At 72.9% G+C, this 200,131-nt stretch carries 165 protein-coding genes, 2 tRNA genes, 6 pseudogenes and 1 riboswitch; of the genes and pseudogenes, 105 read left to right on the top strand and 68 right to left on the bottom strand.

Going from position 1 to position 200,131, the window contains the following annotated elements; all coding sequences use genetic code 11:
- The 18 genes from JS756_RS18700 to JS756_RS18615 all read left to right on the top strand — a co-directional run.
- Positions 1-518, top strand: a 518-nt coding sequence (locus JS756_RS18700) for an acetyl-CoA carboxylase biotin carboxyl carrier protein subunit (protein WP_205384246.1), incomplete at its 5' end; no start/stop codon positions are given.
- 5 nt (positions 519-523) lie between these two features.
- The gene (locus JS756_RS18695) at positions 524-1,489 is read left to right on the top strand and encodes a questin oxidase family protein (protein WP_205384245.1); all 966 of its coding nucleotides are present in this window, start codon (positions 524-526) and stop codon (positions 1,487-1,489) included.
- A 135-nt stretch (positions 1,490-1,624) separates the two neighbouring features.
- Positions 1,625-3,091: an FAD-dependent monooxygenase gene (locus JS756_RS18690; protein ID WP_205384244.1), complete on the top strand. Its 1,467-nt coding sequence runs from the start codon at positions 1,625-1,627 to the stop codon at positions 3,089-3,091.
- Positions 3,092-3,181: 90 nt separating this feature from the next.
- Complete coding sequence (locus JS756_RS18685) at positions 3,182-3,511, top strand: TcmI family type II polyketide cyclase (RefSeq protein ID WP_205384243.1); 330 nt, start codon at positions 3,182-3,184, stop codon at positions 3,509-3,511.
- On the top strand, positions 3,508-4,779 hold the full coding sequence (locus JS756_RS18680; RefSeq protein WP_205384242.1) for a beta-ketoacyl-[acyl-carrier-protein] synthase family protein: 1,272 nt from the start codon (positions 3,508-3,510) through the stop codon (positions 4,777-4,779). The genes JS756_RS18685 and JS756_RS18680 overlap by 4 nt, the downstream gene beginning before the upstream one ends.
- A complete protein-coding gene (locus JS756_RS18675; RefSeq protein WP_205384241.1) occupies positions 4,776-5,996 on the top strand; it encodes a ketosynthase chain-length factor in 1,221 nt (406 codons plus the stop codon). The genes JS756_RS18680 and JS756_RS18675 overlap by 4 nt, the downstream gene beginning before the upstream one ends.
- A 529-nt stretch (positions 5,997-6,525) precedes the next feature.
- On the top strand, positions 6,526-6,798 hold the full coding sequence (locus JS756_RS18670) for an acyl carrier protein (RefSeq protein WP_205384240.1): 273 nt from the start codon (positions 6,526-6,528) through the stop codon (positions 6,796-6,798).
- Positions 6,799-7,163: 365 nt separating this feature from the next.
- Positions 7,164-7,949 carry a 3-oxoacyl-ACP reductase FabG gene (fabG, locus tag JS756_RS18665; RefSeq protein WP_205384239.1) on the top strand — a complete coding sequence of 262 codons (786 nt, stop codon included), beginning with the start codon at positions 7,164-7,166 and terminating at the stop codon, positions 7,947-7,949.
- A 42-nt stretch (positions 7,950-7,991) separates the two neighbouring features.
- A complete protein-coding gene (locus JS756_RS18660) occupies positions 7,992-8,939 on the top strand; it encodes an aromatase/cyclase (protein WP_205384238.1) in 948 nt (315 codons plus the stop codon).
- Between the two features lie 3 nt (positions 8,940-8,942).
- On the top strand, positions 8,943-11,636 hold the full coding sequence (locus tag JS756_RS18655) for an SDR family oxidoreductase (protein WP_307790764.1): 2,694 nt from the start codon (positions 8,943-8,945) through the stop codon (positions 11,634-11,636).
- Positions 11,637-11,640: 4 nt separating this feature from the next.
- Positions 11,641-13,113: an MFS transporter gene (locus JS756_RS18650; RefSeq protein ID WP_205384237.1), complete on the top strand. Its 1,473-nt coding sequence runs from the start codon at positions 11,641-11,643 to the stop codon at positions 13,111-13,113.
- 350 nt (positions 13,114-13,463) lie between these two features.
- Entirely contained in the window at positions 13,464-13,913 is a 450-nt protein-coding gene (locus JS756_RS18645) for an acyl carrier protein (protein WP_205384236.1), read from the top strand.
- On the top strand, positions 13,910-14,776 hold the full coding sequence (locus tag JS756_RS18640) for a 4'-phosphopantetheinyl transferase family protein (protein ID WP_307790762.1): 867 nt from the start codon (positions 13,910-13,912) through the stop codon (positions 14,774-14,776). Before JS756_RS18645 ends, JS756_RS18640 begins: the two co-directional genes overlap by 4 nt.
- 7 nt (positions 14,777-14,783) lie before the next feature.
- On the top strand, positions 14,784-16,433 hold the full coding sequence (locus JS756_RS18635) for an acyl-CoA carboxylase subunit beta (protein WP_205384235.1): 1,650 nt from the start codon (positions 14,784-14,786) through the stop codon (positions 16,431-16,433).
- The gene (locus JS756_RS18630) at positions 16,430-16,669 is read left to right on the top strand and encodes an acyl-CoA carboxylase epsilon subunit (protein ID WP_307790760.1); all 240 of its coding nucleotides are present in this window, start codon (positions 16,430-16,432) and stop codon (positions 16,667-16,669) included. Before JS756_RS18635 ends, JS756_RS18630 begins: the two co-directional genes overlap by 4 nt.
- A gap of 270 nt (positions 16,670-16,939) precedes the next feature.
- On the top strand, positions 16,940-17,518 hold the full coding sequence (locus tag JS756_RS18625; protein WP_205384234.1) for a nuclear transport factor 2 family protein: 579 nt from the start codon (positions 16,940-16,942) through the stop codon (positions 17,516-17,518).
- A gap of 29 nt (positions 17,519-17,547) precedes the next feature.
- Positions 17,548-17,946 carry an acyl carrier protein gene (locus JS756_RS18620; RefSeq protein ID WP_205384233.1) on the top strand — a complete coding sequence of 133 codons (399 nt, stop codon included), beginning with the start codon at positions 17,548-17,550 and terminating at the stop codon, positions 17,944-17,946.
- Between the two features lie 80 nt (positions 17,947-18,026).
- Positions 18,027-19,025: an NAD-dependent epimerase/dehydratase family protein gene (locus JS756_RS18615; RefSeq protein WP_240203952.1), complete on the top strand. Its 999-nt coding sequence runs from the start codon at positions 18,027-18,029 to the stop codon at positions 19,023-19,025.
- A gap of 441 nt (positions 19,026-19,466) precedes the next feature.
- Here JS756_RS18615 and JS756_RS18610 read toward each other — a convergent pair whose 3' ends face one another.
- The 6 genes from JS756_RS18610 to JS756_RS18585 form a co-directional block, all read right to left on the bottom strand.
- Positions 19,467-20,627 carry a serine hydrolase domain-containing protein gene (locus JS756_RS18610; protein WP_205384232.1) on the bottom strand — a complete coding sequence of 387 codons (1,161 nt, stop codon included), beginning with the start codon at positions 20,625-20,627 and terminating at the stop codon, positions 19,467-19,469.
- Positions 20,628-20,701: 74 nt separating this feature from the next.
- Positions 20,702-21,160 (bottom strand): organic hydroperoxide resistance protein, encoded by a 459-nt coding sequence (locus JS756_RS18605; RefSeq protein ID WP_205384231.1) that lies wholly within the window; start codon positions 21,158-21,160, stop codon positions 20,702-20,704.
- Positions 21,161-21,571: 411 nt separating this feature from the next.
- Positions 21,572-22,006, bottom strand: coding sequence for a MarR family winged helix-turn-helix transcriptional regulator (locus JS756_RS18600; RefSeq protein WP_205384261.1), 435 nt, complete (start codon positions 22,004-22,006; stop codon positions 21,572-21,574).
- A 158-nt stretch (positions 22,007-22,164) separates the two neighbouring features.
- Positions 22,165-22,923, bottom strand: coding sequence for an energy-coupling factor ABC transporter ATP-binding protein (locus JS756_RS18595; RefSeq protein ID WP_205384230.1), 759 nt, complete (start codon positions 22,921-22,923; stop codon positions 22,165-22,167).
- Entirely contained in the window at positions 22,911-23,672 is a 762-nt protein-coding gene (cbiQ, locus tag JS756_RS18590; protein WP_205384229.1) for a cobalt ECF transporter T component CbiQ, read from the bottom strand. Before cbiQ ends, JS756_RS18595 begins: the two co-directional genes overlap by 13 nt.
- Position 23,673: 1 nt before the next feature.
- On the bottom strand, positions 23,674-24,738 hold the full coding sequence (locus JS756_RS18585; RefSeq protein ID WP_205384228.1) for an energy-coupling factor ABC transporter permease: 1,065 nt from the start codon (positions 24,736-24,738) through the stop codon (positions 23,674-23,676).
- Positions 24,739-24,904: 166 nt separating this feature from the next.
- On the opposite strand from JS756_RS18585, the gene JS756_RS18580 reads away from it, so the two are divergent.
- On the top strand, positions 24,905-25,234 hold the full coding sequence (locus JS756_RS18580) for an SsgA family sporulation/cell division regulator (protein WP_205384227.1): 330 nt from the start codon (positions 24,905-24,907) through the stop codon (positions 25,232-25,234).
- Between the two features lie 376 nt (positions 25,235-25,610).
- On the opposite strand, the gene JS756_RS18575 is transcribed toward JS756_RS18580, so the two are convergent.
- Both JS756_RS18575 and JS756_RS18570 read right to left on the bottom strand, forming a co-directional pair.
- Positions 25,611-27,284 (bottom strand): penicillin-binding transpeptidase domain-containing protein, encoded by a 1,674-nt coding sequence (locus JS756_RS18575; RefSeq protein ID WP_205384226.1) that lies wholly within the window; start codon positions 27,282-27,284, stop codon positions 25,611-25,613.
- A gap of 109 nt (positions 27,285-27,393) precedes the next feature.
- On the bottom strand, positions 27,394-29,019 hold the full coding sequence (locus JS756_RS18570; protein ID WP_205384225.1) for a penicillin-binding transpeptidase domain-containing protein: 1,626 nt from the start codon (positions 29,017-29,019) through the stop codon (positions 27,394-27,396).
- A gap of 236 nt (positions 29,020-29,255) precedes the next feature.
- Between JS756_RS18570 and JS756_RS36855 the strand changes: the two genes are divergently transcribed.
- Positions 29,256-29,558, top strand: a complete 303-nt coding sequence (locus tag JS756_RS36855) for a DUF6193 family natural product biosynthesis protein (RefSeq protein ID WP_240203951.1) — start codon at positions 29,256-29,258, stop codon at positions 29,556-29,558.
- Positions 29,559-29,571: 13 nt separating this feature from the next.
- Here the strand turns inward: JS756_RS36855 and JS756_RS36850 are convergent.
- The 4 genes and pseudogenes from JS756_RS36850 to JS756_RS18555 all read right to left on the bottom strand — a co-directional run.
- Positions 29,572-29,790: pseudogene (locus JS756_RS36850) on the bottom strand (LD-carboxypeptidase); the annotation flags it as partial.
- Positions 29,791-29,887: 97 nt separating this feature from the next.
- Positions 29,888-30,334, bottom strand: a complete 447-nt coding sequence (locus JS756_RS18565) for a DUF5707 domain-containing protein (RefSeq protein WP_205384224.1) — start codon at positions 30,332-30,334, stop codon at positions 29,888-29,890.
- A 223-nt stretch (positions 30,335-30,557) separates the two neighbouring features.
- A pseudogene (locus JS756_RS18560) lies at positions 30,558-30,829 on the bottom strand (IS3 family transposase); the annotation flags it as partial.
- A 287-nt stretch (positions 30,830-31,116) separates the two neighbouring features.
- Positions 31,117-32,859, bottom strand: a complete 1,743-nt coding sequence (locus tag JS756_RS18555) for a dolichyl-phosphate-mannose--protein mannosyltransferase (protein WP_205384223.1) — start codon at positions 32,857-32,859, stop codon at positions 31,117-31,119.
- Positions 32,860-32,955: 96 nt separating this feature from the next.
- Between JS756_RS18555 and rsmI the strand changes: the two genes are divergently transcribed.
- From rsmI to JS756_RS18505, 10 genes are all read left to right on the top strand, one after another.
- Positions 32,956-33,804: a 16S rRNA (cytidine(1402)-2'-O)-methyltransferase gene (gene rsmI / locus JS756_RS18550; protein WP_205384222.1), complete on the top strand. Its 849-nt coding sequence runs from the start codon at positions 32,956-32,958 to the stop codon at positions 33,802-33,804.
- A 369-nt stretch (positions 33,805-34,173) separates the two neighbouring features.
- On the top strand, positions 34,174-34,599 hold the full coding sequence (locus tag JS756_RS18545) for a hypothetical protein (protein WP_205384221.1): 426 nt from the start codon (positions 34,174-34,176) through the stop codon (positions 34,597-34,599).
- Positions 34,600-34,646: 47 nt separating this feature from the next.
- The gene (locus JS756_RS18540) at positions 34,647-35,516 is read left to right on the top strand and encodes a TatD family hydrolase (RefSeq protein ID WP_205384220.1); all 870 of its coding nucleotides are present in this window, start codon (positions 34,647-34,649) and stop codon (positions 35,514-35,516) included.
- 176 nt (positions 35,517-35,692) lie between these two features.
- A complete protein-coding gene (locus JS756_RS18535; protein ID WP_307790755.1) occupies positions 35,693-37,192 on the top strand; it encodes a resuscitation-promoting factor in 1,500 nt (499 codons plus the stop codon).
- Positions 37,193-37,328: 136 nt separating this feature from the next.
- Entirely contained in the window at positions 37,329-38,204 is an 876-nt protein-coding gene (gene rsmA, locus JS756_RS18530) for a 16S rRNA (adenine(1518)-N(6)/adenine(1519)-N(6))-dimethyltransferase RsmA (protein ID WP_205384219.1), read from the top strand.
- The gene (locus JS756_RS18525) at positions 38,201-39,094 is read left to right on the top strand and encodes a 4-(cytidine 5'-diphospho)-2-C-methyl-D-erythritol kinase (protein ID WP_205384218.1); all 894 of its coding nucleotides are present in this window, start codon (positions 38,201-38,203) and stop codon (positions 39,092-39,094) included. The genes rsmA and JS756_RS18525 overlap by 4 nt, the downstream gene beginning before the upstream one ends.
- 125 nt (positions 39,095-39,219) lie before the next feature.
- Positions 39,220-41,025, top strand: coding sequence for an ABC-F family ATP-binding cassette domain-containing protein (locus JS756_RS18520; protein ID WP_205384217.1), 1,806 nt, complete (start codon positions 39,220-39,222; stop codon positions 41,023-41,025).
- A 254-nt stretch (positions 41,026-41,279) separates the two neighbouring features.
- Complete coding sequence (locus JS756_RS18515; protein ID WP_205384216.1) at positions 41,280-43,115, top strand: outer membrane protein assembly factor BamB family protein; 1,836 nt, start codon at positions 41,280-41,282, stop codon at positions 43,113-43,115.
- 64 nt (positions 43,116-43,179) lie between these two features.
- Positions 43,180-45,270, top strand: a complete 2,091-nt coding sequence (locus tag JS756_RS18510) for an outer membrane protein assembly factor BamB family protein (RefSeq protein ID WP_205384215.1) — start codon at positions 43,180-43,182, stop codon at positions 45,268-45,270.
- A gap of 279 nt (positions 45,271-45,549) precedes the next feature.
- Entirely contained in the window at positions 45,550-46,221 is a 672-nt protein-coding gene (locus JS756_RS18505) for a helix-turn-helix transcriptional regulator (protein ID WP_240203949.1), read from the top strand.
- Positions 46,222-46,492: 271 nt separating this feature from the next.
- Here JS756_RS18505 and JS756_RS18500 read toward each other — a convergent pair whose 3' ends face one another.
- Both JS756_RS18500 and JS756_RS18495 read right to left on the bottom strand, forming a co-directional pair.
- A complete protein-coding gene (locus tag JS756_RS18500) occupies positions 46,493-46,840 on the bottom strand; it encodes a hypothetical protein (protein ID WP_205384213.1) in 348 nt (115 codons plus the stop codon).
- Between the two features lie 21 nt (positions 46,841-46,861).
- Positions 46,862-48,553, bottom strand: a complete 1,692-nt coding sequence (locus JS756_RS18495) for a sodium:solute symporter family protein (RefSeq protein WP_205384212.1) — start codon at positions 48,551-48,553, stop codon at positions 46,862-46,864.
- Between the two features lie 176 nt (positions 48,554-48,729).
- On the opposite strand from JS756_RS18495, the gene galT reads away from it, so the two are divergent.
- The 3 genes from galT to galK are packed head-to-tail and all read left to right on the top strand — an operon-like array spanning position 48,730 to position 51,960.
- The gene (gene galT, locus JS756_RS18490; RefSeq protein ID WP_205384211.1) at positions 48,730-49,791 is read left to right on the top strand and encodes a galactose-1-phosphate uridylyltransferase; all 1,062 of its coding nucleotides are present in this window, start codon (positions 48,730-48,732) and stop codon (positions 49,789-49,791) included.
- On the top strand, positions 49,788-50,747 hold the full coding sequence (galE, locus tag JS756_RS18485; protein WP_205384210.1) for a UDP-glucose 4-epimerase GalE: 960 nt from the start codon (positions 49,788-49,790) through the stop codon (positions 50,745-50,747). The genes galT and galE overlap by 4 nt, the downstream gene beginning before the upstream one ends.
- Before the next feature lie 49 nt (positions 50,748-50,796).
- Positions 50,797-51,960 carry a galactokinase gene (gene galK / locus JS756_RS18480; RefSeq protein ID WP_205384209.1) on the top strand — a complete coding sequence of 388 codons (1,164 nt, stop codon included), beginning with the start codon at positions 50,797-50,799 and terminating at the stop codon, positions 51,958-51,960.
- A 225-nt stretch (positions 51,961-52,185) separates the two neighbouring features.
- On the opposite strand, the gene JS756_RS18475 is transcribed toward galK, so the two are convergent.
- Positions 52,186-52,620, bottom strand: a complete 435-nt coding sequence (locus JS756_RS18475; protein WP_240203948.1) for a GNAT family N-acetyltransferase — start codon at positions 52,618-52,620, stop codon at positions 52,186-52,188.
- A 242-nt stretch (positions 52,621-52,862) separates the two neighbouring features.
- On the opposite strand from JS756_RS18475, the gene JS756_RS18470 reads away from it, so the two are divergent.
- Positions 52,863-53,630 carry a LuxR C-terminal-related transcriptional regulator gene (locus JS756_RS18470; RefSeq protein ID WP_205384207.1) on the top strand — a complete coding sequence of 256 codons (768 nt, stop codon included), beginning with the start codon at positions 52,863-52,865 and terminating at the stop codon, positions 53,628-53,630.
- Here the strand turns inward: JS756_RS18470 and tamR are convergent.
- Positions 53,589-54,086, bottom strand: a complete 498-nt coding sequence (tamR, locus tag JS756_RS18465; RefSeq protein ID WP_205384206.1) for a MarR family transcriptional regulator TamR — start codon at positions 54,084-54,086, stop codon at positions 53,589-53,591. The two genes, JS756_RS18470 and tamR, sit on opposite strands and share 42 nt — an antisense overlap.
- 107 nt (positions 54,087-54,193) lie before the next feature.
- On the opposite strand from tamR, the gene JS756_RS18460 reads away from it, so the two are divergent.
- On the top strand, positions 54,194-55,006 hold the full coding sequence (locus tag JS756_RS18460) for a trans-aconitate 2-methyltransferase (protein ID WP_205384205.1): 813 nt from the start codon (positions 54,194-54,196) through the stop codon (positions 55,004-55,006).
- Positions 55,006-55,339, top strand: a pseudogene (locus tag JS756_RS18455) (VOC family protein). Before JS756_RS18460 ends, JS756_RS18455 begins: the two are co-directional and overlap by 1 nt.
- 37 nt (positions 55,340-55,376) lie before the next feature.
- Here JS756_RS18455 and JS756_RS18450 read toward each other — a convergent pair.
- Both JS756_RS18450 and JS756_RS18445 read right to left on the bottom strand, forming a co-directional pair.
- Positions 55,377-56,054: a TetR/AcrR family transcriptional regulator gene (locus JS756_RS18450; protein ID WP_205384204.1), complete on the bottom strand. Its 678-nt coding sequence runs from the start codon at positions 56,052-56,054 to the stop codon at positions 55,377-55,379.
- Positions 56,051-57,058 (bottom strand): acyl-CoA desaturase, encoded by a 1,008-nt coding sequence (locus JS756_RS18445; protein WP_205384203.1) that lies wholly within the window; start codon positions 57,056-57,058, stop codon positions 56,051-56,053. The genes JS756_RS18450 and JS756_RS18445 overlap by 4 nt, the downstream gene beginning before the upstream one ends.
- A 288-nt stretch (positions 57,059-57,346) precedes the next feature.
- Between JS756_RS18445 and ppc the strand changes: the two genes are divergently transcribed.
- The gene (gene ppc / locus JS756_RS18440; RefSeq protein WP_205384202.1) at positions 57,347-60,088 is read left to right on the top strand and encodes a phosphoenolpyruvate carboxylase; all 2,742 of its coding nucleotides are present in this window, start codon (positions 57,347-57,349) and stop codon (positions 60,086-60,088) included.
- Between the two features lie 367 nt (positions 60,089-60,455).
- On the opposite strand, the gene JS756_RS18435 is transcribed toward ppc, so the two are convergent.
- The 6 genes from JS756_RS18435 to JS756_RS18410 all read right to left on the bottom strand — a co-directional run bounded on the left by JS756_RS18435 (position 60,456) and on the right by JS756_RS18410 (position 65,431).
- Positions 60,456-60,944, bottom strand: coding sequence for a hypothetical protein (locus tag JS756_RS18435; protein WP_205384201.1), 489 nt, complete (start codon positions 60,942-60,944; stop codon positions 60,456-60,458).
- Positions 60,945-61,053: 109 nt separating this feature from the next.
- Positions 61,054-61,656, bottom strand: a complete 603-nt coding sequence (pth, locus tag JS756_RS18430; protein WP_205384200.1) for an aminoacyl-tRNA hydrolase — start codon at positions 61,654-61,656, stop codon at positions 61,054-61,056.
- Positions 61,657-61,828: 172 nt separating this feature from the next.
- On the bottom strand, positions 61,829-62,425 hold the full coding sequence (locus tag JS756_RS18425) for a 50S ribosomal protein L25/general stress protein Ctc (protein ID WP_205384199.1): 597 nt from the start codon (positions 62,423-62,425) through the stop codon (positions 61,829-61,831).
- A 246-nt stretch (positions 62,426-62,671) separates the two neighbouring features.
- Positions 62,672-63,652: a ribose-phosphate diphosphokinase gene (locus tag JS756_RS18420; RefSeq protein WP_205384198.1), complete on the bottom strand. Its 981-nt coding sequence runs from the start codon at positions 63,650-63,652 to the stop codon at positions 62,672-62,674.
- Positions 63,653-63,786: 134 nt separating this feature from the next.
- Positions 63,787-65,232 (bottom strand): bifunctional UDP-N-acetylglucosamine diphosphorylase/glucosamine-1-phosphate N-acetyltransferase GlmU, encoded by a 1,446-nt coding sequence (gene glmU, locus JS756_RS18415; RefSeq protein WP_205384197.1) that lies wholly within the window; start codon positions 65,230-65,232, stop codon positions 63,787-63,789.
- A gap of 123 nt (positions 65,233-65,355) precedes the next feature.
- Positions 65,356-65,431, bottom strand: a tRNA-Gln gene (locus JS756_RS18410).
- A gap of 419 nt (positions 65,432-65,850) precedes the next feature.
- Between JS756_RS18410 and JS756_RS18405 the strand changes: the two genes are divergently transcribed.
- Positions 65,851-67,206: a sensor histidine kinase gene (locus JS756_RS18405; protein WP_205384196.1), complete on the top strand. Its 1,356-nt coding sequence runs from the start codon at positions 65,851-65,853 to the stop codon at positions 67,204-67,206.
- Between the two features lie 277 nt (positions 67,207-67,483).
- On the opposite strand, the gene JS756_RS18400 is transcribed toward JS756_RS18405, so the two are convergent.
- Together JS756_RS18400 and JS756_RS18395 are read right to left on the bottom strand one after the other, a co-directional pair.
- Positions 67,484-67,978 (bottom strand): SUKH-3 domain-containing protein, encoded by a 495-nt coding sequence (locus JS756_RS18400; protein ID WP_205384195.1) that lies wholly within the window; start codon positions 67,976-67,978, stop codon positions 67,484-67,486.
- A 407-nt stretch (positions 67,979-68,385) separates the two neighbouring features.
- Entirely contained in the window at positions 68,386-68,985 is a 600-nt protein-coding gene (locus JS756_RS18395) for a YwqJ-related putative deaminase (protein ID WP_438817327.1), read from the bottom strand.
- Between the two features lie 294 nt (positions 68,986-69,279).
- On the opposite strand from JS756_RS18395, the gene JS756_RS18390 reads away from it, so the two are divergent.
- The 3 genes from JS756_RS18390 (at position 69,280) to JS756_RS18380 (ending at position 74,352) form a co-directional block, all read left to right on the top strand.
- A complete protein-coding gene (locus JS756_RS18390; protein ID WP_205384193.1) occupies positions 69,280-70,320 on the top strand; it encodes an SMI1/KNR4 family protein in 1,041 nt (346 codons plus the stop codon).
- Between the two features lie 7 nt (positions 70,321-70,327).
- Positions 70,328-73,276, top strand: coding sequence for an SUKH-4 family immunity protein (locus JS756_RS18385; RefSeq protein ID WP_205384192.1), 2,949 nt, complete (start codon positions 70,328-70,330; stop codon positions 73,274-73,276).
- Between the two features lie 191 nt (positions 73,277-73,467).
- A complete protein-coding gene (locus tag JS756_RS18380; protein ID WP_205384191.1) occupies positions 73,468-74,352 on the top strand; it encodes a cellulose-binding protein in 885 nt (294 codons plus the stop codon).
- A 225-nt stretch (positions 74,353-74,577) separates the two neighbouring features.
- Here the strand turns inward: JS756_RS18380 and JS756_RS18375 are convergent, their stop codons facing one another.
- From JS756_RS18375 to JS756_RS18365, 3 genes are all read right to left on the bottom strand, one after another.
- Positions 74,578-76,158 (bottom strand): sodium/solute symporter, encoded by a 1,581-nt coding sequence (locus JS756_RS18375; protein ID WP_205384259.1) that lies wholly within the window; start codon positions 76,156-76,158, stop codon positions 74,578-74,580.
- A gap of 26 nt (positions 76,159-76,184) precedes the next feature.
- Positions 76,185-76,583, bottom strand: coding sequence for a DUF485 domain-containing protein (locus tag JS756_RS18370; protein ID WP_205384258.1), 399 nt, complete (start codon positions 76,581-76,583; stop codon positions 76,185-76,187).
- Between the two features lie 342 nt (positions 76,584-76,925).
- Positions 76,926-78,476, bottom strand: coding sequence for an MFS transporter (locus JS756_RS18365; protein ID WP_205384190.1), 1,551 nt, complete (start codon positions 78,474-78,476; stop codon positions 76,926-76,928).
- Positions 78,477-78,968: 492 nt separating this feature from the next.
- Here JS756_RS18365 and JS756_RS18360 point away from each other — a divergent pair, with 492 nt between their 5' ends.
- The 3 genes from JS756_RS18360 to mfd all read left to right on the top strand — a co-directional run bounded on the left by JS756_RS18360 (position 78,969) and on the right by mfd (position 86,313).
- Entirely contained in the window at positions 78,969-79,757 is a 789-nt protein-coding gene (locus tag JS756_RS18360; protein WP_205384189.1) for an ABC transporter ATP-binding protein, read from the top strand.
- Positions 79,754-82,333 carry an ABC transporter permease gene (locus JS756_RS18355; protein ID WP_205384188.1) on the top strand — a complete coding sequence of 860 codons (2,580 nt, stop codon included), beginning with the start codon at positions 79,754-79,756 and terminating at the stop codon, positions 82,331-82,333. The genes JS756_RS18360 and JS756_RS18355 overlap by 4 nt, the downstream gene beginning before the upstream one ends.
- Positions 82,334-82,773: 440 nt before the next feature.
- Positions 82,774-86,313 carry a transcription-repair coupling factor gene (gene mfd, locus JS756_RS18350; protein WP_205384187.1) on the top strand — a complete coding sequence of 1,180 codons (3,540 nt, stop codon included), beginning with the start codon at positions 82,774-82,776 and terminating at the stop codon, positions 86,311-86,313.
- Between the two features lie 85 nt (positions 86,314-86,398).
- Here mfd and JS756_RS18345 read toward each other — a convergent pair whose 3' ends face one another.
- Positions 86,399-86,839: a hypothetical protein gene (locus tag JS756_RS18345; RefSeq protein WP_205384186.1), complete on the bottom strand. Its 441-nt coding sequence runs from the start codon at positions 86,837-86,839 to the stop codon at positions 86,399-86,401.
- A 149-nt stretch (positions 86,840-86,988) separates the two neighbouring features.
- Here JS756_RS18345 and JS756_RS18340 point away from each other — a divergent pair, with 149 nt between their 5' ends.
- Together JS756_RS18340 and JS756_RS18335 are read left to right on the top strand one after the other, a co-directional pair.
- Positions 86,989-87,702 carry an HNH endonuclease family protein gene (locus tag JS756_RS18340; RefSeq protein WP_205384185.1) on the top strand — a complete coding sequence of 238 codons (714 nt, stop codon included), beginning with the start codon at positions 86,989-86,991 and terminating at the stop codon, positions 87,700-87,702.
- Positions 87,703-87,707: 5 nt separating this feature from the next.
- Positions 87,708-88,213, top strand: a pseudogene (locus JS756_RS18335) (N-acetyltransferase); the annotation flags it as partial.
- 291 nt (positions 88,214-88,504) lie between these two features.
- On the opposite strand, the gene JS756_RS18330 reads toward JS756_RS18335, so the two are convergent.
- Positions 88,505-89,188 carry an Rv1352/Rv1906c domain-containing protein gene (locus JS756_RS18330; protein WP_205384184.1) on the bottom strand — a complete coding sequence of 228 codons (684 nt, stop codon included), beginning with the start codon at positions 89,186-89,188 and terminating at the stop codon, positions 88,505-88,507.
- Between the two features lie 206 nt (positions 89,189-89,394).
- On the opposite strand from JS756_RS18330, the gene JS756_RS18325 reads away from it, so the two are divergent.
- The gene (locus JS756_RS18325) at positions 89,395-91,557 is read left to right on the top strand and encodes an N-6 DNA methylase (RefSeq protein WP_205384183.1); all 2,163 of its coding nucleotides are present in this window, start codon (positions 89,395-89,397) and stop codon (positions 91,555-91,557) included.
- Positions 91,558-91,889: 332 nt separating this feature from the next.
- On the opposite strand, the gene JS756_RS18320 is transcribed toward JS756_RS18325, so the two are convergent.
- Positions 91,890-92,429, bottom strand: coding sequence for a GNAT family N-acetyltransferase (locus JS756_RS18320; RefSeq protein WP_205384182.1), 540 nt, complete (start codon positions 92,427-92,429; stop codon positions 91,890-91,892).
- A gap of 347 nt (positions 92,430-92,776) precedes the next feature.
- Here JS756_RS18320 and JS756_RS18315 point away from each other — a divergent pair, with 347 nt between their 5' ends.
- The gene (locus tag JS756_RS18315) at positions 92,777-93,439 is read left to right on the top strand and encodes a hypothetical protein (protein WP_205384181.1); all 663 of its coding nucleotides are present in this window, start codon (positions 92,777-92,779) and stop codon (positions 93,437-93,439) included.
- Complete coding sequence (locus tag JS756_RS18310) at positions 93,436-94,962, top strand: serine/threonine-protein kinase (RefSeq protein WP_205384180.1); 1,527 nt, start codon at positions 93,436-93,438, stop codon at positions 94,960-94,962. The genes JS756_RS18315 and JS756_RS18310 overlap by 4 nt, the downstream gene beginning before the upstream one ends.
- Before the next feature lie 13 nt (positions 94,963-94,975).
- Here the strand turns inward: JS756_RS18310 and JS756_RS18305 are convergent, their stop codons facing one another.
- The gene (locus JS756_RS18305) at positions 94,976-95,383 is read right to left on the bottom strand and encodes an ATP-binding protein (RefSeq protein WP_205384179.1); all 408 of its coding nucleotides are present in this window, start codon (positions 95,381-95,383) and stop codon (positions 94,976-94,978) included.
- Between the two features lie 271 nt (positions 95,384-95,654).
- Between JS756_RS18305 and JS756_RS18300 the strand changes: the two genes are divergently transcribed.
- The 14 genes from JS756_RS18300 to JS756_RS18235 all read left to right on the top strand — a co-directional run bounded on the left by JS756_RS18300 (position 95,655) and on the right by JS756_RS18235 (position 110,582).
- Positions 95,655-96,473, top strand: a complete 819-nt coding sequence (locus JS756_RS18300) for a helix-turn-helix domain-containing protein (RefSeq protein WP_205384257.1) — start codon at positions 95,655-95,657, stop codon at positions 96,471-96,473.
- An 8-nt stretch (positions 96,474-96,481) separates the two neighbouring features.
- Positions 96,482-96,685, top strand: coding sequence for a DUF397 domain-containing protein (locus tag JS756_RS18295; RefSeq protein WP_205384178.1), 204 nt, complete (start codon positions 96,482-96,484; stop codon positions 96,683-96,685).
- 226 nt (positions 96,686-96,911) lie between these two features.
- Entirely contained in the window at positions 96,912-97,358 is a 447-nt protein-coding gene (locus JS756_RS18290; RefSeq protein ID WP_438817326.1) for a hypothetical protein, read from the top strand.
- A gap of 148 nt (positions 97,359-97,506) precedes the next feature.
- The gene (locus JS756_RS18285; protein WP_205384177.1) at positions 97,507-98,154 is read left to right on the top strand and encodes a SurA N-terminal domain-containing protein; all 648 of its coding nucleotides are present in this window, start codon (positions 97,507-97,509) and stop codon (positions 98,152-98,154) included.
- A 146-nt stretch (positions 98,155-98,300) separates the two neighbouring features.
- The gene (locus tag JS756_RS18280; RefSeq protein ID WP_307790750.1) at positions 98,301-99,383 is read left to right on the top strand and encodes a nucleoside triphosphate pyrophosphohydrolase; all 1,083 of its coding nucleotides are present in this window, start codon (positions 98,301-98,303) and stop codon (positions 99,381-99,383) included.
- Positions 99,384-99,526: 143 nt separating this feature from the next.
- Positions 99,527-100,807 carry a cytochrome P450 family protein gene (locus JS756_RS18275; RefSeq protein ID WP_205384255.1) on the top strand — a complete coding sequence of 427 codons (1,281 nt, stop codon included), beginning with the start codon at positions 99,527-99,529 and terminating at the stop codon, positions 100,805-100,807.
- 215 nt (positions 100,808-101,022) lie between these two features.
- Positions 101,023-102,153, top strand: a complete 1,131-nt coding sequence (locus JS756_RS18270; RefSeq protein ID WP_205384176.1) for a LysM peptidoglycan-binding domain-containing protein — start codon at positions 101,023-101,025, stop codon at positions 102,151-102,153.
- Positions 102,154-102,350: 197 nt separating this feature from the next.
- Positions 102,351-102,520, top strand: a riboswitch (cyclic di-AMP (ydaO/yuaA leader).
- Between the two features lie 4 nt (positions 102,521-102,524).
- Positions 102,525-103,244, top strand: coding sequence for a LysM peptidoglycan-binding domain-containing protein (locus JS756_RS18265; protein ID WP_205384175.1), 720 nt, complete (start codon positions 102,525-102,527; stop codon positions 103,242-103,244).
- A 508-nt stretch (positions 103,245-103,752) separates the two neighbouring features.
- Complete coding sequence (gene eno / locus JS756_RS18260) at positions 103,753-105,033, top strand: phosphopyruvate hydratase (RefSeq protein ID WP_205384174.1); 1,281 nt, start codon at positions 103,753-103,755, stop codon at positions 105,031-105,033.
- Positions 105,034-105,132: 99 nt separating this feature from the next.
- Complete coding sequence (locus JS756_RS18255) at positions 105,133-105,609, top strand: FtsB family cell division protein (RefSeq protein ID WP_205384173.1); 477 nt, start codon at positions 105,133-105,135, stop codon at positions 105,607-105,609.
- A gap of 22 nt (positions 105,610-105,631) precedes the next feature.
- Positions 105,632-106,162, top strand: a complete 531-nt coding sequence (locus JS756_RS18250) for a DUF501 domain-containing protein (protein ID WP_205384172.1) — start codon at positions 105,632-105,634, stop codon at positions 106,160-106,162.
- Positions 106,159-107,100 (top strand): Ppx/GppA phosphatase family protein, encoded by a 942-nt coding sequence (locus tag JS756_RS18245; RefSeq protein WP_205384171.1) that lies wholly within the window; start codon positions 106,159-106,161, stop codon positions 107,098-107,100. The genes JS756_RS18250 and JS756_RS18245 overlap by 4 nt, the downstream gene beginning before the upstream one ends.
- A 444-nt stretch (positions 107,101-107,544) precedes the next feature.
- Entirely contained in the window at positions 107,545-108,927 is a 1,383-nt protein-coding gene (locus JS756_RS18240) for an NAD(P)/FAD-dependent oxidoreductase (RefSeq protein WP_205384170.1), read from the top strand.
- A gap of 362 nt (positions 108,928-109,289) precedes the next feature.
- A complete protein-coding gene (locus tag JS756_RS18235; protein ID WP_205384169.1) occupies positions 109,290-110,582 on the top strand; it encodes an SAM-dependent methyltransferase in 1,293 nt (430 codons plus the stop codon).
- 54 nt (positions 110,583-110,636) lie between these two features.
- On the opposite strand, the gene JS756_RS18230 is transcribed toward JS756_RS18235, so the two are convergent.
- Positions 110,637-113,168 carry an ABC transporter permease gene (locus tag JS756_RS18230; RefSeq protein WP_205384168.1) on the bottom strand — a complete coding sequence of 844 codons (2,532 nt, stop codon included), beginning with the start codon at positions 113,166-113,168 and terminating at the stop codon, positions 110,637-110,639.
- Positions 113,168-113,941, bottom strand: coding sequence for an ABC transporter ATP-binding protein (locus JS756_RS18225; protein ID WP_205384167.1), 774 nt, complete (start codon positions 113,939-113,941; stop codon positions 113,168-113,170). Before JS756_RS18225 ends, JS756_RS18230 begins: the two co-directional genes overlap by 1 nt.
- A gap of 419 nt (positions 113,942-114,360) precedes the next feature.
- Here JS756_RS18225 and JS756_RS18220 point away from each other — a divergent pair.
- Positions 114,361-114,444 (top strand) — tRNA-Leu (locus tag JS756_RS18220).
- Positions 114,445-114,856: 412 nt separating this feature from the next.
- Positions 114,857-115,768, top strand: a complete 912-nt coding sequence (locus tag JS756_RS18215) for a Bax inhibitor-1/YccA family protein (protein ID WP_205384166.1) — start codon at positions 114,857-114,859, stop codon at positions 115,766-115,768.
- A 324-nt stretch (positions 115,769-116,092) separates the two neighbouring features.
- On the opposite strand, the gene JS756_RS18210 is transcribed toward JS756_RS18215, so the two are convergent.
- A complete protein-coding gene (locus JS756_RS18210) occupies positions 116,093-116,317 on the bottom strand; it encodes a DUF4287 domain-containing protein (RefSeq protein ID WP_205384165.1) in 225 nt (74 codons plus the stop codon).
- Positions 116,318-116,428: 111 nt separating this feature from the next.
- Here JS756_RS18210 and JS756_RS18205 point away from each other — a divergent pair, with 111 nt between their 5' ends.
- Complete coding sequence (locus JS756_RS18205; protein ID WP_205384254.1) at positions 116,429-116,740, top strand: hypothetical protein; 312 nt, start codon at positions 116,429-116,431, stop codon at positions 116,738-116,740.
- Positions 116,741-116,901: 161 nt separating this feature from the next.
- On the opposite strand, the gene JS756_RS18200 is transcribed toward JS756_RS18205, so the two are convergent.
- From JS756_RS18200 to JS756_RS18190, 3 genes are all read right to left on the bottom strand, one after another.
- Positions 116,902-117,741: a hypothetical protein gene (locus JS756_RS18200; protein WP_205384164.1), complete on the bottom strand. Its 840-nt coding sequence runs from the start codon at positions 117,739-117,741 to the stop codon at positions 116,902-116,904.
- 375 nt (positions 117,742-118,116) lie between these two features.
- The gene (locus JS756_RS18195) at positions 118,117-119,337 is read right to left on the bottom strand and encodes an acetyl-CoA C-acetyltransferase (protein WP_205384163.1); all 1,221 of its coding nucleotides are present in this window, start codon (positions 119,335-119,337) and stop codon (positions 118,117-118,119) included.
- 354 nt (positions 119,338-119,691) lie between these two features.
- Positions 119,692-120,717, bottom strand: coding sequence for an SGNH/GDSL hydrolase family protein (locus tag JS756_RS18190; RefSeq protein WP_205384162.1), 1,026 nt, complete (start codon positions 120,715-120,717; stop codon positions 119,692-119,694).
- A gap of 161 nt (positions 120,718-120,878) precedes the next feature.
- On the opposite strand from JS756_RS18190, the gene JS756_RS18185 reads away from it, so the two are divergent.
- The gene (locus tag JS756_RS18185) at positions 120,879-122,261 is read left to right on the top strand and encodes a cystathionine beta-synthase (protein WP_205384161.1); all 1,383 of its coding nucleotides are present in this window, start codon (positions 120,879-120,881) and stop codon (positions 122,259-122,261) included.
- Between the two features lie 706 nt (positions 122,262-122,967).
- Here the strand turns inward: JS756_RS18185 and JS756_RS18180 are convergent.
- Positions 122,968-123,408 (bottom strand): hypothetical protein, encoded by a 441-nt coding sequence (locus tag JS756_RS18180; protein ID WP_205384253.1) that lies wholly within the window; start codon positions 123,406-123,408, stop codon positions 122,968-122,970.
- Between the two features lie 278 nt (positions 123,409-123,686).
- Between JS756_RS18180 and JS756_RS18175 the strand changes: the two genes are divergently transcribed.
- The gene (locus tag JS756_RS18175) at positions 123,687-124,529 is read left to right on the top strand and encodes a MurR/RpiR family transcriptional regulator (RefSeq protein ID WP_205384160.1); all 843 of its coding nucleotides are present in this window, start codon (positions 123,687-123,689) and stop codon (positions 124,527-124,529) included.
- 94 nt (positions 124,530-124,623) lie between these two features.
- A pseudogene (locus JS756_RS18170) lies at positions 124,624-125,181 on the top strand (hypothetical protein); the annotation flags it as partial.
- Between the two features lie 95 nt (positions 125,182-125,276).
- On the opposite strand, the gene JS756_RS18165 reads toward JS756_RS18170, so the two are convergent.
- The 5 genes from JS756_RS18165 to JS756_RS18145 form a co-directional block, all read right to left on the bottom strand.
- A complete protein-coding gene (locus JS756_RS18165) occupies positions 125,277-125,651 on the bottom strand; it encodes a hypothetical protein (protein ID WP_205384159.1) in 375 nt (124 codons plus the stop codon).
- 15 nt (positions 125,652-125,666) lie between these two features.
- On the bottom strand, positions 125,667-126,140 hold the full coding sequence (locus JS756_RS18160; protein WP_205384158.1) for a roadblock/LC7 domain-containing protein: 474 nt from the start codon (positions 126,138-126,140) through the stop codon (positions 125,667-125,669).
- Between the two features lie 46 nt (positions 126,141-126,186).
- Positions 126,187-127,041 carry a transcriptional regulator gene (locus JS756_RS18155; protein WP_205384157.1) on the bottom strand — a complete coding sequence of 285 codons (855 nt, stop codon included), beginning with the start codon at positions 127,039-127,041 and terminating at the stop codon, positions 126,187-126,189.
- Positions 127,038-127,442: a hypothetical protein gene (locus JS756_RS18150; protein ID WP_205384156.1), complete on the bottom strand. Its 405-nt coding sequence runs from the start codon at positions 127,440-127,442 to the stop codon at positions 127,038-127,040. The genes JS756_RS18155 and JS756_RS18150 overlap by 4 nt, the downstream gene beginning before the upstream one ends.
- Before the next feature lie 168 nt (positions 127,443-127,610).
- A complete protein-coding gene (locus tag JS756_RS18145; RefSeq protein WP_307790747.1) occupies positions 127,611-128,984 on the bottom strand; it encodes a type III PLP-dependent enzyme domain-containing protein in 1,374 nt (457 codons plus the stop codon).
- Positions 128,985-129,133: 149 nt separating this feature from the next.
- Here JS756_RS18145 and hutU point away from each other — a divergent pair, with 149 nt between their 5' ends.
- The 5 genes from hutU to JS756_RS18120 all read left to right on the top strand — a co-directional run bounded on the left by hutU (position 129,134) and on the right by JS756_RS18120 (position 136,422).
- Positions 129,134-130,798, top strand: coding sequence for a urocanate hydratase (hutU, locus tag JS756_RS18140; RefSeq protein WP_205384155.1), 1,665 nt, complete (start codon positions 129,134-129,136; stop codon positions 130,796-130,798).
- The gene (locus JS756_RS18135; protein WP_205384154.1) at positions 130,795-132,012 is read left to right on the top strand and encodes an allantoate amidohydrolase; all 1,218 of its coding nucleotides are present in this window, start codon (positions 130,795-130,797) and stop codon (positions 132,010-132,012) included. Before hutU ends, JS756_RS18135 begins: the two co-directional genes overlap by 4 nt.
- On the top strand, positions 132,009-133,346 hold the full coding sequence (locus tag JS756_RS18130; protein ID WP_205384153.1) for a formimidoylglutamate deiminase: 1,338 nt from the start codon (positions 132,009-132,011) through the stop codon (positions 133,344-133,346). The genes JS756_RS18135 and JS756_RS18130 overlap by 4 nt, the downstream gene beginning before the upstream one ends.
- Before the next feature lie 20 nt (positions 133,347-133,366).
- Positions 133,367-134,539 carry an imidazolonepropionase gene (hutI, locus tag JS756_RS18125; protein WP_205384152.1) on the top strand — a complete coding sequence of 391 codons (1,173 nt, stop codon included), beginning with the start codon at positions 133,367-133,369 and terminating at the stop codon, positions 134,537-134,539.
- Between the two features lie 404 nt (positions 134,540-134,943).
- Positions 134,944-136,422, top strand: a complete 1,479-nt coding sequence (locus tag JS756_RS18120; protein ID WP_205384151.1) for a LamG domain-containing protein — start codon at positions 134,944-134,946, stop codon at positions 136,420-136,422.
- A gap of 28 nt (positions 136,423-136,450) precedes the next feature.
- Here JS756_RS18120 and JS756_RS18115 read toward each other — a convergent pair whose 3' ends face one another.
- Together JS756_RS18115 and JS756_RS18110 are read right to left on the bottom strand one after the other, a co-directional pair.
- Complete coding sequence (locus JS756_RS18115) at positions 136,451-138,076, bottom strand: ricin-type beta-trefoil lectin domain protein (RefSeq protein ID WP_205384150.1); 1,626 nt, start codon at positions 138,074-138,076, stop codon at positions 136,451-136,453.
- Between the two features lie 222 nt (positions 138,077-138,298).
- Positions 138,299-139,180, bottom strand: a complete 882-nt coding sequence (locus JS756_RS18110) for an RNA polymerase sigma factor SigF (protein ID WP_205384149.1) — start codon at positions 139,178-139,180, stop codon at positions 138,299-138,301.
- 235 nt (positions 139,181-139,415) lie between these two features.
- Here JS756_RS18110 and JS756_RS18105 point away from each other — a divergent pair.
- Together JS756_RS18105 and JS756_RS18100 are read left to right on the top strand one after the other, a co-directional pair.
- Positions 139,416-139,790, top strand: a pseudogene (locus JS756_RS18105) (STAS domain-containing protein); the annotation flags it as partial.
- A gap of 418 nt (positions 139,791-140,208) precedes the next feature.
- Positions 140,209-140,688, top strand: a complete 480-nt coding sequence (locus tag JS756_RS18100; RefSeq protein WP_205384148.1) for an ATP-binding protein — start codon at positions 140,209-140,211, stop codon at positions 140,686-140,688.
- Positions 140,689-141,387: 699 nt separating this feature from the next.
- On the opposite strand, the gene JS756_RS18095 is transcribed toward JS756_RS18100, so the two are convergent.
- Complete coding sequence (locus tag JS756_RS18095; RefSeq protein WP_205384147.1) at positions 141,388-142,893, bottom strand: peptide MFS transporter; 1,506 nt, start codon at positions 142,891-142,893, stop codon at positions 141,388-141,390.
- A gap of 519 nt (positions 142,894-143,412) precedes the next feature.
- Between JS756_RS18095 and JS756_RS18090 the strand changes: the two genes are divergently transcribed.
- Complete coding sequence (locus tag JS756_RS18090) at positions 143,413-144,090, top strand: response regulator transcription factor (protein ID WP_030653180.1); 678 nt, start codon at positions 143,413-143,415, stop codon at positions 144,088-144,090.
- A gap of 24 nt (positions 144,091-144,114) precedes the next feature.
- Complete coding sequence (locus JS756_RS18085) at positions 144,115-145,389, top strand: sensor histidine kinase (RefSeq protein ID WP_205384146.1); 1,275 nt, start codon at positions 144,115-144,117, stop codon at positions 145,387-145,389.
- A 76-nt stretch (positions 145,390-145,465) separates the two neighbouring features.
- Here the strand turns inward: JS756_RS18085 and JS756_RS18080 are convergent, their stop codons facing one another.
- On the bottom strand, positions 145,466-146,002 hold the full coding sequence (locus JS756_RS18080) for a GtrA family protein (protein ID WP_205384145.1): 537 nt from the start codon (positions 146,000-146,002) through the stop codon (positions 145,466-145,468).
- 414 nt (positions 146,003-146,416) lie between these two features.
- On the opposite strand from JS756_RS18080, the gene JS756_RS18075 reads away from it, so the two are divergent.
- From JS756_RS18075 to JS756_RS18065, 3 genes are read left to right on the top strand one after another with little or no spacing between them, the layout of a single operon-like run.
- Complete coding sequence (locus JS756_RS18075) at positions 146,417-147,556, top strand: 5-(carboxyamino)imidazole ribonucleotide synthase (protein ID WP_205384144.1); 1,140 nt, start codon at positions 146,417-146,419, stop codon at positions 147,554-147,556.
- Positions 147,553-148,089, top strand: a complete 537-nt coding sequence (gene purE / locus JS756_RS18070; protein ID WP_205384143.1) for a 5-(carboxyamino)imidazole ribonucleotide mutase — start codon at positions 147,553-147,555, stop codon at positions 148,087-148,089. The genes JS756_RS18075 and purE overlap by 4 nt, the downstream gene beginning before the upstream one ends.
- A gap of 8 nt (positions 148,090-148,097) precedes the next feature.
- On the top strand, positions 148,098-149,276 hold the full coding sequence (locus tag JS756_RS18065; protein WP_205384142.1) for a dipeptidase: 1,179 nt from the start codon (positions 148,098-148,100) through the stop codon (positions 149,274-149,276).
- 97 nt (positions 149,277-149,373) lie between these two features.
- On the opposite strand, the gene JS756_RS18060 is transcribed toward JS756_RS18065, so the two are convergent.
- Complete coding sequence (locus JS756_RS18060; protein ID WP_205384141.1) at positions 149,374-149,742, bottom strand: VOC family protein; 369 nt, start codon at positions 149,740-149,742, stop codon at positions 149,374-149,376.
- 131 nt (positions 149,743-149,873) lie between these two features.
- Between JS756_RS18060 and JS756_RS18055 the strand changes: the two genes are divergently transcribed.
- The gene (locus tag JS756_RS18055) at positions 149,874-150,383 is read left to right on the top strand and encodes a CGNR zinc finger domain-containing protein (RefSeq protein ID WP_205384140.1); all 510 of its coding nucleotides are present in this window, start codon (positions 149,874-149,876) and stop codon (positions 150,381-150,383) included.
- Positions 150,384-150,943: 560 nt separating this feature from the next.
- On the opposite strand, the gene JS756_RS18050 is transcribed toward JS756_RS18055, so the two are convergent.
- A complete protein-coding gene (locus JS756_RS18050) occupies positions 150,944-152,287 on the bottom strand; it encodes a UDP-glucose dehydrogenase family protein (protein ID WP_205384139.1) in 1,344 nt (447 codons plus the stop codon).
- A 190-nt stretch (positions 152,288-152,477) separates the two neighbouring features.
- Between JS756_RS18050 and JS756_RS18045 the strand changes: the two genes are divergently transcribed.
- The gene (locus tag JS756_RS18045) at positions 152,478-153,635 is read left to right on the top strand and encodes an acyl-CoA dehydrogenase family protein (protein ID WP_275892700.1); all 1,158 of its coding nucleotides are present in this window, start codon (positions 152,478-152,480) and stop codon (positions 153,633-153,635) included.
- A 337-nt stretch (positions 153,636-153,972) separates the two neighbouring features.
- On the opposite strand, the gene JS756_RS18040 is transcribed toward JS756_RS18045, so the two are convergent.
- Together JS756_RS18040 and JS756_RS18035 are read right to left on the bottom strand one after the other, a co-directional pair.
- Positions 153,973-154,194, bottom strand: coding sequence for a helix-turn-helix domain-containing protein (locus JS756_RS18040; RefSeq protein WP_205384138.1), 222 nt, complete (start codon positions 154,192-154,194; stop codon positions 153,973-153,975).
- On the bottom strand, positions 154,194-154,679 hold the full coding sequence (locus tag JS756_RS18035; protein WP_205384137.1) for a DUF2975 domain-containing protein: 486 nt from the start codon (positions 154,677-154,679) through the stop codon (positions 154,194-154,196). The genes JS756_RS18040 and JS756_RS18035 overlap by 1 nt, the downstream gene beginning before the upstream one ends.
- Positions 154,680-155,081: 402 nt before the next feature.
- On the opposite strand from JS756_RS18035, the gene JS756_RS18030 reads away from it, so the two are divergent.
- From JS756_RS18030 to JS756_RS18010, 5 genes are read left to right on the top strand one after another with little or no spacing between them, the layout of a single operon-like run.
- The gene (locus JS756_RS18030) at positions 155,082-156,374 is read left to right on the top strand and encodes a hypothetical protein (protein WP_205384136.1); all 1,293 of its coding nucleotides are present in this window, start codon (positions 155,082-155,084) and stop codon (positions 156,372-156,374) included.
- Positions 156,371-156,859 carry a hypothetical protein gene (locus JS756_RS18025; protein ID WP_205384135.1) on the top strand — a complete coding sequence of 163 codons (489 nt, stop codon included), beginning with the start codon at positions 156,371-156,373 and terminating at the stop codon, positions 156,857-156,859. Before JS756_RS18030 ends, JS756_RS18025 begins: the two co-directional genes overlap by 4 nt.
- A gap of 28 nt (positions 156,860-156,887) precedes the next feature.
- Positions 156,888-157,553 (top strand): vWA domain-containing protein, encoded by a 666-nt coding sequence (locus JS756_RS18020; RefSeq protein ID WP_205384134.1) that lies wholly within the window; start codon positions 156,888-156,890, stop codon positions 157,551-157,553.
- 52 nt (positions 157,554-157,605) lie between these two features.
- Positions 157,606-159,159, top strand: a complete 1,554-nt coding sequence (locus JS756_RS18015; RefSeq protein WP_240203943.1) for a protein phosphatase 2C domain-containing protein — start codon at positions 157,606-157,608, stop codon at positions 159,157-159,159.
- Positions 159,156-160,103, top strand: coding sequence for a hypothetical protein (locus tag JS756_RS18010; RefSeq protein WP_205384133.1), 948 nt, complete (start codon positions 159,156-159,158; stop codon positions 160,101-160,103). The genes JS756_RS18015 and JS756_RS18010 overlap by 4 nt, the downstream gene beginning before the upstream one ends.
- A 27-nt stretch (positions 160,104-160,130) precedes the next feature.
- On the opposite strand, the gene JS756_RS18005 is transcribed toward JS756_RS18010, so the two are convergent.
- Positions 160,131-160,688 (bottom strand): acyl-CoA thioesterase, encoded by a 558-nt coding sequence (locus JS756_RS18005; protein WP_205384132.1) that lies wholly within the window; start codon positions 160,686-160,688, stop codon positions 160,131-160,133.
- A gap of 119 nt (positions 160,689-160,807) precedes the next feature.
- Between JS756_RS18005 and JS756_RS18000 the strand changes: the two genes are divergently transcribed.
- Together JS756_RS18000 and JS756_RS17995 are read left to right on the top strand one after the other, a co-directional pair.
- Entirely contained in the window at positions 160,808-162,106 is a 1,299-nt protein-coding gene (locus JS756_RS18000; RefSeq protein WP_205384131.1) for an LCP family protein, read from the top strand.
- Positions 162,103-162,729 (top strand): HAD family hydrolase, encoded by a 627-nt coding sequence (locus tag JS756_RS17995; RefSeq protein WP_205384130.1) that lies wholly within the window; start codon positions 162,103-162,105, stop codon positions 162,727-162,729. The genes JS756_RS18000 and JS756_RS17995 overlap by 4 nt, the downstream gene beginning before the upstream one ends.
- A gap of 76 nt (positions 162,730-162,805) precedes the next feature.
- On the opposite strand, the gene JS756_RS17990 is transcribed toward JS756_RS17995, so the two are convergent.
- The 3 genes from JS756_RS17990 to JS756_RS17980 form a co-directional block, all read right to left on the bottom strand.
- Positions 162,806-163,618 (bottom strand): class I SAM-dependent methyltransferase, encoded by an 813-nt coding sequence (locus JS756_RS17990; RefSeq protein ID WP_205384129.1) that lies wholly within the window; start codon positions 163,616-163,618, stop codon positions 162,806-162,808.
- Between the two features lie 120 nt (positions 163,619-163,738).
- On the bottom strand, positions 163,739-164,101 hold the full coding sequence (locus JS756_RS17985; RefSeq protein ID WP_205384128.1) for a four-helix bundle copper-binding protein: 363 nt from the start codon (positions 164,099-164,101) through the stop codon (positions 163,739-163,741).
- Positions 164,102-164,623: 522 nt separating this feature from the next.
- Positions 164,624-166,108: an LCP family protein gene (locus JS756_RS17980; RefSeq protein WP_205384127.1), complete on the bottom strand. Its 1,485-nt coding sequence runs from the start codon at positions 166,106-166,108 to the stop codon at positions 164,624-164,626.
- Positions 166,109-166,236: 128 nt separating this feature from the next.
- On the opposite strand from JS756_RS17980, the gene JS756_RS17975 reads away from it, so the two are divergent.
- A complete protein-coding gene (locus tag JS756_RS17975) occupies positions 166,237-167,265 on the top strand; it encodes a glycosyltransferase family 2 protein (RefSeq protein ID WP_205384126.1) in 1,029 nt (342 codons plus the stop codon).
- Positions 167,266-167,301: 36 nt separating this feature from the next.
- Here the strand turns inward: JS756_RS17975 and JS756_RS17970 are convergent, their stop codons facing one another.
- From JS756_RS17970 to JS756_RS17955, 4 genes are all read right to left on the bottom strand, one after another.
- Entirely contained in the window at positions 167,302-169,017 is a 1,716-nt protein-coding gene (locus tag JS756_RS17970; protein WP_307790740.1) for an LCP family protein, read from the bottom strand.
- 75 nt (positions 169,018-169,092) lie between these two features.
- On the bottom strand, positions 169,093-170,904 hold the full coding sequence (locus tag JS756_RS17965; protein ID WP_205384125.1) for an LCP family protein: 1,812 nt from the start codon (positions 170,902-170,904) through the stop codon (positions 169,093-169,095).
- Between the two features lie 246 nt (positions 170,905-171,150).
- Positions 171,151-172,320, bottom strand: a complete 1,170-nt coding sequence (locus tag JS756_RS17960; protein WP_205384248.1) for an LCP family protein — start codon at positions 172,318-172,320, stop codon at positions 171,151-171,153.
- Between the two features lie 216 nt (positions 172,321-172,536).
- Positions 172,537-173,295: a TIGR03089 family protein gene (locus JS756_RS17955; RefSeq protein WP_205384124.1), complete on the bottom strand. Its 759-nt coding sequence runs from the start codon at positions 173,293-173,295 to the stop codon at positions 172,537-172,539.
- A 161-nt stretch (positions 173,296-173,456) separates the two neighbouring features.
- Between JS756_RS17955 and JS756_RS17950 the strand changes: the two genes are divergently transcribed.
- Together JS756_RS17950 and manB are read left to right on the top strand one after the other, a co-directional pair.
- Complete coding sequence (locus JS756_RS17950) at positions 173,457-174,866, top strand: peptidoglycan recognition protein family protein (protein WP_205384123.1); 1,410 nt, start codon at positions 173,457-173,459, stop codon at positions 174,864-174,866.
- Between the two features lie 100 nt (positions 174,867-174,966).
- Complete coding sequence (gene manB, locus JS756_RS17945) at positions 174,967-176,049, top strand: mannose-1-phosphate guanylyltransferase (RefSeq protein WP_205384122.1); 1,083 nt, start codon at positions 174,967-174,969, stop codon at positions 176,047-176,049.
- Between the two features lie 252 nt (positions 176,050-176,301).
- Here the strand turns inward: manB and JS756_RS17940 are convergent, their stop codons facing one another.
- The 4 genes from JS756_RS17940 to JS756_RS17925 all read right to left on the bottom strand — a co-directional run bounded on the left by JS756_RS17940 (position 176,302) and on the right by JS756_RS17925 (position 180,493).
- Positions 176,302-177,312 carry a DNA-3-methyladenine glycosylase family protein gene (locus JS756_RS17940; RefSeq protein WP_205384121.1) on the bottom strand — a complete coding sequence of 337 codons (1,011 nt, stop codon included), beginning with the start codon at positions 177,310-177,312 and terminating at the stop codon, positions 176,302-176,304.
- A 374-nt stretch (positions 177,313-177,686) separates the two neighbouring features.
- Positions 177,687-178,997: a coenzyme F420-0:L-glutamate ligase gene (locus tag JS756_RS17935; RefSeq protein ID WP_205384120.1), complete on the bottom strand. Its 1,311-nt coding sequence runs from the start codon at positions 178,995-178,997 to the stop codon at positions 177,687-177,689.
- Positions 178,994-179,953 carry a 2-phospho-L-lactate transferase gene (cofD, locus tag JS756_RS17930; RefSeq protein WP_205384119.1) on the bottom strand — a complete coding sequence of 320 codons (960 nt, stop codon included), beginning with the start codon at positions 179,951-179,953 and terminating at the stop codon, positions 178,994-178,996. Before cofD ends, JS756_RS17935 begins: the two co-directional genes overlap by 4 nt.
- Positions 179,954-179,986: 33 nt before the next feature.
- Positions 179,987-180,493, bottom strand: a complete 507-nt coding sequence (locus JS756_RS17925) for a cysteine dioxygenase (RefSeq protein WP_205384118.1) — start codon at positions 180,491-180,493, stop codon at positions 179,987-179,989.
- Between the two features lie 735 nt (positions 180,494-181,228).
- Here JS756_RS17925 and JS756_RS17920 point away from each other — a divergent pair.
- The 3 genes from JS756_RS17920 to JS756_RS17910 all read left to right on the top strand — a co-directional run bounded on the left by JS756_RS17920 (position 181,229) and on the right by JS756_RS17910 (position 186,934).
- Positions 181,229-181,492, top strand: coding sequence for a WhiB family transcriptional regulator (locus JS756_RS17920; protein WP_003975777.1), 264 nt, complete (start codon positions 181,229-181,231; stop codon positions 181,490-181,492).
- Positions 181,493-181,682: 190 nt separating this feature from the next.
- Positions 181,683-185,420 (top strand): glycosyltransferase family 2 protein, encoded by a 3,738-nt coding sequence (locus tag JS756_RS17915; protein WP_205384117.1) that lies wholly within the window; start codon positions 181,683-181,685, stop codon positions 185,418-185,420.
- Entirely contained in the window at positions 185,417-186,934 is a 1,518-nt protein-coding gene (locus JS756_RS17910; RefSeq protein WP_205384116.1) for a DUF5719 family protein, read from the top strand. The genes JS756_RS17915 and JS756_RS17910 overlap by 4 nt, the downstream gene beginning before the upstream one ends.
- 236 nt (positions 186,935-187,170) lie before the next feature.
- Here the strand turns inward: JS756_RS17910 and JS756_RS17905 are convergent, their stop codons facing one another.
- Positions 187,171-187,620: a metallopeptidase family protein gene (locus JS756_RS17905; RefSeq protein ID WP_205384247.1), complete on the bottom strand. Its 450-nt coding sequence runs from the start codon at positions 187,618-187,620 to the stop codon at positions 187,171-187,173.
- A gap of 296 nt (positions 187,621-187,916) precedes the next feature.
- Here JS756_RS17905 and JS756_RS17900 point away from each other — a divergent pair, with 296 nt between their 5' ends.
- The 6 genes from JS756_RS17900 (at position 187,917) to JS756_RS17875 (ending at position 193,990) form a co-directional block, all read left to right on the top strand.
- Positions 187,917-188,339 (top strand): DUF3499 domain-containing protein, encoded by a 423-nt coding sequence (locus JS756_RS17900; protein WP_205384115.1) that lies wholly within the window; start codon positions 187,917-187,919, stop codon positions 188,337-188,339.
- A gap of 113 nt (positions 188,340-188,452) precedes the next feature.
- Positions 188,453-189,817, top strand: coding sequence for a phosphomannomutase/phosphoglucomutase (locus JS756_RS17895; protein ID WP_205384114.1), 1,365 nt, complete (start codon positions 188,453-188,455; stop codon positions 189,815-189,817).
- 146 nt (positions 189,818-189,963) lie between these two features.
- Positions 189,964-190,134 (top strand): Trm112 family protein, encoded by a 171-nt coding sequence (locus JS756_RS17890; RefSeq protein WP_205384113.1) that lies wholly within the window; start codon positions 189,964-189,966, stop codon positions 190,132-190,134.
- A gap of 305 nt (positions 190,135-190,439) precedes the next feature.
- Positions 190,440-191,567: an SIS domain-containing protein gene (locus tag JS756_RS17885; RefSeq protein ID WP_205384112.1), complete on the top strand. Its 1,128-nt coding sequence runs from the start codon at positions 190,440-190,442 to the stop codon at positions 191,565-191,567.
- A gap of 141 nt (positions 191,568-191,708) precedes the next feature.
- On the top strand, positions 191,709-192,860 hold the full coding sequence (manA, locus tag JS756_RS17880; protein WP_205384111.1) for a mannose-6-phosphate isomerase, class I: 1,152 nt from the start codon (positions 191,709-191,711) through the stop codon (positions 192,858-192,860).
- Between the two features lie 149 nt (positions 192,861-193,009).
- Positions 193,010-193,990, top strand: a complete 981-nt coding sequence (locus JS756_RS17875) for a cation diffusion facilitator family transporter (protein WP_205384110.1) — start codon at positions 193,010-193,012, stop codon at positions 193,988-193,990.
- A gap of 82 nt (positions 193,991-194,072) precedes the next feature.
- On the opposite strand, the gene lepB is transcribed toward JS756_RS17875, so the two are convergent.
- On the bottom strand, positions 194,073-194,762 hold the full coding sequence (lepB, locus tag JS756_RS17870; protein WP_205384109.1) for a signal peptidase I: 690 nt from the start codon (positions 194,760-194,762) through the stop codon (positions 194,073-194,075).
- 461 nt (positions 194,763-195,223) lie between these two features.
- On the opposite strand from lepB, the gene ahcY reads away from it, so the two are divergent.
- Together ahcY and JS756_RS17860 are read left to right on the top strand one after the other, a co-directional pair.
- Positions 195,224-196,681 (top strand): adenosylhomocysteinase, encoded by a 1,458-nt coding sequence (ahcY, locus tag JS756_RS17865; protein WP_205384108.1) that lies wholly within the window; start codon positions 195,224-195,226, stop codon positions 196,679-196,681.
- Between the two features lie 214 nt (positions 196,682-196,895).
- On the top strand, positions 196,896-197,510 hold the full coding sequence (locus tag JS756_RS17860) for a hypothetical protein (protein ID WP_205384107.1): 615 nt from the start codon (positions 196,896-196,898) through the stop codon (positions 197,508-197,510).
- A 32-nt stretch (positions 197,511-197,542) separates the two neighbouring features.
- On the opposite strand, the gene JS756_RS17855 is transcribed toward JS756_RS17860, so the two are convergent.
- Positions 197,543-198,622, bottom strand: coding sequence for an RDD family protein (locus JS756_RS17855; protein WP_205384106.1), 1,080 nt, complete (start codon positions 198,620-198,622; stop codon positions 197,543-197,545).
- Between the two features lie 132 nt (positions 198,623-198,754).
- On the opposite strand from JS756_RS17855, the gene JS756_RS17850 reads away from it, so the two are divergent.
- A complete protein-coding gene (locus JS756_RS17850; RefSeq protein WP_205384105.1) occupies positions 198,755-199,762 on the top strand; it encodes a stage II sporulation protein M in 1,008 nt (335 codons plus the stop codon).
- Positions 199,763-200,131: the final 369 nt, after the last annotated feature.

The following is a 200,131-nucleotide window of genomic DNA, read 5'->3' as shown; positions in this document are numbered from 1 at the left end:
ACCGCACCGTGGTCACCGACCCCGCCTTCGCACCCGAACTCACCGGCTCGGACGAGCCCTTCACGGTCCACACCCGCTGGATCGAGACCGAGTTCGTCAACGACATCACCCCCTTCGCCGCCCCCGCACCGGACCAGGAGGAGACGGCGGACCGGGAGCGGGTCGTCGTCGAGGTCGGCGGCCACCGGCTCGAAGTGACGCTGCCCGCGTCCCTCGGCGTGGCACCCGAGCGGCAGCTCGGTCTCGTCGGCGCCGCCGCCCGGCCCCGCCGCCGCAGCGGCGGCACGGGGGCGGCCGCATCCGGCGACACCCTGGCCTCCCCGATGCAGGGCACCGTCGTCAAGGTCGCCGTCGAGGAGGGCGTCCGGGTCGAGAAGGGCGACCTGGTCGTCGTCCTGGAGGCCATGAAGATGGAGCAGCCGCTCACCGCCCACAAGTCCGGCACCGTCACCGGGCTCACCGCAGAGGTGGGCCTGGCGCTCTCCTCCGGTGCCGCCGTCTGCGACATCAAGGACTGATCCACGTGGCAGCACTCACCTACTCCGACGCCGTGAGCGAGGCCCTGACGCGGCTGCGCTCCGTGGGCTTCGAGCACGGCCGGAGCTTCGTCAACCACGCCCCGATGGCCGCCGAGGCCATGGCCCACATGGGATACGCCGACGAGGTGCCCGGGTGGGTCGACCGCAACCTGCGCAGCCGCTCCTACCACGACGTGCCCGAACGACGCTGGGCCATCGACCCCACCGACCCCGCCGACTGGCAGGCGGCGCTCGGCGAGTTCGCCCGGGTCGCCGACTGGACCGCGCTGTTCGAGCGTGAGCTGGCCTACGCCCCCTGGACCGAGGTGCTCGCCCACTGGTGGCCGCGCCTGCTGCCCGGCATGTCGGGCATGCTGACGCACGGGGTGATCCGCACCGCGCACGCCGTGCGTGCCGTGGTCGCGGCCGGCGACGACAACCGGCTGCAGCTGGGCGAGCTGGCCCAGGGGCTCGGCTACTGGGCCGCCCGCCACTCCACCCGCGGCGTCCCCGTGGACCCCGGTGGAGGCGACGCCGAGGACGTCCGCGACGACGACGGGCGCGACCCGGCCGCGCGGGCCCTGGACGAACTGGTCGCCGAGTACTCCGGCGTCTACGCCACCGTCGCCCAGCACAACCCGATCCCGCTGATCCACGCGGTGACCGGGCCCGCCGCCGTACGGCTGGTGGTCGAGCACCTGCCGCCGGCCCAGCGCTGGCCGTCGTACCGGACCGCCCGGGCCGTCAGCCGCACCATGCTCGACTGGTTCCATGCCGCTCCGCGGCCGGCCGCCCCGCTGCCCGAGGCGCCGGACGTGGACGAGGTCTTCGCGGACGCCGTGCAGATCGGCGACGAGCACACCATCAAGCTCGCCGAGGTCGCCGTCCGCCACGACGGGTACGCCCCCGACCCGCGGCACGCCGCTGCGGCGCACGTGGCCAACCAGGCCATCGGGCGCCTGTACCTGTGAGCCCCGATCCCTGCCCGTTTCTTCCCGTGAGGCCCACCCCCCGGCCCCTCCGCCGCGAGCCCCGCCCGGGTGAGGCCCACCCTCTCTGACCCGTTCCTTCCCCGCCCGGAGGGCGGGTTGTTCCCGAGGAGTGTCATGGACGCACAAGTCATCGTCGTGGGCGCCGGCCCGGCCGGCATGATGCTCGCCGGCGAGCTCAGGCTGGCGGGCGTCGACGTCGTCGTTCTGGAGAAGCTGGCCGCGCGCACCGGCGAGTCGCGCGGCCTCGGTTTCACCGCCCGCACCATGGAGGTGTTCGACCAGCGCGGCCTGCTGCCCCGCTTCGGCGACATCGAGGTCAGCAACGTGGGCCACTTCGGCGGCCTGCCGGTGGACTTCGGCGTCCTCGACGGAGCCCACCAGGCCGCCAAGACCATCCCGCAGTCCGCCACCGAGACGGTGCTGGAGGAGTGGGCCACGCAGCTCGGCGCGGACATCCGGCGCAGCCACGAGGTGCTGTCCGTCAAGGAGAAGGAGGACAGCGTCGAGGTCGAGGTCCGCGGTCCCGAGGGCGAGCACCGGCTGCGCGCCGAGTACCTCGTCGGCTGCGACGGCGGCCGCTCCACCATCCGCAAGGCGGTCGGCTTCGACTTCCCCGGCACGACCGCCACGCTGGAGATGTTCCTCGCCGACGTGCGCGGCATCCAGCTGGAGCCCCGGATGATCGGCGAGACCCTGCCCGGTGGCATGGTCATGGTCGGCCCGCTGCCCGGCGGCATCACCCGGCTCATCGTCTGCGAGCGCGGCACCCCGCCGCAGCGCCGGGAGAAGCCGCCGACGTGGGAGGAGGTCGCCGCGGCCTGGCAGCGGCTGACCGGTGACGACATCTCGCACGCCGAACCGGTGTGGGTGTCCTCCTTCGGCGACGCGACCCGCCAGGTCACCGAGTACCGGCGCGGCCGGGTCTTCCTCGCCGGCGACTCCGCCCACATCCACCTGCCGGCCGGCGGGCAGGGCATGAACACCAGCATCCAGGACGCGGTGAACCTCGGCTGGAAGCTCGGCGCGGTCGTCCGCGGCCGGGCCCCCGAGGCCCTGCTCGACACCTACCACGGCGAACGCCACCCGGTGGGCCGACGACTGCTGATGAACACCCAGGCCCAGGGCCTGCTGTTCCTGTCCGGGCCGGAGGTGCAGCCGCTGCGCGACGTCCTGAACGAGCTGATCCGCTACCCGGAGGTCAGCCGCCACTTCGCCGCGATGGTCTCCGGCCTGGAGATCCACTACGACGTCGACGGCGGCCCCCACCCGCTGCTCGGCCGCAGGCTGCCGGACGTCGCCCTCACCGGCCACAAGCTGGTGTCCTCCAGCACCGAGGCCCTGCGTGCGGGGCGCGGCGTGCTGCTGGACCTCGCCGGCAACGAGCGGTTGCGGGACCGCGCGTATCCGTGGTGGGACCGGGTCGACGTCGTCTCCGCCACGCCCGTCCTTCCCGAAGGCAGCGTGCTGCAGGGCACCACCGCCGTCCTCGTCCGGCCCGACGGCTACGTGGCCTGGGCGGCGCCGGGCAGCCATGCCGATCTGCCGATGGCGCTGGAGCGCTGGTTCGGCCCGGCCCGCTGACACCGCTCGCCGGCGCGGTCCTCCTGCGCTCTTCGCCGGCACCGCCCGACGACACCCGCGCTGCCCCTGCGTTCCCTTTAAGGAGACCCCATGCACAGCACGCTGATCGTCGCCCGGATGGACCCGGGCAGCAGCGAGGAAGTGGCCCGGCTGTTCCGGGAGTTCGACGGTACCGACATGCCGCACCTGATGGGCACCCGGCGCCGGCAGCTCTTCGCCTACCGCGGGCTCTACTTCCACCTCCAGGACTTCGACACCGACAACGGCGGCGAGCTGATCGAGGCGGCCAAGACCGACCCGCGCTTCGTGCAGATCAGCGACGACCTGAAGCCGTTCGTCCAGGCGTACGACCCTGCCACCTGGCGGTCCCCCGCCGACGCGGTCGCCACGCGCTTCTACGACTGGGAGGGCCGGGCGTGAGTGCCAGGCGGGTGGTCATCACCGGAGTCGGCGTCACCGCTCCCGGCGGCGTGGGCACCAAGAACTTCTGGAACCTGCTCAGCGAGGGCCGCACGGCCACGCGGGGCATCACCTTCTTCGACCCCTCCTCCTTCCGGTCCCGGGTCGCCGCCGAGATCGACTTCGATCCGGAGGAGCACGGCCTGAGCCCCCAGGAGATCCGCCGCATGGACCGGGCGGCCCAACTGGCCGTGGTCAGCGCCCGCGAGGCCCTCGCCGACAGCGGCCTGGACCTGTCCGGCGCAGACCCCCACCGCGTCGGCGTCACCCTCGGCAGCGCGGTCGGCGCCACCATGGGCCTCGACCAGGAGTACCGGGTCGTCAGCGACGGCGGCCGGCTGGACCTGGTCGACCACACCTACGCGGTGCCGCATCTGTACAACTACCTCGTGCCCAGCTCCTTCGCCGCCGAGGTGGCGTGGGCGGTGGGTGCCGAGGGCGCCACCACCGTCGTCTCCACGGGCTGCACCTCCGGCCTGGACTCCGTCGGGCACGCCGTGGAGCTGATCCGCGAGGGCTCGGCCTGCGCCATGGTGGCCGGGGCGACCGACGCCCCGATCTCCCCCATCACCCTGGCCTGCTTCGACGCGATCAAGGCCACCACCCCGCGCAACGACGACCCCGAGCACGCCTCACGCCCCTTCGACGGCACCCGCAACGGGTTCGTGCTCGGCGAGGGCTCGGCGATGTTCGTCCTGGAGGAGCTGGAGAGCGCCAGGGCGCGCGGTGCGCACATCTACGCCGAGATCGCCGGATACGCCTCCCGCTGCAACGCCTTCCACATGACCGGACTGCGCCCCGACGGCCTGGAGATGGCCGAGGCCATCTCCGTCGCCCTGGACGAGGCACGGCTCGGCCCCGAGGGCATCGACTACATCAACGCGCACGGCTCCGGCACCAAGCAGAACGACCGGCACGAGACGGCCGCCTTCAAGAAGAGCCTCGGCGACCACGCCTACCGGACCCCGGTCTCCTCCATCAAGTCGATGGTCGGGCACTCGCTCGGCGCGATCGGCTCGATCGAGATCGCCGCGTCCGTCCTCGCCATGGAGCACAACGTCGTGCCCCCGACGGCGAACCTGCACACCCCCGACCCCGAGTGCGACCTGGACTACGTGCCGCTCACCGCGCGTGAGCACCGCACGGACGCGGTACTGACCGTCGGCAGCGGGTTCGGCGGCTTCCAGAGCGCGATGGTGCTCGCCCGACCGGAGAGGAGCGCCGCATGAGCACGTCCACCCCGCGGACCGTCGTGACGGGTCTGGGCGTCGCCGCCCCGAACGGCCTCGGGACGGCGGACTACTGGGCGGCCACCCGCTCCGGCAAGAGCGGCATCGCCCGCATCACCCGCTTCGACCCGTCCGGCTACCCGTCCAAGCTGGCCGGACAGGTGCCCGGCTTCAACGCCGCCGACCATCTGCCCAACCGGCTGCTGTCGCAGACCGATCACATGACCCGGCTCGCGCTGGTCGCCACCGACTGGGCGCTGGCCGACGCCGGTGTCGACCCCACCGAGGTGCCCGCGTACGACATGGGTGTCGTCACCGCCAGCTCCTCCGGCGGCTTCGAGTTCGGTCAGGGCGAGCTGCAGCGGCTCTGGAGCCAGGGCAGCCAGTACGTCTCGGCATACCAGTCCTTCGCCTGGTTCTACGCGGTCAACAGCGGTCAGATCTCCATCCGCAACGGCATGAAGGGCCCCAGCGGCGTGGTCGTCTCCGACCAGGCCGGCGGGCTGGACGCGCTGGCCCACGCCCGCCGCCAGATCCGCAAGGGCACCCAGCTCGTCGTCTCCGGCGCGATCGACGCCTCCATCTGCCCCTGGGGCTGGGCGGCCCAGCTCGCCGGCGGCCGGCTGGCCACCTCGGAGGAGCCCGACCGGGCCTACCTGCCCTTCGACGCCGCGGCCCGCGGGCACGTGCCCGGTGAGGGCGGCGCCATCCTCATCCTGGAGTCCGACGCGTCGGCCGCCCGCCGTGGCGCCCACGTCTACGGCGAGATCGCCGGCTACGGCGCCACCTTCGACCCGGCGCCCGGTGTCGGCCGTCCGCCCGGCCTCCGCAAGGCCGTCGAACTCGCCCTCGCCGACGCGGGCGTGGACGCCGGTGACGTCGACGTCGTCTTCGCCGACGCCGCGGCGGTGCCCGAGCTGGACCGGTCCGAGGCGGAGGCGATCAGCGCCGTCTTCGGCCCGCACGGCGTGCCGGTGACCGCTCCCAAGACGATGACCGGCCGCCTCTACTCGGGCGCGGCCCCGCTCGACGTGGCGACGGCCCTCCTCGCCCTCCGCGACGGCGTCGTCCCCGCCACCACCAACGTCGACCCCGACCTCTCCTACGACCTCGACCTCGTCACCGGCGAGCCCCGCGTCACGGAGGTCCGCACGGCCCTGGTCCTGGCCCGGGGCCACGCGGGCTTCAACTCGGCGGTCGTGGTCAGGGCGGCGTAGCCCCGGCCACGGCCGGCCCCGGCCCCCACCGCGGGCGATGCCCGCGGTCGCGCCCCGGTGTGTGCGCCGGTACGGCGGGTGTCGTCCGGAGCCCGGCCCCCGGGCGGTGCGCTGCCGGGCCCCGACTCCCGGTGGCGTGCCGCCGGATCCTGACGTCCGGTGGTGCGCTGCCGGGGTACGGCTTCGGGCGGTGCCGTCGGCCCGCTCGCCGGGCCGCTCGCCTTTCGGGACCCGTTTCGGAGGCGCTCCTTCCGGGACCGGGTCCCGGGGCGTGCCCCTTTCCGGGGCCGGTCCCGCTCTCGCCTTGTCCGGAACGGCACGGCCCGCCCCCCTCGCACACCCTCACGGCACGGCCCGCCGCCGGCCCCTGCCGGGGCTGCCGACGGGGCCGGCCGTCCCTCAACGCGCCCGTCCGCCCGGCCCGCTCCGTCTCTCCCACGCCGGGGCCGGGCGGCGGGCGTTGCTCATGTCCGGTGCCCCGGGAGGCCTTCCGGGGCACCGGACCTCCAGAAGAGAAAGGACATGCATCGTGGCCACCCAGCCCTTCACCCTCGACGACCTCAAGCGCATCCTGCTGGAGGCCGCCGGGGCGGACGAGAACGTCGACCTCGACGGGGACATCCTCGACACCGACTTCGAGGAACTCAGTTACGAGTCGCTGGCCATCCTCGAGACCTGCGGCCGGATCGAGCGCGAGTACGGCATAGCGCTCGACGACACCGTGGTGACCGAGGCCAAGACGCCCCGCGCCCTGCTCGAGGTGGTCAACACCCAGCTGGCCGACGTGGCGACCGCGGCCTGATCCCCACCCGAACCCGGGCCGTCGACCCCCGTTCCCGGGCCGGTCGACCCCCTGTCCCGGGCTGACCCATGCCTGAACGCGGGCTGATCCAGGCCCGGTTCCGGCACGCGTCCCGGCCGTACCAAGCCCCGGATCCCCACGGCAGTGCCGTCCGGGCCGACGCCGAGTCGGCGCAGAGCCGTCGTCGTGCCGGGGACCGGCCGCCGGACCCCCGCGGCACCGCCGCCGCACGGCGACCACCTCGGCACCCCCTGGGCCGCCGGTGCCCGCTTCGCCCTCCGGAAGTCGGCACCGGCGGCCTCACCCGGCATCCGGCCCCGCCCGGATCCGGCCCCGCAGACACACGCCTACAAGGAGCAGCAGTCATGTCCGACAAGCACCAGCGGGTCGCCCTCGTCTCCGGGGCCACCAGCGGAATCGGCCTCGCCGTGGCCCGGCTGCTGGCCGAGCAGGGCCACCGGGTCTTCATCGGCTCCCGCGACCCCGAGAACGTCGCCACCACCGTCAAGGAACTGCGCGCCGAGGGCCTGGAGGTCGACGGCAGCACCCTCGACGTGCGTTCGGCGCTGTCCATCGACAACTTCGTGACGGCCGCCGTGGAGCGTTACGGCACCGTCGACGTCCTGGTCAACAACGCGGGCCGGTCCGGTGGCGGCGTCACCGCGGACCTCGACGACGAACTGTGGTACGACGTCGTCGAGACCAACCTCAACAGCGTCTTCCGGCTCACCCGCGCCGCCCTCAACATCGGCGGCATGCGCCACAAGGACCGCGGTCGGATCATCAACATCGCCTCCACGGCCGGCAAGCAGGGCGTGGTCCTCGGCGCCCCCTACTCCGCCTCCAAGCACGGCGTGGTCGGGTTCACCAAGGCCCTCGGCAACGAACTCGCCCCCACCGGTATCACCGTCAACGCGGTCTGCCCCGGCTACGTCGAGACCCCGATGGCCCAGCGGGTCCGCGCCGGCTACGCCGCCGCCTACGACACCACCGAGGACGCCATCCTCGACAAGTTCACCGCGAAGATCCCCCTCGGCCGTTACTCCACCCCCGAGGAGGTCGCCGGCCTGGTCGGCTACCTGGCCTCCGACACCGCCGCCTCCATCACCGCCCAGGCCCTCAACGTCTGCGGCGGCCTCGGCAACTTCTGACGACCGGCCGGCACCCCCCGTACCCCTGCGAGGAGTTCACCCATGTCCGCATCCCAGCCGCGGGAAGTCGAGCACGAGATCACGGTCTCGGCGCCGGCCGCCGAGGTCTACCGGCTCATCGCCGAGGTGGCGAACTGGCCCCGGATCTTCCCCCCGACCATCTACGTCGACCACCTGGAGCGCTCCGGCAACGAGGAGCTGATCCGCATCTGGGCCACCGCCAACGGCGAGCCCAAGAGCTGGACCTCGCGCCGCGTCCTGGACCCCCAGGGCCTGCGGATCACCTTCCGCCAGCAGGTCTCCACCCCGCCGGTCGCGAGCATGGGCGGCACCTGGATCATCGAGCCGCTCGACGACACCAGCGCCCGCATCCGCCTGCTCCACGACTACACCGCCGTCGACGACGACCCCGAGGGCCTCGCCTGGATCGACGAGGCCGTCGACCGCAACTCCCGCTCGGAGCTCGCGGCGCTGAAGACCAACGTCGAACTCGCGGCCGCGTCCGAGGAGCTGACGTTCTCCTTCGAGGACACCGTCGAGGTCGACGGCTCCGCCAAGGACCTCTACGACTTCGTCAACGAGGCCGGCCTGTGGTCCGAGCGGCTGCCGCACGTGGCGACGGTGCGGCTGACCGAGGACACCCCGGGGCTGCAGGAGCTGGAGATGGACACCCGGGCCAAGGACGGCTCCACGCACACCACCAAGTCGTACCGGGTCTGCCTGGACGGCCGGAAGATCGCCTACAAACAGACCACCCTGCCGGCCCTGATGAACCTGCACACCGGCTACTGGACCTTCCGCGAGACCGAGGACGGCACCACCCTCGCCTCCTCGCAGCACACCGTCGTGCTGCGCCCCGAGAACATCCGGAAGATCCTCGGGGCCGAGGCGGGCGTGGCCGAAGCCAGGGAGTACGTGCGCACCGCGCTGAGCACCAACAGCCGCGCCACTCTCGGGCACGCCAAGGCGTACGCCGAAGCGAGGCGCTGACCCGTGGCCGGGACCGGCGCTGTCGATACGCACGTCGTCGTGGTCGGCGCCGGACCCGTCGGGCTGATGCTCGCCGGGGAACTGCGGCTCGGCGGCGCCGCCGTGGTGGTGCTGGAGCGGCTCGACGCCCCGACGACGGAATCACGTGCGTCCACGCTGCACGCGCGCACCATGGAGATCCTCGGCCAGCGCGGACTGCTCGACGGCTCCGCCGCCGGTCTCGGCGGTGGCGCGGGCCGCGACGGTCGCAGCGGCGGTGACGCCGGCGGTGGCGGCGGGACCATCGCGTTCGGTGATCCGCTGCCGCCGCGTGAACCGAAGGGGCACTTCGGCGGACTGCCGATGGACCTGACGCTGCCCAGCGCCTTTCCGGGGCAGTGGAAGGTGCCGCAGACCCGCACCGAGGAGATCCTCGGCGCCTGGGCGGCCCGGCTCGGCGCACGGGTACTGCGCGGCCACCGCGTCACCGGCCTGAGCCGCCACCGGGACCGGGTCACGGTCACCGCCGAGCACGCCGGGCGCCGCCGGGAGTTCACCGCGCTGTACGTCGTCGGATGCGACGGCGAGCACTCCGACGTGCGGCGGCTGGCCGGGATCGCCTTCCCCGGCAACGACGCCGAACGCGAACTGATCCGCGCCGACGTCGACGGCATCGACATCCGGGGCCGGCGCTTCGAACGGCTGCCGAACGGCCTCGCGATCGCCGCCCGCCGGGGCGACGGCGTCACCCGCGTCATGGTCCACCGGTTCGGGACCCCTCCGCGCGGCGCGGGCGAGGCACGGTTCGCCGACATCGTCTCCGCCTGGCGGGACGTCACCGGCGAGGACGTCTCCCACGGCACCCCCCTGTGGGTGAACTCGTTCGGCGACGCCTCCCGGCAGGCCGAGCACTACCGTGACGGGCGCGTGCTGCTCGCCGGGGACGCCGCCCACCAGCAGATGCCGATCGGCGGGCAGGCCCTCAACCTCGGCCTCCAGGACGCGGTCAACCTCGGCTGGAAACTCGCCGCGACCGTACGCGGGCGTGCCCCGGACGGGCTGCTCGACACCTACCACCGGGAGCGGCACGCCGTGGGCCGCCGCGTCCTGTCCAACATCCGCGCACAGGCCCGGCTCCTGCTCGGCGGGCCGGAGGTGGAGGCCCTGCGCACCGTGATCGGCGAGCTGACCGCCCACGAGCCGGTGCGGGCGCACCTGGCCGGGATGATCAGCGGACTGGACGTACTGCACGGCGCGGACGGCGCCCAGGACGCGCCCGCCATGCGCGGGGCGGGCGCTCCGGCCGGCGCGGGACGCGCAGCCGGGGCCCGTGAAACAGGCGGCACGAACGGCGCGCGCCGCGCCGGTAGCGCCGATGGTGCGCGCGGTTCCGACCGCGTGCGCGACGGGCACACGGCGCGCAACGCGATCCAGGAGCGCTCGCTCGTCGGTGCGCGTCTGCCCGAGGCGCCGCTGACGGACGTCGCGGGCGCCGCCGCCGGCACCACGCTCCAACTGCTGCGTCCCGCGCGCGCCGTCCTGCTCGTGCTGACCGCCGACGCCACCCGGCGTGCACGCCTCGCGGAGGCGGCCGCCGACTGGTCGGGCGCCGTCGATGTGGTGACGGCCCGCCTCGGTGCCCCCGACGCAGGCGCGCTGCTCACCGGTGTCGCCGCCCTCCTCGTACGTCCCGACGGGTACATCGCGTGGGCGGGCGACGTACCGGACGGCCTCCACGAGGCGCTCGCGCGATGGTTCACGCCCGGCGCCCCCGCCACCGAGCAGGCGCTCGACGCATCGTCCACGCCGAGCGCTTCGGCGCGCACGCACGCGCGTGACAAGCATGTGAGGGCTCCCGCGGACGGCGCGCATCCGCGGACCCCACGCCGCTCCGGCACGCACGACAGCCCACTGCACACCCACACGCAACCCATCGGCAGGACCAGGAGAAGGAACATGGGCAACCTGACCGGCAAGACCGCGCTCGTCACGGGCGCCAGCCGAGGCATGGGCCGGGCCACCGCCGAGCGGCTGGCCCGGGACGGCGCGCTCGTCGCCGTGCACTACGGCACCAACGAGGAGGCGGCGGCCGAGGTGGTCGCCGGGATCGAGCAGGACGGCGGGCGGGCGTTCGCCGTACGGGCCGAACTCGGCGCACCCGGTGACGTGCACGAGCTGTTCCTCGCGCTGGAGGAGGGCCTGAAGGAGCGCACCGGCTCCACCGAACTGGACATCCTGGTCAACAACGCCGGCGTGATGGGCGGGGTGAAGCCGGAGGACACCACGCCGGAGCAGTTCGACCGGATCGTCGCTGTGAACGCCAAGGCGCCGTTCTTCATCATCCAGCGGGCGCTGGCGAACATGCCCGACGGCGGCCGGATCGTGAACATCTCCTCCGGCCTGACCCGGTTCGCCAACCCCGACGAGATCGCGTACGCGATGAGCAAGGGCGCCGTCGAGCAGCTCGCGCTGCACTTCGCCAAGGCGCTCGGCCCGCGCGGCATCACCGTCAACAGCGTCGCCCCCGGCATCACCCGCAACGGCAACCCTGTCTTCGACATGCCGGAAGCGGTGGAGGCGATGGCGGCACTGTCGACGTTCAACCGTGTCGGGGAGCCCAGCGACGTCGCCGACGTCGTGGCCTTCCTCGTCTCCGACGACGCGCGCTGGGTCACCGGCTCCTTCGTGGACGCCAGCGGCGGCACCCTCCTGGGCTGACGCCATGGCCGGGACACATCCGTCGCCCATGGCCGGCCCGGCCCAGGAGCGGTTCGGCCCCCGGCTGTGGGGTCTGCTGCTCGTCCTGGCCGGCAACATGCTCATCGACGCGCTCGAAGTGTCCGTGGCGGTCGTGGCGCTGCCCTCGATCGGCACGGACCTCGGGTTGGCGCCGACCGGCGCGCAGTGGGCCATGACCGGCTTCGCCGTCGGCTTCGGCGGGCTGATGCTCTTCGGCGCCCGGGTGGTCGCCCTGCTGGGCCGCCGCCGGGTCTACCTGGGGGCGCTGCTCGGCTTCGCCGCGGCCTCGCTGCTCAGCGCAGTCGCCCAGGAGCCGTGGCTGCTGGTGGCCACCCGGCTGGCCAAGGGGTTCTGCGCCGCGCTGACGGCGCCCACCGGGCTCGCCATCATCTCCACCGCCTTCCCCGAGGGGCGGGCCCGCGCCCGTGCCGTCTCGGTCTACACGCTCTTCGGCGCGGGCGGTTTCACCGCGGGACTGCTGCTGTCCGGCTGGCTGACCGGGCACACCTGGCGGCTGGCGTTCGCCTTCCCGGCGCCGGTCGTGCTGGTGCTGTTCGCCTTCGGGCTGCGGCTCATCCCCGAGCAGACCGCGTCCCCGGGCACGCCCCGGCGCTACGACGTGCTCGGCGCTGCCGCGTTCACCGGCGCCCTGCTCGCCCTCGTGTCCGGCATCACCGCGCTCCCCGGACGCGGCCTCGGCGACCCGCGAGCCGTCGGGCCGCTGGCTGCCGCGGCCGGGCTGCTGGTGCTGTTCGTGCTGGTGGAACGGGGCGCGGCCGACCCGCTGGTGGACCTGCGCCCGCTGCGCAGCCCGGCGCTGAGACGTGCGGCGCTGGGCGCGGCCTGCCTCAACGGCTCCTATCTGGGCCTGCTGTTCGTGCTGACGTACCAGATGCAGACCGTCGCCGGCTGGTCGCCGCTGACGAGCGCGCTGGCGCTCGTGCCGGCCGCGGCCCCGCCGGCGCTCACCGCGCTGTCCGCGGGACGGCTGGTGGCCCGGTTCGGTGCCCCGCGTCTCATCGCGGGGGGCGCCGCCTGCGCGTTCACCGGGTACCTCCTGCAACTGCGGCCGTCCTGGCCGCTGGACTACACCGGACGGATACTGCCGACGCTGCTGCTGGTGGGCGCCGGGTTCGTGCTGTCGTTCGCCGCGCTGAACATGCGGGCGACGTCCCAGTCGGCCCCCGCCGAACGCGGCGCGGCCAGCGGCCTGTACCAGACGGCCGTACAGCTCGCCGCGGCCGTCGCGGTCGCCGCCGTCGCCGCGCTGCTCGCCGCCGGGGACCCCGGCACGACGCCGGCACAGGCAGTGGCCGCATGCAGGTCGGCCCTGGTCCTGGTGGCCGTGCTCGGCGGGGCCGGGCTGCTGGTCGGGTTCACGGGGCTGACCCGGTCCGGCACCTCGGCCGCGCCCTCCACCACACCCGACGGCGCCCCGCGCGCCCCGCGTCCCTGACGCGGCGACACCCGCGGCGCCGTCGGCCCCTTCCGCCCCTGCGGCCCCCGGCGTTTCCGGAGCGTCGTGGGCGTCCGCGGTGTCCTGGGCGTTCGCCCGCCGCAGGACCCCGCGGCGCCACCGGCTTCCGGCATCGCCCCGGCCCGCCGTACCACGCGATCCCCCTGCGCCCGAGGCGCTCCGGCGCCACCCCTGGCTGCCCGTGCGCCTCGGGACCCTGCCGTGCCCCGGATCCCGCAACGCCCCGCGAGCCGCGGATCGCGTGCCCGCGGACTCTCCGGCACCGGTGGCCCCTCGGGAGCCCGCGGTGCTCCTCCTCCACCCCACACCTTTCCGACGGGGGAACTTCCATGGATCAGACAACGAAGACCTGGGTCTTCGACGATCTCGACGATCTGGACGACCCGGACTACGAGTTCGAACACGACTACGCCGTCGAGGTGCAGCCGCCGAGCCTGTCGCAGCTGGCCGCCTGCGGCCCGGCCGAGCGCACCCGCCTCATCGACGACTACGTGCGCGCCGAGCTCGCGCGCGTGCTGCGGGTCCCGCCGGACACCATCGACACCGCCGGCCGCCCCATGAACAGTCTCGGCATCGGATCCATCACCGGCCTGGAGCTCCAGCGCCGCATGGAGGCCGTCCTCAAGGTCGACGTCAACCTCAACATGCTGCTGCGCGCCAACAGCGCCGCCGAGCTCGTCGACTGCCTGGCCGGCCAGCTGGGCCCCGAGGACGACCCCCACAAGCACGGCGGACAGCGCGACCACCTCGTCTCGCACGACCTTCCGAGCACCAGGTGATCGGGGAGCTGGTGGCCCGCGGGGGCCCGAGGACGGCCGCGGCCGGGCTGCCGGACCCGGGACGGCTCGATGTGTGGCTGGTGCGCCGTCCCCGGCTGGAGACGGCCGCCGAACTGCTCGACCTGTCCGAACTCAGCGACGCGGAACGCCGGCGCACCGCATCCTTCGTGCGCCCCACGGACGGGATCACCTACGCCTCCGCGCACGTGGCGCTGCGCCGGCTGCTCGGCGGCTACCTGGGCCTGGCGCCGCAGGACGTGCCGTTCGTGCGGGAGCCCTGCCCCGGCTGCGCCAAGCCGCACGGCAGGCCCGCCGTGGCCCACCCCGATCCGCCGCTGCACTTCTCCCTGGCGCACAGCCACGGCATGGCCGTGGTCGCCGTCTCCCGCACCGTCATCGGCGTCGACGTCGAGCGACTGCCGCGGGACGAGACCGTCGAGGTGTGCGCCCCGGCGCTGCACCCGGGGGAGCAGGCCGAACTGGCGGGCCTGGACACCGAGGATCGGCGTGCCGCCTTCGGACGGATCTGGACCCGCAAGGAGGCCTACCTCAAGGCGCTGGGCACCGGGCTGTCCCGGGACCCCGCCCACGACTACCTGGGCGCCGACCCGCACCGCCGGCCCGACGGCTGGACGCTGCTGGACCTGCCGTCCGGTCCCCGGCACAACGCCGCCGTCGCGGTGCTCGGCGGACCGCCCACCCGGGTCGTGCTGCGCTGGCTGCCGCCGGACGCGCTGCACACCGGCGGCACGGTGGACCCGGAGGCCGATCAGCACGCGCTCCGGGAGGGCGGCCGGGAGACGGACCCGCACGGCGTGGACAGCGACGGCACGACCACCCTCGTACCCGACTGGGGAGCGTGAGGCACTCATGTCGACCGACCAGAAGGCCGGCACAGCCGAGCAGCCCGGGAAGACGGCTGCGGCCGCCGCCGACCGGCCGAGTCTGCACGACCGCGAGCACCGCGGCCAGTGGAGCGCCGCGGAGCGGCTGGAGGAACTCGGCCTGATCAAGGAGGCCGCCCGGCACGGCGATCCGCTGGCCACCGAACGCCAGCACGCCAAGGGCAAACTGACCGCGCACGAGCGGATCGAACTGCTGTTGGACGAAGGGTCCTTCACCGAGGTCGAGATGCTGCGCCGCCATCGGGCGACCGGCTTCGGGCTGGAGAAGAAACGTCCCTACACCGATGGCGTGATCACCGGTTGGGGCACCGTCCACGGCCGGACCGTGTTCGTGTACGCGCACGACTTCCGCATCTTCGGCGGAGCCCTCGGCGAGGCCCACGCCCAGAAGATCCACAAGATCATGGACATGGCCATGGCGGCGGGCGCTCCCCTCGTGTCCCTCAACGACGGAGCCGGCGCACGCATCCAGGAGGGTGTGTCCGCGCTCGCCGGCTACGGCGGCATCTTCCAGCGCAACACCCGGGCCTCGGGCGTCATCCCGCAGATCAGCGTCATGCTCGGCCCCTGTGCAGGCGGCGCCGCGTACTCGCCTGCACTCACCGACTTCGTCTTCATGGTCCGGGACATCGCCCAGATGTTCATCACCGGTCCCGACGTGGTCAAGGCCGTGACGGGCGAGGAGATCACCCAGAACGACCTCGGCGGCGCCGACGTCCACGCCACCACCTCGGGCGTCGCCCACTTCGCCTACGACGACGTCCGCACCTGCCTGGAGGACGTGCGCCACCTGATCTCCCTGCTGCCGTCCAACAACCGCGACCTCCCGCCGCGCGCCCCCGCCGGCGACCCGGCCGACCGGCGCACCGACCGGCTGCTGGAACTGGTCCCCGAGGACCCCAGCCGCGTCTACGACATCCGCGCCGTCATCGAGGAGGTCGTCGACGACGGCGACTGCTTCGAGGTCCACCCGGGCTGGGCGACCAACGTCGTGTGCGCCCTGTCCCGGCTCGACGGCGACGTCGTCGGCATCGTCGCCAACCAGCCCTCCTCCTACGCCGGGGTCCTCGACATCGACGCCAGCGAGAAGGCGGCGCGCTTCGTTCAGTTCTGCGACGCCTTCAACATCCCGCTGGTCACCCTGATCGACGTACCCGGCTTCCTGCCCGGCGTGGAGCAGGAGCACAACGGCATCATCCGGCGCGGCGCGAAGCTGCTCTACGCGTACTGCAACGCCACCGTGCCGCGCATCTCCCTGGTACTGCGCAAGGCCTACGGCGGCGCCTACATCGTCATGGACTCGCGGTCCATCGGCACCGACATGGCGCTGGCCTGGCCGTCCAACGAGATCGCCGTCATGGGCGCCGAGGGTGCGGCGAACGTCATCTTCCGCCGTGAGATCGCCGCCGCCGACGATCCCGAGGCCACCCGCGCACAGAAGATCAAGGAGTACCAGGCGGAGCTGATGCATCCCTACTACGCAGCCGAACGCGGCCTGATCGACGACGTGATCGATCCGCGGGACACCCGCCAGGCGCTGATCCGCGCACTGGCGATGCTGCGCAGCAAGCAGGCCGACCTGCCGTGCCGCAAGCACGGCAACCCGCCGCAGTGAGCGGGACGGACGGCGCGGGCGACGCCCTGGTCATCCAGGTCGTGAAGGGCCGGGCCGGCCCCGCCGAGATCGCCGCGCTGACCAGTGTGCTGCTCGCCCGCGCCGCCGCACTCGCCGCGGCGGGCCCCGGCCTGCAGGAACAGCCGCCGCCCACCGCCGCCTGGCGCCGCCCGGAACGCAACCAGCCCCACCGCGATCCCCGCGGCTGGCGCGTCGCGGGCAGCCGCGCGGCATAGGAACGCGGCGACGGCCGTGCGGGCGCCCGGGGACCGCACCCTCCGGCGGTACCCGGAGCCCACGGCCCCAACAGCCCGCACGGCCCCAACAGCCCGCAGAGCACCAACGGTCGGCACGGCCTCGACGGCCCGCAGAGCACCACCGGCCCGCACGGCCGGTGCCGCGCGCAGGGCCGGCACTCCTGCGGGCCGGCACAGCCCGAACGGCCCGACGGCCCGCCACGCTCGCACGGCCCGTACCGGCCGGCCAGGAAACGGAGCATCCTTCCCATGACCACCACCCCGTCCCTCGAAGCCCCGGACACCATCACCGTCCCGCGGGCCGAACTCGACGCTCTCCAGGCGCAACTGCGCGGTCTGATCGACCGGGCCGAGATCACCGACCTCATCGACCGGTACGTCACCCTGCTCGACACGCAGGACGACCACGGCTACGACGACACCTGGCCGCGCTCGGTCTTCACCGACGACTGCCGGCTGGAGTTCCCCGTCGGCACCGTGGAGGGCCGCCACACGGCCGCGGCCTTCCACTTCGACCGCAAGTCGCGGTTCGCCCGCACCCACCACCTGGCGTCCAACTACGGCATCCAGGTCGACGGCGACACCGCACGCGTCCGCGTCCACCTCTTCGCCTCGCACGTCCACCACGACGACGGCCCCGACCCCGGCGGCCGTTTCGACATCGGTGGCGTCGCCGAGGGCGAGGCGGTGCGCACCCCCGCCGGCTGGCTGCTGCGCCGCTGGCGGTTCCACCTGATGTGGTCGGACGGCGCCGGCCCGCGCCCGGGTCCCGATCCGCGTGCCCTGCGCAGCGCCCAGCCCCGTCCCCGGCCCCGACCCCAATCCTGACCGCGCACGTTCGACGAAGGGATGAGATCGTGTCAGGAACCCCCTCCACACCCGACCTGGGCCGGTTGCGCGAAGCCGAAGGTGCCGACCGCGTGCAGGTCCTCGAGGAATTCCTGAGCCGCGGGCTGTCGACCTATCTCGACATTCCGCCGGCCCACCGCATCCACCGCACCCGGCCGCTGTACACCCAGGGCATCGACTCCCTGTCCGCGCTGGCCTTCCAGCGCCGGCTGGAGGCGGCCCTGCAGATCCCGGTGCCCAGCCACCTGCTGCTCCGTGAGCAGTCCCTGAGCGAACTGGCCACCACGCTTGCGGAGTTGATCGGTCGGACGCCCCGGACTACGTCGGTCTCGGTGGCCCCCGCCCCCGCGCCCGCGGCCTCCGCCGTCGGCCACCGGGCCGCCTTGCCCAGCGGGGCGCTGATGTAGCAGAGTGGCGCAGCGGCGGACCGCGATCGTCCCCGCCGCTGCCCCGACCATCCCTCCCGACGCCCGGTGGAAGGCTGCCGTTGAGCCGCGAACGCATCCTGGTGACCGGTGGCACCGGCTTCATCGGCGCCCACGTCCTGCCTCTGCTGCAGGCGCCCGCGCCCCACGGTCCCCGGCCCGCGGTACGCCTGCTCACCCACCGCCGTCCCGGCCCCGACCAGCCGTCGGCGGACGTGGAGACCGTGCGCGGCGACCTCGCCGACCCGGGCACACTGCACGGCGTGTGCGAGGGCGTCACCACGGTCCTGCACCTGGCGGCCCGCATCGGCGGCACGGAGGAGGAGTGCCGCGCCGTCAACGAGGAGGGAACCCGGGCCCTGCTCGCCGAGGCCGCCCGGTCCGGCGTCCGGCGGGTCGTGCAACTCGGCACGGCCGCCGTCTACGGTGACGGTCCGCACCGCGGCGAACCCGAGGGCGGACCGGCCGAGGCGCCGGTCTCGGCCACCAGCGCCACCCGGCTCGCCGGTGAGCGCCTGGTGCTCTCGGCCGGCGGCACGGTCGTGCGGCCCTACCTCGTCTACGGCGAGGGCGACCGGTGGGTCGTCCCCTCCCTCGCAGTGCTGCTCGGCCAGGTGCCGCGCTGGGTGGACGGCGCCACCGCCCGCATCTCCCTCATCTCGGCGCCCGTGCTGGCCGCCGTCCTCGCGGAACTGGCCCTGAAGTCGGGGGAGCCCGGGGAGCCCCTGCCGGGCGGGGCGAGCGGCGTGCCACCCGGCCGCGTCCTGCACGCCGCGCACCCCGAACCCGTCACCGTCCGCGACCTGGTCACCGCCGTCTGCCGCGCGCTCTCCCTGCCACTGCCCGACGGGGACGTCTCCTTGTCCGAGGCCCGGGCCCGGCTGACCGCCTCCGCCGCCCGACGTCCCCTCGAACTGCTCGCCCACGACCACTGGTACGACAGCAGCCGCCTGTGGTCCACCGTGACGACGCGCCCCGGGCCAGCGTTCACCACCGACTTCCCCGCCTGCGCGCCGTGGTACCGGAAGGCGCTGGCGGATGCGGGGATCGCGCCTCCGTGACGGCGCGCTGAGCGCCGCCCACGACGTGCGGCGTGGCGCGGGGGAGTGCAGAGGAGTGCGGCGCGGCGCACAGCGCGCCGGGTGGTGTGCGGAGAGGCGCGCGCCGGCTCTTCTCAACCAGGGGCCGCCCGTCGGTCACCTTCGCCGCCCCAGGTACCCGCCCCCGAGTGGTGATGGGGGGATGCCTCGCAGGTACGGCGGGCCGGCGGGGCCCCGATGGGGCCGAATGGGGACGGTGGGCCTGCCGGTCAAGCGCAGGAGGTGCGGCCGAGCCGGAACCGAGCGCGGGCGCGCGAGTCGCTCGCGCCGGACGCGTGCCGTGCGCGCTGGAGCGCGCACGCGGAGGCTTGAAGGGCTCCGGCGCGCGCTGCGCACGCGAGGACGTCGGAGCAACCTGAGGGCGCGCCCGCCGGGTGTGCGAGCCGCGTCGCGCGCCGGCCCCTAGACGTCCAGCCCCTGCCGCACCGCCCGCACCAGTGCCTGCGCCCTCGGGTCCGCCGTCACGGAGGTGCGGAAGCCGTTGGTCACGTAGCCGAACGCGATGCCGCTGTCGGGGTCCGCGAAGCCGAGGGCTCCGCCGCGGCCCGGGTGACCGAAGGAACTCGGACCCAGCAGCGGTGAGGTGCTGCCGTGCAGCATCCAGCCGGGACCGAACCGCGTTGCGACGAGCAGGACGCGGTCCGCGCCCGCCGACTGCTCGGCGCGTGCCAGCAACCCCGTCTCCGGGGTGAACAGCCGCCGCCCTCCGTCGACGTCGCCGATGAGCGACGCGTAGACACGGGCGAGGCCGTCGGCCGTCGCGATTCCGTTGGACGCGGGCAGGGCGGCGGCCCGGTATGCGGGGTCGTTCTCGTCGGGCAGCGGTGTGATGGCGGCGAAGGCGCGGCGGGTGAGGGAGTCCGGGTCGGCGTAGGCCTCGGCGACCGCCCGCTTGGGGCGGGTCTTCAGCCCGCCGCTCTCGGGGGCCGGGATCGGGCCGACGCGTCCCACGCGTGCCCGCGCGTCCGGTGGGAGCCCGAGCCAGAAGTCGGCGCCGGCCGGAGCGGCGATCTCGGCGGCCACGAACTCCCCGACCGGGCGCCCGGCGACCCGCCGTACCAACTCGCCCGTCAGCCAGCTGTAGGTCTGCGCGTGGTAGCCGTGCGCGGTCCCCGGCTCCCAGGCCGGTGCCTGTGCCGCGACCGCCTCCGCGCCGAGGACCGGGTCGGCGGCCTCGGCGGGCGTGAGCGGGCGGTCCAGAGCCGGTACGCCGGCCCGGTGTGCGAGCAGGTGCCGCACCAGGGTCCGCTCCTTGCCGGCCTCCTTGAACTCCGGCCAGTAGTCGCCCACCGGCGCGTCCAGGTCCAGCTCCCCGCGCTGGTGCAGCAGCAGGACCGCAGCGGCGGCGACGCCCTTGGTCGCCGAGCGCACGATCTGCGCGGTACCGCGCTCCCAGGGCGCCGTGCCGTCCACGTCCCTGGTGCCGCCCCACAGGTCGACGACCCGGTGCCCGTCCCGGTACACGGCGACGGCCGCGCCGCGGTCGCCGAGCACCTCGAAGTTCCGGACGAAGGCATCCCTGACCGGTTCGAAGCCCTCGGCCACTGCGCCGTGCACGTCCACGCCCGCACTTCCCTCCGAATCGCCTGCGACTGTGCGGGCAACACCGTAGCCGGGCCTGTGATTCCCTGGCCCGGCTACCCCAGCACGATCGTCACGTCGATGTTGTCGCGGGTGGCGTTCGAGTACGGGCACACCTCGTGCGCCGCATCCACCAGCTGCCCGGCCGTCTCCCCGTCCAGCACCGGCAGGGAGACGCTGAGCGCGACGGCCAGACCGTAGCCCCGGTTCCGGTTGGGACCGAGACCGACCTTCGCGGCCACGGTGGAGCCGGTCAGGTCGTAACCCGCGCGGTTGCCGACCAGGATCAGCGCGTTGTGGAAGCAGGAGGCGTAGCCGGCTGCGAACAACTGCTCCGGGTTGGTGCCGTTGCCGTCGCCGCCGAGTTCCGGCGGCATGGCGACCCTCAGTTCCAGCTGCCCGTCGTGGCTGGTGACGTAGCCGTCCCGACCGCCGTGCGCGGTCGCCTCGGCGACGTACATGATCTTGGTCGGGCGGGTGTCGGGGCCGGTCTCGGCGGCCGCGCCGTCAGTCATGGTGGGGCTCTCCCGGAAAGAGTGCGCACAAAATTATCGTGCACAAGGTACTGGCCGGTCGGTCAGCTGGACAGTCCAGGGGGTGTGACCTCGGGTAACTCGCGCCGTCCGGTCCGGGAGTCCGTTCGGCGGGTCCCGCCTGGCAACGCGCAGGGGCGTGCCGGAGGATGCTGCTGACACCCAGGACACGACGCCTCGGTCAGGAGCTACAGGGCATGCACAGCAGTCACCACCAGCGCGCACGGCGCACACTCCGGGGCCGCGCGCAGTGGCTGCTCCTGCTGGCGGCCTCCGTGCTCGCCGGTGCCGTCGGCTCCGCCGCGGCGCGCACCGCCCCCGCGCCCGGCGTGGCCCGGAGCGGGGGGCGCCCGGGGAGTACCCGCGCGCCCGAGGCGTGGGGCGCACGCGTCGTCACGACGAGCCGCTGCCCGTCCCGTCCGCCTGCTGTGCGAGCCTCCACAGCTCCTCGCGCAGCCGCACGACGTCCTGAGCGCTGAGCCCCGTTGCCGTGAACAGGGCGCCGGGTACGCGCGCCGCGCGCTCTTTCAGTTCCTCCGCGCGCCCCGTGCACGCCACCAGCACCGAGCGCTCGTCGCGCGTCGCGCGCTCCCGACGCACCATCCCCGCCGACTCCATCCGCTTCAGCAGCGGCGACACCGTGCCGTAGTCGAGCCGTAGCGCGCCGGCCAGCTCCTTCACCGTGATCTCGCCGCGCTCCCACAGCACGAGCAGGACGAGGTACTGCGGATAGGTGAGGCCCAGCTCCTCCAGGAGCGGGCGATAGGCGGCCGTCACCGCGCGCTGGGCGGCGTACAGCGCGAAGCACAGCTGGTCGTCCAGCCGCAGCGACCCCGCGTCCGCGTCCGGCCCGTGCGCCCCCTGGGCCTTCGCGGCCCACTCGGCCTCCGCGGCCCTCGCGTCGGCCGCCCGCCCGGCCTTGTCCGAGCCCTGGTCCGGGCTCCCGGACTTCTCCGCCCTCCCGGCTCCCTCTTCCTCCAGTTGCGTCACGCGCCCATTGTCACGGAGCGCGGGTCGAAGCCGAAGGGCAGTTCCAGACGGTGGGCCCGCATGAGCGCGTCGTCGGCGAGCAGATCGGCGGTGGGTCCGTCCGCCGCGATCACGCCGTCGCTGAGGATCAGCGAGCGCGGGCACAGTTCCAGGGCGTAGGGCAGGTCATGGGTGACCATCAGCACGGTGACGTCCAGCGAGCGCAGGATGTCGGCGAGCTCGCGGCGGGAGGCCGGGTCGAGGTTGGAGGACGGCTCGTCCAGGACGAGGATCTCCGGCTCCATCGCCAGTACCGTCGCCACCGCCACCCGGCGGCGCTGCCCGAACGACAGGTGGTGCGGCGGGCGGTCCTTGAACGCTCCCATGCCGACCTGGGCGAGAGCCCGGTCCACCCGCTCCTCCAGCTCCGGCCCCCTGAGTCCCGCGGCCGCCGGCCCGAACGCGACGTCCTCGCGGACCGTCGGCATGAACAGCTGGTCGTCGGGGTCCTGGAAGACGATGCCGACCTTGCGCCGGATCTCCGCCATGTTCCGCCTGTTCACCGGCAGCCCGGCCACCGTCACCGTGCCCGCGCCGCCGGAGAGGATCCCGTTCAGGTGCAGGACGAGGGTGGTCTTGCCGGCGCCGTTCGGGCCGAGCAGCGCGACACGTTCGCCGCGCCCGATGCCGAAGTCCACGCCGAACAGCGCCTGGTGCCCGTCGGGGTAGGCGAAGGCCAGACCGGCCACTTCCAGAGAGGGTGTCACAGGAACCATCCCAGCAGACAGACGACCAGAGCCGCGAACGGCAGGGCGAACGCGTACGACCACTGCGCGCGCGTGGCGGTCACCTCGTCGATCACCGGCATCGTGCCGGTGTACCCACGGCTGACCATGGCCAGGTGCACGCGCTCCCCGCGCTCGTAGGAGCGGATGAACAGCGCACCGGCGGACTTCGCGAGCACGCCCCAGTGGCGCACGCCGCGCGCCTCGAAGCCGCGTGACTCACGCGCGATGCGCATGCGCCGCATCTCGTCGGTGATGACGTCGCCGTAGCGGATCATGAAGGACGCGATCTGCACGAGCAGTGGCGGCAGCTTCAGACGCTGGAGCCCGAGCAGCAGCTCGCGCAGTTCGGTGGTGGAGGCCAGCAGCACGGAGGCGGCGACGCCGAGGGTGCCCTTGGCCAGCACGTTCCAGGCGCCCCACAGGCCGTTCACGCTCAGCGACAGCCCCAGGACGTCCACTCGCCCGCCCTCCGCCACGAACGGCATGAGCACCGCGAACGCGACGAACGGCACCTCGATCAGCAGCCGCTTGAGCAGGAAGCCGACCGGTACGCGGGCGTAGCGGGCGACGACGCCCAGCAGGACGGCGTAGAGGCCGAACGCCCACATCGCCTCCCTCGGCGTGGAGACCACCACGACGACGAAGGTGAACACGGCGGCCAGCTTGGTGTGCGGTGGCAGTCCGTGCACCGGCGAGTGGCCGTGCCGGTAGAGCCGGTGCGCGTGCCCGGCGCCCATCTCAGACGTTCTCCACGGCGGTGGAGGCGGGCGACACCTCGCGCATGCGCCGCCTGCGCACCGTCCAGAACACCGCGCTGCCCGCCACCGCCGTCGCGCCCACGCCGATCACGCCGGCGAGCCCGCCGGACAGGCGCGCGTCGGCGACGTCCTTCACGCCGTAGTCGGCGAGCGGGGAGTCCGCTGCGGCATGCCCTGCGGCCTTCTTGTCGAGGCCGTGGTCGGCGGCGACCTTCTCCAGGCCGTCGGGGCTGGAGGAGGCGTAGAAGCTCACGAAACCGGCGAGCACGAGCGAGGTGGCCAGACCGGTGAGCCACAGCGTGCGCCGCGAAGTGCGTGCTGCGACGGGCGCCGTGCGCGCCCCCGTCGATGCGGGCGCGTCCACGAGTACGCCGTTCACGCGCAGCTTCAGGCGCTGCTGCAGGCCGCGCGCGCCGTACACGAGATCGGGGCGCACGGCGATCACGGCGCTCACCGTCAATGCCGTGATCGCGGCCTCGCCGAGGCCGATCAGCACGTGCACGCCGATCATTGCGGTGGCGACCTTGTCGAGGGAGACGTCGGTGGTGCCGCCGACGGCGTAGATCAGGGTGAAGGCGACCGCGGCCGCGGGCACCGAGACGAGGGCGGCGGTGAAGGAGGCCACGGACATGGACCGGCGCGAGCGCGGGAGCACCTTCACCAGCAGGCGGAAGACGGCGTACGAGGCGACCGTCGTCACGATCGCCATGTCGGTGATGTTCACGCCGAGCGCGGTCAGCCCGCCGTCGGCGAAGAGGATGCCCTGCACGAGCAGGACGACCGAGACGCACAGGACGCCGGTGAAGGGACCGACGAGGATCGCCGCGAGCGCCCCGCCCAGCAGGTGTCCGCTGGTCCCGGCGGCCACCGGGAAGTTCAGCATCTGCACCGCGAAGACGAACGCCGCGACCAGCCCGGCCAAGGGCGCCGTTCTCTCGTCCAGTTCCCGCCGTGCGCCGCGCAGGCTCACGGCGATGGCGGAGGCGGCGACCACTCCGGTCGCCGCGGAGACGGGGGCGTCGATGAATCCGTCAGGCACATGCACCGTTCGATGATAGTCGCTTAATGCGAATGAGTTGCAAGAGCGAGCTGCTCGTCACCGTGGTGGGAGATGTCACGGCACGACGGGCGCGTTCCGGGAAATGTGCGACATTGGAGAGGAAGCGGATGCACAGCTTTCGCGCAGGCCACTCAGGGTAAGGGGCCGGACGATGTCTGTAGTCGAACAGTACGCGCGAGCCCACATCGTCACGGACGACTTCGAGGAGGAATCGTCGGCCGTACCGGTCGTACTCAAATACGACCCCGACGATCCCCGCTCCATCCGCGTCGGCCTTCCCGGACCCCATGAATGGACCGTCGCCCGCACGCTGCTGGAACAGGGGCTTCGCGCCCCGGTCGGTACCGGCTCCGTCCGGGTGTGGCCGTGCGGCCGTGTCCAGGCCGTCGTGGAGTTCCACTCCGCGCAGGGCGTCTCCGTCGTGCAGTTCGAGTCGAAGGCCCTCCTGCGCTTCCTGCGCCGGACCTACCTGGCCGCCTAGACGCGCACGGCCGCGGCACCGGCACCGGACTCCCGACCGGCCTCCCGCGCTGTGGAGCCCCGGCCGCATCCCGGCGTCCGCCCGGTATGCGGCCGTCTTGTATCCGTCCGCTCGGTACGCGTCCGCCCCGGGCGGGGAGGCACGCTCTTGGCCTGCCTCGCGACGCTCGCCCGTCCGCCTCGGGGCCCTGGCCCGTCGTCTCCGGCGCGGGTCGTCCGCCCCGGCCGCCATGACCTTTCGCCTCGGGCGCAGATCGTCCCCCCAAGGGCCCGTCCCCGCTGTCTGGGGCGTCGGCCTCGGGTGAGGCTCGGCGCGCCCGTCCGGTCTCCCGCTTCCCCGTCCGAGCGGCGGACCGGCGGTCTCCCCGCCGGTCCGCTCAGCCGCCCATCCGCAGCAGCGACGCGACGATCGGTCCGGCCGTGTCGCCGCCGTGGCCGCCCGCCTGCACCACGCCGGCAGCGGCGAGATCGCCCCGGTAGGCCGTGAACCAGCCGTCGGGCTTCTCCTGCCCGCCGACCTCCGCGGAGCCGGTCTTGGCGCCGTAGTCGGGACCGAGCCCGCGCATGGCCTGGGCGGCCGTGCCGTAGGACGCCGTGAACTGCATCATCTCGCGCAGCTGCGCCAGCGTGGACGGAGACAGGGACCGCGAGGCGGTGGCCAGCGTGCGGTGGTCGACGTCGGGGGAGACCAGGTAAGGCTGGTGGAAGACGCCGGACTTCACCGTCGCCGCCACCGACGCCATGTTCAGCGGGTTCATCCGCACCCCGCCCTGCCCGATCAGCGAGGCCGCCATCGGTGCCGCCGACTGCACCGGCACCGAACCGTCGAACGACGGCACGCCGATCGCCCAGTCGTCCATCGACAGGCCGAACACCTGCTGCGCCTGCCGGGTCAGGTCGCCGTTGTCGAGCTCCGGGGCCTGGCTGATGAAGGCGGTGTTGCAGGAGCGCGCGAAGCTCGCCTTGAGCGTGCCGCCCTTGATCTCGAAGTCGTCGTCGTTGTGGAACTTCCAGCCGCCGTAGGTGAACGTCTTCGGGCACGGGTGCCGCTTGTCCGCCGACCCCAGCCCCTTCTCGATCAGCATCGACGACGTGATGATCTTCATGGTGGAGCCGGGCGCGAGCATGCCCTGGAACCCGACGTTGAAGCCGTGGCCGCTGTTCGCCACCGCGAGGATCTCACCCGTCGAAGGGCGGACCATCACCACCGACGCCTTGGACCACTTCGCGACCTGCTGCTCGGCCGCCGCCTGGTAGACCGGGCTCAGCGTGGTCTGCACCGTGCCCGGCGTGCCCTTGCTCAGCACCAGCAGTGTCTTGTCGGAGAGCTTCTTCGCCTTCGCGTCCTTGCCGCGGACCACGCGCAGTTCGACGCCGGCCTTGCCGCCGGCCTTCTTGCCGTACTTCTCGCGCAGCCCGTCCAGCACGGTGCCCAGGGACGGGTACTTGGCAGCCGTGATCTCACCGCCGTGCCGGTCCAGCGCCTTCACCGGCGGGTTGCCGGACTCACCGGTGACGAGGGTGTCGCCGTCCTGCAGGTCCGGGTGGACCACGGCGGCGTGCCAGTCGACGACCGGCTCGCCGTCCCCGATACGCCGGACGACGGTCAGCGCGCTGCTGTAGGAGAGCGGCTCGGCGGCCCCGCCGAAACGCACCGTGCCCTTCACCGAGAACGGCACCCTGCCGCCCGTCGGCGTGCCCGCCGTGAACGTCGCCTTCTCGATGTGGGCGTCCTTGGTGAACCCCGTCAGCAGGGCGGTGGCGGCCTGCGGATCGTCGGTCACGGACGCCGCCTCGGGAAGGCGACCCTGCTGCCAGGCGGTCAGGAACGTCTGCGCGGCCGTGGTGACCTCCGCCGCGGACAGCGGGCCGGTCCTGGCGGCCTTCGCGTGGCCGGCGGACGTGGTGGACGTACGGTCGTCGGCCGAGGCACCGCCGCCGTACAGCGCGTACGCGCCGACGCCGGCGCCACCGACCACCACCGCGAGCACGCCGCCCACCACGGCCGGCCCGGTTCTCCGTCGCTGATCGACGCGTCGTCTCTTGCCCACTGCCACCGTTCCTTCGCATTCCCCGGTGCCCCCACGCCTCGGGGGGTCTCGTCGCCCTCACGCACCCCAACGACGGCGACCAGCCTAGGGTCCCGTCCCCGGAGGGATGTCAGCCCCCGGCCCGCAGCACTGCCGCGACGACCGGACCGGCCGCGTCGCTGCCGTGACCGCCGTGCTGGACCATGGCCGCGGCGGCGACGTCGTCGCGGTAGCCGGCGAACCAGCTGTCGGACCGCGCCGCTCCGTCGACCTCGGCCGAACCGGTCTTGGCGCCGATCGTCCCGCGCAGCCCGGACATGGCACCGGCCGCGGTGCCGCCGGTCGCGGTGCGGTGCATCATGCTGCGCAGCTGCTGCACCGTGCTCGAGGACAGTCCGCGCGCGTGTGCCAGTTCCCGGCCGTCGAGGCTCTGCGGCACGATCACCGGCTGGTGGAAGGCGCCCGTCATCGCGGTCGCCGTCACCGACGCCATGTTGAGCGGACTCATCTGCACCTGCCCCTGGCCGATCAGCGCGGCGGCCTTGTCGGGACCGCTGACGGCCGGGACCTTGCCGTCGAAGGACGCGATGCCGGTCTGCCAGTTGTTCCGGCCGAGGCCGAAACGGTCGGTCGCCTCCCGGGTGAGCGAGTCGTCGTCCAGGTTGTCCACGTACTTGATGAAAGCCGTGTTGCAGGAGCGGGCGAAGCTCTGCGACAGCGTCGCGCCCTCGTCCGTCATCTCCCGGTAGTTGCGGAAGGTCTGCCCCTCCCACAGCGCGTCCTCGGTGCACGGTGCGGGACCGTTGGCACTGGTCAGCCCCTTGTCGATGAGCGTGGCCGCACTGATGATCTTCATGGTGGAGCCGGGGGCCACCGTCCCCGAGAACGCGGCGTTGAAACCGTCCTCGCGATGGTTGGCGACCGCCAGTACCTCACCGGTGCTCGCCTTGACGGCCACCACAGACGACTGGGGGTACTTCTGCACCGCGCGCTCGGCGGCCGCCTGCACGGAAGCGCTCAGCGTCGTGCGCAGCTCGCCGGCCTTGCCCTCGGCGAGGGTGAGCACCGTGGTGTCGGCGGTGTCCGGGTCCGAGTGGCGGATCGCCAGCTCGACGCCGGGCGTGCCGCCGGCCGCGTCGCCGTACTTCGCGCGCAACTGGTCCAGGATCGCGCCGAGCGAGGGGTACTTGTCCTTCGTCAGCACCGTGCCGTTGCGGTCCACGGCCTCGATCGGCGGGGCGGCCGAGGCGCCGGTGACCAGCGTGTCGCCCATGTTCTTCAGGTCCGGGTGCACCACGGACGGCCGCCAGTCCACCAGCGGCCGCCCGGTGGTGACCCCGCGGACGACGTTCAGGCTGCTGGAGTAGTCGAGAGGCTCGGACTTCCCCTCGTACGACACCGTCGCCTTCACGGTGAACGGCACCGTGGCGCCGTTCACCGCCCCCGGTGTGATCGTCACGTCCTTGATGTGGGCGCTGTCGCGGTACGACGTCAGCAGGGGCTCCGCCATGGCGGCGTTGTCCGTGTACGACGCCGCCCGGGTCGCCTCCCCCTTCTCCCACGCCGTGAAGAAGGCCTTCGTGGTCTCCTTCACCTCGTCGGCGCTCGGCGGTCCGGTTCTCACCGGCGCGGGGCCGCTCGCCCCGCTGCCGCCGCCGTTGAGTGCGGACACGAAGTTGTACGCCCCGTAGCCGGCACCGCCCACCATCGCGGTGAACACCGTGCCGACTATCGCGGCCTTCGCTCCCTTGCGCATGACGCGCTTCCTCCCCGTTTTCCCCGTCGGTCGTCTCCCCCGTGGGCCGCGGTCTCCCGCCGGCCACTGCCTTCGCACTGTAGGTGGCGGGCGGGAGAACCGTGAGGAAGGTTGCCCTTTGGTGTCCGAACGGAGATCACCACAACGGGTCGAAACGGATCAGACCCGGGTGTCCAGCCGCATTCGGGACCGCCACCGGCCAAGAGTGGTCGTGCCTGGTTCGCGAGACCGATCTGATGATCGCTGCGTCAGCATTAAAGTCATGGTCATGTCAACCGATCGCGGCATGCGTCGAACCGGCACTGCGGGGGCTCTACCCGTTCACGAGCCAGTGGACGCTGCGATTCTCCACCAGTACTCGCCCTCGCCTCACGGTTGTTCCGCTGTGCTCGGACGCGCATCGGGACAACCGCTACACCCTCAGCGCCGGCCTCATGGGTGAGGTCCTTGCCGACACGATCACGGTGGCGGACGCCGTGTCGGCAGCCGTGTGCCCTCCGCCCTCCGGCCTTGGGCCTGTCACTTCTGGCGCCGCTTGAGAAGTGCCTCGTCTCGGATGGAAGGATCAAGGCTCGCGCGGTCAGTGGCCGAAGCACTGACGCGCCCGGAGCCGTCCATGCACCGGCCGATGACGACCTCGTACCCGCAGTCCTGAACGTCACGAACGGCGATATCGAGGCGCTCATGCAGTTCCTTCGCAACCCCGCTCGACGGAGACGAAACACCAACACGGTCACCGGGACACAGGGGGGACGGGTATCGAAAAGCCATGCGCTGCACTTTGACATGGTGCCGCGTCTTGAAGACACCGACTTCTATGCGCCCCAAACGGTCCAGATACCGTTCACCAGGATCAAAAACACCTTGGTCAGACGGTGGAGAAGGCTGCCGCCCGGGGCACGAACGCCGTGTCGCCGTCCTTCGCGGTGACCAGGACCGCGATGTGCCAGACACCCCCGGGCGACCCGGCCGCGTCGGCACCGGTGACGGGGACGGCGTAGCGGCACGTGGCAGCCCCGTCGCCGGCCGGAGCACATGCGGCGGACTCGACGGCGGCCATCTCCTTCACCGCCGGGGCCGGCTTCATGCTGTCGGGCCAGGCGAGCACCTTGACACTGCGGACACCGGAGTCGTCCGACGCCCGGGCCGTGAAGGCGAGCGAGCCGTCGCGGCCCGCGTCCGGGGCCTCGTACACCGCGGTGGCGCCCCGCAGTGCGGGGCCGGACTCGGACGCCCGGGCCACGAACGCGTAGGCGCCTGCCGCTCCGAGAACGGTGGCACCGGCGAGCGAGGAGACGATGATGCGCCTGGACATGAGAGAACCCCCGAAGAGACAGTCGGTCGGCCGTGGTTCGCGGCGACGACTCCATGGTCGTCCGGCAACCGTCCCCCAGACCTGAGCACTCCTACTCACACGACCTACTCAGCCGGCCGAGTTCGCGTGAGCCCAGCACTCCATCCGGACGGCGCACGATGCCCTCTGCCGGGCCCCGGCCGCCGGTACCCCGCCCGCAGAGGGGCAGCGGCGGCGACACCGCCAGCGCGGCGACCATGAGGCGGGACTTCATCCGGGCGTCGATGGAACGGCCCACGATGCGGCCGGAGTACACGTCCTTGACGGCGCACAGATACAGCTTGCCCTCGCCGGTCGCGTGCTCGTGGTGTCCGTGAGCCACAACCGGTTCGGCCCGTCCGCGGTGAAGTTCCGGCGCACCAGGTCATCGTGGACCGGCGGCCCGGCCTTGGTGTTCCTGCCGCGGACCCTTCGCTTGCCGAAGGCGCTCCACCAGCCGTTGTCCCGGCAGATCCGCCAGGCGGTCCGCCCGGCCATCGCCTCACCGGCGGCGCGGGCCTGTGCGAGACATCCGTAACGACCAACACAGACCACGAGGGCGCGGCAGCATGCCGCACCCTCGTGGTGTGTCCGTCCAGCTAGTGCCGCACCAGGCAACGTTCGCCCCGTCGCGACGCCCGGCACGCACTCTCGCTGCACCGGACGAAAGCCCGAGTACATCCAGTACGAGGGCTTCCGTCCGGCACACCGAGAGCACGCACCGGACGCCGCTCCTCGACGGGCGAACGTTGCCTGCCGCGGCACTAGACCCAGGTGTCCAGCCACATGCGGGACCGCCACTGGTCGATGGGGATCGCGGTGCCCGTGTACAGGGGCCAGAAGTAGACGAAGTTCCACGCGATCAGCAGCACCAGCATGCCCGCACCCGCCGCGCCCGCCACGCGGCGCGTGTCGCTCGTCCCCGGTGGGCCGATGATCGCGCCGATCGTCATCGCCACCGCCAGGCACAGGAACGGCACGAAGACCACGGCGTAGAACAGGAAGATCGTCCGGTCCTGGTAGAGGAACCAGGGCAGGTATCCGGCCGCCACCCCGCAGGCGATCGCGCCCGCCCGCCAGTCGCGGCGGAAGGCCCAGCGCCACAGCACGTACAGGAGCGCGAAGCACGCCGCCCACCACAACAGCGGTGTACCGATCGCGAGGACCTCCCGCGCGCACTTCTCACCCGCGTCCGCCGGGCAGCCGTCCTTGCCCGGCGCGGGCGACTCGTAGAAGTACGACACCGGCCGGCCCAGCACGATCCAGCTCCACGGATTCGACTGGTACGTGTGCGGGGAGTGCAGGTTGACGTGGAACTCGTACACCTCGTGCTCGTAGTGCCACAGACTGCGCCACCAGTCGGGGAACAGCCACGACCAGCTGCTGTGCTTGCCGTCGGTGACGGCCCAGTTGCGGTAGTAGCCGCCGGAGCCGTCGGTCGGGGACATGATCCAGCCGATCCACGACGTGACGTAGGTGGCGATCGCGACGGGCACGGTGGCCACGAACGCGATGCCCAGGTCGTGCCGGGCGACGGCCGTGTACGGGTGGCGGGCGCCGGCGACCTTGCGGGCACCGACGTCCCACAGCACCGCCATCACGGCGAACGCCGCGAGGATGTACAGGCCGTTCCACTTGGTGCCGATGGCCAGGCCCAGCATCAGGCCCGCCGCCCAGCGCCACGGCCGCCATCCCAGGAACACCGTGTCGGCGACCCGGGCGTCCGGGCGCACCCTGCCGTCCTCGTCCACGGGCAGCGCCGCGGCCAGTCGTTCGCGCGCCCGGTCCCGGTCCACCAGCAGGCAGCCGAACGCGGCCAGCACGAAGAACATCAGCACCCCGTCGAGCAGCGAGGTGCGGCTCATCACGAAGTGCAGGCCGTCGACCGCCATCAGCGCCCCGGCCACGCAGCCCAGGAAGGTGGAGCGGAACAGGCGGCGCCCGATGCGGCACAGCAGCAGCACGGACAGCGTGCCGAGCAGCGCGGTCATGAACCGCCAGCCGAACGGGTTGAACCCGAACATCAGCTCGCCCAGCCCGATGACGTACTTGCCCACCGGCGGATGCACGACGTACGCCGCATCCGAGGGCAGCGAGACGTGGCCGCCCGAGTCGAGGATGAGCTTGTTGACGTCCTTGTCCCAGTTGACCTCGAAGCCGTGATGGACGATGGCCCAGGCGTCCTTGGCGTAGTACGTCTCGTCGAATATCACCGCGTGCGGGCTGCCCAGGTTCCAGAATCGCAGTACGCCCGCCAGCAGCGTCACCAGCAGCGGGCCGCCCCAGCCGGACCAGCGTGCGACACGGTCGGCCAACCCCGGCGGGATGCTCAGCGCCTGCCACAGCCGTGCGCCGGGCGCGGCGTACGGCGGGGCGAGCCGGGCGCGCACGTCGGCGACGGGCTGTGCGGAATAGCCGAAACGACGCAGCCGCTGCTGCCACGTCGGCTGCGCGTCGTGGGGTGCCTGGCCCTGCCGGGTGTCCATGGAGGACGCGGTACTGGTCACCGCGCCATCGTAGGGAACCCGTCTGTGGGAGTCCCGTGCCCCGGCGGTACCGGTCCGGATGCGGCTGGTTTGGGACGGCCCTGGGAGGATGGGGGTGTGACTGGAACCCTTGTTTTGGCGGGCACCCCCATCGGCGACGTCCAGGACGCCCCGCCCCGGCTCTCCGACGAACTGGCCGGCGCGGACGTGATCGCCGCCGAGGACACGCGGCGGCTGCGGCGGCTGACCCAGGCGCTGGGCGTGACGCCCAAGGGTCGCGTGGTGTCGTACTTCGAGGGCAACGAGTCCGCCCGCACCCCCGAACTGGTCGAGGAACTCCTCGGCGGCGCGCGCGTACTGCTCGTCACCGACGCCGGGATGCCGTCGGTGTCCGACCCGGGCTACCGGCTGGTGGCCGCGGCCGTCGAGAAGGACGTCCGCGTCACGGCCGTGCCCGGACCGTCCGCCGTGCTCACCGCGCTCGCCCTGTCCGGGCTGCCCGTCGACCGGTTCTGCTTCGAGGGGTTCCTGCCGCGCAAGGCGGGCGAGCGGCTGTCCCGGCTCAGGGAGGTCGCCGACGAGCGCCGCACCCTCGTCTACTTCGAGGCGCCGCACCGCCTCGACGACACCCTCGCCGCGATGGCCGAGGTCTTCGGCGCGGAGCGGCGCGCCGCCGTGTGCCGGGAGCTCACCAAGACCTATGAGGAGGTGCGCCGCGGCCCGCTGGGCGAACTGGCCGCCTGGGCCGCGGAGGGCGTGCGCGGGGAGATCACCGTCGTGGTGGAGGGCGCGCCGGAGCGCGGCCCGGAGGAGATCGGCGCCGAGGAGCTCGTGCGGCGCGTGAAGGTGCGCGAGGAGGCGGGCGAGCGCCGCAAGGAGGCCATCGCGGCCGTGGCCGTGGAGGCGGGCGTGCCGAAGCGGGAGGTGTTCGACGCGGTCGTGGCGGCGAAACAGGCGGGAGCGTGAGCGCGGGGCGGACACGCGGGGCGTGAAAACGCGGGGCGCATGCCCGGCAGGGGGCGTGCGGTGGAGAGCTGTGTGCCGAGCGCGCGGTGTGGCGATCGCGCCGAGGCGTGCGCGCCGCGGCGCGGGCGCCGCCCCTGGGCGCGGAACCGCCTCTGAGCAGGACGCATCTCCGCTGAGCGGGCGCCCCATCGGTGAGCAAAATGCGGCCGGAAAAGGCAAAGCGCTTCCGGTCGTCGACGCCCTTTTGGCAAGGAACGCCCAAATCGGCTCCAACACTCGACAGGCCACGTGCATTCGCGCCGGTCCGAGGCATCCACTGGGTGACGGGACGCGAGTGTCCCTCGTCCCAGCGGACAATCAGGAGCTGGCATGAGTGAGAGTGCAGGACGGACCGGCCTGAGGGCCGGTGCCACCGCCGTCGTCCACGAGTCGTATTCCTTCGCCTGCATGCGCTGCGGGCACGGCTGGGAACAGTCGTTCGAGATAGAGCACCACACGGACGCCGAGGGCCACGCGTACGTGATCTACGTCGCCGAGGGCCGGATCGTGCCGTCGCCGCTCCGGCGGCCGCTCTGTCAGAACTGCGACAACCACGTCGTGCGCATCATGCGGGCCGGGCGGGTGGCGTCGGTGCGTGGCGCGCAGGGACACCTGCGCAGGCCGGCACCCCAGGCCGGGCCGGTCGAGGCACCCGTGGCGGCCTCGGAGCTGCCGGTGGAAGAGCCGCGGCCGGCCGAGGACCACCACTGGCACCTGTCCGATCTCCTGCACGTCTTCCAGCGCAAGGCGGGCTGAGGGCTCGCCGCCCCGGCCGGGCATGCCCCTTTCGTAGGATCGGGGGCATGCCTTCCCACGCCGAAGCCCCACCCCTTCCCGAACCCCTCCGGGTGCCGGTCGCCGACTCCCACACCCACCTCGACATGCAGTCCGGCACGGTGGAGGAGGGACTGGCGAAGGCCGCGTCCGTGGGTGTGACGACGGTCGTCCAGGTCGGCTGCGACGTCCGCGGCTCGCAGTGGGCCGCCCGGACGGCCGCGCAGTACGACGCCGTCCACGCGGCCGTCGCCCTGCACCCCAACGAGGCCCCCCGCATCGTCCACGGCGATCCCGACGGCTGGTCGCGGCAGGGCGCCCGGGAGCCGGGAGGCGCGGCGGCGCTCGACGAGGCGCTCGCCGAGATCGACCGCCTGGCGGCGCTGCCGCAGGTCAAGGGCGTCGGCGAGACCGGACTGGACTACTTCCGCACCGGCGAGGAGGGCAAGGCCGCGCAGGAGCGGTCCTTCCGCGCCCACATCGAGATCGCCAAGCGGCACGGGAAGGCCCTGGTCATCCACGACCGCGAGGCCCACGCCGACGTCCTGCGCATCCTCAAGGAGGAGGGCGCGCCCGAGCGCACGGTGTTCCACTGCTACTCGGGCGACGCGGACATGGCAGAGATCTGCGCCCGCGCCGGCTACTACATGTCCTTCGCCGGCAACGTCACCTTCAAGAACGCGCAGCACCTGCGCGACGCGCTCGCGGTGGCGCCGCCGGAGCTGGTCCTCGTGGAGACCGACGCGCCGTTCCTGACGCCGGCGCCCTATCGCGGACGACCCAACGCCCCGTACCTCGTCCCGGTCACGGTGCGTGCCATGGCTGCGGTGCGCGGCACGGGCGAGGACGCCCTGGCGGCGGCTCTCGCCGCCAACACCGCCCGCGCGTTCGGCTACTGAGGACCAGTCCCCGCCGGTCGCCCCGCGGTCCATGCGCGGGGGTCAGCCATCCGTACGGTCGCGACCGTACGTAGTCGTGCCGCTTTGGAGAGTAACCGTCGCTCCGCTAGGTTCTGTGGGCCCGATCCGGACTCCCGCGGACCCTCCGGATCCCCGGACCTCTGGAGCGTGTCGGCGTGAGCAACTCGCAGCACAACGAGCGGGCGTACGGCGGACAGGCGTACGTGCGGACGTACGCCCCCCTCGCCGGCCCCTTCGACCCGCACACCGCGGAGACCCTCGGGTACGGCGAGTCGTACGACCCCTCGGGCGGGGCGAGGGCGTACGCCGACACCTACCGGCCCGCGTACGAGCAACGCGGGGACCTCGCGGACCACGGGCGTCAAGCGGAGCGTCCGCGCCGTGAGGCGTCCGACGCGTCGCTGCCTCGCCAGGCGGGGGGCGCGCACCCGGCCGCCGCGCCGGTCGGGCCGGCGGGCGGTCAGGAGCGCGAGGAGGAGGGGGCGCCTGCGCTCGTCGCGCGCACCGGAGCGATTCGACGTGCCGCGCGCCGACGCCGGGCCCCGTACACCGAGCGCTCGGACAGCACCGTGCGCCGTCTGCTGCCCCAGGCGCTGGTCGTCGCCTTCCTCGCGGGCGGCACAGCCGCTTTCGTCGCGGAGGACAAGGCGATCGAGCTGAGCGTCGACGGCGGCGCACCGCGCACCCTGCACACCTTCGCGGACGACGTCACCGAACTGCTCGCCGAGGAGGGTCTGACGGTGGGGGCGCACGACGTGGTGGCGCCCGCCCCCCGGGCGGAACTCCGCAGCGGGGACGAGATCGTCGTCCACTACGGTCGCCCCCTCCGGCTCACGATCGACGGCCACCAGCGCGAGGTGTGGACGACGGCCCACACCGTGGAGGGCGCCCTCGAGCAGCTGGGGGTGCGGGCGGAGGGTGCCTACCTCTCCACCTCGCGCTCACGTCCGATCGGGCGCGAGGGGCTCGCGCTGGACGTGCGCACCGAGCGCTCCGTCACGGTCATGGCCGACGGCCGCGCCCGCACCCTTCGCACCAACGCCGCCACGGTGCGCGAGGCGGTGGAGGAGGCCGGCGTCACCCTGCGCGGGCAGGACACCACCTCCGTCCCGCCCGGAAGTTTTCCGCGGGACGGTCAGACGATCACCGTGCTGCGGATCACCGGGACCAAGGAGGTGCGCGAGGAACCGATTCCGTTCGAGGTGCGGCGCATCGCCGACCCCGCGCAGTTCAGGGGCACGGAGGTCGTGGGCCGGGCCGGGCGACCGGGGCTGCGGCGCGTGACCTACTCCCTGCGGACCGTCAACGGGGTGAAGCAGAAGCCGCGCCGGACCGGCACCGAGGTGGTGCGGGAGCCGCGGATGCAGGTCGTGATGGTGGGGACGAAGCCGCTGCCGGCGTCCGTGCACGGTGCCGACGGCCTGAACTGGCAGGGTCTCGCGACGTGCGAGTCCGGCGGACGGCCGAACGCGGTCGACGCCTCGGGCACCTACGGCGGCCTCTACCAGTTCGACACCCAGACCTGGCAGAGCCTCGGCGGGCGCGGGCGGCCCCAGGACGCGCCGGCGACCGAGCAGACCTACCGCGCGAAGAAGCTCTACATGCGCCGGGGCGCGACCCCCTGGCCGCACTGCGGCGCGCGCCTGCACGGCTGAGCGCCCCGGGAACCGGAACACCATCCGCCCCGGCTCCCGGCAATCCCCGGTCCCTCCCGCCCTCTGCCGTCCCGCCGTGCACCACGCCCCCGCCACGGCGTCCGGCGGTGCCGGCGGGCCCCCGTACTCTTGTCCCGTGAGCACGAGCCCCGCCCCCGACGCCCTCCTGGGCCCCGCCGACATCCGCGAACTCGCGGCGGCCCTCGGCGTCCGCCCCACCAAGCAGCGCGGACAGAACTTCGTGATCGACGCGAACACGGTGCGCCGTATCGTCCGCACCGCTGAGGTCCGCCCCGACGACGTGGTCGTCGAGGTCGGCCCGGGACTGGGCTCCCTCACGCTCGCGCTGCTGGAGGTGGCCGAGCGGGTCACGGCCGTGGAGATCGACGACGTCCTGGCCACGGCGCTGCCCGCCACGATCGCCGCGCGGATGCCGCAGCGCGCCGACCGGTTCGCGCTCGTGCACTGCGACGCCATGCACGTCGGCGAGCTGCCCGGCCCGCCGCCCACCGCGCTGGTGGCGAACCTGCCCTACAACGTGGCCGTTCCGGTCCTGCTGCACATGCTCGACACCTTCCCGAGCATCGAACGCACCCTCGTCATGGTGCAGGCCGAGGTCGCCGACCGACTCGCCGCGGGGCCCGGCTCGAAGGTGTACGGGGTGCCGTCCGTGAAGGCCAACTGGTATGCCGAGGTCAAGCGGGCCGGCTCCATCGGGCGGAACGTGTTCTGGCCGGCGCCCAACGTCGACAGCGGCCTGGTCTCCCTGGTCCGCCGCACCGAGCCGCTGAGGACCACCGCGACCAAGGGCGAGGTGTTCGCCGTCGTCGACGCCGCGTTCGCCCAGCGGCGCAAGACACTGCGCGCCGCGCTCGCCGGTTGGGCCGGGTCGGCCGCCGCGGCCGAGGCGGCACTCGTCGCGGCCGGTGTGTCGCCGCAGGCGCGCGGCGAGGCGCTCACCGTCGAGGAGTTCGCGCGGATCGCCGAGCACAAGGAGCCCGTTCAGCAGTGAGCGTCACCGTCCGCGTACCGGCCAAGGTCAACGTCCAGCTCGCCGTGGGCGCAGCCCGCCCCGACGGCTTCCACGACCTGGCCAACGTCTTCCTCGCCGTCGGCCTGTACGACGAGGTCACCGCCACCCCGGCCGGTGACCTGGGCGTCACCTGCACCGGCCCCGACGCCGACCAGGTGCCGCTGGACCGCACGAACCTGGCGGCACGGGCGGCCGAGGCGCTCGCCGCGCGGTACGGCCGCGAACCCCGCGTGCACCTGCACATCGCCAAGGACATCCCCGTCGCCGGAGGCATGGCGGGCGGCAGCGCGGACGGCGCCGCCGCGCTGGTGGCCTGCGACGCCCTGTGGGGCACCGGGGCGCCGCGGGAGGAACTGCTGGAGATCTGCGCCGAGCTCGGCAGCGACGTGCCGTTCAGCCTGGTCGGCGGTGCCGCGCTCGGCACCGGGCGGGGAGAGCGGCTGACGGAGGTGGAGACCGGCGGCACCTTCCACTGGGTGTTCGCGATGGCGCCGCGCGGGCTGTCCACCCCGGCCGTGTTCCGTGAGTTCGACCGGCTCGCGCAGGACAGGCGCGTCCCCGGGCCCGTCGCCTCCCGGGACGTCCTCGACGCGCTCGCCAAGGGCGACCCGGACGCGCTCGCCGAGGCCCTCACCAACGACCTCCAGCCCGCCGCGCTGTCCCTGTTCCCCGAGCTGGCGGACACCCTCGCAGCGGGGCGTGCCGCGGGCGCCCTGGCCGCGCTGGTCTCCGGCTCCGGTCCGACGACGGCCCACCTCGTGCGCGACGCCGCGGCGGCGGAGAAGGCGGCCAGGGCCCTGCGCGCGTCCGGCACGTGCCGGTCCGTGCGGGTGGCGGCGGGACCCGTGCCGGGCGCGACCGTGATCTGACGGCGGCGCCCGCAGGGACCGGACCGACCGCATCGTCACACACGGTGACCGCACCCTCGCGCGTCGGCCCGCCCGCCGCAGGGCCTAGGCTTGAACGCTGACCGAACCCCCTGCGCAGGAGTGAAATGGCCGTCAACCTGGTCAATGTCGAGAACGTCAGCAAGGTGTACGGCACCCGTGCCCTGCTGGACGGCGTGTCGCTCGGCGTGTCCGAAGGGGACCGGATCGGTGTCGTGGGCCGCAACGGCGACGGCAAGACCACCCTGATCCGGATGCTCGCCAAGCTGGAGGAGGCCGACTCGGGGCGCGTCACGCACTCCGGCGGGCTGCGCATGGCCGTGCTGACCCAGCACGACTCGCTCGACCCCGAGGCCACTGTCCGCCACGAGGTCATCCGCGACATGGCCGACCACGAGTGGGCGGGCAACGCGAAGGTCCGGGACGTGCTGACCGGCCTGTTCGGCGGACTGGACCTGCCCGGGTTCCCGAAGGGGCTGGACACGGTCATCGGCCCGCTCTCCGGTGGCGAGCGACGCCGGATCGCGCTGGCGAAGCTCCTCATCGAGGAGCAGGACCTGATCGTCCTGGACGAGCCGACCAACCACCTCGACGTCGAGGGCATCGCCTGGCTCGCCCGGCATCTGCAGGAACGCCGTTCGGCCCTCGTCTGCGTCACGCACGACCGCTGGTTCCTGGACCAGGTCTGCACGCGCATGTGGGACGTGCAGCGCGGCGACGTGCACGAGTACGAGGGCGGCTACTCCGACTACGTCTTCGCCCGCGCCGAGCGCGAGCGGATCGCGGCGACCGAGGAGGTCAAACGGCAGAACCTGGTGCGCAAGGAGCTGGCCTGGCTGCGGCGCGGCGCACCCGCGCGCACGTCCAAGCCGCGCTTCCGGGTGGAGGCCGCCAACGAGCTGATCAGGGACGTGCCGCCGCCCCGCGACAGCAGCGAGCTGATGAAGTTCGCCTCCTCGCGGCTCGGCAAGACGGTGTTCGACCTGGAGGACGTGACCGTCCAGGCCGGCCCCAAGGTGCTGCTCAAGCACGTCACCTGGCAGCTCGGACCCGGCGACCGCATCGGCCTCGTCGGCGTCAACGGCGCCGGCAAGACCTCCCTGCTGCGGGCGATGGCCGAGGCGGCCCGCACGGACGGCGAGACCCAGCCGGCCGCCGGTCGCGTCGCCGTCGGCAGGACGGTCAAGCTGGCCTACCTGTCGCAGGAGGTCGCCGAACTCGACCCCACCTGGCGGGTGCTGGAGGCCGTGCAGCAGGTGCGCGAGCGCGTCGACCTCGGCAAGGGCCGCGAGATGACGGCCGGACAGCTGTGCGAGACGTTCGGTTTCGGCAAGGAGAAGCAGTGGACGCCGGTCGGCGATCTGTCCGGCGGTGAGCGCCGCAGGCTCCAGCTGCTGCGCCTGCTCATGGACGAGCCCAACGTCCTCTTCCTCGACGAGCCCACCAACGACCTGGACATCGAGACGCTGACACAGATGGAGGACGTCCTCGACGGCTGGCCCGGCTCCATGATCGTCATCTCTCACGACCGGTTCTTCGTCGAGCGCACCACCGACCGCGTGTTCGCCCTCCTCGGCGACGGCACCCTGCGGATGCTGCCGCGCGGCATCGACGAGTACCTGGAGCGGCGCCGGCGGATGGAGGAGGCCGCCGCGGTGTCCGGTGCACCCGCCGCGCCGAAGCCGGCGGGCGAGAAGAACGCAGCCGGGCAGCGGGCCGCCAAGAAGGAGCTCCAGAAGATCGAACGGCAGCTCGACAAGGTCTCCGAGAAGGAGGCGAAGCTGCACGCGCAGATCGCCGAGCACGCCACCGACTTCGCGAAGGTCGCCGAGCTCGACGCCGAGTTGCGTGAACTCGCGGGGCAGCGCGAGGAGCTGGAGATGCGCTGGCTGGAACTCGCCGAGGACGCGTAGGGGCGCAGGCGGCCCAGTGCGCCGTACCGCGCGCCTCCGCACGTGGACGGCGCATGGCGCGTGAAGGGGGCGTGAAGGCGCGTAACGACGGCATCACGGGCCCGTCCTCCCTTGGGAACAGGGGAGGACGGGCCCGATGTGCTGTCGGTCCCGAGTGATAGAAAGGGCCGTCTGAGAACTGTCCGACCACGACCACGGGTCCACCGCGCAGCTCAGGGCGTGGCTAAAAATCAGTGAACGAGGGGGAAACGCTGATGACTCAGCCGCCCGGTGAACCGCCGCAGCCGCAGGAAGGGTTCGGCGCGCCGCAGCACCAACCGCCTCAGCCGGGCGGCGTCTTCGGGGCTCCCCAGCCGCCCCAGTCCCCGCCCGCGCAGCCCCCCTCTCCGCAGTCCACGCCTCCCGGGGCCGCGCAGACCCCACCGCCTCCGCCGGGCCCGCCCGCGGGGCCGCAGCAGCCGGGCTACGGCTACCCGCAGCAGCCCGGCCCCTACGCCCCGCCCGCCGGCCCCTACGGCACGCCGCCCGCACCCGGCCCCTACACCGCGCCGGGCCGGCAGCCGGGGCCGTACGGTCAGCAGCCCGGGTACGGCTACGGCTACCCGCAGCAACCGCAGTTCCCCGGCGCGCCCGGTGCCGCGCCGGGCACAGGCTCCCGCAACCCCTTCAGGGGCAAGCCGGCCCTCACCGTCGCCGCCGCGGTGGCCGCGCTGGTCGTCATCGGCGGCACCGTGTACGCCGTCGCCGGCAGGGGCGACGAGGGCCCGAAGAACGACCGGCCCGTCGCCCGGCAGAGCGACGACCACAAGGCCTCAGAGGCCCCGGTCGACCCGGGGGACGGCCGCGGCGACGGCGGCGACGACCCCGAGGACCTCAACGCGGGCCGGGGGCCCGGCGAGTCGAAGGTGCTCTGGTACAAGACCGCACCCGACGTGCCCCGGTCCGGCGTCGACTCCCCCGGTCTGTGGATCACCGGCAAGGCGGTGGTGAAGGCGGCCTACAAGGAGGTCGTCGCCTACGACGCCGGTGACGGCAGGCCCGTCTGGAACCCCGTGACGTTCCCGCAGAAGATCTGCGCGGTCACCCGGGACAAGACGTCCGACGACAAGGTCGTCGTCGCGTACATGAGCGGCTCCAGCGACCGCGCCAAGTGCAACCAGCTCCAGCAGATCGACCTCGCCACCGGCCGCAAGGGCTGGAGCGGCAAGGTCGACGACGGCGCGCTCTTCGACAGCGCCCTCACCGTCTCCCTGACGCTCGTCGGCGACACGCTGATGGTGGGCCGTTCGCAGTCCGGCACGGCGTTCGACGTGCACAGCGGCAAGAAGCTGTACGAGAAGAAGAAGTACGGCAGCGCCTGCTTCCCGACCGCCTTCGCGGGCGGGCAGGGCAGGCTGGTGTCCGTCGCGAGCTGCGACGCCATGCGGGACACCGAGCACGAGGAGCTCCAGCAGCTCGATCCCAGGACCGGCAAGGTGCTGTGGACGCGGAAGCTGGACAAGGGCTGGACGGTCAAGCGGGCGTACTCCCTCGATCCGCTCGTCGTCTACAGCGAGAACGAGGACAAGAACCAGTGGAACATCTCCACTTTCGCGTCCGGCGGCACCTTCCGCTCCCAGGTCGGCGTCAACGAGCGCTTCGCGCCCGTGTGCAGCTGGGCCGTCCTCAGCCGTGACCTCCAGGGTTGCCTGGGCGCCGTCGCGGACGCCGACACGCTCTACCTGCCCACCGACGCCACCACCGGGCCCAACGAGATCGTCGCGATCGGCCTCGCCGACGGCAAGGAGAAGTGGCGGGTGAAGTCCCCGGCGGACGCGTCGATGATTCCGCTGCGGACCGAGGGCGGGAAGCTCGTCGCCTACGTCGAGGCGTCGTACGACGCCGGCGGGCAGGTCGTGTCGATCCCCACCGCCGGCTCCACCCACACGCCCGCGAAGCTGCTGCAGAACCCCGTGGGCACCGCGCGCGTCGAGGGCGGCTTCTACCGCTGGACGGCCGACTGGGTCGGCGGACGGTTCTACATCGCCAGCACCCGCCTGACCGGGAACGACGACGCGAAGGAGAAGCTGATGATCGCCTTCGGCAAGTGAGCCGGGCTCTCGTCCGTCATACCCTCCGTCCCCGCCGTTCCGCTTTCCCGAGGTACCCGACCCGATGACCCAGCCGCCGCCCCCGCCGTCGAACCAGCCCCAGCAGCCGGAAGACCCGGGTGCCCCGCAGGCCCCCCCGAACGACGCCCCGCAGGACACCCCCGAGCAGGGGCAGCCACAGGGCGGGTTCGGCCCGCCGCAGGACACACCGCCGCAGCCTCAGGCCGGCTTCGGACCGCCCCAGGCACCCCCGGCGTCCCCGCCGCAGACGCCCCCGGCTCCGCCGCTGTCCCAGCCGGACCTCGCCAAGGCCCCGGCCCCGCAACCGACTTATGGTTACCCGCAGGCTCCGCAGGCTCCGCAGGCTCCGCAGGCTCCGCAGGCTCCGCAGGCTCCGCAGGCCCTGGCCCACGGCCACCCGCAGGCCGCCCCTCAGACGCCGCCGCCTCCACCCCCGGGCACCCCGCCGCAGGGGCCGCCCGCCGGGCCGCCGCAGTCCGGGTACGGCTACCCGGGCGCGCAGCCGCCGGGGCCGTACGGTCAGCCGGGACCGTTCACGCCGCCGGGGGCCTACGGCCAGCCGCAGCCGGGGCCGTACGGTCAGCCGCAACCGCCCGGGCAGCCGGGGTACGGGTATCCGGGCCGGCAGCCCGGCTTCGGCCTCCAGCCTCCGACCGTGCCGATGCAGCCCCAGGCGGGCCGGGCGGGCGGCGGCCGGAAGATCAACACACAGCTGGCCGTCATCGTCGCGGCGGTCGTGGCCATCGCGCTGATCATCACCGGCGGCATCTGGTACGCCGGGTCCTCCGGAAGCGACGACAAGGGCGGCGCGGCCGCGTCGAACGGCGGCACCGGCGGTGACACGGGCGACGCCGGTGGCAAGGGCGGCGGTGACGCGAACGGCTCCGAGAAGGTGCCGTCCGACACCTCGGCCGGGATGGTCGTCCGGATCCCCGCGCCCGCGGTCGCCGACAAGCAGGTCGACAGTGTCGAGGGCTCCTGGCTGACCGACTCCGTGTATGCCAAGGCCGGCGTCTACGAGATCAACGGCTACGACCCCGGCACGGGCGCGAAGAAGTGGACGCTCCCGCTGACCGGCCAGACGTGCGCGGGCTCCCGCCAGGTGGGCACCGGCGGCATCGCCGTGGTCCTCGCCGAGGAGGCCAAGCGCAACGCCGAGGGCGACCACGAGTCCTGCACCGAGGTCACCGCGTTCGACGTCGGCACCGGCAAGGCGCTGTGGACGAAGCACATCGCCACCAGCGGCACCAAGGTGGCGTTCGGCGAGGTCGGCGTCTCCGGCACCACGGTCGCCGTGGGGGGCGGCTACAACGGTGGCGCGGCCTTCGACCTCACCTCCGGCAAGGTGCTGTGGCAGCCCAAGGTCGGCGACTGCGAGGACGCCGGATACGCGGGCGGCGAGCAGCTCGTCGCGGTCCGCCGCTGCGGCGGCTACGACGACGAGCGGTACGAGATCCAGTTGCTCGACCCGAAGACCGGCGCCGTGAAGTGGACCTACAAGCTGCCCGCCGGCATCGACAACGCCAAGGTCATCTCCACCGAGCCGGTCGTCGTCGGCGTGGACTCCGCCGACATCACCGCCTCCGGCGCCACGGACGCCTTCTCCCTGGACGACCAGGGCAAGCTGCTCTACAAGATCGGGCTCCAGGACGGGCAGTACGAGCACGACTGCCGGATCGGCCGGTACGACGGCTGCCGGGGCGCCGTGGTGGGCAACGGCAAGCTGTACGTGCCGACCAAGGAGCACGAGGGCTCGGGCAAGTTGCGGCGCACCAACGAGATCGTCGCCTTCGACCTGACCACCGGCAAGTCCACCCGGGACCGCATCGACGCCGGCGACGGGTACACGATCTACCCGCTGCGCATGGACGGGGGGAACCTCCTCGCCTACAAGGAAGGCCCGTACGACAAGGGCGACCAGGTGGTCTCGGTGGACGGCACGACCGGCAAGCAGACCCTGCTGCTGGAGACCCCGGCGTCGGACACCGTGCAGAGCGCGATCAGCTCCATGGTGCCCTCGTCGGCGGAGCTGCTGTACGGCGACGGACGGCTGTTCATGGCCAAGAGGCTGATCAGCAAGCCGTACTCGGCGGACCGCAAGCAGTACACGGCGATCGGTTTCGGCGCGAAGTAGCCCATCGGGCGCCGCGTCGGCCCCGGGCCCCGCCCCTGAACGCTCCTGTTCAGGGGCGGGGCCTTTCACTTAGCGCGTATCACGCTCGAATGTGGGGAATGTCGGCGATCCGGGGCACTTCTGTCGCGTAGGGGCAGCGCGAGGCCCGACCAGCGTGTAGCTTCCGGGAGCATGAACGACGGAGACGCCGGGGGGCGCTCTGTCCATGTGGCCCGTGGACATCCATAGTGGGCATCCAAATGGAGGGGGACTGGGGGGTTCTCTGTGGGAGTGCGGCTGATGGTGGTCGACGACCACCGACTGCTCGCCGAGGCGTTGGCCTCGGCGCTGAAGCTGCGGGGGCACCGGGTGCTCGCGGCGGCGGCGCCCGCCGCCGGGGCGGCGGAACTGGTGATCGCCCGAGCACCGGAGGTGTGCCTGCTCGGTACGGCGACGCCGGCCGAGCCCGGGATCTTCGATCCCGTGGTGAAGATCAAGCGGGAGCGTCCGCAGGTGGCGGTGCTGGTGCTGGGCCCGGTGCCGAGTCCGCGCGGCATCGCGGCGGCGTTCGCCGCGGGCGCCTCCGGCTATGTGCGGCACGACGAGCGCATCGAGGGTGTGGAGCGGGCGATCATGAAGGCGCGGGCGGGGGAGGCGGCGGTGGCCCCGCAGCTGTTGCAGGGAGCCTTCGGTGAGCTGCTGAATCCCGCCGCGCAGCCCGATGACGAGGGGCAGCGGCTCCTGCAGATGCTGACTCCGAGAGAGGTCGAGGTGCTGGTGCGGGTGGCCGACGGGGAGGACACCCGGCTGATCGCGGCGGGGATGGGGATCGCACCGTCCACCGCGCGGACGCATGTGCAACGGGTGCTGATGAAACTGGGCGTGGGATCCCGTCTGGAGGCGGCGGCGCTCGCGGCGCGGACGGGGCTCCTGGACCGCGCCGGACCGGCGCACGGGGTGGGGCCGACATAGTCGGCGACCCGGTGTGCGGTGAGGGTGCGGGCCCAAAGGGGCGCGACGGGGCAGGGGTGCAGGGCGGGCAACCGTTGGGCGCCCCGAGACGGAAGCGAGTCATGAGCGCGCCCCGGCACGCGGTGGAGGGCGCACACGGCTCGACTCCGTGACGTGCCCGCGCAAACGGCAGGGGCGCGCGCTGCAGGCGGGCCCCGTGCGCCGAACGCAGGGCGAGCGCCCCCGGCGCCGGCGCGGGAGACCCGCGCCGGCCGCGGGCCGTGCGCCCCACTCAGTCCGCGGGCTTCTGCTCCGGCGGGGCGTCCGCCGGTGGAGGCACGGTCGGCCGCAGCTTCAGCCAGGCCAGGAAGAACAGGCCCAGCACCAGCATGCCCAGGCCGGTCCAGAGATTGATGTTGACGCCCTGGGCCTTGTCGATGGCGGCGTCGGAGTCGGTCAGGCCGGTGATCGTGACGATCACGCCGTAGAGCACGAACAGGCCGCCGATGATGCGCCGCAGGTCGAAGATGCGGGTGGCGGTGGCCGACCTGTGCTCCAGCTCGACGACCTCCCGCTGGGCGTCCTCGTCGGTGTAGCCGTGGTGCGGGGGGTGTTCGGGGCCCGGGGGCTGCTCGGTCATGGTCTCTCCATCCTGCCGCGGTCAGAACGAGAACGGGATGTAGCAGGCGGCTGCGACGACCACCGCGCCCCAGCCCAGCAGGGCCGGCCTGCGGTACCAGGCGTCGTCGCCGACGGCGGGCGGTTCGGCCGTGCCGGGGGAGCCGGTGCCGTAGACCAGGCCTTGCAGTTCGTCGGCCGGTTTGGGCGCGGTGAACGGTGACACCGCGAACATCACCACCGCGCCGGCAGCGAAGCCGACGATGGCCGACACGAAGTTGGCGCCCTGGTCGGTGGGGATGCCGACGACCCCCTGCTCGTAGATCCAGAAGTAGTTGACCACCGCCGCGGTCGTGCCGGCGAGCAGCCCCCAGAAGCCGGACTTGGCGGACGCCCGCTTCCAGAACATGCCGACGACGAACACGACGAACATCGGCACGTTGAAGAACGAGAACAGCGTCTGCAGGTAGCTCATGATGTTGGAGAACGACGACGCCAGGAACGCGGTGCCGATCGACGCCAGCACGCCGATCGCGGTGATCAGCCGCCCGAACCGCACGTAGTAGCCGTCCTCGCGGTCCCGGACCACGTAGCGCGCCCAGATGTCGTTGGTGAAGACGGTGTTGAACGACGACACGTTGGCGGCCATGCCGGCCATGAACGCGGCGAGCAGCCCGGTCACGGCGATGCCGAGCACGCCGTTGGGCAGCAGCTGCTGCATCAGGTACGGGATGGCGTGGTTGTACTGCAGGTCGGAGCCGGCGGTGCCGATGTCCGGCACGAGGGCGGCGGCGACCAGGCCGGGGATCATCACCAGGAACACGATGAAGATCTTCGGGTACGCGGCGATCAGGGGCGTGCGCCGGGCCGCGGAGAGGTTCTTCGCCGACAGGGCGCGCTGCACCTCGGCGAAGTTGGTCGTCCAGTAGCCGAAGGACAGCACGAAGCCGAGGCCGAGGACGATGGTCAGCCAGTTGGCGCCCAGCGGGTTGGCGTTGCCGATGCCGGTGCCGCCCCAGGCGGTGGTGAAGTCGGCGCCGTGGGCCTCGGTGAGCGTGTCGGTCAGGGCGTCCCAGCCGCCGGCCTTCTTCAGGCCGAGCACGACGATCGGGATCAGCGCCGCGAGGATCACGAAGAACTGGAGCACCTCGTTGTAGATCGCCGAGGACAGCCCGCCGAGGGTGATGTACGCGAGGACGAAGAAGCCTGCGACGACGACGGCCATCCACTGCGGCCAGCCCAGCAGCGCCTCGACGACGATCGCGAGGGCGTAGAGGTTGACGCCGGCGATCAGGATCGCGGCAAAGGCGAACAGGACCGAACTCAGCAGGTGTGCGCCTCTGTCGAACCGCAGCAGCAGGAACTCGGGGACCGAGCGGACCCTGCTGCCGTAGTAGAAGGGCATCATCACCAGGCCGAGGAAGACCATGGCGGGGATGGCGCCGATCCAGTACCAGTGGACGGTGTAGGCGCCGTACTGGGCGCTGTTGGCCGCCATGCCGAGGATCTCGGTGGCGGCGAGGTTGGCCGAGACGAACGCCAGGCCGGTGATCCAGGCCGGCAGCGAGCGCCCGGAGAGGAAGAAGCCGAGAGTCGTCCTCACCGATGTGCGGGCGGCGAAGCCGATGCCCAGGACCACGGCGAAGTAGATCCCGAGGATCGTGTAGTCGAGCCAGTTCGTGGGGAGCCGCAGCTCCGCGGCCAGGCCGGCGGCCTGGTGCGTGGGGGTGTGCATGAGGACTCGCTTCGTCGCGCGAACTGATCCGGAACGGCGCCTACGCCTCCGGCTTCAGTTTCTGAACACTTCTGTTGATGTTCTTTGTTGGATCGTGATGCACCGAGGGCTGGTGGGTTGTGATCTGTTATGTTTGTTTGTGTTGAGTCATTGGGTGCGGTCATAGGGAGTCAGGCGTGAAGAAGACCTCGACCCGGCTGGCGGACGGTCGTGAGCTCATCTACTACGACCTGCGCGACGACGTGGTGCGGGCCGCGGTCGACCGCCGTCCGCTGGAGCGGACGGTCACCACGTCCGAGGTCCGGCACGACGTGCTCCTCGGCGACGCGGTCGCCGTCGCCTCGCACCGGCAGGGCCGTACGTTCCACCCGCCGGCCGACGAGTGCCCCCTGTGCCCGTCCGGGGCCGAGCGGCTGAGCGAGATCCCGGACTCGACGTACGACGTGGTCGTGTTCGAGAACCGCTTCCCTTCCCTGGCCGGCGACTCCGGGCGCTGCGAGGTCGTCTGCTTCACCAGCGACCACACCGCATCCTTCGCCGACCTGAGCGAGGAGCAGGCCGGGCTGGTGCTGGACGCCTGGACCGACCGGACGTCGGAGCTGTCGCATCTGCCCTCCGTCGAGCAGGTCTTCTGTTTCGAGAACCGGGGGGCCGAGATCGGCGTCACCCTCCAGCACCCGCACGGGCAGATCTACGCCTACCCCTTCACCGCCCCCCGCACCGCGCTGATGCTGCGCCAACTGGCCGCACACAAGGCGGCGACCGGAGGGGAGAACCTCTTCGACGCCGTCCTGGAGCGTGAACTCGCCGCCGAGCGGGTCATCCTGGAGGGTGAACACTGGGCCGCTTTCGTGCCCTACGCGGCGCGCTGGCCCTACGAGGTGCACCTCTACCCGAAGCGGCGCGTTCCCGACCTGCTCGGGCTCGACGGGCAGGCGCGCACAGAGTTTCCCAAGGTCTACCTGGAACTCTTGAGGCGCTTCGACCGGATCTTCGGTGAAGGGGAGCCTCCGACGCCGTACATCGCGGCCTGGCACCAGGCCCCGTTCGGCGCCCTGGAGGAGTTCGACGGCGTCCATCGCGACGACTTCGCCCTCCACATGGAGCTTTTCACGATCCGTCGCACGTCCGGCAAGCTGAAGTACCTCGCGGGCTCCGAGTCCGGCGTGAGCGTGTTCATCAACGACGTGCCGCCGGAGCGCGCGGCCCAGCGACTTCGAGAGGCAGCGAGCTCATGAGCGGTAAGTACCTGGTCACCGGCGGAGCGGGATACGTCGGCAGCGTGGTGGCCCAGCACCTGCTGGAGGCCGGCCACGAGGTCGTCGTCCTCGACAACCTGTCGACCGGCTTCCGCGAGGGCGTGCCGGCGGCCGCCGTGTTCGTCGAGGGCGACATCCGCGACGCCGCCAAGTGGCTGGACGCCTCCTTCGACGCGGTGCTGCACTTCGCCGCCTTCTCCCAGGTCGGCGAGTCCGTCGTGAAGCCGGAGAAGTACTGGGACAACAACGTCGGCGGCACCATGGCCCTGCTCGGCGCCATGCGCGAGACCGGCGTCCGCACCCTCGTCTTCTCCTCGACGGCCGCCACCTACGGCGAGCCCGCCGGCACCCCGATCACCGAGTCCGATCCGACGGCGCCCACCTCGCCGTACGGAGCCTCCAAACTCGCCGTCGACCACATGATCACCGGCGAGGCGGCGGCGCACGGGCTGGGCGCGGTCTCGCTGCGCTACTTCAACGTGGCGGGCGCCTACGGGGCGTACGGCGAGCGCCACGACCCCGAGTCCCACCTCATCCCGCTGGTGCTCCAGGTCGCGCAGGGCAAGCGGGACACCATCTCCGTCTTCGGTGACGACTACCCGACTCCGGACGGCACCTGCGTCCGCGACTACATCCACGTCGCCGACCTCGCCGAGGCCCACCTGCTGGCCCTGCGGGCCGCCCGCCCCGGCGAGCACCTGATCTGCAACCTCGGCAACGGCAACGGCTTCTCCGTCCGTGAGGTCATCGACACGGTGCGCCAGGTCACCGGCCACCCGATCCCCGAGGTGGTCGCCCCGCGCCGGGGCGGCGACCCGGCGGTCCTGGTGGCCTCCGCCGCCGCGGCCCGAGAGAAACTGGGCTGGAACCCGTCGCGCGCGGACCTGGCGGGAATCGTCGCCGACGCCTGGGAGTTCACCCGGAACCACAGGTAGACGGCGCGCGGCACGGACAGGACATGACGAAGTGTCAGAGGCAGGGGACATGAGCGAGGCTGTGGCAGGGACGGTCGCCGAGCGGTTCGCGCAGTTGTACGGCGCCGAGCCGGAGGGCGTGTGGGCGGCGCCGGGGCGGGTCAACCTGATCGGCGAGCACACCGACTACAACGACGGCTTCGTCATGCCGTTCGCGCTGCCGCACACCGCGGTCGCCGCCGTCTCCCGCCGCACGGACGGAGTGCTGCGCCTGCACTCCGCGGACGTCGAGGGCGGCGTCGCCGAACTCCGCCCGGCGGATCCGGCACCCCGGTCCGACCGCGGCTGGACGGCGTACCCGGCCGGTGTGGTGTGGGCCCTTCGGGAGGCAGGGCACCCGGTGACCGGAGCCGACATCCACCTCGCCGCCACCGTTCCGGTCGGCGCGGGCCTGTCGTCGTCGGCGGCGCTGGAGGTGGTGGTGGCCCTCGCCCTGAACGACCTGTTCGAACTGGGCCTGAGGGGCTGGCAGCTGGCCCGCCTGTGCCAGCGCGCCGAGAACGTCTACGTCGGCGCGCCCGTCGGCATCATGGACCAGACGGCCTCCGCCTGCTGCGAGTCGGGGCACGCCCTGTTCCTCGACACCCGCGACCTGTCGCAGCGGCAGATCCCGTTCGACCTCGCGGCCGAGGGCATGTGCCTGCTCGTCGTCGACACGCAGGTCGAGCACTCCCACAGCGAGGGCGAGTACGGCAGGCGCCGCGCCGGCTGTGAGAAGGGAGCGGCCCTCCTGGGCGTCGACTCTCTGCGCGACGTGGCGTACGGCGACCTGGACGAGGCGCTGGCGCGCCTCGGCGACGAGGAGGAGGTGCGCCGTCTGGTCCGCCACATCGTCACCGAGAACCACCGCGTGGAGCAGGTGGTGTCCCTGCTGACGTCCGGCGAGACCCGCGCCATCGGCCCGGTCCTCGTCGAGGGCCACGCCTCGCTCCGCGACGACTTCGCCATCTCCTGCCCCGAGCTGGACCTGGTCGTCGACACGGCCATGGCCTCCGGTGCCCTGGGCGCCCGCATGACCGGTGGCGGCTTCGGCGGTTCGGCGATCGTCCTGACGGAGGCCGCCGACGCCGACGCCGTCACCAAGGCCGTCGAGGAGGCCTTCACCGCGGCCGGCTTCACCGCCCCCCGCGTCTTCCAGGCGGTGCCCTCGCCAGGCGCCCGCCGCCTTCGCTGACCGGGCCGGCACGCCGGCGCCGGGTCCGGATCCCGGCGCCACCCCGGCGCGCAGAGGCGCGCCCGGCGTCGGGCGGGTCGGCCCGCTGCCGGTTCCCCGGACACCCGGTGCGCCCCTCCCGCGACGCCGCGTCCGCGTCGGGCGTCCGGAACCAGTAAGCGGGAGTGCGGGCCCGCGCCGGGTTCCGGGCCCGCGCGCCCCGAGGCTCCCGGCCGTCCCGACGTGTCAGGTCAGCCGCTTCGCCAGCGTGTACTCCGTGATCCCCGGCGGGTAGTCCGGGATCACACCCACCACCTCGTAGCCCTGCTTCCGGTAGAAGTCCGGTGCCTGGAAGTCCCAGGTCTCCAGGCGCGCGTTCCGGCAGCCGTGTTCCTCGCGGGCGAGCCGTTCGGCCGCCGCCAGCAGTCGCGAGCCCAGTCCCTCCCCCCGATGCCGCTCGTCCACCCACAGGTACGTCACGTGCAGCCACGTCGCCCAGGTGTGGCCGACGAGGCCGGCCGCCAGGGTGTCGGTGTCGTCGAGCGCCCAGAGGTGCAGGGGGCGGTCGCGTTCGGCGCGCAGGGCGCGCAGGACCGGGGAGGCCGCCGTGTTCGTGTCCCGGAGGCGCGCGTGGAGCAGATCGCGCCGCTCCTTGCTCACTTCTGCCTCAATGCGAAACATGCGGCACACCATAAACGTGCCCGGCGGTCAGTTCTGCAAATAGCCTTCCGCAGGACGGTGGCAGCCCTAATCTGTGAGCAGCACCGGTGGGGGCCGGTGCTGATCAGGGGGCGAGACAGTCGGGTACGGCGCTCGAAGTGGGGGTAGCGATTCCGGTGCGGCGGCGGCCGTCCGGATGTGCGACCCTCCGGGCGTCGTACCCGCGCCGGTCGGCGTTCTCCCGGACCAGTGGGGGGTAGTCAGTGGTTCGTATCCGAGTCCTGGTCGTCGACGACCACCGCATCTTCGCCGAGTCGCTCGCCGCCGCTCTGGCGGCCGAGCCCGACGTCGACGTCTCCGCGGCCGGCAGCGGCCCGGCGGCGTTGCGCTGCCTGGAGCGGGCGGCCGCCGAGGGGCGCCGCTACGACGTGGCGCTCGTCGACGCCGACCTGGGCGGCAACGTGCCCGCGGGCCGGCCCGCGGTGCCGGTGCAGGAGGGCAACGAGGACGGTCTCGTCGACGGCATCTCGCTGGTGGCCGGGGTGCGCAGTGCCCAGCCGGCCGTCCGGACCGTCGTGCTCGCCGAGAAGGACGATCCGCGCCGGGCGGCGCTGGCCCTGCAGGCCGGAGCCTGCGGATGGGTCGCCAAGGACTGCTCGCTGTCGCGGCTCCTGGCCGTCGTCCGGGGTGTGCTGCGCGACGAGACGCATCTGCCGCCCGCGCTGCTCACCGGGGTCCTCAGGGAGCTGACCGCGGCCCGCAGACACCGCACGGAGAGTGAGCGGCTGGTCCAGTCGCTGACCCCGCGGGAGCGGGAGGTGCTGCGGTGCATGGTCGCCGGGCTGGGGCGCAAAGCCGTCGCCGAACGGCTCTACCTGTCCCCGCACACGGTCCGCACCCACATGCAGAACGTGCTGGGCAAGCTCGGCGTGCACTCCACGCTCGCCGCGGTCGCCCTCGCCCGCCGGGCCGGCGTCGGACCCGCCGACCTAGCCGGGGATGTTGTCGAACGGGGCGGTCAGCTGGCGTAGCAGCGCCGCCAGCTCGCCGCGCTGCGCGCGGGAGAGCTCGGCGAGGATCGCCCGCTCCTGGTCGAGGAGCCCGGCCAGCGCCTGGTCGGCGCGGTCGCGGCCCTCGTCCGTGAGGCGGACCAGCACGCCGCGCCGGTCGCTGGGGTCCGGTAGCCGTTCCACCAGGCCCTTCTTGGCCAGGCGGTCGATGCGGTTGGTCATCGTCCCGGACGTGACCAGCGTCTGCGTCAGCAGCTGGCCGGGGGAGAGCTGGTACGGGGATCCCGCGCGCCGGAGCGCGGTCAGCACGTCGAACTCCCAGGGCTCCAGCTGGTGCTCGGAGAAGGCCAGACGGCGTGCCCGGTCCAGGTGCCGGGCCAGCCTGCTCACCCGGCTGAGCACCTCGAGCGGTTCCACGTCGAGGTCCGGGCGCTCCCGGCGCCACGCTGCGACCAGCCGATCGACCTCGTCCTCCATGGCGATCAGTGTAGTGGTTGTGTCGACGTGAAGTCTCTTGACGTCAAGATATCTGCGAGGCAGGCTGGTGGTCAGAGCCGCCCCTCGTCTCCGAAGGAGGCCCACCCGTGCCTGCTGCCACGTGGGACCCCGCCCAGTACCTCCGCCACGCCGGACACCGCGCGCGCCCCTTCGCCGATCTCCTGGCCCGCGTTCCGGAACTCCCCGGAAAGCCGCCCCGCATCGCCGACCTCGGGTGCGGACCCGGCAATGTCACCGCCACCCTCGCCGACCGCTGGCCCGACGCCCACATCACCGGCTACGACAACTCGCCCGCGATGCTCGACCGCGCCGTCACCGAGCACGAGGGGCCCGTCCCGGGCGGCGGACGCCTCGACTTCGCCCCCGCCGACGCCCGCGACTGGGTCCCCGCCGAGCCGTACGACCTGATCATCAGCAACGCCACCCTGCAGTGGGTGGACGGGCACCTGAACCGGTTCGCCGACTGGATCGACGCCCTCGCCCCCGGCGGCACCTTCGCCTTCCAGGTCCCCGACAACATCGACGCCCCCCTGCACGTCCTGATGCGCGAACTCGGCCGCGACCCGCGCTGGCGCGACCGCGTCGGCGACGTGCTGCGCCACGAGGACTCCGTGCACGCCCCCGGCACCTACCTCGACACCCTCGCCCGGCTCGGCTGCGAGACGGACGTGTGGCAGACGACGTACGCGCACGTCCTGCCCGGCGAGGACCCCGTCCTCGACTGGGTCGAGGGCTCCGGCCTGCGCCCGGTCCTGACCGTCCTCGCCGACGACCCCGCCTCCCGCGACGCCTTCGTCGCCGAGTACCGCGACCTGCTGCGCCGGGCCTACCCGAGCGCCCCGTACGGCACCGTCCTGCCGTTCCGCAGACTGTTCGCCGTCGCCCGGAAGGCCGCGTGATGATCACCGCCGTCGACCATGTGCAGCTCGCGGCGCCGCCGGGCAGCGAAGAACGGCTGCGGGCTTTCTACGCCGGCGTCCTCGGCATGACGGAGATCCCCAAGCCCGCCGCGCTCGCCGCTCGCGGCGGCTGCTGGTTCCGGGCCGGCGGGGTGCAGTTGCACCTGGGCGGCGAGGAAGGCCCACCCGGGGCTGCGGGTGGCGGACATCGACGCGTGCGCCGACCGGCTCGCCGCCCACAAGGCCCCCGTCACCTGGGACGACGCTCTGCCGGACCGCCGTCGCTTCTACAGCGAGGACCCCGTCGGCAACCGGCTGGAGTTCACCGAATGAGCGGGGGCCTCCGATGCGCCGCACCGGAGGCCGCCCGTCAGTTCTTTCGGTGCCCGATCAGCCGCGGCCTCGGCTCCAGCCCGTCCAGGCCGTGCCAGGCCAGGTTCACCAGGTGCGCCGCCACCTCCGCCTTCTTCGGGCGGCGCACGTCCAGCCACCACTGGCCGGTCAGCGCCACCATGCCGACCAGCGCCTGCGCGTACAGAGGGGCCAGCTTCGGATCGAAGCCGCGGGACTTGAACTCCTTGCCGAGGATGTCCTCCACCTGCGTGGCGATGTCGGAGATCAGTGAGGCGAACGAGCCCGTCGACTGCGGGATCGGCGAGTCCCGGACCAGGATGCGGAACCCGTCGGTGGACTCCTCGATGTAGTCCAGGAGCGCGAAGGCCGCCTGTTCGAGGAGCTCGCGGGGATGACCGGCGGTCAGGGAGCCCGTCACCATGTCCAGCAGGCGCCGCATCTCGCGGTCCACCACCACCGCGTACAAGCCCTCCTTGCCGCCGAAGTGCTCGTACACCACCGGCTTGGAGACCCCGGCCTTCGCCGCGATCTCCTCCACCGACGTGCCCTCGAAGCCCTTGGCCGCGAACAGGGTGCGACCGATCTCCAGCAGCTGCTGGCGGCGCTCGGCACCGGTCATCCGGGTGCGACGCGCACGCCGCGGCTTGTCGTTGCTGGAGGTGCTGCTGGAGTCGGTCGCCACGGCGTCAATCATGCCGCCTCGGCCGTCACCTTCCCGCGCCGGGAGCCGTCCCGGTCGTCGTTGCGGCGCGAATCGATACGTGAGCGTGACGGCCAGCGCACGTCGTACGCCCAGCCCAGCTGCTCGAACCAGCGGATGAACCGCGCCGACGAGTCCAGCTGGCCGCGGTCCACTCCGTGCCGCGCCGACGTCGGGTCGGCGTGGTGCAGGTTGTGCCAGGACTCGCCGCACGACAGCACGGCCAGCCACCACACGTTCCCCGAACGGTCCCGCGACTTGAACGGGCGCTTGCCGACCGCATGGCAGATCGAGTTGATCGACCAGGTCACGTGGTGCAGCAACGCCACCCGGACGAGTGAACCCCAGAAGAACGCCGTGAACGCGCCCCACCACGACATCGTCACCAGCCCGCCGACCAGCGGCGGCAGCGCCAGTGACAGCACCGTCCACAGCACGAACTGCCGGGACACCGCCCGCAGCGCAGGGTCCTTGATCAGGTCCGGTGCGTACTTCTCCTGCGGAGTCTGCTCCTCGTCGAACATCCAGCCGACGTGCGCCCACCACAGGCCCTTCAGCAGCGCCGGAACGGTCTCCCCGTACCGCCACGGCGAGTGCGGGTCGCCCTCCGCGTCGGAGAACTTGTGGTGCCTGCGATGGTCCGCGACCCAGCGGACCAGCGGACCTTCGACCGCCATCGAGCCGGCGATCGCCAGCGCGATCTTCAGCGGGCGCTTGGCCTTGAAGGAACCATGGGTGAAATGACGGTGGAAGCCGATGGTGATGCCGTGGCAGCCGAGGAAGTAGAAGAACACCAGCAGCCCGATGTCCAGCCAGCTCACCCCCCAGCCCCAGGCCAGCGGCACCGCCGCGATCAGCGCCAGGAACGGGACGGTGATGAAGAGCAGAAGGGTGATCTGTTCGATCGAGCGCTTCTGCTCGCCGCCCAACGTGGCGGACGGCATCGGCTCGGCGTCCGCCTTCGGGGCGTCTTCGATCACGTCGGAGCTTGCGGTCATGGGCGTCCCCTGTGGGGTCGAGGGTCGAGGGAGCTGCCGTCCGGCCGGAATCGCGGACACGTTCCTACGCCTCCGTAACCTACGGCGTCGTAAGTATGGCAGCGCATCACCCGGCGGCAAGAGCCCGAGAGTCTGCGCGTCCCGACCGGCACCTATCCTTGAGTCGGTCGGACAGCGCGGTCCGCTGTGAATTCTTCCCGGATGTCCGGCCCGTATGCGGCAGCCGCCGCCCGAGCCGACCTCCGGGTTCCCTCCAGACGAGCTTCAACACTGCAAGGAGCCGCACCTGTGAGCAGTGCCGACGACCAGAACGTGTCCACGGCGACCACCAACGCCGAGCTGCGCGCCGACATCCGCCGACTGGGTGACCTTCTCGGGGAGACCCTCGTCCGGCAGGAGGGGCCCGAGCTCCTGGACCTGGTGGAGAAGGTCCGCCGCCTCACCCGCGAGGACGGCGACGCCGCCGCCGAGCTGCTGCGCGGCACCGAACTGCAGACCGCGGCCCAGCTGGTCCGCGCCTTCTCGACGTACTTCCACCTCGCCAACGTCACCGAGCAGGTCCACCGCGGACGGGAGCTGCGCGCCCGGCGCGCCGCAGAGGGCGGCCTGCTCTCCCGCACCGCCGACCGACTCAAGGACGCGGACCCCGAACACCTGCGCCAGACGGTCGAGCACCTCAACGTGCGCCCGGTCTTCACCGCGCATCCCACCGAGGCCGCGCGCCGGTCGGTCCTCAACAAGCTCCGGCGCATCGCCGCGCTCCTGGAAGAGCCGGTCATCGACTCCGACCGTCGCCGCCACGACACCCGGCTGGCCGAGAACATCGACCTCGTCTGGCAGACCGACGAGCTGCGCGTCGTACGCCCCGAACCCGCCGACGAGGCCCGCAACGCCATCTACTACCTCGACGAACTCCACGCCGGCGCCGTCGGCGACGTCCTGGAGGACCTCACCGCCGAGCTGGAGCGCGTCGGCGTCACGCTCCCCGACGACACCCGCCCCGTCACCTTCGGTACCTGGATCGGCGGCGACCGCGACGGCAACCCGAACGTGACCCCCCAGGTCACCTGGGACGTCCTCATCCTCCAGCACGAACACGGCATCAACGACGCCCTGGAGATGATCGACGAACTCCGCGGCTTCCTGTCGAACTCCATCCGCTACGCCGGCGCCACGCCCGAACTGCTGGAATCGCTCCAGGCCGATCTCGAAGGCCTGCCCGAGATCAGCCCCCGCTACAAGCGCCTCAACGCCGAGGAGCCCTACCGGCTGAAGGCCACCTGCATCCGGCAGAAGCTGGAGAACACCAAGCAGCGCCTCGCCAAGGGCACCCCGCACGAGCCGGGCCGCGACTACCTCGGCACCGGCGAGCTGCTGGCGGACCTCACCCTCGTCCAGACCTCGCTGCGCGAGCACCGCGGAGGCCTCTTCGCCGACGGCCGCCTCAACCGCATCATCCGCACCCTCGCCGCGTTCGGCCTCCAGCTGGCCACCATGGACGTCCGCGAACACGCCGACGCCCACCACCACGCCCTCGGCCAGCTCTTCGACCGCCTCGGCGAGGAGTCCTGGCGGTACGCCGACATGCCCCGCGAGTACCGCACCAAGCTGCTCGCCAAGGAACTCCGGTCCAGAAGGCCCCTCGCCCCCACCCCGGCCCCGGTCGACGCCGCCGGGGAGAAGACCCTCGGCGTCTTCCAGACGGTCAAGCGGGCCCTGGAGGTCTTCGGACCCGAGGTCATCGAGTCGTACATCATCTCCATGTGTCAGGGCGCCGACGACGTCTTCGCCGCCGCCGTCCTCGCCCGCGAGGCGGGGCTGCTCGACCTGCACGCCGGCTGGGCGAAGATCGGCATCGTGCCGCTGCTGGAGACCACCGACGAGCTCAAGGCAGCCGACACCATCCTCGAGGAGATGCTCTCCGACCCGTCCTACCGGCGCCTGGTCGCGCTGCGGGGCGACGTGCAGGAGGTCATGCTCGGCTACTCCGACTCCTCCAAGTTCGGCGGCATCACCACCTCGCAGTGGGAGATCCACCGCGCCCAGCGCCGGCTGCGCGACGTCGCCCACCGCTACGGCGTCCGGCTGCGCCTCTTCCACGGCCGCGGCGGCACCGTCGGCCGAGGCGGCGGCCCCTCGCACGACGCGATCCTCGCCCAGCCCTGGGGCACCCTGGAGGGCGAGATCAAGGTCACCGAGCAGGGCGAGGTCATCTCCGACAAGTACCTCATCCCGTCCCTGGCCCGGGAGAACCTGGAGCTGACGGTGGCCGCGACCCTGCAGGCCTCCGCCCTGCACACCGCGCCCCGCCAGTCCGGCGAGGCCCTCGCCCGCTGGGACGCCGCCATGGACGTGGTCAGCGACGCCGCCCACGCCGCCTACCGCCGCCTGGTCGAGGACCCCGACCTGCCCGCCTACTTCTTCGCCTCCACCCCCGTCGACCAGCTCGCCGAGCTGCATCTGGGGTCCAGGCCCTCGCGCCGTCCCGACTCCGGCGCCGGCCTCGACGGCCTGCGTGCCATCCCGTGGGTGTTCGGCTGGACCCAGTCCCGGCAGATCGTCCCGGGCTGGTTCGGCGTCGGCTCCGGTCTGAAGGCACTGCGCGAGGCCGGACTGGACACCGTCCTGGAAGAGATGCACGAGCAGTGGCACTTCTTCCGCAACTTCATCTCCAACGTCGAGATGACCCTGGCCAAGACCGACCTGCGCATCGCCCAGCACTACGTCGACACCCTCGTGCCGGACGAGCTCAAGCACGTCTTCGACACCATCAGGGCCGAGCACGAGCTCACCGTCCAGGAGGTGCTGCGCGTCACCGGCGAGGCCGATCTCCTCGACCACCAGCCCGTGCTGAAGCAGACCTTCTCCATCCGCGACGCCTACCTGGACCCGATCTCCTACCTCCAGGTCACGCTGCTGAAGCGCCAGCGCGACGCCGCCGCGGCCCAGGAGGAGGCCGACCCGCTGCTGTCGCGGGCCCTGCTGCTCACCGTGAACGGCGTGGCGGCCGGCCTGCGCAACACCGGCTGACGCCGGCGGGCGGGACGCGGACGCGGATACGGCGGTGCCCCCGGGAACGCACCCAAGGGCACCGCCGTATCGCCGTCTGCGGGGGTGCGCGTACGGCCGAATCGCCCGGCCGTACGGCCGCCGGGTCGTCCGGTTGTTCGGCCGCCGCCGCGTGGCGCCCCGCCGGGGGTGTGGCTCTCGTCGCCGCACCGGCGTCGGGAACGCCCGTGCGTCGGCCCTGCCGTGTCGGCCGCACGCGTCGACGACGCCCGTGCCTGTCCGTTCCGCCCGAAGCCGCCCCGTGGCCGCGCGGTCACGCGCGGGCACGGGGCTCCGGAGCTGCGGGCGCGGCACGGCGCGGCAGTCCGGTGAGCGCGGGAGGACGTGGTCACACCGCCGCGAAGGCCGCCGTCAGCAGAGCCGCCCCCGCCCCCGCCAGCACCCACGCCGCGCGCGTGCGCCGCAGACCGCCCGCGACCACGACCGCCGCCAGCAGCAGCGCACCGCCCAGCGGCACCCACGCGTAGAGCACGCCCGCCGGACCCGACCGCACCACCTCGTCGGTGCCCGGCTTCAGCACCACCGTGTAGGTCTCGCCCCGCCGCACGGCGACCGTCCGCTCGATCACCACCGAAGGTCGTGCCCGCGGCCCGGGTGACCGCGGCGTGAAGGGACCCGTGCAGGTGTGCTCCCCGCACCGCGCCACCTCGACCGTGCCCTGCTCCCGCCCCCTGGTCAGCATCACGTGCTGGGCCGTGCCCCACGACGCCCAGACACCCGCGACCAGGATCAGCGCCGCGAGTGCGCCCGTCGCCGCGGTCCGCCCGAAGCGCAGCGCGGCGACGGAGGCCCGAGAGGAGGTGACGGCAGACAACATGGCCGAGATCTTTGGCCATGACCTTGCACCCGGTCAACTCATGCGGGGCAAAGTCGACCGCCGCGTCGGCACCGGACCCTCACCGCACCCCTCCCTCGCGGCGCTCGTCTCACGTGTTGTACGTGCTCTGCGCCCGCTCCAGTCCCTCGATCACCAGGCACTCCACCGCGTCCGCGGCCCGGTCCACGAAGTAGTCCAGCTCCTTGCGCTCCGTCGCGGAGAAGTCCTTCAGCACGAAGTCCGCCACCTGCATGCGGCCCGGCGGACGCCCGATCCCGAACCGCACCCGGTGGTACTCCGCGCCCATCGCCTTCGTCATCGACTTCAGGCCGTTGTGGCCGTTGTCCCCGCCGCCCAGCTTCAGCCGCAGCGTGCCGTAGTCGATGTCCAGTTCGTCATGCACCGCCACCACATGCGCCGCGGGCACCTTGTAGAAGTCGCGCAGTGCGTTCACCGGCCCGCCCGACAGGTTCATGTACGACATCGGCTTCGCCAGCACCACTCGCCGGTTCGCCGGCCCCGGCGGGCCGATCCGGCCTTCCAGCACCTGCGCCTGCGCCCGGCTCGCCCGCTTGAACCGGCCGCCGATCCGCTCCGCCAGCAGGTCCGCCACCATGAACCCGACGTTGTGCCGGTTCCCGGCGTATTCCGGCCCGGGATTGCCGAGCCCCACGATCAGCCAGGGGGCACTGGCATCGGTCGTCACGTGCATGTCTCCTTGATACGCGATCGCCGCACGCGTCGGTACGCGCCGAGAGGCGCAGAGACGCGCTGATGCGCGCCGGGAGCCTCCGGCGCGGCGCTGTGAGCCGAGGGGGACGCCGATACGCGTCAGCCGCTGCCCCCGTGGGGAACAGCGGCTGACCGACGACGAACCGCGAGGATCAGGCCTCGGCGACCCCTTCGCCCTCGCCCTCGGCGCCCTCGGCGGCCTCCTCGGCCTGCGCCTGCAGGACCTGCAGGACCACCGCGTCCTCGTCCACGGCCAGGGACACGCCGCTGGGCAGCTTGACGTCCTTGGCGTGCACCGAGGCACCGGCCGCCAGGCCCTCGACGGAGATCGTCACGTGCTGAGGGATGTGCGTGGCCTCGGCCTCGACCGGAAGCGCGGTCAGCACGTGCTCGAGCAGGTTGCCGCCCGGAGCCAGCTCGCCCTCGGTCTGCACCGGGATCTCGACCGTGACCTTCTCGCCGCGCTTGACCAGCAGCAGGTCGACGTGCTCCAGGAAGCCCTTCAGCGGGTCGCGCTGCGTAGCCTTCGGGATGGCCAGCTCGGAGGCCTTGCCGTCGATGTCCAGGGAGATCAGGACGTTCGGCGTGCGCAGCGCCAGCAGCAGCTCGTGACCCGGAAGCGCCAGGTGCACCGGCTCCGTGCCGTGGCCGTACAGCACACCGGGAACCTTGTTCTCGCGGCGGATACGGCGCGCGGCGCCCTTGCCGAACTCGGTGCGCGTCTCGGCGCTGAGCTTCACCTCGGACATGATGATCACTCCTCGTAGGAAGCGGAAACGGACGTGGTCACCCGGCCACGAACGGCCTGCTACGAAGAGCGCGTCGATAACGGAGCGCCGGTCCCGAACGGAACACGGCCTCCCTCGCCGAGCAACTGCAGCAGTCTACTCGTACGGGGAGGCCGCACCCAAAAGGATCACCGCGGGCCGTGGAGGCCCGCCGAGCATCACGGCGGAAGCACGTGCAGAACCCTTACTGCACGCGCTCCGTGCCGATCACTGCTCGTCGAACAGGCTCGTCACCGAGCCGTCCTCGAACACCTCACGCACCGCCGACGCGATCGTCGGAGCGATCGACAGCACCGTGATCTTGTCCAGCTCGCGGTTCAGCTCGCTCGGCGTCGGCAGCGTGTTCGTGAACACGAACTCGCTCACCCGCGAGTTCTTCAGCCGGTCCGCCGCCGGACCCGACAGCACGCCGTGCGTCGCCGTCACGATGACGTCCTCCGCGCCGTGCGCGAACAGCGCGTCCGCGGCCGCACAGATCGTCCCGCCCGTGTCGATCATGTCGTCGACCAGGACGCACACCCGGCCCCGCACCTCGCCCACGACCTCGTGGACCGTCACCTGGTTCGCCACGTCCTTGTCGCGCCGCTTGTGCACGATGGCCAGCGGCGCACCCAGACGGTCGCACCAGCGATCCGCCACCCGCACCCGGCCCGCGTCCGGCGACACGACCGTCAGCTTCTCCCGGTCGACCTTCCGGCCCACGTAGTCGGCCAGCAGCGGCAGCGCGAACAGGTGGTCCACCGGGCCGTCGAAGAAGCCCTGGATCTGGTCCGTGTGCAGATCGACCGTCAGGATCCGGTCCGCACCCGCCGTCTTCATCAGATCCGCGATCAGACGCGCCGAGATCGGTTCACGCCCGCGGTGCTTCTTGTCCTGCCGCGCGTAACCGTAGAACGGCACGATCACCGTGATGGAACGGGCCGACGCGCGCTTCAGCGCGTCGATCATGATCAGCTGCTCCATGATCCACTTGTTGATCGGAGCCGTGTGGCTCTGGATCAGGAAGCAGTCGGCACCACGTGCCGACTCCTGGTACCGGACGTAGATCTCACCGTTGGCGAAGTCGAAGGCCTTCGTCGGGACGACCCCGACACCCAGCTGGTGGGCGACCTCCTCGGCAAGCTCGGGGTGGGCGCGGCCGGAGAAGAACATCATCTTCTTCTCGCCGGTCGTCTTGATCCCGGTCACAGCACTGTCTCCTCAGAGGTGTCGCAGCTGGGTGTCGAGCAGACCTCGCCACTGGGCGTGAGAGGTCGTCTCAGCTGGTGGGGTGCGGGTGTGCAGTTATCACGGTACGCCGACTTCGACGTGCCGGTTTCCGGTCAGTCCTCGCCGCCGCTCTCGTGGGAGGCCGCCTCGGCCGCCTTCGCGGCCGGGCTGCCGGGACGCTTGCGCGCCACCCAGCCCTCGATATTCCGTTGCTGACCACGGGCCACGGCCAGCGAACCGGGCGGCACGTCCTTGGTGATCACGGAGCCGGCAGCCGTGTAGGCGCCGTCCCCGATCGTGACAGGAGCCACAAACATGTTGTCCGAACCCGTCTTGCAGTGCGACCCGACGGTCGTGTGGTGCTTCTTCTCGCCGTCGTAGTTCACGAACACGCTGGCGGCCCCGATGTTCGAGTACTCACCGATCGTCGCATCGCCCACGTAGGACAGGTGCGGCACCTTCGTGCCCTCACCGATCCGGGCGTTCTTCGTCTCCACGTACGTACCGATCTTCGACTGCGTCCCCAGCCGCGTGCCCGGACGCAGATACGCGTACGGTCCCACCGCGGCCCGCGGACCCACCTCGGCGCCGTCCGCGACCGTGTTGTCGACCCGCGCCCCGGCCCCGACCCGCGTGTCCTTCAGGCGGGTGTTCGGGCCCACCTCGGCACCCTCCGCCAGATGCGTGACACCGGTCAGCTGAGTACCCGGATGGATGACGGCGTCCTGCTCGAAGGTGACGGTGACGTCGACCCACGTGGTCGCCGGGTCCACCACCGTCACACCGGACAGCATGGCGGCCGTCAGCAGCCGCTCGTTCAGAACGCGACGCGCGTCGGCCAGCTGCACCCGGTTGTTGATCCCGGCGATCTCCCGGTGGTCGCCCGCGACCGAGGCGCCGACGCGGTGGCCGGCCTCGCGCAGGATCCCGAGGACGTCCGTGAGGTACTCCTCGCCCTGGCTGTTGTCCGTGCGCACCTGCTTCAGCGCGTCCGCGAGCAACTGCCCGTCGAACGCGAACACACCCGAGTTGATCTCCCGGATCTCCCGCTGGACCTCGGTCGCGTCCTTGTGCTCCACGATCGCGGTCACGGCGCCCGTGTCGTCGCGCACGATGCGGCCGTAGCCGGTCGCGTCCGGCACCTCCGCCGTGAGCACGGTCACGGCGTTGCCGTCGTCGTGATGGGCGGCCGCGAGCCGGGCGAGGGTCGCACCGGTGAGCAGGGGCGTGTCACCGCAGACGACCACGACCGTCCCGTCCACGCCCCCGCCGAGCTGCTCCAGCCCCATGCGGACGGCGTGCCCGGTGCCGTTCTGCTCCGCCTGCACGGCCGTCCTGACGCCCGGCGCGGTCTCCGCCAGGTGCGCGGTGACCTTCTCGCGTGCGTGCCCGACCACGACGACCAGGTTCTCGGGGTCCAACTCACGGGCTGCGGCCAGCACGTGACCGACGAGACTGCGACCGCAGATCTCGTGCAGGACCTTCGGTGTGGCCGACTTCATACGGGTGCCCTCACCCGCTGCGAGTACGACGACGGCTGCCGGGCGAATGGCGCTCACGGGGTTGCCCTTCGGCTGTTGGTGGGGTGGGGGTGGACAACCGCAGGATACCGGGGCGTTTCCCGGGGTACATGGGAGCGGGCCCCGATCTGTCTGGGTCAGGGCCCGGAGTGAGGTCTGGTGTGGCTCCCCCGCAAGGATTCGAACCTTGTCCTGCTGGTACCAAAAACCAGTGTGCTGCCAGTTACACCACGGGGGACGGCGCTTCAGACCTTACCGGAGACGCCCTTGCACCCGAGCCGCGATTGCGGTCCACCGGCCCTCGCCGCGACGGTACACGCCGGCGCCCGGCAGAACCGGGCCGACAGGACGGCCGCGACGCACGTCCCCCAGGTTCTCGCGGACCGTCCTCGGGGCGCACTGGTCGAGGGCCGTCCGCCGGAGACCGGTCGCCTGGACGCCGCCGACCGGGTCGCGTCATGGTGTTCGGCGCCCGCCACGTCCGCCGTCCCGTGGATCACGGCCCGGTGGCCGCAACCGATGGCGAGCCCCGCCCGATCGCTTCGGCAGTTCGACGGATACCGGTGGGTTTCGGCCCGGCTCGGTCACCGGGCGTGGACCGCGGCGGTACCGGAAACTCGCCGGAAAAGCCGTGGCCGCCGCCCGTAGGCTGGAGGCATGACCACGACGGGGGATGACCACGCGGCGGGCCGGACCGGGCCCTTCGGGCCGTGGTGGTGGCCGCGGCGGCGCAGTGCGGTGCTGGACGTCGGCCTGGCGCTGGTGTCGGCGGCGGAGTGCGCGGTGGAGGGCATCCCGTTCGCGCGGGACGCGGGGATTCCGGCCGCGGCGGGTGTCGTGTTCGGTGTGCTGGCCGGGTCGGTGCTGCTGGTGCGCCGGCAGTGGCCGATCGCGGTGGTGCTCGTATCGATCGCGATCACGCCGGCCCAGATGGGCTTCCTGATGGGCATCGTGGGCCTGTACACACTGGCGGCGTCGGAGCTGCCGCGGCGGATCATCGGCGCACTCGCGGGGATGTCCCTGGTGGGGACGTTGATCGTGACGCTGGTGCGGGTACGGCAGGACATGGCGCACGGGGACGTGGCGATCGGCGACTGGTTCGTGCCGTTCGCCTCCATCACGACGTCCCTGGGAGTGACCGCGCCTCCGGTGCTGCTGGGTCTGTACGTGGGCGCGCGGCGGCGGTTGATGGAGAGCCTCCGCGAGCGGGCGGACAGCCTGGAGCGGGAGCTTCAGCTGCTCGCCGAGCGGGCGGAGGAGCGGGCCGAGTGGGCCCGCAACGAGGAGCGCACGCGGATCGCACGGGAGATGCACGACGTCGTTGCGCACCGGGTGAGCCTGATGGTGGTGCACGCGGCGGCGTTGCAGGCGGTCGCGCGGAAGGACCCGGAGAAGGCCGTCAGGAACGCGGCGTTGGTGGGGGACATGGGGCGGCAGGCGCTGACCGAGTTGCGGGAGATGCTCGGGGTGCTGCGCAGCGGCGAGGACGTGGTCGGCCGGCGGGCGACGGTGTCGGTGCCGCTCGCCGCGGTGGGTGCGGCCGCGGCCGCGGCCGCGGCGGCTTCGCGGGTGGCGGAGGAGCCCGCGGACGGGTTCGCGGAGGGTCTTGCGGAGGGGCCTCGGCTGGCGGAGCTGGCGGAGTTGGTGGGGCAGTCGGCGGCTGCGGGGATGGTCGTGGATCTGTCCGTGGAGGGGGAGGCGCGCTCGTACGCGCCTCAGCTGGAGCAGACGGCGTACCGGGTCGTGCAGGAGGCGCTGACGAACGTCCACAAGCATGCGGCGGGGGCGAAGGCGTACGTGCGGCTCGCGCATCGGGTCTCGGAGATCGCGATGCAGGTGGAGAACGAGCCGCCGCCGGAGGTGGGGTCGGCGTCGTCGGCCGGGCTGCCGTCGGGGGGCAACGGCCTGGTGGGGATGAAGGAGCGGGTGGTCGCTCTGGGCGGGGTGTTCGTGTCCGGGCCGACGGACGCCGGGGGGTTCCGGGTGTCGGCGGTGATTCCGGCGTCGGTCTAGGCGGGCCCGGCTGCGTGGATGCCGGCGGACGGGCGGGTGCCGGCGGGCCGGGGCCGGCGGGACGGGTGGTTGCCTCGTGCGAGGTGCCGTTGTCCGGTGCGCGTGTCCGGCGGTGCCGTTTGCCGGCGTCACGGGGCGCCGATGTCCCGTGGGTTCGGCTTCCCGGGGTGTCCGCCGCGCCCCGGGGGGGCGGCGTCCCTGGGTTTCCGCGCTTCTGGGTTTCGGCGTCCTGGGTTTCGGTGTTCTGTGGTGGTCGGCGTGCGGTGGGACGGGTGGGTCATCCTGCGGTGAGGCGTACCGGTTCCAGGCCCGAGACGAGCGTGGCGAGGGCCTGGTCGATGTCGGGGCCGAGGTACCAGTCGCCGGTGTGGTCGAGGACGTAGACGCGGCCTTCGCTGTCGATGGCGAGGAGGGCTTCGGTGCCGGTCTCGGTGCCCAGGGGGCTCACCTCGGTGTCGAGGGCACGGCCGAGGTCGCCGAGGGTGCGGGCCATGTGCAGGCCGCGCAGGGGGTCGAGGTGGAGGGCGGCGGGGGCGATCTGGCGGCCGGGGCCGACGGGGGAGATGCTCAGGCCACCGAACTCGGCCCAGGCCTCGACCGCGGCGGGGAAGACCGCGTGGCGGTGGCCTGCGGAGGAGGTGTGTTCGCGGAGGGCGTCGGCCCAGATCTCGGCCTGTTTGATGTCCCAGCGTCCGGGTTGCCAGCCGGCGGCGCGCAGGGCGGCGTCGACGGGAACGGAGAAACGGGTGGTGGAGGTGCGGTCGGTGTGCATCTGCCCTGGCTCGTCGGTTCTTCTGTTGTGGTGCGCCGCCGATGGTGCGGCGCCGTTGGTGAGTCGATGCTCGTCTGTCGGTGTCGGTGTCGGTGTCGGTGTCGGTGTTCGTGGGGCGGTGCTCTGCGCCGGTGTTCGTGGGGCGGTGGACTGTGTGTCGGTGAGTCTGTGTCAGTGAGTGTGCATCGGTCCGTGCGTGTCGGTGACGGCGCTCCCGCGGCGTGTCGCCGGTCGGATCGGGGCGGGGCTGTGGCGGGGCCGGGTGGCGGGGCCGGATCGGTCGGTGCCGGCCCGATCGGGTGACTGCGGCCGTAGGGGACGGTGCGGGCCGGATCGGGTGACGCCGGTGGGGCGGGCCCGGTGTCGGGCTCGTTCGGGTGGCGGCCATCGGGTGAGGCGCTCCGTGGTCAGTCGGCGGGTGTCGCCGGGTCGACGATGCGGACGCCGAAGTGGGCGCTGAGGGCGGTGCAGGCGCGGCAGGGGTGGGAGAAGCCGCCGTGGAGGGGGTCGCCGTCCTCGCGGATGTGACGGGCGGTCAGTTTGGCCTGTTTGAGGGCTCTGCGTGCCTCGCCGTTGGTCATGGGTTTGCGGGCGGCGCGCTTGCTGCGGGCTGTGTCGGCGGTGGCGATGTGCCGGGAGATGAGGACGGTCTCGGCGCAGCGGCCGGTGAAACGGTCCCGTTGGCCGCTGGTGAGGGTGTCGAGGAAGTCCTGGACGAGGGGGTGCAGGGCGGGAGGCGTCTCGCCGCGGGCAGCCGTGGCGGTGAGGGTGGTCCCGCGTACCGAGAGTGCGGCGGCCACGGTGGGCAGGATTCCGTCGCGGCGGTGACGGAGCGTGGGGGCGTGCGGGGCCTCGGCGGAGCTCCAGCCGACGCGGGGATCCCCGGAGCCGGGGCGGGGGGCGCCGGTCGCGGTGCGCGGGTCGCCGGAAGCGGTGTGGGAGCCGGCGGGCGCGCTGGAGTGCGGCGCTTCGTGTGCGCTTGTTCGTGTGGCGTTCATGATCGTCATCCCCTCCCGAGCATCCCCCGGTCGCCCCAGAGTGCCAAATGGCGTGGTGTGTGCGGAAGCTGGGGCCGGGCGACACGCCAGTGGCCGGCCGGATTGTCACGGTGAGTGACGTCCGGTGACGAAAGCGGAGGCCCGGTGACCGGGGTCGGCGCACCGCATAGGCTGTCGGCACCGCGATGGGCGCGGTCAACGCGTGGAGACCGTTGGAGACAGTCGGATACGGGGCGTGGCGAGCCGGAACCGGAAGGTCCGGTGGCTGTCGGCTCGTACAGAGTGCCGCAGGGGGCAACCGCCATGACGACAGGTCGGCTCGGGCAGCAAGCCGCGCCGCCGAACGCGGCCTACGCCGGGCAGGTCGTGCACTTCCCGGATCCCGTCCGGGCCGCCCGTCACCCCAGAGGGGTACGGGTGGACGAGCGCGGCTACCCCGACTTCTCGCCCTACGCACGCGCGGCGGTGGAGATCGCGGAGCCTCCGGAGGGCTTCGGCGTGGACGAGCTGAGGCTGACGGACTACGTGTCGGCCAACGCGGCGCAGGCGGCGAGCGGCCACGCGCTGTGGGACACCGTGCCCAACGTGGCGACGCCGCACGGCTGGACGTGGCACCACGCGGTGCACTCGCGGCGGCTGGAACTGGTTCCGGTCGAGGTGAAGGCGTTGCTGCGGCACCACGGTGGTGTGGCGACGGCGTCGGTGGACCAGACCAAGCGGGGCACGCGGCCGTTGCAGGAGACACGCCCGGCGCATGTCCGGCTGCCGAAGTCGGGTGTGGCGGTGACGGAGCAGCAGGTGCTGGGGGTCGAGGAGGACCTGGGCTACCGGTTGCCGGGGGCGTACCGGTCGTTCCTGAAGGCGGCGGGCGGTTGCGCGCCGGTGGGGGCGGCGCTGGACGCCGAGTTGGGACTGCTGGTCGACCAGCCGTTCTTCACGGTGCGGGACGAGGCCGCGGTCAACGACCTGGTGTACGTCAACAAGTGTCTGCGTGACCATCTGACCAAGGACTACCTGGGTGTCGGGTTCGTGCAGGGCGGGTTGCTGGCCGTGAAGGTGAAGGGCGACCGGGTCGGTTCGGTGTGGTTCTGCGCGTACGACGACGCGCGGGACGTGGATCCGGCGTGGACGCCGGCGGAGCGTGCGGAGCGGCTGCTGCTGCCGTGCGGAGACGACTTCGACGACTTCCTGTCCCGGCTGGCCGGGAATCCGCCGGAGTTGGAGACGGTGGCGAATCTGATGGTGGACGGCGGGTTCGCGCGTCCGGTACCCGTTTCTTCCGTGGGGGATTCTGCGGGCTCGCCCGCGGGTTCCTCCGCGGGTTCTTCCGTGGTCGGGGAGTGAGCTGGCGATGGTGACGTTCGCGCAGGCGCAGGAGCGCGCGGAGGAGTGGGTCAACGGGGACGTTCCCGCGTATCAGCACCGTGAGGTGCGGGTGCGGGAGTTCGAGCTCGGGTTCGTCGTGTGGGCCGAGGACCGTGCGGACGGCCCGCGTTCGGACGGGGGCGCGCAGCGTCTGGTGATCGCCCGGGACAGCGGCGAGGCCACGCTGTGGCCGGCGCTGCCGGTGGGGGAGGTGATCCGCCGGTACGAGGAGGAGTACGGGCGGGCCGACGAGCCCCAGGACGCGGTACCGGCCCCTGCGGCACGGGTCGATCTGAACCAGACGTCGTTCCTGCTGAGTCCGCCGGAGTGGTTGCAGGAAGCGGCGGACAAGCTGGGGATCCAGGACCGGCGGAGCGGTGAGCGCGACGGGTCCGCCGCTGCGGCTGCCGCGGCCGGGGCGGCCGAGGCCGGCTCCGGGACCGGGGCGGCCGGCGGTGGCGGTGTTCCCGGTGCCGGCGGCGCGCAGTCCGGTGCTGCCGGTGGTCCTGCGGGTGCGGGTGCGGGTGCGGCTGTGGGCGCGGGGTCGGGGGCTCTTGCCCCGACGCAGGCCGGTCCCGGCGTCCCGGTTCCGGGTGGGCCCCAAGCGGTGCCCGTGCCGGAGGGGGCCACGCCGTGGACGGGCACGGACACCAACGCCGACCCGGGTGACGACCGTTCCGTTCCGCTTCCGGCGACTGTGTTCGCGCCCCAGTTGAGCGGGGACGCGGACGAGGACCTGCCACCGGTGACCGCACCGGAGGCCAAGACGGCGCTGATGGCGGGCGGGAGCCGGCTTCCGCGGACGGCGGTGGCGCCCGCGCTCGACGAGTCGGGTGCGCCGGTGGTGCAGGGCATGAGCGGGGCGCATGGCGGTGCTGGTGCGCCGGGGGATGCGCAAGCGGCGCGGGCCGAGGGCGCGTCGGCGGTGCCGGGCGCCCCCGCGGTGACGCCCACGCCGAGCAGCACGCCGCCTCCGCCTCCGGGTGCGCCCGCGTACGGCCATCCCCAGGGCCCCGGCACCCCGGGCGCGCCCCCCGCGGGTGCCCCCGCGCCGGGTGCGCCGTCCTACGGCTACCCGGCGGGCGGCACGCCGCCGCCTCCGGGCGCTCCCTCGTACGGCTATCCGCAGGGTCCCGGCGCTCCCGGGGTCCCGGCGACTCCACCTCCGGGCGCTCCCCAGAGCGCTCCGGTGCCTGGTGCGCCGCAGCCCCCGGGCGATCCGGGACGGCCGCTCGCGCCGAACGCCGGTGACATCGCCGACGCCGCCACCAGCAAGGCCGCGCCGCCTCCGCGCCGCGGCAGGGGCGCCACGCCTCCGCCTCCGCCGGGTGCCCCGGGCATGCCGGGCGGAGGGCAGGGGGACGCCGTGCCTCCGCCGCCGGGTGCGCCCGGCGCGGCGGGTGCTTACGTGCCGACGCAGATGGTGTCGGCGCTGGGGCCGGACGGAGCCGAGGGCGTGCAACAGGGGCCGAGCGCCCCGGGCGCGCCGAACGCCCCGGGCGCACCTCAGCCGCCGGGCGCCCCGGGAGTTCCCGGTGCGCCGGGCGGTACACCTCCCGGCGGAGTGCACCACGCTGCCACGATGCTGGCCGACCCGAACCAGCTCGGAGCCACAGGACAGGCGGGCGCACCGAAGTCGCCGGGCGCCCCGGGCGTGTCCCACGCGCCGGGCGCTCCTGCCGCCCCGGGCGCCCAGGGGATGCCGGGCCCGTCGGCCGCGCCGGGTGGTTCCGCGGGGGGCGCGCGTGGGGCCGTTCACCACGCGGAGACCGTGCTGGCCGCGCCCCCGGTGGGCGGCCCAGGTGCGCCTCCACCGCCCCCGGCACCCGGCGCGCCGCAGTCGGCGCCGCCGGGCGCGGTGCCCCCGCCTCCGGGGCAGCCGGTGCCTGGACAGCCGGTGCCCGGACAGCCGATGCCGGGCCGACCGGCGGCATACGGCTACCCGCAGCAGCCACCCGGACAGCCGACCGTCGGTCCCGGCTACCAGGCGGTGCTGCGCTACCGCGCGCCGGACGGTTCCGAACAGCAGCTGATCCGGCGATCGGCGCCGGGTACGCCGCACCCGGAGTGGCAGATCTTCCACGAGCTGCGCGCCATGAACGTGCCGCCGGACCAGGTGCTGGAGCTGCACACCGAGCTGGAGTCGTGCGAGCTGCCGGGCGCGTACTGCGCGCGGATGATCCGGGAGCAGTGGCCGCAGGCGCGGATCACGAGCATCGCGCCGTACGGCACGGACCACGCGAGCCGGCAGCAGGGCATGCAGCAGCTGCTGGCGCACCAGGGCGAGTTGCACCAGGTGGCGGACGGTCCCGCACGCATGGCGCCGGTGCGGGCGCCGCTGCCTCCGGTGCAGCCGTCGCCCCCGGTGCCGCCGGAGGGGATCGCACAGGAACTGGGTGCGGCGTTCGGGCCGGGCGTGTTCCACTTCGAGCAGGCGGCGGTGTCCCGGCAGGGCGTGCCGCCGATCGTGGCGCACACGCTGGTGGTGGCCGGACTGCCGGTGGACATGGGTCCCTTCTTCTGGGCGCAGGCCCAGCCGGGGCGGCCGGTGCCGACACTGGCGGAGCTGGCGGCCGAACGCGGGGTTCAGCCTGCCTCGGACGCGGGCTCGTACCTTGTCATGGGCAGCGACTTCGGCAAGGCGCTCTGTGTGCAGTACGGCACGGCGAACATCGTCGCGGTGCCCGTGGAGGCGGGGCCGGGGGGTGTGCCCGTGCCGCCGCAGTTCGTGAACTCGGGACTGCCCGAGTTCCAGCGCTGCCTTGCGCTGCTCGGCCGCATGTGGCGGCTGCGGTTCGGGCTCAACCAGGAGCAGGCCGGTCGCTGGACGGTCGACTTCCAGGCCCAGTTGGCCTCGCTGGATCCGGCGGCGCTGGGTTCGCCGGAGAGCTGGTGGTCGGTTCTGCTGGAGCAGATGTGGGACGGGCTGCTGTGACGCGCCTGCCGCGCTGAGGCCGAGGCGAAGAGGGCCGTCTCCCGGTCATGGGACCGGGGGGCGGCCCTCTTGGTGCGCCGCGTGCCGTGACCTTCCGGCGGAGTGTCGCGTTATGAGCACCTATGTCTGATCCATCAAGATGTGCGCGAAATCATCATTTTTGCGCCGGTTCGGTGGAGAGGGGTTCCAGGATGAGCAGTACACCGGTCTCACCCCATGGCTTCGTGGCCGTACGGGGGCGTGGCTATCGGCCCGGACAGGTTGACGCCTATGTCGATGCCCTCTGCCGGGACCGTGATGCCACCTGGGAGCGCGCCGCGCGTCTCACCGTGCTCGCGAGGGACATGGAGGCGCAGGCGGAGGGGTTGCGTGAGACGGTGGCGTCCCTTGTGCCACAGACGTACGAAGCGCTCGGGGAGCGCGCGCGGCGCGTGTTCGAACTCGCGGAGGAGGAGGCGGCGGCCGTCCGGGAGCAGGCGCGCCGTGATGCGCGCGAGCAGGTCGTGCAGGCCGAGACGCGTGCTCTCGGCGTGCGCCGGGCGGCGCGGGAAGAGGCGGACGCGCTCCGCGCGGCTGCCGAGGAACACGCCCGCGGCCGACTCCAGGCGGCGCGTGCCGAGGCCGATGGCATCCGTGTCGCCGCCCGGCGAGAGGTGAAGGCCGGCCGGAGCGAGTCGCTGGCGGCGCTGCGTGAGACGCGGCAGCGCACTGGCGGCATGCTCGCCGACCTGGCGAGGGAGCATGCCGCGCGGTCGACCGAGGCGGAGCGGGCGGACGCCGAACGGACGGCGGAACTCGAGTCCCGCCACGCGCGGCGTGTGACGTGCGCCGAAGAGGCGCTGTCCGAGGCGGAGTCCGCGCTCGCCGAGGCGAAGGAGTCCGCGCGCCGCCGTCAGGAGGAGGCGCGGGCGCGCGCGGCGGAGCTACTGGCGCAGGCACGCCTGGGGGAGGACCGCATCGCGCGCGATACGGAGCGCCTGCTGCGCGAGCACGGGGAGTTGTGGGACGACGTGCAGGCGCACATGGACCGCCTGCGCTCCAGCCTGAGCGCGCTCACGGCGCGCACGGCCGAGTAGCGCGCGCTCCACGCGCCGTGTTCCATGCCCCGGTCGCTCCGGCTCCCGGCCCACCACGCGGCGCTCGGAGGGGTGCCGCGCGCCGGGCGCTCACGCGTCCCGCGCGCACGACCTCTCCGCTCGTCCCGGCGCCTCCCCGCGCCGGCACACGCCTCGGCCGTTCCGGTGCCGATCCGCGCCCACGCCTTGGTGCCGGCGCTGGGTCCCGCGCCGGTGGCCCGGGGCTCAGGTGCCCCTGCGCACCGCGCCCGCGAGGATCCGCCCCTCCAGGGCCTCGTACTCGTGCCGCTGTTCCTCCGCCTCGGTGCGGCTGGAGAGCAGCGTCCCCGCCCACCCGAAGACGAAGCCGAGCGGGATGGACACCAGTCCGGTGGTGGTGAACGGGAACCAGTTGAAGTCGGCGTCGGGGAAGGCGGCGCCGGGGGAGCCGGAGACGAGGTTGGTGCCCGGCATCAGCACCAGGACGGACGCTGCGCCGCCGATCAGGGTCCACAGCAGGCCCGTCCGGGTGTAGCGGCGCCAGAAGAGGGCGTACACCAGGGAGGGCGCGATCGACGAGGCGCCCAGACAGAAGGAGAGGGTCACCAGCGGTTGCAGGCTGCGGTGCTGGACCTGGGTGGCGAGGAGGATGGTGGGCACGCCGACGGCCAGCGCGGACAGACGGGCCAGCAGCATCTCGCGCCGCGGAGGCATGTCCCGCACCCGCGCGGCGAACACGTCGTGGGCCAGGGAGTTGGCGCAGGCGAGGATCATCCCGGCGACCGAGGCGAGGACGGTGAGGAAGATCGCCGTGGTGACCGTGGTGAACAGCAGCGTCTCCGCGCCGGAGACGTCGGTGCCGAACGCCGCCCGTGAGCCCAGCAGGTAGGCCGTGTTGCCCTGCGGGTCGGCCTGCGCGATCGCCTCGCGGCCGATCAGGGCCGTCGCACCGATCCCGACGACGGTCATGATCAGGACGAACAGGGCCACGCCGGAGACCGCCCAGGACATCGAGCGCCGCACCTGACGGGCGGTGGAGGCGGTGTACATGCGCATGGTGATGTGGGGCAGGCAGGCGCCGCCCAGGACCACCGTCAGCTCCGAGGTGAGCATGTCGAGGCGGGGGCTCGCACCGTGCGAGAACTGCAGGCCCGAGTGCAGGTAGGCCGGGCCGACGCCGCTCTTCGCGGCGGCTGCGTCGAACAGCGCGGTCGGGTCCCAGCCGAAGCGGTTGAGGATGAGGATCGCGACGACGGTGCCGGAGCCGAGCAGCATCACGATCTTCAGGATCTGGATGAGGGCGGTGCCCTTCATGCCCCCGATGGCCGCGTAACTGATCATCAGGACGCCGAGGCCCACGATGCAGCCCGTCTGCAGGGACTCCCCGCCGAAGCCCAGGATGAAGGCGAGCAACTGGCCGGTGCCCGCGAGCTGCACCAGCATCAGCGGCAGCAGCGCGGCGAGGGTCACCGCGCATGCCGTGATGCGCACGCCGCGCCCCGGCATGCGGCGCGCCAGCGCGTCGCCCATGGTGAAGCGTCCCGTGTTGCGCAGCGGTTCGGCCAGCAGGAACATCAGCAGCATCAGGGACAGCGCCGTGCTGAGCGCCAGGACGATGCCGTCGTAGCCGAACAGGGCGATGACGCCGCCGGTGCCCAGCACGGTGGCGGCCGATATGTAGTCACCGGCGATCGCCAGGCCGTTGCGCATGGGCGACAGGGAGCCGTAGCCGGTGTAGAACTCGTCGAGGTCGTCCCGGTCGGGGCCGGTCATCACGCACAGGAGCAGGGTGACGGTGGCGACGGCCGTGAACGCCACCAGGGACATGGTCTGCGCGTTGCCGCTGAACTCGGTCACCGAGCCGCCCCCCGTCGGGCATCCAGCTCGGCCTCCTTGCGGATGCGGTCCGCGATCGGGTCGACGTGGCGGCGGGCCGTGCGCTCGTACAGGGCGATCGCGAGCCAGGTGACGGGCAGTTGGATCAGCGCGAGCAGCAGGCCCGCGGGCAGACCGGCGGTGACCTCGCTGGTCATGAACGACGGGGCGAACGCCGACAGCAGCAGGAAGAGCATGAAGTAGCCGAGCGCGGTCAGTGTGGCCACGCGCCGCTGCCGGCGGTAGGCCCCGCGCAGGATCCGCAGGTCGCTGTGGTGACCGAGTGTCTCCCGGCGCCGGGACCGCGGGGCGGGGGGCTGCGGCTCCTCCGGCTGCCACGGGTACGTCGCGTAGGGCGGCGACGAGGCGCTCGCCACGGCACGCGGCGCGAAAGCATCGTCCCGCGCAGGCGTGAAGGAATGCTCGCGCGCCGGGGTGGAGGGCCCACGCTCCGGCGCGGGCGGGTACGGCTGTACGGGCGCGGGCGGGTACGGCCGCGCGCCCTGTGGGGGATACGCCGGCGGGCGTGGGTACGACGGGGACGTGTCGTAGGACATCCCGGGGCTCCTTGCGTGGCTCGGGTCCGTGGCGGCGGACCGCAGGGAGTGGGGGGTGCGAGCCACGCACGCTACTCGCCGGTACTCACCCGTGGGGCGTTTTCATCCAACTGGGCGGTCGGTATGTCCTTCCCGTGACCTCCCCGCGTCCGACCTCGGGTGTCACCGCCGCTGACTCGGACCTTCGGGGTCCGGTACGGAGGGCTGGAGCGGGGCTCGGTCCTTCAGCACCGGAAAGCGGCGCGGCGCTACGAACAGCAGGACCAGGAAGGCGAGTGCGGCGGCACACGAGGCGCCCAGGTACACGGCGTGCACCGCGTCGGCGATGGCGCGCCGCGCCGCCTCCGGGGCCGTGCCGGACTCCCACGCGCGCGTGACGGAGTCCAGATCCCCGGCATCGCCCAGACGGGAGGCGAGCACGCCGTTGGCGACGGCGCCGAAGACCGAGGCGCCGATCGTCTGACCGGTCTGGCGGCAGAACAGCACGGACGCGGTCGTCGTCCCGCGCTCCGCCCACCCGACCGTCGACTGGACACCGACGACGAGGGGGAGCTGGAACAGGCCGAGCGCGGCGCCGAGCAGCAGCATCAGCAGGGCCGGCTGCCATGCCGCCCCCGGGTAGGGCAGGAAGGGGAACGCGAACAGGATCAGCGCGGCCGCCCCGATGCCGAGCATCGCCGTGTTCCGGAAGCCGATCCTGCGGTACACGTGCTGGCTCAGCGCCGCCGACACCGGCCAGCTCACCGTCCACACGGTCAGTACGAACCCGGCGGCCACCGGAGCCAGGCCCAGCACCGACTGCGCGTAGGTGGGCAGGAAGACGGTGGGGGCGACCATCAGCAGACCCAGCGCGGCCAGTGCCAGGTTGACCGCGGCGATCGTGCGGCGGCGCCACACCCACCCGGGGATGATCGGCTCGGCCGCCCGGCGTTCGACGGCGACCACCACCGCCACGAGCGCAAGACCGGTACCGAACAGGGCGATCGAGGGCCACGACAGCCACGGCCAGGCCACCCCGCCCTGCACCAGCGCGGTCAGCAGCACGCCACCGCAGACGAACACCGCGACCGCGCCGGCCCAGTCGACCCGCGCGCGCGGTGCCGCGTCCCGCTCCGGCTCGTGCAGGTGACGCACGATCAGCCACAGCGCCACCGCGCCGATGGGCAGGTTCACCAGGAAGATCCACCGCCAGTCCGCGTACGCCACGAGGACTCCGCCCAGCCCCGGCCCGGCGACGGCCGACACCGCCCACACCGTGGACAGCTTCGCCTGGATCTTCGGACGCTCCTCCAACGGGTACAGGTCGGCGGCGAGCGTCTGCACCGTTCCCTGGAGCGCGCCGCCGCCCAACCCCTGCAGGATACGGAAGGCGATGAGGGCGCCCATGCTCCAGGCGGACGCGCACAGCAGCGAGCCGAGCAGGAACAGCGAGGCACCGGCGACCAGGACCGGTTTGCGGCCGAAGGTGTCGGACAGCCTGCCGTACACGGGCAGGGTGACGGTCACCGCGAGCAGGTAGCCGGAGAACAGCCAGGAGAACACGGAGAAGCCGCCGAGGTCGCCGACGATCTGCGGGACGGCCGTGGAGACGACGGTGGCGTCCAGAGCCGCCAGCGCCATCGCGAGCATCAGCGCGGCGACGACCGCCGAGCGCCGCCCGGTTCCGGCGCGCGGTGCGGCTCCGCCGTGTATCGCAGGTGTCGTACTGCCCACCGGATCCCCTCCGATCACCGTGCCCCGGGAGCCGACGGTGCGCCGTGCGTCCCGTGCCCCCTGCAAGCATCTGCCGCCGGACAGCTTCCCATCAGGGCCGGGGCAGCGGGAGGTGGAGTCCGACTGCGCCGGAGGGCGGAGCCGGACCCCGAGACCGTCTCCACCCCGCGGGGGACGGCCCCTAGGGGGATCTCCGCACCAAGGGTCGGGGGCAGGTCGTACCGGCGGAGGACGAGACGGGGCACAGGCTGTCCTTAACCTGGCTATACGCCGCTGGGGGGCGGTCCACCGGAGGGGAGGGGTGGGGATATCCCCCCGGGCAGGACGGGGCCGCGCCCCAGCGCGCCGGACCGTCCGGGACGGAAGACTCGTCGGTGTCGTGAACCGGATCGGCCTCTCGATCCGATCACGGAGCAAGAGCCGGCGAACGCACCACCGACAACCACCGACCGCTCAGCACTCTCATCTGCTGACCGACATAGGAGACTTACCGTGACATCGGCTGTGACCATTCCCAGGCACGGGGGCACTGGAGGGCGTACGGCCGTTGCCGCGCGGGCGCGGCAGGTCGTCAAGGCGTACGGGGCCGGGGAGACCCGCGTCGTCGCCCTCGACCACGTCGACGTGGACATCTCCCGCGGCCGCTTCACCGCGATCATGGGGCCCTCGGGGTCCGGCAAGTCCACGCTGATGCACTGCCTCGCCGGCCTCGACACCGTCACCAGCGGGCAGATCCACATCGACGAGACCGAGATCACCGGCCTGAAGGACAAGAAGCTCACGCAGCTTCGGCGGGACCGGATCGGCTTCATCTTCCAGGCGTTCAACCTGCTGCCCACGCTGAACGCGCTGGAGAACATCACGCTGCCGATGGACATAGCCGGCCGCAAGCCGGACCGGGAGTGGCTGGAACGTGTCGTCGAGACCGTCGGACTGGCCGGCCGCCTCAAGCACCGGCCGGCGCAGCTGTCGGGCGGTCAGCAGCAGCGCGTCGCCGTCGCCCGCGCCCTGGCGGCCCGACCGGAGATCATCTTCGGTGACGAGCCGACGGGCAACCTGGACTCCCGGGCGGGCGCGGAGGTGCTCGGCTTCCTGCGCCGCTCCGTGGACGACCTCGGTCAGACGATCGTGATGGTCACGCACGACCCGGTGGCCGCGTCCTACGCCGACCGCGTGCTGTACCTCGCCGACGGCCGGATCGTCGACGAGATGCACCAGCCGACCGCCGACCAGGTCCTGGACCGCATGAAGGACTTCGACGCCCGGGGGCGCACGTCATGACCGTCCTGAAGACCTCGATGCGCAACTTCTTCGCGCACAAGGGGCGCATGGCCCTGTCGGCCGTGGCGGTCCTGCTGTCGGTGGCGTTCGTGTGCGGCACGCTCGTGTTCACCGACACGATGAACACCACCTTCGACAAGCTCTTCGCGGCCACGACCTCCGATGTGACGGTGAGTGCCCAGGGCGCCTCGGACACCGGCGAGACGACGTCCGGCAACGGCAAGCCGCCGGTGATGCCGGCTTCGGTGCTCGGCGAGGTCCGCAAGGCCGCGGGCGTGCAGTCGGCCGAGGGCACGGTGTTCTCCACCTCGGTGACCGTCGTCGACGCCGACAAGGACAGCCTCTCGCCCTCGTCGGGCGCCCCGACCATCGTCGGCAACTGGAACGGCAACGACGCCCGCACCATGAAGATCACCTCCGGTGCCGCACCCGAGGGGCCGGACCAGGTCATGGTGGACGCGGACACCGCCGACAAGCACCACCTGAAGCTCGGTGACGAGATCGGAGTGATCAGCGCGGTCGGCACGCACACCGCGAGGATCTCCGGCATCGCCACCTTCCAGGTCACCAACCCCGGCGCGGCGATCTTCTACCTGGACACGAAGACCGCCCAGGAGGCGCTCGTCGGGCAGACCGGGGTGTACACCAACGTCAACGTCACCGCGGCGCAGGGCGTCACCCACGAGCAGCTCAAGAAGAACGTCGTCGCGAGGATCGGCGGCGACTACAAGGTGCAGACGGCCAAGGAGACCGCCGACGCCAATCAGCAGGACGTCAAGAGCTTCCTGGACGTCATGAAGTACGCGATGCTCGGCTTCGCCGGGATCGCCTTCCTCGTCGGCATCTTCCTGATCATCAACACCTTCTCGATGCTGGTCGCCCAGCGCACCCGGGAGATCGGCCTGATGCGGGCCATCGGCTCCTCCCGCCGGCAGGTCAACCGGTCGGTGCTCGCCGAGGCGCTCCTGCTCGGCGTGTTCGGTTCCGTGCTCGGCGTGGCCGCGGGCGTCGGCCTCGCCATCGGCCTGATGAAGCTCATGGGCCTGATGGACATGCATCTGTCGACCGACGACCTGACGGTGGCGTGGACGACGCCCGTCGTCGGCCTGCTGCTCGGTGTCGTCGTGACCGTCCTGGCCGCCTACCTGCCCGCCCGGCGTGCCGGCCGGGTCTCCCCGATGGCGGCACTGCGTGACGCGAGCGCCCCGGCCGACGCCAGGGCGAGCCGGCTGCGGGGCGTGGTGGGCGTGGTCCTCACGGGTGCCGGCGCCTGCGGCCTGTACCTCGCGGCCACTGCGGACGATGCCAAGCGGGGCGCGCTGTGGCTGGGTCTGGGCGTGGTGCTGACCCTGATCGGCTTCGTCGTCGTCGGGCCGCTGCTGGCGGGCGGAGTGGTGCGCGTCCTGGGTGCCGTGCTGCTGCGTGTCTTCGGCCCGGTCGGCCGGATGGCCGAGCGGAACGCCCTGCGCAATCCGCGCCGCACCGGTGCCACGGGTGCCGCCCTGATGATCGGCCTGGCGCTGGTCGCCTGCCTGTCGGTGGTCGGCTCCTCCATGGTCGCCTCCGCCACCGACCAGCTCGACAAGACCGTCGGGACGGACTTCATCGTCCAGAGCGACAGCGGGCAGCTGATCACACCTCAGGCGGTCCAGGCCATGAAGGCGGCACCGGGGCTGGAGCGGGTCACCGAGTACAAGTGGACCAAGGCCGACTTCAGCACGCCGGACGGCAAGACACTGAAGAACACGGCGATCACCGCGGCCGACCCGACGTACGCGACCGACCTGCGTACGGAGACGGTCGCGGGGAACCTCGCCGACGCCTACCGGCCGGACTCCATGTCCGTCCACGAGCAGTTCGCCGAGGACCACGACATCCACCTCGGCTCCACGATCTCGGTGGCCTTCCGGGACGGGTCCACGGCGAAGCTGACGGTCCGCGCGATCACCAGCAGCGACGTCGTGATCGACCAGGGTGCGATGTACACGTCGATCGACACGCTCGCCACGTACGTCCCCGCCGACCGGATGCCCCTCGACCAGCTGGTCTTCGCCACCGCGAAGGACGGGCAGCAGGACGCCGCGTACACGGCGCTGAAGGCCGCGCTGCACGACTACCCGCAGTACACCGTCCGCGACCAGACCGACTACAAGCAGGAGCTGAAGGACCAGATAGGCCAGCTGCTGAACATGATCTACGGCCTGCTGGCACTCGCGATCATCGTCGCGATCCTGGGTGTGGTGAACACGCTGGCCCTGTCGGTGGTGGAGCGCACCCGTGAGATCGGGCTGATGCGGGCCATCGGTCTCTCGCGCCGCCAGCTGCGCCGCATGATCCGCATGGAGTCGGTGGTCATCGCCCTCTTCGGGGCCCTGCTCGGTCTCGGGCTGGGCATGGGCTGGGGCGCGACGGCGCAGAAGCTCCTCGCGCTGGAGGGGTTGACGGTCCTGGAGATCCCGTGGTCGACGATCGTCGTCGTGTTCGTCGGATCTGCCTTCGTGGGCCTGTTCGCCGCCCTGGTCCCGGCCTTCCGGGCCGGCCGGATGAACGTGCTGAACGCCATCGCCACCGAGTAGCGGCCGGCGCGTCAGCCGGCACATGCCACCACCGTGCACGGGGGTCACGGGGGGTATCGCCCGGCGCCGGGAGTCCGGAGGGACTTCCCGGCGCCGGGCGTGTGCGTGCCCGGGGCGCTTCTTGTGTCTGCCGGGCGTCTCCCGTACCTGCCGGGCGGGCGTCGCCTCCCGCGCCCGCGGGGCGTGTGCGCGCCGGGGGAGCGCGTCTGTGTCTTGCGCGCGCCTCCGCGCCTGGCTGTCGCCTCCGTGCCTGCCGGGCGTGTGCGCCCTGCCGGGCAGAGCGCGAGCGGGGGCGCCCGTGGCAGAAATTCGTACGTATGAACGACTCGGGGTTTTCCACAGGCTCGGCGCACTCCCGCGCGCCGTCGTACTCTGGACACCCCCGGCCCGTGACTCGCGTCGGGCCTTTCGTGTTGCCCACCCCGGATGGAAGCCCTTCCATGAGCCTGCACGGTCTGCTCGACGCCGTCGTCAAGGACACCGCCCTCGCGGAAGCGATCACGGCGGCCGCAGACGGCAACCGCATGCACGTCGACGTGGTCGGCCCGCCGGCTGCCCGGCCGTTCGCGATCGCCGCGCTGGCCCGCGAGACCGGCCGGACCGTGCTGGCGGTGACGGCCACGGGCCGTGAGGCGGAGGACCTCGCCGCGGCGCTGCGCTCCCTGCTGCCGCCGGAAGGGGTGGTGGAGTACCCGTCGTGGGAGACGCTGCCGCACGAGCGGCTCAGCCCCCGCAGTGACACCGTGGGCCGTCGCCTCGCCGTCCTGCGGCGCCTGACCCACCCGCGCCCGGACGACCCCGAGACGGGCCCGGTCTCCGTCGTCGTCGCCCCCGTTCGCTCTGTGCTCCAACCACAGGTCAAGGGCCTGGGCGAGCTGGAGCCGGTGTCGCTGAGGACGGGGCAGAGCGCCGACCTGAACGACATCGTGCAGGCCCTCGCCGCCGCGGCGTACGCACGCGTGGAGCTGGTGGAGAAACGCGGCGAGTTCGCCGTGCGCGGCGGCATCCTCGACGTGTTCCCGCCCACCGAGGAACACCCCCTGCGCGTCGAGTTCTGGGGCGACGACGTCGAGGAGATCCGCTACTTCAAGGTCGCCGACCAGCGCTCCTTGGAGATCGCCGAGCACGGGCTGTGGGCCCCGCCCTGCCGTGAGCTGCTGCTCACCGACGACGTGCGCGCCCGCGCGCGGGCTCTGGCCGAGCAGCACCCCGAACTCGGCGAGCTGCTCGGCAAGATCGCCGAGGGGATCGCCGTGGAGGGCATGGAGTCCCTCGCCCCGGTCCTCGTCGACGACATGGAACTGCTGCTCGACGTCCTGCCCGAGGGCGCCATGGCCCTCGTCTGCGATCCGGAGCGGGTCCGCACGCGGGCTGCGGACCTGGTGGCGACCTCGCAGGAGTTCCTGCAGGCCTCATGGGCGGCCACCGCGGGCGGCGGTGAGGCTCCCATCGACGTCGGCGCCGCCTCCCTGTGGTCCATCGCCGACGTCCGCGACCGGGCGCGCGAGCTGGACATGATGTGGTGGTCGGTGTCGCCGTTCGCGGCCGACGTGCTGGAGGAGGCCGACACCCTCAAGCTCGGCATGCACGCCCCCGAGACCTACCGCGGCGACACCGCGCGGGCCCTGGCCGACACCAAGGGCTGGCTCGCCGACGGCTGGCGCACCGTGTTCGTGACCGAGGGGCACGGCCCCGCCACCCGGACCGTCGAGGTGCTCGGCGGCGAGGGCGTCGCCGCCCGCCTGGACACCGACCTCGCCGACCTGTCGCCGTCGGTGGTGCACGTGGCGTGCGGATCGATCGACTACGGCTTCGTCGATCCGCAGCTCAGGATCGCCGTCCTCACCGAGACCGACCTGTCGGGGCAGAAGGCGGCCGGCCGCGACGGTGCCCGCATGCCCGCGCGGCGCCGCAAGAGCATCGACCCGCTGACCCTGGAGGCGGGCGACTACATCGTGCACGAGCAGCACGGTGTCGGCCGCTACATCGAGATGGTGCAGCGCACCGTCCAGGGCGCCACCCGCGAGTACCTGGTCGTGGAGTACGCGCCCGCCAAGCGCGGCCAGCCCGGCGACCGCCTCTACATCCCCACCGACCAACTGGAGCAGATCACCAAGTACGTCGGCGGCGAGGCGCCCACGCTGCACCGGCTGGGCGGTGCGGACTGGACGAAGACCAAGGCGCGCGCGAAGAAGGCCGTCAAGGAGATCGCCGCCGACCTCATCAAGCTGTACAGCGCGCGCATGGCCGCGCCCGGACATGCCTTCGCCTCCGACACGCCGTGGCAGCGGGAGCTGGAGGATGCCTTCCCCTATGCGGAGACGCCCGACCAGCTCACCACCATCGCCGAGGTCAAGGAGGACATGGAGAAGACGGTCCCCATGGACCGCCTCGTCTGCGGCGACGTCGGGTACGGCAAGACGGAGATCGCGGTGCGCGCCGCGTTCAAGGCCGTCCAGGACGGCAAGCAGGTCGCGGTGCTGGTGCCGACGACGCTGCTGGTGCAGCAGCACTTCGGGACGTTCGGCGAGCGGTACGCCCAGTTCCCGGTCACCGTCAAGGCGCTGTCCCGGTTCCAGACCGACACCGAGGCCAAGGCGGTCCTGGAGGGCCTGCGCGAGGGCTCCGTCGACGTCGTCATCGGCACCCACCGGCTGTTCTCGTCGGAGACGAAGTTCAAGGACCTGGGCCTGGTCATCGTCGACGAGGAGCAGCGCTTCGGCGTCGAGCACAAGGAGCAGCTGAAGAAGCTGCGTGCCAACGTCGACGTGCTCACCATGTCGGCCACGCCCATCCCGCGCACCCTGGAGATGGCCGTGACCGGCATCCGCGAGATGTCGACGATCACCACGCCGCCGGAGGAGCGGCACCCCGTGCTGACCTTCGTCGGGGCGTACGAGGAGAAGCAGATCGGCGCCGCCATCCGTCGTGAGCTGCTGCGCGAGGGCCAGGTCTTCTACATCCACAACCGGGTCGAGTCGATCGACCGCGCCGCCGCCCGCCTGCGGGCGATCGTCCCCGAGGCGCGGATCGCCACCGCGCACGGGCAGATGTCGGAGTCGGCTCTGGAGCAGGTCGTCGTCGACTTCTGGGAGAAGAAGTTCGACGTGCTGGTGTCGACGACGATCGTCGAGTCCGGCATCGACATCTCCAACGCCAACACGCTGATCGTGGAACGCGGCGACACCTTCGGCCTGTCCCAGCTGCATCAGCTGCGCGGCCGCGTGGGCCGGGGGCGCGAGCGCGGGTACGCCTACTTCCTGTACCCGCCGGAGAAGCCGCTGACGGAGACCGCGCACGAGCGCCTGGCGACCATCGCACAGCACACCGAGATGGGCGCCGGCATGTACGTCGCGATGAAGGACCTGGAGATCCGCGGTGCCGGCAACCTGCTCGGTGGCGAGCAGTCCGGCCACATCGCGGGCGTCGGCTTCGACCTGTACGTCCGCATGGTCGGCGAGGCCGTCGCCGACTACCGGCGTCAGCTGGAGGCGGGCGAGCCCGGAGCGGAGGCGGAGGAACTGCTCGAGGTCAAGATCGAGCTGCCGGTCGACGCGCACGTCCCGCACGACTACGCCCCGGGTGAGCGACTGCGCCTGCAGGCCTACCGGGCCATCGCCTCCGCCACCACCGAGGAGGACGTCAAGGCCGTCCGCGAAGAACTCGCCGACCGCTACGGCAAGTTGCCCGAGCCGGTGGAGAACCTCCTGCTGGTGGCGGGCCTGCGCATGCTCGCGCGAGCATGCGGTGTCGCCGAGGTCGTGCTGCAGGGCGCCAACATCCGTTTCGCGCCGGTGGAACTGCGCGAGTCGCAGGAGCTCCGGCTCAAGCGCCTCTACCCCGGCAGCGTCATCAAGCCGACCGCGCACCAGGTCCTGGTTCCCCGCCCGAAGACCGCCAAAGTGGGCGGCAAGCCGCTGGTCGGGCGCGAACTGCTCGGCTGGGTGGGGGAGTTCCTGGCGTCGGTGCTGGGGTCGTAGCCCACGCCGGCAGCCGTGTCTCGCGCCGTCAGCCGTGGCCTGCGGCGGCAGCCTGGGCCCGCCGCGGCAGGGGACGGCGCCGGGTTCACGGCTGCCGCCCCGACGGCCGCCCGAACGCGCCGGAGCGGTACGCCGGAAGTCGCGCCGGGGCACCCGGCACGGCGATCGCCGTGCCGCCTCCGCCCGGGCGGGAAGGGCGCGTCGCCCGCGGCACGGGGATCGCCCGCGGCAGATGTGCTGCGGCGGGCGGCTTCTGCGTCCAGGTGATGCGTGGTCTCGTCGCTCTGCGCCTGGTGTTCCTCCGTGAGTTCGGGCGTTCCACCGGTTGTGCGGGCCGATCGCGGTCCTCGCCCGGCACCTCCTCGGCCCACTGCCGGCCGGTGTCGACCCGGACCCCGTACGTCCCGCCCGTCCCCTCGTCGACCTCCCTCTCCGCGGCGCCGGACACCTCGTGGCCCTTGTCCTGTGCCTGGTGTCCGAACCTGTCGAGGATGCCCCTGCAGCACTCCTTCCGCAGGCGACTCATCACCCCCGACGATCCGCCCGACTTGGGGTGAACGCCCAGGTGGACGGGGAATGGTCTGGATCGGCGAGCGGCTACGGTGTGTACGGTTCGGCGCGAGGGAAGACTCGCCCGAGCGGGGCGGAGCCGGTCGAGCAAGGGGAGGGCGCACCGTGAGGCGTCTGAGGGGCGGGGCTGCGCTGGCCGCCGTACTGATACTGGCCGCGGTCGGCTGCAAGCAGCAGACCACCGGGTCGGGCGGTTCCGGGCCGACGACCGGCGGGGGAACGGCGCTCGCCGCCGCCGACTCGCTCACCGTCAAGGGGCGTGCACCGAAGACCGGATACGACCGGGGCAGGTTCGGCACCGCCTGGGCCGACACCGACTCCAACGGCTGCGACACCCGTGACGACATTCTCAAACGGGACCTGAAGGACGTGCGGTTCACCGGCGGCGACTGCAAGGTCTCCTACGGTGTCCTCGCACAGGACCCCTATTCCGGCAAGGAGGTCACCTACCGGCGTGGCCGCAGCCAGGTCGACATCGACCACGTCGTCGCCCTGTCCGACGCCTGGCAGAAGGGCGCCAAGTACTGGGACGCCGCCAAGCGCATCGCCCTCGCCAACGACCCGCTCAACCTCCTCGCCGTCGACGCGGGCACCAACCGCGCCAAGGGCGACGGCGACACGGCGACCTGGCTGCCGCCCAACAAGGCCTACCGGTGCGCGTACGTGGCCGCGCAGGTCGCGGTGAAGAAGAAGTACGAGCTCTGGGTCACCGCCGCCGAGAAGGCCGCGATGAAGAAGGTCCTCTCCGGCTGCCCGGACCAGGCGCTGCCCTCCGGCGGCAATCCGACCAGTGCCCCGGCCCGGTTCCACGCCGACTGACCGCTCCCGCGCGCGACCGGGACGAGATCCTGGTGCGGGCCTTCGCGGACCTGCGCCAGGGTGCCGCCCCGACGAGGTCGCCGCCGTCTCGGTCGTCGTCGCGCCCCGTGCGCAGGGTCGCGGGCTGTCCGCGCTCATGCTGACGGCGATGCGGGACAACGCGCGGGCGCTCGCCCTCGGCGAGGGAGTCGCTCCCGTCCGCCCCAGCGCCGAGCACCTCGAACCGCGCACCCCCATGGCGGAGTACGCCCGCCGGACGCGCCCTGACGGTCTGCCGCACGATCCGCGGCTGCGCGTGCACGTCCGGGCCGGCGCCGTCGTCGACTCCGTGGCGCCGGTCTCGATGTCCGTATCCGGCTCGCCGGGGTAGTGGCGTGCGTGGACGGCCCTGCCCTTCGGCACCGCGGGCGAGGTCGAGGTGCCAGGCGCGCTGGTTCCGGTGCGCTGCGAGCCGGAACACGACCGCGCCGTGTATGTCGAGCCCAACGTCTGGATGCGGCACCGGCTGTGATGCCGGCGTGCGCCGCCGCCGGCACGCCCGGCTCGGTCGGGGCCGGGGCTCGTGCGGCCGGCCCGTCGGGTCGAGGAGCGTCGCGGCGGTCGCGGCGGTCGCGGCGGTTGCGGCGGTCGAGGCACGGCCGCCGGGCCGCCGAGGCGCCGAAGCCGCCTGGGTCGCCCGGGGCGCTGGGCTCGCCCGCCGGCGAGGGTGCTGAGCCGGAGCCGGAGCCGGAGCCGGAGCCGGAGCCGGAGCCGGGGCGGACGGCGGGGCGGGCGGTGGTCCCGCCCCTTCGCACGGCCGGTGTCAGCCGGTCTTCTTCCAGTCCTGGCAGCCGGAGGTCTTGAAGTAGGCGTCCGAGGCGCTGATCTTGACGACGGCCGCGCCGGTCACGTTGTCGTTCGCCAGGATCGAGTCGAGCGAGTGCTCGGAATCCTTGGTGCGCTCCCAGTAGCAGGAGTCGTCGGTGTTGCCCGTGGACCGGTAGGTGCCGGGGGCGATGTCGACGCCGACCTTGAACATCCCCCCGTCTCCGGCCATGGAGTTCGCCGGGGTGCCCTTGGCGGCGGCGTCCACAGCCTCCCAGTCGTGGCAGCCGCTGGACTTGAAGACCTTGTCGCTCGGCTTGACGGTGACGTAGCTGGTGCCGGTGACGTTGTCGTTGGCCAGCGTGGAGTCGATCTCACCGGAGGCGTCCTTGGCGCGCTCCCAGTAGCACGCGTCGTCCGTGTTGCCGGTGGTGCGGTAGGTGCCGGGCTTGATGTCCGCGCCGACCTGGAAGTCGCCGTCTCCGGAGAAGGCGACCTTCTTCTCGGTGGCGTCCTTGCCCGAGTCCTTCTTCGCGCCGGGCTTCTGCTCGGCAGACGCGGACGGGCCCTTGTCGCCGCTGCTCGTCTTGTCGTCGTCGCTGCCGCCGGAGTTCGCGGAGACGACTCCGATGACGACGATCCCCACCACAGCGCCCAGTGCCACCTTGCTCTTCGTGCCCATGACTGTCCCCCTGGGATTCGGTGACCGCCCGCTTCGGACGATCTCTCGTTCGCTGGGTCAATAAGAGCATGGGCTGTGAACCGAGTCAACACGGTTCACAAGGTTCGATGAATACACGCGCGTGAAGCGGTAGGTCTTGCACATCTCGGTATGCTCCTGTCACAGGGCCGCAGGGGTGTTCACGGGGAACGAGGGGAGCGGGGCCGGTGCAGGACAACACGACAGAGGTGACCGCCGCCGGAATCGCACGGCTCGCAGGCGTCGGCCGTGCCGCGGTCAGCAACTGGCGCCGCCGCCACGCCGACTTCCCCAAACCGGTCGGCGGAACCGAGACCAGCCCGTCCTTCGCCCTCGCCGAGGTCGAGTCCTGGCTGCGGGACCAGGGCAAACTCGCCGAGGTGCCGCTGCGCGAGCGGGTCTGGCAGCAGCTCGCCGGTCATCCGGCAGGCCCGGTCGGCGCCCTCATCCACGCCGGCTGCGTGCTGCTGCTCATCCACGAGCGCCCGACCGTCTGGCTGGAGCTGAGCGCCGGCTCCGACGAGCGGCTCGCGGCGGCGCTGCCGGGCGCGCTGGAGGAGGTGCTCGCTCCGCGGTTCGGCACGGCGGGTGCGGCCCGGTCCAGTGTTCACAGCGTCGGCGGTGTTCACGGTGAGGGGGGCACACACAGCGGACCGATGCCCAGCGCCGGGTCGGCTGTGAACACTCAGCCGGCGTCGACCGGTCCCTCACCTGTTCACACCCCGACCGGTCCCCAACTGCTCCCCTCCGTCCCCCTCCTGCGCGGCACGGCGGAGCTGGCCGCCGACCTGGGCGCACGCCAGGCGTTCGAGTTCCTCCTCGGCCGGCATCTCGACGCCAACCCGCGCCAGTACACGCTCACCCCCGCCGACCTCGCCGGCCTCATGGCCGACCTGGCCGGCCCCGCCCGCACCGTCCTGGACCCGGCCTGCGGCACCGGTGCCCTGCTGCGCGCCGCGGCACCGCAGTCCGGCCAGGAGCTGTACGCCCAGGACAGTGCGCCCGAACTCGCCGCGCTCACCGCACTCCGGCTGGCCCTGCACACGCGGGCCACCGTGCACGGCGCGTCCGGCGACTCCCTGCGCGCCGACGCCCATCCCGACCTGCGCGCCGACGCCGTCCTGTGCCACCCGCCCTTCAACGAGCGCAACTGGGGCCACGACGAGCTCGCCTACGATCCCCGCTGGGAGTACGGCTTCCCGGCCCGTGCGGAGTCCGAGCTGGCGTGGGTGCAGCACGCGCTCGCCCGCCTGAAGGACGGGGGCAGCGCCGTGCTGCTCATGCCGCCCGCCGCCGCGTCCCGCCGCTCCGGCCGCCGTATCCGCGCCGACCTGCTGCGCCGCGGTGCCCTGCGCGCCGTCGTCGCCCTTCCGGCCGGTGCGGCCCCGCCGTACAGCCTTCCCCTCCACCTGTGGCTGCTGCGGCGCCCCGGCCAGAGTCCGGCGCAGCCGGAGGTGCTGCTGGCCGACGCCGGGCAGTTCACCGGCGAGGGGCGCGGCGGGCCCGACTGGCCGGCCGTGCGTGACGCCGTCCTCGACGCCTGGCGCGCCTTCGAGCGCACCGGCACCCTGGAGGAGCGGCCGGGCGTGGCGCGTAGCGTTCCGGTCATCGAACTGCTCGACGACGACGTCGACATCGCCCCCGCCCGCCACCTGCCGCCGCCCGCCGTCGCGGACGGCGCCGAGGCGCTGATCGCCGTACGGGAACGGCTGGGGGAGACGTTGCGGCTGACCACCGAGCTCACCCCGCCGCCCGCCGGTCCCGCGGGCCACGCCGGGGGCGGGCGGTCCGCGCGCTGGCCGCTCACCACCGTCGGTGAACTCGCGCGCGGCGGAGCCCTGGTGATGCGCACCGGCGGAAACGGCGGCCACGCGCGCGTGCCCGTCCTCACCGACCACGACGTGCTCGCCGGTACGGGCCCTTCGGGGGCGCTGCCCGAGAGCGACGAGGAGGCCGTGCTGACGGAGCCGGGGGACGTGGTCGTGCCGGTGCTCGGCGGGGGCGCGGTGGCGCGCGTGGTCGACGACGTGACGGGGGGCGCCGCCCTGGGGCGCAACCTCGTGCTCCTGCGCCCCGATCGCACGGCGCTCGATCCATGGTTCCTCGCCGGGTTCCTGCGCGGCACCGCCAACAACCGCCAGGCCAGCAGCTACGCCTCAACCGCCACCCGGCTGGACGTGCGCCGGCTGAACCTGCCCCGGCTGCCGCTGGCGGAGCAGCGGCGCTACGGCGCTCGTTTCCGCGCGCTCGACGAGTTCGAGCGGGCGATGAGGCTCGCGGGCCGGCTCGGGGAGCAGCTCGTGCGCGGGATGTACGACGGGCTGACCGACGGGACGGTGACTCCCGACTGAGGCGGGCGCCGTGCTCAAGGGGGGCGTCGCGGCGCCGGCGGGCGCCCGGCACCCGGTCACCGTGGAGAACGACCGACTGCACCGGCATCTCGTCGACCGCGATGCGCTGGTACGCGTGCGGCCGGCGCGAGCGCCGCACGGGGATCAGCGGTCAGTCCGCCGCCCGAGCCGCGGCCCGGCCCGCAGAGCCGAACGAGGAGTACCAGTGCCGCGGCCGGTGTCCCCGGCAGGGCGTTCGCCCCGTCGCGACGTCCGGCACGCGCGGGCACGTCGCCGTTGCAGACCGTTCGCGCGTGGAGGGGCGGGTACGGCCCGGCGGTTTTGGTGCGGCCTCAACCGGACGGCGTGACCGGGGACCGCATGCCGAGCCACTGCTCGGCGCCCCAGGCCTCGAACCGCTCCACCTCGGTGAACCCCAGCTTCGCCGCGAGACGCATCGAGGCGACGTTGGCGGTCTGGGTGGTGAGCACCACCGACTCGCCGGGAAGCGCGCCGGCGAGCCAGCGCAGTGCCGCCGCGCACGCCTCGGCGGCGTAACCGGATCCCCACGCCCGCGGCAGGAACAGATAGCCGAGATCGGCCTTCCCCGCAGCGGCCGGGCGGCGGTGACCCGTCGCTCTCCTGAGCAGGATCTGGCCGATCATCGCCCCGTCGAGATCGACGACGAAGCTCCCGGGCCACCGCTCGGGCGCCCCGGACAGCTCGCGCTCGAGCTCGGCACGCGGCCGGGGGCCGCCGAGGTAGGCGTGCACCTCCGGCGAGGCGAGCAGTTCGACGAACGCCGCACGGTCCCGGGTCTCTGGTTCCCGGAGCACGAGCCTCTCGGTCCTGATCGGCTCTGGCGGCCACACCACGGATCCCAGTTCCTCCATCCACGCACGCTAACAGGTGGTCGAACCCGGCCGAACGGGAAACGCTCCACCGGGATCCGAACCCGAACTGCGCCTGTGGGCCGCGGGGTACAGCACCACGTGAGGCGGCGACGGCAGCTGCGGACGCGTCGGCCGACGCCCGATCCGGTCGGCCGGAGTCGTCCGGTCACCGACCGGGCGGACCGGGGCCGCCCCGATCCGACGCGACGGACCCGGCGCGGAGAACGCGCGCGGGCGGCGAAGTGATCAGTGCGACAACGGTTCGGTACAACCCGGGACCGGTTGTACGGGTCGGCCTATACGCTCGGAATCCTCGTCCCCATCGGCCAACCGGTCCAGGAGCAGTCATGTACGGCCACGGCGCGGTGCCGCCCTCCCGCAGTGAGGGCACCGTCATCACCCTGCGCGTGCTGTTTGCCGCCATCGGTTTCCTCTCGTGCGGTCTGCTCGCGTGCGTACCGCTGTTCCGGATCGCCATCCTGCGTGGCCGGTGGTTCGACTGGACGGTGGCCTGGATCAGCCTGCCGCTGTCCATCGCCGCGCTGTCCGTGGTCGGTTCCGTGCCGGAGGGCGACACGCGCGGCGACGTCGCCCTGGCCCTGGTGCTGATCCTCGGTGCGGCCGCCGCGGCCTACTTCCTCACCGTCGACATCCAGATGCACCGGCAGTGGCGGCTGTCCGCCGGCTGTGCGGCACCCCACGCCCCCACGGTGCACACGCCCTACGGCTACCCGCAGCCTCCGCACCCGTCGCCGTACACCACCGCGCCGGTTCAGCAGCCGCCCCTGCCCCCGCACCATCACCACACGCCGGTACCGCAGCAGCCGCCCGCGCACGAGGCCGCGCCCCCGGCTCCCGTGCCTCCCGCTCCCCGGCCACCGGCGCAGCCGCCCGCACCCGCCCGCATCGACCAGGTGCGCGCCGAACTCGACGAGCTGAGCGCCTACCTGCGTCGCAACGAAGGCGGCCCCGACGGCGGCCACGGGCACGGTCCCGGGGGCGGCAGATGACCGTGACGACGGGACGTGTCGTCGCCGGACGCTACGAACTGGCCACCCTGATCGGACAGGGCGGCATGGGTCAGGTCTGGACGGCCTACGACCGGCGTCTCGACCGGCGCGTGGCGGTGAAGCTGCTGCGCCCCGACAAGGTGGCCGGGCAGGAGGCCGACGAACTGCGCCGCAGATTCCTGCGCGAGTGCCGGGTGACCGCCCAGGTGGACCATCCCGGCCTGGTGACCGTGCACGACGCGGGCAGCGAGGGCGAGGAACTGTTCCTCGTCATGCAGTACGTCGACGGCGCCGACCTGGCGGACCACTTCGCCGAGCACGACCCGTACCCCTGGCAGTGGGCCGTCGCCGTCGCCGCGCAGCTGTGCGCCGTGCTGAGCGCCGTGCACGCCGTGCCGATCGTCCACCGCGACCTGAAGCCGCGCAACGTGATGGTGAAGCAGGACGGCACGGTGACCGTCCTCGACCTCGGGGTCGCGTCCGTCATGGACAGCGACACCACCCGCCTGACGCACACCGGTTCCCCCATCGGCTCGCCGGCGTACATGGCCCCCGAGCAGGCCATGGGCGGTGCGGTGGGCCCCTACACAGACCTCTACGCGCTCGGTGTGCTGCTGCACGAACTCCTCAGCGGCAACGTCCCCTTCGCCGGTTCGACGGCCCTCGGGGTGCTCCACCGCCATCTGTACGAGCCACCGCTGCCGGTGCGCCGGCTGCGCCCGGAGGTCCCCGAGGCGCTGGAGGGTCTGGTGCTGCGTCTGCTGGCCAAGGACCCGCAGCACCGGCCCGCCTCGGCGCAGGAGGTGTACGAGCACCTCGCGCCCCTGCTGCCCGCGCGCGGAACACCCACGGGGGCGCCCCTGGACCCCACGCGCCCCTTCCTGCGCCCGCACGCCCCTTGGCCGGACCGTGCGCGCACGCCCGCGCCCCGGCCCGCGCCCGCACCGCCGGTCGCCGAGCAGCCCGACGTCGCAGCCGCCATCGACGAGGTCAAGCACCTCCTCGGCGCCGGCCGCATCACCCAGGCCGTCGACATCCTCGGCGCGATCCTGCCCGCCGCCGCGCAGCAGCACGGTGAGCACTCCCCGGTCGTGCGCACCCTGCGCAAGCAGTACGCCGCCACGCTCATGGACGACGGCCAGTACCGGCGCGCGCTGCCCGAACTGCGCCGTCTCGCCGACGAACGCGCCACCGAGTCCGGGCACGCCGACCCGCAGTCCCTGCGGTACCGCTACGACGCCGCCCAGTGCCTGGAGCAACTCGGCGAACCCGCGGCGGCGCTCGCCGAGTACCGCGCACTGCTGCCGTACTACGAGAACCAGTACGTGTCGGGCGACCCGGCGCTCGCGCACGACGTGCGTCGGCGCATCGGACACCTGCTGCTCGCCCTCGGCGACCGTGCCGCCGCCCACGACATGCTGGGGCGCCTGCTGCTCGACGTGGAGCGGCTGCACGGACCCGGGCACCCGCTCGCGGCCGACGTCCGGCGGACGCTGCAATGGCTGGGGCAGGTGCGCGGCTAGATCGTACGGCGGCCTACGCCGTGGCCAGTTCGCACCACACGTACTTGCCCCGGTTGCCGAACCTCGACAGGGGCTGCCAGCCCCACAGGTCGGAGCAGGACCGTACGACGACCAGCCCCCGTCCGCCCTCCGCGTCGGTCGGCTCGGCGAATTCCCCAGGGAAGTCGGGCGGCTCCGGATCCGCGTCCCACGCGCCGACCCGCAGGGTCCCCTCGCGCCATCGCACCCGCAGTGCGGCGGGCCCCTTCGTGTGCCGTACGGCATTGCCGATCAGCTCCGCGCCGATCAGTTCGCCCAGGTCGGCGAGGTGGATGAGCCCATGGACGGTGAGGACCAGCCGGATCATGCGCCGGCAGACGGGGACGGCGCGGACGTCGTTGGGGATGTAGAGGGAGTACTCCCAGGACTCGTTCTCGGGCATGTGTCTGCTCCGCTTCGAAGGTGGGGGTTTCGGAGGGGCCGCGGGGATGGCGGGCGGTGTCATTGCCGCACCCGTCATGGCAGGACGGGGCGGTGCGCTTCCGGTGTCCCGGCGATACCGCAGCGTGTGCGTCGCGTCACCGACGGTAGATCTAAATGTAGAGATGCTGCAAGTGGGTCACGTAACCTGAACCCCGAACGAGGAGCGCCCGCAGGCGCGTTGGATCGAGGAGCTGTCGAGAGCGTTGAGGCGTGAAGCAACGGCCCGCCAGATGCGGCTGGCCACTGAACTGCGCAGACTCCGGGAGGCGGCGGGCCTCAACGCCCGCCAGGCGGCGGCGCTGCTCGGAGTGAGTCCGGCTCAGATCACGCACATCGAGTCCGGGCTCGCGGGCGTGAGTGAGAAGCGGCTGCGCCGTCTCGCGTCCCACTACGACTGCACGGATGCGGAGTTCACCGATGCCCTCGTCGAGATGGCCACAGACCGGACGCGGGGCTGGTGGGAGGAGTACCGAGGGCTGCTGCCCACGACGTTCCTCGACCTGTCCGAGCTGGACCACCACAGCGCGTTCCGGCGTGAAGCGGCCGTCCTGTACGTGCCGGGCCTGTTCCAGACCGAGAGCTACGCGCGTGCCGTCTTCTCGTCCAGGATCCCTGAGCTCACCGAGGAGGAACTGGAGCTGAGGATTCGGCACCGGATGGCCCGCAGTGCGCTGGTCGAGGGCCCGTCACCCATCCCGTACGACGTGGTGATCCATGAAGCCGCGCTTCGCATCCAGGTCGGCGACCGTGCCACCGGACGGGCTCAACTCGCCCGACTCCTGGCGCTTTCCGATGCGGATCACATCACGGTGCGCGTCATCCCGTTCGAGCTGGAGGGCTTCGCCAGGGCCTCGGCGACCATGCTGTACATGGGCGGTCCCGTGCCCAAGCTGGACACCGTCGTGCGCGACGCGCCCCACGGCTCGGTCTTCATCGATTCCGAGGCGCAGCTCTGCGCCTATCGAACGCGCTTCCGTAAAGTGGAGGAGGTGTCACTTGCTCCCGATCGCTCACGTGACTTCATCCACAAACTGGCCCAAAACCTGTGAGGCGCCGCGTGACCAGCCCCGAGCACTGGCGGAAGTCGTCCTACTCCGGTGAGGGCGACGGCAACAACTGTGTGGAGGTCGCCGACCGCTGTACCCGCGTCGCCGTCCGCGACTCCAAGGCCCCCGAGCGAGCCGTCCTCACGTTCCCGGCGGAAGCCTTCGCCTCCTTCGTGGAGGGGCTGCGGGCGACGGAGTCCGGCGGGCCGGTGTGACACCGGCGCCTGCGTTCCCTCCGCGACAACCCGTGGTCCTACGGGGACTCGACCTCTTCCTGTGACGATCCAGGAGGCCGGTTTCCCGATGCGGTGACGGCATCGGCCGCCGTGCGATCCGCTCCGCACGCCGCGGACGCCTGACGTGCCGCGCCGGAGTACACATCGACTTCGGCCGGGTGAGCCCCCGCGGGCTGCGCGCCCCGCGCCGTGATCACGAATCGGGGTGAGCGCGGCCGAGCACCGGCAGTCCAAGAAGCGCCGCCACATCGCCTGGGCCGCGGCCGGCGCCGTCGTCGTCGCGGGAGGCGGGATCGCCGCGCAGCGGCCCGTGGCGGCGACGGCCCGGCCGGCCCAGCGGACCTCCGAGGCGATCGCCACCGCCAGGAACCGGGCGGACCTGCCGGGCAGCCTCTGGTACGCACTGTGGGACAAGAAGTACACCACCACCGGTGACCGGCCGTGGGCGCCCGGCAGGACACCGGTCACAGCCGGGGGCCACCCGTGCATGGTCAACAGCAAGGAGACCCGCAACGGCCACACGATCACCGTGGACCTGGACACCTGGGACGCCCCGGTGGCGATCGTCGGCCGAGCCGGCCCGGGGGCCCGCGACCGGACCGGCCCCCGGCCGCACACAGGCCGCGGGCAACGCCTCGGGGCGTTGCCCTGAGCGCGGTCGTGGAGGGGTGTGCGGCGCGGCGGTGCCCGAAGTGGTGGTGAATCGTTGGTCGAATGGGTTGGCCAGAGCCTGCCCACTGCCTACCATCGATCACCGCAAGACTTTGTGCACCGCCGCACAATCTCCTCGGGAGGTTTCCTTGCACCGCCGCCGTCGCACCGCGCTCCTGCTCACCGCCGCGATCGCCGCCGCGGCACCCCTCCTGACCGCCTGCGGAAACGACGGGCACGCAGGCGCGGCGGCCGTGGTCGGCGACCAGCGGATCACCGTCTCGGAGCTGGAGAGCCGGGTGAACGAGGTACGCACGGCCCAGCGCGCGGCGGTGCCGGAAGACGCCCAGTACGCGCGCGTGGTCGCCGGCACCGGCGGGATCGCCCGCGACACACTGCACGGCATGGTCCTCGACCGGGTGCTGCACCGGGCCGCCGAGGACGCGGGCGTCACCGTCAGCCGCAAGGACGTGCAGCAGCTCCGGGACGAACTGGAACGCCGGACCGGGGGAGCCGAGGCGCTGGAGACCACGTGGCTCCAGCAGTACGGCGTGCCGCCGCGGCGGCTCGACGACAACCTGCGGCTCCAGGTCGAGGCGCAGAAGCTGGCCTCCGCACTCGGTACGCAGACCAACCAGCCCGCCTTCTGGGCGGCACTGTCGAAGGCGTCCGAGGAACTCGACGTCGACATGAACCCGAGGTACGGAAGCTGGGACGCGGAGAAGGTCGGGCGCGTGGACGCGAAGACCCCGTGGGTGCGCGAGGTGACCGCGGGCGGGCAGCAGGGCACGGCGTGACGCGGTAGACGTCCCGCCCGCCAGGCCTCCCCGTCCGGGCACGTACGGCCGCCCACCCGGCCGGCCGGGCCGCCCTCACCTGTGGACGACCGCGATCGCTGTGGACAACCGCGGGGACCGTCGCCCTCGTGCGTTACGTTCGGAGCGTGAACCCGAACATCCCCGCAGCCGCTGAGCCCGCCCCCGCCCCCGCCCGCCCCGGCCGTGTCGTCCTGCTCACCACCAGCCACCGCGTGGCCCCCGGCCTGCTGTCCTGGCCGGCGTGGCAGGCGCTGCGCGCGGCCGACCGCGTGGTGTGCGCGGACGGGACCCACCCGCAGCTGCCGTATCTGAAGGAGGCGGGGATACGGGTCGAGGAGTCCTCCCCGACGGCGGAGGAACTGGTCGGGTACTGCGCCGAAGGCCGCACGGTCGTGGTCGTGGCCTCCGGCGAGGGGGAGCCGGCGCTGACCGACGGGCTCGCCCGGCTCGCCGGGTCCGGACGCGTGGCCATGCCCGAGCTGGAGCTCCTGCCCGGGGCCTACGACCTGCCCGGTGCCCGGCTGCTCGACCTCGTGCAGGTCATGGACCGGATCCGCGCCGAGTGCCCGTGGTCGTCGCAGCAGACCCACGAGGGACTCGCGAAGTACGCCGTGGAGGAGGCGTACGAACTGGTCGAGGCGATCGAGGACGGCGACCGGGACGAGCTGCGCGAGGAACTGGGGGACGTGCTGCTCCAGGTCGTCTTCCACGCACGGATCGCCGAGGAGGACCCGGAGGAGCCCTTCTCCGTCGACGACGTGGCGGCCGGCATCGTCGCGAAGCTCATCCACCGCCACCCCCATGTCTTCGGGGAGGAGACGGCCACCACCCCCGAGGAGGTCAAGGCGCACTGGCTGCGGACCAAGGCGGCGGAGAAGCAGCGCACCTCGGTCACCGAGGGCATCCCCCTGCAGCAGCCCGGCCTGGCCCTCGCCGCGAAGCTGGCGGCACGCGCGCGGACGGCGGGACTGGACGTGCCGTTGCCGAAGGGGGAGGGCCTCGGCTACGAGCTGCTGGCGCTCGCGGCACGCGCAGGCGCCGAGGGCGCCGACGCAGAGACCGCCCTGCGCGCGGCGGCCCGCGCCTACCGTGACGCCATCAGGGCGGAGGAGGCGCGCGTGGCGCAGGAGGGGGCGGCCGGTGCCGCGCCCCGCCCCGCCCACCGGGACCCCGAGGCCCACCTGCCTGCGGATACCGTCGACGAGTGAGCGACCAGCCCCAGCCCCACGACCCGGCACCCGGCACCACGCCCGCACCCGGCAGTACGCCCGGCCCCGCCGCCGCACCGGGCTCCCGATCGGGCGCCACGCCCGGCTCCGCCGCCGCACCGGGCAGCCCCGGCTCCGCCGCCCTGTCCACCCCGGCTCCCGTGCCCGAGCTCTTCTCCTGGGAGTTCGCCGCCGACCCCTACCCCGCCTACGCCTGGCTGCGCGCGCACGCGCCCGTGCACAGGACGCGGCTGCCCAGCGGGGTGGAGGCCTGGCTGGTCACCCGGTACGCGGACGCCCGGCAGGCCCTCGCCGACCAGCGGCTCAGCAAGAACCCGGCGCACCACGACGAGCCGGCGCACGCGAAGGGCAAGACGGGTATCCCCGGCGAGCGCAAGGCCGAGCTGATGACCCATCTGCTCAACATCGACCCGCCGGACCACACCCGGCTGCGCAGGCTGGTCAGCAAGGCCTTCACGCCGCGCCGCGTGGCCGAGTTCGCGCCGCGTGTGCAGGAGCTGACCGACCGGCTCGTCGACTCGTTCGCGGCGCGCGGTTCGGCCGACCTCATCCACGAGTTCGCCTTCCCGCTGCCCATCTACGCCATCTGCGACCTGCTCGGCGTCCCTCGCGAGGACCAGGACGACTTCCGGGACTGGGCGGGCATGATGATCCGCCACGGGGGAGGTCCGCGCGGCGGGGTGGCGCGCTCCGTGAAGAAGATGCGCGGCTACCTCGCCGACCTCATCCACCGCAAGCGGGCCGCTCTGCCCGCCGAGCCCGCACCGGGCGAGGACCTCATCTCCGGCCTCATCCGCGCCTCGGACCACGGTGAGCACCTCACCGAGAACGAGGCGGCGGCGATGGCGTTCATCCTCCTGTTCGCCGGGTTCGAGACGACCGTGAACCTCATCGGCAACGGTACCTACGCGCTCCTGACCCACCCCGCGCAGCGCGCCCGCCTCCAGGAGTCCCTCGGCCGAAACGGAACCGGCGGCCTGCTGGAGACGGCGGTCGAGGAACTCCTGCGCTTCGACGGCCCCGTGGAACTGGCCACCTGGCGGTTCGCCACGCGCCCCCTGACCCTCGGCGGGCAGGACATCGCCGCGGGCGACCCCGTCCTCGTCGTCCTCGCCGCGGCGGACCGCGACCCGGCCCGCTTCACCGATCCCGACACCCTCGACCTCGCCCGGCGCGACAACCAGCACCTCGGCTACGGCCACGGCATCCACTACTGCCTCGGCGCGCCGCTCGCCCGACTGGAGGGCCGGACCGCGCTCGCCACCCTGCTGACCCGGTTGCCGGACCTGCGACTGGCCGCGGATCCGGCAGACCTGAGGTGGCGTGGGGGACTCATCATGCGCGGACTGCGCACCCTGCCGGTGGAGTTCACGCCCGTCGGGGAGCCCGCGGCGCGGCCCTGACTCCGGGGCCGGGATCCGGCACCGGACCCGACGGCGGGGACAAGGGACCCACGGCGCGGCCGACATGACACACGCTCAATTCTGTGATCTTCACGTGATCTGCGCGGCATTAACTTGTGACAAGTGATCGTCTGCCGATACGTTCACTCGTCAGCACGGCATTCGGCCCGCAGCGCCCTCCGTGCGGTCACTGCTGTCTCGGGAAAGGTCCCCGCATGCTCTCCGGGAACGGTCGCCACCGTCGCCCCCGCCAGGCTCCGGCCCTCCTCGTCGCAGCCGGCGTGACCGGTTCCGCCATCGCCATCCCGCTCCTCGGCGCCACCGGAGCGAGCGCCGCGGACGGCGGCACCTGGAACAAGGTGGCGGACTGCGAGACCGGCGGCTCCTGGAGCCTGAACGTCGGCAACGGCTTCTACGGCGGCCTGCATCTCACGCTGGACGACTGGGAGAAGTACGGCGGCCTGGAGTACGCGGAGCGGCCCGATCTGGCCAGCCGGTCCCAGCAGATAGCCGTCGCCGAGAGGGTCCTCGCGGACCAGGGTGTCGGCGCCTGGCCCGCCTGCGGTGTGCTGTCCGGACTCACGCAGGGGTCGGGGGCGGCGCAGGTGGACACGGGTGTGGCGGACGACGCGTCGGGCCAGACGTCCGGTTCATCCGGTTCGTCGAAATCCTCCGGTTCCTCCGTGGCCTCGGATCCCACCGCGTCGCCCGGCTCCGCGGGTTCGACGGGCTCCACCGGGTCTTCCGATTCATCCGGTACGTCCAGTTCCAGTGGCTCGTCCGACTCCGCCGCTTCCTCTGGTTCCTCCGGTGTCTCCGCTTCGCCCGAAAAGCCGCAGCCGCCCAACTCCTCCCTCCCTGGGGGATCCTCGACCGCCGGCCCCGATGACGCCGGCGAGAACTCCGGCGCTCCCGGTGCGACCCCCGCTCCCGGTGGTCCGGCCGGCGCCCCCTCGCAGGGAGCCGACAGCGCCACCACGGTCGCCCCTGATCGTGACAACTCGGACAACTCGCCTCAACCTGCCGGTTCTTCGAGCCTCGTGGACACGGGCGCCCTGGGTGCGGGCGGTCAGGGCGCCGGCCGTCATCGCGGCGGCAGCGCCGACGAGGGGGCCGCCGGCGGCGGCGCCGCCACCGCGTCCACCGGCCGGCACGCCGTGTCCGGCGACGGCGGCGACGGGGCCGGTGGTTCGTACACCGTGCGAGCCGGCGACAGCCTCTGCTCCATCGCCGACTCCCTTGGCGTCGACGGCGGGTGGCGTCGCCTGTATGCCGAGAACCAGGACGCGATCGGCGTCGACCCCGGGCACATCGTCCCCGGTCAGACCCTGCGTGTCGGTGCCTAAAGGGGCGAAAAGCGGCGGGAGTTGACATCCTGTTTCGGGACTAATGTCCGGTTTGGCGAAAGTGTGGGATGAGTCTCAGAAGCCCTGATCGTCTTTGAAATTCGGCGAAGCGCGTGTCTACGGTCAGGACCGCTCGCCACCGCGGGCCCCGGTCGCCGCAACGCCGAATCCTGCCAGCGGCTGCACGGGAACAGTCGTCGCGTCGAGCGCCGTAGGCAGGAGCGGGGGACCCAAGGTAAGTGCCGTGCCGGGCAGTTGATCCGGAACGGCTTGGGGTGAAGCCGCGCTTCCCGACGGGGGGCGCGGCCGGGCAACTCAACCGGCCCGAACCCGACAGCTCACCTCGCAGGCGTCGGTGAGGGGATCGATCCATGCTGTTCTCCGGCAAGGGCAAGCACCGTCGTCCGTCCAAGGCCACCCGCGCCATCGCCATCGCCGGCGTCACCGGCGCCGCCGTCGCCGCCCCGCTGCTGGCGGTCGGCAACGCCTCCGCCGCCACGGCCTCCGAGTGGGACGCGGTCGCCCAGTGCGAGTCCGGCGGCAACTGGTCCATCAACACCGGCAACGGCTACTACGGTGGCCTGCAGTTCTCCGCGTCCACCTGGGCCGCGTACGGCGGCACCCAGTACGCCGCCCGCGCCGACCTCGCCAGCAAGTCGCAGCAGATCGCCATCGCCGAGAAGGTCCTGGCGGGCCAGGGCAAGGGTGCCTGGCCGGTCTGCGGCACGGGCCTGTCCAGCACGCCGTACTCCGGCTCCGTGAGCGGCTCGTCCAGCAGCTCCCAGGGCGGCTCGCAGAGCAGCAGCCAGGGCGCCACGACCCAGCGTTCCACCGGCGGGACCGCCTCCCGCTCCGCCGAGCGCCCGGCGCAGAAGGCCGCTCCGAAGGCCCACAAGACCGTCACCACGCCGACCGGCAAGAAGGTCAGGAAGGGCGACGGCGAGTACAAGGTCGTCAAGGGCGACACCCTCAGCTCGATCGCCGAGAAGCACAAGGTCAAGGGCGGCTGGAAGAAGCTGTTCGACCTGAACAAGGACATCATCGAGGACGCCGACCTCATCTACCCGGGCCAGCAGCTCCACCTGAAGTAGGCGGACCGGTCCCGGTAGGCACCCCGCTCCCCCCACGCCCGAGGCTCCGGCCCCCGGGCTGCGGGCCCCCGCACTCCCCGTCCCGGCGCGTATTCCCCCGTACGCGCCGGGGCGGGGTTCTGTCGTCTCCGCGGCGCCTTCCGCCCGCGCCCCGGCCGCTCGGCGCCGCGCCCCGACCCGCCGCCCCTCGCCCGTGCGGGCCCCGCCCCGGCCCCCCGTGGCGCCTCGCAGCTCCCCCCGTCCGCCCTCTGGCTGCCCCCTCTTCCCGCTCAGCCCTCCCGTGCCGCCCCCCGGCCCGTCCCCGGCGCTTCGCCCGTTGTTCACCCCGTACCAGCACCCCCCTTTGTTCCGAAGGGGAACAATGGGTACGGTCACTGTGTCCAAGGGCCGGTCGGTCGGCTGGCCGATGGCCCCGGGGCGGTTAGGCTCTAGTCGCAAGGCTCAGCAAGGGCCGACACGGCCCATGTGCCCCGCACATCCAGCGTCACATCCCAAGAAGGAGATGCTCGTGCCGTCCATCGACGTCGTCGTAGCCCGGGAAATCCTGGACTCCCGAGGCAACCCCACGGTCGAGGTCGAGGTCGGCCTCGACGACGGCAGCACGGGTCGTGCCGCCGTCCCGTCCGGCGCCTCCACCGGCGCCTTCGAGGCCATCGAGCTCCGCGACGGCGACTCGAACCGCTACCTCGGCAAGGGTGTGGAGAAGGCCGTCCTCGCGGTCATCGAGCAGATCGGCCCGGAGCTGGTCGGCTACGACGCCACCGAGCAGCGCCTGATCGACCAGGCCATGTTCGACCTGGACGCCACCGACAACAAGGGCTCCCTCGGCGCCAACGCCATCCTCGGCGTCTCGCTCGCCGTCGCGCACGCCGCGGCCGAGGCCAGCGACCTCCCCCTGTTCCGCTACCTGGGCGGCCCCAACGCGCACCTGCTGCCGGTGCCGATGATGAACATCCTGAACGGCGGCTCGCACGCCGACTCCAACGTGGACATCCAGGAGTTCATGATCGCCCCGATCGGCGCGGAGTCCTTCTCCGAAGCCCTGCGCTGGGGCGCCGAGGTCTACCACACCCTGAAGAAGGTCCTGAAGACCAAGGGCCTGTCCACCGGCCTCGGTGACGAGGGCGGCTTCGCCCCGAACCTCGGCTCCAACCGCGAGGCCCTCGACCTCATCCTGGAGGCCGTCAAGGAAGCCGGCTACACCCCCGGCGAGCAGATCGCCCTCGCGCTCGACGTCGCCGCCTCCGAGTTCTACAAGGACGGCAAGTACCTCTTCGAGGGCAAGGAGCGCTCCGCCGCCGAGATGACGGAGTACTACGAGGAGCTCGTGGCGGCCTACCCGCTCGTCTCCATCGAGGACCCGCTGTTCGAGGACGACTGGGACGGCTGGAAGATCATCACCGACAAGCTCGGCGACAAGGTCCAGCTCGTCGGTGACGACCTGTTCGTCACCAACCCGGAGCGCCTGGCCCGCGGCATCGAGGACGGCGCCGCCAACGCCCTGCTCGTCAAGGTCAACCAGATCGGGTCGCTGACCGAGACCTTCGACGCCGTCGAGCTGGCCCAGCGCAACGGCTACAAGTGCATGATGTCCCACCGCTCGGGCGAGACCGAGGACGTCACCATCGCCGACCTGGCCGTCGCCACCAACTGCGGCCAGATCAAGACCGGCGCCCCGGCCCGCTCCGAGCGCGTCGCCAAGTACAACCAGCTCCTGCGCATCGAGGAGATCCTCGACGACGCCGCGGTGTACGCCGGCCGCAGCGCCTTCCCGCGCTTCAAGGGCTGAGCCGCAAAAGACCAAGGGCGCGCCCGTCGCACGTACGTCCCCGTACGCGGTCCCGTACCGTGTGCGGGGACGTACGCGCGTGTGAACGGGAGGCTGGACATGGCGGTGAAGGACCGGGACCGTTTCTCCACCGCGACCAGGATCCGGTTGCTGGGTGAGCAGACGGCGGCCCGGGTCTACCGTTCGCAGACCCGCCGTCAGGCGCGCCGCCCCCGTCTCACCGGCCGTGCGGCGCTGCTCGCCCTCGTCCTGTGCTCCCTGATCGTCGCACTGGCCTACCCGATAAGGCAGTACGTCTCCCAGCGCGCCGAGGTCGACGACCTGCAGCGGGAGAAGCGGCAGGCGCAGGAGCGCGTCGAGCGGCTGCGCGACCTCAAGGCGCGCTGGCAGGACGACGCCTTCGCCGAGCAGCAGATCCGGCAGCGCCTGCACTACGTGATGCCGGGGGAGACGGGATACGTCGTGATCGACCCGAACGCGGTGAAGCAGTCCCGCGCCGACCGCGGGGCGGCCGACCGCCCCTGGTACTCCAACCTCTGGGACGGCGTCGACAAGTCCGACGCCCTCGACCAGTGAACTGACCGATAGAAAGACAGGCATGGAAACGCCCCCGCCGACCACCCCGCGCACCGAGCCCACCGACGCGGACGTCGAGGCCTTCGAGCAGCAGCTCGGGCGTCCGCCGCGCGGCCTGCGCGCGATCGCCCACCGGTGCCCGTGCGGCCGGCCGGACGTCGTCGAGACGGCGCCCCGGCTGCCCGACGGCACGCCCTTCCCGACGCTCTACTACCTCACGTGCCCGCGGGCGAACTCCGCGATCGGCACGCTGGAGGCAGGGGGCGTCATGAAGGAGATGACCGAGCGGCTCCGCACCGACCCGGAGCTGGCGGCCGCGTACCGTGCGGCGCACGAGGACTACATCCGGCGGCGCGACGAGATCGAGGAGCTCACGGGCTTCCCGAGCGCGGGCGGCATGCCGGACCGGGTGAAGTGCCTGCACGTCCTGGTGGCCCACTCGCTGGCCGCCGGACCGGGCGTGAACCCGCTGGGCGACGAGGCGATCGCCCTGCTGCCCGAGTGGTGGCGCAAGGGCCCGTGCGTGGTGCCGGACGCGGAGGAGGCCGAATGACCAGGGTCGCCGCCGTCGACTGCGGCACGAACTCCATCCGCCTGCTGGTCGCCGACGCGGACCCGGCCACCGGTGAACTGGTCGAGCTGGACCGCCGGATGACGATCGTCCGGCTCGGACAGGGCGTCGACCGGACCGGGCGACTGGCCCCCGAGGCGCTCGAGCGGACGTTCGCCGCCTGCCGGGAGTACGCGCGCGTCATCAAGGACCACGGTGCCGAACGGCTGCGGTTCGTCGCCACCTCCGCCTCCCGGGACGCGGAGAACCGCGACGACTTCGTCCGCGGGGTCATGGACGTCCTGGGCGTCGAACCCGAGGTCATCAGCGGCGACCAGGAGGCCGAGTTCTCCTTCACCGGCGCGACCAGGGAACTGGCCGGCGCCGCGCACCTGGCGAAGCCCTACCTGGTGGTGGACATCGGCGGCGGCTCCACGGAGTTCGTGGTCGGCGAGGAGCACGTGCGCGCGGCCCGCTCCGTCGACGTCGGCTGCGTGCGGATGACCGAACGGCACCTGGTGCGCGAGGGCGCGGTCACCGACCCTCCCACCGCCGCGCAGATCACTGCGATGCGTGCCGACATCGAGGCGGCCCTGGACCTCGCCGAGCAGACGGTGCCGCTGCGCGAGGCGCGCACGCTGGTGGGGCTGGCGGGCTCGGTGACGACGGTGTCGGCGATCGCGCAGGAGCTGCCCGAGTACGACTCCGCGCGGATCCACCACTCCCGGATCTCCCGCGACACGGTCCGCGGTATCACCGACTGGCTGTTGCACTCCACGCACGCCGAGCGCGCGGCCGTGCCGTCGATGCATCCGGGCCGGGTCGACGTGATCGCGGCGGGCGCCCTGGTGCTCCTGTCGATCATGGAGCGGACCGGTGCGGAGGAGGTCGTGGTGAGCGAGCACGACATCCTCGACGGCATCGCCTGGTCGGTGGCGTAGCTCTCTTCTGTTACCCGCGGGTAGCCTCCGGTTGAGCAGCCCGGATACCGTATGAGCGGCCCGCGGAGGCCCTTCGGGGCCCCGCGGTGACGCGCTGGCGGGAAAGTTCGTGAAGTACTTCACAAGGAATTGGGCCCTGTCGGTGCGCGAAAGGGGGCCTGTTGGCCCTTTCGGGGGCTGAAGAGGGCTTTGAACATGTTCAGAAGGGCTCGGTGCGAGCCCTTCGGATCACGTCTCCGGGAGGGTGTTCCAGCAGACTCACAGTCGTCCGTGTCGCCCAGAGAGGCAGCTCACGCGGCGTTGACAACGGTCACCGGGACGCGACGGTTCCCGTCGCGGACCATGATCTAGATCACGCGGGCCGCGGAGTGTAGCACAGGGCCTGCGCATGCTTGTGAAGGGGCGCACGAGCCACCCCCTCGGCGCGGGTGGATACTCGATGGCATGAGCACCACGGAGCGTCCCAGGATCCTCGTAGTAGGCGGTGGGTACGTAGGCCTGTACGCAGCTCGGCGCATCCTCAAGAAGATGCGCTACGGAGAGGCGACCGTCACGGTCGTCGACCCCCGGTCGTACATGACCTACCAGCCCTTCCTCCCCGAAACCGCCGCCGGCAACATCTCCCCGCGCCACGTCGTCGTCCCGCTGCGACGCGTGGTCCCCAGGGCGGAGGTGCTCACCGGCCGCGTCACCACCATCGACCAGGACCGCAAGATCGCCACCGTCGCCCCGCTCGTCGGCGAGGCGTACGAGCTGCCCTTCGACCACCTGGTCATCGCCCTCGGTGCCGTCTCCCGCACCTTCCCCATCCCCGGGCTCGCCGAGCAGGGCATCGGAATGAAGGGCGTCGAGGAGGCCATCGGCCTGCGCAACCACGTGCTGGAGCAGCTCGACAAGGCCGAGTCCACCACCGACGAGGAGATCCGCCGCAAGGCCCTCACCTTCGTCTTCGTCGGCGGCGGCTTCGCCGGTGCGGAGACCATCGGCGAGGTCGAGGACATGGCCCGGGACGCGGCCAAGTACTACAAGAACGTGTCGCGCGAGGACATGCGCTTCATCCTCGTCGACGCCGCCGACAAGATCCTCCCCGAGGTCGGCCCCAAGCTCGGCCAGTACGGCAAGGAGCACCTGGAGAGCCGCGGCGTCGAGGTCTACCTGTCCACCTCCATGGACTCCTGCGTCGACGGCCACGTGGTGCTGAAGAACGGCCTGGAGGTCGACGCCAACACCATCGTGTGGACCGCCGGCGTCAAGCCGAACCCGGCCCTCGCCCGCTTCGGCCTGCCCCTCGGCCCGCGCGGCCACGTCGACTGCGAGCCCACGCTCCAGGTCAAGGGCACCGACTACATCTGGGCCGCCGGCGACAACGCCCAGGTGCCCGACCTCGTCGGCCGCAAGGCCGGCAACGAGAACGCCTGGTGCCCGCCGAACGCCCAGCACGCGCTGCGCCAGGCCAAGGTGCTCGGCGACAACGTCCTGTCCGGTCTGCGGGGCTTCCCGCAGCAGGACTACAGCCACGCCAACAAGGGCGCGGTCGCGGGCCTCGGCCTGCACAAGGGCGTCGCGATGATCGTCATGGGCAAGATGAGGATCAAGCTCAAGGGGCGTCTCGCCTGGTACATGCACCGTGGCTACCACGGCCTGGCGATGCCGACCTGGAACCGCAAGATCCGCATCTTCGCCGACTGGACGCTCGGCATGTTCCTCCGGCGCGAGGTCGTCGCCCTGGGCGCCCTGGAGTCCCCGCGCGAGGAGTTCTACGAGGCCGCCAAGCCGGCCCCGGCGGCCCCCGCCGCCAGGACCGAGGAGAAGGCCAAGGCCTCCTGACCTCCGGTCACCTGAACAGCCCGAAGGGGCCGCCCGCCATCCGTGGTGCGGGCGGCCCCTTCGGCGTGCGCGGGTTCCCCGGACCCGTCGCAGCCGCGCGGGTCCCCGTGACCGGCGGCCCGCCGCCGCCCCGGACGGCAACCTCTTTGGCCCCCGCCCCGGGCACGGCCCGGTCCGGCCGCTCCCGAGGCGACGCAGGCGCCGACGCCATGCCTGACGGGAATCGTCCCCCACCAGGAGGACCGGCCCCCGGAACACGCATTTTGCTCGGACGTAACGCCGTGGCGGGACTGCCATCCGGGCATTCTGGTGTTTACGTGGTGACTGGACATCCGGGATCGCTCCTCACGGAGGTGTGCGCCATGGCTGACGCGGCGTCGAGACTGAAAGGCCTGATCGAGCAGATGCTGGGAGCCCCGCTCCCGCTCCGCATCCGCGCATGGGACGGCTCGCAGGCGGGACCGCCGGACGCGCCCGTGCTCGTGGTGCGCAACCGCCGGGCCCTGCGCCGCCTGCTGTTCAAGCCGGGCGAACTGGGGCTGGCCCGGGCATGGGTGGCCGGTGACCTGGACGTCGAGGGCGACCTGTACGGCGCGCTCGACCGGTTGGCGGGGCTGGTCTGGGAACGCGGCGAGGACGCCCGCACCCTGCGCCAGGCGCTGCGGGACCCCGAGGTACGGGCCGCCGTCCGGGGGCTCGTCCGGCTCGCCGGACCGCCCCTGCCGCCCGCGCCGCCCGCGGAGGAGGTGCGCCGCCGGCGGGGCCACCTGCACACCCGGCGCACCGACAGGCGCGCCATCAGCCACCACTACGACGTGGGCAACGACTTCTACGAGATCGTCCTCGGGCCGTCCATGGTGTACTCCTGCGCCTACTGGCCCGACCCCGGCAGCACACTGGAGACCGCCCAGCGCGACAAGCTGGAACTCGTCTGCCGCAAGCTGGACCTGAAGCCCGGTCAGCGGCTGCTGGACGTCGGCTGCGGTTGGGGCTCCATGGCCCTGCACGCCGCCCGTGAGCACGGGGTGAGCGTCGTCGGTATCACGCTCTCCCAGGAACAGGCGGCCTACGCCCGCAAGCGCGCCGCCGACGAGGGTCTCACCGACCGGGTGGAGATCCGCGTGCAGGACTACCGGGACGTGCGCGACGGACCCTACGACGCCATCTCCTCGATCGGCATGGCCGAGCACGTCGGCGCCGAACGGTACCTGGAGTACGCGCGGGCCCTGCGCAGCCTGCTGGCCCCCGGGGGACGGCTCCTGAACCACCAGATCGCCCGCCGTCCCCAGCGCGACGAAACGGCCTACGACGTGGACGCCTTCATCGACGCCTACGTCTTCCCCGACGGCGAGCTCCAGCCCCTCGGAACGACCGTCGCCCAACTGGAGCGGGCCGGGTTCGAGGTGAGGGACGTGGAGGCGATCCGCGAGCACTACGCCCTCACCCTGCGCCGCTGGGTGGCCAACCTGGAGGCGGCCTGGGAGCCGGCCGCGCGGTCGGCGGGCGCCGGACGCGCCCGGGTGTGGCGCCTGTACATGGCTGCCTCCGCGCTGGCCTTCGAACGCAACCGCATCGGTGTCAACCAGGTCCTCACCGTGCGGACCCCGGAGCCGGGGGCCTCCGGGATGCCGCTGCGGGCCCGTACCTGGGCCTGACCGGAACCGGGGCTCCGTTCCCTCGCGGAACGGAGCCCCGCCGGTCCGGCGCGGCTACTCCGCCTTGATCGCCTGGAGCATGTTCAGGCGGGCCGCACGCCGGGCCGGCCACAGGGCGGCCAGGACCCCGACCACCCCCGCCAGCATCAGGAACGCGGCCATCCGGCCCCAGGGCACGACCAGTTCGTACGTGGGCATCCTCGCGCCGAGCAGTTCGCCGGCTGCCCAGCCGAAGAACACGCCCAGGCCGATGCCGAGCACCCCGCCGAACAGGGAGATCACCAGCGACTCCAGGCGCACCATCCGCTTGATGCCCCGGCGGTCCAGGCCGATCGCCCGCAGCATGCCGATCTCCTGGGAGCGCTCGAAGACCGACATCGCCAGCGTGTTGACGACGCCGAGGACCGCGACGATCACCGCCATCGCGAGCAGGCCGTAGAGCATGTTCAGCATCAGGGTGAACATCTGCGCGATGTCGTCGGAGACGTCGTTCCTGTCCTGGATCCGGATCGCCGGGTTGGTGCCGAGGGCCTTCGCCAGCCCGTCCTTCGTCGAGTCCGAGGCACCGCTCGCCGTCTTCACCATCACCAGCATGTCGCCCGCCTCCTGCTCCCGGTGCGGGGCGAGGGTGGCGGTGTCGAGCAGGATGCCGTGGATCATCTCGTTGCTTCGGTAGACGCCGGCCACCGTCAGCCGCTGCGCCGCACCGTCGGCGTAGTGGACGGTGAACGCCGAACCGGAGCGCCAGCCGTGCTCCTCGGCGGTGTCGGCGTCGACGACCACGCGCGTGCCGCCGATCGTGAAGGAGCCGTCGTCCACCGGCAGGTCGGTGAGCGTGCCGAAGGCGGCACCGTCGACGCCGGTCAGGAACTCGGTCCGGCCGTCGATCCGGGAGGGGGCGTTGCGCATCGGGCTGGTGGCGGTGACGCCCTCGGTCGTGCTCAGCGTCCGGCCGACGTCCGGCGACAGGGTGTTGCCGTTGGCCATGGAGACGACGTAGTCGGCGCGGATCGCCTCGGAGGCCATCCGGTCGATGGACGTCTGCAGACTGCCCGCCATCACCGTCATGCCGGTGATCAGGGTCAGGCCGATCATCAGCGCGGAGGCGGTGGCGGCCGTGCGGCGCGGGTTGCGCACCGAGTTCTGCCGGGCGAGCAGGCCGGACACGCCGAACGCGCGCAGCACCGGCGCGGCGGCCGCGACGAGCGGACGGGACAGAAGCGGCGTCAGCACGAACACGCCGATGATCAGCAGGACGGCGCCGACCCCCATGGGGAGCTGGCCGCTGTCGCCGCTCATGCCGGTCGCGGCCAGCACGACGGCCACGCCCGCGGCGGAGAACAGGGCGCCGACGCTGTTGCGGAGTACCAGCGACCTGGTGGTCGCCGCCGCGTGGACACTGCTCATCGCGGCGACCGGCGGGATCTTCGCGGCCCGGCGGCCGGGGAGCCAGGCGGCCAGCACGGTGACGCCGATGCCGACGACCAGGGCCGCGGCGACGGTGCCGGGCGTGACCACCAGGGGGCCCGCCGGGATGTTCGCGCCGAGGGTGTCCATGAGCACCTTCAGCAGGACGCCGATGCCGATGCCGGCGACCAGGCCGGCCGCGCCGGCGACGGCGCCGACCACGAACGCCTCCACCAGCACCGACCGCGTCACCTGGCGCCGCGAGGCACCGACCGCGCGCAGCAGCGCCAGTTCCCTGGTGCGCTGGGCGACCAGCATGGTGAAGGTGTTGGCGATGATGAACGTGCCGACGAACAGGGCGATGCCGGCGAAGACCAGCAGGCCGTGCTTGAGCCCGCTCATCGACGAGGCGATGACCTCGGCCTGGTCGGCTGCGAGCCGGCGAGCGGTCGTCGTCTCGACGGTGTCCTTCGGCAGGGCCCGGTCCAGGGCCGACTTCAGCGCGTCCTGGGAGGTGCCCGGGGCGGCCTCGACGTCGATCTCGTCGTAGGCGCCCGTCTTGCCGAACAGCTGCTGAGCGGTGGCCGTGTCGAACAGGACGAGGCTGCCGCCGGCGGCCACGTTGCCGTCGTCGGTGGTGAACACGCCGGCGACGGTGGGGGTCAGGACCGGCCCGTCGACGGAGACGCGCACGGTGTCGCCGACCTTGTACCCGGTGCGCCGCGCGGTCTCGGAGTCGATGAGCACCTCGCCCCTGCCGGACGGGGCGCGCCCGCCGACGAGCGGGTAGCGCGCGTCGTCGGTGCCCCAGTAGTTGCCGCCCTGGGACTGGAAGCCGCCGCCGATCAGCCGGCCGTCCTTGTCGGCGATCGCGGTGAAGCCGCCGACGACGCCGATCGCGGAGGCCGCGCCGGGAACACCGGCGCTCCGGTCGACCAGCGCCTGGGTCAGCTCGGGCGCCTTGCCGACGGTGTCGCCCTCGGACGCCCGGCTCTGCGCCCGTACGGCGACGTCGACGTGGTCGAAGCCCTTGGCGGAGCTGTTCTGCAGGGCGTTGGAGAGGGTGTTGGTGAAGACCAGCGTGCCGGAGACGAACGCGACGCCGAGCATGACGGCGAGCACGGTCATCAGCAGGCGGGCCTTGTGCGCGAGGACGTTGCGCAGTGCGGTGCGGAACATCAGCTGGTGCGGCCCTTCGCGTCGAACTGCTTCATGAAGTCCAGGACGGTCTCCGCGGTGGGCCGGATCATCTCGTCGACGATGCGGCCGTCGGCGAGGAAGACGACCCGGTCGGCGTAGGCCGCGGCCACCGGGTCGTGGGTCACCATGACCACCGTCTGGTCCAGTTCGCGTACGGAGTTGCGCAGGAAGCCGAGAACCTCGGCGCCGGAGCGGGAGTCGAGGTTCCCGGTCGGCTCGTCGCCGAAGATGATGTCCGGCTTGGCGGCGAGGGCGCGGGCGACGGCGACGCGCTGCTGCTGGCCGCCGGAGAGCTGGGAGGGCCGGTGGCTCAGGCGCCCGGACAGGCCGACCATCCCGATCACCGTCTCCAGCCACTGCTGGTCCGGCCTGCGGCCGGCGATGTCCATCGGGAGGGTGATGTTCTCCAGCGCGGTCAGTGTCGGCAGCAGGTTGAACGCCTGGAAGATGAAGCCGATCTTGTCGCGGCGCAGCTTGGTGAGCTGCCGGTCCTTCAGCGAGCCCAACTCGGTGTCGCCGATCCGCACCGAACCGGAGGAGAAGCTGTCCAGTCCGGCCACGCAGTGCATGAGCGTGGACTTGCCGGAGCCGGACGGGCCCATGATGGCGGTGAACTCGGCCTGCCGGAACTCGACGGAGACCCGGTCGAGGGCGACCACCTGGGTCTCGCCCTGGCCGTAGATCTTGGACAGATCCGTGGCGCGGGCGGCCACGGTGGCCGCGGTCCGGCCGGCGACGGGTGTGGTGGTCACGGGAAGGCGCTCCTAGCGGTACGACGGTCGGGTGAAGGGGACGCGATCCATCGTTCCGGCCGTGTGCCGCCCTGTAGTCAGCCGTTGTTCCGGTTCCCGGGGCAGCCTCCGGTCGGACCGCGGGGCGTCGTGTCATACCTGGGGATGACGCCCGCCCCCGAGGACGGTCGGCCGGACGGCTGACGCGCGGAGTGCTGTCCACAAACCGGTGGAGCACCCTTGTTCGGGCGGTGAAATTCCGTCATTCCGCATACGTGGTGGTCCGCCGCGCGCAAGGCTGTTGGCAAGTGCGGACGGCGCGTTCCTCTGGCTGATGCACCCTCAGACGTCAATAAAATAAGACAACATCGGGTCGCCCTGTCCGCTGTTCGGGGGATCTCCCCCGATAGGCTCGAACCTCGACGCGGAGCCCACGGCCTGCCCGGATGGTGGAATGCAGACACGGCGAGCTTAAACCTCGCTGCCCCTTCGCGGGCGTGCCGGTTCGAGTCCGGCTCCGGGCACTTTCCCCTGCCGGCCGTCACCCTGGGCACCCCTCTTCCCGCGTCCTCCCCGCCCTGTGAGCGCGCCTGCTGTCACTCTTCCGCCTCACACTCCCGGTGGAGCGATCCGCCTTGTTTGTCCTCTTTGTTGTGATGCGCGACACTCTGTTCTTCTCTGTCGCCTTTGTCGTACCGTCAAGTCGCCGCCGGTGCCCGCACCCCGCGTGTTCGTGCTCCGGGTGATCTCCGGCCGGTTCCGGGCAGGTCGCAGGTTGGTCATGAAGGGCGACGGTGATGGCCGGGAATCGTCGGCGCGCGTAGCGTGTTGCCGAGCACGGCGGGGGAAAGATCCTCCCCAGGTACTAGGGTCAATCCTTTGCCTTTCCATTACTCTTGAGCCCAAGGCCACGCACGGTGGCCATGGAGGAGTGAGATGAGGAGCAGAAACCCGGTCTTCTCGCGACGGGGGTTCAGCCGCGACAACGGCTACGCAGGCTTCAACGCCGCGCCGCAGGCCGGGGGTCCCGCTGTCGGTACGCAGGGCAACCCGTACGCGCAGGGCAACCCTTACGCCCAGCCGGCCGGCAACCCCTACGCGCAGAACCCCTACGCCCAGCAGGGCGTGCATCCCGGCGCCCCGCAGGCACCGGTCACCACCGCGGGCCGTATGACGATGGACGACGTCGTCATGCGCACCGCGTCGACGCTCGGTGTGCTCATCCTCACCGCGGCGCTCTCCTGGGCGCTGCTGCCGGTCGACGAGGCCAACATCGGCCGCTCGTACGGCATCGGGATCGGCGCCGCGCTGATCGGCATGGTCCTGGCGTTCGTCCAGTCGTTCAAGCGCACCGCGTCGCCCGCGCTGATCCTGACGTACGCCGCCTTCGAGGGTGTCTTCCTCGGCGTCATCTCCAACATCGTCGACACGCACATCGCGAGCGGCGCGGCCATGCAGGCCGTGATCGGCACGATGGCCGTGTTCGCCGCGGTCCTGGTGGCGTACAAGGCGGGCTGGATCCGCGTCAACCGCCGCTTCTACGGCTTCGTGATGGCCGCCGCGCTCGGCTTCGTCCTGCTGATGACGGTCAACATGCTGTTCGCCGTCTTCGGCGGCGGTGACGGCCTCGGCTTCCGCAGCGGCGGGCTCGGCGTGGTCTTCGGCATCATCGGCATCATCCTCGGCGCCTGCTTCCTGGCCCTGGACTTCAAGCAGGTCGAGGACGGCATCGCCTACGGCGCCCCGCGCGAGGAGGCCTGGCTGGCCGCCTTCGGTCTGACGGTGACGCTGGTCTGGATCTACATGGAGTTCCTGAGGCTCATCGCGATCCTCAACCAGAACGACTAGCCGCACGGCGGTCGACAGGCGAAGGGCCCCGGGTCTCGTACCCGGGGCCCTTGTCGTCAGCCTCGTCCGTCCCGGCGGTACGCCGTGGCGACGGACTAGGCCCGGGATCCAGGCGGAAGACGCCCAGTGCCACAACAGGCAAGGCTCGCCCCGTCGCGGCGTCCGGCACGCTCCCCCACCGCCCCGAGGGCGCGGGCGGTGCCCCCACCCGCCGCACCGGCCGGAAGCCCGAGTACGCCGCCCAGTACGAGGACTTCCGGCCGGCACGCCGGGAGCACGCACCGGACGCCGCTCCTCAACGGGCGAACGTTGCCTGCGGTGGTACTAGAACCTGCGCGCGGCCCTCCTCAGGTCGTACTCGTGGATGATCGCCTTGGCGTGGCCGTACGCGAGATTGTGCTCGTGCCGGAGCCAGCTGACCTTCTCCTCGAAGCGGAGGGCGGGGCCTTCTTCGACGGTGCGCAGCCAGTCGGAGATCTCACGACCGGTGCAGTGGGGGATGCGGGCCAGGATATTGCGGTGGGTCTCCTCGGAGAGGACGTGGGACATCGGCGCCTCCGGACGCAGGGGATGTAAGCCGGTCCTTCAGGTCACCGTGCCCGAGTGTTCCCGTGTTGGCAACAGTCCCGATGCGGCGCGTAGGCTCGCGCCGTGGTTGACGTGGTTGATACGACGCCCCTGACCCGCGCGGTGGAGCACTTCGCCGACCGGCTGCGAGCCGCGCCGCAGAGCCGTCTGCAGCGGGGTGCCGCGGCGGAGGCTCTGGAACTGGCCCGGGAACTGGCCCGGTGGTCCCAACGTGTCGAGTCACCCGGGGCGGAGCCCCGGGAGATGCCGGACGCGGGGATGTTCGCGGCGGCCGATCAAGTGACCGTCGCCGGACACGATCTGGCGGTGGTGGTGACGAGTCGCGCCGAGGTCGCCGAGGCCGTGCGGCTGGTCGAGGAGGCCCAGGTGCGGGCCGGTGTCTGAGAACCTCCCGGCTCGGCAGACCCCTCCCCGCCTCCCCGGGACCCGTGGCGCGGTTCCCGGCGTCCGCTGAGGGGCCTTCAGCAGACGCCGGAGCGGCACGCGGGTGTGCAGAGGGCGCGTTCTCCCGTCCCGGGGCGCGGCGCCGGGGGACCGGGGCGGCCCTACAGGCTCGCGATCACCCGGTCGGCCAGGATGTAGACGTTCTCCTCACCGCACGCGAACGTCAGCGTGTAGGCGCCGGAGATCCCCGAGCCGCCCAGCAGGTACGGCGCCTCACCCGCGGTGAGGGCGGTCGACAGGCGTTCGGCGGTCTCCCGGTGTCCCGGGGTCATGCAGAGGGTGGTGCCGTCGGCGAAGACGTAGACGTCGAGGGTGCCGAGCGGGCCGGGGCGGACGTCGGTCAGCTCGACCCGGCCGGCGGCGAGATCCTCGAGCGTGGTGACGGTGCGCTCGTGGTCGTTGACGACCGGCGACTGGACCGGGACGAAGTCCGGGTGCGAGGGGTGGCGGCGCCGGGCGGCGGCCAGTTCCGGCGACTCCGTGGGAGTTCCTCCCTGGACGTAGTCCCGGGCCGAGAACTCCTCGGCCTCCGCCCCCGGCTCGGCGACCGGCTCCAGGCCCGTGAAATCGGCCTGCCGCGGCAGGAACAGCTCGCTGTCGGCCAGACCCAGCAGGGACGGCGCGTCGGACGCGTCACGGGCCTCCTGGGCGGCCCAGAAGGCGCGCGCCTCGGCCAGTTCGCGCTCCCGCTCCTCGGCGAGCGCCTCGGCCACAGCCGTGCGTATCTCGTCGGCGTCGGCCGTCGTGCGCGCGGCGGGCACACGGCCCTGCGTCGCGGCGGCGTCGCACTCGGCGTTCCGGTCGGTCCGCGCGTTCTCGGCGATCTGGACGTGCAGGGCGGCGACCTGCCGGCGCAGCAGCATGAGGGTGCGCAGGACGGCGACGCCCACGGCGCCGGTGGCGGCCGTGGTGACCAGCAAGGCGATCGGCATGGCGCTCACTGACGTACTCCCGGTTCAAAGTCGACCCCCGACTTCCTAACATCAGCTTGAAGGGCGGACTATCCAGCTGTCAGTGCGTAACGTCACGAAACGGGCGGGACTTTGGCCCTGGGGGTCAGTGGTACCTATAGCTGACCTGCGAGTATCCCCCTGGTGAGGGATATAGGTCACATCCTGGGGGAGATTGGATCACAGATCGGCCCGGCGTCCAGGTGTTTCTTGGACTCCGGGCCGATCGGTCACGCCAGGTGCTATTGCGGTCACCGAGGGGTGGTCGACCGGAGCGTGGTCGACCGGGGCGCGGTCGCCCCGAAGGCGGTCGCCCCGAAGGCGGTCGACCGGCGGTCGACCGAGGGCCGGTCGGGCGCGAGACGGTCAGCTGAGGCGCTCGATGACCATCGCCATGCCCTGGCCGCCGCCGACGCACATCGTCTCCAGGCCGAACTGCTTGTCGTGGAACTGGAGGGAGTTGATCAGCGTGCCGGTGATGCGGGCGCCGGTCATGCCGAAGGGGTGGCCGACGGCGATGGCGCCGCCGTTGACGTTCAGCTTGTCCAGATCGATGCCGAGGTCGCGGTAGGAGGGGATCACCTGGGCGGCGAACGCCTCGTTGATCTCCACCAGGTCGATGTCGTCGATGGTCAGGCCGGCGCGGCGCAGCGCCTGCTGGGAGGCCTCCACCGGGCCGAGGCCCATGATCTCCGGGGAGAGGCCGGAGACGCCGGTCGACACGATCCGCGCGAGCGGGGTCAGGCCGAGCTCGCGGGCCTTGGTGTCGGACATGACGACCAGCGCGGCGGCTCCGTCGTTGAGCGGGCAGCAGTTGCCGGCCGTGACGAGGCCGTCGGGGCGGAAGACCGGCTTGAGGCCGGCGACGCCCTCCATGGTGACGCCGGCGCGCGGGCCGTCGTCCTTGTTGACCACCGTGCCGTCGGGGAGGGTCACCGGGGTGATCTCGCGCTCCCAGAAGCCGTTCTTGACGGCCTGCTCGGCGAGGTTCTGCGAGCGGACGCCGAACTCGTCCATGTCCTCGCGGGTGACGCCCTTGGTGCGGGCGAGGTTCTCGGCGGTCTGGCCCATCGCGATGTACGGGTCGGGCAGCAGGCCGTCCTCGCGCGGGTCGTGCCAGGTCGAGCCCTCGGACTCGGCGACGGCCGCGGTGCGGGCCTCGGCCTCGGCGAACAGCGGGTTGTGCGTGTCCGGCAGGCTGTCGGAGTTGCCCTTGGTGAAGCGGGAGACCATCTCGACACCGGCCGAGATGAAGACGTCGCCCTCGCCGGCCTTGATGGCGTGCAGGGCCATCCGGCTCGTCTGGAGCGACGAGGAGCAGTAGCGGGTGATCGTGCAGCCGGGCAGGTGGTCCATGCCCATCTGCACGGCGACGACGCGGCCGAGGTTGTTGCCCTGCTCGCCGCCGGGCAGGCCGCAGCCGAGCATCAGGTCGTCGATGTCCCGGGGGTCCAGCTCGGGAACCTTGGCCAGCGCGGCCTGGATGATCGTGGCGGTCAGGTCGTCGGGGCGCAGGTCCTTCAGGGAGCCCTTGAAGGCGCGGCCGATGGGGGAGCGGGCGGTCGAGACGATGACGGCTTCGGGCATCACGGCTCCATTGGCGTACGTACGGATACGTTGTGTGTGGGCACGGCTGGCTTGGAAGTTACCCGTACGTATGGTCCAGGTCACGCGAGTCGGGGTGTGACCCTGGCCGCATCTTTCTAAGCGCTTGCTTTGGCGCGGGTGCGGGTTCCGTCACCGCTGGGGTGTCCGAGGCCGGCCGCCGTCCCGTCCGTGCCAGTAGACCACCGATGCCGTCCGGGCGAACCCGGGCGTCGCGGCCGCGGCGGCATCGCGCCGCCGCCCGCGCGCGGGGGCCGCGGCCGCCGTTCCGCCCGCGCCCGGGCCGGGGCGCGGGCCCCGCCGACTGTCCCCGCCCCGTCCGGGCGGCCGGGCCGGTCAGGTCACCGGGCTGCCGTCCGGCTCCGGCACCCTCCGCCTCCGCCGCCGCTTCAGCAGCGCCCACGGCCCCCGCGGCCCGGTCGGCATCGCCGCCGTCACCTCCGTGCCCGGTTCGGCGGCGGCCTCCGCCGCCGCCCGCGCCACCGGCAGGAAGCCCTCGTGCCGCGCCGCCTCCGGCCGTTCCTCCTCCGCCGGCCACAGCCCCAGCGCCGCGCACATCGTCGGCAGCACCGCCATCGCCGCCGTCGCGTAGCCCTCCGCCGACGGGTGGTAGTGGTCCGGTCCGAACAGCTCCCGCGGGTTCGCCTCGAACTCCGGGCCCAGCAGGTCCCCCAGTGACACCGTCCGGCCGCCCTGCTCCACCACCCCGATGGTCTGCGCCGCCGCCAGCTGCCGCGAGGCCCGCCGGGCCAGCCACCGCAGCGGCTGCTGCACCGGCTGGATCGTGCCCAGGTCCGGGCAGGTGCCGACGACCACCTCCGCGCCGGCGGTGCGCAACCGCCGGACCGCCGAGGACAGATGGCGCACCGAACGTGTCGGCGGCATCCGGCGCGTCACGTCGTTCGCCCCGATCATGATCACGCAGACGTCGGGCATCCGGTGGCACTCCCCGACGACCAGCCCGACCTGGCGGTCCAGATCGTCCGACTGGGCGCCCGGCAGCGCCACGTTCCGCAGTTCCACCGGCCGCTCCGCCACCGCCGCCAGCCCCGACGCCAGCAGCGCTCCCGGCGTCTGCCCCGCCCGGTGCACTCCCTGCCCCGCCGCCGTCGAGTCGCCCAGCAGCACCAGCAGCAGCGGTTCCGCCCCGGCTCCGGCCGCGGCGTACGCGCGGCCGTACAGTCCCTCCGCGTGCGGCACGTGCGGGAGCGTCCCCGTGCCGTTCACATAACGGCGCGCCCACTGCGCCTCGGCCAGCAGCAGGCCCATCGCCGCCGCGCCCGCCAGCCCGATGCCGCCACCGCCGTACGCGGCGCCCGTCGCGATGCGCCGGGCCACCCGTGCCCTCGACATGCTGGTCATGCGTCGCCGCCACCTCCTCGTAGCCGTACATCCACTCCTTGCCCCGTACGGACCGTCGCCCAATCTCCACAGGGAGTGAACGCCCGTCACGGATCCGTCGCAGGCCATAGGCTGGCGGAACAGTTCACGACCACATCCTTTTGCAGCATCCGGAGACAACGGTGCAATTCCACGACTCGATGATCAGCCTCGTCGGCAACACCCCGCTGGTGAGGCTCAACAGCGTGACCAAGGGCATCAAGGCGACCGTCCTGGCCAAGGTGGAGTACTTCAACCCGGGCGGCTCCGTGAAGGACCGCATCGCCGTGCGCATGATCGAGGCGGCCGAGCAGAGCGGGGAGTTGAAGCCCGGGGGCACGATCGTCGAGCCGACCAGCGGGAACACCGGCGTCGGTCTGGCCATCGTGGCCCAGCAGAAGGGCTACAAGTGCATCTTCGTGTGCCCTGACAAGGTGAGCACCGACAAGATCAATGTGCTGCGTGCCTACGGCGCCGAGGTGGTCGTGTGCCCCACGGCCGTCGCACCGGAGCACCCGGACTCCTACTACAACGTCTCCGACCGGCTGGTCCGTGAGACGCCCGGTGCCTGGAAGCCCGACCAGTACTCCAACCCCAACAACGCCCTCTCCCACTACTACTCCACCGGCCCGGAGCTGTGGGAGCAGACGGAGGGGAAGCTGACCCACTTCGTGGCGGGCGTCGGCACCGGCGGCACCATCTCCGGCACCGGCCGCTACCTGAAGGAGATCAGCGGCGGCACGGTGAAGGTCATCGGCGCCGACCCCGAGGGCTCGGTGTACTCCGGGGGCTCCGGGCGGCCTTACCTGATCGAGGGCGTGGGTGAGGACTTCTGGCCGACCGCCTACGACGGAGAGGTCGCGGACGAGATCGTCGCCGTCTCCGACAAGGACGCCTTCCAGATGACCCGCAGGCTGGCCCGGGAGGAGGGCCTGCTCGTCGGCGGCTCCTGCGGCATGGCCGTCGTCGCCGCGCTGCGGGTGGCCGAGCGGCTGACCGAGGACGACGTGGTCGTGGTCCTGCTTCCGGACAGCGGGCGCGGCTACCTCAGCAAGATCTTCAACGACGAGTGGATGGCCGACTACGGCTTCCTGGAGGACGAGGGGCCCAACGCCCGCGTCAGCGACGTCCTCGACGACAAGGAGCACGGCGCCATCCCGTCCCTCGTCCACATGCACCCGGAGGAGACCGTCGGTCAGGCCATCGAGGTGCTGCGCGAGTACGGCGTCTCCCAGATGCCGGTCGTCAAGCCGGGCGCCGGGCACCCGGACGTGATGGCCGCCGAGATCGTCGGCTCGGTCGTCGAGCGGGAGCTGCTGGACGCCCTGTTCAGCAAGCGGGCCTCCCTCGACGACCCGCTGGAGAAGCACATGTCGGAGCCGCTTCCGCAGGTCGGCTCCGGCGAGCCCGTCGGCGACCTGATGAACGTGCTCGGCCGGGCCGACGCGGCGATCGTCCTGGTCGAGGGCAAGCCGACCGGCGTCGTCAGCCGGCAGGACCTGCTCGCCTTCCTCGCCAAGGCCTGAGCGCGCCGAACGGGTAGGGCCACGGCGAGCCGCCGGACGCCGCAGCGCCGTCGTGGCCCTGTCGAGCAGTTCCCGCACCCCCGCCAGGGCGCGGGCCGCTGCCACCGGGCAGCGGCCGGGGCGCCGGGTGGCGGGCGTCGGGGCCGGTGTCCGGGGTGCCGCCGTGCCTGCCGCGGATGTGCGGTCCCGGACGGGAACCGGCGGCGAATGTCCGGTGAACCGCCCGTGCCCGCGCCGAACTTGAGCCGATCGCCCAGGTGGGCGGAGTTCGCGGAAGTGGTACGAGCGCGTCACGTCCACGCAGCACCCGCTTAACACGCGTCCGGCACATTGGTGGATGTCGGCAGGGCAAGGGGGGTACCTCCCAGGCATCGAGCACTGGGGGAGGCTCCCCGCCCCGGCCGACGCCGAACGGCGTCACGGACCTCCGGAGCGGCTCCCGGACCTCCACGGACGCCACGGACGCGCAGCCCGGCCCTGACCCGGCCCGCGTCCCTCGCGGGGACCGCCGTCGTCCCGCCCCCCAGCGATGGGGGTGCGGCGGTCCCCGCGCACGACTTCCCCCCGACCGGCCCGCGGTGCCGGCCTCCCGCCTCCCGGCCCCAGGCTCCACCCCGCAGGCCCGGCGGCGACCGCGGGACCGAGAAGGCGACTCGGGCCTTGCGGTGGGGCCGCGCCTCCTCGCCGACCGGTCCGCCGGGCCGGCTCAGTCCTCCCAGCCGCCGTCGCCGCCGTCCGCCCGGCCGTCGGTCCTGCGCCGGCGGCGGAACAGCTCAGGGCTGGTGCGCGCGGCCTGGACGACGTTGACGCCGACGATGCCCGCCCAGGTGACCACCAGACCGGGCAGGTGGGCCGCGCCGGCGCCGATGCCGGAGAGCGGGATCGCCAGGACCATCGTGACGATGCCGAAGCCGAAGCGTTCGCCGAAGGAGTCGGTGGACCTCGGCGACCGCGCGTCGCGGGCGACCGCCATCCGCTGCTCGGCGAGCTGCCGCCGGACCCGGCGCTCCACCGCGTCGTCGATGCGCTGGTCGACCTTCCCCAGGAAGGAGTCGACGAGCGCCGACTCGTACTCCTCACCCAGCTCCCTGCGGGCGTACAGGGTCGCGTCGAGTTCCTTCTTCAGGTCGCTGTCGCGGGTGTCCATCGCCGTCTCCCATCGGGTCATGACCGTCCACGGTAGGGAGCGGGGACGCCCGCCGCACTGGGGAAAGCCCCCCAGTCGGTGCGGGGGCGCGGGGAGGACGGGAACACACCCGCACCGCACCGGCCTCGGCACCGGCGGTCGGGCGGGGGCCGGGCGGGGGCAGGTTCCCGGTCGGTTCTGCATAGCCGTATGCAGAATTTATGTATTCTGAATAATTGTCGATGTCCGGTCCCTGTACTCTCGCGGAGCGTCGAGGACACCTGGAGGGGGAGTACGCCATGAGCGTGACCGACAGCCCTGCGAGCCGGTTGCAGGCGCTCTTCGAAGGGCACCGGCTCACTCCGACCCAGCGCCGCATCGCGCACAGCATGGTCCGTCGCGCGGCCGACGTGCCGTTCCTGTCCAGCGTCGAACTCGCCGAGCTGGCCGGGGTCAGCCAGCCGTCGGTGACCCGCTTCGCCGTCGCCCTCGGCTTCGACGGCTACCCCGCACTGCGCCGCCATCTGCGCGAGGTCGCCCCCGCCGAGCAGGCCGGCACCGCGGGCGCGCACAACGAGTACCAGCAGGCCGTCGAGGCCGAGATCGAGAACCTGCGCCACCTGGCGGACCTGCTGGCCGACCCCAGGCCGGTGCAGCGGGCCGGCCGGGCCCTGGCGGCCTCCCGCCCCCTGCCCGTGCTCGGGCTGCGCGCCGCCGCCTCCCAGGCGTACGGGTTCGCGTACTTCGCCGCCAAGGTGCACCCGGACGTCCGGCTGCTCAACGAGGGCGGCACGATGATCCACGACCGCCTCGACGCGGCCGTGCGGGCCGGCGCCACGGCCCTGCTCTGCTTCGCGCTGCCGCGGCACCCGCGCGAGGTGCTGGACACCCTCCAGTACGCCAAGGACGCGGGACTGACCGTGGTCACGGTCGCCGACTCCGCCTTCGCGCCCGTCGCCCGCGCCTCGGATCTGCTGCTGCCCGCTGCCGTCGGCACCGGACTCGCCTTCGACACCGCCTGCGCGCCGATGCTGCTCGGGCGGGTGCTGCTGGAGGCGATGTGCGACGACCTGCCGGACGCCCAGGCCCGCCTGGAGGAGTTCGACGCCAGGGCGGCGGTGCGGGGACTGTTCGTCGAGTGACGTCCGCGCGCTCTCATACTCGTCTCACGTTCCGCCGCTGACGTCCCCGCAGGACGGACCGACAGAACGCAGAGACGTGACACGGGAGGCCGACGTGGCGCGCGGAGGACATGGGCTGGCCCGAGTGGCCGTCGTCGTACGAGCGGGGGCCGCCCCGCTGTGGTGGCTCGGGGTGGTCGCCGCCGGGGTCGGCGCGGCGCCGGAAGGACTGACCGGACGCCGGATCGGCGTCCTCGCCGGCGCCGCCCTCTTCGTCGTCGCCGCCGCGGCGACCGCCCTGCCGCGGCGCAAGCGGTACACCGCCCTCGCCCGCGGGGCCGCCCGCGCGGGCAAGCACGACATCCTCCAGGACCGTGCGGTGACCGTGCGCGCCTGGCGCCGCGGTCACCGCTGGTGGCTGCTGCTCGCGTTCGCCGCCGCCCTCGGCTCGGCCTTCGCCCTGCCGGCGGCCGGCGGTCTGCTGCTCGCCGGGATCGGCACCGGGCTGTGGCTGAAGGCCGCCTGGCTCGGTCGGCGCGAGCGGGCTGGGGACGCCCTGCTGTGGGTGCGCGTCGACTGGCTGGACGGGCGTGGCGGACGCCCGGCCGGGCGGCCCGTGAAGGCCTTCCGCAGCACGGGTGTGGCCGCGGGCGACGCGGCCCCGGGCGGATCCCCCCCCGCCGCACCGCGGTGCCGGTCTAGGGAGGGTTGCGCCTCAGCGCTGCGGCGGGACGGATCGCCGCACCGGGTAGCGGCCGCGGCGGGGGCTCACACCTCCAGCTCCCCCTCGATCCTCCTCAGCTGGTGGCGGGCCATCGCCAGGTTGGCCCGCTTGGCGTCGAGCACCAGGTAGAGGAAGAGCCCGTTGCCGCTCCGGCCGCTCAGCAGGCGGATCAGGTGGTACTGGTCGGTCAGTGTGATCAGGATGTCCTCGATCTCGGCCTTGAGGCCGAGGTGCTCCATGGTGCGCATCTTGGCGCGGATGACGTCCGTGTTGCCGGCGGCGGCGACGTTGAGGTCGAAGCTCTTGCTGCTGCCGATCGTGCCCAGCGCCATTCCGCTGGTGTAGTCGACGAGTGCAGCTCCCATCGCGCCCTCGATGGAGGCGAGGGCTTCCTTCAGCGCGGTCTCGGTGTTGGCCATGGCGGTGTTTGCCTCTCAACTATCTGTCGTGGTCCGTGCGTTGACTGCCCTGGTGGGAAGCGTGCGCGCGGACTCCTTCGGTACTGCGGCGGGCAGGGCGGTTTCCCGTGCCGCCGCTTCGTGGGCGTCGACCAGATCTCCGATGCGGGCGCCGGCGCGGCGGCCCTCCAGATGCAGCCGGCCGACATTGACGCGGTCCTGGGTGAGCAGGGTCAGGACGGCATGACGGCCGGCCGCGTACGTCGCGACGTAGCCCTGGGTGCCCCGGATCAGCAGTTCGCGGAACTCCCCGCGGTCGGTGGCGTCGGTCATGCCGATCGCCACGGCGAGCGTGGTGGCCGTGAGCGCGGACAGCCCGTCCGGCTCGACACCGGGTGCGTCGTGCGCGAGGACCAGGCCGTCGCGCCCGGCGGCCACGGCCCCGGTCAGCTGGGGGAGGCGGGCGCGCAGGCGGCGGAGCTCATCGAGGATCTCGGCCTCTGCCGCCATCGGTGGTCTCCTCTCGACAGGGGGCTCGGCTCGGGGTTGTGGCCGGTCAAAGGGCCTCCAGCGCATCCCTGACCCTCTTCAGCAAGGCGATGTGGGGATCGAAATCGTCGGGCGGGGCAACCGGCACGCCCATCGGCGGGCCCGGCGGCTGTGCTGCGGGCGGTGGTGGTGCCGGCGGCATGGCGAGCAGCCCCGCAGCGGCCAGGCGCCGCACCTCCACCAGCGTGGGGAAGGCCCGCCCGCCCTGCGCGATCGCGATGTCCGGCGCGGTGCGGACCCCGTCGACCAGGGCGAGCACCGCGGTCTGCCGGGGGGTGAGCGCGGGGGCGGCGATCGGGTGGGTGCGCACCAGCGGCTCGCTGTCGGTGAGCGCGTCGGGCCACAGCCCGTGCAGCAGGGTGCGCCGGCGCACCACCTCGCGCTCCACGTCCGCGACCGGCACCGCGGGCAGTGGGCTGCCCGCATCCTCGCCGGTGTCGACGTGCACGGCGCCGTAGTGGAAGCGGCCCGGGCTGCTGCTGGGGGCGAGGGCGAAGTAGGCGGCGTCGTAGAGCGTCTGGAGGTGGCAGATCTGCACCGCGGCGCGGGTCAGATGCCCGCCGGCCAGCAGCAGCCGGGCGGTGCCCGCGAGGTCGCCGGCCTCACCGACCGCCGTCCACCACTCCTCGGCGGTCAGCGCGCCGTGTGCCGTCAGCAGGGTGCCCAGGCCGGGGGCGAACCGGCTCTCGGCGTGCAGCACCAGGCCGCCGGCCAGATGCAGGCTGCCGCCCTCGCGGACCAGGACGCCGGTGGCCTGTTCGGCCGCGAGGCGGGTGAGCATCGGCGACAGGCCGCCGTCGACCCGATCGCGGGTCGTCTTGTCCCGTATCGGCAGCGGGGGAGGGGCTTCGACCACGGTCATCCCAGCACCAGCCGTCCGGCCATCTCGCCCAGCCTCATGCGGGCCAGCGCGAGATTGCCGTCGGGGCGGCCCAGCCACAGGTGCAGGACCGCGCCGCTGTCGAACGGCGCCGGGACGAACCTCAGCAGGTGGTACCCGTCCCGGTTGCTGACGATCACGTCCTCGATGGCCGGATCGGCGTCGGCCGGTCCGGTGTCCGCGGTGCCCTCGGGGGCGAAGGCCGGCTGCTCGGCGGCCAGCCGTGCGAGCTCGGCGACCTCGGCCGCAGCGGCCTCGTGGTCGCCGCCGGGGAACTCCCCGACGACCCCCAGGGCCAGTCCGCTGGTCCAGTCGACCAGCGCGGCACCACGGGCGCCGGGCAGCCGCATCGCCTCCAGCAGGCACTCGTCAATTCCGGGCACCGTCACTCCCCTCCCGCCTGGGGTCCGGTCGAGTGACGAAGAGACTACGCACGGTGCGGGGGGCGGATGAGGGTTCTGGCATTTTCCAGTGGAACGTGCGGTGAGCGGACTAGTGTGGGTCGACTGTCTCCATGTTCGGACCGGTTGACCCGTTCGTGGCAGGCGTGCTCAGCCGCGCCCGGCAGCGGGCAGGGTGGTGAGGGCGCCGGCCTGCGCCCCGCCGGCCTCGGCGACGATCTCCGCGAGCGGCTGCGGCTCCCGGACGACCGCGAAGGCCACGCCCCCGCGCCCGTCCGGCACGAAGCCGTACACACCCGGGCGGGCCAGGGAGTTGTAGGCGTAGTGGTGGGCGAAGTAGTAGGCGCCCGTGTCCAGTGCCGCCGCGTGGTCGCCCTGCTCCAGCAGGGGCAGCGCCTGCTCCCGGGCCAGCAGGTCGCCCGCGAAGCAGGCCGGGCCCGCCACGTCCTGCACCACGGCGGGGCCCTGCTTGGGGCGCCCCTTGGCGTCGTAGGCGGCGATCCTCAGCGGCCAGGCGCCTGGCGCGTACACCGTGCGCGTCGCGACCTGCACGCCCGCGTGGGTGACGGCCACCGGCCGTCCGCCGGCGCTCTTGGCGTACTCGACCCGGGCCACCGTGGTGCCGTGCTTGGCCAGCAGGGACCGGCCGAACTCGGTGACCAGCCCGTACCGCCCGTCGAACAGTCCCGGTACCGCCTCCCTCAGCAGCCGCGCGTACTGCGCGTACGTCGGGGCGGTCGCGTCCGAGGCGAAGTTCACCGGCAGCCCGCCGCCGATGTCGATCGTGTCGACCTGTCGGTGGCCGGCGCGGCGGTTGATCTCCTCGGCGAGCGCGTACGTCTCCACCACGCCCTGCGCCATCAGCGCCAGCGGGACGCCCTGTGAACCGGTGTGCGCGTGCAGGCGGGTCAGCCACGGCCGCTCGGCGTAGGCCCGCAGCACCCAGTCGCGGGCGCCCTCGTCCCGCAGGGCCACCCCGAACTTGGAGGTCGCGGTCGCCGTCGACAGCGCCTCGATGGAGCCGCCGCCGACCTGCGGGTTGACCCGGACGCCGAGGGGCGAACGGCTGGGCGCCGACCGCATGAGAGCGTCGAGGCGGTCCAGTTCCTGCGGGTTGTCGGCATGGACGGCGATGCCCAGCGCCAGCGCCTCGCGCAGTTCGGCGGGCGTCTTGGCGGGGGAGTCCAGCACGGTCGCCGTGGCCGGCACCCCGGCCGCCCGTGCCAGGGCCAGCTCGCCGGGGCTCGCGACCTCCGCGCCGATGCCCTCGTCGTGCAGCAGCCGCAGCACCGGGACCAGCGGGGTGGCCTTCACGGCGAAGGCGTGCAGGACGGGTGTCCCCGGCGCCGTCACCGCGTCGAACGCCGCGCGCAGCCCGGCCGCCGCCCGGCGTATCCCGGTGACGTCGAGCAGTCCGACGAGCGGCGCCGCGGGGTTCAGCAGCCCCTGCTCCACGGCCGCGCGCACCGCCTCGTCCCGCCGGGCCGCCCGCTCCCGCGCCTCACCGTCGCTGTCGTGATCCACGGTTCTCCCCCTTCCGTCGCCTGTCCCGGTGCACCGGGTACGTCCAGCCAAACACCCGCGGCGCGGCGATGCGGACCCGCCGACGTATTGACTAGTTCTATTCAGAAGGACAGGATGTGAATAGACGTAGTAACCGGAGGAGGCAGACGATGTCGGGACCCCGCCCCGTACGAGCACCGCGCGGCACGCAGCTGAACACTCAGGGCTGGCAGCAGGAGGCCGCCCTGCGGATGCTGCAGAACAACCTCGACCCCGAGGTCGCCGAGCACCCCGACAAGCTCGTCGTCTACGGCGGCACCGGCAAGGCGGCCCGCGACTGGCGCTCCTTCGACGCCATGGTCCGCACCCTGGGGACGCTCAAGCAGGACGAGACCATGCTCGTCCAGTCCGGCCGCCCGGTCGGCGTGATGCAGACCCACGAGTGGGCCCCGCGCGTCCTCATCGCCAACTCCAACCTGGTCGGCGACTGGGCCAACTGGGAGGAGTTCCGCCGCCTGGAGGCCCTCGGCCTGACCATGTACGGCCAGATGACCGCCGGCTCCTGGATCTACATCGGCACCCAGGGCATCCTCCAGGGCACCTACGAGACCTTCGCCGCCGTCGCCGAGAAGAAGTTCGGCGGCACCCTCGCCGGCACCGTCACCCTCACCGCCGGCCTCGGCGGCATGGGCGGCGCCCAGCCGCTCGCCGTCACCATGAACGGCGGCGTCGCGATCTGCATCGACTGCGACCCGCGCGCCATCGACCGCCGCATCGAGCACCGCTACCTCGACGTCCGGGCCGACTCCCTCGACCACGCGCTCCAACTGGCCACCGAAGCGCGCGACCAGCGCAAGCCCCTGTCCATCGGCGTCCTGGGCAACGCCGCCGAACTGGTCCCGCAGCTGCTCGCGGCGAGCGCCCCCATCGACATCGTCACCGACCAGACCTCCGCCCACGACCCGCTGTCCTACCTTCCCGTGGGCGTCGCGTTCGAGGACATGGCCGCCGAGGCGGCGAAGGACCCGGCCGGATTCACCACCCGCGCCCGCGAGTCCATGGCCCGGCACGTCGAGGCGATGGTCGGCTTCATGGACGCCGGCGCGGAGGTCTTCGACTACGGCAACTCCATCCGCGGCGAGGCCCAGCTCGCCGGGTACGACCGTGCGTTCGCCTTTCCCGGATTCGTCCCCGCCTACATCCGCCCGCTGTTCTGCGAGGGCAAGGGCCCCTTCCGCTGGGCCGCCCTGTCCGGCGACCCCGCCGACATCGCCAGGACCGACAAGGCGATCCTCGACCTCTTCCCGGAGAACGAGTCCCTGGCCCGCTGGATCAAGATGGCCGGCGAGCGGGTCCACTTCCAGGGCCTGCCCGCCCGCATCTGCTGGCTCGGCTACGGCGAGCGCGACAAGGCCGGCGAGCGCTTCAACGACATGGTCGCCTCCGGCGAGCTGGCCGCGCCGATCGTCATCGGCCGCGACCACCTCGACTGCGGCTCCGTCGCCTCCCCCTACCGCGAGACCGAGGCCATGCTGGACGGCTCCGACGCGATCGCCGACTGGCCCCTGCTCAACGCCATGGTCAACGTCGCCTCCGGCGCCTCCTGGGTCTCCCTCCACCACGGCGGCGGCGTCGGTATGGGCCGCTCCATCCACGCCGGCCAGGTGACCGTCGCCGACGGCACGAAGCTCGCCGGCGAGAAGATCCGCCGCGTCCTCACCAACGACCCCGGCATGGGCGTCATCCGGCACGTGGACGCCGGGTACGACATCGCCGAGTCGGTCGCCCGGGAGCGGGGCGTGCGGGTGCCGATGCGCGAGGGTGACGGCGCGTGAGCTTCCACAGCATGTGGGCGGAGCTGCTGCCGGTCGGCCGCAGCTCCGCCTCCGGCGGCTACCGCCGCTACGCCTGGACCGGCGCCGACGCCGACTGCCGGGTCTGGTTCGAGGAGCAGGCCGCCTCCCGCGGGCTCTCCTACGAGGTGGACCGCAACGGCAACCAGTGGGCCTGGCTCGGCGACCCGGCCGCCGGGGACGCCGTGGTCACCGGGTCGCACCTGGACTCCGTGCCCGACGGCGGTGCCTTCGACGGGCCGCTCGGCGTGGTCTCCTCGTTCGCGGCGCTCGACGAACTCCGCGGGAGGGGAGCGCAGTTCACCAAGCCCGTCGCCATCGTCAACTTCGGCGACGAGGAAGGCGCCCGCTTCGGCCTGGCCTGCGTCGGGTCCCGGCTCACCGCCGGCCGGCTCACCGCCGCGGACGCCCACCGGCTCACCGACGCCGACGGCGTCACCCTCCCGCAGGCGATGGAGGCCGCCGGGTACGACCCCGACGCCATCGGCCCCGACCCGGAGCGGCTCGCCCGCATCGGCGCGTTCGTCGAACTCCACGTCGAGCAGGGCCGCGCCCTCGACCTCACCGGGGACGCCGTCGGCGTCGCCAGCGCCATCTGGCCGCACGGCCGCTGGCGGTTCGACTTCCGCGGCGAGGCCAACCACGCCGGCACCACCCGGATCGCCGACCGGCACGACCCGATGCTGTCGTACGCGGAGACCGTGCTCGCGGCCCGGCGCGAGGCCGAGCGGGCCGGCGCCGTCGCCACCTTCGGCAAGATCTCCGTCGAGCCGAACGGCGTCAACGCCATCCCGTCCCTCGTGCGCGGCTGGCTCGACTCCCGCGCCGCCGACCAGGACACCCTGGACGCCGTCGTCGGCGGCATCGAGAAGGCCGCCCGCGCCCACGCCGAGGCGCACGGGGCCGGCCTCGACGTCGTCCGCGAGTCCTTCACGCCCGTCGTCGAGTTCGACCACGCCCTGCGCGACGAGGTCGCCCGCATCCTGGGCAAGGACACCGGACTCACGGTGCCCGTGCTGGGGACCGGCGCCGGACACGACGCCGGAATCCTCTCCGGGAACATCCCGACCGCCATGCTGTTCGTGCGCAACCCCACCGGTGTCTCGCACTCCCCGGCGGAGTCCGCCGACGAGGACGACTGCGTGGCCGGGGTGCGCGCGCTCGCCGACGTACTGGAAGGACTGGCCTGCCGGTGACCAACGGGACCTACTGGCTGGAGCACGCCTGGCTCGGCACCCGCGTCGAGCCGGGAGTCGTCGTGGACACCGCGGACGGCAGGATCACCGCCGTCCGCGCCGGCGTCGGCACCCCGCCCCCCGGGGCGCAGGTCCTGCGCGGGCTCACCCTGCCCGGGCTGGCCGACGCCCACAGCCACGCCTTCCACCGCGCCCTGCGCGGCAGCGTCCAGGTCGGCAGCGGAACCTTCTGGACCTGGCGCGAGGTCATGTACTCCGTCGCCGACCGGCTCACCCCCGACTCGTACCACGCCCTCGCGCGTGCGGTGTACGCCGAGATGGCGCTGGCCGGCATCACCGCCGTCGGCGAGTTCCACTACGTCCACCACACCCCGGGCGGCACCCCCTACGCCGACCCCAACGCCATGGGCGAGGCGCTGATCGACGCCGCCGCCGAGGCCGGGATACGCATCACCCTGCTCGACACCTGCTACCTGTCCTCCGGCTTCGGCGCGGCCCCCGACGCCCACCAGCGGCGGTTCTCCGACGGCAGTGCGCAGGCCTGGGCCGAACGCACCGCGCTGCTCGCCGCACGCGAGCACGCACGCGTCGGTGCGGCGATCCACTCCGTGCGGGCCGTGCCCGCCGACCAGCTGGCGACGGTGGCGGAATGGGCCGCCGAACGCCGGGCCCCGCTGCACGTGCACCTGTCCGAGCAGACCGCCGAGAACGACGCCTGCCGCCAGGCCCACGGCTGCACCCCCACCCGGCTCCTCGCCGACCACGGCGTGCTCGGCCCGCGCACCACCGGCGTCCACAACACCCACCTCACCGACGAGGACATCGCCCTGCTCGGCGGCTCCGGCACCGGCACCTGCATGTGCCCGACGACCGAGCGCGACCTCGCCGACGGCATCGGACCGGCCCCCGCACTCCAGCGGGCCGGCTCCCCGCTCTCCCTCGGCTCCGACAGCCACGCCGTGATCGACCTGCTCGAAGAGGCCCGCGCGATGGAGCTGGACGAGCGCCTGCGCAGCCGCACCCGCGGCCACTGGACGGCCGCCGCCCTGCTGCGTGCCGCCACCGCCGACGGCCACGCGGCCCTCGGCTGGGACGAGGCGGGCACCCTCGCCCCGCAGGCCCTCGCCGATTTCACGACGATCGCCCTCGACTCGGTCAGGACAGCGGGCCCGCCGCCCGCGCTGGGTGCCGAGACGGCCGTCTTCGCCGCGACTGCGGCCGACGTACGGCACACGGTCGTGGGCGGCCGGCACGTCGTCCGCGACGGCCACCACACGCTCGTACCCGACGTCCCGCAGGCCCTCGCGCGGGCCGTGGCAGCGCTCCGCGCCTGACGACCACCCACGAGGACACCATGAGCAGCAGCACCGTCATCACCAACATCGCCACCCTGGTCACCAACGACCCCTCCCTCGGCGACGGCCCCCTCGGCCTGATCCACGACGCGGCCGTCGTCATCGACGGCGACCGCATCGCCTGGGCCGGCACCGCCGACCGGGCCCCGGCCACCGACCACCGGGTCGACGCCGGCGGCCTGGCGGTGCTGCCGGGCTTCGTCGACTCCCACTCGCACCTGGTCTTCGCGGGCGACCGCACCGCCGAGTTCAACGCCCGCATGTCCGGCCGGGCCTACAGCGCGGGCGGCATCCGCACCACGGTCGCCGCCACCCGGGCCGCGACCGACGGGGAACTGGAGGCCAACCTCACCCGGTACCTCCACGAGGCCCTGCGCCAGGGCACCACCACCTTCGAGACCAAGTCCGGCTACGGCCTGACGGTCGAGGACGAGGCCCGCGCGCTACGCCTGGCGGCCCGGCACACCGACGAGGTGACCTACCTGGGCGCGCACATCGTCTCCCCCGACTACGCCGACGACCCGGCCGCCTACGTCGACCTCGTCACCGGTGACATGCTGACCGCGTGCGCGCCCCACGCCCGGTGGATCGACGTGTTCTGCGAGAAGGGCGCCTTCGACGGCGACCAGGCCCGCGCGATCCTCACCGCGGGCAAGGCCGCGGGCCTGCACCCGCGCATCCACGCCAACCAGCTCTCCTACGGCCCCGGCGTGCAGCTCGCCGTCGAACTCGACGCCGCCAGCGCCGACCACTGCACCCACCTGACGGACGCCGACGTCGACGCGCTCGCCGCCGGCGACACGGTCGCCACGCTGCTGCCCGGTGCCGAGTTCTCCACCCGGGCCCAGTGGCCCGACGCACGCCGCCTGCTCGACGCCGGCGTGACGGTGGCCCTGTCCACGGACTGCAACCCGGGCTCCTCCTTCACCTCCTCCGTGCCGTTCTGCATCGCGCTCGCGGTACGGGACATGGGGATGACGCCCGACGAGGCGGTGTGGTCGGCCACGGCCGGCGGCGCGGCGGCCCTGCGCCGCACCGACATCGGCCGGCTGACTCCGGGCGCCCGCGCCGACCTGGTCCTCCTCGACGCGCCGAGCCATGTGCACCTGGCCTACCGGCCGGGCGTGCCGCTGGTGGCGGGGGTGTGGCGGCGGGGGACCCGCGAGCTGTGAGACCGCGGCCCGCCCCGCCCGGCCGGGGGGACCCGCGAGCTGTGAGACCGCGGCCCGCCCCGCCCGGCCGGGGGGACCCGCGAGCTGTGAGACCGCGGCCCGCCCCGCCCGGCCCGCCGGCCCGGTCCCTCTGACGGCCCCTCACCGGGGTGCCCCGCCCGGCCGGGGCACCCCGGTGGCCCCGGGGAGGCGAGGCACGCCCCCGCACCGCCCGGCGTGGCGCCTCGCCGCGCTGCCGCACCACCCGAGTACATCCCGTACGAGGGCTGCGTCAGCACGCCCCCGCACCGCACCGGGCGACGCGGAGAGGCCCCCGCTCTTCCCCAGGACCGCCTAGGATCCGGATGATCATCGAACGGGCGGGCCGGCCGCAGCGCCGGACCGGTAGGGGAGGGGACGTACAGATGACCGAAGGGGTCAGCAGGCGGGGCCTGTTGGGCGGTGCGGCGATCGTCGGCGCCGGGGCGCTGGCGGGCGTGACGGGCAGCGCCGGGACGGCGGCGGCCGAGCCGCCGCTGGACACGCCGTTCACGCCGGTGTCGGTGCCGCATCTGCTGGAGGCCGAGCAGATGGTGCAGTACCAGCGCCTGCTGGCGGCCGGTCACCTCCCGGCCGACCTGGCCGGCCACTGGCCGCTCGACGGCAGCCCCGCCGACCGCTCCGGCGGTGGCCGGGCCCTCACCCTCGGCCCGAACGCGACCTGGTCCGCGCTGCGGGCCGGCGGCGAGCTGACCCTGGACGGCACGACCGCGTACGCGGCGACGACGTCCGTCGTGGACACCACCGCCCCCTTCACCGTCTCGGCGTGGGTGCGCCTGGCACCCGACGCCGACACGACCGCCATGCAGACGGCGGTGAGCCAGGACGGCACCACCGCCAGCCGCTTCCTCCTCCAGTACGACGACAACGCCGGCACCTGGGTGTTCAAGGTGCGCAGCGCGGACCAGAGCAGCAAGGTGTCGGCCGTGGCGTCGAGCCCGGTCGCCCTCGGCGTCTGGACCCACCTGGCGGGCGTCTGGGACGGCACGGGCATCCGCCTGTACGTCGACGGCGTCCTGCGGGGCAGTGCCGACACCGGCCTGGACTGGGCCGCGACAGCGGGCTTCAACATCGGCCGGGCCCGGTGGAACGGCGCGTACGTGAACTTCTTCGACGGTGCGGTGGACGACGTACGGGCCTACGGCCGCGCTCTGACCGCGCCGGAGATCGCCCTCGTCGCCGGCCGGACGGCCCGCGAGAACAACGTCTACCTCATCGGCTCCCCGTCGTCGGTGACGTGGGGCCGCCCCGACGACCTGACGAGCTGGGTGGCGCACGCCCGCTGCTCGTCCTTCCTCACCTGGGTCCTCCGCCACACCTACGGGTGGGCGACCGACGACTACTTCACCGCCAACTTCCAGGACCGCATCCCGGAGGCCGCGGACTACCGCAAGGCCTTCACCGACGGCACCGCCGGCCCCCGCCTCCGACGCATCCGCAAGGTCGCCGACCTGAGGCCGGGCGACCTGATCGCGGTCGACTACAACGGGCAGGTCGAGGGCAGCACCGGCCACATCGTGATGGTGCGCGAGGTGAAGGGCGTCTTCTCCGGCACCGCCGACTTCACCGGCGAGACCCAGTACGCCGTCGAGGTCGTCGACTGCACCTCGGAACCGCACGGCGTGTACGGGCTGACCAACTACCCCTCCTATCCCGACACCCGCATGGTCTCCAGGACGGACGGGGAGAACTTCGAGGGCGTCGGCTACGGCCACATGATGTTCTACGCCTCCGACGCCACCGGCGAGTTCTCCCGTTACCGCTGGAGCGTCAACACCGGCCGCACCACCGCGGAGAAGCTCACGGTCGCCGACCGGCCGATCGCGGCGGCGCGCGTGGTGTGACCGGCGGCGGCCGGGCACCGGCGGGGGCTCACCGCGCTCCCGCCAGCCAGCGCTGCTCCTGCCGGCCGTCCGCCCCGCGCAGCTCCACACCGTCGTCGTACCCTGTGGGGGCGACGGCGGTCGACGGTGCGATCTCCGGCCGGATCAGTCCCTGCCCGTCCACCGTGAACCGCAGGTTCCGCCCGTTGCGGCCGTCCAGGGACGAGCACGTCCAGATGCCCACGCCCCGGTCCACGTCGCCCCGGCTGTCCAGGCAGAAGTCGGGGTCGGCGTACGACTGGAACGCGTCGCGCCGGGCGTCGTACCGCCAGCGCTGGGTGGGGGAGGAGGTGCAGGGCGCGGTGATCACGTCCGTGCCCTTGCCGAACCAGCCGTCGCGGACGTCCAGGCACCGGCCCGTGGCGGCATTCACCACCTGCGCGTACGTGCCGTTCGGCGGCTGCGCCGCGGGGGAGGGGGTCGGGGTCGGCCGGGGGCTCGCGGTCCGCGTGGGCGTCGGCGTCGGCGTCGGCGTCGGCTTCGGGGGCGCCGTTCGGGACGGCGACGGGGACGGCGAAGCGGACGTGCGGGACGGGGAGGGCGACGGTGCCGGGGACGAGGCGGGCAGCACGCGCGGCGGCATGCCGGCGGCCGCCGGGCTGACCGCCGCCGACGACGGCTGCCGATCCGGCCCGTCGGGGGTCAGCAGCAGCACCAGCAGCGGGGCGAGGGCCACCCCCAGCGCCGCCGAGGCCAGGGCGAGGCGGCGGGACGGACGCCAGGGACGCTCCGCCGGGCTCGGGGCGCCGGCCCCCGGCCCGGCGTCCTGACGCTGCGCGTACACAGCCCCCGCCCAGGCCAGCAGCCCTTCGGCCAGGGCCGTGCGCGGCGTGTCCCGCAGATCGCGCAGCTCCTGCCGGGCCGCCGTGCAGTGGCCGCAGCGGGTCATGTGCGCCTGCAGGTCGGTGCTGAGGCGCGGGCCGTCCGGCCGCACCGACTCCTCGATCAGGCGGCGGAAGTCCGCGCAGTCGGGGTCGGGCGAGGCGGCCAGGCGGTGCCGCAGGCAGGCCTGGGCCAGGCCGTTCAGCGCGGCCGTCGTGCCGTACGCCACGTCCGCCGGATCGGTTCCCAGCAGCAGCGCCGTGCGTTCGGCCGGTTCCTGCTCCAGCACGGCGTACCAGATCAGGCCCTGGACGCGGGCCGGGAGGGACTCGAACGCCGTCAGCATCGGGGACGCGGGCACCTCGCCCGTCGTGCTCAGCACCAGCAGCAGACCCGGATCCAGGCCCCGGGCCCGTTCGTCGCGCGCCCAGGTGCCCGCCGCCCGTGCCACCGCCCGCAGCAGGTGGTGCCGCCAGGGCACCGGCGGGTCGATCCTGCGGGCGGTCTGCTTCGCGGCCCGGGCGAAGACCTCCGCCGTCAGCTGCCGTGCCGAGGAGTCGCTCGCGGCGCACAGGCGGGCGTAGGCCAGGACCCGCTCGTGGTGCCGGCGGCGCAGCTCGCGCAGGGCCGGGTAGGCGGTGGCGGTGCGGGAGCGCAGCATGTCCGCCAGGTGGGCGTCGCTGAGTTCCTCGTACGGTGCCGCGCCGTACACGTTCGAGGACCACAACGAATCCCCGGCTTCCCCGGCTTCCCCGGCTTCCCGGGTTTCCCCGGCTTCCTCGGCCCGTGCCATCCCCGCCTCCCCGTGCGCCGCAACAACCCGGGCCGGCAGCCCGGTTACCGGTCGGTTGGGGGGTGACCGTAGTGCATGGTGAGGGATGTGGGGATCCCGCGAAAGACGTTTCCTGCGGTAACCCCGCGATCGGTCCCCGGCACGCACATCGCCCGGTACTCCGCCGACCTGTCGTCGTGGTGACGCACCGTCGGGACATGGAGTACCGGGCGAGAGGCGGGCTCACTCCTCGACCGTGAGCCCCTTGCGCAGTCTCACCAGGGTCCGGGTGAGCAGGCGGGAGACGTGCATCTGGGAGATGCCCAGTTCCTCGCCGATCTCCGACTGGGTCATCCCCGCGACGAACCGGAGCGAGAGGATCTTCCGGTCACGGGGCGGGAGTTCGGCGATCAGCGGCTTCAACGACTCGACGTACTCGATCCCTTCGAGCCCGTGGTCCTCGTACCCGATGCGGTCCGCGAGGGCGCCCTCCGCGTCGTCCTCCTCCGGCTGTGCGTCCAGGGAGGAGGCGGTGTAGGCGTTGGAGGCCGCCATCCCCTCCACCACCTCGTCGTTGCTGAGGCCCAGGCGCTCGGCCAGTTCCGTGACCGTGGGGGCGCGGTCCAACTGCTGGGCCAGCTCGTCGCCGGCCTTCGCCAGGTCCAGGCGCAGTTCCTGGAGTCGGCGCGGTACGCGCACGGACCACGAGGTGTCGCGGAAGAAGCGCTTGATCTCGCCGATGATGGTCGGCATCGCGAAGGTGGGGAACTCCACGCCACGGGAGAGCTCGAAGCGGTCGATCGCCTTGATGAGGCCGATGGTGCCGACCTGGACGATGTCCTCCATCGGCTCGCTGCGGGAGCGGAAGCGGGAGGCGGCGAACTTGACCAGAGCGAGGTTCAGCTCGACGAGCGTGTTGCGGACGTACGAGTACTCGTGGGTCCCTTCCTCAAGGGATTCGAGCCGCTCGAAGAGGGTCTTGGACAGGGCCCGCGCGTCCACGGGGCCCACCTCGTCGAAGGGGGGTATCTCCGGAAGACCGGCAAGAATGTCGTCCGCTGGGGGTGTCGACGTCGCCGTACGGGTATGCGAGGCGTCGAGCCGGGGTGACATGATGTCCTCCATCGTTCTCGGCATATGGCTGCCGAAGCCGGTACGTGCACTGCGGTGTGCGGCGCCTCCAAAGCCGGCCGTGTCGGGTACGTGTCTCTACTAGCCCTACCCGCTTCCCCGAGTCCGCCGCAAGTGCGATACGTGCGGAAATGTCCGTTTGTGGGTGGTTGTTCGGCTGTTGAGGCGCGCACAGAAGGCGTATGTTCGAGGGCGTCAGTCAGGCACGACCTCAGGAGAGAGAGACGGCATGGACCGCGGCACGGTCGGCAGCGCACAGTCGGGCCGGCTTCTGGTGGAGGTGCGGGAAGAGGGCTCCAGTGCCGTCGTGACCGCCGCGGGTGAGCTCGATCACCACACCGCCGAGCTGCTCAGCGAACCGCTCGACGAGTGCCTCGCCAAGGGCTTCAGCCGCCTGGTCGTGGACTGCACCCGGCTGGACTTCTGCGACTCCACCGGCCTCAACGTCCTCCTCGGCGCCCGCCTGAAGGCGGAGGCGGCCGGAGGCGGTGTCCACCTGGCGGGCATGCAGCCCGTGGTCGCCAGGGTGTTCGAGATCACCGGGGCCGAGTTGGTCTTCACCGTCCACGACACCGTCGAGTCCGCTCTCGCGGAGGACTCCGGTGAGACGGACGACACATCCGGGGCCGGCGAGGCCGCAGCCGGGTCCGGGACCGGGTCCGCGCCGTCCGCCGGGACCCGCGAGAGTCCCGGGGAGCGGGAGGATCCCGGCGGCACGGCCCCGGATTCCCCGCAGGAACCCCAGAGCTCCGGGGGCCGGCGGACGTCCGCGCCCCGCACGGCCGGCGAGGGCGCAGAAGCCGATGAGGCCCGCTGAACTCTCCCGCACCCCGGCGGCGCGGCCCGTCCTCCGCTCCGCCCGGATTTCGCACCACTCGTGTCGTCCCGCACAACGCACCGAACCGAGGGGTGTTCCCTTCGTCCGGTCGGGCAGGAGACATCCTGGACCACTGTCGGTCCACGACGTCACGACGTCACGACTTTTCCGTCCTGAACTGGTGAATCGGTGAGGTGAAGCGCTGATGAGCACCACCCGGCCCTACTCGCCGGGCTCCCCCGAGCCCGGCGGCGGCGCTTCCGGCACGTCGACGGGACGTCAGGTTCGCACGCTGAGCCTCGACGGCCAGAGCGGTGTCGTGCCGCTCGCCCGCGACTTCGCCCGGCAGGCGCTGTACGCGTGGGGCTGGCTGCCCGCGGCCACCGCCGACCAGCGCGCCGCGGCCGAGGACGTCCTGCTCGTCGTGTCCGAGCTCGTCACCAATGCCTGCCTGCACGCCGAGGGCCCGGAGTCCATGGAGATCGGCTGCGACAAGAAGGTGATCCGTATCGAGGTCTCCGACCACGGCACGGGCCAGCCCGCGCCCCGCACCCCGCACCGCGCCGGCCGCCCCGGCGGCCACGGCATGTTCATCGTGCAGCGGCTGTGCCTGGACTGGGGCGTCGTGCGGACGCCGGGCATGGCCGGCAAGACCGTCTGGGCCGAACTGGGCGCACCCGCCTGAGCGCTCCGCTGGAGGTGCCGCGCCATGACGTTCCGTCGACCGCAGCGCCGTCGTGGCCGGTCGCGCAGTTCCCCGCGCCCCTTCGGGGCGCTGCCGAAACACAGCGGACCTCGCCCGACCCGCTCAGCCCCGCACGCCCTCCCCCGCATGCGCGCCGGATCCCGGAGATCCGGCGCGCACTTTTCTTCCCTCCGCCTCCGCCGACCCCGTCGCCCGGCCGACCCCGTGTCCAGGCAGCGTCCCTGACGGGCCGCCGGGAGGCTCTGACGCACCGTCGGCGCCCGCGGGTGCCGACCGTGCGGTGCGGGCGTCCGAGCCGTGCTCCCCGCCCCGCCCCCTTCGTCGGGCGCGGTGGTCCGGCCGTGGCCGCCGGAGCGACGCCGCGTCCGGAGGGCGACCGTCGAGCCGGCCCCGCCCGGGTGCCGGCGGGGTGGCGCGGGGCGGCGCTCCCGAGCCCCGTCGGGCGGCGCGGGGCGCGTCGGCCACGGCCGTATCGCGTCCGCCCCGCCCTGCGGGCCGCTTCCACGCCGGGAGCGCCGCGTGCCGGGCACGGGCCGGGGCACGGGGCCGGGCGGGGTGGCGCGGCCGGAGAGTGCCGGGGGCGGAAAGCGCGCGGAGGGCCACCGCATCACGAGGATGCGGTGGCCCTCCGTCCGCCGCCGCGGCCGGCCACGACCGGCGCCGCCTGCGGCGGAGTGCTCAGTGCACGTCGCCCATGAGGCTGTTGACCTTCCTGCGGTACATCCACACCGCCGCACCGGCGAGCGCGGCGAGCGCGGCCTCCATGGCGACGAAGCCGGTCCGGTCGAGGTCGACGCCGCCGACGGCCGGGTTGGACACCAGTGCGGTGATCGAGTCGCCCGCGGTGACCGCGAGGAACCACACGCCCATCATCTGCGAGGCGTACTTCCTCGGCGCCATCTTCGTCGTCACCGACAGACCCACCGGCGACAGCGTCAGCTCGGCGACGGTCTGCACGAAGTAGACGGCGACCAGCCACATCGCCGCGGCCTTGTGGCCGCCCTCGGAGATCGACAGCGGGGCCAGGAAGAGGAAGAACGACGCGCCGATCAGCACCAGACCGGAGGAGAACTTCACGATGGTGCTCGGCTCCTTGCCGCGCCGGTTCAGCCACAGCCACAGCCAGGCGAAGACGGGCGCCAGGGCCATGATCATGACCGGGTTGACCGACTGGTACCAGGAGACGGGGAACTCCCAGCCGAGGACCGAGTTGTCGGCCTTGCCCTCGGCGAACAGCGACAGCGTCGAACCACCCTGGTCGTAGATCATCCAGAAGATCGCGGCGGCGACGAAGAACCAGACGTACGCCCGGACCTGGGACCGCTCGGCGCCGTCCAGGTCCTTGTCCCGCAGGATGCGGCCGATGACCAGGATCGGCACGATCAGGCCGATGAGGGTCAGCGGGATCAGCGCCCAGTTCAGGGTGAAGTGGCCGCTGAAGCCGACGGCGGCGTAGAAGACCGCGGCGACGGCCAGCCAGATCAGTCCCTTGCGCAGTGTGGCGGCCTTCTCCTGGGCCGACAGGGGCGTGGGGACGACGTCGCTCTTCTCGCTGAGGTGGCGGCTGCCGAGCAGGTACTGGGCCAGACCCAGGGCCATGCCGAGCGCGGCCAGCGCGAAGCCGAAGTGCCAGTCGACGTTCTCACCGACGGTGCCGATGATCAGCGGCGCGGCGAAGGCGCCCAGGTTGATGCCGATGTAGAAGAGGGTGAAGCCACCGTCACGGCGCGGGTCCTCGGGACCCTTGTAGAGGTGGCCGACCATCGTGGAGATGTTCGCCTTGAGCAGGCCCGAACCGATGGCGACGAGGCCGAGGCCGACGAAGAAGGTCGCCGCTGCCGGGAGGGCCAGGCACAGGTGGCCGAGCATGATGATCAGGCCCGAGACGGCGACCGTCTTGCGGGGGCCGAGGAAACGGTCCGCGACCCAGCCGCCGGGAAGGGCGAGCAGGTACACGAGGGACACGTAGACCGAGTAGATCGCGGTGGCGGAGCCCATCCCGAGGTTCAGGCCGCTCGGGGCCACGAGGTACAGCGGGAGGAGTGCGCGCATGCCGTAGTAGGAGAAGCGCTCCCACATCTCGGTCATGAAGAGGGTGGCCAGGCCGCGGGGGTGGCCGAAGAAGGTCTTCTCGGAGCCGGGGGTGCCCGGGTGGACCGAGTCCTTCGTCAGGCTGGACGCCATGGTCGTTCCTTGCTGGTCGGGACGCGCGGTGGAGCGATGCGCGCCCGGTGGGGGCGGCCGGCACCGGCACGTCGGCCCGTCCGCCCCCACGCCCGAGGGGAGTCCGCTCCGGATCGCGGAGCGGGGACGGCGACCACCGGGATCCACGCCTCTGCGCGCGTCATCGCGCCGAGGCCCGGCCACAGGTCGTTCCTTTCACGGCCGGGGGGATACCGGCCCGCACACAAAGAGGACCTTCAGCGTCAATTCCTCGCCGAAGGTCCCCGCGGTGCTACAGGCGTTGGTTCACCATACGGCAGGACAGTGCCGGATATGGAAGGACTTGAGATATGGATCACAGGTGATCATGCAATCGCGAGCCGCTTTTCGAAGGTCCCTGACAGGATGACACCTTCGCTTGCAGGTCCGGACTATTGGTCGGCGTGTGTCGGTGGGAAAAATGTTCCGGTTCGTCCTGGGTAAGAATCGCTCGCAGTGATCACACCCCGGCCCCGTTGCGGGGCGGACTACCATCACCACATGACCCGTGTACTGCTCGCCGAGGACGACGCGTCCATCTCGGAGCCGCTGGCCCGCGCACTGCGCCGGGAAGGGTACGAGGTCGAGGTGCGCGAGGACGGCCCCGCCGCGCTCGACGCCGGAATGCAGGGCGGCGTCGACCTTGTCGTGCTGGATCTCGGTCTGCCCGGCATGGACGGGCTGGAGGTCGCCCGCAGGCTGCGCGCCGACGGCCACACCGTGCCCATCCTCATCCTGACCGCGCGCGCCGACGAGGTGGACACCGTCGTCGGCCTGGACGCGGGGGCCGACGACTACGTCACCAAACCCTTCCGCCTCGCCGAGCTGCTCGCCCGTGTCCGGGCCCTGCTGCGGCGCGGCGCCGCGGAGCCGCAGCAGCCGCCCGCGACCCACGGCGTGCGCATCGACGTGGAGTCGCACCGCGCCTGGATGGGCGACGAGGAACTCCAGCTCACCGCGAAGGAGTTCGACCTGCTGCGGGTGCTCGTGCGCGACGCCGGCCGCGTCGTCACCCGCGACCAGCTGATGCGCGAGGTCTGGGACACCACCTGGTGGTCGTCGACCAAGACCCTCGACATGCACATCTCCTGGCTGCGCAAGAAGCTCGGCGACGACGCGGCCAACCCCCGCTACATCGCCACGGTTCGAGGCGTGGGCTTCCGCTTCGAGAAGAGCTGAGCCCACCACCCCGGGTAAGAGGACATGCGCCGCCGTCTCATCCAGTCCACACTCGCCGTCGTCCTGGTCGTGATCGCCGTCTTCGGCGTCTCGCTCGTGATCGTCGAGACCCGCACGATCAGCAACAGCGCCCAGGAGCGCGTCGACCTGGAGGCGCTGCGGCTCGCCAGCATCGTCGACAGCCGGCTGCTGAGCAGCGAGGAGGTCACCCCAAAGATCCTGGGCGGGCAGGTCACCGAGGAGCGCTACGCCGTGGTGCGGATGCCCGGGAAGCCGCCCATCGAGGTCGGCACCCGCCCCACCGGCGAGGTCATCCGCTCCCGGGAGGCCAAGGGCGACCAGGGCGAGACCGTCGTGGTCGAGGAACCGCGCTCCACGGTGACCGAGGAGGTCGGCCGCACCCTGCTGATCATCGGCCTGGTGGCGCTGCTCGCCGTGATCGCCGCCGTCCTCCTCGCCATCCGCCAGGCCAACCGCCTCGCCTCCCCGCTCACCGACCTCGCCGAGACCGCCGAACGCCTCGGCTCCGGCGACCCCCGCCCGCGGCACAAGCGGTACGGCGTCCCCGAGCTCGACCGGGTCGCCGACGTGCTGGACGCCTCCGCCGAGCGCATCGCCCGGATGCTCACCGCCGAGCGGCGGCTGGCCGCCGACGCCTCCCACCAGCTGCGCACGCCGCTGACCGCGCTGTCGATGCGGCTGGAGGAGATCACCCTCACCGACGACCCGGACACGGTGAAGGACGAGGCGAATGTCGCGCTGGGCCAGGTGGAGCGGCTCACGGACGTCGTCGAGCGCCTGCTGACGAACTCCCGCGACCCGCGCAACGGCTCCGCGGTCACCTTCGACCTCGACGAGGTCCTCCAACAGCAGATCGCGGAGTGGCGACCCGCCTACCGCAGCGTCGGCCGCGCCATCGTCAGCTCCGGCAAGCGGCACCTGCACGCCGTGGGCACCCCGGGCGCCGTCGCACAGGTGCTGGCGGCGCTGATCGAGAACTCCCTGATGCACGGCGGCGGCACGGTCGCGTTGCGCACCCGCGTCACCGGAAACCAGGCGGTCGTCGAGGTCACCGACGAAGGCCCAGGCGTCCCCGCCGACCTGGGCGCCCGGATCTTCGAGCGCACGATCAGCGGGCGCAACTCCACGGGCATCGGCCTGGCCGTCGCCCGCGACCTCGCCGAGGCGGACGGAGGCCGCCTGGAACTGCTGCAGACCAAGCCGGCCGTCTTCGGGCTCTTCCTCTCCCGCACGCCCCCGGCGAAGAGGACGCCGGACGACGAACCCACCGTCCGGTAGTCGGGGCGTCCGGGACCCGGCGCCGACCGTCACCTCACCGGGAGGCCGCCCACCGGGCGCGGCACACCGGGGTGGGTCAGACCCGCTGGCGGGGCCGCACCGGCTCCGCCTCCCCCAGGAGCGCGTCCGCGCCGTCGGCCAGGCTCGCCGCCGGCCCCGGGCGGGGGGCCGCGGCCCGCGGCTCGGACGCCGGAAGCGCCCGGAACACCCAGGTCCGGTAGGACCAGAAGCGGAACAGTGTCGCGACGGCGATGCCGAGGAACTTGAAGACGTTGCTCTGCAGCGGGCTGTCCCAGCCGAAGCCGTACGTCGCCGCGTACAGCAGCCCGTTCTCGATCACCAGGCCGACCACGCTGAACAGCAGGAACAGCGAGAGTTCCTTCGTGCGGCCGCTCTTGTCGCGGTCGCGATAGGTGAAGTAGCGGAAACCGAGGTAGTTGAAGGCGATCGCCACGACGGTCGCGACGATGCTGGCCCGCACGACCGGCAGCGCGGTCACGTGCCGCACCAGGTTGAACACGCCGAGGTTGACCAGCAGCCCGGCGCCTCCGACGGCGCCGAACCTGGCGACCTCGTGCACGAGGCGGCGCAGCCCTGAGGTACCACGTCCCATGGGCGAGCAAGCCCCCGTCCTTAACGGTTTCGTCAACCCAGCCATGCTAACCATCCCGGTCCGCGGACGCGGCTCGTGCGCTCGCACCCGGCCGGATGAAGCGGACCGGTCCCCCGACCGGGTCCCCCTGCGTCCGGGCGCCCACACCTCGGGCGGGCGAAGCCCGGCACACACGTCGGAAGCCGGCGGAAACCGCAGGTGACGGCAGGGTGCGGCGGGGCACGGAGCCGGAGGCGGCGGACGACGGCGGGAGACAGCGAGTGACCCGGGGCGACCCAGGGCGACCGCGGGCCCCCGGCCGGGAACGGCCGGCGAGCGGGGCGCCGACCTCGGACCCGGGCGCGGAACGGCGGGAGGAACCGGCGGGAACTGGCCGGAAACCGGTGGGTGTCCGGCTGCCGATACCCTGGGGGCGTGACGTTCCCGGTAGTCGGCATGGTCGGCGGTGGCCAGCTCGCTCGTATGACACACGAGGCGGGCATCCCGTTGGGCATCAGGTTCAAGCTCCTCAGTGACACTCCTCAGGATTCCGCGGCGCAGGTCGTGAACGATGTCGTCGTCGGCGACTATCGCGACCTGGACACGCTGCGCGCCTTCGCTCGCGGCTGCGACGTGATCACCTTCGATCACGAGCACGTCCCGACCGAGCACCTCAGGGCCCTGGAGGCGGACGGCATTCCCGTGCGCCCGGGGCCCGACGCGCTCGTGCACGCCCAGGACAAGGGCGTGATGCGGGCCAGGCTCGACGCGATCGGCATCCCCTGCCCGCGGCACAGGATCGTGTCGGACCCCGCCGACGTGGCGGCCTTCGCCACCGAGGGCGACGGCTTCCCGGTCGTCCTGAAGACGGTGCGCGGCGGGTACGACGGCAAGGGCGTGTGGGTCGTCCGCTCCGCCGAGGAGGCCGCCGAGCCGTTCCGGGCGGGCGTCCCGGTCCTCGCCGAGGAGAGGGTCGACTACGTCCGCGAACTCGCCGCCAACGTCGTGCGCTCCCCGCACGGCCAGGCCGTGGCGTACCCGGTGGTGGAGTCGCAGCAGGTCGACGGCGTCTGCGACACGGTGATCGCGCCCGCGCCCGACCTCGGCGACGAACTGGCCCTGGAGGCCGAGCGGATGGCCCTGACCATCGCCAAGGAACTCGGCGTCGTCGGCCACCTCGCCGTCGAGCTGTTCCAGACCCGCGACGGCCGCGTCCTCGTCAACGAACTGGCCATGCGCCCGCACAACTCGGGCCACTGGACCCAGGACGGCGCGGTCACCTCGCAGTTCGCCAACCATGTCCGCGCGGTCCTCGACCTGCCTCTCGGCGACCCGCGCCCGCGCGCCCCGTGGACCGTCATGGTCAACGTCCTCGGCGGCGACTTCCCCGACATGTACTCCGCGTACCTGCACTGCATGGCCCGCGACCCCCGCCTGAAGATCCACATGTACGGCAAGGACGTGAAGCCCGGCCGCAAGGTCGGCCACGTCAACACCTACGGCGACGACCTCGACGACGTGCTGGAGCGCGCCCGTCACGCTGCCGGCTACCTGAGAGGCACGATCACCGAATGACCACCGCTGCCGGCCCCGTCGTGGGCATCGTCATGGGGTCCGACTCCGACTGGCCCGTGATGGAGGCCGCCGCCAAGGCCCTCGACGAGTTCGAGATCGCCTACGAGGTCGACGTCGTCTCCGCGCACCGCATGCCGCGCGAGATGGTCGCCTACGGCGAGCAGGCCGCCGACCGCGGCCTGAAGGTGATCATCGCGGGGGCCGGTGGCGCCGCCCACCTGCCCGGCATGCTCGCCTCCGTCACCCCCCTGCCCGTCATCGGCGTCCCCGTGCCGCTGAAGTACCTCGACGGCATGGACAGCCTCCTGTCCATCGTGCAGATGCCGGCCGGCGTCCCCGTGGCCACGGTCTCCGTCGCCGGCGCCCGCAACGCGGGCCTGCTCGCCGCGCGGATCCTCGCCGCCCACGACGAGGAGCTGCTCACGCGGATGCGCGAGTTCCAGCAGGACCTCAACGACCAGGCCACCGAGAAGGGCAAGCGCCTGCGCGCCAAGGTCGACGGCGCCGGCAGCGGTTTCGGTTTCGGGAAATGACGGCGGCGATGACCTCCCACGACGAGGCCAGGGAACTCCTTTCCGAGTTCCCGGTGGTCGACGGCCACAACGACCTGCCCTGGGCGCTGCGGGAGCAGGTCCGCTACGACCTCGACACCCGCGACATCGCCGCCGACCAGCGCGCCCACCTGCACACCGACCTGCCCCGCCTGCGCGCGGGCGGCGTCGGCGCGCAGTACTGGTCGGTGTACGTCCGCTCCGACCTGCCCGACCCGGTGCCGGCGACGCTGGAGCAGATCGACTGCGTACGGCAGCTCATCGCCCGCCACCCGCGCGACCTGCGGGCCGCCCTGACCGCAGCCGACCTCGAGGCAGCGCGCGCGGAGGGCCGCATCGCCTCCCTCATGGGTGCCGAGGGCGGCCACTCCATCGCCAACTCGCTGGGCACCCTGCGCGGCCTGTACGCGCTCGGCGTGCGCTACCTCACGCTCACCCACAACGACAACGTGGACTGGGCGGACTCGGCGACGGACGTCCCCGCGGTCGGAGGGCTGTCCGCCTTCGGCCGCGAGGTGGTGCGGGAGATGAACCACCTCGGCATGCTCGTGGACCTGTCCCACGTGGCAGCCACCACGATGCGGGACGCCCTGGACACCTCCACCGCACCGGTGATCTTCTCCCACTCCTCGTCCCGCGCGGTCTGCGACCATCCGCGCAACATCCCCGACGACGTCCTCGAACGCCTCCCCGCCAACGGCGGCATGGCGATGGTCACCTTCGTCCCGAAGTTCGTCCTCCAGGCCGCCGTCGACTGGACGGCCGCGGCCGACGAGAACATGCGCGCCCACGGCTTCCACCACCTCGACACCACCCCCGAGGCGATGAAGGTCCACCGCGCCTTCGAGGAGCGCAACCCCCGCCCGGTCGCCACGGTCGCCACGGTCGCGGACCACCTGGACCACATGCGCGAGGTCGCCGGCATCGACCACCTCGGCATCGGCGGCGACTACGACGGCACGGCCTTCACCCCCGACGGCCTGGACGACGTCTCCGGCTACCCCAACCTCGTCGCCGAGCTCCTGGACCGAGGCTGGTCCAAGCCCGATCTCGCCAAGCTGACCTGGCGCAACGCGGTGCGGGTCCTGGGCGCGGCGGAGGACGTCGCCCGCGACCTCGCCTCCACCCGGGGTGCCTCCCACGCGACGATCGAGGCGCTGGACGGCTGAGCGGCGGCGGAGCGAGCACCCCCGCAGGTCCGCGGGCGCACCGGTGGTCCTCCGGCGCCCCGGACCCTGCGGGTTCGGGCGGGGCCCGGCAGCGGGTTCAGCCGGCGCAGAGGCAGAACGGGTGGCCCGCCGGGTCGGCGTACACCCGCCAGCTGCGCGAGCGGTCCTCCGCCTCCAGCGGCCTCGCGCCGAGCTCCAGCACCCGCCGCTCGGCGGCGTCCAGGTCGTCGACGCTCAGATCCAGATGGAACTGCTGCGACTGCTCGGGCGACGGCCACCTCGGCGGCACGAAGCCCGGGGCGGCCTGGAACGCCAGGGCCTGCCCGCCCGGCACCTTCACGTCCACCCACTCGGTCTGGCCGGAGTCGGCCTCCAGGGTCCCGCCGAGCACCTCGGCCCAGAACTCGGCCAGGGCGCGGGGGTCGGGACAGTCCACGACGACCGTACCCAGCTTGGCGACAGCCATGACGCTCCTCCTCCATCGGTTACCTATAAAGCCGGTTAACCAGTAACCGGTTACCGCATGCTCCCGCATGAGGGGTAACGTCGCAAGGGGATTGCCGGAACCGCCGGGAAAACGCGAGGTAGCGTGCAGCCATGACCGAGAGATCGCCCGCACCGGGAGGCCTGGCGCTGGTCGAGTCCCTGGTCAACACCCTCGACATCGAGTCGGGCGCCGACGCGCTCGACACGGCGGAGGGCCGGGCCCGCTTCGGACTCGCCGAGGGCGACCTCGACGCTGCGCGCGCGCTCCGTGAGGCACTGCGCGCGGCCCTGCTCGCCCACGCCGGGCACCCGCCGCACCGCACGGTGACTCCGCTCGGGGCCCTGCTGGCGGCCGCTCCGCTGATCGTGGCCGTCGACGAGCGGGACGGAGCGGCCCGCCTCGCTCCCGCCGCCGAGGGACCGCTGCCCTCCCGCGTCGCGGCGGCCGTGGCCGAGGCCCTCGTCGCCGGCACCTGGACCCGCCTCAAGGCCTGTGAGGCCGACACCTGCCACTGGGCGTACTACGACCGCAGCCCGGCCGGCCGGAGCCGCTGGTGCTCGATGCAGGTGTGCGGGGCGCGCGCCAAGATGCGGCGCTACCGGGCCAAGGGAGCCCCGTAGGGCGGCCTTCGAGACGTCCCGCCGGGCCCGCGGCGTCCGCACCGCACCCCACCGCGTCGCCGGAGTCGTCGACGTGAGCCCGGTACGCGGACGCTCCTCCGCCTCGCGACGCACGGCACCGGACGCCGCGGCCCGATCCGACGCCCCCCGGGACACGTCCTGGCCGCACCGAGCGGTGGGGCCGGCCCGGCGCCCTGGGCGTTCCCGGCTCGCGAGGGTGTCCGGTGGTGCAGAATGCGACAGGACGCCGGTTCGGCCGACTGAGCCTCGGCCGAACCGGCGTCGCCCTGTCCGCCCGGCCCGGGCGGGAAACGCCGGCCCGCGGCCGTCCGCGTCGCGCCCCGGTGGATGCCGCCGTCCGGTGGCCGGATCGCAGCAGTCCGAAGCCGCACCGCGGCAGCCCGGGACATTCCCGCGACCTCCGGCACACCCCGGTGGATCACACGCTGAGCCACCGGTGGTCCGCGTCGGCTGCCCGGTACCCCGCCGGCCTCCCGCCGTGCGGCGCCCCGGGCGCCCGCCACGCCGTCCGGCCGTTCACCTGCCGGGCGCGCCGCAGGTCAGGCGGTGGGGCGGCCCATCGCCCGGTACGTCCACCCCGCCTGCCGCCACAGCTCCGGGTCGAGGGCGTTGCGCCCGTCCAGGATCACCCGGGCCGCCGCCACCTCGCCGAGCGCCGCCGGGTCCAGTTCGCGGAACTCGCGCCACTCCGTCAGGTGCAGCACGACATCGGCACCGCGCACGGCGTCCAGCGCGGAACGCGCGTACCCGAGGGTCGGGAAGAGCCGGCGGGCGTTCTCCATGCCCTTGGGGTCGTAGACGGTCACCTGACCGCCCTGCAGGTGGATCTGTCCGGCCACGTTCAGCGCCGGCGAGTCCCGCACGTCGTCGGAGTCGGGCTTGAAACTCGCGCCGAGCACCGCGACCCGCTTGCCGAGGAACGGACCGCCGCCCAGCGCCTGCCGGGCCAGCTCCACCATCTGCCCGCGCTGCCGCATGTTGATCGAGTCGATCTCGCGGAGGAACGTCAGCGCCTGGTCGGCGCCCAGCTCGCCGGCCCGCGCCATGAACGCCCGGATGTCCTTGGGCAGGCAGCCGCCGCCGAACCCGATCCCGGCCCGCAGGAACTTCCTGCCGATCCGGTCGTCGTACCCGATGGCCTCGGCGAGCCTGGCCACGTCGCCGCCCGCCGCCTCGCACACCTCCGCCATCGCGTTGATGAAGGAGATCTTGGTGGCGAGGAAGGAGTTCGCGGACGTCTTCACCAGCTCGGCCGTCGGGAAGTCCGTCACCACGAACGGCGTCCCCTCGCCCACCGGCGTCGCGTACACCTCGCGCAGCAGCTTCTCCGCCCGGTCGCTGCGCACGCCGACCACGATCCGGTCCGGGTGCAGCGTGTCCTGCACGGCGAAGCCCTCGCGCAGGAACTCGGGGTTCCACGCCAGCTCGGCGTCCTCGCCGGCCGGCGCGTGCGCGGAGAGGTAGGCGGCGAGCCGCTCCGCCGACCCCACCGGCACGGTCGACTTGCCGACGACGAGGGCCGGGCCGGTCAGATGCGGGGCGAGGGAGGCGATCGCGGCGTCCACGTACGACATGTCGGCGGCGTACTCGCCGTGCCGCTGCGGCGTGTTCACGCAGACGAAGTGCACCTCGCCGAACGCGGCGACCTCGGCGTAGTCGGTGGTGAACCGCAGCCGGCCCGTGGACCCCTCGATCCCGGCGACATGTTTGCGCAGCAGTTCCTGGAGCCCCGGCTCGTACATCGGGACCTCGCCCCGGCGGAGCATGTCGATCTTCTCCGGCACGACATCGAGCCCGAGCACCTCGAAACCCAGTTCCGCCAGGGCCGCGGCATGGGTGGCGCCGAGATAACCGGTGCCGATCACGGTGATCTTGAGGGCCATCGATGCTCCATGAGGTCTGCGGCGGGGTCGTGCGCGCCCGAGCATATCCGGGGCATGCGAGCGCGTCTCACCGGGCAACTTCCCCCCTGTCGCCTAGCTCACGTACCCCTTGGGGCGGCGACGGAATAAAATTTGGGTTACTTAACGGTAGTTAGCGCCACCATCGCAGCGTTTTGGAGCGTGAGAGACCTTGGCCGGATCGGCTGACTTCGACCTGTACCGCCCGTCCGAAGAGCACGACATGCTCCGCGACGCCGTCCGCTCGCTGGCCGAGGCGAAGATCGCGCCCTACGCCGCCGCGGTGGACGAGGAGGCCCGCTTCCCCCAGGAGGCGCTGGACGCCCTGGTCGCAGGTGACCTGCACGCCGTGCACGTACCCGAGTCGTACGGCGGCGCGGGCGCGGACGCCCTGGCGACGGTCATCGTGATCGAGGAGGTCGCCCGCGTGTGCGCCTCGTCCTCCCTGATCCCCGCGGTGAACAAGCTCGGCTCCCTGCCGGTGATCCTCTCCGGCAGCGAGGACCTGAAGAAGAAGTACATGACCCCGCTCGCCAAGGGCGAGGCGATGTTCTCGTACTGCCTGTCCGAGCCCGACGCGGGCTCCGACGCGGCCGGCATGAAGACCCGCGCGGTCCGTGACGGGGACCACTGGGTGCTCAACGGCGTGAAGCGCTGGATCACCAACGCCGGCGTCTCCGAGTTCTACACCGTGATGGCGGTCACCGATCCGGAGAAGCGCTCGAAGGGCATCTCCGCCTTCGTCGTCGAGAAGTCCGACGAGGGCGTCTCCTTCGGTGCCCCGGAGAAGAAGCTCGGCATCAAGGGCTCCCCGACCCGCGAGGTCTACCTCGACAACGTCCGCATCCCCGCCGACCGCATGATCGGCGAGGAGGGCACCGGCTTCGCCACGGCGATGAAGACGCTGGACCACACCCGTATCACCATCGCCGCCCAGGCCCTCGGCATCGCCCAGGGCGCCCTCGACTACGCCAAGGGCTACGTCAAGGAGCGCAAGCAGTTCGGCAAGCCGATCGCCGACTTCCAGGGCATCCAGTTCATGCTCGCGGACATGGCCATGAAGATCTCGGCCGCCCGCGCGCTGACCTACCAGGCTGCCGCCGCCTCCGAGCGCGGCGACGCCGACCTCACCTACCTCGGCGCCGCCGCCAAGTGCTTCGCCTCCGACGTGGCCATGGAGGCCGCGACGGACGCGGTCCAACTGCTCGGCGGGTACGGCTACACCCGGGACTACCCGGTGGAGCGCATGATGCGCGACGCCAAGATCACGCAGATCTATGAGGGCACGAATCAGGTGCAGCGGATCGTGATGGCCAGGAACCTTCCCTAGCCCGGCGCTGCATTTCGGCCGCCACCGACCGGTACGTGCGACGACAGCCCCGTCACGGGAATCTGCCCGGAGACGGGGCTGTCGTCGCACGTGACGGCGGACGAAGGTCGCGGACCGTGGCGCCGGCCGTTCCTCCTGCCGGGAAGGTCGGGTGCCTGCGGAGGTCGCGGGTCGCGGGTCCCGAACGTCGACCGGGAGGTGCGGTGCCGGTCGACCAGGAACTCCCCGACGGGTGCGGGGCGGTGCCGCGAGTGATCGGCGATTCCCGTCCACGCGGTCCGCATGCCGTGTCGCGGGCCGGTGGTGCCGGGCGTCCTCACGGTCCACCCGGGGCACGTCATCCGCACGCGGCGTCCTCGTCCTCCCAGCGCAGCAGGTCGCCCGGCTGGCAGTCGAGCACCGCGCAGAGCGCGGCGAGCGTCGCGAAGCGCACCGCCTTGGCGCGGCCGTTCTTGAGTACGGCCAGGTTGGCGGGCGTGATCCCCACGCGGTCCGCGAGCTCGCCCACGGACATCTTCCGCCTGGCCAGCATCACATCGATGTCGACGACGATCGGCATCAGATCACCGTGTCCAACTCGGCCCGCATCTGCGTCGCTTCGGCGTCGCGCGCGACGGCCTGGGCGAGCAGCATCCGCAGTACGAGGACGATGAGCGCGACCCCCAGGACGGCCACCCCGATCCCGCCCATGACGACGGTGACGCCCGGGTCGTCCCGCTGGCCCGGCGCATTGAGGGCCGTGACCGCGAACCACAGGAGGGCAGCCGCCGTGATCGCCCCGATCACGCCGTCCACGTACCGGAAGGCGGCATGGGAGAACACGGTTCCGCGTCGCACCATCGTCGCCAGTCGCCCTACGCAGACCAGCGCGACCTGGGCCGAACCCATGCCCAGGATCGTGATCACACGCAGCGGGTTCAGCGGAAGCGGCCCGTCCTCCGGGTCGGTGGCCAACGCCCACACCATCCCTGCCTGGACGAACACGGTGCCGGCGAGCACCACCACGAGCACGGCGCGCAGCGCCCGCACTGTCAGCTTTCCCACGGCCCGTCCTTCCATCGAACAGCGATCGGAATCTATCGAGATTCGATAGGCCGGGCAAGGGCTGGGACGGAAGGCGGGCGCCGGTCCGTCACCTGGCCGTACGACCCCGGAACGGGACCCCGAAGGCGCTGTCCCGGTCGGCCTCGGACCGCGGCGGACGGGGGCCGCGGTCGCCCCCTCCTGCTCAACCACCCCTCCTCTCACCGCTGTTCGGACAAATGAACGAGGTGAGGAGTGTGGCGGGAGCTCCTGCGGGCGCGGCGCCGTCTGGAGTATCGTCGGGCGTCCTGGTCGCCCGTCCGGTGCGCGCGACCCGACGGGGGAGTCTGCGGCGCGTCGAACGGGTGGGGAGCCCGACGGCCGCGTGCGCATGTCCCGCACACGGCATGCATGGGGGTGGGAATGCCCGATGGCGTTCTGCTGGACCGTCGCGCGGTCGCGCGGAGCATCGCGGAACTGGCCCAGCGGCCACCGCTCGAACCCCGCCGGCAGGAACTGACCGCGCTGGCCGAGGCACTGGAGTCCCACGAGCCCACCGCGCTCGACCCCTGGTCGGAACTCGACCTGCTGACCGCCTTCGCCCGCCCGGAGAGCCTGCGGATGCCCGGCGCCCGCGACGCCGAGCCCGGGATCTGGTCCTATCTGGAGGCCGCGCTGGGCGCACTGGTCTTCGCGCCCCTGATGCTGACCTGGTACGGCCTGACCCGTGCGTCGAGTGCGTACGAGGCCCTGACCGGGACGAACCCGCAGGCCGCCGAACGGCCCTTCCTCCAGCTCTGGCAGTCCGGCTTCGAGGGGCACCTCACCGGCGCCTTCACCTTCGGGCACGTCGCGCTCAGCGCCACCGCCGCCATCCTGGTCCTGTTCGGCCTGGTCCTGGTCCACGGCCTGCGGCGGGCCGCCGTGACCCGGCGGGAGGAGGCCGCCGGGCGCGACGCGGGCAGGCTGACCGCCGACCTGGTGTCGTCGCTGACCCGCGCCCAACTCGTGCTGAACCGGCACCGGCTGAGCTCCCCGCAGCGTTTCGCCGCCGAGCTCACCCAGGCCGCCGGCACCCTGACCGAGCTGGGCAACAAGGCCGTCCGGGTGCACAGGGACCTCACCGCCGCGGCGGGAGTCGTCGATGCCGCGGTGCAGGCCGCGGAGCACCGGCTGGCGGGAGTGGACGGCGCCGTGCGTCCGCTGGAGGACGCCGCGGCACGCATCGAGACGGCCGTCAGTGAGAACGGCGTGCGGCTGGGCGCGGCCCTCGACGACGTGCGCGGCGCCCACGGCGAGGTGCGGGCGGCCGTGGAGGTCGCCGGCGATCGCGTCGAGGAGTCGGTGACGGTACTGGCGGCGGCGCAGCGGGCCTACACCACCGGTATCGAGGTGGCCGCCGACGTGGTGTCCCAGCTCGTCGGCAGTGTCGGCGACATCACCGACCGCACCGGCGACGCCGTGCGGGAGTCCCAGCGTGCCGCGCGGGAACTGGCCGCGCAGACCGACGCCCTGCGCGACGCGGCCGAGAGCTTCGCCCGGCTCGCGCAGGAGCTCCGGGTCGTCATTCCCGCGGCGACCGCCCCACCGGCGGCCGGGCCGCGAGCGGCGCGGCCTGTCCGGGAGACCGGTGAACCGGGCGGCCCGGCCGGCGGCCCGCCCGATGGCGCCGACCCGGCCCCGCACGTCCCCACATCGCTGACCAGGACGCGATGAGCCGCCCCAGGTTCCAGCCGCTGCACCTGGCCGGCTGGCTCTTCGCCGACCTGCTGCTCGTCCTCGCCCTGGTGGCCATGGGGGACCAGGGCGATCCGCTGGCGGCGACGGCCGGCCGCACCGACGCGGCCTCCCCGTCCCCGTCGGCCTCCGCCGGCGACGCCGCGACCCGCCCGCAGGGCCCCCGGGCGGTGGAGCGTCACCCCGTCGAGGTGTCCGTCGACGCGGCACGGGGCGACCGGACGGCCATGGTCCGCGGCCTGCGCCGGGCCACCGCGCGGTACCAGGGACGGCAGGCCGCCTTCGTCCTGACCTTCGGGCGCCACCCCGACCCCGGAGCGGGCGGCGACTACGCGCACGAGGTCAACGCGTCGTTGCAGCAGGCCCGCCCGGACATGTTCCGCGGCACCACCACCCGCGACTTCTGGAAGGGCGGGTCCGGAACGGGCCACGCCGACCTCGAAATCTACTTCTACACCCACTGACCCGAGCGCCCCGCCGGAGGGATGAACCTTGCAGATCCTGCCCTTCTACCTGCTCTGCGACGAGTCGGGGTCGATGACCGGCGAACCGATCGACGCCATCAACGGCGCGCTGCCCGACCTGCACCACGAGATCAGCACCAACCCGACGGTGGCGGACAAGACCCGGTTCTGCCTGATCGGCTTCTCCGACACCGCCACCGTCCTGCAGCCGCTGGTGGACCTCAGCGACATCGACGAGGTGCCCGGCCTGGCCGCCGGCGGCCTCACCTCCTACGGCGAGGCCTTCCGCACCCTGCGGAACTCCATCGAGGCCGACGTGGCGGCGCTCAAGACGCAGGGCCACGAGGTGTACCGGCCCGTCGCCTTCTTCCTGTCGGACGGCATCCCCACGGACCACGCGTGGGAGCAGGCCTACAAGGAGCTGAGCGCCTCCCGGTACTGCCCGAAGATCATCGCCTTCGGCATCGGGGAGGCGGAGGAGAGCGTCATCGCCCAGGTCGCCAACTTCCGCGCCTTCATGCAGCAGGACTCCTCGGTGTCGCCCGCCCAGGCCCTGCGCGAGTTCGCCTCCAGCCTGACCCGTTCGATCGTCCGGTCGGCGGCGACCATGGCGGCGGACGGCGGCAACGGGTTCACGCTGGCCGTCGACGACACCGTGCCGGGCTTCTCGACGGTCTCCCTCGACAAGCTGTGAGCGCCATGCCCGTGCCCGTCAGGACCGAACAGGACGAGGGAGCTGCACGCCGATGAACGCAGGACCGCCGCACCTGCCGCCGGAGCGGCACGACCCGCTGGAGGAGATCTGGCGCACCGCGGACCAGGTCGTCACCGGCAGGCCGGAGACCGCACACGCGGATGCCGACCTGCGTGCGCCGTCTGCGGCCGATGCCGACCCGGCTGCCAAGCCGTACCCGCCCTCCTACCCGGCCCCGGTTCCCGCCCCCGCGCCGCAATCGGCCCCCGCGCCCGGCGATCAGCCGCCCGCCGGCGTGCAGGGCCCCGTGGCGCAGCAGGGTCCCGCGATGCGGTCCGCGTCAGGCGCGCAGCCCGTTCCCGGTGTGTGGCCGGCGGCCGGGACGCACTCCGCCCCCGGGGAGCAGCCGGCGCCCGCGGTGCAGCCGGCGTCCGGGGTGCCCTGGGTCCCCGAGGTGCAGCCGGCCCCCGGTGCGCATCCCGCCCCGGGGACGGCGCCCCCCGAGCCGCACCCCGCCGCCGTACTGCCGGCGTCCGGGGGGCAGCTCGTTCCCGGCGCCCCTGCCGCCTCCGCCGTGCCGCAGGCCCCCGGCGCACCGGCCGCGCCCGCGCCGCCCGCCGGGGCCGGTCCGGTGCGGGCGGCCGAGCCGGGCCAGGCAGCGGACGGCCGTCCCGGGGCAGGCGCGGCGGGGCCCGGCGGCGTTCCCGCGCTGGGCGTGCCGTTCCACTCCGGGACCAAGCCCCCGCTGTATCCGCCGGAACCGCAGGGAGCCCTGCCCGTGCGGCCGGACCCCCTCGCCGCGCTGATCCCGGACATGGTCGTGGACGGTGCCGTGCACGGGCCGCTCACCGTGCGCGCCGCGTCGGTGCGCGGGGACTCCCACCGCTACCACGGAGAGCCGCGGCAGGACGCGCTCGCCGTGACGCGCGTCGGCGCACCCGGCGACGAACTGCTGCTGCTCGCCGTGGCCGACGGCGTGGGGTCGGCGTCCCGCTCCCACGTCGGCTCGCACGAGGCCTGCCGGCTGGCGGCGACCAGCCTGGACGCCGCTGCCGGCGAGATCGCCGCCGCGTTGCGCGAGGGCGGCACGGACCGGTTCACCACCGCGGCGGGCAAGGCCGTCGTGCGGATCGCCACGCTCCTGTCCCACCAGGCGCAGGAGCGCGGAGACGACCCGGCCGCGTACGCCACCACCCTGCGCGTGCTGCTGGTGCCGCTGGACCCCGCGGTCCGGCTGCGCGGCTTCCTCGCGGTCGGCGACGGCGGCACGTCGCTCCTGCGCGCGGGGCAGTGGGCCGTGTCGGTCACCGGGGCCGACCAGGCGGACGGCGGCATGATCGACACCCGGACGCCGGCCCTCCCGCACGGCGTCCGGCTGCAGGCCGAGCTGCTGGGCCCGGCCGAGCCCGGGGACCTGCTCGTCCTGAGCACCGACGGCCTGTCCACGCCGCTGGCCGGGGACGCCGGGATGCGCGAGTTCCTCGCCCGGGCGTGGGGCGGCGAGACCGTCCCGGGCCCCGCCGACTTCCTCTGGCAGCTCCAGTACCGGGTGAAGTCCTACGACGACGACCGCACCGCCGTGGCGCTCTGGGAGGGCAGGTCGTGACCGCGGACGACGGCGCCGACGTGGCGCTGGGGAGCCTGCGGCTGGGCGGCCGGATGGGCGACGGCGGCCAGGGCGAGGTGTTCGACGTCGAGGGCCCGGGCCGGCTGCTCTACAAGAGCTACCGGGAGCCCCACAAGGTCGCCGCCGACCGGCTCGCCCACCTGGTCGACCTGCGCCAGCAGCTCACCGGTGCCGACCGCGACCGCCTGGACCGGGAGGCGGCGTGGCCGCTGTGCCGGGTGGTCGACGGCGGCCGGGTGACCGGCTTCCTGATGCGTCGCGCCCCGGACGCCATGACCTGGCGGGACGCGCGCGGCGACGCCCGGCTGACCGAGCTGTCGTACCTGCTGCGCGCCCCCAAGGCGGCCTGGCGGGCGGTGCCCCAGCCGAGCCCGTCCGAGCGGTTCGCGCTGGTGCTGGCCGTGGTGGAGCTCTTCGACCGGATGCACTCCCTGGGACTGGTCGTCGGCGACGTGTCCCAGGCGAACGTGCTGTGGACGGTGCACCCCGGCCCGGCGGTGCACCTGCTGGACTGCGACGGGGTCCGGCTCGCCGGCCGGCCGCCGGTGCTGACCCAGGCGGACACTCCCGACTGGCACGACCCGATGGCCCTGCCGGGCGCGGTCACCGTCGACAGCGACCGCTACAAGGTCGCGCTGGTGATCGGCCGTGTGCTCGCCCAGGACGCCTACGCTGCCCCCGGCCGGCCGCTGACGCTGCTTGCCGGGGTGCTCGACGACCGGCGGGAGGCGGCCGTGCGCGCCCTGTGGCAGCAGGCGGCCGGGCCCAGGGGCGGCAGGCCGCACCTGGGGCAGTGGCGGGCGGCGCTGGCCGGACGCCGGACGATCAAGCTGATGGCGGCCCAGCCGGCGCCGCGGCCCGAAGTGGACCGGACGAAGCTCGACGGCCCCCGGCGGCGGGGCCGGATCAGCCTGCGTGACTGATCCGCCGGGGGGCTCCGGCGCGGCGCGTCAGTCCTCGATCCCCTCCGCCGCCCGCTTCTCCCGCAGCTCCCGGATCGCCCGGCGCCGGGCCAGGCGGTGGGTGCGCCGGATCTGGGCCTCCTGGTAGCGGCGCTCGTCCCGTTCGGATTCGGGGACCACCTGCGGCACGGGGCGCGGCTTGCCGTCGGCGTCCACTGCGGCGAAGACCAGGTAGGCGGACCCGACCTGGGTGGCCGGGGTGGACTCGTTCCAGCGTTCGGCCAGGACCCGTACACCGACCTCCATCGAGGTCCGGCCGGTCCAGTTGACCTGCGCCTTGACATGGACGAGGTCGCCGACACGGACCGGCTCCAGGAACACCATCTCGTCCATGGACGCGGTGACCGCGGGACCGCCGGAGTGGCGTCCGGCGACGGCGCCCGCCGCGTCGTCGACCAGTTTCATGATCACACCACCGTGCACCGTGCCCAGAAGGTTGGTGTCGTTGTGGGTCATGATGTGGCTCAGGGTGGTGCGGGAGGCCGCGGTCGGCTTGCCCGGGATCTCCGGGGCTGCCGTTTCCGCGGCGGAGGCCTGGTCTGTCATGGCGTCCACCTTATGCCGCTGCCGTACTCGCGGACTTTGTGTTGACTTCGCAACAGCCGGGCTCTGATTTCCCGACGACTCTTGTAAGGAACACGGCCATGCCCGGCACACTGGGGCGCATGAACGATTGGCCCCAGGGATGGTCCGACGACAACCGCGGCACCCCCCGCTACGGACGCGGCAGCGCCGGAGCGCAGCCGGAAGGCGCCCGCGTCATGCGCCAGGTCCGCCGCGGCCCGGCGGCACCGCCCGGACAGGGCGGCTACGGCGGCCAGGTCCCGCCGCAGCCGTCGTACGTCGACGGCGGCGAGGGCCAGGACGACGGCCGCGGCGGGTACGACAGCGGCTACAACACCGGCCAGGTCTACGGTTCCGGCCGCCGCGGCGGCGGTGTGCCGGACGGCGGCGACCCGGGCGCCGGCCCCGCGCAGCCCGGGCCCCGCCCGGACTGGCGGCGCCGGATCAAGTGGACCGCGATCACGGTCGCCGGTGTGCTCGTCGTCACCACCGTCGGCACCTACTTCTGGGCCGACTCCAAACTGCGCCGCGAGGTCGACCTGTCGACGGTCGTCGACCGGCCCGCGGCCGGCGAGGGCACCAACTACCTCATCGTCGGTTCGGACAGCCGCGAGGGCCTGACCAAGGAGGACAAGCAGAAGCTCCACACCGGCTCCGCCGAGGGCAAGCGGACCGACTCGATGATGATCCTGCACGTCGGTGACAACGGGGACACGCTGATCTCCCTGCCGCGCGACTCGGACGTGGAGATCCCGACGTACAAGGGCTCGGAGTCCGGCAAGACCTTCAAGGGCACGGGCCGGCACGTGAAGCTGAACGCCGCCTACGCCGAGGACGGGCCCACCCTGCTGGTCCGCACGGTCGAGTTCAACACCGGCCTGCACATCGACCACTACGTGGAGATCGGCTTCGCCGGCTTCGCGAACATCGTGGACGCGGTGGGCGGCGTCGAGATCACCATCGACAAGGCTTTCAAGGACAAGTACTCCGGCGCCGACTTCCAGGCGGGCAAGCAGACCCTGAACGGCGAGCAGGCCCTGGCCTTCGTGCGCACCCGGCACGCCTTCGCCGCCTCCGACCTGGAGCGCACGAAGAACCAGCAGAAGTTCCTGGCCGCCCTGGCCCACCAGGTCGCCACTCCGTCGACCGTCCTGAACCCGTTCGCGTTCTACCCGACCGTGGGCGCGGGCCTGGACTCCCTCATCGTCGACAAGGACATGTCCCTGTGGGACCTCGCGTCCATGTTCTTCGCGATGAAGGGCGTCAACAGCGGCGACGGCACCTCCATGAACATGCCGATCTCGGGCTCCTCCGGCGGCAACCTGCTGTGGGACAAGGCGAAGGTCGAGCAACTGGTGGACGAGCTGAAGAACGACCAGAAGGTCACGGTGAAGGGGTGAGCGGGCCGCCTGCCGGGCGGCCGCCCTTCGACGCGGTCCTGTGCGACGTCGACAACGTCATCCGCTACTACGACCCCTCCGGCCTGCTCGCGCTGGAACGCACCGCCGGACTCGCCGAGGGCACGACGATGAAGGTCGCCTTCGCCCCGGGCACGGACCTGCCGGTGCTGCTGGGCCGGATCACCCCGCAGGAGTGGGTGGAGTCCATCGCCGCGCAGCTGGCCGGTACGGTACCCGACGACACCGCCTGGGAACTGGGCTCGACCTTGATGGAGCTGCCGTTCCGCGCCGACGGCGACGTCGTCTCCCTGCTGCGCCGGGCCCGCATCCGCGTCCCGCTGGTCCTGGTCACCAACGCCACACTCGCCCTGGAGGACGACCTCGCCGGGCTGGGCCTGACCGACCTCGCCGACGACGTCGTCAGCAGCGCCCGGGTCGGCCTCGCCAAGCCCGACCCGCGCATCTACCGGCTGGCGGCGTCCCGCGCGGGCGCTCGCCCGGAACGGTGCCTGTTCGTCGACGACACCGAGGAGAACGTGTCGGCGGCCCGGGCCCTGGGCATGACCGGCGTCCACTTCCGCGAGCCGGCCGACCTGGAGCGGGCCCTGACCCCGCTGCTGTGACCCCCGCAGCGGGGCCCGCGGGTACACCCCGCCCGCCCCGCGCTCGGGGCCGACGGCGGCACGTCCGCGGCAGGCCCTACGCCGTCCCGCTCGCCAGCAGCGCCCGGTGCTGCAGCCGCAGCCGGCCGTCGCCGTCGGTGAGCCCGCCGGCGAGGCGGTCGTAGGCCTCGCGGACGAGGGTGAGCGTCGCGGGGGTCTGCGAGGTGACGATCCGCCCGATGGTGCCGATCCCCGCGGCGGCACCGGTCCACCACTCCTCGGGCGTGGCCCGGTGCTCCCAGACCGGCTCGGTGCAGCCGGTGCCCGTGAATCCGGCTCCGGCGAGCAGCTCCGCCAGGCCGTCCGTCGTGCGGGGAAAGTCCTCCTCGGGCGCCAGCCTCGGCAGATGGGGCGGTACGACGGCGCCGGCCGCCTCGCAGGCCCGCCCGAGCAGCTCCATCCCGCTCTGGCCGCCGCCGCCCCACACGGTGACCGCGACACGCCCGCCGGGCCGCAGCACCCGCCGCAGCTCGGCGAGCGCGGCCCGCGGCCGGCCGACGTGGTTGAGGGCGAAGTTGCCGACGACGGCGTCGAACTCGCCATCGCCGTAGGGGAGTTCCGGAAGCACCGCAGTCCGCGCGTCGACGCCCCGCGCCCGTGCCGCCGCGACCATCCCGGCGTCGGCGTCCACGGCACGCACCCGCGCTCCGCGTTCCACGGCGGCGGCGGCCGCCGTGCCGGTCCCGGTGCCGACGTCCAGGACGCGTGTCCCCGCGCCCACCCCCGCGGTGTCCAGCAGCGCCTCCACCGGGTGGGCGCACAGCCGCGCGAAGCTCCCGGCGTAGGCCTCCGCCCGCCCGCCCCACATCTCCCGCTCGGCCGTGTCGAAGGCCTCCGTCGTGTCGATCATGGAGCCACCCTGCCGGACGGCCCGTAGGGCGCGGATCAAGGGCACCCCGCGGGGTGCCCTTGAGTCCGGCGGCGGCGCGGTGCCCTGGTGTCCGGCCGCGGGGCGGCCGACCGGGGCTTGTCACATCGTGGCGCCCGCCATCGCGCGGCACATCTCCGCGCAGCGGCGACAGGAGTCGGCGCAGCGCATCATCTGGCTGTCGTCCGGCATGGACATACACGCCTCGGCGCACATGTCGCAGGCGCCGGCGCACATCGCGCACATCTCGGCCGCCAGCGGCGACCGCCGCATCATCATGTCGGCGCACATGCGTGTCATCTCGGAGCAGTCGATCAGCGCGCGCATGATCTGCATCTGGGCCTCGCCGCCCTTCTGCAGGCAGGAGCTCATGGTCTCCTCGCACACGCCGTGGCACGCCATGCAGGCCTCGACGCAGTCCTGCATCTCCTTGCTCATGGGGGCGGTGGTTCCGGGCTGGGTCATGGCTCCTCCTGGGGGACGAGAGGGGCCCGGGGCGGACCCCGTGCCCTTCTTGTCCTACGCCTGTCCGCGGCCCGCGTCCATCGGAGTCACGCCGTGCGTCCGCGGCGGCGAAGTCCGTGACACCCCCGATGTTCCTCACGGATGCGACAGCACGACCCGCGCCGCCCACCCGGGCCGCCGACCACCCGCCGCGCGGTGCCGGGGCCGCCGGCGCGGGCGGCCCGCGCATCCGGGCCACCGCCCCGGCACCGCGGGAGCCCCGGTGTGCCGCCACGCGCTCCTCGTCCGTCCCCGCGGCCACCGCCCGACGCGGCCCCGGTGCCGTGACCGGGACGTCCGACGGCAGACCTTCCGCGACGCGGCGCCGGGCGGGTTTCGAAAGGCACGTCGTGCTCGCGACGCCTGGCACGGCGCATCGCCGCGTCGCCGGGGGCGCCCGCGTACGCCCGGTACGCGGGCGGCCCTCTGCCTCGCGATGCACCGCACCGGACGCCGCGAGCCCCGTCCTGCGGGCGGACGACGCTACATTCGGGACACGCCCTGGGAGCAGCCCACCTCGTTGCCCCGGACGACCGGCGCGTCCGTCTTCGCCGGTTCCTCGCCGCGCACCGGCCGGACCCGGGTGAAGTCCGACCCTGCGATGACCTTCATGACGGCGCCCTGCCCCTTGACCGCGCGCAGCTCGCTGCCGGGCAGGGCGGCGGCGAGGGCGCGGGCCGAGCGGTCCCAGCGGGGGTCGTAGGAGACGACGGTACGGTGCACCGGTCGGCCGCCGGCGTTCACGGGGGCCTTGGTGGTGCGGAAGCCCGTGGCGGCGAGTGCGGTGTCGACCCGCCGGGCCAGGCCCGCCGTGGAGGTGCCGTTCTCGACCTGTACGCGGATCTGCCGCGGGGGCACCTCGACGAGTGCGGCGGTGCTGCGCGGGCGGGGATTGCTGAGCGGGTGGTCCTCGCGCAGCTTCTCGAACAGGGCGTCGGCCTTGGCCGGGTCCCACTTCAGCGTCGAGCCCAGGCCCTTGACCGCGTATCCCATCCGGCCGATCGGGACGGTGGTGAACTCCGAGGAGGCGGGGGAGAAGGTGCGCATCGCACGGCCGAGGTCGAGCAGTTCGTCCGTGCCGAACCCCTTGTCCGCCCGCACCGAGCCGAGCACCGCCCGCGTCACGTCCCGGAACTTCAGCGGGTTCAGCAGGATCCCCGAGGACGTGGCGCGGTCCACCAGGGCGGCCAGGAAACGCTGCTGGCGTTTCATGCGGCCGAGGTCGGAGGCGCCGTCGACGTGCCGGGAGCGGACGTACTGGAGGGCCTGGCCGCCGTTGAGGAGGTGCGTGCCCGCGGCGAGGTCGAGGCCGGTGTAGGAGTCCTTCAGGGGCCGGGCGGTGCAGATCCTGACACCGCCGAGCTCGTCGACCGTCTTCATGAAGCTGACGAAGTCGACCTCCAGGTAGTGGTCGATCTTCACCCTGGTCATCTGCTCGACCGTGCGCACCGTCAGCCGCGGGCCGCCCTCCGCGTAGGCGGCGTTGAGCTTGATGGGGTGGGCGTGATGCAGCTCACCCGTGTTCCGGTCGGTGTGCGCGGGCGCCTCGGCGTAGGAGTCGCGCGGCAGGCTCACCACGCTGGCGCGCTCCCGGTCCTCCGAGATGTGCACCATCATGATCGTGTCGGTGCAGTGGCAGGGCGCGCCGCCCAGCCGGTAGGTCCGCCGCTCCCGCTCGGTGATCCGGTCGCGCCCGTCGGTGCCGACCAGCAGGATGTTCATGCCGTGGCCCGCGCGCGGACGGTTCTTCATGTCCTTGAAGGGGTCGACGCGGGCGATGTCCGCGTCCAGGCCGCTGAGCAGGGAGTGGCCGATCCCGGCGGAGGCAAGGAGCACCACGGACAGGCCCGTCACCGCCCGCATCGCCCAACGGGGCTTCCGGCGGCGCACGGCACTGTGCGGGGGGCGGCGGCGGGGCGGTTGCGGGCGGCGCTGCGGCCGGGCTGGGGACCGAGGCGGCGTGGGCATGGGACACCTCCGGACGGCGGCCGTACGTGGGAACCGTGAGCACGATAGGCCGATACGATCTCCCGCCCGGTGCAGCGCACCCGGTGGGGCGTCGGGCTGTCCCCCGTTCGCGGTAACGTGAGCCCCCTATGAACGCGAAGTCCGACGTGCAGCTCCCCGCCGTGTCCGTGATCATGCCCGTCCTCAACGAGGAGCGGCATCTGCGCGGCGCCGTCCAAGCGATCCTGGCGCAGGAGTACGCCGGCGAGATGGAGGTCGTGGTCGCCCTCGGTCCGTCCACGGACCGTACCGACGAGATCGCGGCCCGGCTCGTGGCGGAAGACCCGCGCGTGCACACCGTGCCCAATCCGACGGGCCGTACGCCCGCCGCCCTCAACGCCGCGATCAAGGCCTCCCGCCATCCGATCGTCGTCCGCGTCGACGGGCACGGCATGCTCTCGCCCGACTACATCGCCACCGCGGTACGGCTCCTGGAGGAGACCGGCGCGCAGAACGTCGGCGGCATCATGCACGCCGAGGGCGAGAACGACTGGGAGCACGCGGTCGCCGCGGCCATGACCTCGAAGATCGGTGTCGGCAACGCCGCCTTCCACACCGGAGGGCAGGCAGGCCCCGCCGAGACCGTGTACCTCGGCGTCTTCCGCCGCGAGGCACTGGAGCAGCAGGGCGGCTACAACGAGGAGTTCATCCGTGCCCAGGACTGGGAGCTGAACTTCCGCATCCGCGAGGCGGGCGGCCTGATCTGGTTCTCGCCGGAGCTGAAGGTGTCGTACCGGCCGCGGCCCAGCGTCAAGGCGCTCGCCAAGCAGTACAAGGACTACGGCCGTTGGCGGCACGTCGTCGCCCGGTACCACTCGGGCTCCATCAACCTGCGCTACCTGGCCCCGCCGACCGCTCTGTGCGCGATCGCGGCCGGCGTCGTGACCGGGGCCGCCCTGACGCCGTGGGGTCTCCTGGTCCCCGCCGGATACCTCGCCGCCCTCGTCGCCGGGTCCGTCCCGGCCGGCAAGGGCCTGTCGGCGACGGCGCGGCTGCGGATCCCCGTCGCCCTGGCCACCATGCACATGTCCTGGGGCTGGGGCTTCCTGACCAGCCCCAGGTCCCTGGCGAGGAAGGTCATCGCCTCCCGCCGACCCGCGGTCCTCAGCGGCAGCTGAGCACACCCGCCGGACGGCGTCCGCGGCGGACCCGGGCTACCAGGTGAAGCCCGGGTCCACGTGCATGCACTGACTGTCGTCGGAGGCGTTGATCGCCTGAGCGCTGTCGGGCGTCCTGCCGTCCTCCTTCGGCGCACGGTACGTCGTGCCCTCCCGCCAGTCGGCGCCGACGACGAGCGTGACCCCGGAGACGTCCGTGGACCGCACCACCGAACTGGCGGGGATCCCGAGGGCCTTGGCGACCTGCCGGGCGTCGCCCTCCAGGTCGGCGCTCGGATAGCGGACGACCGTGGTGGTCTCGGCGGTCGCCGCGGAGGGATCCGCGACGGACTGCGTGAACCCCTTGTCGGCCAGCAGCCCCGCCACCGCGGTCGCCCGCCCCGGCGCCGGGGCGAGGGCCTCGGTGCGGGTGCCGTTCTGCACCTGCACGGCGATGTCGGCGTCCGGCGCGGCCGGGTCCGTCGGCGTCGGCTCCGGCACGGGCTTCTTCTCCGGGTCCTTGCCGTCGAGGGCGATGTCCTCGCGGACCAGGCGGAACAGCTTGGCCGCGTCGGCGGTGGGCTGCACGCGGGCGCCGACGTACTCGTTCGGCATGGTGGTCATGGTGATGCGGTCCGTGGGGACCTTCTGCAACTCGGCGGCGAGGTCGTACATCCTGGTGATGCTGGCCAGGCCCTCGTCCACGGTGACCGCCTTCGTCGCCGCCTCGGCGAGCCGGCGCAGCGCGTTCGGGTTGGTCAGCTTCGCGTTCGCGCGCAACTGGCGGACCATCGCGTTCATGTACATGTGCTGCGCCTTGGCGCGCGCGAGGTCGCTGCCGTCCTCGAAGCCGTAGCGGGTCCGCAGCCACTGCAGGGCCTGCTTGCCCTTGACGTAGGTGGTGCCCTCCCGAAGCTTCAGACCGGAGCCGTGACCGGTGCTGGTGTGGGAGTAGATGTTCGCGTCCACGCACACCGGGACGCCGCCGATGGCGTCCGCCATCGACACCACACCCGAGAAGTCGATCATCATGAAGTGGTCGATGTGGATGTCGGTGAGCTTCTCCCAGGTCGCCACCGTGCAGCCGGGGCCGCCGCGGCCGAGCGACTCGTTCGTCATCGCACGGCCGGTGGTCGCCGGGTACACCGCGCCGGTGTTCGGGTCGGTGCACTTGGGCAGTTGGAGCAGCGTGTCGCGCGGCATGCTGACCACCGACATGTTGGACCGGTCGGCGGACACGTGCAGCAGCATCTGCACGTCCGCCAGCGGGGGTCCGCCGAACGTCTCCTTGGCGCCGCCCAGCTTCTGGTTCTCCTTGGTGTCCCGCGCGTCCGACCCGATCAGCAGGATGTTCAGCGGGGTCTGCCCCGCCGCGTTGGCCTCCGGCTTCGCGGCCCGGTCCTTCTCGTCGCCGAGATTCAGCGCGTCCTTGCGGATGTTGCCGTTCAAGTGCCGGTAGTACAGGTACCCCGCTCCCGCGGTGCCCAGTATCAGCAACGCCAGAACCGTCGCCGACCAGCGCAGCACGCGGCGTCTGCGGCCCCTTCGATCGGTGCCCCGGCGGCCCGCGCCGCCCTTGCCGCCGCGCCGCCCGTCGTCCCTGTGCCGCGCGGACGGGTCCTCCCGGTCGCCCGGGGCCCCCTGCTCCGTCTCCGTCTCCGGCGCGTTCCGGCCCGGCGCCGATCCCTGGTCCTGCGGTGCCACGTCCCGCGATTCCGGGGACGTCGTGCCCCCGGCCGCCGGAACCTCCCCCCGCACACTGCTCTGCGCCACTTCTGCCTCCCCGTCCTGCGCCGGACACGGGTCCGTCCCGCGCCCGATAAGACGCGGGACGGAGCCGTCAGGTCACTACTTGGCGCACTCGACCTTGTCCGCGGTGGACTTCCCGTCCACCTCCGGCGCCTTTGCCGGGGCGGTGAGGGACACCCCCGCACCCTTGAAGTCCTTGCCCAGGGTCAGTGTCATCGTCGGCAGGCCCTGGGAGTTGGTCACGCTTTCACCCGGCTTCAGCGCGGAGCCCGGAAGCCCCATCAGCGCGGCGAGCTTGCGTGCCTGCGCCGCCTGGTCGGGTGCGTACTCGAGCGTGGTCCTGCTCAGCGTCGCCTCGGCGTTGCCCGCGTTCTCCGACTTGGTCACGCCTTCTTCATTCTGCAACCACTCCAGCGTCCGCTGCGCGCTTCCGGTGGCGGCGCCGCCGTTCAGGATGCGGACGCGGACCTCGGAGGCGGCCGACTGGGTGCCCTTCAGCTTGGCCGCGTCGGCGGCGGCCGCGGCGTCCTTGGACGCCTGCTCCTTCTTCTTGACCTCGGTGAACGAGACGTCGTTGTTGATCGTGTCGTAGACCTGGGGGGCCGTGGGCCCGGGGACCACGGTGGCGTGGACCTTCTCGGCCGGGTTGTCGACCACCGGGAGCGTCAGGAAGGTGATGTTCTTCGTCGGCACCTTCTTCAGTTCCAGGGCGACGTCCTTGAGCGTGCCGACGTCGTCTATGCCGGTGTCGACGGTGAGCGCGCTGGTGGCGGCCTCGGCCAGCTTGTACAGCTTCGTCGGGTTGGTGAGGGTGTCGCCGGACGCCATCTTGCGCATCAGCGAACCGAGGAACTGCTGCTGCACCTTGATGCGGTCCAGGTCGCCCTGGTTGCCGAAGCTGTGCCGGGTGCGGACGAAGGCCAGGGCCTGCTCGCCCTCCACCGTCGACTCGCCCTTGGGCAGCTTCAGGTGCGACTGCTTGTCGTCGACGGCGTGCTCCACGCACACCTCGACGCCGCCCACCGCGGTCGAGAGGGTCTTCACGGCGTTGAAGTCGGCCATCATGAAGTGGTCGACGTGTATGCCGGTGAGCTCCGCGACCGTGCGCATGGTGCAGCCCGCGTCGCGGCCCTCCTGGCCGAGGCTGGTGTTGAAGCGCACGTTCTCCGTGCCCGGGATGACCTTGGTCGAGCCGTCGGGCTGTTTGGTGGGGCAGTCCGGGACGTCCACGATCAGGTCGCGGGGGATGCTCATCGCCGTCGCGTTCGACCGGTCCTTGGCGACGTGGAGGAGGATGTTGGTGTCGGCGTGGCCGACGCTGCCCTTGTCGCCGTACCCCTCGTTGCCGTCACCGGTCCGCTTGTCGGTGCCGATGACCAGGATGTTGAAGGCCTCGTCCTTGCTGAAGCCCTTCGAGCCGGCGTCGCCGACGTCGGTCGAGCTGATGTTGCCTTCCAGGTGCTTGAGGTACAGGTAGCCCGCGGTGCCGGCGGCGAGCAGCACGACGGCCATCGTGCCGCCGGTCCACGCCAGCACCTTCTTCGTCTTCGACTTCTTCTTCGCGGGCCGCCGCCCGCGCCGCCCCGGCGGCGGCTCCGCGGGCGTGCCGCGGCGCCGGCGCTGCGGCGGGACGTCGTGTCCCGGAGACTCCCGTTCCGGCGTGCCCCGGTCCGGCGTGCCCCGGTCCGGGGCCTGCCGTCCCGGTGTCCCGGTGCCCGCGCGCGGCCCACCCGGGACGCCGGCCGCCCGCTGGGCGCCGCCCGTCCGCGGGACCCCTCTGCGGGGGCCGGGTACCGGTGATTGCGGAGTGGAAGGACTCAGTCGCAGTTCGTATTCGCCGGTGTTCGGATTGAGCACCCATTGGTCTGCGGGGTCGATGTTCTCCGCCCGCCCACGGCCTTGCGCGTCCACGGTTGTCCGAATCCTCCGTCGGGGCCACGCGGCGCCTTTCCCCCTCAGAAGGCGCTCGGGTCGTCTCGGTTTCTCAGTTCCTTTCCGTGCACGGGCCTCGGGCGGACCTCGCGGCATGGTGCACCGGATCGCTCACACTATCCGCCCGGTTCGGCGTGGAGCGACGACGGTGACAAACTCCACGTCCCTACAAGCGGGCAATTCCCCCGTTTCTTGGAACGCGAGTTCGCCATCTTGGGGAGCGCTTTACCCGCAGGCGCTCTCGGCGGCGGTGTTGCCACGGAAGGCGGGAGTGGGGGAGGTGTCGTCACGGCCGAGTGAATTGGGGTGATTTGTACTAGGGGTGCGCGTGGTCTCCCCGCTGACGGTGACGGGCAGGTCCCGCCGCAGCCGCTCGAAGAGGCGCTCCGCCGCGGGTTGCGCGAGCTGGTCGCGATTGGCGTCGGAGGAGTACGACTCCCGGGGAACGGTAAGGAATTGCACACGTTCCGTAGGGATGTCGCGCACTCCCCGCACGAGTTGGTACAAACCGTGCAGACTCGCCAGATCCGGGTCGGTGGTGAGGGACGACGTGGCCGCGTCCAGGACCGGATACAGCTTCACGGGATTCAGCAGCACGCCACTGCTCTGCACCTTGTTGACGAGCGCCGCCAGGAAACGCTGCTGCCGGTCCATGCGGTCGGTGTCGCTGCCGTCGCCCAGCGACTTCCGGGCGCGGACGTAGCCCAGTGCCTGTTCGCCGTCGAGGGTGACGCGGCCGGCCGGCAGCCGTAGTTCGGCGTCCTTGTCGTCGATGGCGTGCGGAACGCAGATCTCCACGCCGTCCAGGGCGTCCACCATCTTCTTGAAACCGCTGAAGTCGACGACGACGTGGTGGTCGATGCGCACACCCGTCATCCGTTCGACGGTCCGGATGGTGCACGCCGAACCGCCCATCTCGAACGCGTAGTTGAACATGGCGAACATCGGCTCGCTGCGCCTGCCGTCCGCGCGCAGGCAACTCGGCACGTCCACCATCAGGTCCCTGGGCAGGGACACGGCCGTGGCCGCGCGCCGGCCGGCGGCCAGGTGCAGCAGGATCGTCGTGTCCGAGCGCTCGGTGCCCGAGTCCCGGCCGTACGCGGCGTTGCCCGCGCCCGAGCGGGAGTCCGACCCGATGAGGAGGATGTTCTGCGCGTCCTTCACCAGCGCTGTCGGCCGCTCCCGGGCGTACCGGGCCAGCTCCGCGGCGGCGGCCTCGTCGGCGGTGATGTTCCCGTCGAGCTTCGCGTACAGCGCCCAGCCCGCCCCGGCCCCGGCGACGAGCAGGGCGGCCACTCCGCCGCCGACACCGCGCGTCCACCGCCGCCGGCGCCGCCGCGCGAGCCCGGCACCCGTGGCGGACGCCCCCGGCTCGGGCCCGTACGCCCGCGGCACAGCGTCCCCGTCCCCCGGAGGGGACGTGCCTCGGGTCCCGACCACGACCGACACCACCCCTCATGCCGTACGAGCGTGCCGTCCTGCCCCTACGACGATGCCGGGCGCGGAGGCGGGGTGCGGAACGGGAGTGGGCCGATCGGGTGAGCGTCCGGAGGGGAGAGCGCGCGGCGCATCCCGTCGGGTGCAGGGCTGCCGCGGGCCGGGGACCGGCCGCTATCGTGCCGTCGCCGTGACGCGTTCGCTCTCGATCCGCTTGGCCAGCGTCTCGTCCCCCGCCTGTTCCAGGTGCCGGCACAGCACCACGGACGCCCCGGAGGCCAGTGGTGCGTACAGGCCCGCGCTCAGCCCCTCCCACGTGTCGTAGCCCAGACCGGACAGCAGCCGGGAGCCGGGCCCGGTCAGCCCCAGCCCCTCCGCGTCCGCCCGCGCCCGTTCCGTGATCTCCGCCGCCGTGTACTCGGCCCCGGCCACGATCAGCGCCGGCTCCTCCGGGTCCACCGGCGCGTACGCCGCGAACCGGTCACCGAAACCCGGGGCGTCCACGGCGTAGTCGGCGTATCCCTGCGGCGGCCCCGGTGCGAACCGCCTCCCCAGCGGGGCCAGCGACAACGCGTACCGCTCTCCCCGGCACGCGAGCCCCTCCTCGAACCGTCCGGGGCCGGCCACGACGACGTCGGCGCGCGCGGGGTCCCCGTCCACGTCCGCCACGACGCCGACCGACGCGCACGCCAGCAGCCACACGGCCGTCTGCCAGTGCGCGGGCAGCAGCAGCGTCACCCGGTCGCCGGGCTCCGCGGACATCCCGTCCTGGAGCAGATTGGAGGTCTTGGCCACCCAATTGGCGAAGGTGGCCACGGACAATTCGACGCGCTCGCCCGTGGCGTCGTCGTAGAAGGTCACCAGCGGGCGCGCGGGGTCCGCGACGAGCGCGGAACGCAGCAGGTCGGCAGGGGTGCGATCGGTGGCATTCACCCGCGCAAGCGTACGCGGCCCCGTGCCGGGTCCCCACCGCCGGATCCCCCGAGCCCCCGCGCCCGCGCCTCCGGGGACCACCGGTTCGGCGGAACGCGGGCCGGACGAGCCGTCAGTTCCCCGATGGACATATATGTATGACTATGTCCAGGATCAGGGGCATGCGTGGATTGCTTGCTTCCTCGATCGGTGTCACCTGCGCGGTAGCCCTGGCCCTTCCGCCGACCTCGCCTGCCGCTGCGGCGCCCGCGGCGGCAGGCACGCGCCAGGCGGTGACAGCGGGCGGCACCCAGTCGCTGCCTCTCGTCCCCCTCCACCGGAACCGCGCGCTCCGCGGGCCGGGGGAAGAACAGGGTCTGCCGATGCGCGACGTACGCCACTTCTCGCTCCTCGGCGTGGTCTGGGACGACCCGGACGCCGGACTGCACGGCCGCGTCCAGGTCCGCACCCGCGCCGCCACCACCGGCGCCTGGTCGGGCTGGCAGGACGTGGAGACGCACAACGCCGACCACCAAGCCGATCCCGGCAGCGCCGAACGCGTCGCGGGCCGCGTCCGCGGCGGCACGGCCCCGCTCTGGGTGGGCGACTCCGACGGCGTCGAGATCCGCGTCCGCGCCGAGCCGACCGGCCCAAAGAACGGAGCGGCGACCGGGGAGAACAGTCCGCCTGCCGCAGCGGACGGGGCGGCGGCCCCGGTGGACCGGGCGGCGGTGCCCGCGAACCGGGCGGCGCCCCAGCTCCCCGCGGGCCTGAGGGTGGAGCTGATCGACCCGGGCGTCGCCCCGGAGCCGGCGGCCGCCCCCGCCCTCACCGGCGGCGCCCGCGCCGTCTCCGCCGCCAACACGGACCTGGCGGGCGTCCTTCTCGGGGCGACCGAGATCCCCGCCCTCGACCGGGCGCAGACGGAACGGGAGATGCACTCCCTGTACGGCGCGGAACCGGCCGTACCGCGGCAGGCGACCCCGAAGATCGGCCCGCGCCCGCGCATCGTCACCCGGCGCGGCTGGGGCGCCGACGAGCGGATGCGGGAGAAGGGCTTCGTCTACTCGGAGAAGGTCGGCGCGGCCTTCGTGCACCACACGGTGACCGGCAACAACTACCGCTGCTCACAAGCTCCATCGGTCATTCGCGGTATCTACCGCTACCACGTCAGGAGCATGGGCTGGCGCGACATCGGCTACAACTTCGTCGTCGACAAGTGCGGAAACATCTACGAGGGCCGCGCCGGGGGCGTGGCGAAGCCGGTCCTCGGCGCGCACACCCGGGGCTTCAACACCGACAGCATGGGGATCGCGGTGCTCGGCACCTTCACCTCCACCCGGCCGTCCTCCGCCGCGGTGAAGGCCATCGCCGGTCTGACGGCCTGGAAGCTGGGCCTCTACGGGATGAACCCGCGCGGCATGACATACCTGAAGTCCGGCGGTGGCAATCTCTACCGAAAAGGCAAGAAGGTGCGACTGAACGTCATCTCCGGTCACCGCGACGGCTACGCCACGGAGTGCCCGGGGCGGAAGCTGTACGGAAAGCTCGGTTCGGCCCGCTCGACCGCGGCGCACTACCAAGGACGCTGAGCGCCGGGGCCGGCCCTGACCGACCAGCAGGGAAAGGTCTGCATACACTGGCCGGCCGAAAGACAGTTCGGCCGGTCCCGGCAGGAAGCAGAGGCGACAGGTGACAGAAGCCATCCTCCTGGTCGGCGGCAAGGGAACCCGGCTGCGTCCGCTCACCGTGAACACGCCCAAGCCGATGGTCCCGGCCGCCGGGGTGCCGTTCCTCACGCACCAGCTGGCCAGAGCGAGAGCGGCGGGCGTCGAGCACATCGTCCTCGCCACCTCCTACCTCGCCGAGGTGTTCGAACCGCACTTCGGTGACGGGTCGTCACTGGGCCTGCACCTGGAATACGTCACCGAGCGCGAGCCGCTGGGCACCGGCGGCGCCATCCGCAACGTGTCCTCCCGCCTCCGCTCGGGCCCGGACGACCCGGTCCTGATCTTCAACGGCGACATCCTCACCGGACTCGACATCAAGGCCCTGGTCCGCACCCACGAGTCGACCGGCGCCGACGTCTCCCTCCACCTCACCCGCGTCACCGACCCCCGGGCGTACGGCCTGGTCCCCACCGACGAGACGGGCAGAGTCCTGGCGTTCCTGGAGAAGCCGCAGACCCCCGAGGAGATCGTCACCGACCAGATCAACGCGGGGGCGTACGTCTTCCGCCGCTCGGTCATCGACGCCATCCCGGCGGGCCGCCCGGTCTCGGTGGAACGCGAGACCTTCCCCGACCTGCTGTCGGCCGGCGCGCACCTGCAGGGCATGGTCGACTCCACCTACTGGCTGGACCTCGGCACCCCCGCCGCCTTCGTCCGCGGTTCGGCGGACCTGGTCCTGGGCCGCGCCCCGTCCCCTGCGGTGCCCGGCCGCTGCGGCGACCGGCTGGTCCTGCCCAGCGCCAGGGTCGCCCCGGACGCCAAGCTCACCGGCGGCACGGTGGTGGGCGAGGGCGCGTCCGTGGCCGGGGGCGCGCGCGTCTTCGGTTCGACGATCCTGCCCGGCGCCGTCATCGAACCCGGCGCCGTCGTCACCGACTCCCTCATCGGCACCCGCGCCCGCGTCGGCGAGCGCACCGTCCTGACGGGCACGGTGATCGGCGACGGCGCGGTCGTGGGCGCGGACAACGAACTCCGCGACGGAGCCCGCATCTGGTGCGACGCCCGTATCCCCGCGGGCGCGGTCCGCTTCTCCTCCGACCAGTAGCAGGCACCCCACCCGGTCGACGGGCCCCTCCCCACAACGGCGGTCGCGCTGCTCCCGCCGGCGCTCGGAACCACGGGCGGGGCGTCGCCTCGGCGGGGCGGTCACGTCCGCCCGCGCCACGGCTCCGGCCCCCCGGCGCAGCACACCCGTCCCGCTTCCCGGCTGCCGCCGCCCGCGGCACCGGGGAGGCGGCGGGCGTCCGACGCCGACCCCGGCCGGTCGCGCACCGTGCGCCGCCGGCCACCGGGTCGGTCACCAGCGGCCGATGTCCACCCGCGGCATCCGCGGCGCCCGCCGCGCCGGTACCTTCCCGCTCAGCAGGATCAGCCGGGCCGCCCGGTGCCGCTGCCCCGCGTACGGCTCCAGCAGACGCAGCATCACCGCGTCGTCCGCGTCCCGGTCCCCGGCCAGCGCCCAGCCCACGATCCCCGGCAGATGCAGGTCCCCGACCGTCACCGCGTCCGGCGCCCCGTGGCTGCGCTGCACGGTCTCCGCCGACGTCCACGGCCCGATCCCCGGCACGACCTCCAACCGGGCCTGCGCGGCCTCCGGCGCCATCCCGGCCGTCTCCTCCAGCCGGGCGGCGACCCGGACGGCCCGCAGGATCGTCGACGCCCGCTTGTCGTCGACGCCGGCCCGGTGCCACTCCCAGGAGGGGATCAGCGCCCACGCCCGCGGCTCCGGCATGACGTACATCCGCTCGGGCGCGGGCCCCGGGGCGGGTTCGCCGTACGCCCGCACCAGCAACCGCCACGCCCGGTACGCCTCCCCGGTGGTGACCTTCTGCTCCAGGACCGACGGGATGAGCGACTCCAGCACCAGTCCGGTCCGGGTCAGCCGCAGCCCCGGGCGCCGGTGCCGGGCGAGCGCGACGACCCGGTGCCGCGGTGCGAAGGCCGACGGGTCGTCGGAGGCGCCGAGCAGCTCCGGCAGGCGTTCCAGCAGCCACTCCGCTCCCGGCCCCCACGCCTCGCCGCGCACCGCACCGCCGGCCCCGGCGACCCGCAGCGTCCCCGGCCCGGCCGGGGTCCGGGCGGCCCGCCACACCGACCCGTCGGGCATCGCCCGGAACGTCGGATCCCCGGTGCCGCGCCGCAGCGGCCCGAGCACCAGGTGCAGGTCCAGCGGCCCGTCCGGGGCCCAGGTCCGCACCCGCCCCGGTCCGCCGCCGTACGCGGCCCGCGAGCGTGCAGGCCCGGGAACGGGAACGTCCCCGCCGCGCACGGTCGTACGCGTGGGCCGGGGGGCGAAACGTCCTGCCACGAAGGGGTTCCCGATGAGGTCGAGTGGTCCGAGCGGTCGGAGAGGTGCCCTACGAGATTAAGGGCTGCCCGGCGGATCATGCCGGGGGGCGCAGGTTCCGGCACGCCGTCCCGCGGCGTCGTCGCGGTCTGCCGGCGCTCCGCGACGACGCCTCCCCCGGTGCGGTCGGACCGGCCCGACCCCGCTCACCAGCGGGGAGCGGCACCCCGGTTCCGCCGACGCGATCCGCACGACGGGCGCCGGCGCGGCAACCGGACGGGGCGAGCGCGCCACGGCCCCCTCCGGTGGCGACAGCGGGCGCTCGCCCCCGGGAACAGCGGATCGACGGCGGGACGGGCGGCCGCGCTGCGCCGACGCGCACCGTCCCGCTCGCCTCAGCGCACCTCGATGAAGGCGCCCGCCTCGCGCTCCGGCCGGGCCCGGGGCTCCTCCGCAGGGTGCCCGACGGCCACCGCGCCCATCGGGTCCCACTCCTCGGGCAGCCCCAGCACCTCGCGCACCACGTCCCGGCAGAACATCGTCGACGACACCCACGCCGACCCCAGCCGCTCCCCGGCGAGCGCCACCAGGAAGTTCTGCACGCCCGCGCCCGCGGCGACGACGAACATCTCCCGCTCGGCCGCGTCCCGCCGCGCGTCCCCGTAGGTGTGCGAGCCGTCCGTCACCAGGCACGGCACCACCAGACAGGGGGCGTTGCGCAGCACGTCCCCGCGCCGCACCCGCTTGGCGACGGACTCCTCGCTCTTGCCGTCGCGCCGCAGGTCGGCGACCCACGCGTCGCGCATGGCGTCCAGCAGCCGGGTGCGCGCCCCGGCCGACTCCAGCAGCACGAACCGCCACGGCGTGGTGTGGTGCGGCGCCGGGGCGGTCACCGCCGCAGCCACCGCCCGGCGCACGGCACCCGGATCGACGGGCTCGTCGGTGAAGGACCGCACCGTGCGGCGCTGGGCCACCGCGAGCCGCACGGCCTCGGAGGTGCCGAGCCGGAACATGTCGTCGCGGGCGCCGCGCACCATGGCCCGTGCGCCCTCCCCGCCGTCGTCGGCCACCACGTGCGGCAGCCCCCGCACCACCGCGACGGGGCGCCCCGCCGCCTTGCCCTTGACCAGGTCGCCCGCGGCGGCGAGCTCGTCCGCGGTCGCCACGACGGTCGCGCCGAGCGGATTGCCGTGCGCGTCGGTGCCCCCGCGCAGATCGTCCAGGACGCGCACGCCGGCCGCTCCGATCGCGACGTCGGTGAGCCCCGCTCGCCAGGGCCGCCCGAAGGTGTCGGTGACGACGACCCCGACGTCGACGCCGAGCGACTCCCGCAGCCCGTCGCGGATCGCCCGCGCGGAGGCGTCGGGATCCTCCGGCAGCAGCAGCACGGTCCCGGCGGGTGTGTTGGAGGCGTCGACCCCGGCCGCGGCCATCACCAGGCCCTGCCGGTTCTCCACGATGCGCAGGGGGCCGCGCCGGGCCACCACCCGCACGGTCTCGGCGTCGATGGCGGCCTCGCGGTCGGCGGCCCGCACGATCCGCCCCTCGGCCTTGGAGACGATCTTCGAGGTGACGAGGACGACGTCCCCGTCGGTCAGCCCCGGTTCAGCGGCGGAGATCAGCTTGGCGAGGTCGTCGCCGGGCTGCACCTCGGGAAGACCGGGCACGGCCCACACGCGGTAGCCCTCGGTGGGGGGCGTGCTCATGCCGCCCGCACCTCCTCGGCCAGCGCCAGCGCCTCCCGCGCCATCCGCGCGGTCGCCTCGACGTCGGTCATCATCAGCGGCACGGCCCGGCAGCGGATGCCGGCGGCCTCCACCCGCTCCACGGCCGCGGCGTCCACGGTGTCGACGAGCCAGCCGTCCAGCAGTCCGGAGCCGTAGTGCTCGGCGACCGCGGCGGCCGTGGCCTCGACCCCGACGGCCGCGAGGACCTTGTCGGCCATGCCGCGCACCGGCGCGTCCCCGACGATGGGGGAGAGGCCGACGACGGGCACCCCGGCCTCGGCGATGGCCTCGCGGATACCGGGCACGGCGAGGATCGTGCCCACGGAGACGACCGGGTTCGAGGGCGGGAAGAGGATCACGTCCGCCTCGGCGAGCGCCTCCAGCACACCCGGTGCCGGTTTGGCCTGCTCGGCGCCCACCGGCACGATCGCCTCGGCGGGCACCGAGGCGCGCAGCCTGACCCAGTACTCCTGGAAGTGGATCGCCTTCTGCTCGCCGTCGATCTCGACCGCCACGTGCGTCTCCACCCGGTCGTCGGTCATCGGGATCAGCCGCACGCCGGGCTTCCAGCGGTCGCACAGCGCCTGGGTGACCGCGCTGAGCGGATACCCGGCGCCGGTCATCTGCGTCCGCACGATGTGCGTGGCGAAGTCCCGGTCGCCCAGACCGAACCAGCCCGGGCCCACGCCGTACGCGGCGAGTTCCTCCTTCAGGTGGAAGGTCTCGTCGGCTCGCCCCCAGCCCTGCTCCTCGTCGATGCCGCCGCCCAGCGTGTACATCACCGTGTCGAGGTCCGGGCAGACCTTCAGCCCGAAGAGGTGAATGTCGTCGCCGGTGTTGCCGATGACCGTGATGTCCGCGTCCGGCACGGCCCGTTTCAGACCGCGCAGGAACCGTGCACCACCGATGCCCCCTGCCAGAACCACAATGCGCATGGGGCAAGTCTGGCAGGCGGGTACGGCAACGTGTCAGGCAGTCACCGGGCGCGGCCCGCGGCTCGCCCGGCAGTCGGGCGCGGAGTGCATCGGCATCTCGGTGAGTCCGGGGAAGTAGACGTGGAGGCTGACCGCCGGCTCCAGGGTGTCGTTGACGACCTCGTGCACGGAGCCCGGCGCCGACACGCGCTGCGCGCCCGCCGCCAGCGCGCGCGTGCCGCGCCCGGTGCGCTCGGTCAGGGTGCCGTCCAGGACGGTCAGCACGCCCGAGGACCGGCCGTGGTCGTGCAGTCCGCTGCCCTGCCCCGGCACCCAGGACAAGAGCCACACCTCGTAGCCGGGGCCGGTGCGCAGCCGGTGGTACCAGCGGGTGGTCGCGTCGTACTGCACGAGGTGCTCCCACCGGGAGCGGTCGGAGGCGAGAGCGCGGGCCAGGCCGGCGAACTCGGCAACGGTGGCCGGGTGCTCGCGCGGCGGCTGGAGCAGGTGCGGGACTTCGAGGATGTCCCCGGCGATCTGGAGGTCGCTGTCGCTGTTCATGGATGCGTGGGTTCCTCGGCAGAAGTGCGGATGGGGGGTGGCCGTACCGTCGGCCCGGGTCGCGGGCGGCAGGGGTGCCCCGTGGGGAGGGGAAGGGGGTGGAGCGGGCCGGGTCGCGGTGGACCCGGCGGCAGCCGGAGCGGAGGTGGAGGGCTCAACAGCTGGAACAGCAACAGCTACAGCGAGCGCGGGCAGCACCGTGGGACCCGGCGGTGCGGGTCGAGGTGAGCGCCAAGTTCGCGAGCATGCCCACAAGGACAGCGGCTCACACCTTCACTGTCAACTCGGCCCCGGCATGTGGGACGTCTTTCACCCCTTCCGGTTCATCTGCGAGACGAAAGGTTTGTTCACCCGGTCGCCGGGACACATGGCGCACAACCGGGCGGGCAAGCCCCGTTGCGATCTCGTGATCCGACTGTGATCAGGTTCGCATCGCCGCGCGTGTCGGAACGGGATCGAACGCTCGGGCGTCCTTCTCCGTACAGGGTTCGCGTGGGCTCCGCGCGGACTCTCTGCGGTCCGGAAGCCCTTTCGGGCCTCGTCGCTGCGTCAAGGTTTATGGCGATTTGAACACTTTCCGCTCGGCCTTGGTTCCGCAGAGTGAATAAGGGGCCCAATAGCAGATCTCAGCTTGACTCGCCCGGAGCAGCACACTTGTAATTTCACTCGTGTCGTTCAGCCGGAATCGGTAACGGCTACATCACGGGGACGCGGAAAGACAGACGAGGGGCGCACATGACCGAGCTGGTGCAGCAACTGCTGGTCGACGACGCGGACGAGGAACTCGGCTGGCAGGAGCGCGCGCTGTGCGCCCAGACCGACCCCGAGTCCTTCTTCCCCGAGAAGGGCGGCTCGACCCGGGAGGCCAAGAAGGTCTGCCTGGCTTGCGAGGTCCGCTCCGAATGCCTCGAGTACGCCCTCGCCAACGACGAGCGCTTCGGTATCTGGGGAGGTCTGTCCGAGCGGGAGCGGCGCCGGCTGAAGAAGGCCGCCGTCTGAGCGCAGGGCACGAAGCGCGACGCGCGAACGACACGGAGGCACTGATCCAACGGCCCGGCGCAGGTGGGTTGTCCACAGGCGGCGGGCCGTCGTCATGGTCAGCCGATAGTGTGGCGCTCGTCCGAGACGCCCGCCGCCCCATGGGGCACGGGTGTCCACCGCAGTCCACCGAACCGGGGCCCGTACCTCGATGTCCGTGCACAGCCACACGGCAGCGCGCCAAGACGCCGCTGCCACACCCGAGTTCCCGCGCCATGTGGTGACCGCGGTCCTCGTCTCCCACGACGGCGCCCGCTGGCTGCCCGACGCGCTCGCCGGGCTGGCCGGCCAGGTGCGGGCCGTCCAGTTCGCCCTGGCCGCCGACACCGGAAGCGCCGACGACTCCGCGCAGCTGGTCACCGACGCCCTCGGCCCCGACCGCGTCCTGCACCTGGCCCGCCGCACCGGCTTCGGCCAGGCCGTCGACGAGGCGAACCGCTCCGCCCCGGTCCTCACCCCCGAGGAACTGCCGTACCTGAAGCGGCCCAGCGGCTGGGACCCGGCCACGCGCACGTGGCGCGACGACGCCTACGACATGCCGGAGCTGCCGCACGGCGAGCCGATCCAGTGGCTGTGGCTGCTGCACGACGACTGCGCCCCCGAGCCCGACGCGCTCGCCGAGCTGCTGCGGGTCGTCGACCGGGAGCTGGAGCTCGGCCGCGACGACGTGGCCGTCGTCGGCCCCAAGCTGCGCGGCTGGTACGACCGGCGCCAGCTGCTGGAGGTCGGCGTCACCATCGCCCACTCCGGCCGCCGCTGGACCGGCCTGGACCGACGCGAGCAGGACCAGGGCCAGCACGACCACGTCGGGCCCGTGCTGTCGGTGTCCACCGCCGGCATGCTGATCCGCCGCGACGTCTTCGAGGAACTCGGCGGCTTCGACCGCCGGCTGCCCCTCATGCGCGACGACGTCGACCTGTGCTGGCGCGCCCACACCGCCGGCCACCGCGTCCTGATCGCCCCCGACGCCGTCGTACGGCACGCCGAGGCGGCCTCCCGCGAGCGCCGTGCCGTCGACTGCGCGGGCCGCACCACCGCGTCCCCGCACAAGGTCGACAAAGCCGGCGCCGTCTACACCCTCCTCGTCAACACCCGCACCGCCGTACTGCCCTGGGTGCTGCTCCGACTGGTCCTCGGCACGCTGCTGCGGACCGTCGCCTACCTCGTCGGCAAGGTCCCCGGCCAGGCCGTCGACGAGATCCGCGGCCTGCTGGGCACCCTCCTGCGACCCGGCCGGATCATCGCCGGACGCCGCAGGCGCGGCCGCCCGGCCGTCGACAAGGCCGAGCTGCGGCCGCTCTTCCCGCCCCCGGGCGCCACCGTCCGCGCCACTGTCGAACAGGCCGCGGGCAACTTCTTCGGCGGCTCCGACCCGGAGGTCTCCGCCGGCGGACGCCACGGCGGCGGCCTGGAGTCCGGGCCCGGCGGCGACGACGCCGACTTCCTGGAGATCGAGCAGTTCGCCCGCCTCAAGCGCATCGCCCGCAAGCCCGGCCCGGTGCTCTTCCTGGTGCTGCTGTTCGTCTCCCTCGTCGCCTGCCGCAACCTCTTCGGCGACGGCGCCCTGGCCGGCGGCGCCCTGCTTCCGGCCCCCGCCGACGCCTCCGCGCTGTGGTCGCGCTACCTCGACACCTGGCATCCCGTCGGCGCCGGCGGCACCGCACCCGCCCCGCCCTACCTGGCGATCGTCGCCCTGCTGGCCTCCGCCCTGTTCGGTTCGACCGGCCTCGCCGTGACCGTCCTACTGGTCTGCTCGGTGCCGCTGGCCGGCTTCACCGCGTACTTCGCCTCCCGCCCGCTCGTCGAGTCGCGGCTGCTGCGCGCGTGGGCGGCCGTCGCGTACGCCTTCCTGCCGGCCGCCACCGGCGCCCTCGCCGACGGCCGGATCGGCACCGCCGTCCTCGCCGTCCTGCTGCCGCTCGTCGCCCGCGCCGGCATCGCCGCGAGCGGCCTGGCCAACCCCACCGGCACCCGCGGCAGTTGGCGCGCCACCTGGGCGTATGCGCTGCTGCTGACCGTCACCACCGCCTTCACGCCGGTCGTGTGGCCCGTCGCGCTGCTGCTGGGTCTCGGCGTCCTCGGCGTCCGCCGCACCGACATCGCCGCCTACGGGCTGCGTTTCGTCGCCCAGCTCGGCACGCCCCTGCTGGTCCTCGCACCCTGGTCGCTGACCCTGCTGCCGTTCGGCTTCCTCACCGAGGCCGGCCTGCCGGGCACCGCCTCGCCCGCCTCCGCCCTCGACCTGCTCGGAGCCAGCCCCGGCGGGCCCGGCACGGTCCACGGGATGATGCTGCTCGGCATCGTGCTGGCCGCGCTCGCCGCGCTCCTGCGCGCCGAACGCCGGCAGGCCGTCCGCACCGCCTGGGCGGCCGCCCTGGTGGGCCTCGTCCTCGCCGCGCTGTCCAACCGCTCCGCCTGGGCCGGCCCCGCCACCCTCGTCTACGGCATCGCCCTGCTGTCCGCGGCCGTCATCGGCGCCGACGGGGCACGCGCGCGGGTCGCCGAGCAGAGCTTCGGCTGGCGCCAGCCGGTCGCCGCCCTCATCGCCTTCGCCTCCGCCGCGGGCCCGCTGCTCGTCGCCGCGGGCTGGATGATCGGCGGTGCCGACGGCCCGCTGGAGCGGCGCGACCCGGTCCAGGTCCCCGCGTTCGTCGCCGAGGACGGCAACAACAGCGACCAGGCCCGCACCCTCGTCCTCGACAGCGACTCCGCGGCCCACGTCCGGTACATGCTGGTCCGCGGTTCCGGCGCCCGCCTCGGCGACGCCGAACTCGCCGCGGCCGACGGCGGCAGCGAGCAGCTCGACACGATCGTCGCCAACCTCGTCGCCGGATCCGGTGCCGACCAGGCCGACGAGCTCGGCGGCTTCGCCGTCCGCTACGTCCTCGTCCACAAGGGCGCGCCCCGCGAGATCACCCGCGTCCTGGACGCCACGCCCGGCCTGAAGCGGCTCAGCCAGCAGGACGGCAGCGCCCTGTGGCGCGTCGACCGGCAGGTCGCCCGCGCCGCGATCGTGGCCGCGGCGGCAGGCGCCGACGGGGCGGACGGCGCGCAGAGCCCCGTGCAGCCCCAGACGGTCGCCGCGGGCCCCGTGGGGATCCACACCGACATCCCGTCGGGCGCAGCAGGCCGGGTCCTGCGCCTGGCCGACACCGCCGACGACGGCTGGACCGCCACCCTCGACGGCAAGCCCCTGACCTCCACCACGGTGGACGGCTGGGCGCAGGGCTTCGAGCTCCCCACCTCCGGCGGCAGGCTGGACGTCGTCCACGACGACACCTTCGGGCACACCGCCTGGTTGTGGGCGCAGGGCGCCCTCGCCGTCGTCCTCGTCGTCCTCGCCCTGCCGGGCCGCCGCCGCGACATCGACGACGACCTCCCCGAGGAGCCCGTCGTCCCCGCCCAGGCCGTCGCCGGCGAGGGCCGGCGGGCCCGCCGCCTGCGCGCCCAGGCCGAGGCGGAGGCCGAGGCCGCCGGTGACGCGGACCCCGCCCCACCGGTCCCGCCGCAGGAGCCCCCGGCCGCGGTGCCGCAGCAGCCTTCCCACGGAGAGTGGGACACCGCCGGCTACGCGGGATCCCCCGAGTACGGCGGCTACGGCGGCGAGCAGTACCAGGGCGCCGCCCAGCAGTACCCCGAGGGCGGCGTGTACGACCCCGCCGATCCCTACCGGGCCGACGCCCACCCGTCGGACGGGTACCAGGCCGACCCCTACCAGGCGGGCCAGTACGACCCGTACGCGTACGGCGGCACCGCGCAGACGGCCGGATACGACGGGACGCCGTACGCGCAGCCGTACGACCAGGGCTATGACCCGACCGCGTACGACCCGGCGCAGCCGCACCCCCACGGCACCGGCAGCGAGCGCCCCGACGGGAGTCAGCAGTGAACCGCACCACCCTCTCCCTGATCGCCGCGACGGCCGGTCTGGTCGCCGTGACGTCGGTCGCCGCGCTCGTCACCCCGGACGCCGCGGGCGCGGACACCGAGGGGACGGCCACCCGGCGGCCCGTGCAGCGCACCACCCTGCTCTGCCCGGCGCCCAGCAGCTCCGACGTCGCCGAGACGTCGTACACGTCCTTCACGCCCGTCACCCGGGGCGCGGAGGGCTCCGGCACGGCCCAGCTCCTGGCCGCCACCGAGGAGACCCCCGACGGCACGGCCGCGGGCAAGAGCTCCAAGGACGCCAAGACCGGCAAGAAGAAGACCGCGAAGCCGGTCCTCACCCCCGAGGACCCCGGCAAGCCCGCCGCCGGGGACGCCTCGGGCGCCGACGCGCCCGCGCTCGTCGGCACGGCGGAGGGGAAGTTCGCCCCCGGCTGGACCGTCCAGGCCACCACCGAGGTCTCCGTCGGCACGGGCCGCGGCCTGCAGGGCGTCACCTGCACGTCCGCGGACACCGCGTTCTGGTTCCCCGGTGCCTCCACGGCCGCCGACCGCACGGACTACGTCCACCTCACCAACCCCGACGACTCCGCCGCCGTCGTCGACGTCGAGCTCTACGGCAAGGACGGCGAGCTCAAGACGACCGCGGGGGAGAGCATCACCGTCGCGCCGCATGCCGACGAGCCGATCCTCCTGTCCACGCTCACGGGCGAGAAGCAGGACGACGTCACCGTCCACGTGAACGTCCGCAGCGGACGGGTGGGCGCCGCCGTCCAGGCTCTCGACGACAAGCTCGGCGGCGACTGGCTGACCGCGTCCACGGACCCGTCCGGAAGCCTCGTCCTGCCCGGCGTCCCCAAGGACGCGACCTCGGTCCGCCTGATCGCCCTCACCCCGGGCGACGACGACGCGGACCTGAAGGTGCGGCTGGCCTCGGCCTCCGGCGCGATCACCCCGGCCGGGCACGAGTCGCTGCACCTGAAGGCCGGCATGACCACGGCCGTCGACCTCGGCGACGTCACGCGCGGCGAGGCGGGCTCACTGGTGCTGACCCCGACGGGCCGGTCCGTGCCGGTCGTCGCCGCGCTGCGCGTGGTGCGGGGCAAGGGCGACAAGCAGGAGACGGCGTACATCCCGGCGACCGCCCCCGTCGGCGCGCGGGCCACGGCCGCGGACAACCGCGCCAAGGGCACGACCCTGTCCGTCACCGCACCCACGGCCGAGGCCAAGGTGAAGATCACGGCCTCCGCGGGCAGCGAGGCGGGCACCGCGGCCACCCAGACGTACACGATCAAGGCCGGCACCACGCAGGACATCCGGCTCCCGGCACCCTCGGGACTGAAGGGCACGTACGCCCTGACCCTGGAGACCGTCTCCGGCGGCCCGGTCTACGCCTCCCGCATGCTCTCGGAGACCGAGGGCGGCGTCGTCGGATTCACGATCCAGACCCTGCCGGACGACCGCGGCACGGTCGCCGTCCCGGACGCCCAGCAGGACCTGTCGGTGCTGCAGAAGTAGACCCGAGCCGCAGAGCCGCACAGCCACATGGGCAGAGGCGACCGAGGCAGGGTCGCGCAGACGGGGGGAGTTCGCGGGCGTACGCCCTGCGGCGCCCGCCCCCTGCACGCGACCCGCCCCCTGCACGCGACCCGCCCCCTGCACGCGACCCGCCCAGGGTGCGCGGCGCACCCGCGCCTCGGCCCGTCCCGGGCCGTACGTCCGGCACCGGGCCCCGCTTCCGTGCCGGGCGCCGTTCAGTCCTCGCCGTAGCGGGGGTCCACGGTCTCCGGCGTCAGGCCCAGGAGGTCGGCGACCTGCTCGACCACCACCTCGTGCACCAGCGCCGCCCGTTCGTCGCGTCCCTTGGTGCGGATCTCCACCGGCCGCCGGTACACCACCACACGAGGCCGCCGCCCGTCGCGCGCGGGGATAGACCCGCCCAGCGGCACGGCCTCGTCGTTCCACGGGCCTGCCGGCCCGTCCAGCCGGGGCACCTCCAGCACGAGGAAATCGATCTCGGCGAGCTGCGGCCACCGGCGCTCCAGCCGTTCCACGGAGTCCTGCACCAGGTCCGCGAACGCCTCCGCCCGGCTCATCGCGAGCGGTACCTGCGGTGGCGCGATCGGCCCGCGCATGCCCCGCCCGTGGCGATCACGACGGCGGGGCCCGGGGCCGGCGGCGCGGGGCGGTACGGGGTTCTCCATCACTGGTGAAGGGTAATCCTCGGCGCCCCCGGGCGCCCCGCCCCCACGCGCCATCCCGGCCACCGGCCGGACCCTGTTCACGGCCTTTCGTCCGATGACCATTTCAGCCAAGGTCGGGCTCGAATCCGTATCCCTCCAGGACCGCGGATCTCAAGCCGATTGACGGTGTTTGTACCGAGTGATGACCGTCCGGAAAGTCACCCGTCCCCCAGGGGACTGGTGTCGGTGCAGGTCAGCGGGGTATGACTGGAGCGTCATCGGCGGCGTTTCACAGCACGACACGGTGGGGTGACCTGGTGGAGAGTCGTCGCGGCCCGCTCAAGAGTGCGGTACCGTCCAACGTCGTGAGCCCTGTACGTCGCTGTTCGCGCACCGCCTGCGGCCGACCCGCCGTGGCGACGCTGACGTACGTCTACGCCGACTCGACCGCGGTCCTCGGCCCGCTCGCCACCTACGCCGAACCCCACTGCTACGACCTGTGCGCCGAGCACTCCGAGCGCCTGACCGCCCCCCGCGGCTGGGAGGTCGTCCGTCTCCTCGACGGCTCCGCCCCGGCCCGGCCCAGCGGTGACGATCTGGAAGCGCTCGCCAACGCCGTGCGCGAGGCCGCCCGCCCGCAGGAGCGCGCGGCCGAGGCCGCCGGCGGGGCACGCGCCGCGGACCCGATGGAGGTCGCCCGCCGCGGCCACCTGCGGGTGCTGCGCTCGCCCGACAACTGACCTCCCCGGCCGCCGTCGACGCCGTCCGGGCGGAACAGCACCCGCGCCGCACCCCGTTCCGGTACGGGCGGGTAGTTTGTGGGCACCGACAGGACTTTTCAGGAAGGTTGGCCGTGGCTGCTGATCTGTCGCAGATCGTGAAGGCGTACGACGTCCGCGGCGTGGTCCCGGACCAGTGGGACGAGTCGACGGCGGAGCTGTTCGGGGCCGCGTTCGCCGAGGTGACCGGCGCGAGCGCGATCGTGACCGGCCACGACATGCGCCCCTCGTCGCCCGGCCTGTCCGGCGCCTTCGCGCGCGGGGCCGCCTCCCGCGGCGTCGACGTCACCGAGATCGGTCTGTGCTCCACGGACCAGCTCTACTACGCCTCGGGCGCGCTGGACCTGCCGGGCGCCATGTTCACCGCCTCGCACAACCCGGCGCGGTACAACGGCATCAAGATGTGCCGCGCGGGCGCCGCCCCCGTCGGCCAGGACACCGGCCTCGCCGAGATCCGCGCACTGGTCGAACGGTGGATCGAGTCGGGCGCACCGGAACCCGTCGCGGTCCCGGGCACGGTCGGCCGGCGCGACACGCTGGCCGACTACGCGGCCCATCTGCGCACCCTCGTCGACCTGACCTCCATCCGCCCGCTGAAGGTCGTCGTCGACGCGGGCAACGGCATGGGCGGCCACACCGTCCCGACCGTCCTCGCAGGCCTGCCGCTGACCGTCGTCCCCATGTACTTCGAACTCGACGGCACCTTCCCCAACCACGAGGCCAACCCGCTCGACCCGGCCAACCTCGTCGACCTCCAGGACCGGGTCCGCGCGGAAGGCGCGGACCTCGGCCTGGCCTTCGACGGCGACGCCGACCGCTGCTTCGTCGTCGACCAGCGCGGCGAACCGGTCTCCCCGTCCGCCGTCACCGCCCTCGTCGCCTCCCGCGAACTCGCCCGCAACGGCGGCCGGGGCACGATCATCCACAACCTGATCACGTCCTGGTCCGTCCCCGAGGTCGTGCGGGAGAACGGCGGCACGCCCGTCCGCACCCGCGTGGGCCACTCCTTCATCAAGGCGGAGATGGCCGCCACCGGCGCCATCTTCGGCGGGGAGCACTCCGCCCACTACTACTTCAAGGACTTCTGGAACGCCGACACCGGCATGCTGGCGGCCCTGCACGTCCTGGCGGCCCTGGGCGAACAGGACGGCCCGCTGTCCGAGCTGGTCGCCCAGTACGACCGCTACACGGGATCCGGCGAGATCAACTCCACGGTCGCCGACCAGGCCGCCCGGATCGCCGCCGTCCGCGCCGCGTACGAGGGACGCGCGGACGTCACGCTGGACGAGCTCGACGGGCTCACCGTCACCGCAGCCGACTGGTGGTTCAACGTCCGCCCGTCCAACACCGAACCGCTGCTGCGCCTGAACGCCGAGGCGAAGGACGAGGCCCTGATGGCGAAGGTGCGCGACGAGGCCCTGGCCGTCATCAGAGGCTGACCGGACCCCGCCCCGGGACGGACCGGCACGCCCGGCCCGGCGCCCTCGCCCCGACCCCGCCGCGCGGCCCTCACCGGCGGTACGCTGACCAGGCACGACCGCACACGTACCGACAGCCCCGCACGTCCGCCCCGAAGGGACACGCCATGCCGCTCGAAGCCGGCCTCCTGGAGATCCTCGCCTGCCCGGCCTGCCACGCTCCCCTGGAGGAGGAGGACGCCGAGCTGGTCTGCACCGGTCAGGGCTGCGGCCTGGCGTATCCGGTCCGCGACGGCATCCCCGTCCTCCTCGTCGACGAGGCCCGCCGCCCGGAGTGACGTCCGTGGCCGCCGTACCCGGCCCGGACGGCCCGAGCCGCCGCCCGCGGCCGGGTACGGCGGCACCGGCGGCCCGGCCGGGGACCGCGCAGCCCGCGCGCCAACCGGTCCGGACGCCCCGCGGCCGCCCGCGGACCGCACCGCGCCGCCCGGAACCGCCGCGCGCAGGTCCCGGCGCGCGCCGGCGGCACGGCGCTCCCGGTGCGACCGCCCCGCGGGTTCCGGCTCACCCCTCGGGCCACCGACGGCCCCACGAGACCGGCACCCCGCCCCCCGACGACCCGGCGATCGGAGAACTGCCGACCATGCTCGACGAATCGCTGCTCGACACGCCGGAGGCCCTCGCCGAGGTCGACCGCCGCGCCCTGCTGCGCGGTGCCGCCGAGGCCGGTGCCCGTGTCCGCACCGCCGCCCGGCACGCCACCGAGGCCGGCGTCGGCGACCTGAAGCCCGACGGCCGCCCCCGGGCCGTCCTCATCGCCGGGCCCGGTGCCGCCGCGATCTGCGCCGCCGACCTGCTCGGCACCCTCGCCGGCGCCGGATGCCCCGTCATCCGCCTGGACCCCACCGGCGTCGCCCCCGCCGCAGGCGCCCTGCGCTGGGAACTGCCCGGCTGGGCCGGCTCCGTCGACCTGCTGCTGATCGCCACTCCGGACGGCTCCGAACCGTCCCTCTCCCTCCTCGCCGAGCAGGCCTACCGGCGCGGCTGCACCGTCGCCGCCGTGGCACCCGCCCGCTCCCCGCTCGCGGAGGCCGTCGCCGGCGCCCACGGCCTCTACGTGCCCCTCGCGACAGCCCCGTACGAGGAGGACGAACCCCTCGCGGCCTCCGCCCCCGGCGTCCTGTGGGCGCTGCTCACCCCGCTGCTGAGCCTCCTGGACCGCATCGGCCTCCTCGCCGCACCGCCCGAGGCCCTGCTGAAGGTCGCCGACCGCCTCGACCAGGTCGCGGAGCGCTGCGGGCCCGCCATCGCCGCCTACAGCAACCCGGCCAAGACGCTCGCCGCCGAACTCGCCGACGCGCTGCCGGTGATCTGGACCGAGGGCACCTCAGCCGGCCCGGCCGGCCGGCGCTTCGCCGCCGCGCTCGCAGAACTCTCCGGCACCCCGGCCGTCGTCGCCGAACTGCCCGAGGCACTCGCCGCCCACAGCGCCCTGCTCGCCGGAAGGCTCGCCGCCAGAGCCGACCCGGAGGACTTCTTCCGCGACCGCGTGGAGGAGACGCCCGCCCTTCACGCGCGCGTGGTGCTGCTGCGCGACCGTCCGATCGGCGGCCTCACCGCGGCCCCCGCCGCCCGAGAACTGGCCCTCAGCCACGACACGCCGATCAGCGAGCTCGACCCGGAGCCCGGCGGTGAGCTGGAGACTCTCGCGGAACTGATCGCCATCACGGATTTCGCCGCCGTTTACCTGGCGCTCGCCTCGCGCGCCTGATCCTGACGTCGACGCCCGGTGCCGTCCGCGGACGGCCCGGCCGTGCCCCGCATCCGCGGGCCGCGTCGACGCACGCAGGCCACCCGGTGCCGCGCGCGGGCCGCCGCCGCGCCGCACGTTCGAAGGAGCAGACGGAACCCCATGGACCGCCTCGACAACACCATCCGCCCCTACGCCTGGGGTTCCCCCACCGCCATCCCGCGGCTGCTCGGCGTCGAAGCGACCGGCGAACCCCAGGCGGAGATGTGGATGGGCGCCCACCCCGGTGCTCCCTCGCGCACCGGCCGCGGCACCCTCGCCGAGGTCGTCGGTGCCGACCCCGAACGGGAGCTCGGCGCGGCGGCACTCGCCCGGTTCGGCCCCCGCCTGCCCTTCCTGCTCAAGCTCCTCGCCGCCGGCGCCCCGCTCTCCCTCCAGGTCCACCCCGACCTGGAGCAGGCACGGCGGGGCTACGCGGACGAGGAGCGCCGCGGCGTCCCCGCCGACGCCCCGCACCGCACCTACAAGGACCCCAGCCACAAGCCCGAACTGATCTGCGCCCTCACCGAGTTCGACGGCCTGTGCGGCTTCCGCGCCCCCGCGAGGACCGCCGACCTGCTCGACGGCCTCGGTGTCGACTCCCTCAAGCCGTACGTCGACCTGCTGCACGCCCGGCCCGAGGAGGGCGCCCTGCGGGAGGTCCTCACCGCGGTCCTGACCGCCGACCGCACGGAGATGGCCCACACCGTCGCCGAGGCCGCAGCCGCCTGCGACCGCCTCGGCGGCGCGTACGCCCCCTACGCAGGCATCGCCCACCACTACCCGGGCGACCCCGGCGTCGTCGCCGCCATGCTGCTCAACCATGTCCGGCTCCAGCCCGGCGAGGCGCTCTTCCTCGGCGCCGGCATCCCGCACGCCTACCTCAGCGGCCTCGGCGTGGAGATCATGGCCAACTCCGACAACGTCCTGCGCTGCGGCCTGACGCCCAAGCACATCGACGTGCCCGAACTCCTGCGCGTCGTCCGCTTCGAGGCCGCCGACGCGGGCGTGCTGCGCCCCGAGGCGTCCCCGGACGGCGAGGAGGTCTACGAGACCCCCATCGACGAGTTCCGGCTCTCCCGGTACGTCCTGCCGGCCGCGGGCGCCGCCCACGACCTCACCCGCGCCACCCCCCAGATCCTGTTGTGCACCGCGGGTGCCGTGCGGGCGGGCGAGCACGATCTGACGCCCGGTCAGTCCGTCTTCGTGGCGGCCGGGGAGCGGGCGGAGGTCTCCGGCACCGGCACGCTCTTCCGGGCCACGGTGATCGTATGACCGTTCCCGCGGAGGACTGATCCGCCCGCACTCCTGCGTGCTGCAACAATGTCCCACCGGCAAAGGCCGGGCAAAGGCCGGCCGGGGCGGGTTCCGTGCCCCGGCCCAGGCTTCGGGGCGACTCGAGGGTGAAGGGACATCGCGGACACATGAGCGCGTCAGGCGGTACCAGGGCGATCGTGGCGGCACTCTCCGCCAACCTCGCGATCGCGGCTTCGAAGTTCGTGGCGTTCGCGTTCAGCGGCTCGTCGTCCATGCTCGCCGAGGGCGTGCACTCGGTCGCCGACTCCGGCAACCAGGCCCTGCTGCTCATCGGCGGCAAGAAGGCCGAACGCGAGGCGACCCCGCAGCATCCCTTCGGGTACGGCCGCGAGCGCTACATCTACGCCTTCCTCGTCTCCATCGTCCTCTTCTCCGTCGGCGGCATGTTCGCCATCTACGAGGGCTACGAGAAGATCAAGCACCCGCACGAGCTGGACAACTGGTACTGGCCGGTCGGCGTCCTGGTGTTCGCGATCGTCGCCGAGGGGTTCTCCTTCCGCACGGCCATCAAGGAGTCCAACGAACTGCGCGGCAAGCTGTCCTGGTCGCAGTTCATCCGGCGCGCCAAGGCACCCGAGCTGCCCGTCGTCCTCCTGGAGGACTTCGGCGCGCTCATCGGCCTGGCCCTCGCCCTCGGCGGCGTCGGCCTGTCCCTGCTCACCGACGACGGCGTCTGGGACGGCATCGGCACCGTCTGCATCGGCGCCCTGCTCGTCATGATCGCGCTCGTGCTCGCCGCCGAGACCAAGTCACTGCTGCTCGGCGAGGCCGCCGGGGTGGACGAGGTCAGGAAGATCGAGGCCGCGGTGGTCGACGGCGACACCGTGACCGGCATCATCCACATGCGCACCCTGCACCTGGGCCCGGAGGAACTGCTGGTCGCCGCCAAGATCGCCGTCCAGCACGACGACACGGCCGCCGAGGTCGCGTCCGCCATCAACGCCGCCGAGGCACGCATCCGCGAGGCGGTCCCGATCGCCCGGGTCATCTATCTGGAGCCCGACATCTACAGCGAGGTCGAGGCCGCCAAGGGCCCGGACCGCGAGGCCACGCCGGGCGGCCCGGTCCAGCATCCCGCCGAGCACTGACCCGCCGTCGACCCGTCGTCCGCCCGCCGTTTCGGAGGGGCCCGCCGAACACTCGGCCGGACCTCCGGACGGCTCCGGGCCGTCAGGCCCGCACCACCGGCGGCGGGGGCGGGACCGCGGCCCGAGGGCGGCGCCGGACGACCACGGCGGCGATCCCCAGACCGACGCCGACCAGGACCAGCACCACCCCCAGCAGCATCGCCGATCCGAGCACCACCGGGACCAGGGCGCCGCCGACGACCCGGCCCCGCACCGCGGACACGGGCAGCGTCCCACCGTGGTCGTCCGGGAAGACACGCGAGTCCCGGGAATTCGCCCGGTTGTCGCCCAGCAGGAACAACCGCCCCTCGGGCACCCGCACGTCGTAGGGCGCCAGACCGCCGTTCGCCGCACGGCCCCGGAGATACGGCTCCTGCAGCGGCGTGCCGTCCACGGTGACGCGCCCGCTCCCCCGGCCGCCGAGGTCGGTGCCGGTGCAGCAGGCGACGCGGTCGCCGCCGACACCGATGACCCGGGCCACGACGAGGCCGTCGAAGCCGTAGCGTTCCGGCGCCGTGAACACGACCACGTCACCGCGCCGCACCGTGCTCCCGTCGCCCCGCTCGTAGACGACGCGGTCACCGGTCCCGTAGGTCGGCGCCATGCTTCCGCCGTTCATGACGGCGCCGCCGTAGACGTACCGTCCCAGACCCGCACCCCCCAGCCCCAGCAGCAGGCCCACCAGCCCCACCGCGACCGCTGCGATTCCCAGTCCTCGCCCCTTGCCGGACATGTGCGTCCCCTCCCCGGGTCTTCTGCGCGGTGCAGAGCGTAGCGCCGGACACGAACGGGACGGTGCGGGGCCCGCGCCACCGCACACCCCTTCGCCCCTGGCCCCCGCCCGGCTCCCTGACAGCCCGCGCACGGCCGCGTCGCACCGCCGCTTCCGCGGCCCCCGCGGGACACGCCGGGCTGCGGGATCCGGGGGTCCGCCCCCGTCCGTGATCGGCGTGATCTGTTCGGAGGCGGACTGGGGGCGGCCGTGCGTACCGGTGTAGCTTGGAGGGGAGCCAGACGTCGCTGCTGATGGCGGTCGGGCGGTCCCGGAGCGGACCGGCCGAGGGAGAGAGGGCCTCCGACGGACTGCGCTGCGCGCATGCGGGCATGCCTGTGTCCTCCTCGGGCACCCCTGTCCCCGTGGCCGCGCAGACCAGCCGTACCCACCTCGACCCACACCCCGAGGAGCAGCTCGCAATGACGACTGTCGACAGCCGACAGGACTTCAAGGTCGCCGACCTCTCCCTGGCCGAGTTCGGCCGCAAGGAGATCACGCTGGCCGAGCACGAGATGCCGGGCCTGATGGCGATCCGCAAGGAGAACGCCGAGGCACAGCCCCTCCGAGGCGCCCGCATCACCGGCTCCCTGCACATGACCGTGCAGACGGCCGTACTGATCGAGACCCTGGTCGCCCTGGGCGCCGAGGTCCGCTGGGCGTCCTGCAACATCTTCTCCACCCAGGACCACGCCGCCGCCGCGATCGCCGTCGGCCCGAACGGCACCCCCGACAACCCGCAGGGCATCCCGGTCTTCGCCTGGAAGGGCGAGACCCTTCAGGAGTACTGGTGGTGCACGGAGCAGGCGCTGACCTGGCCGGACAGCCCCACCGGCGGCCCGAACATGATCCTGGACGACGGCGGTGACGCCACCCTCCTCGTCCACAAGGGCGTCGAGTACGAGAAGGACGGCGAGGTCCCCTCCGTCGACACCGCCGAGTCCGACGAGCACCGCGTCATCCTCGAACTGCTGACCCGCACCCTGGGCGAGAACCCCCAGAAGTGGACCCAGCTGTCCTCCGAGATCCGCGGGGTGACCGAGGAGACCACGACCGGCGTGCACCGCCTGTACGAGATGCAGCGCGACGGCACCCTGCTGTTCCCGGCGATCAACGTCAACGACGCCGTCACCAAGTCGAAGTTCGACAACAAGTACGGCTGCCGCCACTCCCTGGTCGACGGCATCAACCGCGCCACCGACACCCTGATCGGCGGCAAGACCGCCGTCGTGTGCGGCTACGGCGACGTGGGCAAGGGCTGCGCGGAGTCCCTGCGCGGCCAGGGTGCCCGTGTGATCGTCACCGAGATCGACCCGATCTGCGCCCTGCAGGCCGCCATGGACGGTTACCAGGTCACGACCCTCGACGAGGTCGTCGACCAGGCCGACATCTTCATCACCACGACCGGCAACAAGGACATCATCATGGCCGGCGACATGGCCAAGATGAAGCACCAGGCGATCGTCGGCAACATCGGCCACTTCGACAACGAGATCGACATGGCCGGCCTCGCCAAGGTCCCCGGCATCGTCAAGGACGAGATCAAGCCGCAGGTCCACACCTGGACCTTCGCCGACGGCAAGAAGATCATCGTCCTCTCCGAGGGCCGCCTGCTGAACCTGGGCAACGCCACCGGCCACCCGTCGTTCGTGATGTCCAACTCCTTCGCGGACCAGACCCTGGCCCAGATCGAGCTGTTCACCAAGCCCGACGAGTACCCGGTCGGCGTCTACACGCTGCCCAAGCACCTCGACGAGAAGGTCGCCCGCCTCCACCTGGACGCGCTCGGCGTGAAGCTCACCGAACTGCGCCCGGAGCAGGCCGCCTACATCGGCGTCGAGGTCGAGGGCCCCTACAAGCCGGACCACTACCGCTACTGAGCCGACCCCGCCCCGGCCCGCGGACCCTGCCCGTCGCGGGCGCGCCGTCCACCGGCACGCCCGCGACAGCAGGCCACGGGCCCCCCGCGGCACCGTCCTCCGAGGCAGGCCCCCGCACCCCCGTGTCGGGGGCCTGCCCCGTCGGCCTCACCGCCGGCCCGGCCGGCTCCACCGCGGTGACCGGACGTCCCGTCGAGATCCAGGACAGATCCTCATGCCCCGCGGTCGCTACGCGCTCCACGACCCGCACGACCACACCCCTCTCACCGAAGAGCACTTCCAGTGCGCCCCCGGGCCCTCCGGCTGGCGCTACGTCTCCCGGCTGACCACTCCCTCGGGCGATCACCACGGGTCCGTGGACCTGACCCTCGACGAACTGGGCCGCCCCCTCCGCCTGGAACTCCACGCGGCCGGCTGGCAGGTGCGCGGCGCCGCACTCGACGGCGTCACCTGGGTCCGCACCGATCCCACCGGCAGCCACGCCGACGAGGGCAACGTGCGCGCCCATGCCTTCACCGGCACGTCCCCCGCCTTCCTCGTCGCCACCACTCGTCTGCTGCGGCTCACCCCCTCCGCCTCCGCCACGCGCGTACGCCTCGTCGCGTTCACTGACCCGGTCCTCGCCCCCCGTACGGTCGACCAGTCCTGGGCCCTGGTCGGAAGAGAAACACACGCCACTGACAACGGCCCGCTGACCGTGGACGCATACCAGGTCACAGCCCTCGACACGGGCGAGCGGTATGCCGTGCACATCGCCGGGGACGTCGTTCTCTCCGCACCCGGTGTCGAGTTGGAGGACCTGGAGTCACCGCCGTCGTCCTTCGCCTGACCGCCTCCGCACGACAGGCCGACCGGGCCGCGTCACGCCGGCGGCACGAACCCCGTACCGGGCCCCGCCGTGGACCCCGCGCCCGCCCCGGAGGCCGGCGCCGACGCACGGCCAGGCACCCCCGCGGCCGGAGCCGTACCGGCGGCGAACGGCGGCACCCCCGGCGCGGGAGCCGCCGCCCGCGGCGCACCGGCCTGCGGCGCACCCGACGGCGACCCCTCCGTGGCCGGCACACCCGTCCAGGCCCGCGCACCACCCGTCCCGTGGACCTCGTGCACCCCGCTCGCCGCGGTAGGCCCGTAAGACCCCGGAGGCCCGTAGGACGCAGGCACCCCGCCGAACGCCGGACCTCCCCGCGCCCGACCGTCGCCGTAGGCCCGCCGCACCTCCCGCGCCTGCCGCTCCTGCAGCACCGCCGCCAGGAACGCGGCCGGCGGAACACCCTGCGGCGCCGGAGCACCCGTCAGCGCCACGACGTCGGCCGAGAGCCGCTCCGCCATCGACCAGCCGACCTGCGGGTCCAGCTGCTGCATCCGCGTCAGGTACTGCCGGACGGCCAGCCACAGCCCGTCCGGAACCGCCGACAGGTCGAGTTCGGTGAAGCGCCCGGCCAGCCAGGGTGGGGGAGGCGGCACGAAACCGGCCCGGGCCTCGGGAATCCGCTCCCGCACCACCAGCGTCCCCGCGAACACGTCACCGAGCCGCCGTCCCCGAGCCGACACCAGGGAGGCGACGCAGGCGATCACACCGAACGTCAGCAGAATCTCGACCACACCGATCGCGCCCCGCACCAGGGCGTGCCGGAACCGGATGGGGCCGCCGTCGTCCCGCACCACGCGCAGCCCGCACGCCAGCTTGCCGAGCGAACGCCCGTGGCTGAGTGTCTCCACCGCGATCGGGGTGCCCACCAGCACCAGCAGAAACGTCGCGATCGACACGGCGACCTGCGCGGCCTCGTCCAGGGACGCCGTGGCCATCACCAGGGCCACCGTCACCACGGTGTAGGCCACGACGGCCAGGATCAGATCGATCAGCACGGCCAGCGCCCTGCTGGGCAGCCTCGCCGGGCGCAGCTCCAGAGCCACCGCCTCGCCCGTCACCAGCTCACTCACGCCTGCCGTCCCTTCCCCTGACCTGCTCCTCGCTCCGCCAGTCTGCCAAGCTGTGGGCGCATCGCGCCGCAGTACGACAAGCTGACACTCCGGACGAGCCGCCGACGAACAGCCCCAGGAGCAGGCACACCGATGGACCTCGACGTCTTCGTCTCCGCACACCGAGCCGAGTGGGACCGCCTCGACGCCCTGCTCCGCCGCCGGCGTCGCCTCACCGGCGCGGAGGCCGACGAACTGGTCGTCCTCTACCAACGCACCGCCACCCATCTCTCCCTGATCAGGTCCAGCGCCCCCGACCCGCAGCTCACCGGCCGGCTGAGCAGGCTCGTGGCACGCGCGCGCAGCACCGTGACGGGAACACGGCGTGCCTCCTGGCGCGACGCCACCCACTTTCTGACCGCCGGATTTCCGGCCGCGGTCTACCGCTCGCGCCACTGGTGGGTACCCACCGCGATCGTCTCCACGATCGTCGCCGCCCTGCTGGGATGGTGGATCGGCACCCACCCGGAGGTGCAGTCGGCCATTGCCGCGCCCACCGAACTGCGCGAGCTCACCCGCCCCGGCGGCGAGTACGAGAGCTACTACTCGAGCCATCCGGCCGCCGCGTTCGCGGCCCAGGTCTGGACGAACAACGCCCAGGCCGCGGCGATGTGCCTGGTCCTGGGTGTCTTCCTCGGGCTGCCCGTGCTCTGGATCCTTCTCCTGAACATGCTCAACCTGGGCGTCGGGCTCGGCCTGATGTCCTCCGCCGGGCGCCTCGACACCTTCCTCGGCCTGCTCCTCCCACACGGTCTGCTGGAACTGACGGCCGTGTTCGTCGCCGCCGGGACCGGACTCCGGCTCGGCTGGACCGTCATCGACCCGGGGCCCCGCACCCGCAGGACCGCCCTCGCGGAGGAGGGGCGCGCCGCCGTCGGCATGGCCATGGGGCTCGCGCTGGTGCTGTTCGTGTCCGGCGCCATCGAGGGCTTCGTGACCCCCTCCGGCCTGCCCACCTGGGCCCGCATCGGCATCGGGATCGCCGCTGAGCTGGCCTTCCTCGCCTACGTCTACGTCCTCGGCGGACGAGCCTCCCGCACGGGGGACACCGGCGACCTCGAAGCGGCGGAGCGCAGTGCGACCGTGCCGACGGCCGCTTGATGTGCAAACACCCCCGCTGAGCTGTTAGTGTCTCGTTCGCCCCGGAGGAACCGTTGACACGGAGCCTGCGGGGAGGTAGATTCGAACAGTTGCCTGGAACCGGACAGAGTCCGGTCGGCGAGTTGGTATCTAGCCGCTTCCGAGATCGACGCCGACGCGTCACTTCAGAGGAAGCATTCTCCGAACAGACTCGGAAACGGACGACCCGTCAAACGGTCTGAAACTTCTGATAAAGTCGGAGCCGCCGGAAAGGGAAACGCGAGAGCGGGAACCTGGAAAGCACCGAGGAAATCGGGTCGGAAAGATCTGATAGAGTCGGAGACACCGAAGGGAAGCGCCCGGAGGAAAGCCCGAGAGGGTGAGTACGAA

The organism is Streptomyces actuosus (genome assembly GCF_016921115.1).
Classification (GTDB): Bacteria; Actinomycetota; Actinomycetes; order Streptomycetales; family Streptomycetaceae; genus Streptomyces; species Streptomyces actuosus_A.
Note: the sequence above shows the minus strand (reverse complement) of the source record. Positions and strands in the feature narration are given on the sequence as shown.

Excerpts from the sequence above, each read along its gene's own strand:
- manA (WP_205384111.1), top strand. The coding sequence starts at position 191,709 with ATGGACCGCCTCGACAACACCATCCGCCCCTACGCCTGGGGTTCCCCC.
- JS756_RS18210 (WP_205384165.1), bottom strand. The coding sequence starts at position 116,317 with ATGTCCCACGTCCTCTCCGAGGAGACCCACCGCAATATCCTGGCCCGC.
- JS756_RS18445 (WP_205384203.1), bottom strand. The coding sequence starts at position 57,058 with ATGACCGCAAGCTCCGACGTGATCGAAGACGCCCCGAAGGCGGACGCC.
- JS756_RS18250 (WP_205384172.1), top strand. The coding sequence starts at position 105,632 with ATGGAAACGCCCCCGCCGACCACCCCGCGCACCGAGCCCACCGACGCG.
- JS756_RS17915 (WP_205384117.1), top strand. The coding sequence starts at position 181,683 with ATGTCCGTGCACAGCCACACGGCAGCGCGCCAAGACGCCGCTGCCACA.
- JS756_RS18080 (WP_205384145.1), bottom strand. The coding sequence starts at position 146,002 with ATGGGACGTGGTACCTCAGGGCTGCGCCGCCTCGTGCACGAGGTCGCC.
- JS756_RS18495 (WP_205384212.1), bottom strand. The coding sequence starts at position 48,553 with ATGCACACCCCCACGCACCAGGCCGCCGGCCTGGCCGCGGAGCTGCGG.
- JS756_RS18385 (WP_205384192.1), top strand. The coding sequence starts at position 70,328 with ATGGTGACGTTCGCGCAGGCGCAGGAGCGCGCGGAGGAGTGGGTCAAC.
- JS756_RS18050 (WP_205384139.1), bottom strand. The coding sequence starts at position 152,287 with ATGGCCCTCAAGATCACCGTGATCGGCACCGGTTATCTCGGCGCCACC.
- galK (WP_205384209.1), top strand. The coding sequence starts at position 50,797 with ATGAGCGAGGCTGTGGCAGGGACGGTCGCCGAGCGGTTCGCGCAGTTG.
- JS756_RS18390 (WP_205384193.1), top strand. The coding sequence starts at position 69,280 with ATGACGACAGGTCGGCTCGGGCAGCAAGCCGCGCCGCCGAACGCGGCC.
- JS756_RS18230 (WP_205384168.1), bottom strand. The coding sequence starts at position 113,168 with ATGTTCCGCACCGCACTGCGCAACGTCCTCGCGCACAAGGCCCGCCTG.
- JS756_RS17875 (WP_205384110.1), top strand. The coding sequence starts at position 193,010 with ATGAGCGCGTCAGGCGGTACCAGGGCGATCGTGGCGGCACTCTCCGCC.
- JS756_RS18660 (WP_205384238.1), top strand. The coding sequence starts at position 7,992 with ATGTCCGCATCCCAGCCGCGGGAAGTCGAGCACGAGATCACGGTCTCG.
- lepB (WP_205384109.1), bottom strand. The coding sequence starts at position 194,762 with ATGTCCGGCAAGGGGCGAGGACTGGGAATCGCAGCGGTCGCGGTGGGG.
- JS756_RS18545 (WP_205384221.1), top strand. The coding sequence starts at position 34,174 with ATGAGTGAGAGTGCAGGACGGACCGGCCTGAGGGCCGGTGCCACCGCC.
- JS756_RS18450 (WP_205384204.1), bottom strand. The coding sequence starts at position 56,054 with ATGATTGACGCCGTGGCGACCGACTCCAGCAGCACCTCCAGCAACGAC.
- JS756_RS18515 (WP_205384216.1), top strand. The coding sequence starts at position 41,280 with ATGACTCAGCCGCCCGGTGAACCGCCGCAGCCGCAGGAAGGGTTCGGC.
- JS756_RS18195 (WP_205384163.1), bottom strand. The coding sequence starts at position 119,337 with ATGCCCGAAGCCGTCATCGTCTCGACCGCCCGCTCCCCCATCGGCCGC.
- JS756_RS18065 (WP_205384142.1), top strand. The coding sequence starts at position 148,098 with ATGACCTCCCACGACGAGGCCAGGGAACTCCTTTCCGAGTTCCCGGTG.
- mfd (WP_205384187.1), top strand. The coding sequence starts at position 82,774 with ATGAGCCTGCACGGTCTGCTCGACGCCGTCGTCAAGGACACCGCCCTC.
- JS756_RS18505 (WP_240203949.1), top strand. The coding sequence starts at position 45,550 with ATGGTGGTCGACGACCACCGACTGCTCGCCGAGGCGTTGGCCTCGGCG.
- JS756_RS18510 (WP_205384215.1), top strand. The coding sequence starts at position 43,180 with ATGACCCAGCCGCCGCCCCCGCCGTCGAACCAGCCCCAGCAGCCGGAA.
- JS756_RS18110 (WP_205384149.1), bottom strand. The coding sequence starts at position 139,180 with ATGGAGGACATCATGTCACCCCGGCTCGACGCCTCGCATACCCGTACG.
- JS756_RS18300 (WP_205384257.1), top strand. The coding sequence starts at position 95,655 with ATGCGGCTGGCCACTGAACTGCGCAGACTCCGGGAGGCGGCGGGCCTC.
- JS756_RS17990 (WP_205384129.1), bottom strand. The coding sequence starts at position 163,618 with ATGATCGACACGACGGAGGCCTTCGACACGGCCGAGCGGGAGATGTGG.
- JS756_RS18160 (WP_205384158.1), bottom strand. The coding sequence starts at position 126,140 with ATGGCGGCAGAGGCCGAGATCCTCGATGAGCTCCGCCGCCTGCGCGCC.
- JS756_RS18345 (WP_205384186.1), bottom strand. The coding sequence starts at position 86,839 with ATGAGTCGCCTGCGGAAGGAGTGCTGCAGGGGCATCCTCGACAGGTTC.
- JS756_RS18380 (WP_205384191.1), top strand. The coding sequence starts at position 73,468 with ATGAGCAGTACACCGGTCTCACCCCATGGCTTCGTGGCCGTACGGGGG.
- JS756_RS18120 (WP_205384151.1), top strand. The coding sequence starts at position 134,944 with ATGACCGAAGGGGTCAGCAGGCGGGGCCTGTTGGGCGGTGCGGCGATC.
- JS756_RS18095 (WP_205384147.1), bottom strand. The coding sequence starts at position 142,893 with ATGGCGTCCAGCCTGACGAAGGACTCGGTCCACCCGGGCACCCCCGGC.
- JS756_RS18090 (WP_030653180.1), top strand. The coding sequence starts at position 143,413 with ATGACCCGTGTACTGCTCGCCGAGGACGACGCGTCCATCTCGGAGCCG.
- JS756_RS18115 (WP_205384150.1), bottom strand. The coding sequence starts at position 138,076 with ATGGCACGGGCCGAGGAAGCCGGGGAAACCCGGGAAGCCGGGGAAGCC.
- JS756_RS18425 (WP_205384199.1), bottom strand. The coding sequence starts at position 62,425 with ATGTCCGAGGTGAAGCTCAGCGCCGAGACGCGCACCGAGTTCGGCAAG.
- JS756_RS18180 (WP_205384253.1), bottom strand. The coding sequence starts at position 123,408 with ATGGACACCCGCGACAGCGACCTGAAGAAGGAACTCGACGCGACCCTG.
- JS756_RS18155 (WP_205384157.1), bottom strand. The coding sequence starts at position 127,041 with ATGACCGTGGTCGAAGCCCCTCCCCCGCTGCCGATACGGGACAAGACG.
- JS756_RS18565 (WP_205384224.1), bottom strand. The coding sequence starts at position 30,334 with ATGTCCAGGCGCATCATCGTCTCCTCGCTCGCCGGTGCCACCGTTCTC.
- JS756_RS18245 (WP_205384171.1), top strand. The coding sequence starts at position 106,159 with ATGACCAGGGTCGCCGCCGTCGACTGCGGCACGAACTCCATCCGCCTG.
- JS756_RS18270 (WP_205384176.1), top strand. The coding sequence starts at position 101,023 with ATGCTCTCCGGGAACGGTCGCCACCGTCGCCCCCGCCAGGCTCCGGCC.
- JS756_RS17920 (WP_003975777.1), top strand. The coding sequence starts at position 181,229 with ATGACCGAGCTGGTGCAGCAACTGCTGGTCGACGACGCGGACGAGGAA.
- JS756_RS17925 (WP_205384118.1), bottom strand. The coding sequence starts at position 180,493 with ATGAACAGCGACAGCGACCTCCAGATCGCCGGGGACATCCTCGAAGTC.
- JS756_RS18100 (WP_205384148.1), top strand. The coding sequence starts at position 140,209 with ATGAGCACCACCCGGCCCTACTCGCCGGGCTCCCCCGAGCCCGGCGGC.
- JS756_RS18500 (WP_205384213.1), bottom strand. The coding sequence starts at position 46,840 with ATGACCGAGCAGCCCCCGGGCCCCGAACACCCCCCGCACCACGGCTAC.
- JS756_RS18175 (WP_205384160.1), top strand. The coding sequence starts at position 123,687 with ATGAGCGTGACCGACAGCCCTGCGAGCCGGTTGCAGGCGCTCTTCGAA.
- JS756_RS18520 (WP_205384217.1), top strand. The coding sequence starts at position 39,220 with ATGGCCGTCAACCTGGTCAATGTCGAGAACGTCAGCAAGGTGTACGGC.
- ahcY (WP_205384108.1), top strand. The coding sequence starts at position 195,224 with ATGACGACTGTCGACAGCCGACAGGACTTCAAGGTCGCCGACCTCTCC.
- JS756_RS18165 (WP_205384159.1), bottom strand. The coding sequence starts at position 125,651 with ATGGCCAACACCGAGACCGCGCTGAAGGAAGCCCTCGCCTCCATCGAG.
- JS756_RS18265 (WP_205384175.1), top strand. The coding sequence starts at position 102,525 with ATGCTGTTCTCCGGCAAGGGCAAGCACCGTCGTCCGTCCAAGGCCACC.
- JS756_RS18675 (WP_205384241.1), top strand. The coding sequence starts at position 4,776 with ATGAGCACGTCCACCCCGCGGACCGTCGTGACGGGTCTGGGCGTCGCC.
- JS756_RS36855 (WP_240203951.1), top strand. The coding sequence starts at position 29,256 with ATGATCGCTGCGTCAGCATTAAAGTCATGGTCATGTCAACCGATCGCG.
- JS756_RS18625 (WP_205384234.1), top strand. The coding sequence starts at position 16,940 with ATGACCACCACCCCGTCCCTCGAAGCCCCGGACACCATCACCGTCCCG.
- purE (WP_205384143.1), top strand. The coding sequence starts at position 147,553 with ATGACCACCGCTGCCGGCCCCGTCGTGGGCATCGTCATGGGGTCCGAC.
- JS756_RS18690 (WP_205384244.1), top strand. The coding sequence starts at position 1,625 with ATGGACGCACAAGTCATCGTCGTGGGCGCCGGCCCGGCCGGCATGATG.
- JS756_RS18005 (WP_205384132.1), bottom strand. The coding sequence starts at position 160,688 with ATGACAGACCAGGCCTCCGCCGCGGAAACGGCAGCCCCGGAGATCCCG.
- JS756_RS17950 (WP_205384123.1), top strand. The coding sequence starts at position 173,457 with ATGCGTGGATTGCTTGCTTCCTCGATCGGTGTCACCTGCGCGGTAGCC.
- JS756_RS18235 (WP_205384169.1), top strand. The coding sequence starts at position 109,290 with ATGGCTGACGCGGCGTCGAGACTGAAAGGCCTGATCGAGCAGATGCTG.
- JS756_RS18570 (WP_205384225.1), bottom strand. The coding sequence starts at position 29,019 with ATGCGCAAGGGAGCGAAGGCCGCGATAGTCGGCACGGTGTTCACCGCG.
- JS756_RS18650 (WP_205384237.1), top strand. The coding sequence starts at position 11,641 with ATGGCCGGGACACATCCGTCGCCCATGGCCGGCCCGGCCCAGGAGCGG.
- JS756_RS18645 (WP_205384236.1), top strand. The coding sequence starts at position 13,464 with ATGGATCAGACAACGAAGACCTGGGTCTTCGACGATCTCGACGATCTG.
- JS756_RS17885 (WP_205384112.1), top strand. The coding sequence starts at position 190,440 with ATGCTCGACGAATCGCTGCTCGACACGCCGGAGGCCCTCGCCGAGGTC.
- JS756_RS18255 (WP_205384173.1), top strand. The coding sequence starts at position 105,133 with ATGGCGGTGAAGGACCGGGACCGTTTCTCCACCGCGACCAGGATCCGG.
- JS756_RS18015 (WP_240203943.1), top strand. The coding sequence starts at position 157,606 with ATGAACGCAGGACCGCCGCACCTGCCGCCGGAGCGGCACGACCCGCTG.
- JS756_RS18475 (WP_240203948.1), bottom strand. The coding sequence starts at position 52,620 with ATGTTTCGCATTGAGGCAGAAGTGAGCAAGGAGCGGCGCGATCTGCTC.
- JS756_RS18595 (WP_205384230.1), bottom strand. The coding sequence starts at position 22,923 with ATGGTTCCTGTGACACCCTCTCTGGAAGTGGCCGGTCTGGCCTTCGCC.
- JS756_RS18540 (WP_205384220.1), top strand. The coding sequence starts at position 34,647 with ATGCCTTCCCACGCCGAAGCCCCACCCCTTCCCGAACCCCTCCGGGTG.
- JS756_RS17985 (WP_205384128.1), bottom strand. The coding sequence starts at position 164,101 with ATGACCCAGCCCGGAACCACCGCCCCCATGAGCAAGGAGATGCAGGAC.
- JS756_RS17980 (WP_205384127.1), bottom strand. The coding sequence starts at position 166,108 with ATGCCCACGCCGCCTCGGTCCCCAGCCCGGCCGCAGCGCCGCCCGCAA.
- JS756_RS18060 (WP_205384141.1), bottom strand. The coding sequence starts at position 149,742 with ATGGCTGTCGCCAAGCTGGGTACGGTCGTCGTGGACTGTCCCGACCCC.
- pth (WP_205384200.1), bottom strand. The coding sequence starts at position 61,656 with ATGCACGTGACGACCGATGCCAGTGCCCCCTGGCTGATCGTGGGGCTC.
- JS756_RS17860 (WP_205384107.1), top strand. The coding sequence starts at position 196,896 with ATGCCCCGCGGTCGCTACGCGCTCCACGACCCGCACGACCACACCCCT.
- JS756_RS18000 (WP_205384131.1), top strand. The coding sequence starts at position 160,808 with ATGAACGATTGGCCCCAGGGATGGTCCGACGACAACCGCGGCACCCCC.
- JS756_RS18085 (WP_205384146.1), top strand. The coding sequence starts at position 144,115 with ATGCGCCGCCGTCTCATCCAGTCCACACTCGCCGTCGTCCTGGTCGTG.
- cofD (WP_205384119.1), bottom strand. The coding sequence starts at position 179,953 with ATGCGCATTGTGGTTCTGGCAGGGGGCATCGGTGGTGCACGGTTCCTG.
- JS756_RS18435 (WP_205384201.1), bottom strand. The coding sequence starts at position 60,944 with ATGTTGTCTGCCGTCACCTCCTCTCGGGCCTCCGTCGCCGCGCTGCGC.
- JS756_RS18580 (WP_205384227.1), top strand. The coding sequence starts at position 24,905 with ATGTCTGTAGTCGAACAGTACGCGCGAGCCCACATCGTCACGGACGAC.
- JS756_RS18605 (WP_205384231.1), bottom strand. The coding sequence starts at position 21,160 with ATGACTGACGGCGCGGCCGCCGAGACCGGCCCCGACACCCGCCCGACC.
- JS756_RS18190 (WP_205384162.1), bottom strand. The coding sequence starts at position 120,717 with ATGACCAGCATGTCGAGGGCACGGGTGGCCCGGCGCATCGCGACGGGC.
- JS756_RS18685 (WP_205384243.1), top strand. The coding sequence starts at position 3,182 with ATGCACAGCACGCTGATCGTCGCCCGGATGGACCCGGGCAGCAGCGAG.
- JS756_RS18040 (WP_205384138.1), bottom strand. The coding sequence starts at position 154,194 with ATGCCGATCGTCGTCGACATCGATGTGATGCTGGCCAGGCGGAAGATG.
- JS756_RS18355 (WP_205384188.1), top strand. The coding sequence starts at position 79,754 with ATGACCGTCCTGAAGACCTCGATGCGCAACTTCTTCGCGCACAAGGGG.
- hutI (WP_205384152.1), top strand. The coding sequence starts at position 133,367 with ATGAGCAGCAGCACCGTCATCACCAACATCGCCACCCTGGTCACCAAC.
- JS756_RS18375 (WP_205384259.1), bottom strand. The coding sequence starts at position 76,158 with ATGTCCCTGGTGGCGTTCACGGCCGTCGCCACCGTCACCCTGCTCCTG.
- JS756_RS18030 (WP_205384136.1), top strand. The coding sequence starts at position 155,082 with ATGCCCGATGGCGTTCTGCTGGACCGTCGCGCGGTCGCGCGGAGCATC.
- JS756_RS18310 (WP_205384180.1), top strand. The coding sequence starts at position 93,436 with ATGACCGTGACGACGGGACGTGTCGTCGCCGGACGCTACGAACTGGCC.
- JS756_RS17975 (WP_205384126.1), top strand. The coding sequence starts at position 166,237 with ATGAACGCGAAGTCCGACGTGCAGCTCCCCGCCGTGTCCGTGATCATG.
- JS756_RS18320 (WP_205384182.1), bottom strand. The coding sequence starts at position 92,429 with ATGGAGGAACTGGGATCCGTGGTGTGGCCGCCAGAGCCGATCAGGACC.
- JS756_RS17890 (WP_205384113.1), top strand. The coding sequence starts at position 189,964 with ATGCCGCTCGAAGCCGGCCTCCTGGAGATCCTCGCCTGCCCGGCCTGC.
- JS756_RS18055 (WP_205384140.1), top strand. The coding sequence starts at position 149,874 with ATGACCGAGAGATCGCCCGCACCGGGAGGCCTGGCGCTGGTCGAGTCC.
- JS756_RS18635 (WP_205384235.1), top strand. The coding sequence starts at position 14,784 with ATGTCGACCGACCAGAAGGCCGGCACAGCCGAGCAGCCCGGGAAGACG.
- cbiQ (WP_205384229.1), bottom strand. The coding sequence starts at position 23,672 with ATGGGCGCCGGGCACGCGCACCGGCTCTACCGGCACGGCCACTCGCCG.
- JS756_RS17905 (WP_205384247.1), bottom strand. The coding sequence starts at position 187,620 with ATGGAGAACCCCGTACCGCCCCGCGCCGCCGGCCCCGGGCCCCGCCGT.
- JS756_RS18330 (WP_205384184.1), bottom strand. The coding sequence starts at position 89,188 with ATGGGCACGAAGAGCAAGGTGGCACTGGGCGCTGTGGTGGGGATCGTC.
- tamR (WP_205384206.1), bottom strand. The coding sequence starts at position 54,086 with ATGGAGGACGAGGTCGATCGGCTGGTCGCAGCGTGGCGCCGGGAGCGC.
- fabG (WP_205384239.1), top strand. The coding sequence starts at position 7,164 with ATGTCCGACAAGCACCAGCGGGTCGCCCTCGTCTCCGGGGCCACCAGC.
- JS756_RS18405 (WP_205384196.1), top strand. The coding sequence starts at position 65,851 with ATGACCACGACGGGGGATGACCACGCGGCGGGCCGGACCGGGCCCTTC.
- JS756_RS18315 (WP_205384181.1), top strand. The coding sequence starts at position 92,777 with ATGTACGGCCACGGCGCGGTGCCGCCCTCCCGCAGTGAGGGCACCGTC.
- JS756_RS17935 (WP_205384120.1), bottom strand. The coding sequence starts at position 178,997 with ATGAGCACGCCCCCCACCGAGGGCTACCGCGTGTGGGCCGTGCCCGGT.
- JS756_RS18240 (WP_205384170.1), top strand. The coding sequence starts at position 107,545 with ATGAGCACCACGGAGCGTCCCAGGATCCTCGTAGTAGGCGGTGGGTAC.
- JS756_RS17850 (WP_205384105.1), top strand. The coding sequence starts at position 198,755 with ATGGACCTCGACGTCTTCGTCTCCGCACACCGAGCCGAGTGGGACCGC.
- JS756_RS18395 (WP_438817327.1), bottom strand. The coding sequence starts at position 68,985 with ATGACGATCATGAACGCCACACGAACAAGCGCACACGAAGCGCCGCAC.
- JS756_RS18400 (WP_205384195.1), bottom strand. The coding sequence starts at position 67,978 with ATGCACACCGACCGCACCTCCACCACCCGTTTCTCCGTTCCCGTCGAC.
- JS756_RS18025 (WP_205384135.1), top strand. The coding sequence starts at position 156,371 with ATGAGCCGCCCCAGGTTCCAGCCGCTGCACCTGGCCGGCTGGCTCTTC.
- JS756_RS18305 (WP_205384179.1), bottom strand. The coding sequence starts at position 95,383 with ATGCCCGAGAACGAGTCCTGGGAGTACTCCCTCTACATCCCCAACGAC.
- hutU (WP_205384155.1), top strand. The coding sequence starts at position 129,134 with ATGTCGGGACCCCGCCCCGTACGAGCACCGCGCGGCACGCAGCTGAAC.
- galE (WP_205384210.1), top strand. The coding sequence starts at position 49,788 with ATGAGCGGTAAGTACCTGGTCACCGGCGGAGCGGGATACGTCGGCAGC.
- JS756_RS18215 (WP_205384166.1), top strand. The coding sequence starts at position 114,857 with ATGAGGAGCAGAAACCCGGTCTTCTCGCGACGGGGGTTCAGCCGCGAC.